At 63.1% G+C, this 226,512-nt stretch carries 211 protein-coding genes and 1 pseudogene (2 of these 212 only partly in view); 98 read left to right on the top strand and 114 right to left on the bottom strand.

The genetic code is table 11. From position 1 onward, the window contains the following. The 3 genes from PDMSB3_RS25320 to PDMSB3_RS25310 form a co-directional block, all read left to right on the top strand. Window positions 1–262, top strand: partial view of a LysR family transcriptional regulator gene (locus tag PDMSB3_RS25320; protein ID WP_007176764.1) — the final stretch only. The gene continues 644 nt to the left of window position 1, outside the view; 262 of the gene's 906 nt are visible here — the last part of the coding sequence; its start codon lies beyond the left edge, outside the window; the stop codon is at window positions 260–262. A 130-nt stretch (window positions 263–392) separates the two neighbouring features. Beyond that, complete coding sequence (locus tag PDMSB3_RS25315) at window positions 393–1,064, top strand: HAD family hydrolase (protein WP_007176763.1); 672 nt, start codon at window positions 393–395, stop codon at window positions 1,062–1,064. 21 nt (window positions 1,065–1,085) lie between these two features. Beyond that, window positions 1,086–2,225: an alanine racemase gene (locus tag PDMSB3_RS25310; RefSeq protein WP_007176762.1), complete on the top strand. Its 1,140-nt coding sequence runs from the start codon at window positions 1,086–1,088 to the stop codon at window positions 2,223–2,225. Between the two features lie 27 nt (window positions 2,226–2,252). Here PDMSB3_RS25310 and hpaR read toward each other — a convergent pair whose 3' ends face one another. Further along, window positions 2,253–2,660 carry a homoprotocatechuate degradation operon regulator HpaR gene (hpaR, locus tag PDMSB3_RS25305; protein ID WP_007176761.1) on the bottom strand — a complete coding sequence of 136 codons (408 nt, stop codon included), beginning with the start codon at window positions 2,658–2,660 and terminating at the stop codon, window positions 2,253–2,255. A gap of 180 nt (window positions 2,661–2,840) precedes the next feature. Here hpaR and PDMSB3_RS25300 point away from each other — a divergent pair, with 180 nt between their 5' ends. The 7 genes from PDMSB3_RS25300 (at window position 2,841) to hpaI (ending at window position 8,879) form a co-directional block, all read left to right on the top strand. Then, complete coding sequence (locus PDMSB3_RS25300; RefSeq protein ID WP_007176760.1) at window positions 2,841–3,614, top strand: fumarylacetoacetate hydrolase family protein; 774 nt, start codon at window positions 2,841–2,843, stop codon at window positions 3,612–3,614. Beyond that, window positions 3,611–4,369, top strand: coding sequence for a fumarylacetoacetate hydrolase family protein (locus PDMSB3_RS25295; protein ID WP_165188114.1), 759 nt, complete (start codon window positions 3,611–3,613; stop codon window positions 4,367–4,369). Before PDMSB3_RS25300 ends, PDMSB3_RS25295 begins: the two co-directional genes overlap by 4 nt. 29 nt (window positions 4,370–4,398) lie before the next feature. Further along, on the top strand, window positions 4,399–5,856 hold the full coding sequence (gene hpaE, locus PDMSB3_RS25290) for a 5-carboxymethyl-2-hydroxymuconate semialdehyde dehydrogenase (RefSeq protein ID WP_007176758.1): 1,458 nt from the start codon (window positions 4,399–4,401) through the stop codon (window positions 5,854–5,856). Window positions 5,857–5,942: 86 nt separating this feature from the next. Then, the gene (hpaD, locus tag PDMSB3_RS25285) at window positions 5,943–6,806 is read left to right on the top strand and encodes a 3,4-dihydroxyphenylacetate 2,3-dioxygenase (protein WP_007176757.1); all 864 of its coding nucleotides are present in this window, start codon (window positions 5,943–5,945) and stop codon (window positions 6,804–6,806) included. A gap of 21 nt (window positions 6,807–6,827) precedes the next feature. After that, window positions 6,828–7,241: a 5-carboxymethyl-2-hydroxymuconate Delta-isomerase gene (locus PDMSB3_RS25280; protein WP_007176756.1), complete on the top strand. Its 414-nt coding sequence runs from the start codon at window positions 6,828–6,830 to the stop codon at window positions 7,239–7,241. A gap of 20 nt (window positions 7,242–7,261) precedes the next feature. Next, the gene (gene hpaH, locus PDMSB3_RS25275) at window positions 7,262–8,065 is read left to right on the top strand and encodes a 2-oxo-hept-4-ene-1,7-dioate hydratase (protein ID WP_007176755.1); all 804 of its coding nucleotides are present in this window, start codon (window positions 7,262–7,264) and stop codon (window positions 8,063–8,065) included. Window positions 8,066–8,075: 10 nt separating this feature from the next. Beyond that, window positions 8,076–8,879, top strand: a complete 804-nt coding sequence (hpaI, locus tag PDMSB3_RS25270; RefSeq protein WP_007176754.1) for a 4-hydroxy-2-oxoheptanedioate aldolase — start codon at window positions 8,076–8,078, stop codon at window positions 8,877–8,879. 49 nt (window positions 8,880–8,928) lie between these two features. Here the strand turns inward: hpaI and PDMSB3_RS25265 are convergent, their stop codons facing one another. Further along, complete coding sequence (locus PDMSB3_RS25265; protein ID WP_007176753.1) at window positions 8,929–11,262, bottom strand: bifunctional diguanylate cyclase/phosphodiesterase; 2,334 nt, start codon at window positions 11,260–11,262, stop codon at window positions 8,929–8,931. Between the two features lie 120 nt (window positions 11,263–11,382). Then, window positions 11,383–12,528 (bottom strand): GGDEF domain-containing protein, encoded by a 1,146-nt coding sequence (locus PDMSB3_RS25260; protein ID WP_007176752.1) that lies wholly within the window; start codon window positions 12,526–12,528, stop codon window positions 11,383–11,385. A 547-nt stretch (window positions 12,529–13,075) separates the two neighbouring features. Here PDMSB3_RS25260 and bcsD point away from each other — a divergent pair. The 7 genes from bcsD to PDMSB3_RS25225 all read left to right on the top strand — a co-directional run bounded on the left by bcsD (window position 13,076) and on the right by PDMSB3_RS25225 (window position 26,025). Further along, window positions 13,076–13,531: a cellulose biosynthesis protein BcsD gene (bcsD, locus tag PDMSB3_RS25255; protein WP_007176751.1), complete on the top strand. Its 456-nt coding sequence runs from the start codon at window positions 13,076–13,078 to the stop codon at window positions 13,529–13,531. A gap of 166 nt (window positions 13,532–13,697) precedes the next feature. Further along, window positions 13,698–14,546 (top strand): cellulose biosynthesis protein BcsP, encoded by an 849-nt coding sequence (gene bcsP / locus PDMSB3_RS25250; protein ID WP_007176750.1) that lies wholly within the window; start codon window positions 13,698–13,700, stop codon window positions 14,544–14,546. Next, window positions 14,543–15,331: a cellulose biosynthesis protein BcsQ gene (bcsQ, locus tag PDMSB3_RS25245; protein WP_007176749.1), complete on the top strand. Its 789-nt coding sequence runs from the start codon at window positions 14,543–14,545 to the stop codon at window positions 15,329–15,331. The genes bcsP and bcsQ overlap by 4 nt, the downstream gene beginning before the upstream one ends. Further along, window positions 15,328–17,532 (top strand): UDP-forming cellulose synthase catalytic subunit, encoded by a 2,205-nt coding sequence (bcsA, locus tag PDMSB3_RS25240; protein ID WP_007176748.1) that lies wholly within the window; start codon window positions 15,328–15,330, stop codon window positions 17,530–17,532. Before bcsQ ends, bcsA begins: the two co-directional genes overlap by 4 nt. A gap of 3 nt (window positions 17,533–17,535) precedes the next feature. Further along, window positions 17,536–20,079: a cellulose biosynthesis cyclic di-GMP-binding regulatory protein BcsB gene (bcsB, locus tag PDMSB3_RS25235; RefSeq protein WP_165188112.1), complete on the top strand. Its 2,544-nt coding sequence runs from the start codon at window positions 17,536–17,538 to the stop codon at window positions 20,077–20,079. Window positions 20,080–20,089: 10 nt separating this feature from the next. Further along, window positions 20,090–21,271, top strand: coding sequence for a cellulose synthase complex periplasmic endoglucanase BcsZ (bcsZ, locus tag PDMSB3_RS25230; protein WP_007176746.1), 1,182 nt, complete (start codon window positions 20,090–20,092; stop codon window positions 21,269–21,271). Then, window positions 21,262–26,025 (top strand): cellulose synthase subunit BcsC-related outer membrane protein, encoded by a 4,764-nt coding sequence (locus tag PDMSB3_RS25225; protein WP_165188110.1) that lies wholly within the window; start codon window positions 21,262–21,264, stop codon window positions 26,023–26,025. The genes bcsZ and PDMSB3_RS25225 overlap by 10 nt, the downstream gene beginning before the upstream one ends. 66 nt (window positions 26,026–26,091) lie before the next feature. On the opposite strand, the gene PDMSB3_RS25220 is transcribed toward PDMSB3_RS25225, so the two are convergent. Next, a complete protein-coding gene (locus PDMSB3_RS25220) occupies window positions 26,092–27,324 on the bottom strand; it encodes a DUF2252 domain-containing protein (RefSeq protein ID WP_165188109.1) in 1,233 nt (410 codons plus the stop codon). 251 nt (window positions 27,325–27,575) lie between these two features. Here PDMSB3_RS25220 and PDMSB3_RS25215 point away from each other — a divergent pair. Further along, window positions 27,576–27,791 (top strand): annotated as a pseudogene (locus PDMSB3_RS25215) (DUF72 domain-containing protein); the annotation flags it as partial. A 31-nt stretch (window positions 27,792–27,822) separates the two neighbouring features. Here the strand turns inward: PDMSB3_RS25215 and hutG are convergent. From hutG to PDMSB3_RS25190, 5 genes are all read right to left on the bottom strand, one after another. Beyond that, on the bottom strand, window positions 27,823–28,791 hold the full coding sequence (hutG, locus tag PDMSB3_RS25210) for a formimidoylglutamase (RefSeq protein WP_007176742.1): 969 nt from the start codon (window positions 28,789–28,791) through the stop codon (window positions 27,823–27,825). Next, window positions 28,788–29,564 carry an amino acid ABC transporter ATP-binding protein gene (locus tag PDMSB3_RS25205; protein WP_007176741.1) on the bottom strand — a complete coding sequence of 259 codons (777 nt, stop codon included), beginning with the start codon at window positions 29,562–29,564 and terminating at the stop codon, window positions 28,788–28,790. Before PDMSB3_RS25205 ends, hutG begins: the two co-directional genes overlap by 4 nt. Beyond that, a complete protein-coding gene (locus tag PDMSB3_RS25200; RefSeq protein ID WP_007176740.1) occupies window positions 29,561–30,229 on the bottom strand; it encodes an amino acid ABC transporter permease in 669 nt (222 codons plus the stop codon). The genes PDMSB3_RS25205 and PDMSB3_RS25200 overlap by 4 nt, the downstream gene beginning before the upstream one ends. Before the next feature lie 17 nt (window positions 30,230–30,246). After that, window positions 30,247–31,002 (bottom strand): transporter substrate-binding domain-containing protein, encoded by a 756-nt coding sequence (locus tag PDMSB3_RS25195; RefSeq protein ID WP_007176739.1) that lies wholly within the window; start codon window positions 31,000–31,002, stop codon window positions 30,247–30,249. An 84-nt stretch (window positions 31,003–31,086) separates the two neighbouring features. Beyond that, entirely contained in the window at window positions 31,087–31,836 is a 750-nt protein-coding gene (locus PDMSB3_RS25190) for an IclR family transcriptional regulator (protein ID WP_165188107.1), read from the bottom strand. A 502-nt stretch (window positions 31,837–32,338) separates the two neighbouring features. On the opposite strand from PDMSB3_RS25190, the gene PDMSB3_RS25185 reads away from it, so the two are divergent. The 4 genes from PDMSB3_RS25185 (at window position 32,339) to PDMSB3_RS25170 (ending at window position 34,904) form a co-directional block, all read left to right on the top strand. Next, complete coding sequence (locus tag PDMSB3_RS25185; RefSeq protein ID WP_197740305.1) at window positions 32,339–33,082, top strand: SDR family NAD(P)-dependent oxidoreductase; 744 nt, start codon at window positions 32,339–32,341, stop codon at window positions 33,080–33,082. Between the two features lie 288 nt (window positions 33,083–33,370). Next, complete coding sequence (locus tag PDMSB3_RS25180; protein WP_007176736.1) at window positions 33,371–34,318, top strand: phosphatase PAP2 family protein; 948 nt, start codon at window positions 33,371–33,373, stop codon at window positions 34,316–34,318. Window positions 34,319–34,365: 47 nt separating this feature from the next. After that, complete coding sequence (locus PDMSB3_RS25175) at window positions 34,366–34,530, top strand: hypothetical protein (RefSeq protein WP_157187691.1); 165 nt, start codon at window positions 34,366–34,368, stop codon at window positions 34,528–34,530. A 107-nt stretch (window positions 34,531–34,637) separates the two neighbouring features. Continuing rightward, window positions 34,638–34,904 carry a hypothetical protein gene (locus PDMSB3_RS25170; RefSeq protein WP_165188105.1) on the top strand — a complete coding sequence of 89 codons (267 nt, stop codon included), beginning with the start codon at window positions 34,638–34,640 and terminating at the stop codon, window positions 34,902–34,904. Between the two features lie 100 nt (window positions 34,905–35,004). Here the strand turns inward: PDMSB3_RS25170 and PDMSB3_RS25165 are convergent, their stop codons facing one another. From PDMSB3_RS25165 to PDMSB3_RS25155, 3 genes are all read right to left on the bottom strand, one after another. Then, window positions 35,005–36,360, bottom strand: a complete 1,356-nt coding sequence (locus PDMSB3_RS25165) for an ATP-binding protein (RefSeq protein ID WP_007176734.1) — start codon at window positions 36,358–36,360, stop codon at window positions 35,005–35,007. Further along, window positions 36,357–37,070, bottom strand: a complete 714-nt coding sequence (locus tag PDMSB3_RS25160; protein ID WP_007176733.1) for a response regulator — start codon at window positions 37,068–37,070, stop codon at window positions 36,357–36,359. Before PDMSB3_RS25160 ends, PDMSB3_RS25165 begins: the two co-directional genes overlap by 4 nt. A 106-nt stretch (window positions 37,071–37,176) precedes the next feature. After that, the gene (locus PDMSB3_RS25155; RefSeq protein WP_007176732.1) at window positions 37,177–37,515 is read right to left on the bottom strand and encodes an EF-hand domain-containing protein; all 339 of its coding nucleotides are present in this window, start codon (window positions 37,513–37,515) and stop codon (window positions 37,177–37,179) included. On the opposite strand from PDMSB3_RS25155, the gene PDMSB3_RS25150 reads away from it, so the two are divergent. Continuing rightward, entirely contained in the window at window positions 37,514–37,711 is a 198-nt protein-coding gene (locus PDMSB3_RS25150; RefSeq protein ID WP_165188104.1) for a hypothetical protein, read from the top strand. The two genes, PDMSB3_RS25155 and PDMSB3_RS25150, sit on opposite strands and share 2 nt — an antisense overlap. 237 nt (window positions 37,712–37,948) lie before the next feature. Beyond that, entirely contained in the window at window positions 37,949–38,194 is a 246-nt protein-coding gene (locus PDMSB3_RS25145; RefSeq protein ID WP_007176731.1) for a hypothetical protein, read from the top strand. A 50-nt stretch (window positions 38,195–38,244) separates the two neighbouring features. Here the strand turns inward: PDMSB3_RS25145 and PDMSB3_RS25140 are convergent, their stop codons facing one another. Together PDMSB3_RS25140 and PDMSB3_RS25135 are read right to left on the bottom strand one after the other, a co-directional pair. After that, window positions 38,245–39,495 carry an arsenic transporter gene (locus PDMSB3_RS25140; RefSeq protein WP_035517115.1) on the bottom strand — a complete coding sequence of 417 codons (1,251 nt, stop codon included), beginning with the start codon at window positions 39,493–39,495 and terminating at the stop codon, window positions 38,245–38,247. A gap of 132 nt (window positions 39,496–39,627) precedes the next feature. After that, on the bottom strand, window positions 39,628–40,644 hold the full coding sequence (locus PDMSB3_RS25135; RefSeq protein WP_007176729.1) for a sensor domain-containing diguanylate cyclase: 1,017 nt from the start codon (window positions 40,642–40,644) through the stop codon (window positions 39,628–39,630). A gap of 220 nt (window positions 40,645–40,864) precedes the next feature. Between PDMSB3_RS25135 and PDMSB3_RS25130 the strand changes: the two genes are divergently transcribed. The 4 genes from PDMSB3_RS25130 (at window position 40,865) to dinB (ending at window position 44,051) form a co-directional block, all read left to right on the top strand. Next, on the top strand, window positions 40,865–41,419 hold the full coding sequence (locus tag PDMSB3_RS25130) for a cytochrome b (protein ID WP_007176728.1): 555 nt from the start codon (window positions 40,865–40,867) through the stop codon (window positions 41,417–41,419). Between the two features lie 149 nt (window positions 41,420–41,568). After that, window positions 41,569–42,144 (top strand): YceI family protein, encoded by a 576-nt coding sequence (locus PDMSB3_RS25125; protein WP_007176727.1) that lies wholly within the window; start codon window positions 41,569–41,571, stop codon window positions 42,142–42,144. A 45-nt stretch (window positions 42,145–42,189) separates the two neighbouring features. Continuing rightward, window positions 42,190–42,768 (top strand): YceI family protein, encoded by a 579-nt coding sequence (locus PDMSB3_RS25120; RefSeq protein WP_007176726.1) that lies wholly within the window; start codon window positions 42,190–42,192, stop codon window positions 42,766–42,768. A 116-nt stretch (window positions 42,769–42,884) separates the two neighbouring features. Continuing rightward, window positions 42,885–44,051, top strand: coding sequence for a DNA polymerase IV (dinB, locus tag PDMSB3_RS25115; protein WP_165188102.1), 1,167 nt, complete (start codon window positions 42,885–42,887; stop codon window positions 44,049–44,051). On the opposite strand, the gene PDMSB3_RS25110 is transcribed toward dinB, so the two are convergent. From PDMSB3_RS25110 to PDMSB3_RS25085, 6 genes are all read right to left on the bottom strand, one after another. Then, window positions 44,018–45,472, bottom strand: a complete 1,455-nt coding sequence (locus PDMSB3_RS25110; protein WP_007176724.1) for a heavy metal sensor histidine kinase — start codon at window positions 45,470–45,472, stop codon at window positions 44,018–44,020. The two genes, dinB and PDMSB3_RS25110, sit on opposite strands and share 34 nt — an antisense overlap. Continuing rightward, window positions 45,469–46,155, bottom strand: coding sequence for a heavy metal response regulator transcription factor (locus PDMSB3_RS25105; protein WP_007176723.1), 687 nt, complete (start codon window positions 46,153–46,155; stop codon window positions 45,469–45,471). Before PDMSB3_RS25105 ends, PDMSB3_RS25110 begins: the two co-directional genes overlap by 4 nt. A gap of 77 nt (window positions 46,156–46,232) precedes the next feature. Continuing rightward, window positions 46,233–47,729 carry an efflux transporter outer membrane subunit gene (locus tag PDMSB3_RS25100; protein ID WP_165188094.1) on the bottom strand — a complete coding sequence of 499 codons (1,497 nt, stop codon included), beginning with the start codon at window positions 47,727–47,729 and terminating at the stop codon, window positions 46,233–46,235. Continuing rightward, window positions 47,726–48,949, bottom strand: a complete 1,224-nt coding sequence (locus PDMSB3_RS25095) for an efflux RND transporter periplasmic adaptor subunit (RefSeq protein WP_007176721.1) — start codon at window positions 48,947–48,949, stop codon at window positions 47,726–47,728. Before PDMSB3_RS25095 ends, PDMSB3_RS25100 begins: the two co-directional genes overlap by 4 nt. A 35-nt stretch (window positions 48,950–48,984) precedes the next feature. Continuing rightward, complete coding sequence (locus tag PDMSB3_RS25090; RefSeq protein ID WP_007176720.1) at window positions 48,985–52,224, bottom strand: efflux RND transporter permease subunit; 3,240 nt, start codon at window positions 52,222–52,224, stop codon at window positions 48,985–48,987. Window positions 52,225–52,598: 374 nt separating this feature from the next. Beyond that, entirely contained in the window at window positions 52,599–53,033 is a 435-nt protein-coding gene (locus PDMSB3_RS25085) for a VOC family protein (protein WP_007176719.1), read from the bottom strand. A gap of 143 nt (window positions 53,034–53,176) precedes the next feature. On the opposite strand from PDMSB3_RS25085, the gene PDMSB3_RS25080 reads away from it, so the two are divergent. Together PDMSB3_RS25080 and PDMSB3_RS25075 are read left to right on the top strand one after the other, a co-directional pair. Then, window positions 53,177–54,061: a LysR family transcriptional regulator gene (locus tag PDMSB3_RS25080; protein WP_035517113.1), complete on the top strand. Its 885-nt coding sequence runs from the start codon at window positions 53,177–53,179 to the stop codon at window positions 54,059–54,061. 40 nt (window positions 54,062–54,101) lie between these two features. After that, complete coding sequence (locus PDMSB3_RS25075) at window positions 54,102–54,461, top strand: hypothetical protein (protein WP_007176717.1); 360 nt, start codon at window positions 54,102–54,104, stop codon at window positions 54,459–54,461. A 43-nt stretch (window positions 54,462–54,504) separates the two neighbouring features. Here the strand turns inward: PDMSB3_RS25075 and PDMSB3_RS25070 are convergent, their stop codons facing one another. After that, the gene (locus PDMSB3_RS25070) at window positions 54,505–56,202 is read right to left on the bottom strand and encodes a SulP family inorganic anion transporter (RefSeq protein WP_007176716.1); all 1,698 of its coding nucleotides are present in this window, start codon (window positions 56,200–56,202) and stop codon (window positions 54,505–54,507) included. 708 nt (window positions 56,203–56,910) lie between these two features. On the opposite strand from PDMSB3_RS25070, the gene PDMSB3_RS25065 reads away from it, so the two are divergent. Next, entirely contained in the window at window positions 56,911–57,768 is an 858-nt protein-coding gene (locus PDMSB3_RS25065) for a PA4780 family RIO1-like protein kinase (protein ID WP_007176715.1), read from the top strand. A 108-nt stretch (window positions 57,769–57,876) separates the two neighbouring features. On the opposite strand, the gene PDMSB3_RS25060 is transcribed toward PDMSB3_RS25065, so the two are convergent. From PDMSB3_RS25060 to PDMSB3_RS25005, 12 genes are all read right to left on the bottom strand, one after another. Further along, a complete protein-coding gene (locus PDMSB3_RS25060; RefSeq protein ID WP_007176714.1) occupies window positions 57,877–58,932 on the bottom strand; it encodes a LacI family DNA-binding transcriptional regulator in 1,056 nt (351 codons plus the stop codon). Between the two features lie 50 nt (window positions 58,933–58,982). Further along, entirely contained in the window at window positions 58,983–60,179 is a 1,197-nt protein-coding gene (locus PDMSB3_RS25055; RefSeq protein WP_165188092.1) for an ABC transporter ATP-binding protein, read from the bottom strand. A gap of 4 nt (window positions 60,180–60,183) precedes the next feature. Further along, entirely contained in the window at window positions 60,184–61,080 is an 897-nt protein-coding gene (locus tag PDMSB3_RS25050) for a carbohydrate ABC transporter permease (RefSeq protein ID WP_165188090.1), read from the bottom strand. Further along, complete coding sequence (locus PDMSB3_RS25045; RefSeq protein WP_007176711.1) at window positions 61,080–62,021, bottom strand: carbohydrate ABC transporter permease; 942 nt, start codon at window positions 62,019–62,021, stop codon at window positions 61,080–61,082. Before PDMSB3_RS25045 ends, PDMSB3_RS25050 begins: the two co-directional genes overlap by 1 nt. 9 nt (window positions 62,022–62,030) lie before the next feature. Further along, window positions 62,031–63,269 (bottom strand): ABC transporter substrate-binding protein, encoded by a 1,239-nt coding sequence (locus tag PDMSB3_RS25040; RefSeq protein WP_165188088.1) that lies wholly within the window; start codon window positions 63,267–63,269, stop codon window positions 62,031–62,033. 89 nt (window positions 63,270–63,358) lie between these two features. Further along, the gene (locus PDMSB3_RS25035) at window positions 63,359–64,771 is read right to left on the bottom strand and encodes a GH1 family beta-glucosidase (RefSeq protein WP_165188086.1); all 1,413 of its coding nucleotides are present in this window, start codon (window positions 64,769–64,771) and stop codon (window positions 63,359–63,361) included. 267 nt (window positions 64,772–65,038) lie between these two features. Next, the gene (locus PDMSB3_RS25030) at window positions 65,039–66,259 is read right to left on the bottom strand and encodes a DUF2252 domain-containing protein (RefSeq protein WP_007176708.1); all 1,221 of its coding nucleotides are present in this window, start codon (window positions 66,257–66,259) and stop codon (window positions 65,039–65,041) included. Between the two features lie 43 nt (window positions 66,260–66,302). Then, window positions 66,303–67,070: a bestrophin-like domain gene (locus PDMSB3_RS25025; RefSeq protein ID WP_007176707.1), complete on the bottom strand. Its 768-nt coding sequence runs from the start codon at window positions 67,068–67,070 to the stop codon at window positions 66,303–66,305. Between the two features lie 178 nt (window positions 67,071–67,248). Next, window positions 67,249–68,214, bottom strand: a complete 966-nt coding sequence (ftrA, locus tag PDMSB3_RS25020; protein ID WP_165188084.1) for a transcriptional regulator FtrA — start codon at window positions 68,212–68,214, stop codon at window positions 67,249–67,251. Between the two features lie 188 nt (window positions 68,215–68,402). Further along, window positions 68,403–68,816, bottom strand: a complete 414-nt coding sequence (locus PDMSB3_RS25015) for a rhodanese-like domain-containing protein (protein WP_007176705.1) — start codon at window positions 68,814–68,816, stop codon at window positions 68,403–68,405. Between the two features lie 414 nt (window positions 68,817–69,230). After that, complete coding sequence (locus PDMSB3_RS25010) at window positions 69,231–69,647, bottom strand: autotransporter domain-containing protein (protein WP_232064328.1); 417 nt, start codon at window positions 69,645–69,647, stop codon at window positions 69,231–69,233. A 171-nt stretch (window positions 69,648–69,818) separates the two neighbouring features. Beyond that, window positions 69,819–72,389: a beta-propeller fold lactonase family protein gene (locus tag PDMSB3_RS25005; protein ID WP_165188082.1), complete on the bottom strand. Its 2,571-nt coding sequence runs from the start codon at window positions 72,387–72,389 to the stop codon at window positions 69,819–69,821. 372 nt (window positions 72,390–72,761) lie between these two features. Between PDMSB3_RS25005 and PDMSB3_RS25000 the strand changes: the two genes are divergently transcribed. After that, entirely contained in the window at window positions 72,762–73,196 is a 435-nt protein-coding gene (locus PDMSB3_RS25000; RefSeq protein ID WP_007176703.1) for a YybH family protein, read from the top strand. Between the two features lie 536 nt (window positions 73,197–73,732). Here the strand turns inward: PDMSB3_RS25000 and PDMSB3_RS24995 are convergent. The 9 genes from PDMSB3_RS24995 to PDMSB3_RS24955 form a co-directional block, all read right to left on the bottom strand. Then, entirely contained in the window at window positions 73,733–74,119 is a 387-nt protein-coding gene (locus PDMSB3_RS24995; RefSeq protein WP_007176702.1) for a BON domain-containing protein, read from the bottom strand. A 30-nt stretch (window positions 74,120–74,149) separates the two neighbouring features. Continuing rightward, complete coding sequence (locus PDMSB3_RS24990) at window positions 74,150–75,295, bottom strand: porin (protein WP_007176701.1); 1,146 nt, start codon at window positions 75,293–75,295, stop codon at window positions 74,150–74,152. A 93-nt stretch (window positions 75,296–75,388) separates the two neighbouring features. Then, on the bottom strand, window positions 75,389–75,559 hold the full coding sequence (locus PDMSB3_RS24985; RefSeq protein ID WP_157187690.1) for a hypothetical protein: 171 nt from the start codon (window positions 75,557–75,559) through the stop codon (window positions 75,389–75,391). A 57-nt stretch (window positions 75,560–75,616) separates the two neighbouring features. Beyond that, window positions 75,617–75,979, bottom strand: a complete 363-nt coding sequence (locus tag PDMSB3_RS24980; RefSeq protein ID WP_007176700.1) for a Rieske (2Fe-2S) protein — start codon at window positions 75,977–75,979, stop codon at window positions 75,617–75,619. Next, on the bottom strand, window positions 75,966–76,526 hold the full coding sequence (locus PDMSB3_RS24975; RefSeq protein WP_007176699.1) for an RBBP9/YdeN family alpha/beta hydrolase: 561 nt from the start codon (window positions 76,524–76,526) through the stop codon (window positions 75,966–75,968). Before PDMSB3_RS24975 ends, PDMSB3_RS24980 begins: the two co-directional genes overlap by 14 nt. A gap of 76 nt (window positions 76,527–76,602) precedes the next feature. After that, window positions 76,603–77,451 carry a TauD/TfdA dioxygenase family protein gene (locus PDMSB3_RS24970; protein WP_007176698.1) on the bottom strand — a complete coding sequence of 283 codons (849 nt, stop codon included), beginning with the start codon at window positions 77,449–77,451 and terminating at the stop codon, window positions 76,603–76,605. Between the two features lie 10 nt (window positions 77,452–77,461). Beyond that, window positions 77,462–78,442: a quinone oxidoreductase family protein gene (locus PDMSB3_RS24965; protein WP_165188080.1), complete on the bottom strand. Its 981-nt coding sequence runs from the start codon at window positions 78,440–78,442 to the stop codon at window positions 77,462–77,464. A gap of 90 nt (window positions 78,443–78,532) precedes the next feature. Then, complete coding sequence (locus PDMSB3_RS24960; protein ID WP_007176696.1) at window positions 78,533–79,876, bottom strand: MFS transporter; 1,344 nt, start codon at window positions 79,874–79,876, stop codon at window positions 78,533–78,535. Between the two features lie 152 nt (window positions 79,877–80,028). After that, complete coding sequence (locus tag PDMSB3_RS24955) at window positions 80,029–81,084, bottom strand: BKACE family enzyme (RefSeq protein WP_007176695.1); 1,056 nt, start codon at window positions 81,082–81,084, stop codon at window positions 80,029–80,031. A gap of 246 nt (window positions 81,085–81,330) precedes the next feature. Between PDMSB3_RS24955 and PDMSB3_RS24950 the strand changes: the two genes are divergently transcribed. The 5 genes from PDMSB3_RS24950 to PDMSB3_RS24935 all read left to right on the top strand — a co-directional run bounded on the left by PDMSB3_RS24950 (window position 81,331) and on the right by PDMSB3_RS24935 (window position 85,035). Then, window positions 81,331–82,332 carry an AraC family transcriptional regulator gene (locus PDMSB3_RS24950; protein WP_007176694.1) on the top strand — a complete coding sequence of 334 codons (1,002 nt, stop codon included), beginning with the start codon at window positions 81,331–81,333 and terminating at the stop codon, window positions 82,330–82,332. 530 nt (window positions 82,333–82,862) lie between these two features. Beyond that, window positions 82,863–83,165: a VF_A0006 family four-cysteine protein gene (locus PDMSB3_RS38320; RefSeq protein WP_007176693.1), complete on the top strand. Its 303-nt coding sequence runs from the start codon at window positions 82,863–82,865 to the stop codon at window positions 83,163–83,165. 249 nt (window positions 83,166–83,414) lie between these two features. Continuing rightward, on the top strand, window positions 83,415–83,858 hold the full coding sequence (locus PDMSB3_RS24945) for a thioesterase family protein (protein ID WP_007176692.1): 444 nt from the start codon (window positions 83,415–83,417) through the stop codon (window positions 83,856–83,858). A gap of 210 nt (window positions 83,859–84,068) precedes the next feature. Next, on the top strand, window positions 84,069–84,452 hold the full coding sequence (locus PDMSB3_RS24940) for a nuclear transport factor 2 family protein (RefSeq protein ID WP_007176691.1): 384 nt from the start codon (window positions 84,069–84,071) through the stop codon (window positions 84,450–84,452). A 262-nt stretch (window positions 84,453–84,714) separates the two neighbouring features. After that, a complete protein-coding gene (locus PDMSB3_RS24935) occupies window positions 84,715–85,035 on the top strand; it encodes a hypothetical protein (RefSeq protein WP_007176690.1) in 321 nt (106 codons plus the stop codon). A gap of 188 nt (window positions 85,036–85,223) precedes the next feature. Here the strand turns inward: PDMSB3_RS24935 and nhaR are convergent, their stop codons facing one another. After that, window positions 85,224–86,120, bottom strand: coding sequence for a transcriptional activator NhaR (nhaR, locus tag PDMSB3_RS24930; RefSeq protein ID WP_165188077.1), 897 nt, complete (start codon window positions 86,118–86,120; stop codon window positions 85,224–85,226). 154 nt (window positions 86,121–86,274) lie between these two features. Between nhaR and PDMSB3_RS24925 the strand changes: the two genes are divergently transcribed. Both PDMSB3_RS24925 and PDMSB3_RS24920 read left to right on the top strand, forming a co-directional pair. Then, window positions 86,275–86,769, top strand: a complete 495-nt coding sequence (locus PDMSB3_RS24925) for a CBS domain-containing protein (protein WP_007176688.1) — start codon at window positions 86,275–86,277, stop codon at window positions 86,767–86,769. Between the two features lie 79 nt (window positions 86,770–86,848). Next, window positions 86,849–87,811, top strand: coding sequence for a Tim44 domain-containing protein (locus tag PDMSB3_RS24920; RefSeq protein WP_007176687.1), 963 nt, complete (start codon window positions 86,849–86,851; stop codon window positions 87,809–87,811). Between the two features lie 193 nt (window positions 87,812–88,004). Here PDMSB3_RS24920 and PDMSB3_RS24915 read toward each other — a convergent pair whose 3' ends face one another. Then, window positions 88,005–88,199 carry a hypothetical protein gene (locus PDMSB3_RS24915; RefSeq protein ID WP_035516528.1) on the bottom strand — a complete coding sequence of 65 codons (195 nt, stop codon included), beginning with the start codon at window positions 88,197–88,199 and terminating at the stop codon, window positions 88,005–88,007. A 12-nt stretch (window positions 88,200–88,211) separates the two neighbouring features. Here PDMSB3_RS24915 and PDMSB3_RS24910 point away from each other — a divergent pair, with 12 nt between their 5' ends. Together PDMSB3_RS24910 and PDMSB3_RS24905 are read left to right on the top strand one after the other, a co-directional pair. Continuing rightward, window positions 88,212–90,893 (top strand): cation-translocating P-type ATPase, encoded by a 2,682-nt coding sequence (locus PDMSB3_RS24910; RefSeq protein ID WP_007176685.1) that lies wholly within the window; start codon window positions 88,212–88,214, stop codon window positions 90,891–90,893. Further along, window positions 90,890–91,996, top strand: a complete 1,107-nt coding sequence (locus PDMSB3_RS24905) for an AI-2E family transporter (protein WP_007176684.1) — start codon at window positions 90,890–90,892, stop codon at window positions 91,994–91,996. The genes PDMSB3_RS24910 and PDMSB3_RS24905 overlap by 4 nt, the downstream gene beginning before the upstream one ends. A 114-nt stretch (window positions 91,997–92,110) precedes the next feature. Here the strand turns inward: PDMSB3_RS24905 and PDMSB3_RS24900 are convergent, their stop codons facing one another. Together PDMSB3_RS24900 and PDMSB3_RS24895 are read right to left on the bottom strand one after the other, a co-directional pair. Continuing rightward, a complete protein-coding gene (locus PDMSB3_RS24900) occupies window positions 92,111–93,649 on the bottom strand; it encodes an EAL domain-containing protein (RefSeq protein WP_165188075.1) in 1,539 nt (512 codons plus the stop codon). A gap of 463 nt (window positions 93,650–94,112) precedes the next feature. Next, entirely contained in the window at window positions 94,113–94,292 is a 180-nt protein-coding gene (locus PDMSB3_RS24895; protein ID WP_165187523.1) for a hypothetical protein, read from the bottom strand. Window positions 94,293–95,501: 1,209 nt separating this feature from the next. Here PDMSB3_RS24895 and PDMSB3_RS24890 point away from each other — a divergent pair. Continuing rightward, window positions 95,502–97,571: a putative bifunctional diguanylate cyclase/phosphodiesterase gene (locus PDMSB3_RS24890; protein WP_165188073.1), complete on the top strand. Its 2,070-nt coding sequence runs from the start codon at window positions 95,502–95,504 to the stop codon at window positions 97,569–97,571. 110 nt (window positions 97,572–97,681) lie between these two features. Beyond that, entirely contained in the window at window positions 97,682–98,488 is an 807-nt protein-coding gene (locus PDMSB3_RS24885) for a hypothetical protein (RefSeq protein ID WP_007176679.1), read from the top strand. Window positions 98,489–98,500: 12 nt separating this feature from the next. Here the strand turns inward: PDMSB3_RS24885 and PDMSB3_RS24880 are convergent, their stop codons facing one another. The 4 genes from PDMSB3_RS24880 to dapA all read right to left on the bottom strand — a co-directional run bounded on the left by PDMSB3_RS24880 (window position 98,501) and on the right by dapA (window position 101,706). Next, on the bottom strand, window positions 98,501–98,935 hold the full coding sequence (locus PDMSB3_RS24880) for a bactofilin family protein (protein ID WP_007176678.1): 435 nt from the start codon (window positions 98,933–98,935) through the stop codon (window positions 98,501–98,503). Between the two features lie 127 nt (window positions 98,936–99,062). Next, on the bottom strand, window positions 99,063–99,461 hold the full coding sequence (locus PDMSB3_RS24875) for a hypothetical protein (RefSeq protein ID WP_165188071.1): 399 nt from the start codon (window positions 99,459–99,461) through the stop codon (window positions 99,063–99,065). Next, window positions 99,454–100,440: a M23 family metallopeptidase gene (locus tag PDMSB3_RS24870; RefSeq protein ID WP_165188068.1), complete on the bottom strand. Its 987-nt coding sequence runs from the start codon at window positions 100,438–100,440 to the stop codon at window positions 99,454–99,456. Before PDMSB3_RS24870 ends, PDMSB3_RS24875 begins: the two co-directional genes overlap by 8 nt. 342 nt (window positions 100,441–100,782) lie before the next feature. Next, window positions 100,783–101,706 carry a 4-hydroxy-tetrahydrodipicolinate synthase gene (gene dapA, locus PDMSB3_RS24865; RefSeq protein WP_165188066.1) on the bottom strand — a complete coding sequence of 308 codons (924 nt, stop codon included), beginning with the start codon at window positions 101,704–101,706 and terminating at the stop codon, window positions 100,783–100,785. Between the two features lie 386 nt (window positions 101,707–102,092). Between dapA and PDMSB3_RS24860 the strand changes: the two genes are divergently transcribed. Further along, on the top strand, window positions 102,093–103,385 hold the full coding sequence (locus tag PDMSB3_RS24860) for an aspartate carbamoyltransferase (protein WP_007176673.1): 1,293 nt from the start codon (window positions 102,093–102,095) through the stop codon (window positions 103,383–103,385). 69 nt (window positions 103,386–103,454) lie between these two features. Here the strand turns inward: PDMSB3_RS24860 and PDMSB3_RS24855 are convergent, their stop codons facing one another. Together PDMSB3_RS24855 and PDMSB3_RS24850 are read right to left on the bottom strand one after the other, a co-directional pair. Beyond that, entirely contained in the window at window positions 103,455–104,306 is an 852-nt protein-coding gene (locus tag PDMSB3_RS24855) for an alpha/beta hydrolase (protein WP_165188064.1), read from the bottom strand. Between the two features lie 133 nt (window positions 104,307–104,439). Then, window positions 104,440–105,303, bottom strand: a complete 864-nt coding sequence (locus PDMSB3_RS24850; protein WP_165188061.1) for an NAD(P)H-dependent oxidoreductase — start codon at window positions 105,301–105,303, stop codon at window positions 104,440–104,442. Between the two features lie 71 nt (window positions 105,304–105,374). Here PDMSB3_RS24850 and PDMSB3_RS24845 point away from each other — a divergent pair, with 71 nt between their 5' ends. Continuing rightward, window positions 105,375–106,283 (top strand): LysR family transcriptional regulator, encoded by a 909-nt coding sequence (locus PDMSB3_RS24845; RefSeq protein ID WP_165188059.1) that lies wholly within the window; start codon window positions 105,375–105,377, stop codon window positions 106,281–106,283. 115 nt (window positions 106,284–106,398) lie between these two features. Here PDMSB3_RS24845 and PDMSB3_RS24840 read toward each other — a convergent pair whose 3' ends face one another. Continuing rightward, the gene (locus tag PDMSB3_RS24840) at window positions 106,399–107,265 is read right to left on the bottom strand and encodes an aldo/keto reductase family oxidoreductase (protein ID WP_165188057.1); all 867 of its coding nucleotides are present in this window, start codon (window positions 107,263–107,265) and stop codon (window positions 106,399–106,401) included. A 103-nt stretch (window positions 107,266–107,368) separates the two neighbouring features. On the opposite strand from PDMSB3_RS24840, the gene PDMSB3_RS24835 reads away from it, so the two are divergent. Together PDMSB3_RS24835 and PDMSB3_RS24830 are read left to right on the top strand one after the other, a co-directional pair. Then, window positions 107,369–108,271 (top strand): LysR family transcriptional regulator, encoded by a 903-nt coding sequence (locus PDMSB3_RS24835; RefSeq protein WP_165188055.1) that lies wholly within the window; start codon window positions 107,369–107,371, stop codon window positions 108,269–108,271. 152 nt (window positions 108,272–108,423) lie between these two features. Beyond that, window positions 108,424–109,641, top strand: coding sequence for a sensor histidine kinase (locus PDMSB3_RS24830; RefSeq protein ID WP_165188053.1), 1,218 nt, complete (start codon window positions 108,424–108,426; stop codon window positions 109,639–109,641). A gap of 121 nt (window positions 109,642–109,762) precedes the next feature. Here the strand turns inward: PDMSB3_RS24830 and PDMSB3_RS24825 are convergent, their stop codons facing one another. Next, the gene (locus tag PDMSB3_RS24825) at window positions 109,763–110,134 is read right to left on the bottom strand and encodes a hypothetical protein (RefSeq protein ID WP_197740274.1); all 372 of its coding nucleotides are present in this window, start codon (window positions 110,132–110,134) and stop codon (window positions 109,763–109,765) included. A gap of 11 nt (window positions 110,135–110,145) precedes the next feature. Continuing rightward, window positions 110,146–111,186: a hypothetical protein gene (locus PDMSB3_RS24820; protein ID WP_007176665.1), complete on the bottom strand. Its 1,041-nt coding sequence runs from the start codon at window positions 111,184–111,186 to the stop codon at window positions 110,146–110,148. Window positions 111,187–111,413: 227 nt separating this feature from the next. Between PDMSB3_RS24820 and PDMSB3_RS24815 the strand changes: the two genes are divergently transcribed. The 6 genes from PDMSB3_RS24815 to PDMSB3_RS24790 all read left to right on the top strand — a co-directional run bounded on the left by PDMSB3_RS24815 (window position 111,414) and on the right by PDMSB3_RS24790 (window position 119,846). Continuing rightward, a complete protein-coding gene (locus PDMSB3_RS24815) occupies window positions 111,414–112,817 on the top strand; it encodes a PucR family transcriptional regulator (protein ID WP_232064325.1) in 1,404 nt (467 codons plus the stop codon). 666 nt (window positions 112,818–113,483) lie between these two features. Then, window positions 113,484–113,759 (top strand): YtcA family lipoprotein, encoded by a 276-nt coding sequence (locus PDMSB3_RS24810; protein ID WP_007176663.1) that lies wholly within the window; start codon window positions 113,484–113,486, stop codon window positions 113,757–113,759. Beyond that, window positions 113,756–114,805, top strand: coding sequence for a multidrug transporter subunit MdtN (mdtN, locus tag PDMSB3_RS24805; protein ID WP_007176662.1), 1,050 nt, complete (start codon window positions 113,756–113,758; stop codon window positions 114,803–114,805). Before PDMSB3_RS24810 ends, mdtN begins: the two co-directional genes overlap by 4 nt. Next, window positions 114,786–116,816 (top strand): FUSC family protein, encoded by a 2,031-nt coding sequence (locus PDMSB3_RS24800; RefSeq protein WP_007176661.1) that lies wholly within the window; start codon window positions 114,786–114,788, stop codon window positions 116,814–116,816. Before mdtN ends, PDMSB3_RS24800 begins: the two co-directional genes overlap by 20 nt. Further along, window positions 116,803–118,359 carry a TolC family protein gene (locus PDMSB3_RS24795; RefSeq protein ID WP_165188051.1) on the top strand — a complete coding sequence of 519 codons (1,557 nt, stop codon included), beginning with the start codon at window positions 116,803–116,805 and terminating at the stop codon, window positions 118,357–118,359. The genes PDMSB3_RS24800 and PDMSB3_RS24795 overlap by 14 nt, the downstream gene beginning before the upstream one ends. Window positions 118,360–118,403: 44 nt before the next feature. Next, window positions 118,404–119,846 (top strand): mechanosensitive ion channel family protein, encoded by a 1,443-nt coding sequence (locus PDMSB3_RS24790; protein ID WP_232064324.1) that lies wholly within the window; start codon window positions 118,404–118,406, stop codon window positions 119,844–119,846. 79 nt (window positions 119,847–119,925) lie between these two features. Here the strand turns inward: PDMSB3_RS24790 and PDMSB3_RS24785 are convergent, their stop codons facing one another. From PDMSB3_RS24785 to PDMSB3_RS24770, 4 genes are all read right to left on the bottom strand, one after another. Further along, complete coding sequence (locus PDMSB3_RS24785; protein ID WP_007176658.1) at window positions 119,926–120,219, bottom strand: DUF4148 domain-containing protein; 294 nt, start codon at window positions 120,217–120,219, stop codon at window positions 119,926–119,928. A 66-nt stretch (window positions 120,220–120,285) separates the two neighbouring features. Next, entirely contained in the window at window positions 120,286–121,290 is a 1,005-nt protein-coding gene (locus PDMSB3_RS24780) for a Bug family tripartite tricarboxylate transporter substrate binding protein (protein ID WP_007176657.1), read from the bottom strand. Then, window positions 121,287–122,153 carry an MBL fold metallo-hydrolase gene (locus PDMSB3_RS24775; RefSeq protein WP_007176656.1) on the bottom strand — a complete coding sequence of 289 codons (867 nt, stop codon included), beginning with the start codon at window positions 122,151–122,153 and terminating at the stop codon, window positions 121,287–121,289. The genes PDMSB3_RS24780 and PDMSB3_RS24775 overlap by 4 nt, the downstream gene beginning before the upstream one ends. 82 nt (window positions 122,154–122,235) lie before the next feature. After that, window positions 122,236–123,240: a LysR family transcriptional regulator gene (locus PDMSB3_RS24770; protein ID WP_007176655.1), complete on the bottom strand. Its 1,005-nt coding sequence runs from the start codon at window positions 123,238–123,240 to the stop codon at window positions 122,236–122,238. 91 nt (window positions 123,241–123,331) lie between these two features. Here PDMSB3_RS24770 and PDMSB3_RS24765 point away from each other — a divergent pair, with 91 nt between their 5' ends. After that, on the top strand, window positions 123,332–124,729 hold the full coding sequence (locus PDMSB3_RS24765; protein WP_165188049.1) for an FAD-binding oxidoreductase: 1,398 nt from the start codon (window positions 123,332–123,334) through the stop codon (window positions 124,727–124,729). On the opposite strand, the gene PDMSB3_RS24760 is transcribed toward PDMSB3_RS24765, so the two are convergent. The 3 genes from PDMSB3_RS24760 to PDMSB3_RS24750 all read right to left on the bottom strand — a co-directional run bounded on the left by PDMSB3_RS24760 (window position 124,722) and on the right by PDMSB3_RS24750 (window position 127,340). Then, window positions 124,722–125,705, bottom strand: a complete 984-nt coding sequence (locus tag PDMSB3_RS24760; protein ID WP_007176653.1) for a 2-hydroxyacid dehydrogenase — start codon at window positions 125,703–125,705, stop codon at window positions 124,722–124,724. The two genes, PDMSB3_RS24765 and PDMSB3_RS24760, sit on opposite strands and share 8 nt — an antisense overlap. 91 nt (window positions 125,706–125,796) lie before the next feature. Further along, the gene (locus PDMSB3_RS24755; protein WP_007176652.1) at window positions 125,797–126,378 is read right to left on the bottom strand and encodes an amino acid synthesis family protein; all 582 of its coding nucleotides are present in this window, start codon (window positions 126,376–126,378) and stop codon (window positions 125,797–125,799) included. A gap of 53 nt (window positions 126,379–126,431) precedes the next feature. Then, the gene (locus tag PDMSB3_RS24750; RefSeq protein ID WP_165188046.1) at window positions 126,432–127,340 is read right to left on the bottom strand and encodes an NAD(P)-dependent oxidoreductase; all 909 of its coding nucleotides are present in this window, start codon (window positions 127,338–127,340) and stop codon (window positions 126,432–126,434) included. 488 nt (window positions 127,341–127,828) lie between these two features. Here PDMSB3_RS24750 and PDMSB3_RS24745 point away from each other — a divergent pair, with 488 nt between their 5' ends. Together PDMSB3_RS24745 and PDMSB3_RS24740 are read left to right on the top strand one after the other, a co-directional pair. Further along, window positions 127,829–128,989, top strand: a complete 1,161-nt coding sequence (locus tag PDMSB3_RS24745; RefSeq protein WP_007176650.1) for a porin — start codon at window positions 127,829–127,831, stop codon at window positions 128,987–128,989. A gap of 95 nt (window positions 128,990–129,084) precedes the next feature. Next, window positions 129,085–129,405, top strand: coding sequence for an NIPSNAP family protein (locus PDMSB3_RS24740; protein ID WP_007176649.1), 321 nt, complete (start codon window positions 129,085–129,087; stop codon window positions 129,403–129,405). Between the two features lie 13 nt (window positions 129,406–129,418). Here PDMSB3_RS24740 and PDMSB3_RS24735 read toward each other — a convergent pair whose 3' ends face one another. From PDMSB3_RS24735 to PDMSB3_RS24725, 3 genes are read right to left on the bottom strand one after another with little or no spacing between them, the layout of a single operon-like run. Beyond that, window positions 129,419–130,312: a 2-keto-4-pentenoate hydratase gene (locus PDMSB3_RS24735; protein WP_232064323.1), complete on the bottom strand. Its 894-nt coding sequence runs from the start codon at window positions 130,310–130,312 to the stop codon at window positions 129,419–129,421. Further along, complete coding sequence (locus tag PDMSB3_RS24730) at window positions 130,299–130,655, bottom strand: NIPSNAP family protein (RefSeq protein ID WP_007176646.1); 357 nt, start codon at window positions 130,653–130,655, stop codon at window positions 130,299–130,301. Before PDMSB3_RS24730 ends, PDMSB3_RS24735 begins: the two co-directional genes overlap by 14 nt. Window positions 130,656–130,691: 36 nt before the next feature. Then, window positions 130,692–131,672, bottom strand: coding sequence for a peptidyl-alpha-hydroxyglycine alpha-amidating lyase family protein (locus tag PDMSB3_RS24725; protein ID WP_007176645.1), 981 nt, complete (start codon window positions 131,670–131,672; stop codon window positions 130,692–130,694). 381 nt (window positions 131,673–132,053) lie between these two features. Here PDMSB3_RS24725 and PDMSB3_RS24720 point away from each other — a divergent pair, with 381 nt between their 5' ends. Further along, window positions 132,054–133,025 carry a Bug family tripartite tricarboxylate transporter substrate binding protein gene (locus PDMSB3_RS24720; RefSeq protein WP_165188044.1) on the top strand — a complete coding sequence of 324 codons (972 nt, stop codon included), beginning with the start codon at window positions 132,054–132,056 and terminating at the stop codon, window positions 133,023–133,025. 86 nt (window positions 133,026–133,111) lie between these two features. Here PDMSB3_RS24720 and PDMSB3_RS24715 read toward each other — a convergent pair whose 3' ends face one another. From PDMSB3_RS24715 to PDMSB3_RS24695, 5 genes are all read right to left on the bottom strand, one after another. Then, the gene (locus PDMSB3_RS24715) at window positions 133,112–134,080 is read right to left on the bottom strand and encodes a peptidyl-alpha-hydroxyglycine alpha-amidating lyase family protein (protein ID WP_007176643.1); all 969 of its coding nucleotides are present in this window, start codon (window positions 134,078–134,080) and stop codon (window positions 133,112–133,114) included. A 145-nt stretch (window positions 134,081–134,225) separates the two neighbouring features. Next, on the bottom strand, window positions 134,226–135,191 hold the full coding sequence (locus PDMSB3_RS24710) for a Bug family tripartite tricarboxylate transporter substrate binding protein (RefSeq protein WP_007176642.1): 966 nt from the start codon (window positions 135,189–135,191) through the stop codon (window positions 134,226–134,228). Between the two features lie 101 nt (window positions 135,192–135,292). Continuing rightward, on the bottom strand, window positions 135,293–136,147 hold the full coding sequence (locus PDMSB3_RS24705) for an oxidoreductase (protein ID WP_165188042.1): 855 nt from the start codon (window positions 136,145–136,147) through the stop codon (window positions 135,293–135,295). A 46-nt stretch (window positions 136,148–136,193) separates the two neighbouring features. After that, entirely contained in the window at window positions 136,194–137,072 is an 879-nt protein-coding gene (locus tag PDMSB3_RS24700; protein ID WP_165188040.1) for an SMP-30/gluconolactonase/LRE family protein, read from the bottom strand. 23 nt (window positions 137,073–137,095) lie between these two features. Beyond that, complete coding sequence (locus tag PDMSB3_RS24695; RefSeq protein WP_007176639.1) at window positions 137,096–137,992, bottom strand: TauD/TfdA dioxygenase family protein; 897 nt, start codon at window positions 137,990–137,992, stop codon at window positions 137,096–137,098. A 352-nt stretch (window positions 137,993–138,344) separates the two neighbouring features. Between PDMSB3_RS24695 and PDMSB3_RS24690 the strand changes: the two genes are divergently transcribed. Next, entirely contained in the window at window positions 138,345–139,235 is an 891-nt protein-coding gene (locus PDMSB3_RS24690; protein WP_007176638.1) for a LysR family transcriptional regulator, read from the top strand. A 189-nt stretch (window positions 139,236–139,424) separates the two neighbouring features. Further along, window positions 139,425–140,300: an SMP-30/gluconolactonase/LRE family protein gene (locus PDMSB3_RS24685; protein WP_007176637.1), complete on the top strand. Its 876-nt coding sequence runs from the start codon at window positions 139,425–139,427 to the stop codon at window positions 140,298–140,300. A 96-nt stretch (window positions 140,301–140,396) separates the two neighbouring features. On the opposite strand, the gene PDMSB3_RS24680 is transcribed toward PDMSB3_RS24685, so the two are convergent. The 7 genes from PDMSB3_RS24680 to PDMSB3_RS24650 all read right to left on the bottom strand — a co-directional run bounded on the left by PDMSB3_RS24680 (window position 140,397) and on the right by PDMSB3_RS24650 (window position 148,112). After that, window positions 140,397–141,389, bottom strand: a complete 993-nt coding sequence (locus PDMSB3_RS24680; protein ID WP_007176636.1) for a Bug family tripartite tricarboxylate transporter substrate binding protein — start codon at window positions 141,387–141,389, stop codon at window positions 140,397–140,399. 59 nt (window positions 141,390–141,448) lie between these two features. Next, window positions 141,449–143,008: a tripartite tricarboxylate transporter permease gene (locus tag PDMSB3_RS24675; RefSeq protein WP_007176635.1), complete on the bottom strand. Its 1,560-nt coding sequence runs from the start codon at window positions 143,006–143,008 to the stop codon at window positions 141,449–141,451. Window positions 143,009–143,014: 6 nt separating this feature from the next. Then, on the bottom strand, window positions 143,015–143,503 hold the full coding sequence (locus PDMSB3_RS24670; protein WP_007176634.1) for a tripartite tricarboxylate transporter TctB family protein: 489 nt from the start codon (window positions 143,501–143,503) through the stop codon (window positions 143,015–143,017). A 110-nt stretch (window positions 143,504–143,613) separates the two neighbouring features. Next, window positions 143,614–144,486, bottom strand: coding sequence for an isocitrate lyase/PEP mutase family protein (locus PDMSB3_RS24665; RefSeq protein WP_232064322.1), 873 nt, complete (start codon window positions 144,484–144,486; stop codon window positions 143,614–143,616). 88 nt (window positions 144,487–144,574) lie between these two features. Beyond that, the gene (locus tag PDMSB3_RS24660; protein WP_007176632.1) at window positions 144,575–145,348 is read right to left on the bottom strand and encodes a 2-keto-4-pentenoate hydratase; all 774 of its coding nucleotides are present in this window, start codon (window positions 145,346–145,348) and stop codon (window positions 144,575–144,577) included. A 230-nt stretch (window positions 145,349–145,578) separates the two neighbouring features. Then, entirely contained in the window at window positions 145,579–147,081 is a 1,503-nt protein-coding gene (locus PDMSB3_RS24655; protein WP_165188036.1) for an aldehyde dehydrogenase family protein, read from the bottom strand. A gap of 65 nt (window positions 147,082–147,146) precedes the next feature. Further along, window positions 147,147–148,112, bottom strand: coding sequence for a peptidyl-alpha-hydroxyglycine alpha-amidating lyase family protein (locus PDMSB3_RS24650; protein WP_007176630.1), 966 nt, complete (start codon window positions 148,110–148,112; stop codon window positions 147,147–147,149). 384 nt (window positions 148,113–148,496) lie between these two features. On the opposite strand from PDMSB3_RS24650, the gene gcvA reads away from it, so the two are divergent. Next, a complete protein-coding gene (gene gcvA, locus PDMSB3_RS24645; protein ID WP_007176629.1) occupies window positions 148,497–149,435 on the top strand; it encodes a transcriptional regulator GcvA in 939 nt (312 codons plus the stop codon). Between the two features lie 151 nt (window positions 149,436–149,586). Further along, on the top strand, window positions 149,587–150,492 hold the full coding sequence (locus tag PDMSB3_RS24640) for a TauD/TfdA dioxygenase family protein (RefSeq protein ID WP_007176628.1): 906 nt from the start codon (window positions 149,587–149,589) through the stop codon (window positions 150,490–150,492). A 106-nt stretch (window positions 150,493–150,598) separates the two neighbouring features. Here PDMSB3_RS24640 and PDMSB3_RS24635 read toward each other — a convergent pair whose 3' ends face one another. Further along, window positions 150,599–151,501, bottom strand: a complete 903-nt coding sequence (locus PDMSB3_RS24635; protein ID WP_165188034.1) for an SMP-30/gluconolactonase/LRE family protein — start codon at window positions 151,499–151,501, stop codon at window positions 150,599–150,601. Between the two features lie 346 nt (window positions 151,502–151,847). Here PDMSB3_RS24635 and PDMSB3_RS24630 point away from each other — a divergent pair, with 346 nt between their 5' ends. Further along, the gene (locus tag PDMSB3_RS24630; protein WP_007176626.1) at window positions 151,848–152,819 is read left to right on the top strand and encodes a Bug family tripartite tricarboxylate transporter substrate binding protein; all 972 of its coding nucleotides are present in this window, start codon (window positions 151,848–151,850) and stop codon (window positions 152,817–152,819) included. A 111-nt stretch (window positions 152,820–152,930) separates the two neighbouring features. Here the strand turns inward: PDMSB3_RS24630 and PDMSB3_RS24625 are convergent, their stop codons facing one another. Further along, complete coding sequence (locus tag PDMSB3_RS24625; protein ID WP_007176625.1) at window positions 152,931–153,836, bottom strand: TauD/TfdA dioxygenase family protein; 906 nt, start codon at window positions 153,834–153,836, stop codon at window positions 152,931–152,933. A gap of 278 nt (window positions 153,837–154,114) precedes the next feature. Between PDMSB3_RS24625 and PDMSB3_RS24620 the strand changes: the two genes are divergently transcribed. Then, entirely contained in the window at window positions 154,115–154,840 is a 726-nt protein-coding gene (locus tag PDMSB3_RS24620) for an alpha/beta fold hydrolase (protein WP_165188032.1), read from the top strand. A 68-nt stretch (window positions 154,841–154,908) separates the two neighbouring features. Here the strand turns inward: PDMSB3_RS24620 and PDMSB3_RS24615 are convergent, their stop codons facing one another. Further along, window positions 154,909–155,667 (bottom strand): SDR family NAD(P)-dependent oxidoreductase, encoded by a 759-nt coding sequence (locus tag PDMSB3_RS24615; protein ID WP_165188030.1) that lies wholly within the window; start codon window positions 155,665–155,667, stop codon window positions 154,909–154,911. Between the two features lie 342 nt (window positions 155,668–156,009). Here PDMSB3_RS24615 and PDMSB3_RS24610 point away from each other — a divergent pair, with 342 nt between their 5' ends. Next, window positions 156,010–156,909: a TauD/TfdA dioxygenase family protein gene (locus PDMSB3_RS24610; protein ID WP_165188028.1), complete on the top strand. Its 900-nt coding sequence runs from the start codon at window positions 156,010–156,012 to the stop codon at window positions 156,907–156,909. A gap of 158 nt (window positions 156,910–157,067) precedes the next feature. Continuing rightward, window positions 157,068–157,937, top strand: a complete 870-nt coding sequence (locus PDMSB3_RS24605; protein ID WP_232064321.1) for a Bug family tripartite tricarboxylate transporter substrate binding protein — start codon at window positions 157,068–157,070, stop codon at window positions 157,935–157,937. Between the two features lie 48 nt (window positions 157,938–157,985). Here PDMSB3_RS24605 and dld read toward each other — a convergent pair whose 3' ends face one another. Further along, window positions 157,986–159,725 carry a D-lactate dehydrogenase gene (gene dld, locus PDMSB3_RS24600; RefSeq protein ID WP_007176620.1) on the bottom strand — a complete coding sequence of 580 codons (1,740 nt, stop codon included), beginning with the start codon at window positions 159,723–159,725 and terminating at the stop codon, window positions 157,986–157,988. 155 nt (window positions 159,726–159,880) lie between these two features. Between dld and PDMSB3_RS24595 the strand changes: the two genes are divergently transcribed. Both PDMSB3_RS24595 and PDMSB3_RS24590 read left to right on the top strand, forming a co-directional pair. Next, window positions 159,881–160,780 carry a LysR family transcriptional regulator gene (locus PDMSB3_RS24595; protein ID WP_007176619.1) on the top strand — a complete coding sequence of 300 codons (900 nt, stop codon included), beginning with the start codon at window positions 159,881–159,883 and terminating at the stop codon, window positions 160,778–160,780. Window positions 160,781–161,180: 400 nt separating this feature from the next. Then, the gene (locus PDMSB3_RS24590) at window positions 161,181–161,561 is read left to right on the top strand and encodes a DUF2917 domain-containing protein (RefSeq protein WP_165188026.1); all 381 of its coding nucleotides are present in this window, start codon (window positions 161,181–161,183) and stop codon (window positions 161,559–161,561) included. Window positions 161,562–161,756: 195 nt separating this feature from the next. On the opposite strand, the gene PDMSB3_RS24585 is transcribed toward PDMSB3_RS24590, so the two are convergent. From PDMSB3_RS24585 to PDMSB3_RS24545, 9 genes are all read right to left on the bottom strand, one after another. Further along, complete coding sequence (locus tag PDMSB3_RS24585; RefSeq protein ID WP_007176617.1) at window positions 161,757–162,341, bottom strand: hypothetical protein; 585 nt, start codon at window positions 162,339–162,341, stop codon at window positions 161,757–161,759. 505 nt (window positions 162,342–162,846) lie between these two features. Beyond that, a complete protein-coding gene (gene pcaF, locus PDMSB3_RS24580; RefSeq protein ID WP_165188024.1) occupies window positions 162,847–164,049 on the bottom strand; it encodes a 3-oxoadipyl-CoA thiolase in 1,203 nt (400 codons plus the stop codon). A gap of 468 nt (window positions 164,050–164,517) precedes the next feature. Then, entirely contained in the window at window positions 164,518–165,498 is a 981-nt protein-coding gene (gene denD / locus PDMSB3_RS24575; RefSeq protein WP_007176615.1) for a D-erythronate dehydrogenase, read from the bottom strand. Window positions 165,499–165,515: 17 nt separating this feature from the next. Continuing rightward, window positions 165,516–166,304 (bottom strand): 2-oxo-tetronate isomerase, encoded by a 789-nt coding sequence (gene otnI, locus PDMSB3_RS24570; protein ID WP_007176614.1) that lies wholly within the window; start codon window positions 166,302–166,304, stop codon window positions 165,516–165,518. 69 nt (window positions 166,305–166,373) lie between these two features. After that, window positions 166,374–167,717, bottom strand: coding sequence for an MFS transporter (locus PDMSB3_RS24565; RefSeq protein ID WP_007176613.1), 1,344 nt, complete (start codon window positions 167,715–167,717; stop codon window positions 166,374–166,376). A 71-nt stretch (window positions 167,718–167,788) separates the two neighbouring features. Then, window positions 167,789–168,451: a 3-oxo-tetronate 4-phosphate decarboxylase gene (gene otnC, locus PDMSB3_RS24560; RefSeq protein ID WP_007176612.1), complete on the bottom strand. Its 663-nt coding sequence runs from the start codon at window positions 168,449–168,451 to the stop codon at window positions 167,789–167,791. After that, window positions 168,448–169,758, bottom strand: a complete 1,311-nt coding sequence (otnK, locus tag PDMSB3_RS24555; protein WP_007176611.1) for a 3-oxo-tetronate kinase — start codon at window positions 169,756–169,758, stop codon at window positions 168,448–168,450. Before otnK ends, otnC begins: the two co-directional genes overlap by 4 nt. Window positions 169,759–169,771: 13 nt before the next feature. Continuing rightward, window positions 169,772–170,662 carry an L-threonate dehydrogenase gene (gene ltnD / locus PDMSB3_RS24550; RefSeq protein ID WP_007176610.1) on the bottom strand — a complete coding sequence of 297 codons (891 nt, stop codon included), beginning with the start codon at window positions 170,660–170,662 and terminating at the stop codon, window positions 169,772–169,774. An 80-nt stretch (window positions 170,663–170,742) separates the two neighbouring features. Next, window positions 170,743–171,447 (bottom strand): FadR/GntR family transcriptional regulator, encoded by a 705-nt coding sequence (locus tag PDMSB3_RS24545; protein ID WP_007176609.1) that lies wholly within the window; start codon window positions 171,445–171,447, stop codon window positions 170,743–170,745. A 207-nt stretch (window positions 171,448–171,654) separates the two neighbouring features. On the opposite strand from PDMSB3_RS24545, the gene PDMSB3_RS24540 reads away from it, so the two are divergent. Continuing rightward, the gene (locus PDMSB3_RS24540; RefSeq protein WP_007176608.1) at window positions 171,655–172,479 is read left to right on the top strand and encodes an IclR family transcriptional regulator; all 825 of its coding nucleotides are present in this window, start codon (window positions 171,655–171,657) and stop codon (window positions 172,477–172,479) included. 50 nt (window positions 172,480–172,529) lie between these two features. Here PDMSB3_RS24540 and PDMSB3_RS24535 read toward each other — a convergent pair whose 3' ends face one another. The 4 genes from PDMSB3_RS24535 to phnF form a co-directional block, all read right to left on the bottom strand. Then, window positions 172,530–173,720 (bottom strand): M20 aminoacylase family protein, encoded by a 1,191-nt coding sequence (locus PDMSB3_RS24535; RefSeq protein WP_007176607.1) that lies wholly within the window; start codon window positions 173,718–173,720, stop codon window positions 172,530–172,532. Window positions 173,721–173,971: 251 nt separating this feature from the next. Beyond that, complete coding sequence (phnN, locus tag PDMSB3_RS24530; protein WP_007176606.1) at window positions 173,972–174,526, bottom strand: phosphonate metabolism protein/1,5-bisphosphokinase (PRPP-forming) PhnN; 555 nt, start codon at window positions 174,524–174,526, stop codon at window positions 173,972–173,974. Between the two features lie 2 nt (window positions 174,527–174,528). After that, window positions 174,529–175,251, bottom strand: coding sequence for a DUF1045 domain-containing protein (locus tag PDMSB3_RS24525; RefSeq protein ID WP_165188022.1), 723 nt, complete (start codon window positions 175,249–175,251; stop codon window positions 174,529–174,531). Beyond that, a complete protein-coding gene (gene phnF, locus PDMSB3_RS24520) occupies window positions 175,248–176,006 on the bottom strand; it encodes a phosphonate metabolism transcriptional regulator PhnF (RefSeq protein ID WP_011491167.1) in 759 nt (252 codons plus the stop codon). Before phnF ends, PDMSB3_RS24525 begins: the two co-directional genes overlap by 4 nt. Window positions 176,007–176,187: 181 nt before the next feature. On the opposite strand from phnF, the gene phnG reads away from it, so the two are divergent. From phnG to PDMSB3_RS24485, 7 genes are all read left to right on the top strand, one after another. Further along, the gene (gene phnG / locus PDMSB3_RS24515; protein WP_007176603.1) at window positions 176,188–176,685 is read left to right on the top strand and encodes a phosphonate C-P lyase system protein PhnG; all 498 of its coding nucleotides are present in this window, start codon (window positions 176,188–176,190) and stop codon (window positions 176,683–176,685) included. Further along, window positions 176,685–177,296 carry a phosphonate C-P lyase system protein PhnH gene (gene phnH / locus PDMSB3_RS24510; protein WP_007176602.1) on the top strand — a complete coding sequence of 204 codons (612 nt, stop codon included), beginning with the start codon at window positions 176,685–176,687 and terminating at the stop codon, window positions 177,294–177,296. Before phnG ends, phnH begins: the two co-directional genes overlap by 1 nt. After that, window positions 177,296–178,477 (top strand): carbon-phosphorus lyase complex subunit PhnI, encoded by a 1,182-nt coding sequence (locus PDMSB3_RS24505; protein WP_007176601.1) that lies wholly within the window; start codon window positions 177,296–177,298, stop codon window positions 178,475–178,477. Before phnH ends, PDMSB3_RS24505 begins: the two co-directional genes overlap by 1 nt. After that, window positions 178,474–179,406: an alpha-D-ribose 1-methylphosphonate 5-phosphate C-P-lyase PhnJ gene (locus PDMSB3_RS24500; RefSeq protein WP_007176600.1), complete on the top strand. Its 933-nt coding sequence runs from the start codon at window positions 178,474–178,476 to the stop codon at window positions 179,404–179,406. Before PDMSB3_RS24505 ends, PDMSB3_RS24500 begins: the two co-directional genes overlap by 4 nt. Then, window positions 179,403–180,173 carry a phosphonate C-P lyase system protein PhnK gene (phnK, locus tag PDMSB3_RS24495; protein ID WP_165188020.1) on the top strand — a complete coding sequence of 257 codons (771 nt, stop codon included), beginning with the start codon at window positions 179,403–179,405 and terminating at the stop codon, window positions 180,171–180,173. Before PDMSB3_RS24500 ends, phnK begins: the two co-directional genes overlap by 4 nt. 8 nt (window positions 180,174–180,181) lie before the next feature. Next, window positions 180,182–180,946 carry a phosphonate C-P lyase system protein PhnL gene (gene phnL, locus PDMSB3_RS24490; RefSeq protein WP_007176598.1) on the top strand — a complete coding sequence of 255 codons (765 nt, stop codon included), beginning with the start codon at window positions 180,182–180,184 and terminating at the stop codon, window positions 180,944–180,946. Between the two features lie 95 nt (window positions 180,947–181,041). Continuing rightward, on the top strand, window positions 181,042–182,175 hold the full coding sequence (locus tag PDMSB3_RS24485; RefSeq protein WP_007176597.1) for an alpha-D-ribose 1-methylphosphonate 5-triphosphate diphosphatase: 1,134 nt from the start codon (window positions 181,042–181,044) through the stop codon (window positions 182,173–182,175). 66 nt (window positions 182,176–182,241) lie between these two features. On the opposite strand, the gene PDMSB3_RS24480 is transcribed toward PDMSB3_RS24485, so the two are convergent. The 3 genes from PDMSB3_RS24480 to PDMSB3_RS24470 are packed head-to-tail and all read right to left on the bottom strand — an operon-like array spanning window position 182,242 to window position 185,540. Further along, complete coding sequence (locus tag PDMSB3_RS24480; protein WP_165188018.1) at window positions 182,242–184,065, bottom strand: diguanylate cyclase domain-containing protein; 1,824 nt, start codon at window positions 184,063–184,065, stop codon at window positions 182,242–182,244. After that, window positions 184,065–185,204 (bottom strand): extracellular solute-binding protein, encoded by a 1,140-nt coding sequence (locus tag PDMSB3_RS24475; RefSeq protein WP_405044800.1) that lies wholly within the window; start codon window positions 185,202–185,204, stop codon window positions 184,065–184,067. The genes PDMSB3_RS24480 and PDMSB3_RS24475 overlap by 1 nt, the downstream gene beginning before the upstream one ends. A gap of 18 nt (window positions 185,205–185,222) precedes the next feature. Continuing rightward, window positions 185,223–185,540: a hypothetical protein gene (locus PDMSB3_RS24470; protein ID WP_157187687.1), complete on the bottom strand. Its 318-nt coding sequence runs from the start codon at window positions 185,538–185,540 to the stop codon at window positions 185,223–185,225. A gap of 167 nt (window positions 185,541–185,707) precedes the next feature. Between PDMSB3_RS24470 and PDMSB3_RS24465 the strand changes: the two genes are divergently transcribed. The 3 genes from PDMSB3_RS24465 (at window position 185,708) to PDMSB3_RS24455 (ending at window position 188,385) form a co-directional block, all read left to right on the top strand. Continuing rightward, window positions 185,708–185,938: a hypothetical protein gene (locus PDMSB3_RS24465; RefSeq protein WP_007176594.1), complete on the top strand. Its 231-nt coding sequence runs from the start codon at window positions 185,708–185,710 to the stop codon at window positions 185,936–185,938. 290 nt (window positions 185,939–186,228) lie between these two features. Beyond that, entirely contained in the window at window positions 186,229–187,011 is a 783-nt protein-coding gene (locus PDMSB3_RS24460; protein ID WP_007176593.1) for an ABC transporter substrate-binding protein, read from the top strand. A gap of 258 nt (window positions 187,012–187,269) precedes the next feature. Beyond that, on the top strand, window positions 187,270–188,385 hold the full coding sequence (locus tag PDMSB3_RS24455; RefSeq protein ID WP_007176592.1) for a succinylglutamate desuccinylase/aspartoacylase family protein: 1,116 nt from the start codon (window positions 187,270–187,272) through the stop codon (window positions 188,383–188,385). A 141-nt stretch (window positions 188,386–188,526) separates the two neighbouring features. Here the strand turns inward: PDMSB3_RS24455 and PDMSB3_RS24450 are convergent, their stop codons facing one another. Next, window positions 188,527–189,282, bottom strand: a complete 756-nt coding sequence (locus PDMSB3_RS24450) for a MetQ/NlpA family ABC transporter substrate-binding protein (protein ID WP_007176591.1) — start codon at window positions 189,280–189,282, stop codon at window positions 188,527–188,529. A gap of 213 nt (window positions 189,283–189,495) precedes the next feature. Between PDMSB3_RS24450 and PDMSB3_RS24445 the strand changes: the two genes are divergently transcribed. The 8 genes from PDMSB3_RS24445 (at window position 189,496) to PDMSB3_RS24410 (ending at window position 196,286) form a co-directional block, all read left to right on the top strand. After that, window positions 189,496–190,659: a porin gene (locus tag PDMSB3_RS24445; RefSeq protein WP_165188007.1), complete on the top strand. Its 1,164-nt coding sequence runs from the start codon at window positions 189,496–189,498 to the stop codon at window positions 190,657–190,659. A gap of 178 nt (window positions 190,660–190,837) precedes the next feature. Further along, on the top strand, window positions 190,838–191,404 hold the full coding sequence (locus tag PDMSB3_RS24440) for a TetR/AcrR family transcriptional regulator (protein ID WP_007176589.1): 567 nt from the start codon (window positions 190,838–190,840) through the stop codon (window positions 191,402–191,404). Window positions 191,405–191,562: 158 nt separating this feature from the next. Continuing rightward, entirely contained in the window at window positions 191,563–191,991 is a 429-nt protein-coding gene (locus PDMSB3_RS24435) for an organic hydroperoxide resistance protein (protein ID WP_007176588.1), read from the top strand. 43 nt (window positions 191,992–192,034) lie between these two features. After that, on the top strand, window positions 192,035–193,060 hold the full coding sequence (locus PDMSB3_RS24430) for an alpha/beta hydrolase (protein WP_007176587.1): 1,026 nt from the start codon (window positions 192,035–192,037) through the stop codon (window positions 193,058–193,060). A gap of 135 nt (window positions 193,061–193,195) precedes the next feature. Next, window positions 193,196–193,876, top strand: a complete 681-nt coding sequence (locus PDMSB3_RS24425) for an alpha/beta hydrolase (RefSeq protein WP_007176586.1) — start codon at window positions 193,196–193,198, stop codon at window positions 193,874–193,876. A gap of 169 nt (window positions 193,877–194,045) precedes the next feature. Then, entirely contained in the window at window positions 194,046–194,435 is a 390-nt protein-coding gene (locus PDMSB3_RS24420) for a DUF6232 family protein (protein ID WP_035517100.1), read from the top strand. A gap of 167 nt (window positions 194,436–194,602) precedes the next feature. Beyond that, window positions 194,603–194,947 carry a hypothetical protein gene (locus tag PDMSB3_RS24415; RefSeq protein WP_007176584.1) on the top strand — a complete coding sequence of 115 codons (345 nt, stop codon included), beginning with the start codon at window positions 194,603–194,605 and terminating at the stop codon, window positions 194,945–194,947. Between the two features lie 247 nt (window positions 194,948–195,194). Next, a complete protein-coding gene (locus tag PDMSB3_RS24410; RefSeq protein ID WP_007176583.1) occupies window positions 195,195–196,286 on the top strand; it encodes a hypothetical protein in 1,092 nt (363 codons plus the stop codon). A 108-nt stretch (window positions 196,287–196,394) separates the two neighbouring features. On the opposite strand, the gene PDMSB3_RS24405 is transcribed toward PDMSB3_RS24410, so the two are convergent. Beyond that, a complete protein-coding gene (locus PDMSB3_RS24405) occupies window positions 196,395–198,848 on the bottom strand; it encodes a glycogen/starch/alpha-glucan phosphorylase (protein ID WP_007176582.1) in 2,454 nt (817 codons plus the stop codon). A gap of 1,130 nt (window positions 198,849–199,978) precedes the next feature. Between PDMSB3_RS24405 and PDMSB3_RS24400 the strand changes: the two genes are divergently transcribed. Together PDMSB3_RS24400 and PDMSB3_RS24395 are read left to right on the top strand one after the other, a co-directional pair. Further along, window positions 199,979–202,300 carry an enterotoxin A family protein gene (locus PDMSB3_RS24400; protein ID WP_232064319.1) on the top strand — a complete coding sequence of 774 codons (2,322 nt, stop codon included), beginning with the start codon at window positions 199,979–199,981 and terminating at the stop codon, window positions 202,298–202,300. Window positions 202,301–202,575: 275 nt separating this feature from the next. Further along, window positions 202,576–203,943 (top strand): MFS transporter, encoded by a 1,368-nt coding sequence (locus PDMSB3_RS24395; RefSeq protein ID WP_197740304.1) that lies wholly within the window; start codon window positions 202,576–202,578, stop codon window positions 203,941–203,943. Between the two features lie 104 nt (window positions 203,944–204,047). On the opposite strand, the gene ltaE is transcribed toward PDMSB3_RS24395, so the two are convergent. The 3 genes from ltaE to PDMSB3_RS24380 form a co-directional block, all read right to left on the bottom strand. Further along, window positions 204,048–205,055, bottom strand: a complete 1,008-nt coding sequence (gene ltaE / locus PDMSB3_RS24390; RefSeq protein WP_035516512.1) for a low-specificity L-threonine aldolase — start codon at window positions 205,053–205,055, stop codon at window positions 204,048–204,050. A gap of 148 nt (window positions 205,056–205,203) precedes the next feature. After that, a complete protein-coding gene (locus PDMSB3_RS24385; RefSeq protein ID WP_007176578.1) occupies window positions 205,204–205,974 on the bottom strand; it encodes a peptidoglycan DD-metalloendopeptidase family protein in 771 nt (256 codons plus the stop codon). A 154-nt stretch (window positions 205,975–206,128) separates the two neighbouring features. Further along, window positions 206,129–206,440: a cupin domain-containing protein gene (locus PDMSB3_RS24380; protein WP_007176577.1), complete on the bottom strand. Its 312-nt coding sequence runs from the start codon at window positions 206,438–206,440 to the stop codon at window positions 206,129–206,131. Between the two features lie 249 nt (window positions 206,441–206,689). On the opposite strand from PDMSB3_RS24380, the gene PDMSB3_RS24375 reads away from it, so the two are divergent. Both PDMSB3_RS24375 and PDMSB3_RS24370 read left to right on the top strand, forming a co-directional pair. Then, window positions 206,690–207,010 carry a hypothetical protein gene (locus PDMSB3_RS24375; RefSeq protein ID WP_007176576.1) on the top strand — a complete coding sequence of 107 codons (321 nt, stop codon included), beginning with the start codon at window positions 206,690–206,692 and terminating at the stop codon, window positions 207,008–207,010. Window positions 207,011–207,173: 163 nt separating this feature from the next. Next, window positions 207,174–207,932, top strand: coding sequence for a DUF2968 domain-containing protein (locus PDMSB3_RS24370; RefSeq protein ID WP_007176575.1), 759 nt, complete (start codon window positions 207,174–207,176; stop codon window positions 207,930–207,932). Window positions 207,933–208,108: 176 nt separating this feature from the next. On the opposite strand, the gene PDMSB3_RS24365 is transcribed toward PDMSB3_RS24370, so the two are convergent. The 7 genes from PDMSB3_RS24365 to PDMSB3_RS24335 all read right to left on the bottom strand — a co-directional run bounded on the left by PDMSB3_RS24365 (window position 208,109) and on the right by PDMSB3_RS24335 (window position 213,562). Beyond that, entirely contained in the window at window positions 208,109–208,426 is a 318-nt protein-coding gene (locus PDMSB3_RS24365; protein ID WP_007176574.1) for a DUF4148 domain-containing protein, read from the bottom strand. 265 nt (window positions 208,427–208,691) lie between these two features. Next, window positions 208,692–210,101, bottom strand: coding sequence for an NADP-dependent phosphogluconate dehydrogenase (gene gndA / locus PDMSB3_RS24360; protein WP_007176573.1), 1,410 nt, complete (start codon window positions 210,099–210,101; stop codon window positions 208,692–208,694). A 148-nt stretch (window positions 210,102–210,249) separates the two neighbouring features. Further along, on the bottom strand, window positions 210,250–210,882 hold the full coding sequence (locus tag PDMSB3_RS24355) for a DUF938 domain-containing protein (RefSeq protein ID WP_165188001.1): 633 nt from the start codon (window positions 210,880–210,882) through the stop codon (window positions 210,250–210,252). 14 nt (window positions 210,883–210,896) lie between these two features. Then, window positions 210,897–211,502, bottom strand: coding sequence for a pyridoxamine 5'-phosphate oxidase family protein (locus PDMSB3_RS24350; protein ID WP_007176571.1), 606 nt, complete (start codon window positions 211,500–211,502; stop codon window positions 210,897–210,899). 41 nt (window positions 211,503–211,543) lie between these two features. Beyond that, window positions 211,544–212,413 (bottom strand): NAD-dependent protein deacetylase, encoded by an 870-nt coding sequence (locus tag PDMSB3_RS24345; RefSeq protein WP_007176570.1) that lies wholly within the window; start codon window positions 212,411–212,413, stop codon window positions 211,544–211,546. A gap of 121 nt (window positions 212,414–212,534) precedes the next feature. After that, complete coding sequence (locus PDMSB3_RS24340) at window positions 212,535–212,720, bottom strand: oxidoreductase-like domain-containing protein (protein ID WP_035517098.1); 186 nt, start codon at window positions 212,718–212,720, stop codon at window positions 212,535–212,537. Window positions 212,721–212,797: 77 nt separating this feature from the next. Beyond that, the gene (locus PDMSB3_RS24335; protein ID WP_007176568.1) at window positions 212,798–213,562 is read right to left on the bottom strand and encodes an SDR family oxidoreductase; all 765 of its coding nucleotides are present in this window, start codon (window positions 213,560–213,562) and stop codon (window positions 212,798–212,800) included. Window positions 213,563–213,937: 375 nt separating this feature from the next. Here PDMSB3_RS24335 and PDMSB3_RS24330 point away from each other — a divergent pair, with 375 nt between their 5' ends. Continuing rightward, window positions 213,938–214,795: a polysaccharide deacetylase family protein gene (locus PDMSB3_RS24330; RefSeq protein WP_165187999.1), complete on the top strand. Its 858-nt coding sequence runs from the start codon at window positions 213,938–213,940 to the stop codon at window positions 214,793–214,795. An 89-nt stretch (window positions 214,796–214,884) separates the two neighbouring features. Here the strand turns inward: PDMSB3_RS24330 and PDMSB3_RS24325 are convergent, their stop codons facing one another. Then, window positions 214,885–216,297: a DUF2252 domain-containing protein gene (locus PDMSB3_RS24325; protein ID WP_007176566.1), complete on the bottom strand. Its 1,413-nt coding sequence runs from the start codon at window positions 216,295–216,297 to the stop codon at window positions 214,885–214,887. A 90-nt stretch (window positions 216,298–216,387) separates the two neighbouring features. Next, on the bottom strand, window positions 216,388–217,401 hold the full coding sequence (locus PDMSB3_RS24320; protein ID WP_007176565.1) for a hypothetical protein: 1,014 nt from the start codon (window positions 217,399–217,401) through the stop codon (window positions 216,388–216,390). A 421-nt stretch (window positions 217,402–217,822) separates the two neighbouring features. Here PDMSB3_RS24320 and motA point away from each other — a divergent pair, with 421 nt between their 5' ends. The 4 genes from motA to PDMSB3_RS24300 all read left to right on the top strand — a co-directional run bounded on the left by motA (window position 217,823) and on the right by PDMSB3_RS24300 (window position 220,923). After that, on the top strand, window positions 217,823–218,692 hold the full coding sequence (motA, locus tag PDMSB3_RS24315) for a flagellar motor stator protein MotA (protein ID WP_007176564.1): 870 nt from the start codon (window positions 217,823–217,825) through the stop codon (window positions 218,690–218,692). Window positions 218,693–218,706: 14 nt separating this feature from the next. Beyond that, window positions 218,707–219,696 (top strand): flagellar motor protein MotB, encoded by a 990-nt coding sequence (gene motB / locus PDMSB3_RS24310; RefSeq protein ID WP_007176563.1) that lies wholly within the window; start codon window positions 218,707–218,709, stop codon window positions 219,694–219,696. Between the two features lie 90 nt (window positions 219,697–219,786). Beyond that, window positions 219,787–220,470, top strand: coding sequence for a Pr6Pr family membrane protein (locus PDMSB3_RS24305; protein WP_165187997.1), 684 nt, complete (start codon window positions 219,787–219,789; stop codon window positions 220,468–220,470). A 165-nt stretch (window positions 220,471–220,635) separates the two neighbouring features. Next, on the top strand, window positions 220,636–220,923 hold the full coding sequence (locus tag PDMSB3_RS24300; protein ID WP_007176561.1) for a CsbD family protein: 288 nt from the start codon (window positions 220,636–220,638) through the stop codon (window positions 220,921–220,923). A 55-nt stretch (window positions 220,924–220,978) separates the two neighbouring features. Here the strand turns inward: PDMSB3_RS24300 and PDMSB3_RS24295 are convergent, their stop codons facing one another. The 3 genes from PDMSB3_RS24295 to PDMSB3_RS24285 all read right to left on the bottom strand — a co-directional run bounded on the left by PDMSB3_RS24295 (window position 220,979) and on the right by PDMSB3_RS24285 (window position 224,333). After that, the gene (locus tag PDMSB3_RS24295; RefSeq protein ID WP_007176560.1) at window positions 220,979–221,791 is read right to left on the bottom strand and encodes an exodeoxyribonuclease III; all 813 of its coding nucleotides are present in this window, start codon (window positions 221,789–221,791) and stop codon (window positions 220,979–220,981) included. A 24-nt stretch (window positions 221,792–221,815) separates the two neighbouring features. After that, window positions 221,816–222,034, bottom strand: a complete 219-nt coding sequence (locus tag PDMSB3_RS24290) for a hypothetical protein (RefSeq protein WP_007176559.1) — start codon at window positions 222,032–222,034, stop codon at window positions 221,816–221,818. 175 nt (window positions 222,035–222,209) lie between these two features. After that, on the bottom strand, window positions 222,210–224,333 hold the full coding sequence (locus PDMSB3_RS24285) for a D-(-)-3-hydroxybutyrate oligomer hydrolase (protein WP_165187995.1): 2,124 nt from the start codon (window positions 224,331–224,333) through the stop codon (window positions 222,210–222,212). A 142-nt stretch (window positions 224,334–224,475) separates the two neighbouring features. Between PDMSB3_RS24285 and PDMSB3_RS24280 the strand changes: the two genes are divergently transcribed. The 3 genes in view from PDMSB3_RS24280 to PDMSB3_RS24270 are tightly spaced (at most 12 nt apart) and all read left to right on the top strand, a layout consistent with a single transcriptional unit that may run on beyond the window. Further along, window positions 224,476–225,228: a 2Fe-2S iron-sulfur cluster-binding protein gene (locus PDMSB3_RS24280; protein ID WP_007176557.1), complete on the top strand. Its 753-nt coding sequence runs from the start codon at window positions 224,476–224,478 to the stop codon at window positions 225,226–225,228. Between the two features lie 12 nt (window positions 225,229–225,240). Beyond that, window positions 225,241–226,242: an FAD binding domain-containing protein gene (locus tag PDMSB3_RS24275; protein WP_007176556.1), complete on the top strand. Its 1,002-nt coding sequence runs from the start codon at window positions 225,241–225,243 to the stop codon at window positions 226,240–226,242. Then, window positions 226,239–226,512: the start of a xanthine dehydrogenase family protein molybdopterin-binding subunit gene (locus tag PDMSB3_RS24270; RefSeq protein ID WP_165187993.1), read on the top strand. 1,949 nt of this gene lie beyond the right edge of the window; the window shows 274 of its 2,223 coding nt (coding positions 1–274); the start codon lies at window positions 226,239–226,241; its stop codon lies off the right edge, out of view. Before PDMSB3_RS24275 ends, PDMSB3_RS24270 begins: the two co-directional genes overlap by 4 nt.

Genomic DNA, 226,512 nt, shown 5'->3' with positions numbered 1-226,512 from the left:
GTCTTCCCGCCTGAGCTGCAATGACGGCGACGTGATCCGCCAGTGGGCCTGCGAAGGCCGCGGCGTGATCCTGCGTTCCGAATGGGACGTGGCCGACGACCTCGCGAAGGGCAAGCTCATCCGTTTGCTGCCGGAATGGAGAGCGCCCGCAGCCGACGTCATCGCCCTCACGCATCAGCGGACCGGCCTGCCGGCGCGCACCCGCCATTTCATGCAGTATTTGCAGAGCAGATTCAGGCCGCAACCACCCTGGCGGCGATGAGTGTCAACACGCGTTGCGCGAAATCACGAATCAATCATTCAGTCCGACTGAATCCATGAGTTAGTCCATTTGAACGTTGCCGCGCCAATCGAACTTTATAATCAGTTCACCGTCTACTGCCGGCCTGATCATGACCCTCGCTTCCGTGCCCGCCGCCTATCCCAAAGCGGTCCTGTTCGACCTGCTGACCGCCCTGCTCGACTCATGGAGCTCATGGAATCGCGCCGCCGGTTCCGAACAGGCGGGCCGCGCATGGCGCGCCGCTTATCTGCGGCTGACCTACGGCTGCGGCAAGTACCTCGCGTATGAACAACTGGTGCGCGAAGCCGCCGCACAAGTCGGGCTGCCCGAATCCGCGGCGCTTGCGCTCGAAGCGGACTGGCTGAACCTCGCGCCGTGGAGTGGTGCCGTCGATGCATTGCAAACGCTCGCGCCGCATTGCAAGCTGGCCGTCGTCACCAACTGCTCGGCGCGCCTCGGCACACAGGCGGCGAATCTCCTCCCGGTTCGCTGGAACGCAATCGTCACCGCCGAAGAAGCCGGCATGTACAAACCGGATCCGCTACCCTACCGTCTCGCCCTGCAAAAACTCGGCATAGCGGCCCATGAAGCCGCGTTCGTGGCGGGCTCCAGCCACGATATGTTCGGCACTGCCGCCGTCGGCTTGCGGACCTACTGGCACAACCGCGTCGGCCTGCCGCTCGTAACCGGCGCACAGCCGCCCGAGATCGAAGCGCCGACGCTCGACTCGCTCGTTGCATGGCTCGCCCGCTTCGGCGTGAACCGGCGCGACCGCGCATGACTCCATTTTCCCGGTGAAAGCATGAAACTCGACCAGATCGAAACCCCCGCCGCGTTAATCGATATCGCCCGCATGCAGAAGAACATCGCGCGAATGCAGGGGCATATGAACGCGCTCGGCGTCGCGTTTCGTCCACACGTGAAAACCACCAAATGCATCGACGTGGTCCGCGCGCAGATCGCCGCAGGCGCGCGCGGCATTACTGTTTCGACGTTGAAGGAGGCGGAGGCATTCTTTGCCGCGGGCGCCGAAGACATTCTTTACGCCGTCAGCATGGCTCCGTCGAAGCTGCCGAGAGCGCTCGCGCTGCGCCGCCAGGGCTGCGATCTGAAGCTCGTGGTGGATAACCCGAACGCCGCAGCCGCCATTGCCGCATTCAGCGACCAGCACGGCCAAACCTTCGAGGTATGGATCGAAGTGGACACGGACGGACACCGCTCAGGCATCACACCGGAACAGGACACCTTGCTCGAAGTCGGCCGGATTCTGCACGAGAACGGCGTGAAGGTGGGCGGCGTGATGACCCATGCCGGCTCCAGCTACGAACTGGATACGCCCGAGGCGCTCGCCGCGCTGGCGGAACAGGAACGCGCGGGCTGCGTCCGCGCGGCACAGCGGCTGCGCGAGGCCGGCATTGCGTGCCCGGCGGTCAGCGTCGGCTCGACGCCGACCGCTCTTGCGGCTACGCAACTGGAAGGCGTCACGGAAGTGCGCGCGGGAGTGTACGTGCTGTTCGATCTCGTCATGCATAACGTCGGCGTATGCGCGCTCGACGATATCGCGCTCAGCGTGCTCGCCACGGTGATCGGCCATCAGGCGGACAAGGGCTGGGCCATTCTCGACGCGGGCTGGATGGCAATGAGCCGTGATCGCGGCACCTCGAAGCAGTCGCACGATTTCGGCTACGGCCAGCCATGTCTGCTGAACGGCACGCCGCTGCCCGGCTATGTAATAAGCGCCGCCAATCAGGAACACGGCATTCTCTCTGCGACGGCAGAACACGCACACACCGGCGAAGACATCACGCAACGCTTCCCGATCGGCATGAAACTGCGCGTCCTGCCGAATCATGCGTGCGCCACCGGCGCGCAGTTTCCCGAATACCACGCGGTGACGCCGGACGGCGACAGCGTGGAATGGAGACGTTTTCACGGTTGGTAAACCCGCGCGCAAACGCCAGGCCTTACTTCACTCCTCTTCTTCCTCCAGACCGGCCAGCAGATCGTCCACGGCGCGATATACGCGCTCGACGATCTCCGGCCCCACCTTGCGCTCCAACTCGCGGTAATGCGCCTCGAGGTCTTTGGAAATCACGCGCACCAATTCCAGGCTCGTGCCCGTGAGCGACACCAGCACGCGCCGCTGATCTTCGGCGAATCGCTCCTTGGTCACCAGTTCCATGCTCTCCATGCGCGCGAGCACGCCGGCCATGCTCGGGCTCGAAATCGTGCAGATATCGGAGATATGGCGCGGCTCCATCGGGCCGTGTTCATTTAGCGCGCGAATCACGCGCCACTGCTGCTCGGTCAATCCATGCGCGGTAATCAATGGACGAAAACGCTCCATCATTTTTTCTCTGGCGCGCAGCAACAACATTGGCAGGTTGCGGTGCAAAACTCGGGTCGAAGCGGAAGCGGACATAGTGGAAGTTGAATTGAAACCAGCCGTGGAAGCTTAAGGGAAAACCCGCGATCAGCCGACAGACTATTGACCCTGGATGATATCAAGCGCAATACTACTAACATGTTAGTGTTTTTGACAAGAGACAGGTCATTTATGTTTGCACTTGCCGATCATCTGCTGCATCCCGAAGGCGAGGCGCTGCCCCGCGACGTGGATGCGAGCAGCGCGGCCGCGCTGCTCGCACGCGGCATGGCATGCCGCGCACCGGTTAGCGGCGCGGTCTACGGCACCTTGCTGAACGACCGAGCCGCGCTCGCGGCGTTGGGCGATGCGATGCACGCCGCACCCTATAAAGCGCCGCCGAAAGCGCCGGTGCTCTATCTGAAGCCGCGCAATACGCTCGCCGGACATCGCGCGCGTGTCGTGGTGCCGGACAATGCGTTGGGCGTAGAAATCGGCGCGTCGCTCGGCATCGTGATTGGCCGCACCGCAACACGTGTCGGCGTGGAGCAGGCGTTGCACTACATTGCCGGCTATACGCTGGTTGCCGATCTCAGCGTGCCGCATGCGAGCGTGTACCGGCCGTCGGTACGATTCCGGGCGCGCGACGGTTTCTGCGTCGTTGGGCCGGCCGTGGTTGCAGCGCGTCATATTCCCGCGCCGGATGATCTGCAGATCGAGGTTTCGCTTAACGGGGGCGCGACTTTCAGCGCGAGCACCGCGTCGTCGGTACGGAATGTGGCGCAACTGCTCACGGACGTAACCGACTTCATGACGCTCGGCGCGGGCGACGTCATCACGCTCGGCGTGCCGCATGGTTCGCCCGTCGCGCATATCGGCGACTCGGCCACGTTGTCGATCGGCGCAATGCCGCCGCTTACGGTGTCGTTCGTCGGTGCCGAAGAACAAGAGGGAGAACAGCCATGATGCGCGGCCGTGTTGCGTATGCGGGCGCGATTCACGAAGCCTATCCCGACACCAATGGCGTGCGTCTCGCCGATGGCCGCGTGCGCGGCGAGCATGAAGTGGTCTGGCTTGCCCCGATCGAAGTCGGCACGATCTTCGCGCTCGGCTTGAACTACGCCGAGCATGCGAAGGAATTGCAGTTCGGCAAACAGGAAGAGCCGCTCGTGTTTCTCAAGGGACCGCGCACGGTGCTGGGTCATCGCGGCGTGACGCGCCGCCCCGTCGACGTCACCTTCATGCACTACGAGTGCGAACTCGCGGTCGTGATCGGGCAAACCGCGCGTAACGTCACCCGCGAAAACGCCATGCAGCATGTGGCCGGCTATATGATCGCCAACGACTACGCGATTCGCGACTACCTCGAAAACTATTACCGCCCCAACCTGCGCGTGAAGAATCGCGATGGCGGCACAGTGCTCGGCCCCTGGTTCGTCGACGCAGCGGATATCGGAGACGTCACGCAACTGGAGTTGCGCACGTTCGTGAACGGCACGCGTCAGCAACACGGCAATACGCGCGACCTCGTCACCGATATTCCGGCGTTGATCGAATACCTGAGCAGTTTCATGACCCTCGCGCCCGGCGACGTGATCCTGACCGGCACGCCGGAGGGCATCGTCAATGTCAATGCGGGCGACGAAGTGGTCTGCGAAATCGACGGCCTTGGCCGTCTCGTCAATACGATTGCGTCAGACGCGGACTTCGGCCGCGCCTGATCGACTGCTTTACATGGGACAACAAGCCAATGCGAATCGACCATCTGATCAACGGCAAATCAGGCGCCGCGAAAGACTACTTCGAAACCGTCAATCCGGCCACGCAAGAGGTACTCGCTGAAGTAGCCCGCGGCGGTGCGGAAGAAGTGGACGCCGCCGTGCGCGCCGCCAAAGACGCGTTTCCCGCATGGGCCGCCAGGCCAGCCGTGGAACGCGCGAAGCTGGTCCGCAAGCTCGGCGAATTGATTGCGAAGAATGTGCCGGAAATCTCGGAGACCGAAACGAAGGACACCGGTCAGACGATCTCGCAGACGCGCAAGCAACTCGTGCCGCGCGCCGCCGACAACTTCAGCTACTTCGCCGAAATGTGCACGCGTGTCGACGGCCATACGTATCCGACCGATACGCATCTGAACTACACGCTGTTTCATCCGGTCGGCGTCTGCGCGCTGATCTCGCCGTGGAACGTGCCGTTCATGACGGCGACCTGGAAGGTGGCGCCCTGTCTCGCATTCGGCAATACGGCCGTGTTGAAGATGAGCGAACTGTCGCCGCTCACCGCCGCGATGCTCGGCAATCTCGCGCTCGAAGCCGGCATTCCCGCCGGCGTGCTGAACGTGGTGCACGGCTTCGGCAAAGAAACCGGCGAACCGCTGGTCGCGCATCCGGACGTGCATGCCGTGTCGTTCACCGGTTCGACGGCGACCGGCAACCGTATCGTGCAAACCGCGGGGCTGAAGAAGTTTTCGATGGAACTCGGCGGCAAGTCGCCGTTCGTGATTTTCGACGACGCCGACTTCGAACGCGCACTCGACGCCGCCGTGTTCATGATCTTCTCGAACAATGGTGAACGCTGCACGGCGGGTTCGCGCATTCTCGTGCAACGGGGCATTTACGCGCGCTTTGCCGAGCGTTTCGTCGAGCGTGCGAAGCGTTTGAGCGTGGGCGATCCGCTGTCCGACAACACCATTGTCGGCCCCATGATCAGCCAGGGCCATCTGGCGAAAGTGCGCAGCTATATCGAACTGGGCCCGAAAGAAGGCGCGGCGCTCGCGTGCGGCGGCCTCGATCTGCCCGCGTTGCCCGACGCGCTGCGCAAAGGCAACTTCGTCCAGCCCACCGTGTTCGTCGATGTCGACAACCGCATGCGTATCGCGCAGGAAGAAATCTTCGGCCCGGTCGCCTGCCTGATTCCGTTCGACGACGAAGCCGACGCGATCAAGCTCGCCAACGACATCTCCTACGGCCTGTCGAGCTACATCTGGACCGAGAACACGGGCCGCGCGCTGCGCGTTGCCGCCGCCGTCGAAGCGGGCATGTGCTTTGTCAACAGCCAGAACGTGCGCGATCTGCGCCAGCCGTTCGGCGGCACCAAGTCATCCGGCGTGGGTCGCGAAGGTGGTACGTGGAGCTACGAAGTGTTCCTCGAACCGAAGAACGTTTGTGTGTCGCTCGGCTCGCATCACATTCCGCGCTGGGGCGTTTGAGGCGCGGATGTTTTGTGCGCGTGGGCGTGATGCATCGCGCGGAACAGGCCATACCAAATAGCAATTATCCTGCATGGGAGACCGCGATGGGCAAACTCGCGTTGGCAGCAAAAGTGACTCACGTCCCGTCGTTATATCTGTCCGAGCTCGACGGTCCGCATAAGGGCTGCCGTCAACCCGCGATCGACGGTCATCATGAAATCGGCCGGCGTTGCCGCGAACTGGGCGTGGATACGATCGTCGTGTTCGACGTGCATTGGCTGGTGAACAGCGAATACCATATCAATTGCGCGCCGAAGTTCGAAGGTATCTATACGAGCAACGAGTTGCCGCATTTCATCAAGAACATGCCGTACGCGTATCCGGGCAATGTCGGACTCGGTAATCTGATCGCGGAAGTCGCCAACGAAATGGGCGTAAAGAGCCGCGCGCACAGCGAGACCACGCTCGAACTCGAATACGGCACGCTGGTGCCGATGCGCTACATGAACGCGGATCAGCATTTCAAGGCCGTCTCGGTAGCGGGCTGGTGCGTGTGGCATGACCTCGACACGAGCGTGCGCTTCGGCCTCGCGGTGCGCAAGGCGATCGAGGAACGTTACGAGGGCACCGTCGCGATTCTGGCGAGCGGGTCGCTGAGTCATCACTTCGCCAACAACGGCACGGCCGAACAGTTCATGCACAAGGTGTGGAATCCGTTTCTCGAACAGATGGACCGCAAGGTGGTCGAGTTGTGGGAAGCCGGCGACTGGAAGACCTTCTGTGAAATGCTGCCGCTTTACAACGAGAAATGCTGGGGCGAAGGCGGCATGCACGACACCGCCATGCTGCTCGGCGCGCTCGGCTGGGATCGTTACGAGGGCAAGGTGGAGGTCGTCACGCCGTACTTCGGCAGTTCGGGCACTGGCCAGATCAACGCGATCTTTCCGGTTACGCCCCTGCCCGTTTGAGTTGCAACGAAGGAGTTCACTGTGCCGCATCTGACACTCGAATACAGCGCCAATCTCGCCGGCGCGGAAAGCATCGGACAACTGTGCAACGCGCTCGCGCATTGCCTCGACGCGCAGCGCGAAAGTGGCAACGAAGGCGAACAGCGCGTCTATCCGCTCGGTGGCATCCGCGTGCGCGCGTTGCGCTGCGAGCAGTACTGCATCGCCGACGGACGCACCGACGCTGCATTTCTGCACGCGAACCTGAAGATCGGCGCAGGCCGCCCGGAAGCCGTGAAAAAGGCCACCGGCGAAGCGTTGTTCGCGCTGATCAAACAGCACTTCGCCGCTGAATTCGAACAGCACGGCCTGGCGTTGTCGCTGGAGATCAATGAATTCAGCGAAGCCGGTACGTGGAAACACAACAACCTGCACGCGCGCCTGAAGGCCGAATAGCGGCTCATCGAGAATCCACCATGCTAGACGAACAGACTATCCGCGACCTTGCGGCACAACTCGACCATGCCGAGAAAACGCGTACTCAATTGCGCCACTTCTCCGCCGCCTATCCGCAGATGACCGTACAGGACGGTTACGCGATCCAGCGCGAGTGGGTGAAACTGAAACTCGCCGAAGGCCACGTGATCAAGGGCCGCAAAATCGGCCTCACGTCGCGCGCCATGCAGCGCTCGTCGCAGATCGACGAACCCGACTACGCGCCGCTGCTCGACAGCATGTTCATCGAAAACGGCCAGGACATACGCGCGGACCGCTTCATTGCGCCGCGCGTGGAAGTGGAACTGGCGTTCGTGCTGAGCAGGCCGCTGAAAGGCCCTGGCGTAACGCTGTTCGACGTGCTGGACGCGACCGCCTACGTAACGCCGGCCGTGGAAATCATCGACGCGCGCATCGAACAGTTCGACCGCGAAACCCGAGCGCCGCGCAAGGTCTACGACACGATCTCGGACTTTGCGGCGAATGCGGGCATCGTGCTGGGCGGCCGTCCCGTGCGTCCGCTGGATGTCGATCTGCGCTGGGTCGGCGCGCTGCTTTACAGGAACGGCGCGGTGGAAGAAAGCGGACTCGCGGCGGCGGTATTGAATCATCCGGCCACAGGCGTGGCCTGGCTCGCCAACAAGATCGCTCCGTACGACGAAATGCTCAACGCGAACGACGTGATCCTGAGCGGTTCGTTCACCAGCCCTATTCCCGCGCGGGCAGGCGACACCTTTCATGTCGACTATGGTCCGCTGGGCGGAATCGGCCTGAACTTCATTTGAGTCGACCAACATGTCTCTACCGCAAAACCATTTCAAGCGCGCGCTGGCCGAAGGCAAACCGCAATTCGGCCTATGGGCCGCGCTCGCCGACGCGTATGTGACCGAGTTGCTGGCCACCGCCGGTTTCGACTGGCTGCTGATCGACAACGAGCATGCGCCGAACGACGTGCGCAGCACGCTGGCCCAATTGCAGGCGGTGGCCGCATATGCATCGCATCCGGTGGTACGGCCGGTGCGCAGCGACGCAGCGTTGATCAAGCAGTTGCTCGACATCGGCGCCCAAACCCTCTTGCTGCCGATGATCGACACGGCCGAACAGGCGGCCGATGCGGTCGCGGCCACACGCTATCCGCCCCAGGGCATTCGCGGCGTGGGCAGTGCGTTGGCACGCGCATCGCGCTGGAACCGGATACCGGATTATCTGGGCACGGCGGCAGATGAGTTGTGCGTGCTGGTGCAGGTGGAATCCGTGCAGGGCATGGAGAACTTGCCGGAAATTGCGGCAGTGGATGGCGTCGACGGCGTGTTCTTCGGTCCGGCGGATCTGAGCGCCTCGATGGGCCTGCTGGGCAAACCCGGCGATGCCAGCGTGCGTGAAGCGATTCGCAACGGCATCCGGATCGCGCGAAGCGCGGGCAAAGCCGCAGGCGTGCTCGCGCCCGATCCGGCGATTGCCGCCGACTATCTCGAAGCGGGCGCCACCTTTGTCGCGGTCGGTACGGACACGGGTTTGCTGAGCCGTGCGGCGGCAGATCTGGCGGCGTCGTATAAACAGACGCCAGCAATGGCGACCTCGCCCAAAGGCGGGTATTGAACGAATCTGCCGGACAGAAACACGCGAGCCTGCGGCGTGAGAAAAAACCCTACTCCCCCGCAGGCCACGGCAGTCCCAACGCCGACCAATCCAGCTCCACCCCGATCACGCAACGCTCGGCGGCAAATTGCGCCGCCAGCGTCACCGCGATACACGGCCTGCCGCTCGCCAGCGAAAGGTAAGGATTACTCGCCACCGCCACGCCCGGCAACAACACCGCATTGCGGAAATACGGACGATGATCCCAGCGCGCATCGCGCGGATTCGCCACAGGCTGCAGCGAGGCGCCTTCACTGCTCCAGGCCGGCCCCGGCACCTCGTGGCCGATCTGCCTGCCTGAGTCGTCGAGAATGAAACAGCTGATGCAGCGATCGAACCTTGCGAGAGACGCAAACGCCTCTTCCTTGGCGACGCCGGCCAGCAATGCGTCGGCGGCAAGCCGCAAGGCTGCGCGGTAAGGCTCCACTTCGGATTCGAACAACGCATGCTGATGCGCGCGGCCATGCGCGATGACATCGAAAGCATCGTCGATGCGCTGATGCACCGACTCGGGCGGCGCAATCTCCGCAGCCGGCCGGCCCAGCAGATAACCCTGCGCGAAATCCACATTGGATTCCACGGCGAGAATCAGTTCCTCGGTGGTCTCCACGCCTTCGACGACCACCAGCATGCCCGCCTGATGCAGCAGCGAAACGAGCTTCGGAAGAATAGGTTGCTCGGTGCCGTGACTCGTCGCGCGAATCAGTTCGCCGTCGAGCTTGACGAGGTCCGGGCGAATCCGCAACAGCCGGTCGAGATTCGACTGACCGGCGCCGAAATCGTCGACGGCGATCAGAAAGCCGTGCTCGCGGTACAACGCCGCCGCCCGCGACATGTCGTCCACACTGCCGCCGTGCGATTCGAGAATCTCCAGAATCACCCGTTCCGGCTCGAGCCCCACGGCCCGCACGAGCTTTGCCAGTTGATCCGCATAACCTTCGGCGATGAACGTGGCCGGCAGAATGTTGAGGAAGAGCCACGCGTGGTCCGGCAGCGACCCGCGCGCATTGGCCAGATGCACGGCGTGACTCGCGCGGTCGAGCGCGCCTTCGTCGCTGGAAGGCTTCGGCGCGAACAGAACCGCGGGCGGCACCAGCGCGCCGTCGCCCTGCTCGCCGCGCAGCAAGGCCTCGAATCCCACCTGCTTCTGATGCGACAGGCTGTAGAGCGGCTGGAAATGCGAGGTCAGGTAGTAATCCTCCCAGCGATGCCGCCGCACCGCCGCCCCACCCTCGCCGGCTCCGTCGTCGACAAGCAGTTGCAACGCATCGCGCGGCAGCGGACGCTCGGCGCACACGCGGTTTCTGCCGGAGTGCTTGGCGCGCAGCAAGGCTTCGTCGGCGCGATCGAGCAGCATCATGATGCTTTCGCCGCTGCGGTGCTCGGCCACGCCGAAGCTCGCGGTCAACTGGCCGTCCGGCCGTTCGATCGCGGCGATCGCGAGGCGCAACCGTTCGGCCAGATGAAGCGCGCCGGTGAGCCCGTCGCACAGCAGCAGCGCGAATTCCTCGCCGCCGATCCGGCTCACGCTGTCGTCCGCGGAGGCCTCTTCCATCAACGCGTGGGCCACCTCGTAGAGCGCGTGGTCGCCGACCGCATGGCCGAAGCGGTCGTTCAGGGATTTGAAGTTGTCGATGTCGAGAAAGATCGCGCTGATCCGCGTCTCCGGCGCGAGAGTGTCGAGGCGGCGCTCAGCATGCTTGACGAACGAACGGCGGTTTTGCAGGCCGGTCAGCGGGTCGGTAGCCGCGAGTTGCGCAAGCTGGCTTTCGAGCAGAAAGTGGTTGCGGCGAAACCGGTAGAAGCCGAAATGAAACACGGCGGAAGTCGGCACGCCGATCGCCACGACCCACATCCACACGACGATCTCCACATCGTGCGTCAACGGCTCGCCGAACAGCAACGCGTACGCCGTGGCATAAAACAGCGCGCTGCCGGCGACGAAATGCATGGGCGTGAGCCACAGCGGCGCGGCGCAAACCGGTATCACGACCATCGCGGGCAGCACCCACAGCAGCGGTTGCGCGACACCGGCAATGTTCAGCGCGAGGCCCGCCACCAGTACCTGCGAGTAAGCAACGCCGATCAGCCCGAACACCCACGTCGACCTTGCGCGCGGAATCGCCAGCACGAGCAGCGCGAGCACCAGTGCACATCCGAGCCGGTACTCGAGCGGCGCAGCCGGGCCATCCACCAGGTTGCGCGCCCCGATGAAGCACAGGAACGCGACCACGGTAAACGCCATCGTTACCGTGGAAAGCGGACGCTGGTGTTCGAGCGAACGCACGTGAAAGCGATCGCGCAAACCGGAATCCGACGGGTGCTGCGTTGAGTTGGAAAGCATATCGATAGATACCAGGCTGGTTCCGGTTACTCTGCCAATGTTTATCGGCCAATATCCGACAAATATTTATGCCTTCCGTACAAATCGGACAGAGAATCTTTCTTTACAGGCCGTTTTGCCTCAAGCCGCCATCACCCGATTGCGGCCCGACGCCTTGGCCACATAGAGCGCGCCGTCGGCACGCGCCATCAACTGGGCCAGCGATTCGTCGCGCCGAAGCTGGTCCACGCCGACACTGAAGGTGTAGCGCAGCCCGCGCGGCAAGCCGTTCGGCGCGGTCGACGCGAGGCGGATCCGCAGGCGGTCGAGCAGGCTCACCGCCTCGGCGGTGGTGGTGGCCGGGCACAGCACGCCGAATTCCTCGCCGCCCAGCCGGCCGAACACGTCTCCGGTCCGCAGGTTGCGTGCGACGAACGTGGCGAAGTGGCTCAGTACCTGGTCGCCCGCGGCGTGACCGTAGTTGTCGTTGACCGCCTTGAACGAGTCGATGTCGATGATCGCCATCGTTAGCGGCGAACGGGTTTGCCGCGATGCGTTCAGCAACACGTCGCCGGCCGCCAGGAACGCGCGGCGCGACAGCGCGCCCGTCAGGTCGTCGATATTGGCAAGCCGTTCGAGCCGTTCGGCGAGGCGGTCGTGGGCCAGCATCACCACGCCGATTGACAGACACAGCGGCGCAAGAATGCCGAGCGCGAGAAATATCACGTTGGAAGGCGAGACCTGCAGCAGCCCGGTCTGCATCAGCCAGCCGAAGCCGTACATAAGCCCGCGCGACGTGTTCCCGGCGAACAGCAGCAGCGCCGCCACCGCGAGGAAGTAATAACTGTAGCGTGGCCGGTTCGAAGGACGCCCGCGCAGCATGAGCACGGCGAGCACGACATAAAGGCTCGCGTGAAACGCCGACACCAGTGCGACCCGCGCATTGAAGTCGGGCGCGGCAAAGGTCCAGTACGAAATGCCGACCAGCACCGCGACAAGGCCCACGTAGGCCGGCCAGGGCCGCGCGCGGCGCCCCAGAAAACGCAAACAGCCTTCGACCACCAGCAGCAGCGAAGCGGCCATCAGCACATTGGACGCCACGAAGGTCAACCACTGCGACGCATGGCCTTGCAGCGAGAAAGCGAGCAATGCGACGATCGCCACGGCGTTGGCCGACACCCAGTAGCCGACGCCGGGAATCGCCGCGCGCCACAACGAGCCGAGCACGGCGATTGCCATGACGCTCGACAGAACGGTGACCAGAAGAATGCTGAGTGGATTGAACATTGCGGCGAATTATCGAACAGCATCATACCAATGTGCCACGCACGCGTTTCGCGCGCGACCCGATGCAAGTGCGCAAGCTTAACGGGCGCGAGCGAAAGTTGGGGTGCGCAAGGCAATCGAAAGATTCGAAAAGAATGCCCGCCCGGGAAAATGCGAAGCGGCCACGTGGTCGCGCAACGTTGCGTTTATCACGAAAAGAAAAGAGTTAAATCAACGACCAAACCGGCCGTTAATGCAACCATGACGGCCGCATTGTTAGCGGCGCATCCACGATAGCGGGGCGAACAACCGATTCAAGCGGCAAAAGTTACGTAATCGATCTGCATCCGCCACCCTCGACTCCGCGTATACGCAGGCGAATCGAGAGTGGTTAAATCTTAATGTCTTAAGTAGACTGCTTCGAAGTGTGGTGAACAGACTGGACAGCCTGACAAAAGTACGCTGGGCCGAACACAATGCCCGAACTCCCGAACACACTTTTCTTTGCATTCGGCCGTGAGCGGCCGGCTGTCAAATGGCTCGACGCAATGGCCATCTCCTGGAAAACATGGTCCCAATTCTCGATTACCTGCTCGAACGTCAAATCTCGCCGCAATGGCGCGGCATGCTCACCGCTTTGGCAAGCGAATTCGAAGCACAGATCGGTCGCGACGAACTGCGCCAACTGATGCACCGCGTAGGCAGCCGCTTTGCGGCGGCGCATCCGCTGCCCGCCTGCGACTCGACGGCCGAACTCGCGCGCACCTTGAACCTGTATTGGCATGACATGGATTGGGGCTACGTCGAACTGGCCGACGAACCCGAGTCGCTGCGCATCGTTCACTATTGCGCGCCGTTGCAGGCATTCGGCGGCACGGCGCTCGCATGGACGCCGGCGTTTCTCGAAGGCGTGTATCAGACCTGGCTGAGTGCATTGGGCGCGCAAGGTTTGTCGGTGGCGCAAACGAGCGGGTATAGCGAGGACACTGCCATCGAGTTTCGTCTGGGGCGTCATCCTGCCTGATCGGGACGCACAGCGTATGGAAGCAGCAGCACAGGCAGCAACACGAAGTGGAGAACGCGCCAGACCGGTGCGCGTGAAGTAGCGGGACAAACCGTACCCGTGTTTTGGCGCCGCGAACACAAGTTGAGATCGGGGCAAGGCTAGTCATGAACAAGACGGCGGCACAATGAGTTCATCGAGCGATATCGAAAAACTTTTCGATCACTTTGGCGGCGACGCCAACGCGTATCAGGAAATCGGCCGCGAAAACGAGGCGCGTTCGGCGCGCACCCGTTGGCCACTATTAGTCATGCTCGATCTGACCCAGCCCGCGATTCCCGCGATCGGGCAGCGTCGCGAGGCCAGACCTCAGGCGCCGGCGGCGGGGTCGCCGGTGGCCGTCGATCGCCGGGACACCACGGCGAAAGACGCAGCCTCCGTGACGCGCGCGAAGGCGCCGTTATTCACCCGTTCGCATCGGCGGGACATTCCGCCGGTGCCTGTGGCCGCGCCGGCTACGGTGCCGACGGGCGCTTCGCGCTTTCGCGCGCTCGAATCGAAAGACCAAGCGGCGCTGCAAGCTGCAAGCGTGGCTGCGGAAGTGGATGCCGTGGCGCCCGCGACCGTGCAAGCCGCACCGGCTGCTTCCGTGCCTCCCGCTATTGCCTTGCGTACGCCGGCCACCCCAACGATTCCGGCCGCCGCTCCCAATTGGGCACAAGCCCCAGCACCCGCACGCGCTTATACGACAGCGCCATCGGCGCCCTTAATGACTTCAATGCCGTCGGTGCCGGGCACAGCCGCCGCGCCGCCATCGCAACCCGCTTCGATTCTCGGCAAGCTGTTCGCGCCGCAGCCCGAAACCGCCCCGCCGCAACCCGCTGCAGCCGGCGGCGAACCGGCGCCGTTGCAAACCATCTTCGACCGTCTGCGCGGCACACCCGCCCAAACGGCCGCCGCACCAGCCGGTATTGCACCCGCCGCCACGCCCCGCACCTCCAACTCGTGGCTGATCAACGGCCCTCGTCGCTCATGAAAGTCATCGCGGTGGTGTCCGCCAAAGGCGGGGTCGGCAAGACCACCCTCGCCGCCAATCTCGCTTCCGTGCTGGCCGCGAGCGGCCGGCGTGTGATTGCGCTCGACCTGGACCCGCAGAACGCGCTGCGCCTGCACTTCGGCGTGCCGCTCGACAGCATCGACGGTTTGTCGCGCGCCACGCTGACGGGCGACCCGTGGCAGAGCGTGATGTTCGACGGCGTGGACGGCGTGACCGTGCTGCCCTATGGCGCATTGCTCGAAGACGACTGCCGCCGCTTCGAAGCGTATATCGACCAGGAGCCGCGCTGGCTCGCGCAGTCGTTGCAGAACCTGCATCTCGAAACGTCCGACATCGTGATCATCGACACGCCGCCAGGTTCGTCCGCCTATGTGCGCACGGCCTTGTGCGCGGCCACCTTCGCGCTGAACGTGGTGCTCGCCGACGCCGCCTCGTACGCCGCGATTCCGCAAATGGAGCGGCTGATCGAGGCCCACGCGGCGCCGCGCGCCGAGTTCGGCGGCGAAGGCTACGTGGTCAACCAGATCGACCAGTCGCGCCAGTTGACCAAAGACGTCCTCAAAGTGCTGCGCCAGATGCTCGGCGCCAAGCTGTTTCCGGGTGTGATCCATCTGGACGAAGGCGTGAGCGAAGCGCTCGCCTGCGACACGACGCTGATTCACTACGATCCGCTCAGCCAGGCCGCCGCCGATTTCCGCGCATGCGGCACGTGGCTGATGACGGCGGTCGATGCCATCGCCGTCTCGCCGAGGAACGTGGCATGAGCACGAGTTCAACGCCGGGGCTCGAGCCCGCCGAGCCGTCGCGGCTCGAACGCTTCGTCGACGCGCGCTTCTGGAACAGCCGCATCGTCACCGGACTCGTCACGCTGTTCGCACTGGTGATGCTGTACTTCGTGTTCACGGTGCCGCTCGCGTTCTATGAACAGTTGACGTTCGCGACCTGCTGCTTCGTCACCGCGCTCATGTTCCGCCGCCTGCAAGGCCGGTACGCGACGATGGTGATGATCATGCTGTCCGTGCTCACCTCGGGCCGCTACATGTACTGGCGGCTGACCGCGACGACTTATTGGGAGCATCCGCTCGACGCCTGCTGGGGTTTGCTGCTGGTGTCCGCTGAACTCTATTCGACCGTCGTGCTGATGCTCGGCTACTTTCAGACCGCCTGGCCGCTCAAGCGCACGCCGATGCCGCTGCCCGCCTCGCGCGACGAATGGCCGACCGTCGACGTGTTCATTCCGACCTACAACGAGCCGCTCTCGGTGGTGAAGCCGACCATCTACGCCGCGCTCGCGCTCGACTATCCGGCCGAGAAGATCTCGATCCATGTGCTCGACGACGGCCGCCGCCCCGAGTTCAAGGCGTTCTGCGAAGAGGTCGGCGTCAACTGGACGATCCGCACGCACAACCGCCACGCGAAAGCCGGCAACATCAACGAAGCGCTGAAGATCACCAGTGGCGAATACCTCGCGATTTTCGATTGCGATCACATTCCGACCCGCTCGTTCCTGCAGATCGGCCTCGGCTGGTTCCTGCGCGACAAGCTGCTGTCGATGCTGCAAACGCCGCACCACTTCTTCTCCGCCGATCCGTTCGAGCGCAATCTCGGCACGTTCCGCAAGGTGCCGAACGAAGGCGAACTGTTCTACGGTCTCGTGCAGGACGGCAACGACCTGTGGAACGCCACGTTCTTCTGCGGCTCGTGCGCGTTGCTGCGGCGGACCATGGTCGAGGAGATCGGCGGCATTGCGGTCGAAACCGTGACCGAAGACGCGCACACTGCCCTCAAGCTGCACCGCCTCGGCTACACCACCGCGTATCTGGCGATTCCGCAAGCCGCGGGACTCGCCACGGAAAGTCTCTCCGGCCACATCGGCCAGCGGATTCGCTGGGCGCGCGGCATGACGCAGATTTTCCGGATCGACAATCCGCTCACCGGCAAGGGTCTGAAAATCGGCCAGCGGCTGTGCTATCTGAACGCGATGATGCACTTCTTCTACGGCATTCCGCGTCTGGTGTTCCTGACCGCGCCGCTGTCGTATCTGTTCTTCGGCGCGCACGTGATCGAAGCGGCCGCCGGCACCATCGCGATCTACGCGCTGCCGCACATGATGCACGCGAGCATCACCAACTCGCGCATGCAGCGCTCGTTCCGCCATTCGTTCTGGGCCGAAGTGTACGAATCCGTGCTGGCTTCGTACATCACCGCGCCGACCCTGCTCGCGCTGATCAACCCGAAGCTCGGCAAGTTCAACGTGACGGCCAAGGGCGGCCAGATCGAGAAGAACTACTTCGACTGGGCCATCTCGCGGCCGTATCTGTTCCTGCTGTTGCTGAACCTGATCGGCTTCTGCGTGGGCGTCGTGCATATCTATTTCAACTGGCACATTCGCAGCGTGGTGCAGACCACCATCCTCAATCTCGGCTGGACCACCTACAACATGCTGATTCTCGGCGCGAGCGTGGCCGCCGCGAGCGAGCGCCGGCAGATTCGCGCGGTGCACCGCGTGGCGATGCAGATGCCCGTGATGCTCAAATTCTCGACCGGCCGCACGCTCGCCTGCGAAACCATCGACTACTCGGAAGGCGGCGTCGGCGTGGCGCTGCCCGCCTCGATCCAGGTGCCGATGCACGAACGCGTGACCGTCTCGCTGTTTCGCGGCGACGAGGAATACGCGTTCCCCGCAACGGTCGGCTTCACCGCACCGGGCCGCGTGGGTCTGCGCTTCTCCACCATGACGCGCGAGCAGGAGTACGAGTTCGTCAAGACCACCTTTGCACGCGCCGACGCCTGGACCGGCTGGGCGGAAGGACGGCAGCAGGACACGCCGCTGCGCGGCCTGTCGCATGTGTTGACGGTCGGCGCACGCGGCATTGCGGGTCTGTTCGAGCATCTCTATGCCGACCTTCGCAGTTCGATGAAAAGCCGTCCGATGGACGTCAAGAAGCTAAAAACGAAAGACTGATCTATGCGCAACCGGATGGGGAAGGACAACATCGAACGCTCGAATCACGAGCGCAGTGGGACCGGATTGCAAGGGCGCCGCAATGGACACCGCAACTCGCAACGGTTGATGCGCGGCCTCGCATGCTGGCTCGCGTTGCAGACGGCGTTGGCTGCGCCGCTGGCCTCGGCGGCCGAAGTCGTGGCAGCGGTCAGCGGCGCCGGTGCGGCGGGCGCCGCCCAGAGCGCGGCACCCGCCCAGGTGGCGACGGGCGTGGGCAGCGTGCCCGCGCCGAGCCCGGCCGTGCCCTACGACCCGAACGCGATCGCGCAGCCGCAACTGGCAACGCCGACGCCGGCGCTCGCCGCGTCGTCGGTGAAAGCGTTGGGCATCAGGACGCCGACCACCGCCGAGCCGGGCACGCTGGTGCCGGGCGGCCGCCGTCAGACGCTGACCTTCGCCGACCTCGGCGCGCTCGACCCGCTGCAATTGCGCGGCACCGACGGCCAGAACGGCGTGGCCTTCTCCGTGCGCGGCGACGAAGTGGTGACGGGCGCGGTCCTGCATCTGGTGTACAGCTACTCGCCCGCGCTGCTTTCGAATATCTCGCAGCTCAAGGTGCTGGTGAACGGCGAAGTCGCCGCCACCCTACCCGTGCCGCACGAACAGGCCGGCATGCTGGTAGCGCGCGACGTCTCGATCGATCCGCGCTTCATCACCGAGTTCAACCATCTGAACGTGCAGTTGATCGGCCATTACACGACGAGTTGCGAAGACCCGGCGAACTCCGCGCTGTGGGCCACCGTCAGCAATGCCAGTTCGCTCGATCTGACTTATGCGTCGCTCGCCAGCAAGCCGGATCTGGCGGCGTTGCCGCAGCCGTTCTTCGACCGCCGCGACGTGCGCCGTCTCGAGTTGCCGTTCGTGTTCCCGCAAAAGCCGGGCAACGGCACGCTCGAAGCGGGCGGCATCGTGGCGTCGTGGTTCGGCGCGCTCGCCGGTTATCGCGGCGCGGTGTTTCCGGCGCAACTGGACAATGCGCCGCTGTCGGGCAATGCCGTCGTGTTCGCCACTTCGGATCAACGCCCGGCCGGCGTCAACATTCCGGCGATCTCCGGGCCGACCATCGCGGTGGTCGATCGCGACGCGCCGGCGCGCGGCAAGCTGCTGCTCGTGCTCGGGCGCACCGAGGCGGAACTGAAAACCGCCGCGAAGTCGCTCGGCATCGGCCAGAACACCCTGACGGGCCAGAGCGCGACGATCACGCAGCTGAACGAACTCGCGCCGCGCGAGCCTTACGACGCACCGAACTGGCTGCCCACCAACCGCCCGGTACGTTTCGGCGAGCTCGCCGATCCGCGCGATCTGACCATGTCCGGTTACGACGCCGACGCTGTGCACGTGAATCTGCGCGTGCCGCCCGATCTGTTCATGTGGCACACCAAGGGCGCGCCGATCGATCTGCGCTACCGCTACACGGTGCGTCCGCTGCGCGACCGTTCTTCGCTCAACGTGAGCGTGAACAACGGCTTCGTGCAGGCGCTGCCGATTCCGGCCGAGTCCGCCTCGGTGTTCGAGCTGAGCCATTATTTCGGCCAGGTGTTGCCGGACAGGACGGCCGAAGCGCGCCGCACCATCCATATTCCGCCGCTGCTGCTGACGCCGCGCACCCAGGTGCGCCTGCACTTCTACTACGACATTCCGAACGCCGGCGAATGTCATGGACGTCTGCTCGACAACGTGGTCGGCGCGATCGATCCGAACTCGACTATCGACCTCTCGTCGTTCCCGCACTATATGGCGTTGCCCGATCTGGCCGCGTTCGCCAATAGCGGCTTCCCGTTCACACGCATGGCGGACCTCTCCGAGACCGCCGTGATCCTGCCGAACGACGCCGATTCGAGCGACTACAGCCTGTATCTGCTGACGATGGGCCGCATGGGCACCTCCACCGGCTATCCGGTGACGGGCGTGACGCTCGGCACCGCCGACGACGCCGACAAGTTCGCCGACAAGGACCTGCTGATTTTCGGCGCGCCGGGCAAGCAACCGCTGCTGCAGCGCTGGGCCAAGTCGATGCCGTTCTCCAGCGACGGCGATTCGCGCACCTTCCAGCTCTCCGACATCGTCTTCAAGCTCGAAGACTGGTGGCATGGCGAACGCGGCGTCGAGCGCACGCCCGCACGCGCCGATCTCACGCTGGTGAGTTCGAACGGCGACGCGCTGCTGACCGGTTTCGAGTCGCCGCTGCACAAGAACCGCAGCGCCGTCGCGCTGGTGAGCGCGGCGGGCCAGTCGGACGCCGACCTGTCCGCCGCGCTCCTCGACGCGGACGTGCTGCCGCGGATTCAAGGCGCGATGGCCGTGATCCACGGCCGCACCGTGACCATCACCTCGAACGGCGATGCGTATTACGTCGGCCACCTGTCGCCGCAGGAGTATCTGCGCTGGGCGCTGTCGTCGCATCCGCTGCTGTTGATGCTGGGCGGCGTGCTCGCCGCGCTGATCATCGCGGGGCTGTTCTACCGGACGCTGCGCTCGATCGCCGCGCGCCGCCTGAAGGACTGACAGGACTGATATGCGGGTTCGAATCAACAAGACAATCGGCGTGGCGCTGACGCTCGGGCTGGCGGCGACGGCGAGTTTCGGCAATATGGTCAAAGTGGCGCAGACTACCGCTGCGCCCGGCGCCTGCGGCGACTGGAGCGGCTACCGCGCGTTCGTCGAACGCTTCGTGCAGGCCGACGGCCGCGTGATCGACTACTCCACGCCGACGCAGCAAACCACCTCCGAAGGCCAGTCGTACGCGCTCTTCTTCGCGCTGGTCGCGAACGACCGCGCGACCTTCGACCGGCTGCTCGGCTGGACCCGCACCAATCTCGCGGGCAATCAGTTCGACGCGCAGAATATGCGGCTGCCGTCGTGGCAATGGGGCAGAAAAGCAGACGGCTCATACGGCGTGCTCGATCCGAATTCCGCGTCCGACTCCGACCTGTGGATCGCCTACGATCTGCTGCAAGCGGGCCGCCTGTGGCACGAAGCGGGTTATACGCAACTGGGCGAAGCGCTGGCCGCGCAGATCGCGCGGCAGGAAATGACCACGTTGCCGGGCGTCGGGCCGATGCTGCTGCCCGGACCGCAAGGCTTCAAAAACGGCGGCGTGACGCGCCTTAATCCGAGCTATCTGCCGCTGCCGGTATTGCGCGCGCTCGCACACGAGATGCCGAACGGTCCGTGGGGCAAGCTCGCCGACAGCGCCTACAGGCTGATCAGGACCACCGCGCCGCAAGGCTTCGCGCCGGACTGGGCAGCCTGGCAAAACGGCCAGTTCGTGGTCGATCCGAAAAACGGCGACACCGGCAGCTACGACGCGATCCGCGTCTATCTGTGGGCCGGTCTCGCCTCGCCCGCCGATCCGCTCGCCAAACCGTGGCTCGCGGCGCTCGGCGGCATGCGCGCGCGCGTCGCGCAAACCGGCATTCCGCCCGAGAAGGTTTCTGCGACCACCGGCGCGGCCAGCGGCGAAGGACCGCTCAGCTACTGGGGCGCGCTCGCGCCGTACTTCAAGGCGCTCGGCGACGAGCACGGCCTCGGCCTCGCGCGCACGCATCTGGCCGCGCTCGACGCCGCCGTGCCGGGCCGCGAACCGGTTTACTACGATCGTGTGCTGGGCTTGTTCGGCACGGGTTTTATCGACGGCCGCTATCGTTTCGACGAAGCCGGACGTCTCGTGCCGAGCTGGAGAAACGCATGCGATTGAGCGCCCTCGCGTTGTCATTGCGCCTCGCGCTGAGTCTCACGGCCGTCTGTTGCGTAGCGACGGCTTCGCCCGATGCGTTGGCGCAGGCGTCGAAAGATCCGCTGAACGTGCTGATCGATCAGGGCAAGTACTGGCAATCGCATCAGCGCGGCGACCTCGCCGAGCAGGCGTGGCAGAAAGTGCTGCGGATCGATCCCAAACAACCGGATGCGCTCTTCGGCATGGGCATGGTGCTCGCCGACCGGAAAGACGGCGCAGGCGCGCAGCAATATCTGGCTCGCCTGAAGGCGGTCGCGCCGAACTATCCGAATCTGGATGAACTCGGCCGGCGCCTCGGCGAATCGAGCCTGCGCGACCAGAGCGTGAACGACGCGCGGCGGCTCGCGCAAAGCGGCCAGAGCGCGAGCGCCGTGCAGGAATATCAGCGTGCGTTGAACGGCAAACCGGCCACGCCCGAATTGCAGCTCGAATACTACCAGGCGCTCTCCGCCACGCCGCAGGGCTGGGACCAGGCGCGCCGCGGCCTCGAACAGCTCGCGCGCGACAACCCCGACGACCCGCGTTACGCCCTCGCCTACGCGCAGCATCTGACCTATCGCGACGTGACGCGCCGCGACGGCATTGCGCGGCTGCAAAAACTCGCGGGTGACAGCACGGTGGGCGCGTCGGCGAAAAAGAGCTGGCGTCAGGCGCTCTTGTGGCTGGACGCGCGACCCTCCGACGCCGCGCTCTATCAGGCCTATCTGCAAACCGCGACGGACGACGCCGCGGTCAAGGCGCGCTTCGATTCGATGGTGCAGCAGGACAGCACGGCCCGCACTCGCGCGCAGGAAAACGCCGCGGTCGACGCGCGCGGCCGCACCATCGCCGACGGCTTCGCCGCGCTCGATCGCAACGACGTGGCAACGGCGCGCGCGAAGTTTTCCTCCGTGCTGGCCACCAGCCCGAACGACGCCGACGCGCTCGGCGGCATGGGCATCGCCGCATTGAAGCAGGAGCGTTTCGCCGAAGCCCGCAACGATCTGGAGCGCGCGTCGCGCAACGGCAATCCGGCGCGCTGGAAAACCGCGCTCGACAGCGCGACCTACTGGACCTATACGAGCGACGCGATCGGCGCGCGCAGCAACGGCGAGTTCGCGAAGGCGAAGTCGCTGTTCGAGCGCGCGATCGCGCTGAATCCGTCCGACGTCACTGCGCAGGTCCTGCTCGGCGAAATGCTGCTCGCCAACGGCGACCCGGTCGGCGCCGAGCAGGCGTACCGCATGGCGCTGCGCCGTCAGGCCGACAATCCCGACGCGGTGCGCGGCCTGGTCGGCGCGCTCGCCGCGCAAGGCCGTGGCGACGAGGCGCTGCAGTTCGCCAATCAGTTGAACACCGAACAGCAGTCGAAGGCCGGCGGCATCAACCGTCTGCGTGGCGAAGCGCAGGCGGCGCAGGCGCGCGCGGCCGAAGCGCGCGGCGATCTCGGCAGCGCGCGCAGCCTCTTCGAAGACGCGCTGCTGAACACGCCCGACGACCCGTGGCTGCGTCTCGACCTCGCGCGCATCTACGTGCGCCAGGGCGCGGTCGCCAATGCGCGCAGCATGATGGACGGCCTGCTCGCCGCGCATCCCGACATGACCGACGCGCTGTACGCGAGCGCGTTGCTGTCGGCGGAAACGCAGGACTGGTCGACGGGTCTCGCGCAACTGGACCGCATTCCGGTCGCGCAGCGCACCGACGCGATGACCACTTTGCAGCACCGCTTGTGGGTGCATCAGCAAGCCGATCTCGCCACGCGGATGGCGCGCACCGGCCAGACGCAACAGGCGCTCGCCACGCTGCACGCGGCGGAGCCGGTTGCGGGCAACAGTCCCGAACTGATCGGCGTGATCGCCGCCGCTTACCAGCAGGCCGGCGACCCGAACCGCGCGCTAGGACTCGTGCGCGCCGCCATGAACGCGGCGCCCGGCAACACCGATCTGCTGCTGCAATACGCGGGCATTCTGTCGGCCACCCAGCAGGAAGCCGAACTCGGCATGGTGATGCGCCGGCTCGCGTCGATGCAATTGACGCCGCAGCAACGCACCGACTTCGGCAATTTGAATCTCGGCATCGTCATCAAGCAATGCGACGCGGTGCGTCAGCGCGGCGACCTCGCCGGCGCCTACGACGTGATCGCGCCGTGGCTCGCGGCCATGCCCGACAATCCCGATCTGCAAGCGGCGCTTGGCCGGCTCTATTCGACCGCCGGCGACGATCGCAACGCGGTGACCAGCTATCGCGTCGCGCTGCAACGCAAGCCCGACGATCTAAACCTGCTGCAGGCGACGATTTCCGCCGCGGCCGGCGCGAAACAGTTCAGCTACGCCGAGTCGCTCGCCACGCAGGCCTTGAACGCGGCCCCCGGCGATCCCGGCGTGCTCGCCACGGTCGGCCGCATGTATCGCGCGGAGGGTAAACTGTCGCTCGCGTCGACTTATCTGCAACGTTCGCTCGTGGCCGCCAACACGCCGCTGATGGCCAACGCCCCGCGCAACCCGGCGAGCAACGTGCCGCGCGGCTGGGAAGTGGCGATGCGCCGGATCGGCGCGACACCGCTGCCGGGCACCAATCCTTTCGAGGGCAAGACCGCCACGGTCACGCCGACCGACGCCGACAACGCCGCGCTTGCGGGCGGCAGCTACAATGCCGCGCGCGCCTCGCTTCCGTATTCGCAGTCTTCCTTGCCGACACAGACCGTGCCGAACTATCCGCCGCCTACGCAACCCGCGCCTTACGTCGCGCCTTATACGGCGCCCGCGCAGCCTTACGCGCCGAACCGCGCGCCCGCCGCCCTTCCGTATAACGCGCCGCGTCAGGGCGCCGACTCGGGCGGCTATGGTCAGGAAGCCTACGGATCGAGCCAGTCGGGCGCGCCGTTGCAGCCCTATCCCGGCCAGGGCCAGCCGTCGATGCAACCGCAGGCGCAGATGCCGCCGATGCAGCAGGCTCCGCAATACAACCCGGCTTATCCGCAGCAGGCGCCTTATCCGCAAGCGCAAGCACCCTATCCGCAGCAGGCGCAATACGGTGCGCCGGATGGCTATGCCGCCACGCCCTGGCCGATGTCGCCGGCCGCGCGCGAAGCGCAAGCCAACGCCGGCTCGATGCAACAGCAGCCTTATGGCGCACCTGGCGCGAGCACGAAACGTCCGGCCGGCAAGAAGCAAAGCGCGTCGAAGAACAGTCGCAACGCGCCCGCCTATGCGCAGGCGCCGTATGGGCAGCAGCAAGGCTATCCGCAGCAACAGCAGGCTTACTACGGCCAGCCGGCGTATGCGCAGCAGCAACAGCAGGGCTACCCGCAGCAACCTTATCAACCGTATCCGCCGCAGCAGCAGGGCTACGCGAATCAAGGCTCGTATCCGGGCTATTACGCACAACAGCAGCCGTACATTCCGCAGCCGCCCACCGGTTATGCGCAACCGTACTATCCGGCGCAACCGGGCGCGAACGGCGGCGGCAACGGCAACACGTATGCGCCCTCGAACGTGGCAAGCGCGCAAACGCTCGGCGTCGCCGAAGAACTGGCGCAGGTCAATCGCGAGCAGTCGAGCTCGATCTCCGGCGGCATCGTATTCCGTAACCGCAGCGGCGAGGACGGCCTGTCCAACCTCACGGATATCGAAGCGCCGATCCAGGGGCGCATCAGGGCGGGCAACGGCCACGTCGTCGTCACGGCAACACCTGTCACGCTAGATGCCGGCAGCGCCGCCGGCAACGTCTCCACGCTCGCGCGCTTCGGCTCCGGCCTGTCGAACAGCACGTCGGAAACCGCGGCTATCGCGGGCAACAACACCTATGGCAGCCAGACGGCGAGCGGCGTGGGTCTCTCAGTCGGCTATGAAGGTCGCCAGCTCAGCGGCGATATCGGCGTGACGCCGATCGGTTTCCGCGAGACCAACATCGTGGGCGGCGCGCAGTACAACGGCGGCATCACCGACAAGGTGTCGTATTCGCTCGCCATTGCACGGCGCGCGGTCACCGACAGTTTGTTGTCCTACGCCGGCGCGCGCGATGCCGGTTCCGGTCTCGAATGGGGCGGCGTCACCTCGAACGGCGGTCTCGGCAGCCTCGCATGGGACGACGGCACGAGCGGCCTGTATGTGAACGCGGCGTTCCAGTATTTCGACGGCACCAACGTGCCGAGCAATACCGCCGTCAAGGGCGGCGGCGGGGTCTATACGCGCCTGCTGAAAGACGCCGACCAGACCCTCACTGTCGGCGTGAATACCACGCTGATGCGCTACGACAAGAACCTGTCGTACTTCACGTATGGCCAGGGCGGCTATTTCAGCCCGCAACAATACGTGATCCTGAACTTGCCGGTCGAATGGACCGGCCGCAACGGCGCGTTCACGTACGACGTGAAAGGCTCGATCGGCGTGCAGCACTACCGCCAGGATTCGTCGAACTACTTCCCGCTCAACGACGGTTCCAACCGACAGAGTTCGGCGGCGGCGAATGCGGGTTTCGTCGGCACCGGAGTCGATGGCGGCGCGGTGTATCCGGGCCAGAGCAAAACCGGCGTGTCGTATTCGCTCAGCGCGGTGGGCGAATATCAACTGGCGCCGCAACTGGCGTTCGGAGCGACTGCTTCGCTCGGCAATGCTTATGAATATCGCGAGTGGCTCGCGGCGGTTTATGTGAGGTACAGCTTCAGCAAGCAGACGGGCTTGCAGCCGTTCCCGCCCGCGCCGCTCACTTCGCCTTATCTGTCGTTGTCGAACTGACGTTCGGGTGCGGGGCACCGGCGGCGCCCCGGCTCAGGTTGCCGCCGCGGGCAGAAGCACAACGCGTCAGCCGCTATCGCGCCCGGTCGCGTATCGCCGGCAATGTTCCAGATAGCCGGCGGCGTGGCTGCTCACCAGTTCCACGATGCCTTTCCATAGCCACCCTGGCGCGTCGAGGGTCTTCGAACGGTTTCTGCGCAGTTCGGTGAGCCAGGCCTTGCGCTCGGCGCTATCCATTTGCCGCGCATGCGCCCGGCCGACCACCATCGCCAGGAAGCGCGCCGCCTTGGTGGCTTCGTCGCGGGTCAGTTGCTCGATTGTCAGCTTCATGTCCTGCGGCAGCAGTTCGCGAATCACGACGGCGCGATCCGCGAGCCGCGCCGCCCGCATCCGCTCGCCGAGCGACGGCGACAGATGCCGCGCGCCCTCCACCACCCGTTCGGCGTTATCGCGCGGCATCCGCACGCCGGCATAGCGCGGCGCGGCGGCCTGCACGGCTTCCTTGATATCCATCAGGCACAGGTCATCGCCTTCCGCCGCGGCGCCGTCGATGTCAAGCAGTACCGCATAGCGCAACCGGCCGAGCGAGCTGCATCCTTTCACCCAGTAAGCGGCGTCGAGCACTTCCACGTCGGCCTCGTCGCCGACGCCGCGCAGCACCGTGGCGAGCCGCGCCAGCGAGCCCTTCTCGAACAGCGATTCGATCTCGCGCCGCTCGCTCTTCGCCAGCGGCCAGAAGCGCGGGCCGAGCGGAATGCTCGGCTCGAGATCCTCGATACGCTCCTCGGCCAGATGACGCCACGACCGGCGCACCGCTTCCTTCATGACCACCCGCACCGCCTCGGGCTTTTCCGCGCGGATGTCGGCGTTGCCCGCCGCTTCGTCGAAGGCGAGTTCGTAGCCCTCCGCCAGCGCTTCCATCATGCTGACGGTCGTCACGCCCGGCAGGTCCGACCCGCGCGCGGCTGTCGCCAGCGACAGGCCGAGGCGAATCAGGTCATGGGCCGGATTGCCGATCACGGTCTGATCCAGATCGCGGATCTGGATCTCGACGCGCCCTTGCGCGTCTGCCACGGGTCCGAGATTGCCGGTGTGGCAATCGCCGCAGATCCAGATGGCCGGCCCCTCCGGTAACGCATGGCCTTCAATGCCATCCAGCCATTCGTAGAACTTGCTGGTATTGCCGCGTACATACGCATGCGCCGAGCGCGCCATTCTCGCATTGCGGCGCGTAACCAGAAGCGCCTGGCGCGCGTCCGGTTTGGGCAGCTTGTTTCGTGTAAGGTTTTTCTTCGCCATTGTGTGGTCCGCGTTGATCGACGTTCGAATTGTGCGTGGTGCCGAGCCCCACGATGCGCCCGGTGGCGCACGCGAACAAGCGGTATGAGCAGGATTCGGGCCTGTGGTGATCTGACACCGGGCCGGCGTTGTGACCTACAATTGTCGCTGTCCTGAGCGGGCGACGCGGGCCTGCGTTGCCGGACATTGACCGGCATAACCGAAGCGGCGTCCTGGCCCGCCGACGCGACACCTTCCACCCGAGTTCGCCGATGAACATTCGATGCGGCACCGCAGGCTGGACCGACAGGACGCTGGTTGCCTGCAAGCGCTTTTATCCGCGCGGCAGCAGCAGCGCCGAAGCACGTCTGCACTTTTACGCGTCGCAGTTCCCGCTGGTCGAAGTCGATTCGGCTTACTACGCGATGCCTTCGGCGAGCAATGCGCAGTTGTGGTCCGAACGCACGCCCGAGGGCTTCACGTTCAACTCACGCGATACGGTAGGCTTGATGGCATGATTCAAAGCAACCGGTACGCCAGCCGCGCGGCCGCTCTCGCGGTGCGCCTGTCCTGATCGAACATCGGGTTGTACTCCGCGATATCCGCCACGCGCAGCTTGCCCGAAGCCCGCACGCGCAGCGCCATCGCTTCGATCACCGATAGCGGTACGCCCAGCGCAGCGGGCGCCGACACACCCGGCGCCGTGGCGGCCGGCAACACGTCGAGATCGATCGTCAGATAGACGTCGTCCGCCGCGTCCAGCAACTTCTGAAGCTCACTCAGACGCTGCGGCAGTTGCGTTTCCTGCATATCGACGTCGAACACGTAGTGCACGCCGAGTCGCTCCGCATGGGCGAACAGCGAGGCTGTATTGCTGAGATCGCTGATGCCGAAGCACGCATAATTGAACGGCACCCCTCGTTCCGCACAGTCAAGCGCGATCTGATCGAACGGCGTGCCGGAATTCGCGGGCCGCTTCTGACGCAAATCGAAGTGAGCGTCGAAGTTGATGATCAGCAGCTTGCGCGATATGAGCAGTGTGGCTTCACTCTCGGCTTCACGCTGCTGGTGCAGCCGCAAACCGCTATATGTGCCCCACGCGACCTCATGGCCGCCGCCCAACACCAACGGGCGTCCGCCACTCGCCAGCACCTCACTGACCACGTCGGCCAGTTCCGCCTGCGCGGCTTCGAGGTCGCCGTCGTCGCACACCACGTCGCCGGCGTCGGCCAGTGCCGCCATTGCCGTTTTGGCCGGCAAGCCCGCCAGCACGCGGCGCAATTCCATCGGTGCATGCGCCGCGCCGATCCGGCCTTGATTGCGGCGCACGCCTTCATCGGAGCTGAAACCCACGATCACCGGCGCATCGTGCTGCACCCGCACCGCGCTACCGAACGGCGTCACCTGATTGAAAACACGCCGCGTGTCGCCGGCCTCGCCGTCGTCGGAACGGCCTGCCCACGCCTTGTCATTGAATGGGACTCTCATGCGCGTGACAACACCGCCTGCAGGAATGCGCGTGTGCGCGGCTGTGATGGCGCAGAGAAAATCTCTGCGGGCGGCCCCGCTTCGACGATCACACCGCCGTCCATCACTACCACGACATCGGCGACTTCCTTCGCGAAGCCCATTTCGTGTGTGACGACCACCATCGTCATGCCTTCGCTCGCGAGCAGTTTCATCACTTGCAGCACTTCGCCGACCAGTTCGGGATCGAGGGCGGATGTGGGCTCATCGAACAGCATCACCCGCGGCTGCATCGCTAGCGCGCGAGCAATCGCAACCCGTTGCTTCTGACCGCCCGACAGGCTCGCCGGCATCACATGCGCCTTGTGTGCGAGTCCGACTTTCTCCAGCAACGCGATCGCAGCCGCTTCGGCCTGCGCCTTGCTGGCGCCACGCAACATGCGCGGCCCCACGGTGATGTTATGCAGCACCGACAGGTGCGGAAATAGATTGAACGACTGAAACACCATGCCGACTTCGGTGCGCAGCGCATTCAGCGGACGCTCTTTGAGCATCTCGCCCTCGTCGACTAGCCGATGCCCACAAATGTCGATCGTGCCGCCTTCTGCCTGTTCGAGTCCATTACAGCAACGTAGAAATGTACTCTTGCCCGAGCCGCTCGGCCCGATCACCACCACGACCTGCTGCGGCTGGATATCAAAATCGATGCCGTTGAGCACGGTATGCGAGCCGAACGATTTGGTCAGCCCGCGAATGCTGACGATAGGCTCACTGACTTTGGCCACGGTATTCATTGCACCATTCCTCCAGCACGCAAACGACGTTCGACGCGATGCAGCGCGTAATTGGTCGCTTGCGTCAACACGAGATACACCAGCGCGATAGCGAGATACACTTCGAGCGAACGATACGACACGCTGATGATCTTCTGGCCTTCATGCATCAGATCGTCGATTGTCAGCAGCGACACCAGCGCCGAGTTCTTGATCAGCGCGATGAATTCGTTGCCGAGCGGCGGGATCATCCGCACGATGGCCTGCGGAAGAATGATCGCGCGCATCGCCTGCCCCGACGACATGCCGATCGAACGCGCCGCTTCCATCTGCCCGCGATCGACTGACTGAATCGCGCCGCGCACGATCTCCGATACATAAGCCGCCGAATACAGACCGAGCCCGAGCATGCCGCACACAAACGCCGGTAGCAGAATGCCGAATTGCGGGAGGCCGAAGAACAGCAGGAAGAGTTGCACCAGCAACGGCGTGCCGCGGAAGAACGTCAGGTACGCGGTGCAGAAGCCGTACACCATGCGCCGCTTCGGCGTCAGCCGGCCGATGCCGATCAACAGGCCAAGCACGCAACTGAGCGCGAGCGAGGCGGCGGTCACTTCGACCGTCACCAACGTGCCTCGCATGATGTCTGGCCAGCCGGCAATCACCGGCGAGAAATCAAGTTCCATTTCGTTTGCCCGGCCGTTTATTGCGCACTCGCGCCGAACCACTTCTTGACGATCGCCGCATACGTGCCGTCAGCCTTGATCCTGGCGAGCGCGGTGTTGAAAGCTGCCTTCAACTGCGGCTCGTCTTTGCGCACCGCGATGCCGTAGGCTTCGGTTGTCAGCGTTTTGTCGAGTACGCGGAAGCCGGTGCGCGTTTTCGCAACCTGATACGCAGCCGGCTTACCCGTCACGGCAGCGTCGGCACGGCCGATGCCCACCAGATCGAACATTTCCTGGTTCTTCTCGACCTCGACGCGATTGATCTGCGGGAAGTTATCGCGCAGGAAGTTCACCGACTTCGTGCCCACCTGGACCGAGACTTTCTTGCCGTTCAGATCGGCCACCGTCTTGATCGGCGAATCGCTTTTGACCAGCACGGCAAGCCCGCCCGCGTAGTACGAATCGGTGAAGTCGACTACTTTCGCGCGTTCGTCGGTAATGTAGATGGCAGAGATCGCAGCGTCGAAACGATGCGCGATCAGACCTGGAATCAGCCCTTTGAAGTCAATGTCGGTCCATTGCACGCGTTTGCCCATCGCTTTCGCGAGCGCATTCATGAGGTCGACGTCGAAGCCGGTGCGCGCGCCGTTCTCGGTGTACTCCATCGGCGGGAAAGTGGCGTCGGTGGCGACGTTCAGCACATCCGGCGTTTGTGCTGACGCCGCGCCGGAAAATCCGCCAAACGTCACGGCGAACGTGACACATGCAAGGGACAACAGTCGTTGCAGCTTCATGGGGTAGGCTCCTTGTGGTTCTATCAAGTCATGCGGTTGATTCGGGAACCGAATTGAAGGATGAAATTGAAAAGCTTCGTCCCGCTAATCGGTTTGCATATGCTCGGAAATGGCGCGGGCCGTACGTAGCGTCCCGTCGATGAATTGGCTTTCCCGTCCGATGGCGCGCGTTGATGGCGCCATCAACGTGATCGACGCGCTGCTGCCGGCGCCGCGTCCACTGTGATGAAAGATCGGGGCGCTGACGCCCCACACGCCCGGGTCGACTTCGCTGTCGCTAACGGCATAGCCTTGGGCTCGAATCTGTTGAAGTTCTGCTTCAATCGCGGCACGGCCGGCGGGGTCATTGTCGAACAGGCCGTCGAGCACTTCGACGCGTGCCCTGTCTGCCATGAATGCCAATAGGGATTTCGCGGAGGCGCCCGCCTTGAGCGGGACGGCGCGGCCTTTCTCGAACGAGCAGCGCAACGAATGCTGGCTGTCGACCATCTCGAGGCACATCACCTGGTGCCTGACCGCGACCACGAGGCCAATGCTTTCCTGCGACGCGCGCGCGAGCTGCTGCATCTCACTGCGGCTCGCTTCGACGAGCAGCGAATTCACATCGAAGCCAAGCGCGAGTTGCAAGCTGATCGGACCAGGCGCGTAATACCCGGCATTTTCGGCGACGAAACCCCAACGCTTGAGCAGCGCAATCTGCCGGTACAGCGTGCTTTGCGCAAGCCCGGTCACGGCTAGCAGATCTTTGACTGACATCGCCTTGCCATGACTGGCGAGCGCGGCCAGCACCAGCAACACCCGTTCGGCCCCTGTCACTCCCTGTTCCACGTTCACGATCACGCCACCCAAGATCCAAACAGAACTCAGAATGCCAGATCATTCTCGAATTTCAAAAATACAATTCCCATTCAGCGGGAATCATAAGGGAGGGATTTCCCGGGGAAGGGACATCGGTGGCATGGATAGTCGTGGTACTGGATTGCTCCATGCGTTGAAAAGGAAACGATATTCAGATATGGACCGGGGCATTGCCCGAATTTTTTCGACTGAAGTAACTATCAGGCGCGCTCAAGTGTCCGGCTGTCGCGAACGGCCGAGGTGGCCGAGGACTTCCCGGGGAGGCATCGTTAGGAGCGGCAGTTGCACCGTTGCTGCCTGCCCTACAGCAGGGTGATGGGTCGGGGCAGCAGTGGGTCGGCTACGGTCCGACGCGAGTCGACTTCTGGTGGATAATCTGAGCAGTCAGTATCGGACTGTGTTCGGCCACGATCGGTCATTGGACAGCCTGTCCGAGATTGGTGACAATCAGGCGGTCTTTAAACCAATCGAAGTGTCTATGACCATTCAGCGTCCTGTGGCTCTTGTCACTGGTTCAACTTCCGGCATCGGCGCTGCCATCGCTCGGCGGCTCTCAAGTGACGGATTCGCTGTTGTCTTGCATTCGCGTAGTTCGGCGGAAACAGGGCAAGCGATGGCCCGTGAACTCGGTTCCGCAATCTACATACAGGCCGATTTAGCCGAAGACATGGACAGAGTGCGACTTATCCGCGAAGCTGTTGCGGCTTGGGGGCGACTCGACGTGCTCATCAACAATGCCGGGATCAGCCGTGTTATCCCCCATGCGAATCTGGCCGCAGCTACACCAGCTATTTGGCAAGAGCTGCACGAGGTCAACGTAATCGCCCCGTTTCGTTTGATAGCTGAAGCGGAACCAGCCTTACGTGAAGCAGCTCGGCGAGGCCGCCCTGGTAGCGTGATCAACATCAGTTCCCATGCAGGTGTTCGGCCTAAGGGCGCGTCAATTCCGTACTCGGCCGCTAAGGCTGCCCTCAACCACATGACCCGTTTGCTGGCACTATCCCTTGGACCCGATATTCGAGTAAATGGTGTTGCTCCCGGATTGGTGGACACGCCATTGACCGCAGACTGGACGCAAGCGCGAGATCTGTGGAAAACACGGGCCCCAATGCGCCGCTCAGCGAGTCCCGAAGATATTGCTCAAGCCGTCGCGATGCTGGTCGCTTCGGACTACCTGACCGGAGAAATTCTGCTATCGGACGGCGGGTTGAATCTCACATAGCAAGCGCGAGATGAGCGACCGGCTGCTTCGGGGGGAATGGGAAGGGCCGCTCAGGGTGGCGGATTCAACCGGTCGTCGGTGTATAGATTAACTGCCTGGAAGATCGTATGGCAACCTAACGCGCTGAGCTTGACGAAGATTCTCGGCAATGATGCGCGGGCAACATTGCATGCCGCAAATCCGGCCTGATAATTGACTTCATCCCCGCTTCGGGTTTGCGACGGCGAACCGCGCATCTTGGCATTAATATCGCAGGCATAATGCGGAAAAAAGAAATGCGGGGGACTTATGCCAAAACAGATACGCGCACTTTACTGGGCAGCCTGGCGCTTCACATTCCTCCTGATGCTGATCGACAGCATATGGGCGGCCCGTATCGGCTTTCGACTCGCCCGCGGCGGCGTCATGCTGACCATCGCGCTCACTTGCGGCCTGGTCGCGATCAGCGGCGTGCTTTGGATACTCTCACGCATACCGTACAAAGACGTTAGCCGATCGATCTTCTATCGGAACGTGCTCGACGTGTTCCTGTGGATCACCGTTCTGGCCACGTTCAGCAAGGTCTGTATCGTGTTTCAGTACCTGTGCGTGGCGACGAATTTCCCGCTGGCAACCCATGCATTCATCGCCGCCGACGCCGCGCTCGGATTCCACTGGTCCGATACCTACCGGTGGGTTCTGGCGCACCCGTGGCTGCACCAGGCACTCGGCTGGGCCTATGCGTCCGGCGCCTGTCAGCTGTTCGTCGTGCCGGTCATTCTCGCGATCACCCGCAATACGCAGGACTATGCGGAGTTCGTCGTGCAGTTCATGGTGTCGGCTACGCTGGTGATATTGATTTCCGTGCCTTTCCCGGCTGAAAGCGCATTCGTGCATTTCGGCATTCACGATCCCGGCACGGCCTCGACCGTGTCTGACTTCGCCCTTTTCAGAACCGGCCAGGCGCGAGAACTGAATCTGTTATTCGTGCAGGGACTGGTTTCTTTTCCATCGCTGCATACGATTCTTGCGCTCTGCTTCGCGTATGCATTGCGTCACGCCGGTTATGTTTTTCCCATCGCGATTGCGTTGAACGCTTTCATGATCGTTTCGACGCTCACGCAGGGCGGCCATTATCTTGCCGACGTGTTGTCGGGACTGGTCGCCGGCGCGCTGGTGATCTGCCTGGTTCGCCGGTTCGCTTTCCAGGCGGCCAGTCCTGTTGCCGAGCGGATTCCTTCGGCGCTGACCTCGTAAGGAACGCTTGCTCCGCCTGCTGGCTGCGCGGCGAGATCGAGACTGCAGTGCTTGCCGCAACCGTCGGCATCGCGCTTTTTATCCTGCTGCCGGTAATGCGGTTTATATTGATGTCAGGCGTGTTCCTGCATCAACGAGACTACCGGTTCGGCGCGATCGCCGCACTCCTGCCGGCGATCGTAGCGCCCGGCCTGGTGGTCGGCGCGGCCTGAAATGCGCGGAACGCACGTGCCCTGGTATGATGCCCATCGAGCGTCTTCAGCGGAGTCCGTTCACCGTCGCCGCTCACGCTGCTTTTCCTATCGTCACGAGACCCATCATGCCCGCCCAACACGACAAAGTCCCCGCTGCCAGCACCACGCCGGGAAAGGCCCAGCGCAAGGCGATGCCCATTGCGGCGCGCAATCTTCTGATGGTGGCCATCGGCGCCCTGGTCTTCGCGATCGTGGCGACCGTTGTGCTGTACGGTCCGCTCACCTATGGCGACCAGATTCCGAACTTCGGCATCATCCTCATGCTGACGGTGCCAGTGATCGCAGGTGTCGCGTTCCGGGTCGGGCTGGACGCCTGGCTGGATCGGAAATGAAGGAACGGCGCGCGGCGGCGGCGAGACCGTGTAAGCCTTTTGACGGCCCGACGCCCCGCAGATTGCATTAGCCGAACCCTGCATGGCACGCCGCCCTCCTCTAACGCATCGAGCCACTGAGCGGCAACACCACCCACACCTCCAGCCCGCCACCCTCGCGCGCATGAAACTGCAGGCTGCCGCCGTGCAGCCGCGCGATCCGCTCGACGATCGCCAGCCCCAAGCCGGTGCCGCCGCTATGCGAGCGCGCATTGCGGCCGCGCTGGAACGGCGCCTTCAGTTGCTCCAGCTCCTGCGCCGAAAGGCCTTTGCCGCGATCGCCGACCGCGACGATCACCGAATCAGCGGTCGCCCAGCTTCGCACCGCCAGTCCCGTGCCGCCGTACACGATCGCGTTCTGCATCAGATTCATCAGAAGCCGCATCATGCTGATCGGCCGGTAAGACACGGCCGGCAAGTTCGCGAGAGAGAGCTCGAACCCGTGCCCGAGCCCCGCGAAATCGCCCGCGAGCCGTTCGATCAGCGCATTCAGATCGCCCGGCTCCCGTTGCTCGCGCTCGCCGCTGCCGGCGTAATCCATGAACTGCTGCAGGATCGTTTCGATCTGATCCAGATAGGACTCGGCGGCCACCACAAAGCTGCTGTCGCTGCCGTTCGGCATTGCCATCGCCATTGAAAGCCGCAGTTTGGTGAGCGGCGTGCGGATGTCGTGCGAGATGCCGGCCAGCATCAATGCACGCGACGCCTCGGCCTGCTGTAACGCTTGTGTCATCTGATTGAAGGCGCCGCTCACGGCGGCGATTTCGGTGGGACCGTCGGTCGGCAGTGGCGCGGGCATTTCTCCGGCGCTCACGCGGCGCGCCGCGCGCGTCAACTCCTGAAGCGGCTGGTTCAGGTGGCGCTGGATCAGATAGCCGGTCAACGCCGCCAATGCGCCCAGTCCGAGAGAGAGCAGGATTGCGGCGTCGAGTCCGCTGCCCTGCGCGTCCTCGGGAACCGGCAGCGCGATCCAGTACGGTGCGTTTGGTGCATCGGCCGGCGCGTGCATCCGGATCCACAGGCGCTGGCCGTCCACGGTTTGCCATAGTGCCGGCATATCGGCCGGCAGATGCGCGCGCAGGCTGTCGAGAAACATGCTGCGCTGGTAGAGGCGATAGCCGCGCATGAAAGTCCGCGGCGGCGCCTCGAAGGCTTCGGCCGGAACCTGCGCGCGCGCGTCGAGGCGCGCCGTCAATTCGCTGCGAGCTTTGGGCGGCGTAGCTGCCAGCAGGTTGTCGAGCGTGCTCACATAAGTGGCGAAGACGGCTGCGGCGCGCTCCACGCGAGGCCGCTGCACATAGTGCAGCAGCACACCGAGCACGCACATCTGGCTTAGCATCACGAGCGCGATCAGCAGCGCGATATTGCGCGCCAGCAGTGTTCTCGGCAGCGCTCTTTGCAGCAGCGAGCGCGTCATGAGTCGACGTCCGCGGCCAGCATGTAGCCCACGCCCCACACGGTTTTGATGAAGCGCGGTTTGGACGGATCGTCCTCGATTATCTGTCTGAGCCGCAGCACCTGCACGTCGATACTGCGATCGAGCGCATCGTGATCGCGGCCCCGCGCGCGCGCCAGCAGATTGTCGCGGCTCACCGGCCGGTTCGGCGAAGACGCGAGCGCGATCAGCAGCAACATCTGCGCCGAGTGAATGTCCAGCAACTCCCCAGCGCGCGAAAGCTGCTGCTTGCCGACATCCAGCGAGAAATCGCCGAAGCGCACGCTTTGCGAGGTCACCGTAACGTCGCCCGAAGCCATCTTCTGGCGGCGCAGCAGCGCGTTGATGCGCGCCACCAGTTCGCGCGGCAGGAACGGTTTGGCGAGATAGTCGTCGGCGCCGGTTTCGAGGCCTACCACCTTGTCGAGCGGATCGCCCTTCGCGGTCAGCATCAGGATCGGCAAGGTCTGGCCCTGCTCGCGCAGGCGGGCGCAAATGGCGAGGCCGTCCTCTTCGCCGATCATCAGATCGAGCACCAGCAGATCGAAAGGCTCGCGTTCCAGATAGCGGTCGAGACGCTTGCCGTCCTCGGCGACTCTCACGTCGAAACCGTGACCACGCAGGAAACGCTGCAGCATGTTGCGCAATTCGACTTCGTCGTCGAGCACGATGATTTTCGCGGGACGGTCCATGCGAAAGCTCCTTGAAACAGCGTTTGGTTCGGCAGGACGGCTCGCGCGCGAGCGGCACACGCCGCGCCGCGCGGCGGCTCCATCGTCGCGCCAAGGCCCGCGCGGTTCAGTGTGCCGCCGCGCGTTGCTGCATGAACGCTTCGATCTGCGGCAAGGTGATGTAGCCCGCCTTCTGCGTATCGATCTCGTCGAAATGTCTGGCCACCATCGGCATGCCGGCGGCGGCCTGATCCTTCGTGAGCTTGCCGTCGTGCGTAGTGTTGGCGTTCGCAAAGCGCGTTTGCAACTGCTGCACCATGCGCGCCATGCGCTGCGGATTGCCGCCTGGAGCGCCTTGAGTGCCAGGAGTGCCTTGAGCACCTCGAGCACCTTGAGGCGCGGCGGTTTGGGCGAACGTGACGGTGGCTGCGCAGCACAGCAGCACGATAGCGAGCAACTTCTTCATGACTGACTCCTTCGATCGAGCCACCGGGCGTCGCTTGCCGTTTGCCGCGATCCGTTCCGGTAAAACAGGCCGAATTCTTCGCGAAGCCCCGCGCCAAGGCAACGTCAGAATCATGTCGACCTATGTCACGAGTCTCATCCATGCGGCGTCGCGCGTGCCGGCAATGCGTGCATCCGATGGATTGATTACGTCCTGATTACGGAAAAAGACTGTGGAACCAGCATAGAACATGCTGTCGCCAGCAATGCCTGGTGAATTCCCGTTGTTGTGAGGAATGTGGAGTCGCCGGGAATAAAGCGGCCGCCCGCCCGGTTATCGAGGAAGAGGAAAAGGAAAGGGAAAGGGAAAAGGAAACGCGCGCGCGATTCGTCCCGACGAATGCGGAACGGCCCTTGCTCGACGTTGTTCGTGACGACTCTTCGGAAAACATCAGATGAACCATCAGGAAATAGACAGGGAGATCGCCCACCTGGAACGCGTATTCGTGGCGATCTCCAACACCGATCGTATTCCGCTGTCCTATTGGCACAATCGTCTGCGCGGGCTGGCGCGGCCCTCGTTGATGCCGACACAACGCGCGCGCGTCGCACGGCTCGCGGAGATATTGCGCCTGCTGAAAGAAGCGGAGGAAGCCATGCGTGCCAAAGCGCCGCTGCGTGCCAGCGGCACGCGGCCATGACGCCGCGTATTCGAACCTGCGGCGCCGCGTTCAAACCCCGCGTGCGCTGTTCAGCCGGTCAGAATCCGCGCGCCGAGCGCGAGCACGAGCGCCGGCAGCATGACCAGCGACCCCACCTTCAGAAACTTCATGAAGCTCACGTCTTCGCCCTCGCGGCGAATCGCGCTGAGCCAGAGAATCGTTGCCAGTGAACCGGTAATCGACAGGTTCGGACCCAGATCGACGCCGATCAGAAGCGCGTCGATCACGCGCTCCGGACTGTGTGCCTGCAACACGGTCGAACTGGCAATCAAACCGGCCGGCAGGTTGTTCATCAGATTGCTGCCGATCGCGATGATGCTGCCGGCCCAGCCCGCCGCGGCCAGTTCGTTATGTTGTGCGGCGCGCTGCGTCAGATGGGCCAGCGCCGTGATGACGCCGGTATGATCGAGCATCTCGACGAGCACGAAGAGCGCGGCGACCAGCGGCAGCACGCTCCATGAGATCTCGCGGATCATCAGCAGCGGCGATTTGCGCTCCAGAATCAGCACGATCAGCGCGGTCAGTGCGCCGAGTATCGCGGTGGGCAGGCCAAGCGCAATGTCGAATGCGGAGACCGTCAACAGCACGGCAGCCGTGACCGCGATGCCCGCGAGCGCCACGCGCCCGCTCGACGACAGTTCGAGCGCTTCGAGATTCGCCTCGCAGGTGCCGGCCAGCGCCTCGCGCTGGGTCCAGCGCAACATCACGTAAGTGGCGATGATCGACAGCAGCGACGGCAGCGTGAAGCGCAGCAGCCAGGCGCCGAGCGCGGGCGTGTGATTGCCGTACAGCACGATGTTCGCCGGATTCGAAATTGGCAGCACGAAGCTCGCCGCATTGGCAATGAACGCACAAACGAACAGCAACGGCAACGGATCCGTCTTCGCCTTTCTGGCGGCGGCGAACACGGCCGGCGTGAGAACGACGGCGGTGGCGTCGTTCGACAGAAAAGCGGTGATCACCACGCCGACCAGATAGACGAGCAGGAAGAGCTTGCGCGGCGAGCCCTGGGCGTGGTTGACCGCGAGCACGGCCACCCAGTCGAACAGGCCTTCACGGCGGCCCACTTCCGACAGCAGCATCATGCCGAAGAGAAACAGATAGACGTCGGTGCCCTTGCCGATCGCCTCGATCGCCAGATGCACGGGCAACAGGCCGAGCGACACCAGCAGCACCGCGCCGGCCACGGCCCAGACGGCCTCGGGCCATTTGAACGGCCGGGTGATGACGCCCGCCGTGGCGACGGCGGCGATACCCCAAGACAGAAAAATCGAATTCACACACTTGACCCTGGATTTTTGATTGAGCGCGAGCACGGGGTTCCGCGCCTCGCCTCACGCGCCGCGACATGCACCGGCAGCAGGCGCTCAATTAGCACATTGCGCGCCTGAGACCATGCCGCGGCTCGCGCTTCATGCCGCCCGGTTCACCGCCGCAATGCAGTCGCGCCCGTTGTCCTTCGCACGGTAGAGCTGCGTATCCACCAGATTGACGAAGGCCACCGGATCGTCCGCCTGCGCCGGAATCGTCGTGCCGACGCCGAAGCTGGCGGTCACCGTCTGCCGGAACGGCGAGCGTTCATGCGCGATCTCCTCGGCTGCAATCCGGTCGCGGCAACGCTCGGCCACCTGGCGGGCGGCGTCGGCGCCGGTGTTCGGCAGGATCAGCGCGAACTCTTCGCCGCCGAACCGGCCTACACAGTCGCCCGGCCGCACGGCGCTGCCCAGCACGCCGGCAACCCGTTTCAGACACTCGTCGCCTTGTACGTGGCCGTAGTAATCGTTGTAGGACTTGAAGAAGTCGATATCGACCATGATCAACGAGAGCGGCGCCGCATGACGCAAGGCTGCGGCCCATTCGCGTTGCAGCGTGGTGTCGAACGCGCGGCGATTGCCGACGCCCGTCAGTCCGTCCTTGAACGACAGCGCCTCCAGTTCGCGTTGCAGCGCGGCTACTTTTTCCTCGGCCTTCTTGCGTTCGCTGATATCGAACATGAAGCCGACCAGCGATTGGACTTCGCCATTCGCGTCGCGCACCACATGCACCACGTCGCGCAGCCACACGTATTCGCCCCGGCTCGTCAACGCGCGATAGTCCGCTTCGTGATCGCTGCCCGCCTTCGATTGCGCGACGCAGAATTCGACCACCTTGTCACGGTCGTCCGGATGCATGCGCGCCGCCCAGTCCTGCACGTTTTTCCAGCTCGATGGCGCCCAGCCCAGCAGGGCTTCGATCTGCGGACCGATATAGGCGAACTCCATGGTCGCCCATTCGATCTTCCAAGGAATCGCTTTGGTCGATTCGAGCAAGGTGCGGTAGACAGCCGCGTCATGCTCCATGTAGCCTTCCACCCCGGCTGCGGCAGGCGCCGTTTCGTGCCGCAGAAAATCCGCGCCGGGCGCGATGTGGTTGTTGTCGATTCTGTTCATGGTTCCCAACTCTCCTGGCGGTTCAGGCGGCAAATTACCACAGTGGACGACCTCGCGGCCCCGTTACGGCCGCGGCGCCGTTTTATTCCAGCGACATTAGCGTCACCGATACAACAATGTGTTCTCTTCTGCACGCCTATTCAGTTTTCATTGGCATCCCTACTATCCGCATTTGATCTGCATTCGCCGGCAATGGCCGGCGACCCACGAGCACGAAACCATGACATCCCGCCCTGCCCGTTCAGACCGCTATCACGGCGCCGCGATTACCTTGCACTGGCTGATCGCCGCGTTGATGATCTGCGGCTTCTATATCGGCTGGATCATGACCGATATTCCCGGCTTCACGCCCACCAAGCTGAAGTATTTCTCCTGGCACAAGTGGATCGGCGTGACTGTGTTCGTGCTCGCGGTGGCCCGCGTGCTGTGGCGTGCCACCCACCGCGCGCCGCCGCTCGACAGCGCCACGCCCGTGTGGCAGAAGGCCGCCGCCCATCTCGTGCACGCCGTGCTATACGTGCTGATGCTGGCGATTCCGCTGTCCGGCTACTTCTATAGCTCCGCCGCCGGCATTCAGGTGGTGTATCTCGGCATCGTGCCGCTGCCCACCTTCATCGGCCCGGATCAGGCGCTCAAGGCAACTCTGCGCACCGTTCACGTGCTGCTCAACTACACGTTGCTCGCACTCGTGGCGATGCATGTGGCGGCGGCGCTCAAGCACCAGTTTCTCGACCGCGACGGCCTGCTCGCGCGGATGGTTCCATTCCTCAAGTAACACGCGTAAAGCGCGGGTCAGGGGCGGGTGACGGGAGGGTCACCCCTACATAGCAGACGGACAGCAGGCGATTGGCAACAGCCTGTTGGCAATCTAATTCCCCGCGGTGCGCAATCAACGCACGCGGGTTCGATAGGATGCGTATCACCATGAAATCAAACTTTTACCTCTCCGCTCACCGTGTGACGCTTGCCGGCATCGCGGCCTTCTCGCTGTTCGGCGCAAGCTTCGCACACGCCGATGTCGACACCAGCAAGAGCACCGTCATTGCCACCACGAAGCAGATGAACGTGCCCGTCGACGGCCAGTTCAGGAAGTTCTCGGCGCAACTGAATTTCGATCCGGCCAAACCGACCTCCGGCAGCGCCAATGTGTCGATCGACACGGGCAGCTACGACCTCGGTGCCGACGACTACAACAAGCAGGCCCAGGGCAAGGAATGGTTCGACAGCGCCGCGTACCCGGCCGCGACCTTCGTCTCCAGCGCGATCGCGCCGGCGGGCGGCAATCAGTACAAGATCACCGGCAAGCTCACCATCAAGGGCAAGTCGCAAACCGTCGTGGTGCCGGTCACCATTGCCAGCCAGGGCGCCCTGCAAACCTTCGACGGCTCGTTGCCGATCAGGCGCTCGCAATTCGACGTAGGCACCGGCGAATGGAAAGACACGTCGGTAGTCGCCGACGAAGTCGTCATCAAATTTCACCTCGTCGCTTCGAAGAAATAATCCGAACCGAAGCGTCGCAGCACTTTCTGAAACCTGGAGAACACCTTGAAGAAAAACATTTTGCTCGCCGCAGGCGCGCTGGCCGCCGTATTGTCGTTCAACGCCTCGGCAGCTGACACGTACCAGCTCGACCCGACGCACACCTACCCGAGCTTCGAAACCGACCACTTCGGCGGCATTTCGATCTGGCGCGGCAAGTTCAAGAAGAGCAGCGGCACCGTGGTGCTGGATCGCGCGGCGAAGACCGGCACGGTGGACGTGACGATCGACATGAGCTCGGTGGATATCGGCAACGACAAGCTCGACGCGGAACTGGTCACGGACAAGTTCTTCGACGTTGCCAAGTACCCGAGCGCGACCTACAAGGGCACGCAGATCCGCTTCGACGGCGACAAGCCGGTGGAAGTGATCGGCACGCTGACGATGCACGGCATCACCAAGCCGGTCAATCTGAAGATCGAGTCGTTCAAGTGCTTTGTCAACCCGATGCTCAAGCGTGAAGTGTGCGGCACGGAATCGACCGCGACGTTCAATCGCGATGACTTCGGCGTCGACTTCGGCAAGACTTACGGCTTCAAGATGCAGACCACGCTGCATATTCAGGCCGAAGGCATCAAGCAGTAAGCGCCGGCCTTTTCAGGCCTGCGTGAAGCGGGCTGCCGTTTCCGGGCGGCCCTTGCCAGGGCGGAGCAAGGTACTATTACGGTTTGGCCGTTGTCGTCATCCGTTTTCGCCCTCCCATGAGTTCTGCAAGCCGCCGCATCGCGCACCTCGACATGGACGCGTTCTACGCGTCCGTCGAGCTCCTGCGTTATCCGGAACTGCGTGGCCAGGCGGTGGTGATCGGCGGCGGCCGCAACGGCGTGCCGCAAATACTCGAAGACGGCACCCGCCGCTTCGCGAAACTGCGCGATTACGCGGGCCGCGGCGTGGTGACCACCTCCACTTACGAAGCCCGCGCGCTCGGCGTGTTCTCGGCCATGGGTATGATGAAGGCCGCCATGCTCGCGCCGGACGCCATCCTGCTGCCCACCGACTTCGACTCGTATCGCCACTACTCGCGTCTGTTCAAGGCGGCCGTCGCCACGTTCACGGACCGGATCGAAGACCGCGGCATCGACGAAATCTATATCGATCTGACCGAGTTGCCGGGCGAGCCGCGCGAGATCGCTGCGCGCATCAAACAGGCGGTCAATCAGGCCACCGGACTCACCTGCTCCATTTGCGTGGCGCCGAACAAGCTGCTCGCGAAAATCGGCTCCGAACTCGACAAACCCAACGGCCTCACGATCCTCACCCCGGCCGACGTGCCGCTGCGCGTCTGGCCGCTGCCGGTGCGCAAGGTCAATGGCATCGGGCCGAAGGCCGCGGAAAAGCTGACCGCGCTCGGACTCGCCACGGTCGGCGATCTGGCGGCGGCGGACGCGGGGCTGTTGCAGGACCACTTCGGGCGCAGTTATTCGGCGTGGCTCATGCAGATCGCGCAAGGCTACGACGAGCGGCCGGTGGTGGTCGAATCGGAGCCCAAGTCGATGAGCCGCGAGACGACCTTCGAACGCGATCTGCATCCACGTCACGACCGGCCGGCGCTATCCAGTTCGTTTACCGGCTTGTGCGTGCGGGTGGCGGAGGATCTGGTACGCAAGGGCTACGTGGGGCGCACCGTCGGTATCAAACTGCGCTACGACGATTTCCGCACCGTCACGCGCGACTTGACGCTGGACACGCCAACCGCGGACGCCGCCGAGATCCGGCGCGCGGCAACCGAATGCCTGCGCAGAGTGGAACTGAACCGCAAGCTGCGGCTTCTCGGCGTGCGCGTCAGCGCGTTGACGCCGGCCAACGCGCAGCCGCCGCAACGGCGGCTGCCGGTTCAGGCCGACTTGCCCTTCGCCAGCGACGAATAATCCACCCCCTCAGCCGTCGCGCCTGCATTCGGACGCGCCGCCCGCAGGCCGGCTTCCATCGGCAACGCGGCGACTGAAAACGCGAAGGTGTTGATACCGTGCGCGCTTTGCGCCGACACCGTGCCGCGATGCATCTCCGCAATCGCTTTCACGATCGCCAGACCCAGCCCGTGGTTTTCGCGGCTGTTCGTGCGCGAAACCTCCGCGCGATAGAACCGGTCGAACAGATGTTCGAGCACGTCCGGCGAGATCGGTGCGCCGGGGTTGGCCACCGCGACGCGTACCTGATCCTCTTCACACACGATCGTCACGTTGATTTCCGCACCCGGCTCGCAATGCTGGATCGCGTTCATCAACAGATTCGTGCAGGCACGGCCGAACAGCGAGCGGTTCACGCGCGCCACGGCGTCGCCGCGCAATTGCGCGCGCACCCGCGCTTCTTCGAGCGGAATCTCCAGAAACTCCAGCGTATGCTCGACTTCCGCGGCCAGCGACACTTCGACGAGGCCGGTTGCCCGCTCGCCCTGGTCGGCACGGGCGAGGAACAGCATGTCGTTGATGATCGCCCGCATGCGCTCGAACTCCTCCAGGTTCGATTGCAACGTGTGGCGCAGATCGTCGACCGAACGATTGCGCGTCAATGCCACTTCGGTCTGGCCGATCAGAATCGTCACCGGCGTGCGCAGTTCATGCGCCACATCCGCATTGAACGATTCGAGGCGGCCATATGCGCCGTCCAGCCGCTCGAGCGCACCGTTGAAGGAATTCGCCAGGTCGTTCAGTTCGAGCGGCAGCGAGGCTGTGTTCAGGCGCTGTGAGCGGTTGTTCGGGCTCACGGCAGAAGCGTCGCGCGTGAGACGCGTGAGCGGCGCGAGGCCGAGCCGCGTCACCGAGTAACTGAGCAACAGTACGGCGAGACTGCCCAGCGCCGACAACGCGGCAAGCGCCGAGCCGAACACGCGCATGGTGCGCACATTGGGCGAATAGCTCGCGGCCACCTGCAATTGCACCGGCGGACGCGCGGCGTAAGCCGGAATTATCACCGTCGAGGTCAGCATGTCCTGGCCGCCGTCGGCCGGCGTCACGCGCGTGTAACCGCCCGGCCAGCTCGTCACCACCGAACCTTCGACCGGCTTGCCGTAATGAAAATATGGATCGGTGCTCGACACCGCATAGACCGTGCTGCCGTCGTGCGGCGTCATGTCGGTGAGCTTTTCACGCGCCATGCGCCACTTTTCCGGCGTCACGGCGTGATAGACGATGATGCGCGCGATCTGCGTGCGATCGTCGAGCGACTCGCGCAGATGGTGTTCGAGTTGCGTGCGCAGCACCAGAAAAAGTCCGGTGCCGACCAGCGTGAAGACGAACAGCGCGACGAACGCGAACATCAACGCGAGGCGCCGGGCGATCGAGCGGTTCATGACTGCTCCGCCTCCTCGCGCACTTCGAGCACGTAACCCATGCCGCGCACGGTGTGCAGCAGCTTGGAGGGGAACGGGCCGTCCAGTTTGGCGCGCAGTCGTTTGATCGCCGTCTCGACCACATTCGTATGACTGTCGAAATTGACGTCCCACACGAGTTCGGTAATCGCGGTCTTCGACAGAATGTCGCCTTGGCGGCGCGCCAGCACGCTGAGCAGCTGGAATTCCTTGGCGGTCAGGTCGAGGCGCACGCCGTCGCGAGTCGCGCGCCGGCCGATCAGATCGACGAACAGATCGCCGACGGAAATCAGCGTCGACTCCTGTGAACGGGTGCGCCGCGCCAGCGCGTGCAAGCGTTCGACCAGTTCGAGGAACGAAAAGGGTTTGGTGAGGTAGTCGTCGGCTCCTTCGCGCAGACCGCGCACGCGGTCGTTCACATGATCGCGCGCGGTGAGCATGATGACCGGTGTCGATTTGCGCATGCGCAGCGCCTTCAGCACGCTGAAGCCGTCGCGTTTGGGCAGCATCACGTCGAGGACGATCACGTCGTAATCGAATTCGGTGGCCAGGTGCATGCCTTCCTCGCCGTCGAGCGCGACGTCGACGACCCAGCCCTGCTCTGTCAAACCGGAGCGCAGGTAGTCCACCACCTTGTGCTCGTCTTCAACAATCAGCAATTTCATGCGCGTCCCCTTGTCTCTACATTATACGAAACGCCTCGTTTTCACCTTGCGTCCCGGCTGCTGCACGATCCACCGGCTCACCGCGCGGGAGCCATCGCCTCCTTCGTGTCGCCGGGCTGCGCGTTCTTCGACATGTCCGGCATGTCCGTGCCGACATCCCAGCCGCCGCCGAGCGCTTTCACGAGCGATACCGAGAGCGTCATCTGCTGGCCGTGAATCTGCACGTCCTGGCGCTCGCTGGTCAGCAGCGACTGCTGCGCGGTGATGACGTCGAGGTAAGCGACGAGGCCGCCCGAATAGCGGTCGTTGGCAAGCGCGAGCAGATGCTGCGCATCCGTGACGGCTTCGCGCGACTGTTTCGCCGCGCCGTCCAGCACGGAGAGTCCGGTAATGCCGTCCTGCACCTGCTGGAACGCGGTGAGCACGGTCTGGCGGTAGTTCGCCTCGGTGGCCTTGTAGCCTTCGCTCGCGAACTGCACGTTGGCCGCGCGGCGGCCGCCGTCGAACAACACCTGGCCGACCGCCGCGCCGAGCGTCCACATCAGCGTGGGCGCGCTCAACAGGCTGGCGAACTGCGTGCTTTCCCAACCGATGCTCGGCGCCAGCGTCAGACTCGGGAAAAACGCCGCCTTGGCGACGCCGATCTGCGCATTCGCCGCGGCCATTGCGCGCTCCGCCGAAGCGATATCCGGCCGCCGTTGCAACACGTCGCTGGGCACACCGAGCGGAATCGACGGCACCTGGACATTGACCACCTTGGGCGCGATCGAAAACTGCGGCGCCGGCACGCCGACGAGCGCGGCGATCGCATGCTCGAACTGCGCCCGCTGATTCAGAAGCAGTTGCGCCTGCACGCGGGTCGAGTCGAGCAGCGATTTCTGCTGCAGCACGTCGAGTCCCGACACCGAGCCGAGATCATGTTCCGTCGTGACGTAATCGAGCGCCTTCTGCTGCAGTATCACCGACTGATTCAGCACGTCGATCTCGGCATCGAGTTCGCGCAGCGAAAAGTAGTCAGTGGCGAGATCCGTGGTGAGAACGAGCCGCGCGTTGGCGAGGTCATCCGCCGATTGCTGCGCGGAGGCCACCGAGCCTTCCACCTCCCGACGTATCCGGCCGAATAGATCGGTGTCGTAGTTGATGGTGGGGCCGAGCTGCACGTTGTTCTGCACCGTCGAGGTGGTCGGCGTGCCGTAATTGGTCTGCGGACGGTTCTGCGAAATCCGGAAGCGCGATCCCTGCGCGCCGAGATCGACTTCGGGAATCTGCTGAGCGCGGCTGTTCGCGAGCGTGGCTCTAGCCTGTTCATAGTGCGCGCTGGCCGCTACCAGCGTCTGATTCTGCGCGAGCGCCTGGCTTTCCAGCGCGCCGAGCGTCGAGTCGCCGAACGCGCTCCACCAGTCTGGCGAGATCGGCGCATGGGACGGCACGGCCACGCGCCAGTACGAATCGGTTTGCCACGTGGGCGGCACCTCGGCCTGCGGCCGCTGATAGTTGGGTCCGACCGTGCACGCGGCCAGCAGCGCCGTGCTCGCGAGCGTCGTTATCGCGCGCCTCGTGGCCACGAGCTTCACGACGCCCCCTTGCCGTTGGCCTGCGGTTGCTGGATCTGCACATGATCGCCGTCCGCGATCGAATCGCTCGGGTTGATGATGATCCTGTCGCTCGCCTCGACCCCGCTTTCGATCTCGAGCTGCTGTCCGAGATCCCGCGCGATGACGATCTTATGCAACTGCACGTTGCCGTTCGCGTCGACCACCGCAACGCGCGGACCTTCGGCGCGGAACAGCAGCGCGTTGCCCGGCACCATCAATTGCGCGTGTGCGACTGCCGGCACCGCGACCTGTACGTATGCACCCGGGCGCAGCTTGTCGTCCGGATTAGGCAGCGTCACTTCGATCTGCAGCGAACGGGTGGGCACGTCGATCGCGCCGGAAATGTGCGTGATCGTGCCGTGGAATTGCTGGCCCGGCAGTTCCGCCTGCGTGACCACCACCTTCTGTCCGACCGACACGTTTTGCGCGTACGCCTGCGGCAATTGCACATAAACGCGCAGCGGGTCCGACTGCGCGAGCGCGAACAGCGCGCGGCTCGTGCCGCTGCCCGCGTCGATCAGGTCGCCCACATCCACATTGCGCTGCGTGACCACACCCGCGAACGGCGCGACGATGCGCTTGAACGATTCGAGTTGCTGCAGGCGTTTGACGTTGGCGTCGGCCGCGGCGAGATTCGCGACGTCCTGCGTATAAGTGCTCTGGCGTTCGTCGAGCTCCTGTTGCGAGACCGCATCGCGCTGACGCAGTTGCTGCCAGCGTTCCAGCGAGCTTTTGGCGAGGCCGAGGCTCGAACTGGTTTGCTGGCGCTGCGCCAGGGCCTGCGCGAGTTCCTGATCGATTTCCGGCGTATCCAGATCGGCGAGCAGTTGCCCCTGTTTGACACGCGTGCCGATATCCGCGTACCAGTGCAGCAGATAACCCGTGGAGCGCGCGTAGATCGGCGATTCGACGTAACCGCGCAGCGTACCCGGCAGCAACGTATTGCCGCCGCCTTCGGCCTGTGTCGGGCTCACCACGTTCACGTACTGCGTGGCGTTCTGCTTCGTTGTCTCCGCCACCGAACGGTTTTGCATTACGTTCGCGATCACCGTGCGCAACGCGCCGACGGCGAGCAGCGCCAGCACGATCCAGACGGCAATTTTGGCGCGCTTCCATTCGCGATGGCGCGGCGGCAAGGCGTGGCCGCCTTCGGTCTCTCGCGAGGGAATCGCTAGCGATGCGTGAGTTTTTTCGGTCATCTCAGTCAGCTATCTCGGTCAGCCGTCAATTAACTTTACGCGGGCCTGGCGGCGCCGCCGTGGTCCGGCGCGGGGCCGTCGTGGCCGTCGCCGTCGGAACCCGTGTGATTCGCGCCACCATCGTCACCGTCGTCGCGGTGGCGGCGTGCGAGGCGGGTGTGAATGGCCGCGAACACGAGGGGCACGAAAAACAGCGTGGACACCGTGGCGAACAGCAATCCGCCGATCACCGCGCGGCCAAGCGGCGCATTCTGCTCGGCGCCTTCGCCGAGACCGAGCGCCATCGGAATCATGCCGATGATCATCGCGAAGGCGGTCATCAGCACCGGCCTGATCCGGCTTGCACCGGCTTCGAGCGCGGCGGTCAACGGCGGTGCACCGGCGGAAAGCCGCTGGCGCGCGAACGCCACCATCAGAATACTGTTGGCGGTGGCCACGCCCATCGTCATGATCGCGCCGGTCAAGGCCGGCACGCTCAGATGCGTGCCGGTCAGGAACAGCATCCACACAATGCCCGCGAGTGCCGCGGGCAACGCGCTGACGATAATCAGCGGATCGACCCACGACTGGAAATTCACCACGATCAACAGATACACCAGCACGATCGCCATCGCCACGCCGACTCCCAGACCGAAGAACGAACTGCGCATGGTCTGCACCTGGCCGCGCACGGTGATCTGGCTGCCGCGCGGCAGCGACGCGCGCATGTTGTCCACGAGCTTGTCGACCTGGTTCGCCACGCTGCCCAGATCGCGCTTCTCGACGCTCACGTACAGGTCGATCACCGGCCTGATGTTGTAGTGCGTGACTTCCGCGAACTGGGTTTGCGGCGAGACCCGCACGAGGTTGCCGAGCAATTGCGTCGGCCCGTTGGCCGAACCCGATACCGGCGTGCGCAACAGTTCATCGATCGACGACACCTGATACTGCGGCGTCTGCACGGCCACGCTGTATTCCACGCCGTTCCTGTTGTTGAACCAGAAACCCGGCGACGTCTGCGAACTGCCCGACAGGGAAATGAGCACGTTTTGCGCCACGTTGCTCGCACTCAGATTGAGTTGCTGCAACCGCGTGCGATCCATCTGCAGATTGATCGCCGGTTCGTCCAGTTTCTGCTGGATGTGCGTATCCACCGTGCCGGGAATCTGGCGCACCTGTTTCAGCAGTTTGCGCGCGACGTCGAAGTTACCCTCCTGATTCGCCCCGGAAATCTGCACGTCCACCGCGGCGGGCAAGCCGAAGTTGAGAATCTGCGTGACGATGTCGGCCGGCTGAAAGAAGAACTCGACGCCCGGAAATCGCTGCGGCAGGATGGCGCGCAGTTTGTCCATGTAGATTTGCGACGGCTTGTGGTCTTCTTTGAGCGCCACCTGAATCTCGCCGTCGAGCGTGCCGATCGTGCCCGCATTGCTATACGAGAGATTGATGCCGCTATAGGGCAAACCGAGGTTGTCGAGAATCGTGCCGAGTTCGTTCGCGGGCACGACCTCGCGGATCACGTTTTCGACTTCGTCGGCCAGACGCGCGGTTTCCTCGATACGGGTGCCGGTCGGCGCGCGCATGTGCAGGCGAATGTCGCCGGCATCCACGCTTGGAAAGAAGTCTTCGCCGAGCACGAAAATCAGGCCCATCGACACCACGCAGAAGCCGAGGAACACGCTGCCGAACATGCCGCGGCGCACCAGCACGCTGCTGAGAATCATGATGTAGGCGGCACGCATGCTCTCGAAACCGCGATCGAAGCGGTGATAGAGGCGCATGAACAGATTCGGCTTCGCGCCCGGCTTCGGCTTGTGGGCGTGCCCCATCAGCAGCATCGCGAGGGTCGGTACCAGCGTGCGCGACAGAACGTACGAAGCCAGCATCGCGAACACCACCGCTTCGGCGAGCGGCACGAACAGATAGCGCGCCACGCCGGTCAGGAAGAACATCGGCACGAACACGATACAGATACAGAGTGTGGACACCAGCGCGGGAATCGCGATTTCGCCCGCGCCGTCGAGAATCGCATCGTGCAGATTCGTGCCCATGTGCAGATGCCGTTCGATGTTCTCGATCGTGACCGTGGCATCGTCCACCAGAATCCCGACCGCGAGGGCGAGACCGCCGAGCGTCATGATGTTGATCGTCTGCCCGAGCGCGTGAAGCGCGATCAGCGACGACAGGATCGACAGCGGAATCGAGATCGCGATGATGCAGGTGCTGCGCCAGTTGCCGAGAAACAGCAGAATCATCGCGGCGGTCAGCGCGGCGGCCACCAGCGCCTCGCGCACCACGCCCTGCACTGCCGCTTTCACGAACACCGACTGATCGAATAGCGGCGTGATCTTCAGATCCGGCGGCAGCGCCGCTTGCGCAGCCGGCAGCAGCCCACGCAGCGAATCGACGATCGAGAGCGTCGATGCACTGCCGTTCTTGAGCACCGACATCAGCACGCCGCGATGGCCGTCCTGCCGCACGATGTTGGTCTGCGGCGAGTAACCGTCGCGCACGTGCGCGACTTCGCGCAGATACGTCGTGGCGCCGTTGAGCGTGCGGACCGGAATATCGTTGAGCCCTTCCACCGTGGCGGGCGAGCCGTTCATGTTGATCGTGTATTCCTTCGGCCCGATCTTCGCCGTGCCGGTCGGCAGGATCAGGTTTTGCGCGTTGAACGCGCTCACCACGTCGGAGGGTGTCAGGCCTTTTGCAAGCAGCGCGCGCGTGTCCAGATCGACGGAGATCAGCCGCGATTTGCCGCCATAAGGGTATGGCACCGCCGCGCCCGGAATCGTCACGAGCTGCGGACGCAGAAAGTTCAGCGCCGTGTCGTTGAGCGCCTGCTCGGAAAGCTTCGGACTCGACAGACCGAGCTGGATCACCGGAATGCTGGAGGCCGAGTAGCTGATCACCAGCGGCGGGGTGGCACCTGGCGGCATCTGCTTCAACTGCGCCTGCTCGACGGCCACCGTTTGCGCGATGGCGCTCTGGATGTTCGCCGTCGGCTGCAAAAACACCTTCAGGATCGTAATGCCCGCGAGCGATTGCGATTCGATGTGTTCGATGTCGTTGACCGTGGTGGTCAGACTGCGCTCGTTCACCGACGTGATGCGGTTGGCCATGTCCTGAGCCGACAAGCCCGTGTAGGTCCAGATGATACTGACCACCGGAATATTGATTTCCGGCAGCACGTCGACCGGTGTGGTCAACAGTACGAATGGCGTCGCCAGCAAAATCAGAATGGCCATCACGATGAACGTGTATGGCCGTTTAAGCGCAACGTTGACGATCCACATGAAACGTGCCCGAGAGAATGCAGGTAAGGGGTGGGGGAATCAGCGCCTATGCTAGATCGATAGCACCAACGCCTGCATGGCGCGAAAATGGCGGGATTGTCAGGAAGGCCAATGTAAGGAAAGTGGGCACCTGAACTGCGCTGCGGTTTGCCGAAAAGCAAACGTTTGATGGCTGAAGATAGCCGAGGTTGAGGTGTTGCTCAATGCCAGGTCCCGCGAAGGCATCGCGGGACATCGCACAGATTGATTTGCGCAAAGCAAATACTTCGCGCTTGTTGAAAGCTTAGTCGATCACCGCGTAATTGCCATATTGCCGACATGTTCGGCAAAAGCGGTTCCGGTGTTTATTGCGGCGCGACCGCGAGTCGCCGGCGTCACTTGGCAAACAACGACGACATGTCGGCAAACGCCTTGAATTCCAGCGCATTGCCCGACGGATCGAGGAAGAACATGGTGGCCTGCTCGCCGACTTCGCCCTTGAAACGCACGTGCGGCTCGATGATGAAATCGATGCCCGCTTTCTGCAGCTTGTCGGCGGCGGCCTGCCATTGCGGCATGGAAAGCACCGCGCCGAAATGGCGGACCGGCACGGCGTCGCCGTCGACCTTGCTGGTTTGACGGTGGCCGGCTTCTTCAGGCGCAAGATGGGCGACGATCTGGTGGCCGTAGAAATTGAAATCGACCCACGCGTCCGAACTGCGCCCTTCCGGACAGCCCAGCAGCTCGCCGTAAAACTCGCGCGCGGCGGCAAGGCTATGAACAGGAAATGCCAGGTGGAACGGCGGCAAGACGGTGTCGGCAACGCTCATGATGGGGAAACTCGCTGATTGGAATTAGGTTGAACGCGCAGGCACTCCGGGCCACACGCGTGAGGCCAAGTTTAGCCATGACTAAAAATCGTAAAAAACGATATATATTTGATCTGACCAACACCAAAATCGATCAATCGATCATGCTGAGCGAACTCAAGACTTTCATTGCCGTATGCCAGTACGGCACGTTTTCCGGCGCCGGCGCACGAATCGGCCTCACGCAATCCGCCGTGAGCGCGCAGATGCAGCGGCTCGAAGAAGAACTCGGCTTTGCGCTGTTCGACCGTACCGGCCGCTCCGCCACGCTCAACGACGCCGGCCGCGAAACGCTCGCGCTCGCCGAAGAGATGATGACGCTATACGCCCGGCTCTCCGAACGCGGCGCGGTCGCGGCGGAAAGCGGCATGCTGCGGGTAGGCGCCATTGCGTCCGCGCAGGTGTCGTTTCTCGCCGATGCGCTGGCGCGCTTTCGCAACGACCGGCCCGGCTGGCGAATTCGCGTCGTGCCCGGTGTGTCGCTGGGCTTGCTGGGGCAGGTGGATTCCGGCGAACTGGATCTGGCCGTCATCATCAAACCGCCGTTCGCGCTGCCGTCCGAACTCGAATGGCGCACGCTCGTCGCCGAGCCGTTCGTGCTGCTCGTGCCCAAAGTGCTCGCGCGCGGCAAGGGTAATGCGCGGTCATGGCGCGAACTGCTGCGCAGCGAGCCGTTTATCCGCTACGATCGCACCTCGTTCGGCGGCAGGCTGGTCGATCGCTTTCTACGGCGTTCGCGGCTGAACGTGCACGACGTGATCGAACTGGACGAATTGCAGGGCATCGTGCAACTGGTCGCGCGCGGCATCGGCGTAGCGCTGATTCCGAATAGCGCGGGACTCGGCAAGTGGCCCGCCAGCGTCGCCGCGCTCGAACTCGGTGAAGCGGCTTTTCAGCGGGAGATCGGGCTCGTGCAGCGTCCACGGCATAGCCGGCAGGCTGTGGCGGGCGGGCTCGCCGATTGCATCGGCATGGCGGCGGGCGCGTGAGCATGATCGCCGTGACGACTGAAGCGGAGAAGCGAACACGATGAGCGGCGGTAATGAAGTGAACCCGGCGGCGCAACGCTCGACCCGACAAAAGCGGTTCTATCTGGCGGGTGTGGCGGCATTCGTGACCGGTTTGATCGCGGCAGTGATCATCTACGCCATGGCGCCGCCGCCGGACAGTGCGGTCTCCATGTACAGCGTGGCCGATCCACGCTATCAGATCGAATTGCAACGCATCGGCGGCAATGCGGCGGTGCTGATGGCGCAGTTGCATCAGTGGTTCGACGGCCTCTGGCACGGCACGGCGCTCGCTTATACGGTGGCCGTGCTGGGCGCAGCCGTCGCGGGCGCATGCTTCTTTATCGGTTATTTCTTCGCTCACGAAGAACCGCAACGCTAAAACGCGCCACAGGTCCGCACAACGCTTGCGCTTACGCGGCTCTTCAGGTGCCGGTCGGATTCACCACGCCGGCCGCGCGCAGCGCCTCGTGCAAGGTGTTGAAAATGCAACTTGCGTCGATGATCGGTGTGATGCCGTGCCGGTCCATGTCCGAGCGCAAATACCGGTTCACACGCGCAAAGAACACCTCGATGCCGGCGTGCTTCAATGCCGCGCACAACTCGCCGACCGAGCGCGCCGCCGAATAGTCGATATCGGTGATCGCGCTCGCGTCGATCACGAAACAACGCACTTTGGTGGGCGCCTGGTCGATCAGGCGACGGGCGTCGTCGACGAAAAAGTGGTCGTTCGCGTAAAACAGATCGGCGCCGAAGCGATAAACGATCAGGCCCGGCGTGGTCTGCATGCCGGGCACGGCGGGCTCGGGAACCCAAACGCCGTTGTCGCCGGGGACGAGAATCATGGTATGCGGACGGTAGCTGTGCCGTACGTGGCGCAGCAGCGATAGCGCCACCGCCACCAGGATGCCGTGCTCGACGCCGATCAGCACCACCGCCGCCGCAGTGAACACGGCCAGCGCGAATTCGCCGGGGCTTTCGCGGCGAATCGCAAACAAGCTCCGCAGATTGATCAGGCCGATGGCGATCGTAAACACGATGCTGGCGAGAATGCAGTGCGGCAGATACTGCAGGAATCGGCTGAAGAACAGCAGCACCGCGACCACCACTGCCGCGAACACCAATTGCGCGAACTGACTGCGCGTGCCGGCGAGATCCGCCATCGCGGTTTGCGTCGGGCTGCCGTTCACCACGAACGCGCCTGAAAATGCGGCCGCCGCGTTCGCCGCGGCGATTCCCAGCAGATCGGCGTTGGTATCGACCGATTCGTGATAACGCTCGGCGAACACGCGACTCGCGGCGGCGCTTTGCGCCACGATCATCACGAAGCACGAAGCCGCGACAGGCAGCAGATCGAGCACCTGCTGCCATGTCACCTGCGGCATGCGCAGCGGCGGCAATCCGCCCGCCACCGGGCCGAGTACGGCAATCCCGTGGGCCGAAAAATGGTAGAGATCGCTCGCGGCGATACCCGCCACCACCGCGATCAACGGCACCGGCAGGCGTGGCTTGATGCGTTTGAAAGCGAGCGTGGCGCCGACCACCAGCAGTGAAATGGCAAGCGTCGGCCAATGTATCTGCGCCGTTTCGCGCACCACCAGCATGAGTTGATCGACGCTGCGCGAGGCACGACCGGGCACGCCGGACATGTCGCCCAGCATGCTGATGCCGACCTGCACGCCGACCCCGGCGAGAAAACCCACCAGCACGGTACGCGACAGGAAGTCGGCCAGAAAACCCAGTTTGAAAATCCGTGCGACGAGTAGCAACGCGGCGGTCAGCAAGGCGACCATCGCGGCGAGCGCGGCATATTCGGCGCTGGACGCTGGCGCCATGCTGGAAAGCCGGCTCGCGAAAATGGTGGCGGTCGCGGAATCGGCGGCCACGACGAGGTGCCGCGAGGCGCCGAAGAATGCAAAGGCGATCAGCGGCAGAAAAACGGTGTACAGGCCCGTCACGGCCGGCATGCCGGCAATGCGCGCATAGCCCAGCACTTGCGGAATATCCATCGACGCAAGCTGCACGCCGGCCAGCGCATCGCGCGCCGCCGCTGCATGATTCAGAGGAAGGATGCCCTTCAGCACGCCGGCACGCGCCGTGATACTCGTCAGAAAATCCCGCATACGCGATACTGCCCTAATCTCAGGTTATCGCGCATCGTGCCGCGACTCGGCACTCAAAGGCAAGACTTATAGCCGGACCGGCTCACGAAAACAGCACACCGCAGCGCACGGCCGGCGGCGCTGCGGAAAACACCCAACTGGCGGATTCAACGCTTGAATTGTCCCGTCACCGGATCGACGTGCCGCGCGAAACCAAACAACGCGGCGATGCAGATCGGGCAGGCGATGAAGAACACGGCCAACATCTCGCACCCCGTAACATATTGTTACCAGCAAGTTTAAGCGATCGGCATGCGAATTGAATGAGGGAAAACGGCAAATCAGTGTATCGACGGCTACAACAATCTCACGAGCGGCAGCGGTCGTATAGCGCTAAATGCCGGCAGAAAATGCGGCATAAAGCGTAGGAAACCGTATGTTCCACTACGCGCTCCGATACGCAAACGCTTGCGAGCCCTTCCGCCTCTCGCCAGTCGCATGTCGACCGCACACAGCGCTATCTCGCAATTAGACGGACGCTTCTACTCGCGCGAGCACGCGTTGCATTATTCAGGGGTGATCTGACCGCATTTGCGGCCCACGCAAGGGCTGTTTCCATGCTCTCCGCGCTCTCCCCGTATAATCCGGCATGATCCGAATCCCGCACCACCCGCCCTCGCAGCCGGCCGCTTATCGCTGCCGCGTTGCCCATCGCCCATCGGCGGTCGCATGAAAACGCCGAAACGTCTACTCCCGCTGGTCGAAGAAGGCCTGATCGACGAAGTCATCTCACAGTTGATGAGCGGCAAGGAAGCTACCGTCTACGTGGTGCGCAGCGGCGAAGCCACACGCTGCGCGAAAGTGTACAAGGACGCCAAACAGCGCAGTTTCCGTCAGGCCGCGTCCTATCGCGAGGGCCGCAAGGTCAAGAACAGCCGCCAGCAGCGCGCCATGGAAAAAGGCAGCCGCTACGGCCGCGAAGTACAGGAACAGGCCTGGCAGAACGCCGAGGTCGACGCCTTATTCCAACTCGCCAACGCGGGCGTACGTGTGCCGCAGCCTTTCATCTGCACCGACGGCGTGTTGCTGATGGAACTGGTGACCGACGCTCAGGGCAACGTCGCGCCGCGTCTGAACGACGTCGAAATGACCGAGGCACGCGCGCTCGAATTGCATGCGCTGCTGTTGAACCAGGTGGTGCGCATGCTGTGCGCCGGCATGATTCACGGCGACCTGTCCGAATACAACATTCTGCTTGCCGCCGACGGCCCGGTCATCATCGACCTGCCGCAAGCGGTGGACGCCGCCGGTAATCTCGAAGCGCCCGCCATGCTCGAGCGCGACGTCAACAACCTCGCCACGTATTTCGGCCGTTTCGCGCCGGGGCTGCTCGACACCAGCTACGGCAAGGAAATCTGGGCGCTCTACGAGGCGGGCGCGTTGCATGTCGACGCCGTGTTGACCGGCCACGTCGAAGCGGACACCACGCCGATCGATCTCGAAGCCGTGCTCCAGGAACTGGAAGACACGCGGCTCGACGAAGAAGCGCGCCTGCGCTACGAGCAGTCGCTGCACAGCGGCACCTGAGCCGTTGCCGCGAGCGGCAAGGGCAACAGCAACGGCAACCGCGCAGCGGTTTGCCACCGCGTGAGATCTCGCCAGGGCGTGGGGTTCAAGCCACCTCGCCGGATCCCGCTAGGGCGTGGGGCTCAAACGTACCGCTTCGATCGCGGCCGCCGCCACACCCGGCGCCGGCCCCACCGACTCGCGCATCGTCACGCTGACCGGAAACTCGCGGAAAATCTCCCACGTGGTCCGGTAGCACTGGTTGAGCAGCCAGCGCACGGCGTTCTGCGTCAGCTCGGCGGTGGGAATATGCACCGACGTGAGTCCGGGCGCGGCGTACGCAGCGGAGTAATCGTCGTCGTAACCGATCACTGACACCTCGTCGGGAATCGCAATGCCCGCCTGGTGAAAACGCGCCAGCGCGCTCACGGCCATCGTATCGTTCGCGCAGAACACGCCGGTGAAGCGGCGTTTCGTATCGAGCAACTTCTGCGCGGCGGCGTAGCCGCCTTCCGGCGAGAAGTCCGATTCGATCAGCGTGACCTCGTCGCGCGCAATGCCCTCGCGGGCGAGTTCGGCAAAGAAGCCTTGCAGACGCGTCTGGTTGTCCGATGCGGTGAAAGGGCCGGAAATCACCGCGATCTCGCGGTGCCCGTGATCGAGCAGCGTGCGCGCCGCCAGCTCGCCGCCACGGTGATGGTCGGCGCAGAACGACGCCTCCGGCAGCTGATCGAACGCGCGGTTCAGGAACACCATTTTCGGGTGCATACGGTGCAGCATGATCAGATCCTCGTCGTGCAGATCGTGGCTGATCACCACCACGCCATCGCAATCGCGGCCGATCAGAAAGCGCACCGCCTCGATAGCCTGTTCGCGCGGCGACACTTCTCCGCAACCGGTCGCCACCACCACATGACGGCGCACCGCGCGCAGTTCGGTGTCGGTCTGCTTGAGAATCGTGCCGTAGTAGGAGCCGAAGAACGTCGGCACGAAAATGCCGACCATGCCGAGCGACTGCGTCGCCATTGCCCGGCCGATGGAAGACGGACGAAAGTTCAACTGCTCGACGGCCGCCTTCACGCGGGCGGCCGCATCCGCCGAGATGGGGCCTTTACCGGAAATGGCGCGCGAGGCAGTCGACATGCCCACGCCGGCCAGTGCCGCGACATCCTTGAGTGTTGCCACGCGGTTCTCCGTCAGGCATGTTGTATTTCGAGCGACGCCGCGTGGCGGCGCTACAAACGATGGCCGTTTGCTTCGTCGAACAGAGAGACATGTGTGCCGTCGAACGAGAACGCCACGGTGTCCCCCACCGCCAACGGCGTTTTCGTCTGGTCGATCGACGCGACCTGCTCTCCATGATAGTCGAGCCAGATAACGCGGTGGTTGCCCATTGGCTCCACCAGCGAAACTTTTGCGCGCCCGCTCGCGCCCTCGCCCACCCGCACGTCTTCAGCCCGCACGCCGAGCACGCACGGCGACGCATTGGCCGGCGTGGTCCTGAACGGGTAATTCGACACGTCGAGCTGCCAATGTCCTGCGCAGAAATGCAGCGCGCCGTCGCGCGCTTCGAGCGTGCCCTTGAGCAGGTTCATCGCGGGCGTGCCCAGAAAGGTTGCGACGAACAGGTTGTCGGGGCGCGCGTAGACTTCGGCGGGCGTGCCGAACTGCTGGATCACGCCGCCGCGCATCACCGCCATGCGGGTGGCGAGCGTCATTGCCTCGACCTGATCGTGCGTGACGTAAATCATCGTCGCGCCCAGACGTTGATGCAGTTGCTTGAGTTCGCGGCGCAGTTCGGTGCGCAATTTGGCGTCGAGGTTCGACAGCGGTTCGTCGAACAGGAACACGTCGGCTTCGCGCACGATCGCCCGGCCGATCGCCACCCGCTGCCGTTGACCACCCGAAAGTTGCGCCGGTTTGCGCTTGAGCAGCGGCCCGAGTTGCAACATTTCGGAGGCCCGCGCCACGCGCCGCGCAATCTCCGCTTTCGGTGTGCCGTTGATGCGCAGCGCGAACGACAGATTGCGCTCCACGCTCATGGTCGGATAGAGCGCATAGGACTGGAACACCAGCGCAATGCGCCGGTCTTTCGGGTCGGCCCAGGTCATGTCTTCACCGGCGATCTCGATGCTGCCGCCGGTTACGTCGATCAATCCGGCAATGCTGTGCAGCAAGGTGGATTTGCCGCAGCCCGAAGGTCCGAGCAGCACGACGAATTCACCTGCCCGCACGTCGAGGTCGAGGTTTTCGATCACCGTGTTCGCGCCCAGCCGGATGGTCAGATTGCGCACGGCGACGTTGGCCGGATTCGCGAGGGCCGCTGCGTGTGCCGCGGCGGGACTGTTCGCCATGTCTGCCACGTCCGCTGCGTCTGCAGCGCTTGCGACCGGAGTTGCCATCACGTTTACCGGATTAGCCACGTTTGCCATTGCCCTATCCCTTGACGGCGCCAGATGCAATACCGCGCACGAACCAGCGGCCCGAAACGAAGTAGACCGCGAGCGGCACCATCGAAGTCAGAATGGTCGCCGCCATGTTGACGTTATAGAGGCGTTCGCCGGTCGTCGTATTGATGATGTTGTTCAGTTGCACTGTCATCGGCAGGTTCCTGGTGCCGGCGAACACGAGGCCGAGAATGAAGTCGTTCCAGATGCCCGTCACCTGCATGATGACCGCCACCACGATGATCGGTGTGGACATGGGCAGCATCAGTTGCAGAAAGATACGCCAGAAGCCGCCGCCGTCGATGCGCGCCGCCTTGAACAGTTCCTGCGGAACCGACACGTAGTAGTTGCGAAACAGCAGCGTCATGACCGGCATGCCGAAGATGGTGTGGATCACCACGATACCCGGCAACGAACTGAACAGATGCACGCTCGCCAGCATGCGCACGAGCGGATAAACCATCACCTGCACGGGGATGAACGCGCCCATCAGCAGCACGCCGAACAGCAGGCCGGCGCCGCGTGGCCGCCAGAACGACAGCGCATAGCCGTTCACCGCGCCGATCGCGATCGACAGGATCGTGCTTGGCACGACAATGCGCACCGAGTTCCAGAAACCGACCTGAATGCCGTTGCAATCGAGCCCGGTGCAGGCGGACTGCCACGCGGTGCTCCACGCGCTGAGCGTGAAATGCGTGGGGAATGCCAGCAGATTGCCCAAACGGATCTCGCTCATCGGTTTGACCGAGGTGACGAGCATCACATACAGCGGCAGCAGGAAGAACAGCGCCGCCGTCAGCAGAAATGCGTAGATGCCGAGACGCGCCGGAGTGAACGACGCGCGGCGCGGCGCGCCGCCCTTGAGCGGTGGACTGAGCGTATTCATCACACCTCCCGGCGACTCGCCGCACGGCTGCGGGCATAGAAGAACGGTGCGAGGATCGCCAGCACCGTGGCCAGCAACACGATCGACGCCGCCGACGCGAGCCCGATATTGGCGCGGCCGAACAGATAGTCCATGATGAACTTCGCCGGCACTTCGCTCGCCGTGCCGGGGCCGCCTTGCGTCATCGCGACCACGGCGTCGTAGAGCTTCACGACCATCACGAACAGCAGCACGAAGGCGGTGGAGATCGACGGTCCGAGCATCGGCACGACGATGCTCACGTAGACCCGCCAGCGCGGAATGCCGTCGATACGCGCGGCCTTCCACAGTTCGTCGTCGATACCGCGCAGGCCCGCGAGCAATAACGCCATCACCAGACCCGAAGCCTGCCATACCGTCGCGATCACGATCGTATAGATCACCCAGTCCTGATCGACGATCCAGTCGAAGCGCGCGTGCGCAAAACCGAGCTTGTGCAGCACGGCCTGCGCGCCCAGTTCCGGGTTCAGGATCCACTGCCACACGAGCCCCGTCGCCACGAACGACATCGCGTACGGATAGAGAAACACCGTGCGCAATGCGCCTTCCGCGACCACGCGCTGATCGATGAAAATCGCCAGCAGCAGACCGATCACCATGCACGCCACGATGAAGCACACGCCGTAGATCACGATGTTCTGCAGCGACAGCAGCCACCGGTCGTTATTGAAAAGCCGCGCGTATTGCGTGAAGCCCGCGAAATCGCCGGAAGGAAACGTGCGCGAATTGCTGAGCGACACGCGCGCGGTCCACAGCATCGTGCCGAAATAGGCGAACACGACTGTCAGGACCATCGGCAGCAGCGCCAGCCACACCGCGAACGGAAAGCGCTTTTTGAGCGGCTTTTTCAGCCTTGCTCTCCTTGCCTTCGATCCGGTGGCCGGCAGCTTGAGCGCGTGCATGGGGCGCACCTAGCTCTTCAACGCACTGGCAAACGCCTTCTGCGCGTCGTCGACCGACTGGTTCTTGTTCCAGAAGTTGGTGATGACGTCGATCAACGCGCCCTGCGTGTCAGGCGAGAGCAGCATTTCCGGATTCGGCAACTGACGCGACTTGTCTTTCATGATCGCAATGCCCTCCTTCGCGCAGATGTCGAGACTGCTGGCGTCCACGTCGGGACGAATCGGAATCGAGCCTTTCTTCGCGCTGAATGCGACTTGCGCGGCCGGCGAGGTCATTACCGTGGCAAGCAGATTCTGCGCCTTGATCGTGGTGGGGTTGTCCGTTTTCGGGAACACGAACACGTCGCCCGCGACCAGATACGGCGAATGCGGACCGAAACCCGGGAAGCAGCCAAAATCTTTACCCGCACTCTGGTTGGCCGCCGAGAATTCGCCCTTGGCCCAGTCGCCCATGATCTGCACGCCCGCTTTGCCGGAGATCACGAGCGCGGTGGCGTCGTTCCAGTTACGGCCAGGCGAGCCGGCATCGACGAAATCGTGCAGACGTTTGAACGACGCCAGCACTTTCTTGAACGCATCCGACTTCACCGCATTCATGTCGTGATCGCGATACACCTTCAGATACAGATCGGCACCGCCCACGTCCGCCAGCACCGCGTCGAACGTGATTTTCTCCTGCCAGGGCTGGCCGCCGAGCGCGAGCGGAATCACGCCCGCGGCTTTGAGCTTGCCGAGATCGGCGATGAATTCGTCGTAGCTCTTCGGCTCGGCGGTGATACCCGCTTTCTGGAACACCGGCTTCGAGTAGAAGAACCAGGCCGGCATGTGGATGTCGACGGGCGCCGCGTAGTAATGCCCCTTCACCTTGATGCTGTCGAGAATCGACTGCGGGAACACGGCGTTCCAGTTCTCTTTCGCCGCGACCTCGTCGACGTTGTTCAGCAAGCCCTGATCGATCAGATCGTGAAATTGCTTGGACGTATTGAACTGCGCGGCCGTGGGCGGATCGCCGCCGACGATCCGGTTGATCGCCGTGGAGCGCGCCTGATCCGCGCCCGCCACCGCGTTGTCGACCCACTGGCCGCCGGCCTTGTTATACGCATCGGCGAACTGGCGAATCGCGGCCGACTCGCCGCCCGAGGTCCACCAGTGAATCACGTTGGCCTTCAAAGGCTCCGCATGCGCGACGACGCCGTACAACGCCAGTGCCGCAACTATGCCTCGCAAGACCATTTTTCTACGATTCATTTTGTCTCCCATCCCATGCAAAGCATATCGATAGTTGCACCAGGCCCAGCATCCTTGTCTCAACCCGACATCCCAACCATCCTCCTCTGCTACTCCCTTCGTGCCTTGCGCTCCTTCAGGAATTTCGACACCAATTCGGCACTGTGTTTAACCGTGCGTTTCTGAGTCGCGTAATCCACGTGCACGACACCAAAGCGCCGCTCGTACCCGAACGCCCACTCGAAGTTATCCATCAGCGACCAGAGAAAATAACCGCGAATCTCCACGCCTGCCTTGATCGCTTCATCGACCGCGGCAAGATGGCGCTTCAGAAACGAAATGCGTTGAATGTCATCCACCCGGCCGTCGATCACCTTGTCATCCGAAGCCATACCGTTTTCGGTGATGTAGATCGGTGGCAGATTCCGGTACGTGGCCTTGAAGCCGATCAGCAGATCGCGCAAGCCGTCCGGATACACTTCCCAACCCATCTGCGTGCGCTCCACGCCTTCGAGCGGCACTTCCCTGAAACCATGCGCACCGTCGCTCGCGACATTGGTGCGGAAATAGTAGTTCATGCCGAGAAAGTCCAGCGGCGCGGCAATGGTTTGCATATCGCCGCCCAGCACCAGCGGCTCGGTGCCGGGCCACAGGTCGAACAGATCCTGCGGGTAGCGGCCTTCGAGCAGCGGATCGAGAATCCATGCGTTGTGCTGCACCTCGAACAGATGCGCCGCGCGCCGATCGGCGGCGCTCTCGCTGTTGGCCGTGCCGCGTCCAATGTTGGCGACGATGCCCTTCTGCGAAGCCGGATCGTTGGCGCGCAGCACCGGCATGGCGAGACCGTGCGCCAGCAGCAAATGATGCATGGCCTGCGTGGCATAGCGCGCGTCGGCAAGCCCAGGCGCGTGATGGCCGTTGCCGTAGCCGAGATACGCCGAGCACCAGGGTTCGTTCAGCGTCATCCACCCGTCCACGCTGCCGGCCAGTTCGCGACTCATGAGGTCGGCGTAATCGGCGAAACGGTATGCGGTATCGCGGTTGAGCCAGCCGCCGCGATCTTCCAGATGCTGCGGCAAGTCCCAGTGATACAGCGTGACGAAGGTCGCGATGCCCTTCTCCTTGAGCCGTGCCAGCAGGCGCTTGTAGAACTCGAGCCCTTTGCGGTTCGGCACGCCGGCCGTATCCATCACGCGCGGCCAGGCAATGGAGAGCCGGTAGCCTTCGAGACCGAGCCCGGCCAGCATGTCGACGTCCGCTTCCCAGCGATGATAGTGATCACAGGCCACGGCACCGCTGTCGCCGGCCAGCACCTTGCCGGGTATTGCCGAGAAGGTGTCCCAGATGGACGGCAGACGGCCGTCTTCGTTCACCGCGCCTTCGATCTGATACGAAGCCGTGGCCGCGCCGAGCAGAAAGTTCTTGCGCCACAACGACGAGTCCGCGGACGGCGTGAAAGGATCGGCGAACGATTGGGAATGGGGAGAGAGAGCGTCGGATACAGCGGATGCGTCGTTTGCCACGGATTCTCCTGGGTGGTTGAACCGGGTACGGCGAAAGTCCTGCACAGCCCGATCTGAGGCTGAAGTGGAAGCGCTTCCACAACGACCAGCGAACGATAGCAGCGGCGGCTTCAACGCAGCAATCAGGGTTTGTCTGGAGCGGCGCTGGCACGCGCGGCGTCACGATGCGCCGCGCATGGTGGGCCTCTTGCGGGCCTCTTGCGGGCGGCACTGCCAACGCGCCGGAAGCGCACCGGGCGCGATGTCATGCGCCCGGCGTGATGAAGCTCAAGGCCTGGTGGTGGCGGTCAGGTTGAACTCGCCGCTGTCGTAGGCATCGCAATATGCTTTCCAGTCTGCCGCCACCTGGGCCTCGCATTGCATCGCGATGTCGACCAACGGCAACTGCCAGTCGCGGCGATTGCCGAACGCGATCAACTCATCGGCGATCGACGATTTCTGCCGGCCGCCGCTGCGCAGATGCGCCCACGCGCTCAACCCGGCCATGTTGTTGACCACCTCTTCGAGACGCGGCAGCTTGCCGTCCCAGTCGCTCAACGCCACGCGGTCTTCCGAAGGCTGCAGACTGCGCAACACATAGGATCGCTGATTGAATTCGACAGCATGCAGGAATGCCTGCGAGACCGCCTGATTACGCCGCTGAATTTCCACCACGCGCTGCGCTTCCGTCTGCCAGGCCGGTTGCGGCGTACTCAGGTGCGGTGTGACGGACGAAGGCAGCGCTTCTTTCAGATCGATCAGATAGTTGCCGTCCGGCGAGCCTTTACCCTCGACGAGAATCACATAGCGGTCCACGCCGAGACTCCCCGTGCCGGCAATCCGCCGCGCGACGTCGAGAATACGGAAGAAGTCGGGATTGGGCTCGCCCGCGGCGAACTTCAGCATGAATTGGGTGACCGCGGCACGCTGGGTGTCGCCGACCGCCAGCGCTTTCTTGCCGTCCACTTTCAGCGTGCGGGTCTTGCCTTTGAGCGTGGTGCGCCGGTCCAGATGTGCAACCCGTGTGCGGCTGGCGAGTGCGACGAACAGATCGCGGACCATACCCGTCGCGGTTTCCTCCTCGATCCAGCGCGATTTGCCGTCCGCGAGCGCGGCGCCATACGCTTCCAGAGCGGTGTGGCACAACGCCAGCGCCTGCGCGCGGCTCAGCTTGAGATCGCTCGCGCCGACCAGCACACTCGTCAGCAGACGCACCAGTTCGTAGAGATTCGGCGCGAGGCAGGCTTCGTCGAAATCGTTGTTATCGAAGTAGATCAGGCGATTATCGGCCTTGTAGCTGCCGAAATTTTCCAGATGCATGTCGCCGCAGATCCATACCGGCGGCGCGTCGTCGAGCGTCTTGTCGCGCGGCAGGCGTTCGTAAAACAGGTGGCAGGTGCCGCGCAAAAACACGAACGGCGAAGTGCGCATGGCCTTGTATTTCATCGCAAGCCGCTCGGGATCGCGCCCTGCGTTGAAACTGGCGATGGTCCTGGCGACATCGAACATGAGTTTCCCCTGAATATGCGGCTGAGTGCGGCTCGACCATCGTTCAATGCGAACGCATGGAATCCGCCAGCGCGTGCAGATTGAGCGGCTTCACGCGAATCACGCCGCCGCGTGGGCTGTCTATGTCGGCAATCAGCGTGAACGATAACGACACCACCAGCGGTACGATCAGCAGCAATCCCGCTCCCGCTTTCAATGCGCGCGCGCCGTAGCCGACCAGCAGATTGGCGCCCATTGCGATCAACGCCATGAGCGCCCAGGCCGCGTACGGAATGCGATTCCACCACGCTGCCTGGGTATAGCCCTGCGTATTGAGCACATCGTTCATTCCTGAAACGGCGAGCGCGACGACCGGCGTGGGCTGCGCGGCGGCCGCCTGTCTCACAGTAGACCACATTGCGCCCTGCAGGCGCTCGGTCTCGGCGTTGACCTTCGCCAGTTCCTGCGCGTCGCGCGTGGTATAGAACAGCACGCGCTCATCGAGGTAGTTTTTCAGCAGGCCGCGCACCGCCGCCGCGTCTGCCGCCGGCAACAGGTCCGCGCGAACGTATTCGGTGCCGATCGCGTTCGCCTCTTCTTCCTCGTAATTCTTGCGCTGGTCGTAACGCCCCACCGCCATCGAAAAAGTGAAACCGATGATCAACGCAAGCAACGTCAGCGTAGCGGCCTGAATCACGCTGAAGTCCTCGCGGGCCTCGTCCTCGATTTTTCTGAAACGCCGCAGAAGCGCGGCGCCGAGACGGGCAGACATCCACATCAGTACAAAGGACACGATGAACACGAGCGCCGGGTAGTCGAGGATATTTTGCATGGCGAGCGTTTTTCTCAGAGCGGGTGGGCGGGAAGCGCTTTCTGACAAGGCATCGACGTGTAAGACTGCTACATGATAAGCGCCGCAGCCGAGGCGTGGACAGGGGCGCGGCGCCTGTTCGCGAGCATGGCCGAAAGACGCCGAACGAGCGAACCCATTCACCCGGCGCAACGCGGTGCTAAGCCGTTTCCCGCGCGCCGAACTTCTTGCGATACGCGGCCGGACTCGTCAACGCAATGCGCCGGAAATGCCGCCGCAACGATTCCTCGGAACCGAATCCCGCCAGTTCCGCGACGCGCGCCATCGGCAGCAGCGCCTGCGCTTCGAGCAGTTCGCGCGCAATGGCCACACGCTCGCGCACGAGCCACTCATAAGGCGCCAAGCCGGTGGCGTCGTGAAACTGCCGCTGCAATGTGCGTGGACTCATCGCCGCGCGCTCGGCGAGCGAACGCAAGGTGTGCGGCAAGGCAGGATGACCGCGCACCCAGTCCATCAGTCTGGACAGACGCCCGCTTTCGTCCTGCGGCATGGGGCGCGGCACGAACTGCGCCTGCCCGCCCTCGCGATGCGGCGGCACCACGAGCCGCTGCGCGACCCGGTTCGCGACCGCGCTGCCGTGATCGCGCCTCACCAGATGCAACAGCATGTCGAGCCCCGCCGCCGAACCCGCCGACGTGATGATCCGCCCTTCGTCGACATAGAGCGCGTCCGGCTGCACGCTCAATTGCGGATAGCGCTGCTGCAATTTGTCGGCGTAGCGCCAATGTGTGGTGACGGTCTTGCCGTCGAGCACCCCCGCAGCCGCGAGAACAAATACGCCGGAGCAGATCGAACAGAGGCGCGCGCCGCGCTCGTAAGCCGCGCGAATCTTCTTCAGCAGCGGTTTGGGTGGCACTTCGTCGGCGTCGCGCCAGCCGGGAATGACGATCGTGTCGGCGCGCTCCAGCAACCTGAGCGTGTAAGGCGCGGCGAGGGTCACGCCTCCCGCCGCGCGAATCGGGCCCGGTTCGCTTGCGCAGACCGCGAAGCGATACCAGTCCACGCCGAGTTCGGGACGATCGAGCGCGAATAGCTCGGTCACACAGCCGAATTCGAAGGTGCAGAGCCGGTCGTAAGCAAGCGCAACGACGAGATGATTGTGCATGGCGTGATGTTACCGGAGATTGATGATTCCGCCACCTACCCCGCCTGCAGCATAACGCCACAACGAAAAGCTCCTGATATCCATGCGCAATACAGGTGAGAGAAATGCGAAAGACCGCGAAAGGATCTGTCGTCGCGCCGTGTTTCGCATTGACTGATTCAACCTGCCTCACCTGGCCGCGTCATAGATCATTTTTTTTCGTTGCCGGTAGCTAGCTGGAAACCCTCGTCGAGCCAGCCGGTAACGCCGCCGATCATTACCTTGACCGGGCGGCCTAATTGGGCAAGTTTGATTGCGGCACGCGTCGCGCCGTTACAGTGAGGGCCCGCGCAGTAAGTGACGAAGAGCGTATCGGGCGAATACCCGGCAAGCTTCGACGCCACGATCTTGCCGTGCAGAAGGTTCACTGCGCCCGGCACGTGGCCGCGTGCGAAAAGTGCGGGACTACGCACGTCGAGCAATACGAAGTCGACGGAAAGCGGATCGGCACTTTCGAGTGCGGCTTGCACATCGGCGCAATCGGTTTCGAACGACAACAGGGTACTGAAGTGAGCGAGTGCGGCAGCGCTGTCGGCGGGTGGAACGGTCGAGACCGGGGACATGTGAATCTCCTTCTGCGTGTAGGGTTGCAACGCATTGTCCGGGTCTCATGCACGATCAGCTAGCGGCGTGAATGACATATTCCGGTAAGATCACGCCACGTCGAACAGCCGCGCTCGAGGTTGTTGCGGCTGGGCGTTCGCCGACATTGAACGTCTAGCTGCCCTCACCGGCCGTTCGTGGCCGGCGGATCAATCATGAGGTGCCTCGATGCTGACCGATCGCAAACAACACAGAATCACCAGGCGTACCGAAGGCCCAGATCGCCCTGCACGCCCTGACGCCGCCCCCTCCGTCCGAGCCGCCCACCGCGAACTTGGTAGCCCGCCTGGGCATAGAAGCTCAGACACAGGCTCATCTTCGCCGTGACACCGGCCGCGAATTCCAGCCGCGTAGCTTCTTCTTCCAATGGCACCTCATCCGCGCTGAACATCGTCGATGACCTGGATCTGCGGTTCCAGCACAAAACCCGGTCCGAGCGGCAACGGTACGGGGTAACCGGCTTCCACCGACGTGACGAAACCATTGCCCGTGGTCGGCAACCGGGCGGATTGCGTGGTCGCCTCGCCCTGATAGGACGTGCCCTGAAACGCTGCGTCGACGTACCAGCCGGTCGGGCCGTAGTGTGTCCAGTACGCGCCGCCGGAATACGCATCGAGATTCAGTTTGCCGGTGCGAGTCAGGACGTAGGCCGTTGCCGCCGCATTGGTGACAAGACCGTCTACGTCAAGGTTACTGTTGCCATGAGCGAAATAGACCCCGGCAATGTCGCGATGCCCGGCGAGAAAGCTGCCGTCATCGGCCTCACGCAAGAGCCAGTCTGACTCATACATATTTGTCGATGACTGGCGTTTGCGCAAAGATTAAATCGGTGACCGCCCAAATTTTTCACATGGCCGGAAAGACACTCATCGAATACATGGCATTGATATTGCTCTTCCAGAACACCTTTCAGATCAGGAACGAGAGAACCGCCGTCAATGTTTGTCTATCGCACGACGCCGTCAAGGCTGCACGATCGCGATATCGTAAGGCCGCGCGCCGACCCCGAACGGGCTACCAGGAATATCGGTCAACGCACCGGTGGTCTGATTGATCTGCTTGATACCCACGGTGATGTGGATGAAATTTGCCTCGAACAGCAACGTGCCTGTTGGATCGAGCGTGACAAAGACAGCACCGCCGCCGCCAACCGTATCGATATCGCCGGCAATCTGCGTCAGTGCACCCGAGGTGGCGTCAACGCTATAGCTTAAAACAGCGCCGTCCTGGCCGGTCGCCACGAAGGCAAGCGTGCCTGAGGCATTGAAGGCGGTGTTCATCGATGCGCCATCCTGATACGCGTAGCCCATCGCAAACGGACTTCCAGCGATGGCGGTCAGGACTCCCGTCGATTGATCGATGCTGAAGCCTGTCACGTTGCCTTGAGCATTGGTGGCGTACACGTGAGTCCCTGACGGATCGGTCGTGATGCCCATAGGCTGATTCCCGCCATTGGAAAACGGGCTGCCGGCCACCGGTGTCAAAGCGCCCGTGCTTGCGTCGATGCTATAGACAGAAATCGCCGTTCCGTTCTGATCCGCCACGAAAGCGAAGGTACCGGCCGGATTGATCGCCACCTTGGTCGGTACCGAGTCTGTTGCGAATGGGCTGCCGGGCACTGGGGTCAGCGCGCCCGTGCTACGGTTGATGCTAAAAACCGAAACCGTATTGCTGTTTGCATTGGGAATAAAGACCAGTGTGCCGGCCGGGTTCACGGTGACGGAATTCGGGGTGGCGCCAACCGGATAAGGACTGCCCGGAAGTTGCGTCAATGCGCCTGTGCTGTGATTGATGCCATACACCGACAGGGTGTTCGCACTCTCACTCGGAACGAAAGCATAGGTGCCGCTAGCGTCCACAGTGATCCAGCGGTCCTGCGCGCCGGCTGCAAAGGGGCTGCCCGGAATGGTCGACTGTGCCCCTGTGACGGTGTCGATCGTGTAGCCCAGGATTTGCCCGTTGTTATAGTCGGGCACATACATATAGATTGGCCGGCTCGTTACCACGCATTGGACCGCAACGTTGCTCACGTTAGCCGTGACACCGCCGGCGCTACCATTCGTGACAGTGCATGTCTGATTGGTCGGTTGGGTGCCGACCGTCACGTTGTAGTTCCCGCCATACGCCACAGGCGTGGCAAAGGAGAAACTGCCGTTGCTGGCGATGGTGGTCGAGTCAGCGCCGTTGTTCTGCAGCACGAGCGTACCGCTGAGATCCGTCACGCTGCCGCTGATGGTGTAAGTTTCGATGGCGCAAACGACGTTCACATTAGTGACGTTGGCGGACACACCGCTGGCGCTGCCATTCGAAACCGTACACGTCTGCCCGCTGGGCTGCGTCGCGACGCTGACGTTGTAGCTGCCGTTGTAGGCGATTCGCCCGGCGAAGGTGACGTTGCCATTGCTGCTGACGGTGGTGGCATCGCCGCCGTTGTTCTGGAGCACGACCTGCGCCCCGCCCGCCAGACCAGAAACGTTGGCGCCCACGGTGTAGCTGTTGGCCGAGCAACTCACAACCACATTGGTTATGTTGGCTGTGGCGGCCACGCCGGTGCCCTGACCCACGCTGCAGGTCTGGCCGGCAGGCTGACTGCCCACGCTGACCGTGTAGGCGCTCGCGATCGGCGTCGAGAATCTGAAGGCGCCGTTGGCCGGCACGACCAACGCATTGGCTCCATTGAGCAGCAACGTCATCGGGCCGCCCGATAGCCCGGAGACCTGACCGCCCACCGTGAAGCTAACGTTGGAGGTTACCGTCGAACCGCCTGAACCGGTCGAGCCCGTGGTCGGGGTAGTCGGCAACGAAACACGAACCGATAGCCCTGCGCCCGACGCTGGCGCAATCTGCACGCTCGCGGAGGTCGGCGCCGTTAAGGGATAGGCGTCGAAGAAGGCATCGATGCCTTGACCATCGGCGGCGAATGACGTGGCTCCTGCCGAGAATCCACTCGTCTGCACACCGTAAGTGTTCTGCAGAAGCAGCAGCAAGGATGCCGTCAGCACGTCCGACCGCGCCCGCTGGTATTGCGCGCTCGTCACTTTGGACAGCAAGGCCAGCGCTTGCGCCGCGGTAGCCGGGGCCGGGGTGCTTGTCACCATGCCGGCGGAGGCGTAGGCAATCAGGGTCGTCAGCGGATCGATATTGACGACGCCGTTGATCACGGGCGTTCCCTGCACAGGAACGGCAACGGCCATCAGCGAAACACCGGAGGGTATGGTGTATCCCTCGACCGAGAAGGCGGCTGCGCCTGCTGCGCAACGGCTCGTATCCATCGTATAGGAACCGTTGCTCGACGTCGTCGCTTGCGCGCACAGTCGACCTGTCGAATCTACTGCCTGAACGGTCCGACTGACAACCGGACGGCCGTAGGCCGCAGTACCTGTGACGCGATAGGTTGCCGCTGGAGTTGTTGCAGGCTTCGCTGTGTTCGAATCGACCGAGCCGCTGCATGCAGCAAGCACACCGCTGACGAAGATGACGATCAGGAAACCGAAGAAACTACGGGAAAGTGGTGGATGACCTTGCATGTTCATTGTTTTCTACTTATGTCGGCGTCGGGGAGGTGTGCCGGATTATGTGATCGAAATGCCAGGCAAAACGAAATCGGTGAGATAAGAACGTTTCAGCGTTGCATGCGGGACACTAACGTCCATTGACGGCATCCTTTAAAGGTGCTACGTCCATAGCGTTTGGAGAATGAGGGGCTGAAGCCAGAGCGGTAATTACAATTATCTGCCGGGCTGTATGTCGCGCGGTGCTGCGACTCGCGTGCTGCTGATTACCGACAGGTAGCGCCCCGCCATGAACCGACATGCCGTGTGAGGCAGAATTCGCTTTGGGCGCCCCACAGCGAGTACCCGATGCGGATGTCGGGCGGCCCAATGTAGACACTTGCGAGAATTCAAATGATTCAAATGAGACAACCGGAAGACGCGCCCCACGCGTTTCAGACCGCCTGGAACAGTCACGACATGGAGTCCCTCGGAGCACTGTTCCACGAAGATGCGACATTCGTAAACCGGTTCGGGCACTACGTACGCGGCGTCGAGGCGATTATCAAGCTGCATGCACCCATCCACGCAACCATCTACAGCGATTCCACGCTGGAGAACGAACTGATCGACGTGATCGCGATCGGTGACGATGCGACGGTCATGCACTTCTGGAGCCGGCTCACGGTTGGCGCGGCCCATCCGGCGGGGTCGCACGCTGTCGACACGCTGATCCTCGCGGTGCTGACACGGCAGGCTGGCGAGTGGCGAATCAAGGCGCTCGAGAACGTCACGCTGACGAATCCTCGCACGGGAGAAGCTATCTTGAGAGACGGTCAGGGACTCTGATCGAGCGGAGACATTATTTCCACGACGTGCATGGACGTAGGCAATTGTCTGCCTGCGGGCGGATTGAGTGTTCGTCGTGGATCGATATGCGATCGACGTGTCCGGCAGACCGATGGGAAGCTCCAACTCTACACGTTCCAAATGAACCACGATGCCGCTGCGATTTATGAGCAGCATGGGTTCGTTGCCATCGCATACAGTGATGGAAATAGAAACGAAGAAGACTGTCCCGATGTTTTGTATTGTTTAACGCGGTAACGCTGCCATACATAGGCTCGCGTCGAATATCCGTTTCGGCGAGTCTGAAGGACCGCTCAGAGTCGTTCGAGGCCGACCGCATCAGGCATAAGTCGGCCCAGTTAGAGACGCCGGGCGAGATGCAACCCAGGCCATTTGAGTGTCTGCTTCAGACTCGGAAAGAGACAGCGGCTGCGCAAGGCCGCCCAATCGCGCGTCGCCACTAATGGGTAGCAGTCGGCGTGACCAGTGGTCTTCGGCCTCGCCATGCTCGATGTTCCATGCTCGAATACGGCGGCTTACGTGCCGCCAAACGGTTTTTTCACCGATAGCCTGTTGGTCACCGACGTCACTCCGGGAACGCTTCTGGCGATCACCTCGGCCTCGCCGATCTGGCCAGCTTCCGTGACCGTGCCATTCAGTTTCACCGCACCGTCTTTCGCTGTGATACTGATGTCTCCGGCGCTGATTCCCTTGTTCTTCCCAATGGCGGCATAGACTCTGCGGCGCAGGGCGCGGTCCGCTTTCCTGCCCTTGGACGCCACAGTGCCCGATGCGGTCATTGCAGACGCACTCTGCGCACCGGCGGGTGCACTGGCTGCGTCACCAGTCTGGGACCACGCCGTCGTGGACGCGACAACGAACCATGCGGCGATTGCCAACTCGAGTGCGTTAATCGTTTTCATGGATTACTCCGGTTCGTGAAAGTGACGGAATCAGAAGCTATGACGAATGCCGACCATAGCCGCAGTGGTGGAGACGCCCGGCGCAACTGGGGCTCCATAGACGATCGTCTGGTTCATCGTCCCCTTGTTGTTGACATACCCCACCTGCGCGTACGCCCTGGTTCTCAGGGACAGGTTGTACTCCGCACCTACTGCGAATTCGCTCGAGTGATTCGCGGAATTATTTCGATCTTTCAGGTAGTAGTAGCCTGACGTGATCCTGAAGCTCGGATTGAACTGGTAGCCGAGGCCGCCCGACGCCATTTCGAAGTCGACGCTGTTGCTCTTCGCCGGATTTCTGGCAATAGCGTACGAGGCAGATACCGAAAATCCGCGAATCGTATACATCGCACCGAAATAGTAGAAGCGATTGTTGCTCTGGCCTGTCGCAGGCGCAACCGGCGCCGCCGGATAGGTCAGCGGGAACGGATTGGTGTCATGTCCGTTGTAGTACACCGCAGACAGGTTCAGGCCGTAGTTCGAATACTTGAGCACAGCCGACTCGCGCGTGCCGCCCTGAAACTGCCCCGCGACTCCGCCCGGCGCGTACTCGAGTGCGAGCGTCGTGCCATAGAATTTTGGCGAACTGTAGACCAGCGCGTTGCTGTCATACAGGGCGCCGATTGGAGCGTTCGTGCTGGTGCCGGGCCAGCCGGCCGCCTGATTGATTCCCAACCACGCAGTCAGAATGCTGCCGAAATACTGTGCACCGCGTACGTCAGTCTCCGCCATCGCGTAGATCATCGGGACGATCTGCCGGCCGGCGTCGAGGGTGCCAAACGGGCCGGTTGCCCCAAGCGTCGCATACTGATTGAAGAGTGCGGTCGCGCCCGGCGTGTCGGACAGCCCGAACTTGCCGTTCGTGGTGTTGAACGTGCCTTGCAGCCTGAACGTGATCTTGTATCCGCTGCCGATGTCTTCGCTCCCCTTCAGCCCCCAGTAGCTCGAATAGATGCCGCCGTCCTTGAGTTGATAAACATGCCCCAGGTTCGGCGCGTTCGGCAGAAACGTCGCGGCCGAGGTGCTTTGATAGAGGAGCCCACTGTCGAGTACGCCGTAGAGCGTAATCGACGACTGCGCATGGGCGGTCGCAGAAAAAACTATCAGCACTGCCAGGCTGCCTGACTTGAATTTCATTGTGTCTCCTCCAGGTGTGAGGCGCGCCGGGTGGCCCCGGCTGATTTATGGCTTATTGCGAGAATGAAACTGTGTTGTTGCCTCGTCGGTGTGTCAGGCCGACTGGTAGTAATCGCCGCACTGATCCCGTGACTGATTTTTGAGCACCTTGCCCATCGCGCCGAGCGGAACCGATTCGACGAACACCACTGCGTCCGGCTTCCACCACTTCGCAACCCGGTCGTCAAAGAACATGAGCAGCGACGCAACCAGCGGTTGCTGCATCAGCGAACCTCGGATCCTTGTTCCCCGGAATGACTCCATGTTCGCGCGCGGCCCGGATCACAGCGCTGCATTGCATGCCGTTGCCTGCGCGGGAACGGCAGCGGGATCTTCGAGGCTAACGAACAGCTTTCCGTCGATAGCGCGTACCGGGAAAGTCGCCAGGCTCAACCCGCCTGGTCCCGGCATGCAACCGGTGCGCAGGTCGAAGCGCAGGCCATGCGCCGGGCAGCTCAGCACACATCCGTCGAGATGGCCATTTGCGACCGAGGCTCCCTGGTGGGGACACGAGTCGTCGATCGCGTGGATCGTGCCGTCGATGTTAAACAGGACTACACCGCGGCCACTGATGAAGGCCAGTTTTCGCTGACCTGGCACGAGTTCACCGACCGCGCCAACCGGTATCTGATCAGACGAGTTCATGGATCAGTGTCTCCGCCATCGGCCATTCGCCAAACCCTGCAGCCGGATTCAGGTGACCGACTTCGCCAAGGTCGGCGAGCCGACTGCCCCAATCTTTCGCCATCGCCTCGGCACGCTCGAACTGCGCGAGCGGATCGTTGCGGCTTGCACCGACGATGCTCGGAAACGGCAGCGGCTTTCGTGGAATCGGCTGCCAACCGTTCTGAGCGAGCGCATCGAAGGCGGGATAGCCTGCGGGCAGCGGCGTCTCGAGGTCGGCCGGAGCGGCAAGCAGCGCACCGTGAATCCTGCGGCTGTGCTGCTGGGCCCAATGCACCACGATCATCACGCCCGCGCTATGCGCGACCAGGATCACCGGGCCAGCGATTTTCGCGAGGGCTGCATCGAGCGCCGCGACGCGCGCCGCGCAACTGAGTTTGTCGTGCTCAAGCGGTGGCACCGAGATCGCGTTAGGCAATCTCCGCTCCAACAGCGTTTGCCAATGCTCTGCGACGAAGTCGCGCAAGCCCGGCACCATCAGGATGGTGGGCGTCATATCGAGCGTCATGAAGTGGTTTTCCGTCGATCGGAGTTAGCGCTTTAGCGCGCTACTCCGATCCCATGCAAGAGGGTTTGCTGCCCGATCAGTACGGCTTGTCGCCGATAATTCCGGCGCGCTCCATTTTGCGGTGACATGGCGGGTAGTCCATCACTGCATAGTGCTGCGTGCTGCGGTTGTCCCAGATCGCGATGCTGTTGGGTTTCCAGCGCCAGCGCACCTGGTACTCGGGGATGTAGGCCTGGCTGATGAGGTAGCGCAGCAGGTCACCCGCGCCCGGATTGGCGTCCTGCCCGAAGCGCACGCGCTCTGGCGTGTGGTAATTGGTGAAATGGGTGGTGAAGGCGTTCACGAACAACACTTTCTCACCGGTCTCCGGGTGCGTACGCACGACGGGGTGCTCCGCATCCGGGAATTGAGCCTTCAGAGCGAGACGTTTTTCGATCGGCATCGCGGCACCGAAGCTCGCCTCGATGCTGTGGCGAGCGCGCAGGTCTGCGATCTGGGTCTTGATGTGGTCAGGCAGGTTCCCGTATGCAAGGACCATGTTTGCCCACATTGTGTCGCCGCCGACCGGCGGGCACTCAACGCAACGCAGGACGGCGCCGAACTGCGGCGCCTCGCGCCAGGTGGCATCCGCGTGCCACGCGTTTTCATACCGATCGTTGGGTTGATCCTGGTTCTTGTAGATGCGCACGAGCCCGGGATGTTCCGGGTCGCTGCCGGCGACAGGATGGTCCTCCAGTTCGCCGAAACGGCGCGCAAACGCAACATGCTCCGCGCGCGAGATGTTCTGGTCGCGCAGAAACAGCACCCGGTGTTTGAGCAGCGCAGCACGGATCTCGGCAAACAGGCCGTCATCGTCGACGGCATCGGCAAGATTCACGCCGATGAGTTCGGCGCCAATGGCACACGTCAATGGTTCGGCTCGCATGGCGTTCTCCTCAGACGACGAAGACCGACGAGCCGGTCGTCTTGCGAGATTCAAGGTCGCGGTGGGCCTGCGCCGCGTCCTCCAGCGCGTAACGCTGGTTGAGTTCGATCTTGATGCGGCCCGCGGCGACGTGTCCGAAGAGTTCACCGGCGAGTTCGTCTTTTTCGGCGGGATCGGCAATATAGTCTGCCAGCGCGGGGCGTGTCAGGTAGAGCGAGCCCTTCATTGCCAGAAGCTGCGGATTGAATGGCGGGATCGGCCCCGAAGCCGTGCCGACGCAGACCATCAGGCCACGGCGCCGGAGCGAATCGAGCGATGACTCGAAGGTATCCTTGCCGACGCTGTCGAACACGACGTCCACACCCACGCCGTTGGTCAGTTCGCGCACGCGCTTCGCGACGTCTTCCCGGCTGTAGTAGACGATGTGGTCGCAGCCATGCGCGCGCGCTACCTCACCCTTGGCCTCGTTCGAAACAGTGCCTATGACGGTGAGGCCTAGCAGCTTCGCCCATTGCGACACAATCAGCCCGACCCCGCCGGCGGCAGCGTGCAGCAGAATCGTGTCACCCGCCCTGAAATCGCGGATGCGACGCATCAGGTATGACGAGGTCAGACCTCGCATCGTCATACCGGCAGCTGTTTCGCAGGAGATCGTATCCGGCAGCTTGATGAGCGGCGCGGCCGGGACCAGGCGTTCGGTGCTGTAGGCGCCGAGTGTGTTGAGAAAGCCCGTGTAGGTCACGCGATCGCCGAGCGTAACGTTGGTCACGTCGGAGCCGATTACCTCGACCACCCCTGCAGCCTCGACGCCCATGCCCGCAGGTAGCGGCACGGGGTACAGGCCGGTGCGGAAGTAGGTGTCGGCGAAATTCAGACCCACTGCCTCATGGCGCAAGCGAACCTGCCCTGGGCCGGGGTCGCCCACTTCAACGTTTTCATAGCGCAAAACCTCGGGACCGCCGGTTTCATGGAAACGCACTGCTTTCGCCATTTCGAATCTCCTGTTCTTTACTCGAACTACAAATTTATATCTGCTCGCCGACGGTGCTCTCCGCCCCGCTCTCGGGTTCACTTGCGAGGCCTAAAGCTTGCCGGTGGCCATTGGGTCTGCACCGGCCTGTTCACGCAGGGCACCCACGCGATCGAGGTCGACACCATAATTCCGCTTGCCGATGAAGAAGGCGACTGCTGCGACGAGCGGCGCAAACGGCACGAGTTGCAACGCGCCGAGCAGCCCGATCCGGTCGGCCACGATGCCCGTCAGGACAGCAGCGGGTGCCAGCCCCAGCAGGTTGTTCGCCAGCGTTAGAGTGGCAAACGCCGACGCATGGATCGGCGGCGGGGTGAGGTTCGCCACCATCGCACCCGAGGGACCGGTCGCGCCTGCGCTGAAGAACATGGCGGCGCCGATCACGATGAGCTGTGCCGGACCCACCGGCATCCGGAAACCGATCGTAAGCAAAACGAAGCAGATCAGGCAGAAGGCGATGGCTGTGCTCCACTTCCTCTCCCGAGCATGCTTGCAGAGCCGGTCGGTCAGATTTCCGCACACCACCATGCCGACCGCGGTCGCCAGCACGAACACGGCCGCGCTCATGGCCGCCTTGCCGGTGGACATACCGTAGTAGCGGTTCAGGAAGCTGGGCATCCATGCCCACACGGCTGCCGGGACCAGCAGATGGATACCGCTGCCGACGTAGGCGCACACGACTGACTTCGTCGAAAAGAGCCCTTTCATCAGCGCGCGGAAGCTCGTGCACACACCGTGGCCCTGGGCTTGCCTGCTCACATTTGCGGGCTGCAGGCGCGCCAACTGTTTTTCAGTGACGGCAAACCGGTAGGCAGCCAGCAGCACGATCCCCAGAGCCGCCATTGCACCGAACGCGGCGCGCCAGCCCAGGTGAGCCGCGACCGCACCGCCCAGCGCCATGCCCAGCACTGAACCGAATGCACCGCCAGCCATGAACGCGGCGGTGAGTGTGGCGCGCAGCCGTGCCGGAAAGATGCTAAGGACGACCGCGATGCCGACACTGCCATAGGCGGCTTCACCGACACCGACGAAGGCGCGCGCCAGCAGCATCTCGCCATAGCTTGTCGAGAGCGCACAGCCGAGGGTCGCGAGACTCCACATCGCAGCCATCAGGAGAATGCTCTTCACGCGGCCCCAGCGGTCGGCAAGTACCGACAGCGGAAAGGTGAGCACGCCGACCATCAGCGCGACCACACTGCTCAGCGAGCCCAACCGGGTATCGGAGAGGTTCCATGCGGCCTTGAGCATCGGAAACACCGCATTCAACACCTGCCTCGACATATAGTCGGAGAGCAGCAAGCCGACCGTCAGCGCAAATACCACCCACGCATACGCGCGCACGTCTTTTTGCGTCGTCGAAACATCGGCCGTCGTGGGCTCGGCATGCGTGAACATGAGTCGTCTCCTTCGTGTCCAGCTCGTTGGCGACCGCCTTTGCCCGGCAAGGCAAAGGGATCCTTATGGATATCGTGCAACCGTTCCCGCCAGATCGGGAACCCGACTTTCAGAACCCGACATCCGCGAAGCGTCAGCCGCGTTCCAATCCCTTACGCCGCGCGCAGCGGCAGGTTCTTCACACCGGCCTTGCGATTCGGCGCCATGCCGTTGGCCACGAGCGTCTCGTCGACCGTTTCGTACTGCACGCCGATGCGGTAGATGTCCCGCGCCTGCTTGCCGGAAGCAATCTCGCGGCCCAGTTCGCGCGCCACGCGCACGCACTGTTCGATCTGCTGTACCGAAGTCATCCTGCTGCCGTGCTGGTCGATGATCGTGTCTTCGATGCCGCAGCGAGGATGCAGGCCCATAGCCATCGCCATCATGTTGAACGGCAACACGTTCTTGAGCAGCGACTCGGCGGTGAGCGTACAGCCGTCCGGCGCGCGGTGCACGAAGTTGAAGAAGTTGAATGGGTTGGGGCCGTCGAAGCCCCCGCCGATACCGATCCATGTCAGGTTGAGCGGCCCCTTGTAGGCACCCTTGCGCACGAGGCGATCGAGTGTCTCGAGCGCATGGATGCCCGTGAGCTGGAAGTGCGGCTGGATGCCGGAGGCCTGCAGACGACGCAGGTGCTCCTCGACCCATGCCGGGCCGGCGGGAACCGTCATTTCGCTATACGCGGCCATGAGCGCGGGATTGGCCAACGAAGTGCCTTCCAGGTACGCCGGATAGAGCAACTCCATGATGTTCATCTGCGTGGTATTGATCGCCACCGTCACCTGGTCGGGCTTCGGGTCGAGATCGGCCAGCATGTGGCGCGTATCGTCCGACAGCCACTTCGCGGCCTGGCCGTCGTCTTCCGGCGCGAACGAGATCGAGCCACCGACCTGGATGATCATGTCGGGCACGGTTGCGCGCACACCCGCAATGAGTTCGTTGAATTTCGACAGGCGCTTGGAGCCCTTGCCATCCAGTTCACGCACGTGCAGGTGCAGGACGGTCGCGCCAGCGTTGTAGCAGTCGACGGCCTTCTGGATCTGCTCCGCCATCGTCACCGGTATGTCTTCCGGAAAGTCCTCGGGCATCCATTCCGGGCCGTACGGAGCAGTCGTGATAACAACCTTGTCCTGGTTCTCGGGGTGCAGCGAATCGTCGAGGAATTGCATCGTGTTCTCCAATTGGGGGACGGTATTCCGACGCTCGCGACACGGCTGGCCGCGTGAGAACTGGTCGGAACATGATGAACCGCTGAGATCGCACGATACGGCAATCCTGCGTTACACTTTTATGATTGAACGCCATCTTTTTAGTATTTCGTGCCACTGCGCGTTAACACCAGTACGTGCGCACGGTAGGCATTTCATTCCCAGACACAGCGACGCCGCCCGCGAGAGGGGTGCGGAGACAAAGCCATGGAAACGATGTTGCGCTCGGTAGCAATGAGCGGCTATTTCGATGTGGCGCGGCGGCTCGGACTGAACCCGGTCGAGCTTGCCCAGCAGGTCGGGATCGATACCGCGGCGCTTGCGAATCCGGACGATCGCATTCCGGCAGCCAGATCGTGCCGGCTGCTGGAACTGACAGCCAACAAGGCGTCATGCCCGACTTTCGCGCTTCAAATGGCCGAGACCCGGCAGAAGTTCGGTACCGGTGTGGTCAATGTTCTGCTCGCGCACAAGCGCACGCTGCGCGAGGTTCTGCTGGCTACGGCCGAATACCGGCATCTGCTGAACGAAGCCCTGGCTCTTTACGTCGAGGATGCTGGCGAAACAGTCACCATTCGGGAGGAACTGGTCGTCGAACCGGGTACCCCGACGAATCAGGCGATTGAACTCGCGGTCGGTGTCCTCTGGCGTCACTCCAGCGCGTTGCTGGGTGACCACTGGAAGCCACGCTCGGTCCATTTTGTTCATCAGGGCCCGAAAAACCTGACGTTTCATCGACGGTTCTTCGGCTGCCCGCTGGAGTTCGGCAGCGATTTCAACGGCTTTGTGTGTGCGGCCGCCGATCTCGACTACCCGAATCCCGCCGCTGACCCCGAACTGGTGCGATATGCCGAAAGTCTCGCGGATTCACTCAACATGACGGGCGTGGATTCGACCGCGCTGGAAGTGCGCAAGGCAATCTACTTGCTGTTGCCCCTCGAACAGGCCAGCGTCGAACTGGTTGCCCGCCATTTGCGTCTGAGTGTTCGCACCATGCAGCGCCAGCTTGACGTGGCGCATACCAGCTTCTCGCATCTGGTCGAGGAAGTCAGGCGCGAACTTGCCGTGCGCTATATGAGCAATCCGCGCTATCCCATCGGGAGGGTTTCCGCACTGCTCGGCTATTCGCAGCAGGGTTCCTTCACAAACTGGTTTAATTCGCGCTTTGGTGTGACGCCGCGTAACTGGCGCAACAGCCATTTGAAATGATCGCGATACGCCTTGGGCCCTTCGAAGTTTCGATCGCAAGCCAGTCGTCGAATCACCGAAAACTCGCAACCATAAATCACCCGGACGCGCGGCGCAGACAGTCGTGTCCATCACCCGCAAGCATCTGGTGCGCGAGCCAAACCGGGTCCAGAGCGGGCGAACAGAACATGAGTGAGCGTAGCGCATGGCGCAGTTCATTGCTCAAACCTCTATCTGGCGGCCCGCGGGTACGGCTACATCACGGAGGAATGGACGGCAGGTGATCCGGCGACTGGCACGATAGCGGGTGCGGGCATGGTCGGATACAAAGCTGCTTTACTGCACGAGTGCATCACTACGCCGTTTCGTTGGCCGGGTCGATCCGCCGTTCGCGGCCAGTTCCTGCGATCAGCCTCGTCGCATGAATCGCAGACAATCGCGCAACGCTTGTCCGATGAAGCCGACATAAGCGCCTTCTAAAACGCACGCTGGCATCGAAATGCGACATGCTACGATTGCCAGCCGATATATCCCTGAGCCGCTCTCACATCATGCTCAAATTCGCTTATCTGCTTGTCTCGATCACGCTCGCCACGCCGCTCCCCGCTCTGGCGCTCGGGGGCGACAATCCAGACTACGATCAATGCATCCTGCGTTCGCTAGGAAACAGCCAGAGCAACTTCGCGGCCCACGTGATTAGCAACTCGTGCGAGGCGCTTTACAAAAATGGCGCACTGCTCCTGCCGCGCGAAAGGTCGTATCACGTGTGTGTCCTGCAGAATGTTCAAACCGTGAGAGGGGCATTTGCGGTTCAGGAAATATTGCGAGCATGCCGGCGCCAGAATCAGATGTGAGCCGTGTCAGCAACCCCCGCCGATACTTACAACGGGGACTCGCAAGAGGATTTTGACGGGCCGCTATCCGCGGAACCGGAGGTCCGCCAAAGTCGGGCAGCGCCAATCATGCGTGCCCGGTACAGCCGACATGATCATCTGCATACGATCAGCGTATTGGGTTCTACACACGCCCCGCACATCGAACGGCTAGAATCGGGCGTCAGCGCTTAAGCGCGCCCACCTCTTCCAACCCACAATTTTCACGTCATGGCCCGCATTCAATTGCAGTTTCCCGAAGACCAGTTTTACTATTCGACGCATCTCACAGTGCGCGTCACCGACATCAATGGCGCGAACCACCTCGCAAACGATTCGATGATCTCGATGATTTCCGAGGCCCGCGCACGCTTCCTGTTCGACGCGGGTATCGAGGACATGAAAGACGTGCACACGAGCATCATCGTGACCGATCTCGCCACGACCTATCGCGCTGAAGCTTACGCGCGGGACCAGTTGTGCTTCGAAGTCGGCATCATGGATTTCAACAAATATGGCGGCGACATCATCTTCCGCATTACGCGGCCGGCAGATGGCACGCTTGTCGCAATGGCGAAATCGGGTTTCGTGTTCTTCAACTACGAGACGAAAAAAGTCGTGCCGATGCCGCAGGCGTTCCGTAACAAGTTTCCGAACGTCAACGCCGTCGACTGACGTTTCCGACGTCTGAGCATAGGCAATTCGCGAAGTCGTCCCTTGCTGGCAACTGCCTGTCGCGATGAAGATTAGACTGCTACCTGGCGCGGTAAAAGCACTCATTGAGCGCATGCTTCGTGGAGTCCCGAAATCGTCAAGACGGGCAGCCTCGTGTTCATTCCATGACGCACGCAATAGACGAACGTAAACGGTATGCGGAGGCACGCCATGCAGAGAGAAAAGATACGTGAAGCCCTGAATGCGCACTGGCAAGCGTCGGCGGCCGGCGACTTCGACGCGGAACACGATATTTACGATGATGATGCCATCTGTGACTATCCCCAGTCGGGTGAACGAATTCTCGGGCGAATGAATTTGCAGGCACTGCGGAGTCATCATCCAGGCAAGCCAGCAGGGTTCGATGTCAGGCGAATTCAAGGAGAAGGTAATCTTTGGATCACTGAATACTCCATCACCTATAACGGGCGACCGGCTTACACGGTCAGTATTATGGAATTCCGCAACGGCAAGGTCGTTCACGAGACCCAGTATTTTTCGGATCCCTTTGAAGCGCCGAGTTGGCGGAGTCAATGGGTTCAACGGATTGGGTGACAACCAATTGCGGCGAAACATGCAAGTTAGCTGGACGCGGCTTGCTTTCCGAAAGTAAGGGTCGGTGTGGCGGCGACTGTGCACGCAGCGGCGGGCTGAACGGCGTGGCGCGTCTGACTGGCTCAGACGACAGCCGCTTGCTGCAATGCACATCGTTTCGCCACGAGTACGAGCCCGCGGCACGGTCATTGCTGCACTCGTGATCAAGCAGGCGGCGATCGTCTGCGTCTATATTCCAGTCCGATCAAAGGAGGGATGGATCATGAGCAAGGTAACCAGCACATTAATCGCGGCCCTCGCCGCACTTACGCTGTCGGGCGGCGCTTATGCACAAACGGCCGGAGGTTCGAGCGGCAGCGGTTCGGCAGGCAGCACGGCCAGCCCGGCGAATCAGGCGAACGGTGCAACTGGTGGCTACGGCACACCGGGCGCTACTCGTTCGGACAGCGGTACGGCCAACAGGCCGCCGAACTCAGGTCTGCCGAGTGGCACGAACAGCAGTTCGACATCCGGCACGAGCGCTCCGAAGAGCAACAACACGCTGGCGACCCCGAGCGTAGTGTCGCCGGCTGCTGGCCAATAACAGCTGCTAAAAATGACAACCAGCCGCGAATAAAGCGCAAAGCGAACATGCTTCAATCGCATGGGGCGCAAGCGAAACTGCGACCTCCGCCCCAGTTTCGCGGCTGGCAAGCGCTAGTTGATACGGCGGGCGATGCCGGGCTTCCCCATCATCGCGCTTCACTGCTCCCGATCCGAGCCAACTCTCATCTAGCCATTGAACAATTCACTACGCGCCGCGTCCATGATCACCGCGACAGCCGGGTGACTGATTCGGCGCTCGATCGAGATTGCGAAGAATTCCTCCACGATGGAATTGATCTGCCCGACTATCGTCAGGTTGTGCTCGGCCTGTAACTGGTTTTCCAGCACCGTCGGCGCGAACAGCAACCCGCGGCCTTCCCGGCCGAACGCCAGGGTCATGGCCCCGTCGTCGAACTCCCCGACGATGCGCGGCGAAATGGCATGCGACGCGAGCCAGTGATCCAGCTTGCGTCGCACTGCGGATTCCGTGCCGGGCAGCAACACCGGCAACTGGCCGAGCGACAGCGGGAAGCGTTTCTTCCCGCTTTGAATCAGCGCCTGCGCACCAAAACAGCTAAGCGTAGAACGGCCGAGCCGGTGATTGAACGCCTTGATGTTGACGTCGGCGGGAATGGGGGCGTCGGCGATGATCAGATCGAGCCGGTGTACGGCCAGTTGCGCGAGCAGCGCATGCAGTTTGCCTTCGTGACAGATCATACGCAGCGACATGGAAGCACTCAGCGCCGGTTCCAGTAGCCGGTACGCGATCGCCTTGGGTACCGAATCCGCGATCCCAACGCGGAACCGCGTTTGCGCGCCGGCTTCGCTCTCGCGCCGCACGGCGCTTTCCAGCTCCGAGCCTAGCGAGAATATTTCATCGGCGTAATCGAGCGCCAGGCGGCCAGCGTCGGTGAGTTCGATCGTTCGCCCGTTTTTCCTGAACAGCTTTTTATCCAGCGCTTCTTCCAGCAGTTTGATCTGCCCGCTGAGCGTTTGCGGCGAGATGTGCAACTGCTCGCCGGCCCTCACGATTCCTCCCGCGTGTGCCGCAACCCAGAAGTAATGCAGATGCTTGAAGTTCACGCCCTCTCCCTCCTCCGTCAAACCATAGACACTACGGTTTTCTCGAAGTATTCACATCGAAAATACGCATTTTACGCTTCATCACGTTCAGTTACATTGAAACCTCGTACTTAGGCGCCAGCGGGCGGCTAACGACCACTGAGAGAGGTGACATATGGCATCCGTTGCGCAACTCCTGCGTTCAAAAGCGTCCCAGAGGGTGTGGTCGACTCAGGCCTGCGCTTCGGTTTACGACGCGATAGCGGTCATGGCGCACCGGCGGGTGGGCGCACTGATCGTCGCACATGAGGGACGTATCGCCGGCATCGTAACGGAGCGTGACTACGCACGAAAAATCGTGCTGATGGACCGCTCGTCGCGGCATACGCCTGTGCGCGACATCATGTCGACGGCTGTGCGCTACGTCAGCCCGGACCAGACAACCGAAGAATGCATGGCTCTCATGACGGAGTACCGGATCCGCTATCTGCCTGTCATTACCGCAGGACAAGTGATCGGAATGGTGTCGATCGGCGACCTCGTTCAGAACCTGATTGTCGAGCAGGAACAGACCATCCAGCAGCTTGAGCACTATATCCACGGCAACGGTTTTCAGGCTGTCCAGAGCGGATTGCAAGCGCGACGGACAGCAAGTTTGACCAGCCAATAATATTACCGTTCGTAATGTTTTCGCGCGACCTGAATCGCACTAGGCGGACAGTCCCCTTGCTTACCGAAAGAGGCTTCATATGTACACGCAGATCATCAATCGACTTCGAAGTGCTGCCGGCGCGATCACGCGCGGGACAGCGGCGCTCGGTCTGGCCGGACTGCTTGCCCTCGGCGCCGTGGCCTCGAACGACGCCGAAGCGAAGCGCGTCGGCGGCAGCCAGAGCATCGGGCGGCAGTCGCAGGCGGCGTCGCCCACCGGGCAAGGACAACGAAGCCAGCAGGCCCAACCGGCCCAGCAGACAGCGCAGGCGCCCGCGGCCTCCGGCGCCAGCCGCTGGATGGGCCCGCTCGCCGGACTCGCCGCCGGACTCGGCATCGCGGCGTTGCTCTCATCGTTCGGTCTGGCCGAAGGGCTGGCGCAAATGCTGTCCAATGCATTGCTGATCGGCCTGGTGGTTGTCGCCGGCGTGATGCTGTTCCGCTTCATCGCCAACCGTCGTCGTCCGGATCTCGCTTATGGACACGGTTCGGCAAACCGGCAGCAAACGAACGGCTCGCCGTTTCTGAATCAGGTCCGCGAAGCGCGGCCTGACACGAATCTCCGCGACTGGCCGCGCGCAGCGATGGGTACGACCGGAGCGGCGGGCAGCGTCAAGGCGCCGGAACCCGCGCTCGCGGATCAGGCCGCGTTTCTGGTCTCGGCGAAGGCCATGTTCATGCGTCTTCAAGGCGCGTGGGACCGCAATGAGCAAGGCGATCTGTTCGAGCTGACAACGCCGGAGATGTTTATGCGACTCAAGCAGGATCTCGAACACCGGGGCCACGAGCCGAGCCGTACGGACGTGACGCAACTCGATGCCGAAGTGCTGGGCACGGAAAGCAACGCAGATGAAACGCTGGTCAGCGTGCGCTTTTACGGTCAGATGCGCGAAGACGACGCGCAGATCGCCCAGCCGTTCCAGGAAATCTGGAACATGGTCAGGAGCGTACATGGCGACGAAGGGTGGCGACTGGCGGGCATCCAGCAGATCGACCGTTAAAGGAGCGCCATTGGACAACCGGCAGCGGCTTGCTGCCGGTTGTCATATCGAGTATCGCTTCGACCTCACAACCGTTCTCGTGCTCGAGTTTGCGAAAGAGCGCAAAACAGCCAGCAGTACATGCTAAAGGTCGCCGCTGGCACGGCGCGGATAGCCTCCTACACGGCCCGTCGCCTAACGACGTGGTTCTGTCTCACAGCGCGTAGAAGCACATGGTTTTGAAATTGACGCCAGAAACACGGCTCAGCGCACCACCTTCACTTTCTGATTGACCTGTGTCAAGGCCGCGCAGGCCCACGACGACGATGCTGATTCCAAAGTCACCGCCGCAGACTGCGATTTGCAATGCCGGCGGTCGGGACGAAGAAAAGCGCCATTCGATCAGCACACAGGTTCCGGCATGAATCCTCGAGACATGCAGCATCGCGCACTACCTGAGCACCGCGCCTGGCATGCGGAGACCGCTGAGTCCACGATTGAATGCTTCGGCACCGACGCGATAAGGGGACTCGACGCCGACGAGGTGGCGCGTCGGCGCACGGTCTACGGACGTAACGAAATCATCGAAACGGAACGGCGCCGGATCGCCACGATGCTGATCGAGCAATTCAAGGATTTCATGATCCTCGTTCTGCTCGCCGCTGCCATCGTGTCGGGAGTCGTCGGCGACCTTGAAGATGCGCTCGTGATCGTCGCGATCGTCGTACTGAACGGAACGATTGGCTTTTTTCAGGACTTTCGCGCCGAACACGCTATGGCGGAACTCAAGCGACTGGCCGCGTTTCACGCGTCGGTCGTCCGCGACGGACGTCCATTGACGATTACCGCCGCCGAAGTCGTTCCCGGAGATATCGTCCTTCTCGAAGCAGGCGGCGCCGTTCCCGCCGACCTGCGAGTGATCGAGGCTCCGCAGTTAAGAGTCAGCGAAGCAACGCTGACGGGCGAGGCCGCCCCCGTCGACAAGCATCCGCTGCCGCTAACGGGCGATGCGACGCTCCCCATCGCCGACCGGACCAACATGGTCTACAAGGGCACCATCGTGACCTATGGGCGGGCTCGCGGCGTGGCAGTCGCAACGGGGATGAATACGGAACTCGGCAAGATCGCCGCCCTGCTGGAGTCGGCTCCCGCCCTACAGACTCCGCTGCAACGGCGGCTGAGTCGATTCGGCAAGCAACTCGCCATAGCCATTCTCGCATTCTGCGTGCTGATATTCGTGTTCGGCGTATCGAGCGGCGAGCCACCGATACTCATGTTGCTCACCGCACTGAGCCTTGCCGTCGCCGCCATTCCAGAAGCATTGCCCGCGGTTGTCACGATGATGCTGGCCCTCGGTGCACGCAGCATGGCGCAGCGCGCGGCGCTGGTCCGGCGCCTTCCTGCCGTGGAGACGCTCGGCTCCGTGAGTTTCATCTGCACAGACAAGACCGGCACGCTGACGCTCAATGAAATGCGCGTGGTTGAAGTATGTCCGGCGGGGATGCGGCGGTTGCAAGCCGCGAGCATGAGCATCGACGATATCACCGGGCAGTTGCTGCGGGCCGTTTCGCTGTGCAACGACGCGGCGCACGACGCATCCGGCAAGCTGACCGGCGATCCCACTGAAGTGGCACTGTGGCAGGTCGCGGCGGACGCCGGCGTCGATCGTTCCGCTCTCGACAAATCGACGCCGCGCTGCACGGAAATGCCGTTTGATTCCGTACGAAAACGCATGACCACCGTGCATCGGGTTGAAGACTCGTTTATCGCCTATACCAAGGGTGCGCCTGAAACCGTGATTGAACGGTGTACATCGGTTATCGGACAGGACGGCACGCCGTTCGACGCGGCCACCTTGACGTCGATGGCGGGTGCGATGGCGGCGGACGGACTGCGCGTGCTGGCTGTGGCAGCGCGCCGCTGGCCGCACATGCCACCCGCCGGCATCGACGAACTCGAGTGCGACCTGACGTTACTCGGCTTTATCGGCATGCTCGATCCGCCTCGCCCCGAGGCCGCAGGTGCTGTCGCATTGTGCAGGGAGGCCGGCATCACCCCGGTGATGATTACGGGCGACCACCCGGTCACCGCGTTGGCGATTGCCAGAATAGTCGGCATTGCTACCGATGAAAGGCAGGTCATGACCGGCTACGCGCTGAGCAGCCTGTCCGACGAGGCACTGCTCGAAGCGACACAGCGCATCCGCGTCTACGCAAGGGTGGATCCCTCGCAGAAGATCCGCATCGTGAAAGCAATGCAGTCGACCGGGCACTACGTTGCGATGACCGGCGACGGTGTCAACGATGCACCTGCCCTTGCGGCGGCAAACATCGGCGTGGCAATGGGCAAAGCCGGCACTGACGTCGCGCGCGAAGCGGCCAGCGTGGTCCTGCTCGACGACAATTTCGCGACGATAGTCGCGGCAGTCCGGGAAGGCCGAAGGGTTTATGACAACGTTCGCAAATTCATCCGTTACGTATTGACCGGCAACCTGGCGGAACTTTGCGCCATCGCGCTTGCACCGCTTTTCGGTCTTCCGATCCCCCTGCTGCCGATCCAGATCTTGTGGATCAACTTGCTGACCGATGGCCTGCCGGGGCTTGCACTGGCAGCTGAGCCTGGCGAACCAACCATCATGCAACGGCCGCCCAGGCCTCCCGACGACAGTCTGTTCGCACATGGACTATGGCAATACGTGGTGCGGATCGGCATCGTAATAGCAGCCGTAACGATGGGCACACAGTGGATTGCGATGGGGCTCGACGACGCACACTGGCGCACCATGACCTTCACCGTGCTGGCCTTGTCCCAGATGGGACATGTGCTCGCCATCCGTTCCGAGCAAACGTCGATCTTCACCCAGGGTTTGCTGTCGAACCGCCCGCTGGCTGCTGCGGTTGCGCTGACTATCGCGTTGCAGCTCGCCGCGATCTACGTTCCCGCGCTCAACAACATACTCGACACCGCGCCGCTGAACGCGCAGGAACTCGGCTTTTGCCTCTTCGTGTCCGCGCTGGTTTTCGTTCTGGTGGAAGCGGAAAAGTGGTTCATCCGTCACCGGTCAGCCGGCGTATCCGCAACCGCAAGCAATCCTCGCCAATGAAGCACAATCCGACCATGCCGGACCGCAAGCGTGTTATCCAGGCCGTGTTGCTCGCCGCAATCCTGGTGCTTGGTTACGTCGTTCTTTGGCCGTTCGTCATACCTGTCGCGTGGGCGCTCATCATCGCGTATGTAACCTGGCCGTTGTACTGCCGGCTCCATGCCTTGATAAGAGGCCGCGCATGGATAAGCGCTCTGTTGATGACGCTGCTGGTCGGAATGATTGCATTTATTCCGATCGCGTCGCTGATTTCGCCCGTCTTTCGCGAGTTCCTGGCACTCTACCGCAACGTTGCCGAATACGCGGCGTCCGGCCCGCTTCGCATTCCGGATTTCATCGCGCGCATTCCGTGGCTAGGACATGCGCTACAGCAGCTTGTCAGCGAATTCGCGGATGACCCTCAAAGACTGCATGCCTATATCACGCAGTCGGGCGACCGCTGGATCGGCGAACTCGCATCAATGGTCGGCAGCGTTGGGCGTAATGCGATCAAACTTGGTTTCGCCACCCTGACCCTGTTCTTCGCGTATCGCGACGGACACACCCTGCTCAGGCAGGTTCAACGTGTGATGCGGCCGGTTCTGGGAGATCGGCTCGATGGCTACCTGAGCGCGATCGGCGGCGTCACGCGTTCGGTCGTCTATGGACTCGCCCTCACCGCGATAGTGCAAGGCGCGCTTGCCGGGTTGGGTTATTGGGCGGCGGGTGTCGAGGCGCCGCTGCTCCTGACGATCATCACGACGCTGGCTGCGTTGATTCCGTTCGGCACACCGTTCGTCTGGATACCCGTAGGCATCGGACTGATCGCAAACGGCAACACGTTCGCCGGCGTGGGACTTCTGTTATGGGGCGCGCTGGTGGTGAGCTGGGTCGACAACCTGATACGGCCCGTGGTTATCAGCAATGCCGTGCGTGTTCCCTTTCTGCTCGTCCTATTCGGCGTACTGGGCGGCATCGGCGCATTCGGGTTTATCGGGCTGTTCGTCGGGCCGGTCGTGGTTGCCATCCTGCTCGCGTTGTGGCGGGAATGGTGCACGAGCGAGCCTGAAACAGGCTCCGTGGATAGTGCAGATCAGCCGTCGTCGTTGACGCGCCGGACTTGAGTCCGGGTTGCAGTTCCGTGCCGCGCGGGGCGAACCGGCACCGCCGACGCTGATTATCTGCCTGACGGGCATGCGGTGCCCGCTGCGTGGTAATGTAGCCGGCCAGATGCGCAATCATTGCCACAGGCGCACTTTTTTCCCACGTAAAGAGTTTCCGCCAGCGTTGAGGAACGTCACGAGGAGGCTCAAGATCATTGTGCGTCCGTAGAAAAACCCCTGACCGATTTCAGCTCCGGACCGGCTGACCACCCTATGGTGGCTGGCACTCTCGACTCCCTCGGCAACCACAATCGAGCCCAACTCCCGAGCCGCGTCGACTAAAGCCGCCAACCGTTGCCGGCGTTCGCCGTCGTCGAGCGCAAGGATCCGCCGATCGATCTTCAACAGATCGAAATGAAACGCTTCGTGAAGCGTGCTGTACATCTCGACACTGGTTGCACCTGACATCGCCAATCTCACTCCCCGCGCTCTCAACATGGTGACGGCATCGAGAACGCCTTTTGTCGGTCTGGCACAGTGTTCTTCAGGCAGATGCAACACCAGGCGGGAAAGGATCGATTCAGCCGAGCCGATCACGTCCGATACGAACGTCGGACTCTCGACATGCCTCGCGGCAACCTTGATTCCGATGTACAGGGATCTCGAAGCCACCAGCGGTCCGAGTTCGCGGACCGCCGTCGAAAGAATGAAACGCGTAACGGGCCCGATGAACGAACGCTGCTCGATACGACTCATGTAGTGATGGGGGCCCAACTGCCCGTACTCCACATTGTCCCATCGTATCAACGCATCGACCCCGACACAGCGCCCCTCGCTCAGGCTGACCAGCGGCTGGTATTCCACCCGGAACTCTCCCCTCTTTATCCCCGCTTTAGCAGCGCGAATGAGCTTCGCGTCGGGTGTCAGGTGTCGTTTGTAGAACATCCACGCACAGTGGATAAGCAGGCATGTCATCAGCCATAAAGCCAGCCAGGCCGCTAGTCCCACCAACAGGCGGCGACTTACGCGTGTTCGGGCGCCTGCAACCGGGCGCACATCCGGCTCGGGCTCCGGCTGCGCCGATTCGCTCGCCTCGCCAGGCGCGGCTCCGCCTTCGCAAGCCTGGCCGCGTTCGCATCCAGTCGGCCCCGTCAGATCCAGGTCTTCTTCGGGCGGAGAAGAACTCGAAGTTTCCGGCACAAGACCGGTGAACGCGGGACCAGAGGCTACCGACGGCAAGCCGCTCATATACGCCAACTCAGCGTCGGCGGAATCCTCCACCGGACCCGTAACGGGCTGCGGGACATCGGTCGCACGACCTGGTGACGAACGTCGAACGCCGGCCTCGGGCTTTGGCACGTCAGCGGAAAAACTGCATGCCAACCGTGCGCCATCGACAAGCTTCATTGGAGTTGCGGTCGCCCCAGCGAGCGTTGCCGGGATGAGGGCCAGAGGAGGGCTCATGCAATCGGTGTCCGATTGATCGGATTGCGCGGACTGCAATGAGGTAGCGGTGTCGGATATAAGCGCTCGATGCTCCTGCGCATGAGCGCCCGTCATCGTTAGGACTACCGTCAAAGCAACCGGCAGCAACCACTGCGTTCGTCCCCTCTGAAGTTCCGGCACCGCCGGATCGGCAAACTTCGCCCAAAATGATTCCGATTCCCCTTTCATAGTACAACTCAGCCCTTTTGATCGGTTGTTGTGTATTGCAGCTCTGTGAAGTTCGCGCCTTCCAGGCAATGCATTTTCACGACGCCACGCAATCGTTTGCGCACCGGCGTCAAGAATCCGGCGGCTCGATGGACCGGCACAATGTCTTATGCCGTGTGATATGAGCGTCCGTTGGAGGAATTGCGATATCCGCGACCCGGGAAGCACAGCGCGTGAACGGCCGGCTTCCGATAGATCATGGGCCGCGCGCGGGATCGACCGTAGCGGACTTAGGCCCCACGCTTCGGCTACGGCGGCAAGCGCGGCCGAAGCACCTTGATCCAGGCCCATTCAGTAAAGAAGGCGCTTTCGTCCGCGCCGGGACTACGCCAGCGATGAAGGCGCGACTACGATCGTGCGCCGGCTCCCGGCAGATGCGCGGGATAGTGCGGAGACATTTCATCGGACGGCCGGGCACGTTCGCTTACTCTTGCCGTGCGATTTGCGAGACCAGATCACAATCGGCGACCATGTTCGCGGCACTTTCAGCAAGCGCAGTAATGATGTCGCGGCCAAATTCCTCCATCGCGGCCTGCCACTCAGCGGTGCCGACCGGGAAGTCGGCCGCGTCATTCTTTTGCTGTATTTTTCGCATCGTCTTCACGGATAGAGCAAGAGCGCGAGCCGTCGTGTGAAGAGATTTATCGTAGACAAATATCAAAATGTTTCCACAATTAGGCAATATTTTTCGGCGCTTTTTACGAACATCAGGATAAGAAATTCGATCGATTTAGACGCTTTCCGTTGAGATCGATACAGCTCAATTTCTTTACGATTTGTCATTGCAATCACAACAATTGTTTGTGTCACATAGCGATTGGTCGCTTTCCCGACGCTGATGAACCGGGGTTTCACTGTAAAATTCCTCCTGCTCGACTTCGCTCAAGGAATTCAGCAGACTTAGCGTCCGCTCATGAACCAGCATCCCGATCATCCCCGCCAACGTACAGCTGTAATGGCTCGCGAGCCTTTCCAGCTGTCGTTTTGTAGCGATCGGAATTACCGCGGTCAACCGCTCGTAGCTGCCACCAGATCCGAGATTGCGTGCCCTGAATCGGCGCTGCTTTTCTGCGTTCGATATTCCCATACGAAGCGTCTCCGGCAGTGGATCCTGTTCCTGCTAACCCATGACGGTATTCAGGCGCGTTTCTGTGACAGGTCTATCGGCAGCAGAGAACGTTCCTGAAGATAACCGGATCGGTTACGCCGTAACCATCTGCAATCCATGCCATTAAATTTATCGGCCAGTACGCTTTAAATGAGTGCCGTGCTGAAACTCGGCATACGTAAAAATTACGGACCGGATAAGAATCGGGCATTCCGACACAAATAATATGAAACAAACCGCTGAAGCTGCCTTGTGTCGTCTAGCTGGCGTGGCGATGAGGCCGCCGAGGATTGTCGCTTGGCGTACGCGTTGTTCACGAGACGAGATGGAGTGCCAACTATTCAGTCACCCGTTCCAAACGGTCGCTTGTGGTCGATATGTACAAGTGTCGGTTTCCCCTTGCCGCCGGACCCAGGCTGGATTCTTGCGAACGCTGCAATCCGCCATCCTGATGTCCACCCTCGGCCGAATATGCACTCGGATGGGTTCCGCGCAAGAAGACCGACTTTGCAAACCACATTTTTTGCCAAGCTGCGCCACGCGGCGTCCTCGGGTGAATGAGGCTGGGTTCAGGCCGGCTCAACGAAGGTGTCGGCCAGACACAAGCGGCACGCGCCGCCGAAATGGATCGAAAACTAATTAAATAAATCCCTCGAACGGTCGATAACCAGTTCAGCCGCTTCCCTTCCGGCGGTTGGACTAAACATGCAGAGCTCATACAACCTTTGGCTGGTAGCCATTTCATTCGTCGTCGCGACGCTCGCGTCGTATACAGCGCTCGATCTGACCGGCCGCATTTTCCTGCTGGCATCGCCGCGTCTGCGGCATGTCTGGCGCCTGGGCGGCGCCGCGGCACTCGGCGTCGGCATCTGGTCGATGCACTTCATCGCGATGCTCGCCTTTTCTCTGCCGATTCCGCTCGGCTACGACTTCGCGACGACCGCCGCTTCGCTCGGACTCGCGGTCGCTGCTTCGTACCTGGCGCTGCACATCACGACCCGTGAACAACTGACCGCAAGCCGCCTGCTGGCCGGCGGCGTAGTAATGGGATGCGGCATTGCCGGCATGCACTACGTCGGCATGGCCGCGATGCAGATGACGCCCGGCATCGTTTATCAGCCGGCATGGTTCGCCGGCTCGCTCGCGATCGCGATCGGCGCGTCGAGCGCCGCGCTGTGGCTGGCGCGCGCGCTCAGCGACGACGACGCGCGCCACGTGGTGCGCAAGCGTCTGGCCTCGGCACTGGCGATGGGCATCGCGATCAGCGGCATGCATTACGCCGGCATGGCCGCCGCCGGGTTTCCGCCCGGCCTCGTATGCGGCGCGGCCAACGGCGTCAGCACCACGTGGCTCGCGACTTCGGTGATCCTGTTCACCTTTGCCATTCTGATCGTCACGCTGATGCTGTCTCGTTTCGATGCGCGCACCACCTTTCTGGTCGGCGCGGTGTCGAACCTGAACGGCCAGATCGTGCGGCTCGCCACGCTCGACAGTCTGACCGGTCTGCCGAACCGCAGCACGCTGACCGAGCGGATCGAACACGCGATCCATCGCGCGCAGCGGCAGCGCTCCATGTGCGCGGTCCTCTTCATGGACCTCGACGGCTTCAAGACGATCAATGATTCGCTCGGCCACTCGGTCGGCGACCAGGTGCTGACCGCGTTCGCACAGCGCCTGCTGCTGTGCGTGCGCGCGAGCGACACCGTGGCGCGACTGGGCGGCGACGAGTTCGTGGTGCTGGCCGAAGATCTTGGTTCGCGCGAAGACGCCGGCGCGCTGGCCGAAGGTGTGCTCGACCGGATGCGCATGGGCATGTGGACCGACTCCCAGCCCCTCCAGGTGATGCCGAGCATCGGCATCGCGCTCTTTCCGCACGACGGCGACACGGTCGACAGCCTGCTGAAAAACGCGGACGCCGCCATGTACGAAGCCAAACGTGCGGGCCGCAGCACCTATCGCTTCTTCGAGCGCAGCATGAACGAGGCGGCCATGCGCACGCTGCAGATTCAGAACGCGTTGCACGACGCGCTCGCGGCCGGTCAGTTCTCGCTGCACTTCCAGCCGAAGTTTCACGGCGGCGGCGAGTCGCTGGCCGGAGCCGAAGCGCTGATCCGTCTGCATCACCCGCAACTCGGCGATCTGGCGCCGCTCGAGTTCATTCCGATCGCCGAGCGCTCGGGGCAGATCGTGCAGATCGGCTATTGGGTCGTGCGCGAAACGTGCCGGCAGATTCGCCGCTGGATTTCTCAGGGCCTGCCGTCGATGAAAGTGGCGGTCAACCTGTCGCCGCGCCAGATGCTGCAGCCGAACCTCGTCGCGAACATGCTCGAGATCGTCCAGGCCGAAGGCGTGCAATGCGAGCAGATCATGTTCGAGATCACCGAAACCGTAGCGATGCAGGACGCCCCCAAAACCATCGAGATGATCCGCCAGTTCCAGGCGTGCGGCTTCGAGATCGCGATCGACGACTTCGGCACCGGCTATTCGAGCCTCGCCTATCTGCAGCGCTTTCGCGTGAAGCAACTGAAGATCGACCGCTTCTTCACCAACGGTCTCGACGTGCATGGACCGGAAGGCAGCGCGATCGTTTCGGCGATCATCGCGCTCGCACATTCGCTGGAAATGGATGTGGTAGCCGAGGGCGTGGAAACCGAATCGCAACTCGACATGCTCAGGACCATGATGTGCGATGAAATGCAGGGGTTCCTGCTCGGCAAGCCGCTCAACGCCGACGACTTCGGCAACCTGCTGCGAGAGAGAATGGTAGCTGCGTGAGCGTCGCGATCTTCTGAAGCGGGCAGCGCGGCATTGCCGTTAACCGCGCCCCTTGGCGGATCGCGATTTACAAATGAACAATAACAGGCGGCTCTGGGGTTGGAGAGTTCATGAAATTCGACGTAGCGACGTTTACTTCGTTGTGGTTGATCACGTTTTTGTGCTGCGCCCTTATTACGACTGCGCTGTCGCATATGTTCGCGCGCGTCGTCGCGTTCCGCTTCTGGGCGGTCGGCTTCTATCTGCTGGCTGCGTCTTCGGCCTGCTTCGCCTTGCATTTCAGGTGGAATTACGACGTGTTGCTGATCGCCACCGCGACGCTTGCGCTGCAAAGCCGCCTGCTGATCTGGGCCGGCACGCGCAAGCTGTTCGGCGTGAGCGCGCCGTGGCGCGCCGGGCTTGCCGGCACAGCCGTATTCTGCGCGCTGTACACCTGTGCCCTGCTGTTCAAGGTGCCGCTCATGTTGCGCGCCGGCCTGCTCGTGCTGTTTTTTCTGCCGCTTCGCGCCGCCACATTGTATGAAGTGTGCCGCCGGCGCCGTCCGCAGCTCGGGCCCGCTCGCCTGATCGCGATGATCGGCGGCACGATCGCCACGCTCAATGCAATCGTGCCGCTCCTGCTCGTGCTGCTCGATCGCACCAATCTGTCGCTGCTGCTCGGCAATCCGCAGCATACCTCGGCGCTTTACGCGGTCGTGTTCGCGGGCGACCTGCTGCTGGCGAGCGGCCTGATCGTGCTCGCTTTCAAATTGCAGATGGTCGAAATGAACATGCTCGCCACGCTGGAGCGCGGCGCCGTGGAACGTCTCGCCACAACGCGGGCACTGCGCGCGGAACGCGATATGCGGCCCGCGCGCGGCGATGCGCTCGGCCACGACACGTCGGCGCAGCGCCAGTCGCTGCCGGGGCCGGTCTGATACGCCGCCCGCCTAGCCGGCCTTGCGCTCGTCGAACGCGCTGTCGGCCACCGACACCAGATGCGGCGTCGCCACCTGCGCCACGTCCTGTTTGGTGAGCTTGCCGTCCACCGAGGCGCCGCAATCCATGCGCAACTGCTGGTAGTAGATGTTGCCCGTCACATGCGCATTGCTCTGCAACTCGACGAAGTGATCGGCAATCACGTCGCCGACGATCCTGCCGTTGACCACCACGTCGTAACCGTGCACGTTGCCTTCGATCGAACCGCGATCGCTCAATACGAGCAGCGTCTGGCCGCCCGGCTCGCCGCTGACGTTGCCTGTGACGTGGCCGTCCATGCGCAGGCCGTTGCTGAACTGAAGGTCGCCGGTGATCCGCACGTCGTGGGCGACCAGGGTGGCGAGCTTGGTCTGCTGGATGCCCGCGGCTTTTTTCTTGTTGAACATAGCAATCTCTTGTGAATGGAAAGGGTCGTCGTGCAATGCCGGGCGCGGCGTCGAACCGGGTGTGGCTGGTGTGTTTGCTGGTTGTCGTGACCAGGTGACGTGGGTGGTTCGCGTAGGCCAGGAACGATCAGCGGCCCTCGGCTTCGGTCTGTGCCGACGGCCGGCCCTTGCTCTGGCCGCGCAGAAATTGCAACTCCGCGTTGAGCCGTGCAACCTCGGCTGCGGCGCCGTCCGCCGTTTTCTGCACCGCAGCGCGCGCCGCCGATTCTTCCGCCAACGCGAGCCGCGCACGCGTCAACTCGATCTGCTCGGTGCTCCTGTCGGCGGGCGCCGCGTTGCATGGCGCGAGCGGCGTGTCCGCGCGCTTCGCGTGCCAGAACGCCAGGCCGGCCGCACCCGCACAAGCGCACAGCACGCATGCCACGGCCCACACCATCACGCGAAAACCCAGCGAACGCGCTGGCCGCAGCATATAGGTGCGGTGAGTCAGGCTGCCCGCATTGCGCCGAAGACGTCGGTCAGCCATGAGGCGCGGGCGAAAAAAGCGCGAGGTAGGCAACCGGATTGACCGGCGCACCGTTGACCAGCACTTCGAAATGCAGATGCGGACCGGTGGAGCGGCCAGTCGAGCCGACATCGGCAATATATTGGCGCGGCAGCACCAGATCGCCGACATGCACGACAATGCGCGACGCGTGGCCATAGCGAGTCATGAGGCCGTTGCCGTGATCGATTTCGACCGCATTGCCATACCCCGATTTCTCGCCGGCGAGGACCACGCGGCCACCAGCCGCCGCGAGAATCGGCGTGCCGGTTTTCGCAACCAGATCGAGTCCCGGATGAAAGCTCAAACGATGCGTGAACGGATCGATACGATTACCGAATGGTGAGCCGAAGCGTGCGCCGTCGGCAGGCATGCGGCCGGGAAAGGCGGCGAACGCGACCGCGTGCCCGGCGGTCTGCTGTTCGAGCGCCGACAGCGTCGCGGCAATGCAATCCAGTTGCTGGGCGGTGCGCTCGGCATCGGCATGGCGGCTCGGCGCCGGCGCGAGTTCGCTGCAGCGAAGCGGCGGCAGCGAAGGGCCGCCCTCGCCTTCGTCTTCGCTGTCGGTGGCGGCCGTGTCGGAGGCGGGCGCCGCAGCCGGCGAGGCAGGCACGACAGGCGCGCGCGGCGCCGGCCGTGGCATGTTCAGGCGTGCTTCGAAATCGCGTAAGTCGCCGACCTGCGCGGTCAGTCGCGCGATGCGCGGCTCGATCTGCGCCACTGAAGCATTCAGCTTGCCGAGCTGATCGATCGCATAGTCGTGCTCGACGTGAGCCGTCACCGGTTCGCCGGACCCGGCAACGTGCACCGGCCAGTGCGAGCCGATCGCAAAGCCCGCGGCGAGTGCGAGCGCAGACGCGCCGCCGGCTGCGCTCAAAGCCAGCGTCAACGCAGTGCGGCGCGTGACGAAGCCGACCGAGCCGCTGGCAAGCCGATTACCGGCGCGAAACACGGAAGCCATTAGCGGCACCCCGCGCGCGACGGGCTCGCTGAACGCATTCGCCCGAACATGGCGCAGTGCGTGTTCGGAATGGACAACGCGTTCAGCGCGCTAAACGTGCGCCATGTGCGACACGTACCACGCGATTGCGAGCGGAACAGAAGATCGGCCATCGGGACTGACTGCATACGGCATCGACCGGATATACGCCGGCCGCGATAATGGGCAGAGGGCGCCGATTATCACCTGGCATCACGAAGCATCATCTCAAATACCAGGAGACCGGGTAATGTATATCTGCGACACGCCGTGACCGGCACGCCGCGCCATCACCCGCACGCGGCGCTGCAGCGGCCGCTCCGCTCAAACCGATGCTTCGGTCTCCTGCGCCTCGCTCCGTTCCCGTTCGGCCAACGCGGCGAGCCGCTCGCGCAGCGCCCCGCCGGAACGCGTCATCGGCATGCGCAGTTCGTCGCGTATCAACCCTTGCGCGGCCAGCAGTGCCTTGACGGGCGCCGGATTCGGCTCGGCGAACAGCGTCTGGATCAGCGGCGCGAGCGCGTGAAAAATGCGCCGGCCTTCGTCGAGCCGCCCCGCCGCGAGCGTGCGATATAGCGCGACAAAGCGCTCGGTCCGCACATGCGCGGATGCCGCAATCGCCCCGCTGCCGCCCAGACACAAGGTGTTGAAAATATTGATGTCCTCGCCGGCCAGCACTTGCAGGCGGCCATCCCGAATCAGCGCGAGCGTGATGTCGAGCGAACCGGCGCAATCCTTCACCGCCTGAATCCGTGGATGCGCGGCGAGCGCAAACAGCGTGTCGAGTTCGAGCCGCACGCCGGTTCGATAGGGAATGTCGTACAGCACGACCGGCTTCGCGCTCGCATCGGCAAGCGCCGTGAAGTGTTCGACAATGCCGGCCTGCGAAGGCCGGATGTAGTACGGCGCGGCCATCAGCACGCCCGCGATCGGCAGCGGATTCAGTTGCTCGATACGCTCGCGCATGCTCGCCGTGTGATTGCCCGACACGCCGACCAGCACCGGCAGCGCCCGCGCATCATGCGGGTGGCGAGCGGCGGCCTGCGCTTCGTCGAGAATCGTGGCCAGCACGGCGTCCTGCTCGGCGGCATTGAGCGCGGCCGGTTCGCCGGTGGTGCCGAGCGCGACCAGCCCGGCAATGCCCGCGCCGGCATAGCGGCGCACCAGTGCGCGCAAGGCGGCGTGATCGACGGCGCCGTCGGCGAACGGCGTGATGAGCGGAACCCACATACCCGAAAAAATAGACATGTCTTTACCTCGATGACGACCGTATCGATTCCGTGCAGCGTGCGAGGGAGGAAAGACAGGAAAGTGCCCAGGCGGGCGTTGACCGGCTGTTCCGTCGCATCTGACGGAACAGCGTGCTCCGGTCAGATGAGCGGCTGTTTTTTGGCTTTGGCGCCGACGTTCGAATCACTCGCGCGCGCGATCGCGACGCTCGCATGGGCGAGACGCGTGAAGGTCGACGGGCGGAGTCTGAACGTTGGGCCGGAGTGCATGAGACGCAGTGTAACCGCGACCGGCGCGGCCTGGCAAAGCCTGTCGCGAAAATCGCTTGACTTCTGGCGCGGGGAAATTAATATACGCAAAGCGTACATCGCGCCCACCATCCCCTCCTTCCGACAGGTGCCTCCATGAGCGTCCCGCAACAAGCCTTCTTACGCGACGCGATGCGTCGCCTGAACATGACGCGCGACACGTTCGCGAGCCGCATCGGCGTGTCGCGCCGGGCGCTCGATACATGGCTCCTGCCGGACGACTCGCAGGAATCGCGGGCCATGCCGGAGATCGTGGAGCGCTTCGTGTCGGAAATCGTGGTGCACGGCGAGCCGGGCGAAAAACATACGCAAAGCGTAGACTCACAGTCGCTCGCGAGCCAAATGCTTTTCGAGGGCAAGCCGCAGTTGCTCTCGGTGGATCAATTCTCGCGCGACTCGGTGGAAGCGCTCTTCCGCGTCGCCGACATCATGCAGCCGATCGCCCGGCGCCGCAAAATCTCCCGCGTGCTGGAAGGCGCTGTGCTCGGCAATCTGTTCTTCGAGGCGAGCACGCGCACCCGCGTGAGCTTCGGCGCGGCGTTCTGCCGGCTGGGCGGCTCGGTTTGCGACACCACCGGTTTCACGTTTTCGTCGATGGCCAAGGGCGAATCGATCTACGACACCAGCCGCGTGATGAGCGGCTATGTGGACGCCCTGGTGATCCGCCATCCGGAGCAAGGCTCGGTGGCCGAATTCGCGCGCGCGACCAATGTGCCCGTGATCAACGGCGGCGACGGGCCGGGCGAACACCCGAGCCAGGCGCTGCTCGATCTGTACACCATTCAGCGTGAGTTCTCGCGCCTCGGCAAAATCGTCGACGGTGCCCATATCGCCCTGGTCGGCGACCTGAAGTACGGGCGCACCGTGCACTCGCTGGTCAAACTGCTGGCGCTGTACCGCGGCATCAAGTTCACGCTGATCTCGCCGCCTATGCTCGAAATGCCGAGCTATATCATCGAGCAGATTTCGCGCAACGACCACGTGATCGAGCAGACTCACGATCTGTCCACCGGCCTGCGCGGCGCCGACGTGGTGTACGCCACGCGCATCCAGAAAGAGCGCTTTACCGACGAATCGTTCGAAGGCTATACGCCGGATTTCCAGATCAATCAGGCGCTGGTGGACAGCGTGTGCGGCGTCGATACGCTGATCATGCACCCACTGCCGCGCGACAGCCGCCCAGGCGCGAACGATCTGAGCGTGGACCTGAACCACGATTCACGGCTGGCGATCTTCCGGCAGACCGACAACGGCATTCCGGTGCGCATGGCGATTTTCGCGGTGCTGCTGGGCGTGGAGAAACTGGTTCAGCATTCCATGCGCGATGCGGCGTGGCGCCCGCCGGTCTATCTCGGTCCGGACGACGCGGTTTTTCATGGAATCGATTGATGGATCAGCGGGCGGCCTGAAGCCGCATCAAAGCGCGCCCCACAGCACACCCCACAGCGCGGCACGGTCTCAAGCCGTGGCGCTCGTGGCGCCGCTCCCGTTGCGCTTGAACGCCCCGGCGAAAAACAGCACCTGATACTGCACCGCATTGGCCCAGTACTTCCAGGTGTGGCCGCCGGGCCGTTCCGCGTAATCGTGCGGCACGCCAAGTTCGACCAGACGCTCGTGCAGCGTCCGGTTCGACTGCACGAGCGAGTCGTTCACCCCGCAGTCGATCGTGAGCGCGATATGCGCGGCGCCGAAGCTGCGCGCATTCTCGACGATCGCCTCGTTGTTCCAGAAGTCGGCATGCCGCGCCGGATCGCCGAATACCTGGTCGATGCCGGGCTCGTCCTCACAGCCTCGCGGATCCACCGCGCCGCTGATACTGCCTGCGGCACCGAACTCGTCCGGCCGGTCCAGCGCGATATGCAAGGCGCCGAATCCGCCCATGCTCAAGCCGGTAATGGCGCGCCCGCGGCGCGCCGCGATCGTGCGGAAATGCGCATCGACATACGTCACCACCTCCGTACCCACATAGGTTTCGTAACGGCTGCGCGGATCGACCGGGCTGTCGATATACCAGCTTTCGTGGCCGCCGTCGGGCATCACGAGTATCACGTGGTAACGGTCGGCCAGCTTGCCGATCTGCGAATTCGAGGTCCAGTCGGTATAGTCGCCGCCCGAGCCATGCAACAGATAGACCACGGGAAAGCGGTCAACCCCTTTCCCGCGCGCGTACTGGTCGGGCAGCACGACCGTCGCTTCGAGCGACTTGTGCATGGCGACGCTTGGAATCGTGACGACCCGGGACTGAAATGCCCAGGCAGGCGCCGTAAAAAGCAGCGTCAGAATGAGCCAGAACGCACGAGCTTGGTTCATGGTTTGTCGCTCTTCCCTATCTAGGTGTCCGAAGAACACTGTCCGGTATCCGGCGGCAAAATTCTTTCAAGGACTCTAGCAACGGCGACTTACAACCAAATTTCAGTCAGGCATACGGTCTCGTCAGCTTCGGTCAGTCCGGGATGGCGACGGGTGATGCAGAGGTGCGGAGTCTCGCGCTTGCGCCGTATGAAGAGCCTACTGCGTACCCATCCCGCTCCTGCTCGACATGCGCACCGAAGCCGACTTGATCCGGCGCAATATCGGCCCGCAAAGTCAGTTCCGGAATCGTGTACGCGCCGCCGTTCTGAGCCCGGAACGGAATCGGCGCCGTCGTCCAGAGTTTGTCCAGACGCTGACCAAGCGCATCTTGCACAGCGGGATAATTCGTTTCATCGATACGGCTCGTCCGGTAGATCACGAACGGCGGCAACACGTCGAAGCCGGGGTAATACAGAATGCCGTGCTGAATCGGGAACAGCACGTCGTCCATCGGACCATTGATGCCTCGCGAGCTATAGTGCGATTCCCAGCCACCCGTCGTGACCACCAGCATTGCACGTTTTCCGGCGAGCCGACCCTCGCCGTAGCGTTCGCCCCAGCGCGCATCGGAGTGCTCTCCGACACCGTACGCAAAGCCATAGGCGTACACGCGCTCCACCCATCCCTTGAGGATGGCCGGCATGGTGAACCACCAGAGCGGAAACTGCAGAATGACCGCATCTGCCCACAAGAGTTTCTCCTGCTCGAGCTCGATGTCTTTGCTCTGCAGACCATTCTCGAATGCATGCTTCGAGTCGCGGGACGGATAAAAAAGCTCGCCGGGTTCTTTCGCGAGACTGTCGTGCGCGTCGAGCACTGCTTTCCACTTCATCGCGTACAGGTCGGATACCTGAACCGTGTGTCCGGCATCTTGAAGGCGTTTGACGGTAAAGTCCTTGAGGGATCCGTTCAACGATTTGGGTTCCGGGTGCGCGTAAACAAGAAGAACGTTCATGACTGGGCCTTCGTGACTGAAAGAAACCAAAGATAGACCCTGCTCCGGTATATTGGAAATGAATTCCCAATATGTCAGGTATAGCCATGAATAATCTGAGAGGGTTGGACCTCAACCTGCTGGTCACGCTCGACGTGCTGCTGTCGGAACACAATGTGACCCGCGCAGCGCAACGGCTGAACTTCTCCCAACCCTCGGTGAGCGTGCATCTGGCCAAACTGCGGGATGCCCTGGGCGACCCGTTGCTGCTGCCCGGACCGCGCGGCATGCGGCCCACCGCCCGCGCCGAAGCGTTGCGCGAAGCCTTGCGCGAAGCCCTCCAGGCACTGGAGCGCGCGGTGGCGCCGACCCGCCCGTTCAATCCAGCCGAAGCAAATCACACATGGCGCATTGCCGCGAGCGACTACGCCGAATCGACGATCATCCTGCCCTCTTTGGCCGGCTTGCGCGCCGCGGCGGCGGGCACGCGTCTCGCCATTGTCGAAGCGGCTCCGCCACGCATTGCGCGGCAGGCAGAACAGGGAGAGATCGATCTCGCTTTTCATACGAGCGAAGGGGCGCCCGAAGGTTTGCGCCGCCGGTTGCTGTTTGCCGAGCGCTACGTGCTGGTCGGCCGCGCCGGTCATCCGCGCCTGAAACGGCGGCCGACGCTCGCGCAGTTCTGCAAGCTCGAGCATGTGATCGTGTCGCCGGACGGCGGCGGCTTTATCGGCGTGACCGACAACGTGCTCGCGCAGGCCGGCCTGACACGCCGGGTCGTGCTGTCCGTGCCGCACTTTCTGTTCATGTCATCGGTGCTGGAGAGTACCGACCTGGTGGGGATGCTGCCCGCGCGGCTCGCGCGCGCCAACAGCGCGCTGCGGATGGTCGAGCCGCCGGTGGAGCTGCCGGGCTACGAAATGGCGATGCTCTGGCACGAACGCTCGCATCGCGACCCGGCGCATCAGTGGCTCAGGGAGTACATCGCGAATTCGGTGTGAGACCGGCTCCGTGCGACGGGAGCCAGTACCGCTGATAGCACCGGCCGTCTCGAGTCGCCGCCAATCTTCGCGCGCGCCCAGCGTGCGGATCGACGCGTTGCGCCACCGGCCCTGGTCAACCGCCTATCGCATCCAGTTGCGCGCGCACCTCGTCGGTAAAGCTCAACTGCGACGCCTGCAGATTTTCCCGCAGATGCCCGAGCGTCGACGTGCCGGGGATCAGCAGAATGTTAGGGGACCGATGCAATAGCCAGGCAAGCGCCACCTGCATCGGCGTCGCGCCGAGGGTTTGCGCAATGTCCGACAGCGCGGACGACTGAATCGGCGTGAAGCCGCCAAGCGGGAAGAACGGCACATACGCAATGCCCTTCCCCGCGAGTTCGTCGATCAGCGCGTCATCTTCGCGGCGGACGAGGTTGTAGTGGTTCTGCACACAGACGATTTCCGCGATGCGCTGCGCCTCCGTTATCTGCGTCGCGGTGACGTTGCTCAGACCGATATGGCGCACGAGCCCGCGGCGTTGAAGTTCGGCGAGGGCCGTCACCTGCTTTTCGAGCGAACCTTCAGCGGGTTCATGCACGTTGCCCATCATCCGCATATTGACGACGTCGAGCACGTCGAGGCCGAGATTGCGCAGATTGTCATGCACGCCACGCTCGATATCCTCCGGTTCGAGCGCCGGCAACCACGCGCCATCGCTGCCGCGCACGGCACCCACCTTGGTGACGATCACGAGGTCGCCGGGATACGGATGCAGCGCCTCGCGAATCAACTGGTTGGTAATGTGCGGCCCGTAGAAATCGCTCGTATCGATGTGATTGACGCCAGAAGCCAGCGCCTCGCGCAGCAAGGCGACAGCGGCGTGACGATCGTTCGGCGGTCCGAATACGCCGGGGCCGGCCAGTTGCATGGCCCCGTAGCCCATGCGGCGCACCGGACGGCCGGCCAGCAGGAAGGTGTCCGGGGTGGTGGGATTCGACATGGTGCTCTCCTTGGTGAGTGGTCGAGCAGAGTATGGCGGTGGTTGCGCTGTTAAATAAAGACGTCTAACGTGTACAGGTTGTTTAATAATGTGAACAGTGATCATGGAATTGAACGATCTGGCTGCATTCGTCTCGGTCGCGCGCGCAGGCGGCTTTCGCGACGCGGCGCGCATCGGCAACGTTTCGGCGTCGAGTCTGAGCATCGCCGTGCGCCGTCTCGAAGCGAAGCTCGGTTTGCGCCTCCTCAACCGCACCACGCGCAGTCTCGCTCCGACCGAGGCCGGGTTGCGTCTGATCGAGAAGCTGACGCCGCTATTCAGCGAAATGGAAGCGGCGCTGGACGTACTGAACGTCTTCAGGGACAAGCCGGCCGGCACGCTCAAACTGAACGTGCCGTCGAGCGCCGCGCGCATCGTCTTGCCGGGCATCATCGCGGCGTTCCTGAAAGCGTATCCCGACATACGCGTGGAGGTGGTAGTCGAAGATGGTTTCGTCGACGTGTTGTCCATCGGTTGCGATGCCGGCATTCGCTATGACGAGCGACTCGAACAGGACATGATCGCGATTCCGATCGGACCGCGTGTGCAACGCTTCGCCACGGCCGCGGCGCCAGGCTATCTCGACGTGCACGGACGTCCCAAGCATCCGGGTGAGTTGCTCTCGCACGCGTGCCTACGTGGCCAGTTCGCCGGCGGCGCGATGCCGATCTGGTATTTCGAGCGCGATGGTGAAGTGTTGCAGTTGAATCCGTCGGGACCGCTGCTGGTGCGCCCCGGCGCGGCAATCGACCTCGCAATCAGCGCGGCCGTCGCGGGTGTGGGCGTCATTCATCTGTTCGAAGACATGCTGCGCCCGCATCTGGATAGCGGAGCATTGGAGCCGATTCTGGAGCCGTGGTGGCAGCGCTTTTCCGGCCCGTTTCTCTATTATCCCGGGCGTCGCCATTTGCCGGCACCATTGCGCGCGTTCGTCGATTTTTTGAAGGCGCTCAACCCGGCTGCGTGAAGCAGGTTAATAGGGAATTAATACCGGCAAAATTGACCGTATCAAAGGCCCGTCGTGTAGCCGGTCGTCTTCATTGACTTTCAGTCACGCAAGAGGTGTTCCATAGCGCGCGATTGCGGTGATAATGGCGGAACCGATCCCAATGCGACACCATGACCGATATACGTACTAGCCCCCTGCGCAATTTTGCCGATTTCATTCGCGCGGAACGAACCCGACTCACCCGGCAGTGGATGAACGCCGTATTCGGCGACGCCGATCTGATCGAAGCGGACAAACTTACCTATCAGCAACTCGCCGATCATCTGCCGGAAATTCTCGAAGGACTGTGTCTGGCACTGGATGTCGAAGATCTCGAACGGGTCGAGCCGGGCATCGAGAGCGATGCGAGAAAACATGGCAAGGTGCGCTGGCGCCAGGGCTATCGTATCGAGGAACTGGTGCGTGAGCTCGATCTCTTTCATCAGACGCTCGCCGACATGCTGGAAGAATTCGCCAGTCTCGATCAATCGTTCACGCGCCGCCACGAGAGTCGGGCACGGCGCCTGATTGCCGAAACGCTCAGTATGGTCACTCTCACGTCGGTCAAGGAAGTGGTGAGCGAACGCGACCGCAAGATCGACGAATATACCGGCCGGCTCGAACGCGCCAATCACGAACTCACGCTGAAACAGCGTCTGGTGAGCGACCTTTACGAGTCGCGCATGCAGATCACGCGCAGCGTGGTTCATGATCTGCGCAACTTTCTGAATGCCTTCACCATCGCACTGCAATTGATCGCGCGCGCGCCCGGCAAAGCCGATACCGCGTTGACGCTGGCGAACCGCCAGGCAGCGGATATGAAACAGCTCGTCGATCAGATCGTCGAGTACTCCGTCGTGCTCGGCGACGGCGCTCCGCTCACACTCGAACAGGTCGAACTGCGGGAACTCTACGATGAACTGGTCGCCTCTTCGCGTCCGTCGATCGAGGCGAAAGGGCTCACGTTGCATGCAGCCTTTGATCCTGCATTGACGGCGGTCACGTCCAATCGTCTCAAACTCAAACAGATTGCCGTCAATCTGCTTTCCAACGCAACCAAGTACACGAAGTCCGGCGGCATCGAACTCAAGTTCGCGATGGCCGACGAGTCGCACTGGTCGATTCGCGTCTCCGATACCGGCGTGGGTATTGCGCCTTCGGACGCGGACCGCGTGTTCGACGAATTCGAGCGCGCTGCGGGCGAAGATATTCCCGGCACGGGTCTCGGTCTCGCGATCGTCAAGGAACTGAGCCGTGTGTTGGGCGGGCAGATCAATTTTGCGTCGCGCGAAGGTGTGGGGACTACATTCGAGATCCGCTTCCCGCTGGCACTCGCGGAACCGCAATAAGAGCGCGGGAGACTGACATTCGCGAGGCTGATCGCGAATTGGCCACACGTGATATAGCCGGTCCAGTCTCAACTCCGACGCTCACGCATACGCCCTATGGAAGCAACGCGGGCGCGAGTGTTCAGCGGGAGGGCCGCGCGGTCAGCGCGGCCACCGATCCACTGCCGCCCGTCGACACACACCCGCTCATCGCGCCGCCCCTGTCGTTCAGCCCGCGCACGACCACTTCGGACGACTTGCCATCACGTCTTGCCAGTTCCGCGAGATCGAGCAGCGCCACATACCGGGCGGAGCATTCCCGCGACGATCCCATCACATCGCGCGTGCCTGCTGCTGTCCCGAAGCGGCTGATTGCAATCAGCAATCCTGTCGCAACGACGATCGCTGCCAGCGTGCCCGGTTTGTAGAATCGCCCGGGCCGCAATTCATTGAAAGCCGGTCTGAACGCAGTGCTTTCACTCTGCTCAACTGTCCCACGTGATTTGACTCGCATGGCGGCTCCCATCACGACCAGTGCGCAGGCACCCAGACACGCCCGATCCAATGGCCCGGCACCCAAACCACCGGACGCGGCGCCGGTGCGACATACACCACCCGCGGAGCGACATACACGGCAGGCGGCAGAGGCGGCGGTACGTAGACAATTGGAGGCGGCGGCACGTAGGCCACCGCTGGCGCGACCACGACCGGCTTTGGTGCAACCACGACTGGCGCAGGCGACACGACAACTGCGGGTGGCGGCACATACGCGACCAGCGGCGCGACGACAACCGGCTTCGGCGCCACGACGACCGTGGTACCGCCCGTCGCCACAACACCCGTGCTCGCCACAACCGTCCCGCCCGACGTCACCGTATTGCCGTGTACGCCCGTCACGCTCGACGAGGTCGTCACGACGCCCGACGCAACGCGCGTGGCCGAACCGGAGTGACTGACGATTCCGCCATCCGGTCCGCTCACCGTGCCCGAACGCGAACATGTTGAACCGGTGCAATTCGTCGACGCCGAATGACTAACCGTATTGCCGTTCGAACCAGTCACCGATCCCGACGACGAATACTGCCCCAGTCCGGTCTTCGTGACCTCGCCGGAGGTGGCGGCCGTCTTGCCGTCCGGCCCCGTGAGGGTGCCGGTATGCGAACACGTGCCACCGGCGCAGCTGGTATCGCCCGAGTGCTGGACGGAGTTGCCGTGGCGGCCCGTCGCGGTGCCCGAATTCGAGAACTGGCCCGGCGCGGTGCGAGTCACCGTGCCGGTGTTGGTGGCGAGGCCGCCGTAGGGGCCGACGACACCGCCCGCATGCGAACAGCTGCCGCCGCCGCACGCGCCGTAACGCGCGCCGTTATAAGTGCCGCGCGACGTATATGCGGTGCCGTGTTCGGACCACGCGAACGCCGATGCGCTGCCGAGCGTGAGTACAGCCGTTGCGGCGCAGAGTATGAGCTTGCGTAGCGCGCTGCGTGCAGATGACGGGGGCGTCACCGAGACGGACAAAGAGGCAGCGGCAGAAGCGCTGACCGGGACGACGAACGGACGATTCTTCACGATATATCCTTCCTGGATTCGGGCCACTTCGGTCACTGCGATGTGGCAACGAACGGACTATAGAAGGACGCGTAGACATAATCGACAGGGAAGATATGTCACGCTGTTTCATCGGAAAGAACTCCCGTACGACAAGGGTTTTGGGGGCGTTTTCCGCACTGCGTGACATATTTCGACATAGATTGAACACGCCTATTCATTGGGCGAACCCACAATGGCGTTGTAGATTGTCACAATCCAATTGGCCACGCGCGTTTGGTTTTCCCACTTATCATTGCGCCAGTTGCAAACCGGCCGACACGACCTGGCACAGAACTGGCCTATCGACACGAACCCACGCTCGCCTGCAATTTAACCAACGTCGAGCAGACCCTGGAGGAGTGCAAAGCGTGACAATCCGCATACCTGAAATCTCCCCATCCTTACGTACGTGGACCGAGAAAGCGGCTCTGGATCACGCGAGCGTCATCGATCGGGTCTACGCGGCACTGATGAATATCAAGCCGTATGCCGACCTTGCTTCATCCGCCAGGCTGGATATCCGCAATTCGATCGCTCTATCTTCGAAGCTATGGTTCGACACACTGTTGTCCGGGAGCGCGCCTTCCGGGGAGGAGCTTGAAACGTTCCGCGAGTACGGACGCCGGCGGGTTCAGCAGGGCGTACCCCTCGAAGCGCTGTTGCGTGCGTTTCGACTGGGCTCGCGCGAATTATGGTGCTTTTATATTGAGCTCGACGAGAAAGACGACAGCCTGCGGGATGAGCTGCTATTTCAGATCTCCCCGTATTTGATGGAGTTCTTCGACATCATGGCGCAAATCATCTCGCAGACTTACCTGGAAGAACAATACAAGCAGGCCCGCTGGCGTGAATCGCTGCGATATCAGTTACACAGCATTATTTTCAACTTCCCCGAAGACACGGAAGGATTCGCCAAAACGGCAGCCGCGCTACGCCTCGACGGGACTATTCCCCGCATAGCGCTGGCCATTGACGTCGACCGGATCGACAGCAATTCGCCCAGCTTCAAAAGCGAACTCGACCGGATCGTTGCCGCGACTGCCCGGCGCCTCAAATTGCCCGTCGACGAACTCGTCGCCATCTGGTTTCGTGGACAACTGCTCGTGTGGATACCCTCACGGCTCGGCGACCTGATGAGCATCAATGATCGTCAGGTAGGCAAACAGATAGCGTCCATCGCGGAGACATTGCCTGAAATCAGGGCGATTGGCGTCGGTCTCATGGGCGAAGGCGCGGCGGGCTGGGCCACGTCCGCGGACGAGGCAAGCCGGGCACTCGGCTTTGGCCGCGCTCGCAGCGGCGAAGAGCGCGTGCGTCTGTATTCGGAGATCGTCGTCGAAGAGAGTGTGCGTGGCGCGAAGAACGCGCTGCGCTATCTCGTCTCGCTGGTCGAACAGCTTGCCAGTGAGCCGGACTTGCTCGAAACACTCGGAACCTACTTCGATCAGCTCCAGCGAAGAAAGGTAACTGCAAGCGTGCTGGGTATTCATCCGAATACGCTCAACTACCGGCTGGAGCGAATCGAAAACATTCTCGGCGCAAGACTGGACGACGCCGGCTGGGTATCGAAGCTCGACATCGCCATCAAGCTGCGCGGCTCGCCCAAATAAAGATTGCCCGGTTATCCGCGCTTGGGAACGACGACTCCGGGCACGTCCTTCAGCGCACGATAGAGCAGGCACGAGGGCTTTTCACCGCGTGCGCTGCCTCGTCGCGCCCGCAGCCAACTCTCCCCTAACGACACGGTAATTCGTAGGCGGATCTCGCGCGTATCGGCATTGTGAAAAGAGCTAACTCCATTGTGTGTTGTTACATATGCGAGAGGTCAGGATAACTTTAAGATCTGTCGTGCTCTCCCGTCCAGAGGTGATTGTCGAGTTTCCCGCGAGCGCCGCCAGATCGCTCACAGACCGGCACTGAATCATCCCGAGATGAAAATACCTTGAGCCAGAAGGCGGTCACTGATCCGCGCACGGCAGTCTTGATGATTAGGATGGCAAATATATCTGCAACGTCATCACCGCCTGCCCATTCAACGTTTGATGATCCCGATGCTCTTCTCTGTTCCGGCAAACCCGGCATCTGACACGAACTATGCCCCGCGGTTGACGAACCGTAACAGGCGCAGCATCGCAATCGACCTCAAATCAAGCGGGTGGCCACGACGAGTTCGCCGGGGCGCCCACACCGGCGGCGCGATGGTACACTCGGTGCCGTGCATTGGCAGCGACGGCGACCGACAACGCCGTTCTCGAAACCCGAATGACAGGATGGTCATGAGGCAACGACACGCACTCCTCATATCACTCACCCTGGGCACCCTGAACGGGTGCGCCACCCGCGGCGCACCTTCTTTCGCGCTGTTCGGTGCCTTCTTTCCCGCCTGGATGTTTTGCGCGGCGCTCGGCGTCCTTGCCTCGATCGGCGCGCGAGCGCTCTTCGTGTTCTCCGGGCTGGCCGACGTCCTGCCCTTTCAGCTCTTCGTTTGCACGGCGATCGGCGTCTGCGCGGGCCTGCTCGTGTGGGTGCTCTGGTTTGGGCACGGACCATGAGGGCTGCGGGCAGCCCTCGTCGCCCGCTCTGGGCCAAGCTGATTTCGCTTGCAATCGTCGCCGCCGCCGTACTCTTTGCACTCTATGTGTTGCACAGGAGTTCGGTCATGCCGTCCACCGACGACGCCACGATCGACGCCGATGTCGTCCACGTGGCGTCCGTGGTCGGCGGCCGGATCGTGGATATTCCGGTGGCCGAGAACATGCACGTCGCAAAAGGCGATCTGCTGTTTCAGATCGACCCGGTTCCGTATAGCCTGACGGTGGCGCAGACCCAGGCGGACCTGAGCGTAGCGCAAGCCGCACTGGATACCCAGCGGCGTGTGCTGTCGACCCAGCGGTCAACCGCGACCATCTCAGCGGATCAGGTGCAACGGGCCAAGGCCAATCTCGGCCTTGCGGAGCGCACGGTGGAACGGCTTGGGCCGCTGGCGTCGAAAGGCTACGTGCCGGCCCAGCAGTTCGATCAGGCGCAGACCGCAAGGCACGATGCCACCACCTCGCTCCAGCAGGCGCGCGAACAGCAAACGGCAGCCGTCCAGGCAATCGACACGGAAGCAGGCGCCGAGGCAACGGTGCGCGCGCGGCAGGCAGCGCTCGATATCGCGCGGCACGCGCTGAACGACACGACCGTACGCGCGACGCACGGCGGGCGCGTCGTCGGACTCAGCGTGCTGACCGGTGAGATCGTTGCACCGGCGCAGACATTGTTCACGCTGGTCAACGACGATGAATGGTTCGTGGTCGCGAACTTCCGGGAAACCGATCTGCATGCCATCGCCGTCGGCGACTGCGTAACGGCTTTCTCGATGATCGACCGCGCCCGGCCCATCAAGGGCACGGTTCAGGGTATCGGCGCCGGCGTACTCGACACCGACCGGATCTCCCTGCCCCGCTCGGTGCCCTATATCGAGCGTTCGCTCAATTGGGTCAGGGTCGCTCAGCGCTTTCCGGTGCGCATCCGCCTCGAGAATCCCCCGCAGCAGCTCATGAGACTGGGCGCTACAGCCGTCGTGGAGGTCAAGCATGGCGACGCCTGTCGATAACGAGCAGGCCTTCGCGGCGGAGCGGATTCGCGCCATTGTCGAACCGTTTCCCGGCCGGCTCGAATTCGCGATCCGGCTGGCTGTCATCTGTGCGCTGACGACGCTCGTCGTCGAGATCTATCAGACGCCCGAGCCGGCGCTCACCGCCTATGTCGCCTTCTTCGTGATGAAACCCGATCGCGCGACGAGTGTCGTCATAAGCGCTGTCCTACTTCTGCTGATCACGTTGATCGTCAGCACGGTCCTCCTGATCACCATGCAGGTGATCGACGCGCCGCTCTGGCGGGTCGTCGCGATGACGCTGGTGTCGTTCTGCATGCTGTTCGCGGCGTCGGCGAGCAAGCTCAAGCCGATCGCCGCCATCGTCGCGCTGATCGCGGCTTATGCTCTCGATCTGCTCGGCACGGCGCATATCGGCGAGATCGCGACCCGCGCATTGCTCTACGCATGGCTCTTCGTCGGCATTCCGGCGGGCGTTTCGATCGTGGTCAACCTCGTCGCCGGGCCGGCGCCGCGGCGACTTGCCGGGCGCGCGCTGGCGCATCGGCTGCGCGTCGGCGCAACGCTGCTTCGCTCACCCGATGAGAACACCCGCAGGCTTTTCCTCGCATGCCTGCACGAAGGGGCCGGCGAAGTCCCGGCCTGGCTGAAACTGGCCGGCGCGGAGAAGACCTCGCCCGCGCAGGACATTGCCGCGTTGAAGCAAGCCACTCAGGCAACCGCCGCGATCCTCGCCATGTTGGACGTCATCGCGCGCGAACCCGCAACGCCGCAAACCGGGCGCCTTTGCGAGCACATCGCGCAGACACTCGACGAGATGGCGGCGATTCTCCAGACGGGCAACTATCCGGTCGACATCACGCTCGCGCAGATCGACGGCGAGAGCGCGTTGTCGCCGCTCGTGGCGGCGGCGCTGGCGGAACTGCGTGCCGCGCTGGCCGGCTTCGCCGAGCCGCCGCCGACGGCCTTGCAACCGCCACCGGCAGCGAAGAGCACCGGAGGGTTTTTCGTACCGGACGCGTTCGCCAACCCGGCCCATGTCCAATACGCGCTAAAGACGACCGCTGCGGCCATGTTCTGCTATGTCGTCTATTCGCTGCTCAACTGGCCTGGAATCCACACCTGCCTGATTACCTGCTACATCGTTTCGCTCGGCACCACCGCCGAGACTGTCGAAAAGCTGACGTTGCGGATTGTCGGTTGCCTGATCGGCGCGGCAGCCGGCATTGCGGCGATTGTGTTCCTGATGCCGAACGTCACGTCGATCGGTGCGCTGATGGCCATTGTTTTCGTCGCCACGCTCTTCTCGGGCTGGATCGCGGCAGGCAGCCCGCGTGTTTCCTATATCGGCTTCCAGATTGCGTTCGCATTTTTTCTTTGTGTGATTCAGGGCCCGTCGCCTGCCTTCGACATGACCACCGCTCGCGACCGGGTGATCGGCATTCTCTTCGGCAACCTCGTCGTCGCAGTAGTGTTCACGCAGATCTGGCCGGTCAGCGTGGCGAAGCGCATCGATCCCGCCATTGCAGCCCTGCTTCGCCGCCTGGCCGCAATGGCCGGCTCCGACACGCAGCCGAGGCGCTGGGCGCTCGCCGCCGAGGCTCAGGCAGCGCTTGGCGCCATCGAGCAGGATCTCGATCTGTCGCGCTATGAGCCGTCCTCCATTCGCCCTGCGCCTGGCTGGCTCGACCGGCGCAGGCGCGTTGCGGATGCCGTCGCACTGCTGCAGGGGCCGCTCCTCATCGACTCCGCGCGAGAGCCTCTCGCAGTTGCTGCGCTCGCGAGCCGGCTCGATCGCCTGGCCGCAACATTTGGCCCTGACACGACAGGGCAAGCGACGCTGCCGGCGTCAGAACACGCGGATTCACCGCGCTACTCCGGAGACGCAGCGAAAGCGAATGCCCTGGGTGCAACGCATGCGCTCGTCGATCCCTTTCTCGCCAGGCTGGAAGACGCAGTCAACCGGCCAGTCGAAGACGAGAACGGGAGGGCCGACTATGTGCGTGCGTAACGGTTCCATCGGTTCCATCGGCTCCATCGGCTCCATCGTCGCCGTCCTGGCGTCGTTTCTGCTGGCCGGCTGCGCGACATCGGCGCTCGATATGGCGCCGCCCCGACCGGATCAGCCCTGGTCGCCCTCGACCACATCCAGCGGCGAAATCATCGCCGGCGAACGAAACCCGGTGGCAACGGCGAACGGCTATGTGCTTCCCGTGAACTCCGCGCTGACGAATATCCCGCCTGCTCCCGCTGTCGATCCCAACGAGGTCTATTCCCTGCCCAGGCTGATCGACGTCGCTGAATCGAACAACTCGGCGACACGCATTGCCTGGAACGACGCACGACGGGTGGCGCTCGCCGCGGGCATCGCCGAGAGCACCTACCTGCCAAGGATCACCGCCACGGCGATCGGCGGTTTTCAGGGCAACAGCGGCAGCGATTCGGTGCAAGGCGTGAACTTCAACAATAGCGGCTCCGCGAACGGCACCGTCTCGGCGGTATCTCTGCAATGGCTGCTATTCGACTTCGGCAAACGCGCGGCGGTGGTCGAGGCGGCGAAGCAGGCGTCGGTCATCTCGAACATCGCCTTTAACGCCACCCATCAGCAGGTCATCTACAACGTCACCCTTGCGTTTTACACGTATGCCGCCGCCAAAGCCCGCGCCGCGACCGCCGCGCAGTCGCTGAGCGACGCGCAAGCCGTTCAGAGCGCCGCGGAAGAGCGCTACAAACACGGCATAGGCACCGTGATCGAGGTCGCGCAGGCACGCCAAGGCACCGCACAGGCGAACCTCGCACTCGTGCAGGCCACCGGCGGCGAACAGGATGCGTATCTGGCCTTGTTGACGGCGATGGGCGTCTCGCCCCTCACCCGCATCAAGGTCGCCGATGTAGCGGGACGCAATCTGTCACCGTCAATGGCGACCTCGGTGGAAGCGATCGTTTCCGAATCGCTCGGGCGGCGGCCCGACGTGCTCGGCGCTTACGCGGCACGAAGCGCAAGCCTCGCGAACATTCGGGCGGCACAAGCCGAATTCATGCCGAAAATTTTCCTGTCGGCCATCGGCTCATACAACGAGGGAGGCCTGAATCTGACAGCGCTCCCCTCGGCCAGTCAGGAACCGCCGACCGTCAACGTCAACGGGCACCGTTTCAACGGCGGCATCTTCGTCGGCCTGACGATACCGCTCTACGACGGCGGCACGCGCTCGGCGGTACTGGCCCAGGCGCGGGCCGATGCCGATAACGCCGACACCCGCCTGACGCACGTGCGCGACGAAGCAGTCCGCCAGATCGTACAAGCCGACAATGCATTGCGCACGAGTCTTTCGGCATACCAGGCATCGAAAGCACTCGCCGGCGCGGCCCAAACCACATTCGATGCGGCGCTCGCGGCGTATCACAGCGGCGTCGGCTCCATCACGGACCTGACGTTGGCGAACAGCCAGCTTCTGCAGGCACGAAACGCATCCACCGACGCATACAGCACGGCTTTGTCCGCCGCGGCCATGCTGGCGCTGGCGACCGGCACGCTCGGCACCACACCTGAATAGCGCCGAAGGAGAACGAGATGAATCTGACTCTGCTCTCCGCCGCCATGCTGGTCGCGATCACGCTCGTGGGCGTGCTCGGGCTGCGGCGCTTCTCGGACAAAGTCCGTATCACGTTCGACGTCAGCTGCTTTCTCGTCATCAGTTTCTATTTTCACAAACAGGGCATCTTCTTTCCGGTATTCCCGCCCTTGCCCGATCATGCCGACAGCGGGGCGCTGTGGCTGCGAGCGATAGGCGGCGCATGGTGGCTGCTGGGTTCGCGCATCGTGGTTGGCGGCCTCTGGTTCGCACTCCATCGCGACCGGCGCTCGCGCGGGGCCCGGCTTTTCTCGGACCTGTTCGCAGCGGCTATCTATATCGCGACCGCCGCGATCGTGCTGAACTCGGTCTTCGCGCTGCCGATTACCGGCGTGGTCGCCACTTCCGGCGTCGTGGCGATCGTGCTCGCTCTCGCACTGCAGAATACATTGGCGGACGTCTTTTCCGGCATCGCAGTCGGCATCGAGGCACCGTTCAGCGTGGGGGATCGAATCCAGATCGCAGACAAGATCGAGGGCGTCGTCGCGCAGATCAACTGGCGGTCGATCCGGATTCACACGGACGGAGACGACATGGCGATCATTCCAAATAGCCTGATTGCCAAGGCCGAGATCGTCAACCGAAGCAGTCCGAGCCAACGCAGGGCCGCATCCGTCGAGATAGTCTGCCCCGAAAGTGCGGTTCCGGAACGCGTTATCGAAACCCTGCTTCACGCGACACTGCTGTGTCCGGATATTCTTTCGGTGCCCGCGCCGAGTGCCGTGCTCACTCAACTCGGTGCAAGGCGCAATGCCTACAAGATCTCTTTCTTCGTCGGGAATACCCGCCACCTTTCTTCTACTAAAGACATCCTGCTGCGGGCCGCGCGCCGTCAACTGCACTATGCCGGCTTTCTCGACCAGGACCGCCGGGACGAAACGGCAACGCTCAATCTCACCGATGAGGCGTTGACGGTCCGCAGACTGCTTCGCGACATCACCCTGTTCGAGTACCTCGACGAACGGCAACTCGACAGTCTTGCCGATCTTTTCGAATTGCTCCGGCTCGAACCCGGAGAGGCGCTTTTCTCGGAAGACGCAGCGGACGCCGCGCTCTACATGGTAGCCGCGGGAATTCTGGAGTTGACGCGAAAATCGGGAGCCGTAGCCGGAACGGTCGGCTGCATTGGTGCTGGAGAGTATGTCGGCGAAATCGGCATGCTCACCGCGGCGCCGCACGCGGCTACCGCGGTGGCACGCACCCATTGCAGGATCTACCGGCTTCCGCGCGAAGCGATCGCACCCCTGCTGGCAAAAAACACGGAATTGGCATTCGCTTTCGACAAGTCGGTACGTCGTGGCATGGAGATACTCCACCGTGAGGTAGCCGTTCGTGCCTCGCCCGACATCGGTCCGCAAGGGCAATTGCTACAGCGAATCCGAAGTATCTTTCACTTCGGCTCCGATTGATCTCGACGCGACGGGCAAACGAATCGATCTAACGCGTCAATGCAATTCGCCGCCGCGCATATTCTCCACGCCTGAAAGCTTACTGTCCCGACGCCGGCGCCGGATGTGCCGCCGGCCCGGACTTGCGCTCGGCGTTCTGAATATCTTGCGGATAGTTGGCCTGATCCTTACCCGGTTTATAACCATTGCTCTCGAGTTGTTTGAGTTCCGCGGTCCGATTGGCGCGCGCGGCCTTGCGCTGTGCTTTTCGAACTTGCTTTGGTGAAGATGCGCTCGTGTCCGTACCCTGTGCATCAACCAGCGGCGAAAACACGAAAGCGACCGACATCAACGCAGCAACGGCGGATACCCGTGTAGAAAAAAGGCGGATCATGGTGGCGTCTCCAGATGTAAGACGGACCTTGTTTGATCCGTCGAGAGAATTTCTTATCGGCTGCTTCTACTTTGCGACAATGCCACGCGAGCGGAAGAGCGCACTCCAGCTCTGTGCCTCGGAAGCCAGCCTGCGGGCGGCAGCATCTCCGGTACTACTGACTGCGGCAAATCCCAATTGCTCGAATTCGGCTCTCACCTCCGGTGTCTGAATGGATTTCACGAGTGCGGCATGCAACCGGGCGACGATCGGCGCCGCTGTCGCAGCGGGCACGAAAATGCAATTCCAGGTTGTGAACTGATATCCCGTAAGCCCCGCTTCTTCGAGACTCGGCACGTTGGGTAGGCGAGGCGCCCGTTGACGGCTCGTCACGCCCAACGCCAGCAACGTGCCGGCCTCGATGTTGCCGGCAACATCGGTTACGCCGCTGAATTCGAGGTCGGCGAATCCGCCCAGAACCGCCATCGTGTCTTCGCCGCCGCCCTTGTACGGAATGTCGGTTAAGCGCACGCCTGTCTTCTGCTCGAACTCCAGTTTGGCAAGTGCAACCGGACTGCCGATACCTGCCGTCGCATTGGTCAGCTTTCCGGGATTGCGGGTGGCGAAGTCAACCAGTTCACGGACCGTTCGCAGCCCGAGACCAGGTCGAACGGCGAGCACATAAGTCTGTTCGGACAGCATGCTCACCGGCTTGAGGTCGACCAGTTGATAACCGATGTCTTTATAGACGAGCGGATTGGTTTCGAAAAAAGTGTTGGAGCCGAGCAGAATGGTATAGCCGTCAGGCCTCGCTCTCGCAACGTAAGCGGAAGCGATATTGCCGCCCGCGCCCGGTTGCGCCTGGACAACGATCGGCTGGCCCAGATAGGTGTTGAGTGCTTTGGCAAGAATGCGCGCCTGTGCTTCGCTCGATCCTCCTGGAAAGGCAATTACAAGCCGGATCGGTCCTTCCGGCCACTCCGCCCGCGCGTCGGTCTGCGTAAGCGCGCCCGACACGCCAAGCACGACAGTGCAGGCCGCCAGCATGGCACGCCAGCGCCAGTGTTCCGTGCCGGTTCGAGCGGAACTCATGCCGCAACCATCTCGAACGCGTCGCTTTCAGGAACGCGCAGAATCCGGCCCACCGACGGCGTGGGGAAATGCGCCGCGCAGCACAGGGTCTCCGTTTCAGCGTAGCGCTCGAGAAAACGTCGGCGGGTTGCGGTCGCGACGAGCGGATCGAAATCGCGAAGCATCGACAGTTGCGGATGCCTCAACTGCAAGGGCGAATGAATCAGATCACCCGTGACCACTGCCGAATCACGGTTCCGTCCGAGTGCGATGCCGACATGATCGACCGTATGCCCTGGCGTGGGAATGAGGCGGACATGTTCGCTACATTCATGCGTATTGCGCACCAACTCCGCACGCCCGGCCTCGATCACGGGCAGGACACTATCGATCAGGTGCGGTACGGGTTGCTCCTGGTTTCGCGCGGCCCAGAACGCCATCTCCTTCGCCGAGAACAGATAGCGCGCGTTGGGAAATGTCGGCACCCAGCGTCCATTCTCGAGGCGAGTATTCCAGCCCACATGATCGACATGCAGATGGGTACACAACACGAAGTCCACATCCGCGGGCGTCATGCCGATGCGGGCCAGCGCGCGAAGATAGGTTTCATCCCGCCTGTGATGCCAATGCGGCCGCGTCTGCCGTTCCTTGTCGTTGCCGATACAGGTATCCACGAGCACGACATGGTTCGGTGTCTGGATCAGATACGACTGAAAACACAGCACGATGCGGTCATCCGGCGAGAGCGCGCCGATTCCCTGAAGCCACGAACGGTTCGCGGCGAGCACGTCTTCGGTGAGATCGGGAAACATCGTGGTTGCCGCGACCATCGCCCCCTGATAGTCGACAATACGATGGATCTTCAGTTCGTCGCAGTGGAACATCGCACTCACTATTCGTCAGGGATGGCGGGCAATCATGCACCATCATATTCACCACACCGCGAGGCTCACAAGTTCGTTTATGTCACGCACGAGGTGACGTGCAGGCCATGTCGGCCAAACGCAGATGCAGCGCGTCGCCGTGCGTACCTGAACGCGTAGCAGCGCTAAATGCAAGCGCTTCGGCCTCGCCGCCCAGGCTGCGCACAATCTGCTCTTCCACCACGGATATCACGGCACCACGCCGACGCACGACACCGACACTGCGCCAGATTTCCGGACCATCCACCGGGTGAAAAACGGTCGATGGCGTCCCAAACGCATGCGCGCATAGCGCCGGCAGTACCGCAATGCTTCCGCCCTGCGCGGCGAGCGCCACCGCCGCATGAACGGTCGACACTTCAATGCGAGGCCCGGCGTTTGCGCGAAATGCGACGGAGTCGTCGAAGAGTCGGCGCATGCAGTTCTCCTCGGTGAGCTCGACCAGCGTTTCGCCAGCGAGCATGGACCAGTTCAACGCACGCTCGCCGTACGCAAGGGGATGATGCTTCGCCATGAGCGCGCCGAACCGATCCGACAACAGCGGGCGCGCATCGAGCTCAGGTTCGCATCCGTCGAGTGTCGTCATGCCAAACGAAACTTCACCGCTTTGCACGAGACGCCGGACATGTTGCCCGCTTGTCTCGATGACGCGCAGCGTCAGATGCGGATGGCTCTCACGCAGTGCCGCGACGACCGGCGCAAGCAAAAGCGTGACGACCGAGCCGGCGGCCGCGATGGCTACGTGAGCGCATGGCTCGCGCGCGAGCGCGCAGACCTCGATCAACACTGCATCCATGTCGGCGAGCGCACTGCGCAGTCGCGGCAAGAGCTCGCGACCTGCCGGCGTCAGCGCGACACTGCGCGTGGTGCGCTCGATCAGCAAGACGCCTAACGCGCGCTCCAACTGTCGGATATAGCCGCTGACCGCTGGCTGCGTTGCATGCAGCGCCTGAGCGGCAGCGTTGAAACCGCCGCGCTCGGCAACTTCGCAGAACGCCCTCAACTGCTTCAGTGTCGCGCGCCGCGAGACCGTGCTTCCGTCATTCATCTCGTTCCCTTATCAACGCGCCGGAATTTGCGATTTATCGCGCGCCGCGTTAGCCGGTACAGTGGCCGAACAACTCAGCACGAGGTAGCCGATGTCGACCGACTGTCTGCAAGAACTCGAAAACGCGCTCGGCCGCGCCGCCATTGTGCGCGACGAAGACCGCGCACAGTACGATGTCGACTGGCGTGGCCACCTGCATGGCCGGTCACTCGCCGTGGTGTGTCCATCGCGAGTCGAAGACGTAGGCGAGACGATACGCATCGCGAAGCGACATCAGGTTTCCGTCGTTCCGCAAGGCGGCAACACCGGTTTGGCCGGCGGAGCGACCCCGGATTCGACCGGCGGGCAACTCGTTCTATGCACACGCCGCCTGAACCGCATTCGCGGCATCGATCTGCTCGGCAACTTCATCACGGTCGACGCGGGCTGCATCCTGCAGAACGTGCAAGATGCAGCGCTAAGCCACGACCGTCTCTTTCCGCTCAGCCTCGCCGCGCAAGGCAGTTGCACGATCGGCGGCAATCTCGCCACCAATGCGGGCGGCAATGCGGTGCTGCGCTACGGCAATATGCGCGAACTATGCGTGGGCATCGAAGCCGTCGACGCACACGGCCGCCTTATCGGCGACCTCAAATGCTTGCGCAAGAACAATACGGGCTATAGCCTGCGCGATCTGCTGATCGGTAGCGAGGGCACGCTCGGCATCATCACCGGCGCGGCGCTCCGTCTGTTTCCGCGCCCCTTTGCCCACGCCACCGCGCTGGTCAAATGCGCGAACATCGAACACGCGCTGCAATTGCTCGGCGTATTGCGCGCTCACTGTGCGGACTTTCTGAGCGGTGTCGAATGGATGTCGAACGGCTCGCTCTCCAATGTATCGACGCAGTTCCCGGACACGAGAATGCCACCCGGCTTCGACGAATCCTGTCTGTGTCTCGTCGAACTATCTGGATCGACGCCGCCCGGTCTGCTGGACGACATACTCGCCAGTGCGCTCGATCAGGCCATCGCCTCGGGCTTCGCCGCGGACGCCGCGCTCGCGTCGAGCCTTGCCGAGCGCGACGCATTCTGGACTCTGCGCGAACGTCTCCCGCTGGCCGAAGCACGGTGCCGTTCGTTGAAACACGACGTCTCGCTGCCCGCCGGCAATATGGGCGAATTCGTCGCGCATCTCGAAGGCTATCTTTCGAGCATGACGGAGCGCTGCGCGTGGGCCGGCTTCGGACACCTCGGCGACGGCAACCTGCACGCCAACGTGCTGATCCCGGATGCGATGCCGAACGCGCTTTGCGACCGCATTGACGAATTCGTGTACGGCGAGGTGCTGCGACTCGGGGGCAGCATTTCGGCCGAGCACGGCATTGGCAGCCGCAAAAACAATCTGCTGCATCAGGCGCTCGATGTCGCGAGCCTTCAGGCCATGCAAGCGGTCAAGAACGCGCTCGATCCGCACAATCTGTTCAACCCGGGCAAGCTGCTCTTCAATTGACCCGTGAGAGCAGCGGCTTGCCGGCAAGATGAAGCTTCGCATTCTCGATGAAACGCACGACTGAAGCGTGAATCGCCTGCGGCGAGATTCCGCCGACATGCGGCGTGAGCACCACGTTGTCGAACTCGAACAGCACTCGCGGCGGCTCGGGTTCGCCTTCGTAGACATCCAGCGCGGCGTTGTACACCCGCCCTTCGCGCAACGACTGCGCCAGCGCCGCCGTATCGACCACTCCGCCGCGCGCGACATTCACGAGCACGCCTTGCGGCCCCAACGCATCGAGCACCTCGGCGTTCACCATATGCTGCGTCTGCGTGCCGCCGGGAACGGTGACCATCAGGTAATCGCACCACGCCGCGAGGGCAACGACGCCGGTAAAGTAGCGGTATGGCACATCGTGCCTCGGCGCGCGATTGAAATAGCCGATTTCCAGGTCGAAGCCGACCCCGCGGCGCGCGATCTTGCGCCCGATCGCGCCGAGGCCGAGAATGCCCATGCGTCTTCCGGAGACGTGCGGCGGCCGTGGGATATCGTCGCGCCAGATACCTTCGCGGCATTGCCGATTCAGTTTTGGAACGCCGCGCACCGCCGCCAGCAGGATCGCCATCGCGTGGTCGGCGACGCAGTCGTCGTTGGTGTTGGCGGCATTGCAGACCGCCACGCCGCGTTGCCGCGCATGGTCGAGCGGCACGTTTTCGTAGCCGACGCCCAACGTACAAACAATCTTCAGGTTGGGCATCGCGTCGAGTTCATCGGGGGTAATGCCGTTGGTGCCGTTCGTCAGTACCACCTCGATTGCCGGTCCATGCGCGGCGATCTGCGCCGCGCCGTTCGAACGGTCCGCACCCAGCGCGGCGTTGGGCGCATAGATCAGATCGAACGATTGCGCGACCAGTTCACGATGTGCCTCGGTGATAAACACCAGCACGAGCGCAACGGGTTTGCCGGAGTTCTGCGATGTCGGTGCGTCGCCCATGTTATTGGTATCCAGAGTGATTGAGTGCGAGGCACGTCGCGGACCGTCCTGTAAAGTTTGCGGCGTGCCGCCCGGCGCACGGTTGACCGGGTTAGCGCTGTCCGTCGTTGACCGATATCTGCTCGACGCGCAGGCCGCCGAGACGTTCATGAATACGGCTGCCGGTCGCCATCACCAGCGCGTACAGCAGTTCGTCTGGACGCGGCGCGTCCACCACGCCCATGTCGAACGTATTGAAATGGCTGCGCACGTACGCGGCGCGAATGTGATGCAACGGAATCTGCAGGTGAAAGCCGGCCGACGCGACGACCTTCGCCGCCGGCACGATCGATTTGGCTTCGGTCAGTACCGCGCGCATGGCCCAGCCACCCGCTTCATGCCAGATTGCGCCATGCTCCAGTTCGCCGTTCAGACCGACGATCGCGCCCTTCCCATACGCTTCTATTCTGTCCTTGCCGCCGAGCGCCTCGACGAGTTCGGGCACCATCTCATTGGCCATCTCGCGCGCGTCGCGCACAAGCGGACTCAGGTCTTCGACGTAGCGTCCGGCAAAGGGGTTCTCGATAATGCACGCGATAGCGCCGAGCTTCAGCGGCACATCCGCGCGCGGCCCACCTTCGTGATAGACGGTTTCGATGGTGAGCAGTTTCTTGCGTATCTTGATCAACGACATGGGAGCCTCTCCGGTTAAACGTGGCAAACGCCGGCGAACGCAACGGACAGCCGCTATTCGCCGGATGTTTCGGACGTCGATCCGAACTGCACGCGCGCCCATTTTTCGAAATGCTCGATCGTGTGCGCATAGTCCTTGCCGCCGTCGCCCTGCGTGATCGCGAACGACAGAAACGCGCGCGCCGCCGGACTGACGATCATCGGCACGCCGAGTTTCTCGGCCTCTTCGATGCACAGCTTGACGTCCTTGTGAATCAGTTCGGTCGTGAAACGCATCGGGAAATCACGGTGCAGGATGCACTGCGGAATTTTTTCGAGGGTAGCGAACGAGCGCCCGCTGGATACGTTCAGAATGTCCAGCATCATTGCCGAATCGAGTCCCGCTTTCACGCCGAACACGAGCGCCTCGCAACTCGCCACCATGCCGACGGCACACAGCGTGTTGTTGATGATCTTCATGGTTTGCCCGAGTCCGGCGCCGCCACCCAGATAGAAGAGGTTCTTGCCGATCACGCGAAGCCAGGGTTCCACCGTTTCAAACGCTTCCATCGGGCCGGCCGCCATCACCGTGAGCGTTCCCTTCTCCGCGGCCACCGTGCCCCCGCTCACCGGCGCACCGAGAAACTGGATATGACGATCCGCGAGTTTGCGCGCAATGGCATTCGATACGCTGGGCCCCGTGGTGGACAGGTCGACTACGATGCGCACGCTGCTGCCTTGCGACACGCCGTGCGGACCCGTAGCCACCTCCTCGACGACGGAAGGAAGCGGCAGACTGAGGAACACGACCTCCGCGCGCGACGCGAGATCGACCGTGTCCTTCGCGAGTTCGGCACCCAGCGCGCCGAATCGCTGCATCGCTTCGTCGCGCGTGTCGTACACCACCAGCGGATGACCCGCGGCAAGAAGCCGGGTGGCGAAATGCTGTCCGATGTTGCCCAATCCGATGAGTCCGATTTTCACGTCGTCATGCTCCCGTTAAGCGTTTGTTCTGAGATCCGTATGGACGCTCATCGTCCGTGGCCGGTGCGGCTGAACCGCTTTGCGACCGTCCGTATGGAAATCTTAGGGATAGCGGTGACTTTCGTCGCATGCAAAAACAGCGGTCGGATATAACACGCGGTTAAGGCCCGGCGTTTTTCCGTGCGGCGGATTCGCTCCGCGCATTTGACGCACAGCCCCGCCCGTATTGGCTTACAGCGATAGAGCCGTGATCGTTGCTGCGCACTCCTCGCGATTTCGTCACATTCGCTGTGACTAAAACGCGCTTTGATCCGTTCATCCGGCCTGCCTAGCATGACTACAGCCCGCTTACGGAAGCACGATATTAAAGCCGGGTCCGCCGCGTGTCGTTGCAGACAAAGTTTCGTTCGGCGAAGGTGTACGGTAATGCGAAGAGCGGCTAAAAGGCGCGGTAGCTCGTCAAGATCAAATACTAAGGAGACCATTTCATGAACATGAAATGCGCGACATCATTCGTTCTGGTTTTATGTGCCGGCGCGGCCCACGCGCAAAACAGTCTGACGCTATACGGTATCGCCGAAACCGGTATCAACTACGTCAGCAATGCCAACGGCGGGCGCCAGTTCAACATGGTCAGCGGCGAGTGGTACGGCAGCCGGTGGGGCCTGAAAGGCACCGAAGACCTCGGCGCCGGTCAGTCGGTGATCTTCCGGCTGGAGAACGGTTTCGATATCGACACGGGCAAGCTCGGACAGAACGGCCTGCTGTTTGGCCGCGCGGCGTATGTCGGCATCGACTCGAAGCAGTTCGGCACGTTGACCGTGGGACGCCAGTACTCCACCGTCTATGAGTTCGTCGGCGCGAATCTCGTGGCCTCGAGTCGCTGGGGCGGCGGCTTCATTGCTCATGCCGGCGACGTCGACAATCTGAACAATACCTTCCGCGTGAACAACTCGATCCGCTACAACAGCATCAGCTATCACGGCTTCACGGTTGGCGGTTTGTATAGCCTCGGCGGCACGGGCGGCAATTTCAACAAGAATTCGGGCTGGGGTGCGGGCATCGGCTATACGGGCGGCGGGCTGCAGGCCGCGATTGCGTACACCGATATGCAGGATCCGTTCGTTTCCGCGTACAACAACGGCGCCAACGCGCCCGCTGCGATTACGTCGCCCGTCTATAACGCTTATGCGTCGGCCCGCGCCCTCGATATATTCGCAGCGGGAGCGATCTACACGATCGGCAAGCTGTACTTCGGCGGCACCTATACAAACAGCCGCTTTCTGCAACTGGGCGCTGATCCGGGCAACGCGGGCGCGGGTGCCCGTCTGCGAGGCACCGCGGCAATCAACGATTACGAAGCGGAAGTGGGCTACCAGTTCACCCCGGCATTTTCGACGACCGCCGCCTATAACTACACCCGGCGTGCGTCGGTAAACGGCGACGTCGGCGCGAAATACAACCAGGTGTCGATAGGGGCCGACTACATCGTCTCCAAACGCACCGACTTCTATCTGGTGGCTTCGTATCAGAAAGCGTCGGGCGTCAATTCAAACGGCACGCCAGCGGTGGCCGCGCTCAACTTCCTGTCGCCGTCCTCGGTCAATCACCAGGGCGTGGTCCGGCTTGCCATCCGGCATCTTTTCTGAGCGCGGCTTTTTTTCCACTCCCTGCCGCCGGACAGAAGCCCTCGCTGCTCTCTGCCCGACGCGCGTTTCACGCATGCCGCAGGACAGGAGCGCATATGATCATTGAAGAACGGACTTACGATCTGCAGCCCGGCAGGCTGGGCGAGTACATCGAGCTCATCCAGAACGAGGGCATCGCGATCCAGCGCCCGATCCTCGGCCGACTCATCGGCTATTTCCATACCGACCTCGGCCCGCTGAACCAGATCGTCCATATCTGGGCATACGAAAGTTACGCGGACCGAGCCGCACGCCGCGCACGGCTCGCCGCCGATCCCGGCTGGATGGAATACTCGAAGAAGGTGCGCGTACTTTCCATCCGTCAACGCAACCGGATTCTGCTGCCCATGTCGTTTTCACCGTTGCCGGAAGCATGACGGTACGCAAACCCTACACGAGTTGCACACTCACCTCGCCGAGCCCGCCGATCGCGACATGAATGCGGGTTCCCGTTCTCGCGACGTTGAAGCCCGTGCGGTTTCCGGTGATCACGACCTGCCCCGCGCGCAACGGCTCGCGGTTCCGCGCATTGGCCAGCGCGACAAGCGTGGCAAGCGGATCGGCGCCCTTGCCGCTGTCTACGTGATCGACGACCGTTTTGCCGTCGAGCATCATGCGCACGCGCAAAGCCGACCAGTCGATGGCGCGCCATCCACTCGTGCCCGCCCCCCAGACGATCGCGCCGTTGCCCATGCTGTCGGCCAGTTTATGCATCAAGGACGCGGCGTCGAAATGAACCATGCGGGGATTGCCGATTTCTATCGCTGCGTGGCAGCGGTCCACGGCGTGCGCGACCTCGTCATTCGAATACGGTTGTACTCGCGGCGGCAGGTCATGTGCGAGGGAAAACGCGACTTCGCCTTCCACGAAAGCCGTGGCCTCGCCCTCCGACGGCACACAGGGCAACCGATACACGGCCGGGCTCTCTAGCACGTCCGCAGCAAAGACAGCCGCGCACGTGAAGCGCACACCCGGTATCAGGCCCGCTTTCCAGCCCGCCACCGCGGCGCCCAGACGACGGCCGACCTCGCGCTGCACCGCCATTGCATCTTCGAACGAGAGCGGCACGTCGACGCATGGCAGCACCTGCAATGGCCGGCCGCATAGACGTGCACTCGCGAGCGCCTCGGCAAGCCGGGAGACATTCAACGGGACTGGTTCTGCGGCACCTTGCGCGCCGGCGTCGGGTCCGGTGTCAGCTCCGGCTCGGGCTCCAGCGTCAGCATCAGCGGCGGCGCCGGCGCCGGCCTGCGCGACATCGCGCGCGCCCTCAACGTCGCGCATGCTCGTCTTCGGGTTGCCACAGCGGCGGCAGTGGCGGCGAGAACGACATGGGCAGCAGGATCTTGTTCTGCATGCGCACGAGCAACGGCTGGATGTTCTTGCGCACATACTCCTGCCATTCGGGCATGGCCAGCAGAATCGCGCGGCGGCGCGCGCGATCCTCAAGATCTTCGTAGCCCCACAGGTGGACCACCTGATTCAGCGGACCGATGTCGGTATAGAAATAGCCGATCAGCCTGCCCAGCACCGGCCGCTGGATCGCAATGCCTTCGCGCTCGAAGTGCTGCGCGAACTCACGCGCGCCGTTCGGCCGCAAATCATAGATTCGTTCCTCGACGATCATCGCTGCCTCCTGTATTTCATCTCGAACCGGCAAGGGTCATTGCGCTACGGTCTGCGGCGCGATCTTCTGAAACTTCTGCAAACTGCGCAGCGTGGTCGGCATCGGCTTGTCGGGGAACAACAGCGGCCACGACGTATACGACGTTTCTCCCACATAGATATCGCCGTGCGAGTCGACCGCGACGCCATGCACCGAAAGAAATTGCCCCGGCGCCGTACCGGCAGACGGCGTGCTTTGAATCCGCACCAGCACCTCACCCTTGTTCGACAGAATCGACAGCCGCGGACCGAGGTTCGGCGCGCCGCGATTGAAACCGTACATGGGGCCCGTCTCGCCGACGTAACACAGTGGACACTTGCCGCGCGGCATATACATGCCATTCGGACGATGCAGGTTGTGCCATTGGGTCTCGAAGCGCCCGTCGCTGTCGAAGATCTGGATGCGGTGATTCTCGCGATCGGCGACGTAGAGCCAACCGTCCTCGTCGCAGGAAATGTTGTGCGGCAGGTTGAACTGGCCGGGCTCGCAACCCGGCTCGCCCCATGATTTGATCAACTTGCCGTCGGGGGTGTACTTGTGAATGCGCGCATTGCCGTAGCCGTCCGACACGAACAGGTCGCCCGCCGGAGAGAGCGCAGTGTGCGTGCAGTGATTGAACGGCAGGCCGCTCATGAACGGCGTCGGCTCGCGAGGCACGCCCACCGTCATCAGGGTCTTGCCGTAGAGATCGCATTTGTAGACTGCGCTGGCGCCGTCGTCGGTCAGATAGATGGTGTCGTCGGGCCCCATGTGCACGCCATGCGGACGTGCATAGAAACCCTCGCCCCACGAGCGCAGAAACTGGCCTTCGCGATCGAACACGATCATCGGATGTTCGCCGCGATTGAAAACGTAGACGTTGTCGTGCCGGTCCACGCCGACCGCGGCAACCTCGCCCATCTTCCAGCCGTCGGGCAACTGCGCCCAACCGTCCACGGTCTGATAGGTAAACTCACCGCTGCCCACAATGGTTGCCATGAAGTCGATCCTCGAAAGTCGGAACAGGGACACGTGCGTGCGGCGTGCGTACACGTGAATTGCCGCTGTGCACGCAACGTGTCCAGTTCCGTTACAGTCCCACGGCGAAAGACTCGGTCGCAAGGTTATTTTTTGCACGCCGCATATGACCTTCAGGTTGCCCAAAGCGGTTGTCGGCGCGCGGCGCCGAACCGTGGCGAGGCTTCCGTTTTGTGATACTCGCTGTGACTTTATCTGGCTTGTGAAAGGCTTTCATTGCCCGTTAGCATGACGTGTATCCGGTATCTCGCCGGAGCCGGGCGGATGGAGACGCCGCGCCCTCGCAGCGGTTCAGCAATGCGATAGGGCGCCGCCCGCAGAACAACACGGAGGACTTCAGCGATGGTTTCCCGACGCCAATTCGTCGCCTCGTTGGGCGCCACGGCACTGGCAGCCTGGCCCGCCCGATATGCAATGGCGGCCTACCCCGAAAGTCCGATCCGCTTTGTGATTCCATTTCCGGGCGGCACCCAGGAAGCGCAGGCCCGGCTGCTCGCCAAATCCCTGGGCAAGTACATCGGCCAGCCCGTGATCGTCGAAGCGCATCCAGGCGCCGGCGGCAACATCGGCGCCGCCTACGTTGCCAAGGCGCGCGGCGACGGTTATACGATGCTGCTCGGCGTCAGTACCTTCTTCGAGACCAATCCGTTGATCTACAAGGACATCGGCTACAAGCTGAGCGATCTGACGCCGGTGAGCCTGTTGTCCGAACAGCCGTTTCTGCTGGTGTCGCGGCCCACGCTGCCGGTCAGCAACGTGCCCGATCTGATTCGCTATGCGAAGCAGAACCCTGGCAAGATCACGGTCGCGACCGCGGGGCCAGGCAGTCCGCTCGATCTGGCGAACCGGCAGTTCATGGCGCACGCGGGCGTGACGACGACACCCGTGCCGTACAAGGGCGGCGGTGAAGACACCATGGCCGTGATGAGCGGATTCACCGACCTTGAGTTCGGCGGCATTCCGAACGTGGTCGGCAACATACACGCGGGCAAGCTTCGCGCGCTTGGCATCACCGGCTCACGCCGACTCGCGAGCCTGCCCGATATTCCCACCATCGCCGAGGCGGGCCTGCCCGGTTTCGACTTCTCGGTGTGGAGTTGCCTGTCCGTTCCCAGCACCACACCCGCGCCGATCATCCAGCAGCTCAACGCCGCCGTCATCAAGACGATTGCGGACCCCGAGGTGCGCAACGGTTTCGCGCAATTGAACCTGATACCCGTGAGCAGTTCGAGCGAAGCGGTCGTGCAGCGCATCGCGTCGGAGACCGCGCAATGGCGGTCCATTTTCGACAAGTCCGGGTTCAAGCAGATGTGAGCGCGGCGCAGAGCTTCGCGCACGGTTGATTGGGTGTCCGCATCTTTTCGACGCCGGAGCGCCGGCCGTGGCCGGCGCTCACTCATTCATGCGCCGACGCGGGCAAACTTCTGCAGACACCGCAGCCCTTCGTCCGGCATGGGCACTTCCGGAAATAGCGACGGCCACGCCGTATAGCCGACCTCACCGACATACACGTCGCCTCGCGAGTCGACCGCAAGCCCGTGCGGCGACAGAAACTGACCCGAACCGATGCCTGCCGCGGGATTGCTCGTAATCCGCGCGAGCAGCTCGCCTTTGTTCGACAGGATCGACACGCGCGGCCCGAGGTTCGGCGCACCGCGGTTGAAACCCCAGTACGGGCCGGTCTCGCCGACGTAGCAGATCGGACACTTGCCCGCAGGCATATACATGCCGCAAGGCCGATGCAGTTCGTGCCACTGCGTTTCGAAGCGCCCTTCGCCGTCGAAGACCTGGATGCGATGATTCTCGCGGTCGGCGACATAGACCCAGCCGTCCTCATCGCAGGAAATGTTGTGCGGCAGGTTGAATTGGCCCGGATCCGAACCGGACTCGCCCCATGAGAACAACAGCTTCCCGTCGGGCGAGTACTTGTGGATGCGCCCGTTGCCGTAACCGTCGGAAACGTAAATATCGCCGCGCGGCGAGAGCGCCGTGTGCGTGCAGCGGTTGAACGGCTCGCCGCTCATAAAGGGCGCGGCTTTGCCGGGCGTCCCCAGTGTCATCAGCAGCTTGCCGTCCGGTGTGCACTTCCTGACGGTGTGATCGCCGTCGTCAGTCAGATAGACGTCGCCGTCCGGCCCGATATGCAATCCGTGCGGGCGTTTGAACAGTTCGTCGCCCCATGCGCGGCGAAAGTTGCCGTCGCGATCGAACACGATCACCGGATGCGCTCCGCGGTGGAACACGTACACATCGTCGGCACTGTCGACGCCCACCGCGGCCACGTCGCCGAAACGCCAGCCGTCAGGCAGTTTTGCCCAATTGTCGACGAGCCGATACGTGTATTCGCCACTGCCGTAAAGTCTGTTCATGTGCTTCGCCCCATGTGGAAATGCCGGTCGTGTAGCTCAACGATCACATGGGGCATGAAGCGCCGGCAAGTCACATTTTCGTACAGCCGGTACAACCACGGTGAGGCATCGGCGCCATATCAACGCCACCCACGCCATACCAACGTTATACCGGCTCGACGCCCGCCTTGCGGAAAATCTCCCGCCACATCGGCGCTTCGGTTTCGATCCGGCGCGCAACGTCGGCGCCGTTCAGATGCAGCGGGAACAGCCCCATCTGTTCGAGGCCGGCGCGGCATGCAGGATCGGCAATCGCTTTCTCCGATGCCGCCTGCAGCCGCGTCACGACCTCGTCCGGCGTGCCTGCCGGCAGCGACAGGCAGGTCCATATCGTCACGTCATAACCGGGCACGCCCGCCTCGGCGATCGGCGGGATGCTGGGGAAATTCTTCAGGCGCCGGGTGCCCGTCACGCCGAGCGCGCGCATCTTGCCTGCCTCGATATTGCCCGTCACATCCGTCACGCTGCCGAACATCATGTCGGCGAATCCGCCCAGCAGCGCGAGCGTGTCTTCACCACCGCCCTTGTACGGCACGCTCAGTATCTTCGCGCCGGTGCGCGACATGAATTCACGGCTGCACAGATCGAGCGGACTGCCGAGTCCGCCGGTTGCGTTAGTCAGCTTGTTGGGATTGGCGCGTGCATACGCCACCAGTTCCTGCACGGAATGGATCGGCAGTTGAGGCCTGACCACGAGCACGAACTCCTGCTCGGACAGCAGCGACACCGGTCGCAGATCACGCGCCGTGAAGCCCGGATTGCGATAGATCAGCGGATTGATCTCGAAGAACGTGCTGACGCCGAGCAGCATCGTATAGCCGTCCGCGCGGGCTTTCGCGACATACGCCGCGGCAATGTTGCCGCCGGCCCCGCCTTGACCTTGCACGATGATCGGCTGGCCGAGAATCTGCCCGAGTGTCTTGGCGACGATACGCGCCTGCGCCTCGCCGGAGCCGCCCGGAAAGCCGACGATCAGCCGCAACGGACTGTCCGGATAGGCGGCGCGCGCGTCGAGCGCCCAGCTCATCAATGGCACGCCGAGTCCGGCGATGAACGCACGTCTGGTCAACATGATTGTCTCCTTGCATCCCGAAGATGCGCTGGCGCGGGCGGTTCCTTGTTATCCGGCCGCCTCGCAGAGCCTTCCTGCCGACCTCGTGCGCGCGGCCGCCGTTATGTAAGCGGGTCGTCAGTCCATACGGTCGTGCTCTCCCACGCATCGAGGTCCGCCGCCACGCGCGCCAGTTTGCTTCGCACCATCGCGAGGCCGGCGCTGCCGAGCACGAGGTGCTCGGGCGGTTCGCGGTCAGTGACCGCGGCGATGATCGCTTCAGCGGCGCGCTCGGGACTGCCCGGTTGCCGGCCGCTGCGCTCGACCACCTGCGTGCGTCGCTTGCCGGCAATCGACGCGTAGTCATCGATCGGCGTTCCCGTCTGCTTCAGCGATCGTCCCGCCCAGTCGGTTCTGAACGGACCGGGTTCGACGGCCGTCACCCGGATGCCGAGCTCCGCCGTTTCGCGCGCGAGCGACTCGCTCAATCCTTCGAGCGCGAATTTGGTAGCAGCATAGTACCCGCTACTCGGATTGCCGACGAACCCGCCGACCGATGTGACGTTGACGATATGGCCCGAGCGGCGCGCGCGCATGGACGGCAAGACCGCCTTGATCATATTGACCGCCCCGAAGAAATTGACCTCGAACATGGCGCGCATCTCGGCGTCTTCACCTTCTTCGACTGCGGCGAGATAGCCGTAGCCCGCATTGTTCACGAGGAAATCGATCTGGCCGTAGGCGTCCAGCGTCCGGGCCACGACCGTTTCGATATCGCTTGCGCTGGTGACGTCGAGTCGTGCGGCAAGCGCATGCGTTTCGCGGCCCTCGACCAGATCCGCGATCGATGCCGGATCGCGCGCCGTGACAACCGTGCGCCAGCCGCGCGCGAGCACGGCGGCAGCCAGTTCACGGCCGAAGCCGGTGGAACATCCGGTGATCAACCAGACAGGTGGGGTCTCGACGGACTCGGACATGGGCGCTCTCCTTCCGGATGAGTAAGGCAACGGGGAAGGCGGCGGATTACTGCCATCCGGCGCCCGGGACATCCACTTCGATGCTTTCGATGCGGCCGTCGCGCAGCCCGGCCATCTGCGGTCCGCTCGACGTGTTGGTGACGATATACAGAGTACGCTTTTCCCGGCCGCCCAGCGTGCAGGTGTAGGCGCCGCGGCCCTGCTCGAAGGTGATCTCCCGCGCGATGCAGCCGCCCTCGAACACGCGCAGCACGCGCTTGCCGGCAGGGTCGGCGATCCAGATCGCACCCTCGGCGTCGAGCGCGATTCCGTCCGGATTGCAGCCGTCGATCTCCGCGAAAAAACGGTGTGCTGACAGATCGCCCTTGCTGTCGATATCGAACATGCTCACGCGGTGCGCGAACGTTTCGGCGACGATCAGATGCCGTTCACCCGGCGTGATCACCATGCCGTTCGGAAAACTGACCGCGCTGCCGGTCTGATGGATCGAGCCGTCCGGGTCCACGCGAATGATGCGCGTGAGCTTCGGCGGCTCGCCGTTGTTCTTGTCGTAACCGAAGTTGCCGACATACGCGCGTCCATGCCGATCCACCACCATGTCGTTGCACGGGCCGCCTGCCACATCGCGCAGATCGGCGACGAGCCGCGTCGTTCCGTCGGGATTGATGGCGAGCAGGCAGCGGTCGAGCATCGACACGACGAGCGGCGTGCCATCCGGCATGAAGCCGAGCCCCGAAGGACGCTGCGGCACCCGTGCAACGATTTCGGCGCGCCCTGTCAGATCGATGGCCTCGACCTGGTGGGTGTACAGATCGGAAAACCACAGCCTCCCGTCGTGCCAGCGTGCGCCTTCGGCGAACGACAGCCCGCTGCGAATCGTGTGAGTGATCGTGTGGGCGATCGTTCGAGTCAAGGATTCTGGCATGACGTCCCTCGCGCTTGCGCCGGCTATCCCGCCAACGCAATGGTTTTTGGACGGACCCACGTGAGGTCGTCGATGGTGGAGGCGCGATGCATCTCGCGCACGTCGGTATCAGGAAAATGACGGCGCGCGCGATGCATCAGCGAACGGTTGTCCCACATCACGAGGTCGCGGACCGACCACTCGTGCGTGTAGACGAACTGCGGCTGCGTGGCGAATTCGGTCAGCTCGCGCAGCAGATCGAGTCCTTCCGGAATCGGCCAGCCGACGACATGCGATGCGTGTCCGGACAGGTACAGCGACAGGCGTCCGGAAACCGGATGCCGCCGCACCAGTTTTTTATGGGTCGCCGGAAAGCGCCGCCGTTCTTCTTCGTCGAAATCCGTGAAGCCGGCCACCGCGCGCGAATGCATCACGTTGTGCTCCAGCGTCAGGTCTTCGACGAGCTCCAGCCACTCGGCGGGCAGCGCGTCGTACGCCGCGCGCATGTCGGCGAACTGCGTCTGCCCGCCAACGCGTGCGACCGTATACGCGAGCAGCATCGAATAGCGGTTCGGCGTGGGCAGATAGGAACCGTCCGTGTGCCAGCGCCGGCTGCTCAGGAAATTCATCCGGCGCCGGTCGCCGGCGGGGAACGTCCGGTTGTTCTTGTCGAGGTTGGAGATGTCCGACACCATCGGCGAGAGCCGATGATCGGCTTTCGCCGTATGAAACGAAACCACCGGCTGCAGCGGACCGAAGTTCTGACTGAACGCCATCAGCTGCGCGTCGTCGATCAACTGATTGGGGAAGATCAGCACAGGGTAAATGGCGCTTGCCTGGCCGATTTCATCGACCTGTTCGTCGCTGAACGGCTGGCGCAGATCCAGACCGCGAATGCGCGCTGCGATTGTTGGATGGGCAGGTTCGATATCCAGGCTCATTTGCAGATCTCTCTGATTGGGTTAAGCGGATTCCCACGCACGAGCAGCGCCGCAGCGCGTATGCCGGTGCGATGATTCAGGACTATCGTAGGCTTGCCGGTCGCGTCATCACAAGACAGATTAATTCACAGCATGCGTGACGTCCGATCTCCGGCAGGCGCTCACTGCCGCGTTTCAATGCACACCGAAGCAATCCGGTGCGCGCATAGGCACCAACCCGACTGGACGCGCGGCCAGATTTCTGTACGCTTGAAAAAGTGGTGCCGCCGCCCGCCGGGACGCCCAGCCATCAGCCTCGAAGCACCGCCCGGCGCCGGCCCGGAACAGGGCTGCCTGCCCGCTTGGAGACGTCATGGACTTCCGGCTGCGTCAAATGGAGATATTCCGCTCGGTCATGCTGACCGGGTCGATCAATGGCGCAGCCAAGCTGCTGTTCATTTCGCAGCCCGCCGTGAGCCGCATCATTGCCCATACCGAACAGACGCTCGGCCTGAAGCTTTTCAATCGCGCGAAAGGCAAGCTGATTCCGACACCCGAAGGCGTCGCGCTATTCCGGCAGGTCGATGAGTTCTACGAACACGCGCTACAGGTCAACAATTTCGCGCGCGATCTGGCGCAAGGCGCGACCGGTACGCTCAATCTCTCGTCCAGTCCGTGTCTGAGCTATACGGTAATGCCGCGCGCCATTGCCCAGTTCATTGCGCGCTATCCGAAGATCCGGGTGGTTTATCACACGTCGCAACTGAACTGCATGGCGACCGAGGTGCTCAGCAACAAGGTCGATGTCGCTGTCGCCGTGATGCCGATCCAGCATCCGAACGTGAAAGTCGAAGTGTTCACGACCGGCAAGATGGCCTGCGTGCTGCCCAAGGATCATCCGCTCGGCAGTCAGACCGTGCTGTCGCTCGCCGACGTCTCGGCGTATCCGCTGATCGTGCATCATCCGAGCATCACGTTCGGCAAACTCGTTTCGACCGCGTTTCGCGACGCGGGCCTCGAAATGCGCTCGCGCGTCAACGTGTTCCAGACCGACGTGGCGTGCTCGCTGGTGCGGGCCGGCGCGGGTATCGCCATCGTCGACGAATACACGGCGTGCGCGGGCGCATGGCACGACCTGATGCAACGTCCGCTTGCCGAGCCGATCACGTTGACGCCGTGCATCGTGCGCTCCGCGTTCGACAATCAGGCCACGCACGCCGACAAGTTCATCGAGATCCTGCGCAGTGTCGCCCACGCGCGCTGAGCGGGCGCCGATGGTCCGCGGCGCTCGGCCGCTTTGAAGCGCCAGCGTGGTCACACGCAATGTGCGTTTATTGCGCTTGCGAGCCTTTTACCGACTCTTAAAATCGGACCGCATAGGGGGCGGCATTGAGCTGCCGGCGAGTTGCCGGACAGGGCCGCCCCTCTCCTTCATGCGCGCACCGGAGTCAAGATGACCGCCGCTCAACGCGTCACAGAAACGACCGATATTCTCGGCGAATGCCCGCTATGGAGCGAGGCTGAACAGGCGCTGTACTGGATCGACATCCGGCGGCCGGGCATCCAGCGCTGGCATCCCGCAAGCGACGCGCTGCGCTACTGGCCCATGCCCGACCTCGTCGGCTCGATTGCGTTGTGCCGCGACAACCGCTTGCTGGTCGCGTCGCGATCACTGTTTTACCTGGACACGCGCACGGGGGAAATGACCCGCTTCGCGCCGCAGCGCGCCGAAGACCCGGCGCTGCGCTTTAACGACGGCAAATGCGACCGCCAGGGCCGCTTCTGGGTCGGCACGATGAACGACCGCACGCGCGAGCCGGTGGGAGAACTGTTTCGCGTGGACGAGCGCGGTGCCGTCAGTATCGAGGCGGGCATCCGGGTGCCGAACGGCACCTGTTTCAGTCCCGATGGCCGCACCATGTACTTCGCCGATTCCGATCTGCAGACCATTTTCACTTACGCGCTCGATCCCGGAACGGGCGCGCTCGGTGAACGCCGCGAGTTCGCGAAGACGACACTGCCCGCCGTGCCAGACGGCGCGACGGTCGACGAGCAAGGCCATATCTGGATCGCGGAATACGGCGGCTGGTGTATCAAGCGCTATGCGCCGGACGGCAGCGTGGACCGTGTGTTCGACATGCCCGTGCAGAACCCGACCAGTTGCACGTTCGGCGGACGCAATCTCGATACGCTCTACATCACCACCGCTTCGCAAAGACTCACGCCGGATGAACTGGCGAAGCAGCCGTTTGCCGGCGCCCTCCTCGCGTTCCAACCCGGCGTACGTGGCCTGCCGGAGCCGCTTTTCCGCGGCAACGCCAAAAGTTGACGCGCGTGCAGGGTGCTGCGCGACGCGTGCCGCGTGCCCGCGCCGCCGCCCGCGCGCCGGGCCGGCACGCGTGACGAACCTCGCCCGCCCCGCACCCTACTGCGGAGCAACCCCCGCCTTCTTCAGAACGCCGCGCCAGACCTCCGTTTCGGTCGCGATACGGCGCGACAGTTCGGCGCCCGTACCGCTCACCGGAAAGAACCCGATTCTGTCGAAGCCCGCCTGAACCTCGGGCGAAGCCATAGTCTGCACGATCGCGGCGTGCAACTTTTCGACCACGGGCGCAGGCGTGGACGCGGGCGCCGACAGGCAGTTCCAGACGCTGAAATCGTAGCCCTGCAAGCCCGCCTCGGCGATCGTCGGCAGGTCGGGAAAATGCGGCAGGCGGCGGCTTCCGGTCACGCAGATCGGCCGCATCTTGCCGGACTGGATCCCCGCCATGACATCCGCCACGCCGCCGAACAGCATGTCGCAGAAGCCGCCGAGCACGGCCATCGCGTCTTCGCCGCCGCCCTTGTACGGCACGTTGATGATCTGCACGCCGGCGCGCACCATGAACTCCTTGCCGATCAGATCGAGCGGACTGCCGGGGCCGGCCGTGGCATTGGTGACCTTGCCCGGCCGCGCCCTCGCATAAGCAATCAGTTCCTGCAAAGAGTGAACGGGCAGCGAGGCGTTTACGATCAACAGGAACGGCTGCTCGGAAATGATGCTGACGGGTTGCAGGTCCGCAGGCTTGTAGCCGATGTCACGATAGATCATCGGATTGGTCTCGAAGAACGTGCTCACGCCCAGCAGCAGCATATAGCCGTCGCCGCGCGATTTCGCCACGTAGGCGGCGGCGATATTGCCGCCGGCGCCCGGATGAGCTTCGACGATCACCGGCTGGCCGAGCTTCGCGCCGAGCGTCTTCGCGACGATGCGCGCTTCGGCCTCGCCCGCGCCCGCCGGAAACGCGATGATGATGCGGATCGGGCTGTCCGGATAGTCCGCTCGCGCCGCCGGTATCCACGCGCTCGCGGCAAGCGCGGCGAGCGAGGCGAGACAGGTGCGTCGCGTGACGACGTTTCTGCGCGTGGGCTCATCCATCGAGCGTGTCTCCGTTGATTCGTTCGCGTTGCGCAGAATGCCCGAAGGCATGCGCGCGATTATGCGTTGTCGTGCGAGGTGGTTTGCGTCGAGCCTGTCACACGAAAGGCCTTGGGTTTGCTCTTGCGTCTGCGGATCGCGGCACGAATCGCAAAGCCCACCTGCAAGGCGATCAGCAGCACGGAGATGGCGATGAACACCGCGCTGATCGGGCGCTGGACGAACACCGCCATATCGCCGCGCGAGAGCAGCAGTGCGCGCCGGAAGTTGTCTTCGACCATCGGTCCGAGCACGAAGCCGAGCAGAATCGGCGCGACCGGAAACGCCAGCGCGAGCAGAATCGCGCCGATCACGCCGAACGCCAGGACTTCACCCACTTCGAACAGACTGTTGTTCGTGCTGTAGACGCCGACCGCAATGAACAGCAACGCCGACGGATAGAGATAGCGATAAGGCACGCGCAAGAACTTGACCCAGATGCCGATCAGCGGCACGTTCAGCAGCATCAGCAGAATATTGCCCACCCAGAAGCTGGCGACAAGCCCCCAGAAGAGGTCCGCGTGATCGGTGATCAGTTGCGGTCCGGGCTGAATGCCCTGGATCATCAACGCGCCGAGAATCAGCGCCATGACGGCGTCGCCGGGTATGCCGAGGCTCATTGTCGGGATGAAGTCGACCTGGGTTTTCGAGTGCGAGGCGGCCTCGGGCGCGGCGACACCCTCGATCGCACCCTGACCGAACTTCTTCGGGTTGCGGGAAATCTTCTGTTCGAGTGCGTAAGCAATGAAGGTGGTGATCGTCGAGCCCGTGCCCGGCATGCCGCCGAACAGCGCGCCGACCGCTGTGCCGCGAACCATCGGGAAGAAGGCCTGCTTGAGCTCCTTCCAGCTCGGGCGCATGTCGCGCAATCGCACATGCGTGGCCCGGCTCACGACCTGCAGGCGGTTCACGTTGCGCAGGAAATCGGCCACACCGAACAGCCCCAGTGCGAGCGCAACGATCTCGACACCGTCGCCGAGCTTCGGGAAGCCGAACGTAAAGCGCATCGTACCGGTGTTGATGTCGGTGCCGACAACACCGATCAGCAAGCCGAACAGCGTCATCGCCACGCCTTTCAATACCGGCCCGCGCGACATCGTTCCGCCGGCCAGAAGACCCAGCAGCATGATCGAGAACAGTTCCGCGGGTCCGAACTTGAACGCGATGCTGACGAGCAGCGGCGAGGCGAAAATCATCAGCACGATCCCGCACGACGCCGCGAAGAACGACGAGATCATCGCGATGCCGAGCGCGGTTCCGCCTTTGCCCTGCCGCGTCAGCGGATAGCCGTCCAGACACGTCACCGCGTGAGGCGGATGACACGGCAGATTCAGCAGGATGGCGCCGATCGCGCCGCCATACTGCGACCCGTAGAAGATGCCCGCCAGCATCATGATCGCGGGGACGGGATGCATGGTGTAGGTAAGCGGCAACAGCATGGAGATGGCAGAAAGCGGCCCCATGCCCGGCAGCACGCCGATCAGGTTGCCCACCACCACGCCGAAGAACGACCACGCGAGGTTATGCCACTCCAGCGCGACGCCGAAGCCATACCAGAGATCGATCAGAGACTGGCTCATGCTTGTCTAGCCCCATTGAAAGAGCGGGAACTGCAACGACAGCGCCCACCAGAACACCAACACACAGAGCACCGTCATTCCGGCGGCGAGCAGCAACGCGCGCCATATCGTGTTCTCCCGATCGCCGAGCGCGGAAATGAAGACGATCGCGAAAGTGGCCGGAACGAGACCGCCATATTTACCGAGCACGATGAACGCAACGATGCTGCCGAGAATGAAGCACCACGCCTTGCGCTCGGGCGCCAGCTTCTTTTCGCCGTCCTGCGGCGCCGCATATCTCGCCACGACCGCGATCGCCACGCCCGTGCAGACGAGCGCCACGCCGATCGAAACAGGAAAGAAACCCGGCCCCATCTGGCTCAACGTGCCGATGCTGTAGCGTATGCCGTCGTAGATCGCGCCCAGCCCCACGGCGGCCATCAGCATGCCGGCGTAGTAGTCGCGGCGGCGCGCATTCACGTGTTCGGTCGAATCGGTCGATCCAGTCGCGTCCATCGCATTGCACTCCTGTGCGGGTCGTTGCTGCCGTGCGGTCGTCGTTCCGCCATCTACCGCCGTGTACTGCCATCTACCGCCGTGTACTGCCATGTACTGCCATGTACTGCTTATGCACCACCAACCAGGTACTGGCGGGTCCACTCGTCATATTCCCGAACGCCGGTCGCCTGTTCCAGCAATTGCTTCGACGCCTGGCCGGGCAGGTGCAGCGACAGCGTGCCCGAACGCACCAGTTGCATCGAATCGTGCAGCGCCTTGAGCGCGACCGAGAAGGTCTGGTGTCCCGCCGACCACGCCTTCACCCGGCGGGTAGCAAGATAGGCCGGATCGCATAGCGCTTCCGGTGCGCCCGCCATCAACAGCGGCACTTTGACCGCGTCCGAGATCGCGTCGATCTGTTCGCGCTGCTGCGGCCCCGGCAGAAAGATCGCGTCGACGCCTGCCGCTTCGAATGCCTTGAAACGCGCGACGGCGTCCTCGATACCGTTGATGGTCGCGGCGCTCGTGCGCCCCAGCACCAGCAGGTCGGAGTCGCCGCGCGCCGCGACGGCGGCCTCGACGCGCGCCACCGCTTCGTCGAACGAAACCAGCGCCGGTTTGCCGGAGCTTCCGTAAGGCCGCGGCAGCAGTGTGTCTTCGATCGTCACGGCCGCGGCGCCCGCGCGGTCCAGTTCGTGCACGGTGCGCATCACCGATAGCGCATTGCCATAACCGTGGTCGCCGTCCACGACGAGCGGCACGTCCGACACCCGCGTGCACCGATGCACCTGTTCGGCGAGCTCAGTCAGTGTCAGCACGATCAGATCCGGCGCGCCGAGCACCGCGTACGACGCGAGCGAGCCGCCCATCAGGCCCGCTTCATAGCCGAGTTGTTCGGCAAGCCGCGCGGAAATCGGATCGAAGATGGTGGCCATCGTCACGCAATCTTCCCGATCGAGAATCTGGCGCAGCCGTCTGCGCTGTGTAGTCGGTCCCAACAAGAGCCTTCTCCCGTGTTCGTTCAACATTGATCAGCAGTGTTCGAGTTTCCTGACAGCCGCAAAACACGGCCGCAAAGCGCGCCCGCGCCTATTCCAGTGTCACCGATACTTCGCCGAGACCTTCGAATGCAACGCGCGCTTGCATGCCCGCGCGCGCCGGATAAATCCCCGTGCACGTTCCGGTAATCACGACATGCCCCGCGCGCAAAGGCTCACGCTTATGCGGTGCGTTGGCAAGCGCCACCAGCGCATCGAATGGATTGCCCGCCGCATTGCCGCCGCAGGTTTCGGTCACCACCACGCCGTCGATCGCGAGCGTCACGCGCAAGCTCTCCAGCGCAATGTCCCGCCAGTTGCGCTGACCGCTGCCGTAAATCAGCGCACAGTTGCCCATGTTGTCAGCAATCTTGTGTTCGAGGGGAGCTTCCATGAAATTTCCGAGGCGTGGCGCACCAATCTCGATGGCGGCACATACGGAACTCACGGCGTCGGCAACTTCGTCCGGTGTATAGGGTGAGGCTCGCGGCGGCAGGTCGCGGCTCAGGACGAAGGCCACCTCGCCTTCGACGGCCGGCGCAGGGGATGAGGTCAGCCGGACCCGCGCGCCGCCCGCAACACACGCGTCGCGATAGACGGGGGCATGCGTGAGCCGCACGTCGCGCACGTAGCCGACCTTCCAGCCCGCGATCGGCTGACCGAGCAGCCGCGTCATTTCGCTTTGCACGGCGAATGCCTCGGCCATCGAGACGGATGCGTCCTGCGCTGCGAGCATGGGCAGCACATTATTCGAACGCCGTGCGCCGAGTAGCGCGTCGGCAATGTGCGCTATGCGCGTCACCTGCGCTGCGTCGATGTCGGCCAAATCCGTCTCCTGTTCTGTTCGCCGCATTCGCCGGTCGAAGTCCGCAGGCGCCGAGGTCATCGGTGCCTGCGTCCGCCAGTCGGATGCGTCGCGCGGCGTGTATGTCGCGACACGTCGTGAACCCAGTTTGCTCACACGGGCATGGACCCGCAACGTCATTTATGTCACAGCGCGCGTGCGATTTTCGAAAGCTTTTTGCATGTTTCGCATGCGCGGCCGGTCAACCTCGTTCAACGTGTGGGCCGCACCATCGACTGGCTTCGCCAGTAGTCGAACAGCGTCTCGACACTGTTGACGCCGCCGCCCATGCCGCTCCTGTTCACTCCCGCATACGGCACGCCGAGTGGAAACAGGTTGTGTGCGTTGATCCAGCTATTGCCCGCCACCATCGCTTCCGCAACCCGCGCCGCGCGTCTCGGGTCGTGGCTCCATACGCTGTTGGCAAGACCGTAGTCAGTGTCGTTCGCGAGCTCGACGGCTTGCGCTTCGTCCCTGAACGGCGCAAGAAAGGCGACCGGACCGAAAATCTCTTCGCGCGCGGCCACGTTCTCGAGCGAGCCCGCGAGCAACGCGGGACTCACGTAGAAACCGTCGTGCCCGGCCACGTCGACTGCGCCGCCCTTGAGGACGGCTCGCGCGCCGTCGCGTTGTCCGCGCTCCAGATAGCCGAGCACCCGCTCGCGCTGTTTCGCGCTCACGACCGGCCCCATCTCCGCGCCGGGGTCGAGTTGATAGCCGATCTTTGTGCGCTGCAACGCAGCGACGCTCGCATCGACGAAACGCTCGAAGATCGATTCGTGCACGAGCCAGCGAGTCGCATCGCAGCAGACCTGGCCCGTGTGGAATGTGATTGCGCGCGCAAGTTTGTCCGCGGTCTCCTCGATATCCACATCGTCGAAAATCACGGCTGCGCCCTTACCGCCCAGTTCGAGTTTGCATGGCACGAGATTTCTGCCGCAAGCTTCCGCCACCATGCGTCCGACTTCCGGCGAACCGGTAAACGACATGCGCTTGAGTCCCGGATGGCGCGACAATGCAGCGCCCGCTATCTCACCCAAACCCGTCACGACGTTGATGACGCCATCTGGAAAGCCGATCTCGCGCGCGAGCCGAGCCAGGTAAATGGCCGACAGCGGCGTGTCCTCCGCCGGTTTGATGACCACCGTATTGCCCGCCGCGAGTGCCGGAGAGATATTCCATCCGATCAGCACCATCGGGAAGTTCCACGGAACGATGAATCCGCACGCGCCCCAGGGCTGCCGCGTGGTCCACGCCTCGTAGCCGGATACCGGCAATGCCGAGCGGCGCTCCGTGTTCAGGGCCAGCTCGTTGAAGTAACGCAGCGTATCGACGAAGCTCTGCACGTCGCCTTGCGCCTGCTGTTCGATCTTGCCGGCGTCGAGCGCTTCGATCTGGCCGATGATCGCCTTGCGCCGTTCGACTTCGTCCGCGAGCCGGTGCAGCCAGATCGCGCGGTCGTTCGGGTGCATCGTGGCCCAGCCCGACCGGGCGAACGCGCGCCGTGCCGCGTCGACCGCACGATCGACGTCCGCGGATCCCATCGCGGCAACCGTCGCGAGATGTTCGCCGGTGCCGGGGTCCAGCGTCTCGAAGGTGGCGCCGTCGACGGCCTGTTCATCGCGGCCGTCGATCACGCCGCCGAGCGGCCCCGCGTCGAGAAAGCGCGCGACCTCGGGCAATAGTGAAACAGAGCTAGATGTCAGAGTGTGCATGAGGATTCTCCAAGGCTAAACCGGAATGGCGAATTCAGGCGTGGATCAGCGCGTGCATAGCGCTGTCACGCCGCGATCTTTTCGAACTTCTGCAGGCATCGCAAACGCGGCGGCGGCTCGACGCCTGGAAACAGCGACGGCCATGCGGTATAGGAGACCTCGCCCACGTAGATGTCGCCGCGCGAATCGACCGCGAGACCATGCGGCCCGAGAAACTGGCCGGGGCCCGTGCCGGCCGCCGGCGTCGTGGTGATGCGCGCGAGCAGTTCGCCCTTGTTCGACAGGATGCTCACGCGCGGTCCGAGATTGGGCGCGCCGCGATTGAAGGAATAGTAAGGACCGGTCTCGCCGACGTAACACAGCGGGCACTTTCCGGGTGGCATGTACATGCCGCAAGGCCGGTGCAGGTTGTGCCACTGCGTTTCGAAGCGGCCGTCGCCGTCGAACACCTGGATGCGATGATTCTCACGGTCCGCGACATAGACCCAGCCGTCTTCGTCGCATGAAATATTGTGCGGGAGATTGAACTGGCCCTTGCTCGATCCTGGCTCGCCCCATGACAGGATTCTTTTTCCGTCAGGCGAATACTTATGGATCCGCCCGTTGCCGTAGCCGTCGGCCACGTAAATGTCGCCGCGAGGCGAAAGCGCCGTGTGCGTGCACCGGTTGAAAGGCATGCCGCTCATGAACATGGAAGGCTCGCCGGGCACGCCGATCGTCATCAGCAATTTGCCCTCGGGCGTGCATTTGCGCACGGTGTGATCGAAATCGTCGGTCAGGTAGAGCGCGCCGTCGTGGCCGATATGAATGCCGTGCGCGTGGCGGAACAGATCGTCGCCCCACGCACGCAGAAAGTTGCCGGCCCGGTCGAACACGATCACGGGATGGCGCCCCCGGTGAAACACGTACACCTGATCGTTGCTGTCGACGCCCACCGCCGCGACGTCATAGAGTTCCCAGCCGTCGGGCAAGGTGCCCCAACCCTCGACGATCCGGTACGTCATTGCTCCACTGCCCACCACGTTGCTCATCTGGAAGTGTCCTCAAAGGAGCCAGGGCGGCCGTTCGGGAGTGAAAGCCGCATTCGCAGACACCGGTCAAGGCATGCGGCGTTTCGCGTCGAACGGTGACTCCGGCGCCCCAAGAATCACACGTGCCAAAGCGGCGTCGCAAGACACTTTTTGGCACACGCGGTATGCGCATTATCGACGGGATGCCCGAGCGGCGGGGCTTTCAATGGAAAACCCTATCTTGATAATTAGTCGCGCGAGTGCGAGCCTTTTTTAGACAGTGAGACTGCGGCGCAGTTACTCGCTGTTCGAACCGACATCGATCCGCGTCAGATTCGTCGCTCGAAATAATTGGCGCGACCGGGACAGCCCCCACTGCTCCCGGATGATTGACGGAGACACGCGATGCCCAAACGCCGACTTCCTTCATTGAATGCGTTGCGCGCTTTCGAGTCCGCCGCGCGCAATCAGAGCATGACGCGCGCGGCGGAGGAGCTGTGCGTAACGCACAGCGCGATCAGCCGCCATGTCGCGAAGCTCGAGGACTACCTCAACGCCAAGCTGTTCGAGCGCGGCCACCAGCAGGTCGTGCTCACCAAGCGCGGCGCCGCTTACGCGTCCCGCTTGCAGGTGCTGTTCGATCAGATCCAGGACGTGACCGCCGAATACTTCTACGCGCGGCCGGACAATGCGTCCTTGCGTATCGGCGTGCTGTCCACATTCGCGATGCGCTTTCTGATTCCACGGCTCGCGCGCTTCAAGAAGCTATATCCCGAGATCACCCTTCAGGTCGAAAGCGCGCACGAACACGTGTCGCCGAGAGACGAAGAGGTCGACGTTGCGATCTGGTTCGGCAACGGCGACTGGCCGGGTCTGGTCAGCGAGCATCTGTTCCATGAAGAACTCGTACCGGTCGGCAGCCCCACGTTGCTCGCCGGACACGAACTTGGCAATCCGGACGATCTCGAATCGTTCCTTCTGCTGCACGCGGCAGCGCGCCACGACGACTGGCAGCGCTGGCTGAGCGCGACCGGCGCGACACGTGTGGACGGCTACAAGGGTTTGAAACTCGAATACTCGGGCCTCGCGTATCAGGGTGCGGTAGACGGTCTGGGCCTCGCCATGGCGCAAACGCTGTTCGTGCAGGAAGACCTTGCCAACAGGCGGCTGGTCGCGGCGCTTCCGCAGCGCGTGAAGACCGGCCGATCGTATTACCTCGTGCACAACGAAATGAAGAGCGAGCAGCCGGTCATTCTGCGCTTCTCCGAATGGCTCAAGGACGAGGTGCGCAAAACGATCGAAGAGATCGACCGGACCCAGGCCGAGCACATCGAAGTGGTGTAGCGCCGCCGCCCGACGCAACCTCACACCAGGTGTTCAATAAACTCGCTTGTGAGCCGCCGCATGCGGTCGGTACGATGGAATGGAGCGAACTCGTAGCGCGCATTCGCGCGTGCCTGACGAACTCCACCCTCGTCCGATACAAGGAACATCCATGAGCCTGAACGTCGAAGCCGTCCATCCATTCATCGCTGCGCGCATCCACGGACTCGATCTGTCAAAACCGCTTTCCGATGAGCGTATCGTTGAAATCGAGCAGGCCAGCGGCCAATATCCGGTACTGATCTTTCCGCGCCAGTACATCGACGACGACCAGTTGCTTGCATTCGCCGCCGGCTTCGGTCCGCTGCAGATTGCCGTCTCATACTCGACGCGCCCGGAGGATCACCGGCTCGCCCCGATGATCAACGACATCTCCAATCTCAGCAAGGAGAACCAGACCTACCGGCCCGGCGACCGCCGCAGGATGAACAACCTCACGAGCCGCCGCTGGCACTCGGATGCCTCGTATCTGCCGCTGCCCGCACGCTATTCGTTTCTGCTCTCGTATATCGTACCGGCGGTCGGCGGTCAAACGCAGTTCGCCGACATGCGCGCCGCGTATGACAACCTGCCTGATCATTTACGCAAGGTTGTCGAAGGCCTGAGCTGCCACTACGACATCATGGCGTCACGCGCGGCCGCCGGCTTCTACGACGCATCCGACGAAGAACGCAAGGCGCTCGCGCCGTGCATTCACGAACTGGTCCGCACGCATGCCATCTCCAGGCGCAAATCGCTGTACCTGTCGAGCCACGCGACGCATGTGGTCGGCTGGCCAGAGCCGGAAGGCCGCGATCTGCTGCGCGAACTGACCGAGTTCGCCACGCAGCCGCAGTTCGTGTATTCGCACGAATGGTCGGTTCGCGACCTCGTCATGTGGGACAACCGTGCGCTGATGCATCGCGGTCGTCCGCATATTCCGGAAACCGACGTTCGCGAGATGCATCGCGCAACGACGCTCGACGACCGCACGTGGACGCGCGGCAGCAATCAGCCCGTCGCGGCAAGCGTCGCCTAGTGTTGTGCGCCTGCCCGTCTGAAAGCTCGATACGGCCACGCCCTCGCTAATGCCACTGGGTGCATCAGCCTGGGCTTCGCGAAGGTGTTTTTTGTCGTGACGCGGTCTAGTCGTGCGAGTAAGGACGGGCGCCCTGAAGCGGCACCGCGGCGCGCAGAATCTGTCCGGATTCAGACTCCGTAATGTAGACCACACCGCTGTCGGCGGGATCGAATGCCACGTTCGAAGTCTGCAGCCCGGCACACGAACACACCCGGGCAACCGGTTCGCCGATCCTGTCAAAGAGCCAAACGGCGCCCAAGCCGATGTGCGCGACCGCAAGACTGCCGTCGACGGCGCACGCGAGACCGTCCGGCCCGGTGCCGCCGGACAATTGCAGATAGTGGCCGACCCGCGCGACCGAGCCGTTGCCGAACGGATCCAGCGGCACACGCCAGACGGCATTCGCGCGCGTTACCGCCAGATATAGCGTGCGTTCATCGGGGCTCAACGCGAGTCCGTTGGGACTTGGGATATTGTCGAGCAGCCTGTCGAGCCTGCCTTCGACAGTCAAACGATAAAGACACCCGAACGGCCGATCGAGGCCGGTCTGCCCCTGGTCCGTGAAGAACAGCTCGCCGGCGCGGTTAAATATCAGATCATTGGGACCGCGAAACGGTTCGAATCCGCCGGTCTTCACCAGATCTTCGACCGTGCCGCGCAACGGGTCCAGCACGACGATTCCGCGCAATTGATCGGCAATGAAGATGCGGCCGTCCCGATGAATCGCAATGCCGTTAGGCCGCCCATCGTACTGGCAGACGAGTTCGAATTGACCGCTCCGCGCGATCCGGAAAATACGGCCATAGGGTATGTCGACGCAATACAGGTTGCCTTCGCGATCGAATGCTGGTCCCTCCAGAAATGAGTCGCGAATCACGCCGAAGCGAACTTCCGCATGATCGGTTACACGAAAGGAGGCGGGCAGACTGGCGAAGACTTCCGTCTTGATTCTGGGTACATTGAACATGGCGGCACGCGAGCAGTGAGTGGATGATTTTTCACACGCCGGCCGCCGCCCTCTCCATGCAATTCGACATGGAATCTATCCGCGGCGCGACCGTGCAAATGTCTCACGCTCGCACCGCCGCCGAAGACCCGCAAGCGACTTTTCGGCACCTCGGGCGTGCCATGTGTACATCACAGCGGTTCATCACAGCAGTCGTGACTTATTCGCGCTTGTCAGGAAGCTCACGCGACAACTAGCATCCGTGCAAGCTGTCCGCATGCAAACGCATGGAACGATGCAAACCGGGCGTCCCTTCGGCGGAGCCCCGGAAATCAGACAGCGCAATAGCCGACGGAGATCACATGCAATGAACGCGCGGCGCGCTTTTCTTGCTGCACTGGGGTCGGCCGCGCTGTCCGGCGTATCGCGCCCGGTTTTCGCGGCGAACTATCCATCAAGCCCGGTGCGCTTCGTCAACCCTTATGCGGCCGGCTCCGACGACGTGCAGGCTCGCATCGTCGCCAAAGCATTGCAGAGCCTGCTGGGTGCGCCCGTGGTGGTCGAGGCGCATCCAGGGGCCGGCGGCAACATCGCGGCCCACTACGTGGCCAATGCGGCGCCCGACGGCTACACGATGCTGCTCGGCATCAGCGCGATCTTCGAAGCGAATCCGCTGCTGTACAAAACGCCAGGCTTCAGCGCGAACGACTTCCGGCATGTCAGTCTGCTGTCCGAGCAGCAGTTCGTACTGGTGGTGAATCCGTCGGTCCGCGCGCGATCGATTCCGGAGCTGATCGCTTACGCCAAACAGAACCCGAAGAAACTGACCAACGCAACGGCGGGCATTGGCAGCAATCTCTATCTCGCCGCGCTGGAGTTCACGTCGAAAGCGGCAATTCAGTTGCAGGACGTGCCTTATAAAGGAGGCGCCGAAGACACCGTCGCCGTGTTGAGCGGTATTGCGGATATGGAATTCGGCGGTGTGCCGAACGTCACCGCGCATATCCGTTCGGGCAAGCTGCGTGCGCTCGGTGTCACCGGAAAGTCGCGAGTGCCCGTGCTGCCCGATGTGCCGACCATTGCTGAAGCGGGCCTGCCCGGTTACGCGTTCGCGGTGTGGAACTGCATCTCGGTGCCGCGGGCGACGCCTGACAAGGTGGTTGCAACGCTGCACGATGCCACGGTCAAAGCGATCGCGCAGCCGGACGTCCGGCGTAGTCTCGAACAACTCGGCTTTCTGCCGGTCAGCAGTTCCCCCGGCGAGATTGATCAGCGCATACGCACTGAAGTGCCGCTCTGGAGTCAACTTTTTGCACAGGCGGGTCTCAGGGCGCAATAGCGGCGCGTTCTTTCTGCGTTGTTTCTGCGTTCTTTCTGATAGCCCGACGTGTGACGTGCGTAGCGCCGGCGGCGGTTTTCTCGCAACCGCCGGCGCATGTTTTACGTCACGTCACGTTCCCGCCTCGCTGCGCACGCTGCTGTCCGCTCGCGTCCACGCAGGATCGTCCATTACCGTGGCGCGATGCATCTCGCGCGGGTCGGTATCGGGAATGTGGCGGCGCCCGCGGTGCATCAACGCGCGGTTGTCCCACATCACCAGATCGCGTTCGTGCCATTTATGGGTATAGACGAACTGAGGTTGCGTCGCGAATTCCATCAATTCGCGCAGCAGATCGCGGCCTTCAGGAATCGGCCAGTCGACTACGTGTGTCGCGTGCCCCGACAGATAGAGCGTCTTGCGTCCCGACACGGGATGCCGCCTGACGAGCTTGTGCTGCGCGGGCGGCAGCTTCGCACGCTCCTCGTCCGGAAACTCGGTATAGCCGCTCAGCATGCGCGCCCACAAGATGTTGTACTCGCAGCTCAGATCCTCGACTACCGGGCGAAGATCTTCGGGCATCTCGTCGTACGCCTCACGCATATCGGCAAACTGCGTTTCACCGCCCCGCTGCGCCACGGTATACGCCAGCAGGAACGAGTAGCGCGCCGGAATTGCTTCATATGAAGCGTCCGTATGCCACCGCTTGCTGACGAAGTTGTTCATCCGGCGATGATCACCGCGCTTGAACGTCTGATTGTCCTTGCCGAGATTCGAGATGTCGGTGATTTTCGGCTGCAACCGGTGCTCCTTCTCACGCGTCTGATACGACATGGCGGTATGGACCGGTCCGAAGTTCGCGCTGAACGCAAGCAGTTCGTCGTCGTTGATGAACTGCTTCGGAAAGATCAGAACCGGATAACGGCCGCTTGTCTGCTCGATCGCCTCGACATCTTCCAGCGCGACGGGTTGATGCAGATCGAGGCCGTGAATGCGGGCGGCCAATAACGGGTGCACGACCTCAACGGTAAACGCCATAGCTGCTCCATGATGCCCCACACGAGGCGAGTATTCAGCCATCGTAGAAGGTGTCGGCATGGGCTCACAAGCGCATTTAGATCACACCGCGTGTGAGCGCCGAGTGCGAACGCGCGCCAGTACGTCGGATCGACGCCGCCGATTGCAGGCAGTGTCTGCAAAAGTCAGACCGTGCGTGTAAAAAACGGGCTTGTGGGAATCACTGCCGGTGTGGGATCGTAAAACGCAGTGGCGCGACCGGCCATGACCGCGTACGACAGCTTTCAATCGAGGACGAAATGACATTCTTCAGAAAAGGCGACGTTTCGATCCGCTACGAACAATATGGAAGCGGCTTTCCTTTGCTATTGCTTCCTCCCGGCGGCATGCGGGCAACCATCGACGACTGGCAGCGCATGGCGTTCAATCCCGTCGAGATCTTCCGCCACGACTTTAAGGTGATCGCACTCGATCAACGCAACGCCGGCCAGTCGACCGGCCCGCTCTCCGACGGCGATCCGTGGGATCAGTATGCGGCTGACCATCTCGGCTTGCTCAACCACCTTGGTATCGAGCGCTGTCACGTAATGGGATGCTGCATCGGCGCGTCTTACGCATTGAATCTTGCGCGGCTCGCACCGTCGCGCGTGGCGTCGCTGGTGCTCCAGCAGCCCATTGGTATCGACGAAGCCAACCGTCAGGTCATGCCCAATTCATGGCGCAAGTGGGCCGATGAACTGACCGCCAATCGTCAGGACCTGAGCCCGACAGCGCTTGAGGATTTCGGCCGCAGAATGTGGGCTGGCGATTTCGTCCTGAGCGTGAGCCGGGAGTTTGTCGCCTCGTGCCAGACGCCCATGCTGATCCTGCCGGGCGCCGACCTGGAGCACCCGGCGGTCATTGCGGAAGAACTTGCGCGGCTGGCTCCGAGTGTCCGCACCCTGCAACCGTGGAAAGAGCCCGCCGGCTGCATTCCTTCCGCGGTGGCCGTGGTTCGCGATTTCCTCGCGAGAAACAGCCATTGAGCTTCGCGGCAACAACGAAGCACGAAGCAAGCCGCGTATCACGCGGCGGGACGCTTCCGAATCGACCATTAGTGCGCGTAAAAATGCATGCCGCCGTCCACTGGAATCACATCTCCCGTGATGTACCTCGCGCGCGGCGACGCAAGAAATGCCGCCAGATAACCGATGTCGAGCGGATCGCCGAAGTAGCCGATCGGCACGTTGCGCGTAATAAACGCCTGTTTCGATTCTTCGGTGGGATGCAGGCGCTTTTCGATTTGCTCGCTATGAATTCTGCCCGGCGGGATAGTGTTGATCGTGATGCCGTCCGCGGCAATTTCGCGCGAGAGGCTCTTGGCCCATAGATGCAGCGCCGCCTTCGCCGGACCACTGGGATTGAGTCCACGCGGTTCCATCGAACCGCTGATATTGATCACGCGCCCCCATTTGCGCGAGCGCATTGCCGGCAGAACCGCATGTGTCATGCGTCGCGCTGCGGTGAAATTGAGCGCGAACGCCTCTTCCCAGACGTCTTCGCCCGCATCGAGCGGCGCGGGCCGCGACGCGCCCGCATTGTTCACCAGAATATCGATCTGCCCCAGCGCGTCGGTCGCCTGCGCGAGAATGCGCTCGATGTGACCGGGCGCGGTGAGATCGCCGACGATCACGATCGGCCGCATGCCGCCCTCCGCCACGATCGACGCCGCCACCTCCTCCAGCAGTGCATCGCGCCGCGCGGTGATCGCAAGCCGCACGCCCTCGCTCGCCAGCGCCCTTGCAATGCCCGTTCCAATGCCCGTGCTCGCGCCTGTGACGAGCGCCGTGCGTCCGCGAAGTTCGAGGTCCATGCTATCTCCCATGCAGTGAATAAGCGGTTCAATACGGGTCATTCCAGCGCGCTGTCACCCTCCACACGCGGCATGTGTTGCGATGCTAGGGCGCAACGCCGCTCCGTCACAAGCGCGTTAAAGTCACACTCCGCGTCACAACCAGCCGCTCCCGCTTCACATCGATATCACATCGATATCACATCGACATCACGCCGATATCACGCCGATATCACGCCCGCTGTGACTTAATCTCGCTTGTCGCATGAAGGCGCGCGCGCCTACGCTTGATCTGACCTGGCCCGCATCCGGCCGGCCATTCCGACAAGCAGTCTTTCCGTCATCTCCATCGATGAGGCGCTCATGACCTTCGCAGTCGAAGCAATCCAGGAACCCATTGCAGCGCGTATTACCGGCCTCGACCTTCGGCAACCTCTGTCGGCTGCCGACGCGCAAGCCATCGACAACGTAATTGCACAGTATCCGGTACTCGTATTCCCGGCGCAGGATATCGACGACAATCAACTGCTCGCGTTCAGCGAAAACTTCGGGCCGGTACAGGTCTCCGTGCAATACGCGACGCGTCAGAACGAACATCGCCTGCAGCCGCGCATCAGCGACATTTCGAACGTCGGCAAGGACAACGAGACGTTCAAGGCGGGCGACAACCGTCGCATGAATACGTTTGTGAGCCGCCGCTGGCATTCGGACCAGTCGTATCAGCCCATTCCCGCCCGCTACTCTTTCCTGCTCAACTACTCGGTGCCCACGAGAGGCGGCGAGTCCCAGTTCGCCGACATGCGCCTCGTCTATGACTCATTGCCGCAGGATCTTCGCGAGACGATTGAAAATCTCTCCGCGGAGTTCGACATCCTTCATACGCGAGCGATGTGCGGCTTCACCGATTTCCCGGAAGAAGAGCGCGCGATGCTCAAGCCGTCGATCCACCGGCTGGTGAAAACGCATCCGCTGTCGGGACGCAAGACGCTCTATCTTTCGGTGCATGCGACTCACGTAGTGGACTGGCCGATTCCCGAAGGCCGCGATCTGTTGCGGGAACTGATGGAGTTCGCCACGCAGCCGCAATTCATTTACACCCACCACTGGACTGTCAAAGACCTCGTGATGTGGGACAACCGGACACTGATACACCGCGGCCTGCGCTACTCGCCGCCGACGGATCGGCGCGAGATGCATCGCGCAACCGTCATGGACGAACCGGAATGGACGCGATCCGCCTCGCCGGCGAACGTCCCCGTGTGATGTGGCGCGGTAGGGCATGGCGGTTGTAACTCACACCGAACCGGAGAATATCGATGCGCGGCGTCCGTCATTGGCTTGTCCTCGCGCTGTCGTGCATAGCTTGCACACTCGCGACAACGGTTGCGCGGGCTGAATATCCCGACCACCCGATACGGATCGTGATTCTGTTTCCTCCGGGCGGCGAGACCGATCCGCTGGCGCGCATAGTCGGACAGGAACTCGGCAAGGCGCTGAACACCTCGGTCGTGATCGAAAACCGACCGGGTGCGGCGGGGAACATTGCAGCGGCACTCGTCGCTCATTCGCCGAAGGACGGCTATACGCTGCTGTGGGGACTCGGCACGCAGTTGACCGTCAATCCCATTCTGTACAAAGATCTGTCGTACTCGGTCGAAAAAGATCTCACACCGATCTCGATGATGGCCGAATCGGGTTTCGTGCTTGTCGTCAATCCGAAGGTGCCCGTTCACTCGCTTCAGGAACTCGTTCAGTACGCCCGCGAACATCCCGGCAAACTCAACGTGTCGACCGCAGGCGTCGGCAGTCCGCTGTATCTCGCGAACATGCTGTTCATGGCACGCACCGGCACTCAGACCGTGAACATCACGTATGCGGGGAATACGGCTTTACCGGTGCTCACTGGCGAGGCCGACCTCGTGTTCGGCAGCCTGTCGAGTTCGATCGGGTTTATCAAGGCCAACACAGTCAGGCCGCTCGCGGTAACGGGCGCGCAGCGCCTCGGACCATTGCCGGACGTGCCCACCATGAAGGAAGCGGGCGTGCCGAGTTACATCATGACGACATGGCACGCATTGCTCGCGCCCGCGGGCACGTCCAAAGAGGTCGTCGACAAATTGCACGACGCATTGGTGAGAGCCCTCGCCGCGCCCGACGTGCGCGGGTTCGCGGCTTCCCGCGGCATTACGCTGGAGACCAGCACGCCGGCTCAATTGCGTCAGCGAATTCGCGACGACTCGACCATGTGGAGCAAGATTCTCCATGACGCGGGCGTTGGCGCGTTGAATTGAGCTGGCGTTCAGCCGCCCTCTTCCAGTCACCTCCTCAATCGTGGCGCTTCAACCCGCCGCTTCGCGATAATTCGCGAACTTCGACATCTGTCCGATTCCCGGGTTGAAGCAGTTGCAAGGATCGAGTTGCTGATAGAACGCGGCGAGCTGCGGCTTCGCGTGATACAGATGCCCGACGTTATGTTCCGCCGGATATTCCGCGCCGCGGCGGTCCAGCAGCGTCCACATCTTGTGTTCGACTTCGAGGCAATCGTTGCCCTTCTTCACGATGTAATCCTGGTGGAACACGTGGCACAGGAAGTGGCCGTAGTACAGCTTGATGGAAATCGTCTCTTCGATCTCGGGTGGCAGCGTCTCGATCCAGTCGCGATCGTTGCGGCGCAACGCCACGTCGAGCGCGACGATGTTCTCCACCTCACGCGGATGCACCGCGCGGTAGCGAACTGCGGCGCCAGCGGCGGCGAAGCGATGCAGGAACGCTTTCCTGCCTTCTTCGTCGGTGCATTCGAAATAACCGCCGGTCGCGCTTTCGAAATAGCCGGAGAGAAAAGCGCGCGTTTCCTCGACGCTGCCAGCCGCCACCTTCAGCATCAGGTGATGCTCGTATTTGTCGCGATACTGCTTCATGCGCGGCGGCAGATGGCTCGGAAACAGCCGGCTCGCGGCCTGCATCACGCGGTCGGTGAAATGCGAAGGGAAAAAACCAAGGCGATCGAATAGCGCGTCGAAGCGGCTTTTCAGTCCGAATAGCGCGGGCAGCCTGGAAGTGCCGAGGTAATTGATCGCGAGGAAAGTATCCTTGCCGTACTCCTCCGCAATGTCGAAGGCATCGCGATGCAGGTATTCGCCAGAGATCGGCAGATGCTTGAAGTCGTGCAGCGCGTGGCGGCGGATCACCGTAAGCTCGTCCGGCCGGTTCGTGCCGATATAGAACACCTTGGCATTCTGCTCGATCGGAAAGGTGTCGAGCCGCACGCCGAACACCATCAGCTTGCCGGCGGAGCCCGACGCTTCATGGAGGCGCTGCGGATCGGCGTTAAAGCGCGCCGGTGTATCGGCATCGATCTCACGCACGTGTGTCGCGTAGCCGTGGTCGGACCCGGCGCCCGCGTCGTGCCGGACATCGGCAGCAGAAAACTCACCGCGTTCGAGTCGGCCGAGAATCTCGTCCGGCGTCTTGCCCAGTGAGATGCCGAGATGGTTGACCAGGTTCAGTCTGCCTGTCGCATCGACCTGCGCGAATACCGCCATTTCCGTATATGCCGGCCCGCGTTGCACCAGCGCACCGCCCGAGTTGTTGCAGACACCACCGAATACCGAAGCGCCGATGCAACTCGAGCCGATCACCGAATGTGGCTCGCGGCCGAGAGGCTTCAGCACTTTTTCCAACTGATCGAGCGTCGCGCCCGGAAGGCAGACCACCTGCTTGCCGTCGTCGATGACGTACACCTTCTTCATCCGGGTCGTGCTGACAATCAGGATGTCGCGATCGTAGTCGTTGCCATCAGGCGTCGAGCCGCCGGTGAGGCCCGTATTCGACGCCTGCGTAATGACAATCACGTTCGCCGCGATGCATGCCTGCAACACCTTCCACTGTTCGACGACTGTGCCGGGACGCACTACGGCGAGCGCCCTGCCCGCGCCGAAACGAAAGCCCGTGCAATAGCGATGGGTCGCACCGTCACCCGTCAGCGTGTGCTTCCTGCCGACGATGTTGCGCAAATCCGCAACGAGCATTTGGGCCGCGTTGGCCGGCAGGTTGGCTAGTGGTGTGCGCGCTGCGGACATCGAACTTCTCCTCGGGAAATGTTGGGTGAGATACGCGTCGATCCCGGCCGGTGGTTCGGGTGCGGCCTTTGAGCGCATCGGGTTGACGCAAAGGTTAGAATGAGCGCAGTCATTAGTCCAATATCTCGAAGTCACTTTCTGGAGACGAAAAAGATATGGAATTCCGCCAGTTACGCTACTTCCTCGCGGTCGCCGAGCACCTGCATTTCACGGACGCCGCAACGCACCTCGGCATCGCCCAACCGCCTTTGAGCCAGCAAATCCTGAAGCTGGAGCGGGAAATCGGCACGCGGTTGTTCATCCGCCATCCGCGCCGCGTCGAATTGACCGAGGCCGGGCGGCTGTTTCGCGAGCGTGCCCAGCGCATCGTGGAGGATGCGCGAGAGGCGTTTGTCGAAGTGCAGAACGCGGGGCGCGGAGAGACCGGGCGGCTTTCGCTTGGGTTCGCGGGTTCCACGGTGTTTCATCCCACCGTCGCGATGACGATGCAACAGTATCGGCATGCCTATGAGCGCGTGTCCATCAGTTGCGAGGAGAGCAACAGTTCGCTGCTGCTCGACAAGGTGGCTGAGCGGCAACTCGACGCCGCTCTGGTGCGCATGCCGCTGAACTGCCGGGATCTGGTCGTGGAACCGCTGGTCGACGAAGACATGCTGGTCGTGCTGCCGGCTAGCCACCGCCTGAGCCGGCGGCGGCGCGTCGATCTGGCGGGCCTGGCGAAAGATCCGTTCATCCTCTTTCCGCGGCCGATCGGCCCGAACCTGTACGACTCGATCATCAGCGCGTGCCGTGAGGCCGGCTTTGCGCCCGCCATCGGCATGGAGTCGCCGCAGATCTCGTCGGCGGCTAACCTCGTGGCGGCGGGATTCGGAGTTGCGGTGGTTCCCGCATCGATCCGGCAGATCCAGGTGGAAGGCGTGTCGTACCACGAACTGCAGGGCAAACCGCTTTCAACAGGTATCGCGCTGATTCATCGGCAACGCGAGAAGTCGCCGACCGTGCTGAACTTCGTGAAGGTGTTGCGGCAGCAGCGGGCTGCCTCGCGTGCGGCGTGAGACCGTCGCGAATACCGCATCGAGCAATCGGTACGATCTCAGGCGGCGCATCGCGGTCGATCATTGCTTGCTGGAGGTTGCCGCGGCTTGCTCGATCAGCTTCGCAACGTGGCCGGGAGGTGAAATGCAGGTTACGTGGTTCGTATAGCCGTCTGCATGGATTGCGATTTCCTGTTGACAAGACCCGCGGCAAAACGGCACACTCAATCCCATGTTGACGCACATCTCCATCGCTAATGCGATTACACACCCGAAGCGAGCCATGATCGGCTGGCCATTGGGGGTATGCGTGCGTTAGCAGTCTAATCTGCGTAACCAATCCCCAAGGCCCCGCCGGTAACGGAAGGGGCCTTTTGTTTTGTGCGCGCCTCCGTCCGCCGGCTTGATGACGGAGAGCAAGATGGATCAGGCAAGCCCGCAGTGCATGGATGACGACTCGAGTCCGGTTGCATATCAGCAGCACGAGCGTCTACCGAAGGTGGTGGTGCATTTTTCTGTAATGCCTGGCGCTACGCTGACCTGGCGTGTCGAAGCCGACAGCACGCTTGCAGTGAAAGACGAGCGCCTCTGGCTCACACGCATCAGTTCCCCTTACGATCATTGGCTCGACCCGGGACAGACATTCCAGTTGCAACGCGGTGAGCGCGTATGGCTCAGTACGGATAGCGAATGCGCCGCGCGGGTGTCATTGAGCTATGCGCTTGCGCCGAAAGTTGGCCCGTTCAGACGCTGGCTGGGAAGGCTCGCATGGTTGAGCCTCGGACCGCCTGCGCCGCGTTAGCAGCGCTGATGAACGCGCGATCGACGAGGCTTGCGCGCGCCCGATAAACAAACACCCCTGCTATGAGGGGTGTTTCGGTACGTCTGTCTGACGGGCTTGCGGACTCAGAACGACCCACATGCCGTCTTGCATGAAGGCATTGTCACGCTCGCGCGCATAGCGTTGATGTGAACGTTAGTGCGGGCGTGACGGCGATCACTTCGCCGCGTCTTGCGGCGTGACTTCCACCGCCGCTGCCGACACGAAGACCGCATGGATCGTATCGCCCACCTTGACGTCCTTCAGATCGACGTCCGGTCCGACCTGGAGCGTTTGCGTCTGATACGCGCCGCGCAGCGTGACCAGCCGTTTCTTGCGATCGATCTTCTGCACCGTGGCGAGCACCTCGACCTGGCGTGCCGATTCGAAGCCGCCCGAGGCCGGCGCGTACACCTGCGTATCGACGCGCGCACGAACACCCTTGTCTTTACCGCTGACTTTCTCGGCCTTCACGAGCAGCGCGTTCTTGTAGAGCACGTCAACCCGGTCACCCACTTTCAACTGGTCGAAACCGGCGACCTGCTGGCTCACCAGCACGACCACCGCGTTACCGTCCGGCCCTTTGAGCGTGAGCGTGCGGCTGCCCGGATCGATGCCGACGATCTGCGCCTTCACATGCACCGGCTCCACTGCGCTGACAACGCCCTGCGCGGCACTGGCCATCGAATCTTGCGCCCACGCCGGCTGAGCTGCGGCGAATGCCGCGACCATCAACGCTGCGCCAATTGTCGCTGCCTTCATATATGTGCTCCTTGAAAAATTATTTGATTCGGCGAGACGGCAATCTGAAACTCTGGAATGCCGATGTTTAACGCCGCGAGTACCCAGGATATCGTCAGGATGATAGTTTTTAAAAGGTACGACGCGGACGATTTTACATGGCTTGCAGCGAACTTTGATTGATTGAATTGTGATTTTCGAATGAATGCTGGCAGTGCTGTCAGGCGCCGCGGCGTTGCGCCGCAGCGAAATGCCACCCATTGACAATACTGTGACATTTCCCGGCCGCTCTTAATGACCGGCATGTCTGAAATGCGGCCAGAATTAAATACATACTGCAAGACTGGCGAATGCGAAATCAATGTTCCGTGACATTCGAACATAATCCGAATCAGACGCAAATTCGATATCCGCCTGATCTGCGCGCGGCACAAAAAAAACAGCCTCGTCGCGTGAGCGAAGAAGCTGTTTCTTTTTTCTTGAACCAAAGCTTGAACCCAAGCGCGCCGGCTCGACCGCTAAACCCTCACACCCGTTCAATCGCGATCGCAATGCCCTGCCCGACGCCGATGCACATCGTGCACAGCGCAAAACGGCCCTGCGTACGATGCAACTGATACATCGCGGTGGTCACCAGACGCGCGCCGCTCATGCCGAGCGGGTGGCCGAGCGCGATCGCGCCGCCATTCGGATTCACGCGCGCGTCGTCGTCGGCCACGCCGAGTGCGCGCAGCACGGCGATACCTTGCGAAGCAAACGCCTCGTTCAGTTCGATCACATCGAATTGATCGACGGTCATGTTCAGACGCGCCAGCAGTTTTTGCGTGGCGGGCGCCGGGCCGATGCCCATCACGCGCGGCGCGACGCCGGCCGTTGCAATACCCAGCACGCGAGCACGCGGCGTGAGGCCGAAACGCTTTGCGATTTCTTCATTGGCGAGCAGCAGCGCCGCTGCGCCGTCGTTCACGCCGGAAGCATTGCCTGCCGTGACCGTGCCGTCCGGCCGCACCACGCCCTTGAGTTTCGCGAGCGCATCGAGACTCGTCTCGCGCGGATGCTCGTCTTGCGATACCGTGACCGGATCGCCCTTCTTCTGTGCGATCGTCACGCCGACGATTTCCTGCGCGAGCGTGCCGTCGCGTTGCGCGCGCGCCGCCTTCTGCTGGCTGCGCAACGCGAAAGCATCCTGATCGGCGCGGCTGATGTTGTAGTCGGTCGCGACGTTTTCGCCGGTTTCCGGCATCGAATCGACACCGTACAGTTTCTTCATCAACGGATTGACGAAGCGCCAGCCGATGGTCGTGTCGTAAATCTCGGCCTGGCGCGAGAACGCGCTGGCCGCCTTGCCCATCACGAACGGCGCGCGGCTCATGCTTTCCACACCGCCGGCCACCATCAACGCGGCCTCGCCCGATTTGATGGCGCGCGCCGCAATGCCGACCGCGTCCATGCCCGAACCGCACAGGCGGTTCACCGTCGTGCCCGGCACGCCTTGCGGCAAGCCGGCCAGCAGCAGCGACATGCGCGCGACGTTGCGGTTGTCCTCGCCGGCCTGGTTCGCGCAGCCGTAGATCACGTCGTCGATCGCGTTCCAGTCGACGTCTTTGTTGCGCTCCATCAGCGCTTTGAGCGGCACGGCGCCCAGATCGTCTGCGCGCACCGACGACAGCGATCCCGCATAGCGGCCGATAGGGGTGCGAATCGCGTCGCACAGGAATGCTTCGGTCATGATGTCTCCAATGGATGTGCTGCATGCGCTGCGCCACGACCGGAATTGCGGCGCGGCGCGGCGCGGCGCAGGCTGGATGCACGGATGCGCCGGCCCGGCGTCCTGCAAGTGGACTTGAACGCGACGGGAAGCAGCTGCGGGGCAGCCCTCACGTCAACTCAGCCTCGCGCGGATGATAAACGATGACCTCGGGACTGAGGCTATTTGTTCTTTACACGAACACACGGTCATATATCGAACAACCAGCCTCGATAATAGGCGCGCGGCCGAAACCATGTCAAGCGCGGCCGCGCCCGCACCAGGGAATACGTGCAGCCTGCGACGATTCTTGCAAAAGGATCTGACGATTGACGCGCCCGTGCCGGCGCGCCTTGGTCAAGGCGCCGGCACGAGGCTGGAAGACTGCCTGCGGCGTGCATGAGGACCGCTGTAGGGCTCTGTGCGAAACCGCGGCAAGCAGAACTACGACTAGCGGATCTGGATATGCTCGTCCGCGACATAACTGCGGATCACGTCGGCAAAGCTGCGCTCGCCGCTTAGCCCCAGCGCTTGCGCACGCGACGTATCCCACCGTCCCGGCCAGCTGCCCACGATTTTTTCGACTCGCGCATCCGGTTCCCACACGATCCGCCCGACGGCCGCGTCGCCCGCCACTTCGCGCAGCGCGGCGACCATTTCGTCGACGCTCACCGAAATGCCCGGCAGATTCAGCACGCGCTGGTTGCCGAGCGCGGCGGAATCGAGTTCGAGTCCGGCGATCAGACTCTCGATCGCCTTGCGCGGCGACAGCAGCCACAAGCGCGTCGAGCCCGCGACCGGGCACACTGCCGCTTCGCCGTTCAACGGCTCGCGAATGATGCCGCTCGCGAACGACGAGGCTGCGGCATTCGGCTTGCCCGGCCGCACGCTGATGGTCGGCAGCCGCAGCACCCGGCCGTCGACGAAACCACGCCGCGCGTAATCGTTGAGCAACAACTCCGCGATCGCCTTCTGCGCGCCATACGACGACTGCGGATTCAGCGCGGTATCGTCCTGCACGACGTCGGGCAGCTCGCCGCCATACACCGCCACCGAGCTCGTGAAGAGCACGCGCGGACGGTGGCCACGCTGCCGGCACGTTTCCAGCAGCAGCCGCGACGCATCCAGATTGATGCGCATGCCGAGATCGAAATCCGCTTCGGCCTGCCCGCTCACGATCGCGGCCAGATGGAAGATCGCCGACGTCCTGTCGTCGATCACGTGCTCGAGCACGCTGCGCTCGGCGATATCGCCAACTTCCGCGCGCACGCGGCTGTCGCCGAAATCGTTGGCTTTCACCACGTCGAGCAGCACGAGTTCGGTAATTGCTTGCGGCGTGCCTTGCGTGTCCTTCAGGGAACCGCGCGCGAGCAGCTCACGCGCGAGACGCTGGCCGAGAAAACCGGCGCCGCCGGTAATCAGTACTTTCATGATGTATTTCGTCCTTGTTAGCGGTTCGCGTTCAGATACGGTTTGAGCCAGCCGAGACCGGCCGAGGTGCCCGCGCGCGGCCGGTATTCGCAGCCGATGTAGCCGTCGTAGCCGAGCGAGTCGATCAGTTCGAGCAGATACGGATAGTTCAGCTCGCCCGTATCGGGCTCATGCCGCTCCGGCACGCCCGCGATCTGAATGTGGCCGATGCCCGCCATATCGCGTTTGAGTTTGAGCGCGAGATCGCCCTCCACGATCTGGCAGTGATAGCAGTCGAATTGCACCTTAAGATTCGGCGCGCCGACTTCCGCGCAGACCGCTTGTGCTTCGTCCTGACGGGTCAGAAAAAAACCCGGCATGTCGCGCGTATTGATCGGCTCGATCACGACCGTGATGCCTTCGGCCTGCGCGGCCCTGGCGGCATGCGCGAGATTGCTCAGGTATACCTCGCGATGCTTCGCGCGCGGCTGATCCGCGCCGATCAGCCCGGCCATCACATGCAGCTTGCGATTGCCGATCACGCGCGCGTAGTCGAGCGCCGTGTCGATGCCGCGACGGAATTCGTCCTCGCGGCCCGGCAGCGACGCAATGCCGCGTTCGCCGCCGGCCCAGTCGCCGGGCGGCGCATTGAAGAGCGCTTGCGTCAGACTGCTCGCGTCGAGCCGCGCCTTGATCTCGTCGGCACGGAAGTCGTAGGGGAACAGAAACTCGACCGCTTTGAAGCCGTCTTGCGCCGCAGCGGCGAAACGGTCGAGGAAAGCGTGCTCGTTGTACATCATCGTGAGGTTGGCGGCGAAGCGAGGCATGGCAGCGACTCCTTGAAAACGGTTTGATCCCGCGCGCGGCAGCGACTCATACCGCGCGCGAGTATCGGTTTATCGGTTGACCAGTTTGGGCGGCGTGAGCCACGTGGCGATCGCGCCGATCACGAGCATGCCGGCCAGCACGTACATGCCGGTCTGCGTGCTGTGCGTGAGATCCTTCAGATAGCCGATCATGTAAGGGCTCGCAAAACCCGCGAGATTGCCGATCGAATTGATGATCGCAATGCCGGCCGCGGCGGTCGCGCCCGACATGAACGCAGTGGGCAACGACCAGAACAGCGGCGCGCAGGTCAGCACACCGGCGGCAGCGAGCGAGAGAAACACGATCGACACCACCGTGTTGTCCGCAAACGACGCTGCCACCGTGAAGCCGATCGCGCCGAACAGCGCCGGCACGATCAGATGCCAGCGGCGCTCACGGCGCTTGTCGGCGCTATGTCCCATCAGATTCATCACCACGATCGCGCACAGAAACGGAATCGCGCTCAGCAAGCCGATATTGAATGCATCCGTTACACCGGTCGATTTGACCAGCGTCGGCATCCAGAACGTGAGGCCGTATTGTCCGGTGACGAACGCGAAATAGATCAGCGACATCAACCACGTGCGCGGATCGCGGAACACTGCGCCGACGGAATGTTTCTGCGTCTTTTCCTGCGGCTGCGCGGCGGCGATTTCATCGGTGAGCAGCCGCTTTTCGCGCTCGTTCAGCCACTTCGCGCTGGAAATGCCGTTGTCGAGATACAGGATCGTGGCGATGCCGATCGCGATGGCGGGGATCGCTTCGATCAGGAACATCCATTGCCAGCCCGCGAAACCCGAGCTGTTGTGGAACGTCTGCATGATCCAGCCGGACAGCGGATTGCCGAAGATGCCCGACACTGGAATCGCCGACATGAACACCGCAATGATCTTTGCGCGCCGATGCGACGGAAACCAGTAAGTCAGGTACAGGATCACGCCGGGATAGAAACCGGCTTCGGCGAGACCCAGAAGGAAACGCAAGATATAGAACTGCATGGGCGTCTTCACGAACACGAACACCGCCGATAGCAGCCCCCACGTGATCATGATCCGCGCGATCCAGATGCGCGCGCCGATCTTGTGCATCAGAATGTTGCTCGGCAATTCGAACAGAAAATAGCCGATGAAAAACACGCCGGCGCCGAGACCGAACACTGTTTCGCTGAATGCCAGGTCTTGCGACATTTGCAGCTTCGCGAAGCCGACATTCACGCGGTCCAGATAGGCGACCACGTAGCACAGCATCAGAAACGGCACGATGCGCCAGAACACTTTCTTATAGGTGCGCTCCACTTCGGCGGCGCCGGGTTGTCCCGCGGCAGCGGCGGCGGCTGCAATCGGGCGGCTGGATGCGGTCTGATACGAACTCATGCATTGTCTCCTTGAATGGATGGCCGGCGCGGCGCATCGGGCGCGGCCTGGCTTTGTTTTGTGAGTGTTGTCTACCAGCGCGCGCCGAACACGGCGCGCAGTTCTTCGAGTGCGGCTTCATCGAGCGGCGCGGGCCGCGGGTTAGTCATCAGCCACAAACGCGCGGTCTCTTCGAGTTCTTCGAGCGCATACGCGGCTTGCGCCACCGAGCGCTCCCACACCACCGGGCCGAGACGCTCCAGCAGCACGGCGCGAACGCTATCGGCAAGCGCGGCGATCTGTTCGGCGACTTGCGGATCGCCAGGACGCCTGTAACGAATCAGGGGGACGTGGCCCACTTTCATCACGTAGTACGGCGTGATGGGCGGCAGAACGTCGGTCTCGCGCCACACGCCCGCGAGAGTCAAGGCGACCAGATGCGTCGAATGGGTATGGACGATGCCGCGCGCTTCGCCGTTGCGCGCATAGATGCCGCGATGCAGTGCCAGCGTTTTCGACGGGCGTGCGCCGGACACCGCATTGCCGTCGAGATCGACCTTTGCGATATCGGCGGGATCGAGCCGACCGAGACAGGCATCGGTCGGCGTGATCAGCCAGCCGTCGTCGAGCCGCGCACTGATGTTGCCGGCGGTGCCCACCGTATAGCCGCGTTGATAAAGACTCGTGCCGGTCACGCAGATTTCTTCGCGCACGCGTGCTTCGTTCGTCGTATGGAGTGCGGGCGCACGGGTCATTGCATGTCTCCGTCCAGATGGCGCAGTGCCTTTTCGAAGAAGTCCGTCGTGCCGAAATTGCCGGATTTCAGGGCGAGCGCGAGCGGCTCGGCGCCGGTCGTCGCGGTGGCCGGCACGCCGGGATCGATCTGCGCACCGATTCGCAGCGTGTGCACGTCGAGCGCCTGTACCACCGCGCCCGAGGTTTCGCCGCCCGCCACCACGAACTTGCGCACGCCGCACTCGCGCAGGCCGCGCGCAATCGACGCCAACGTGGCTTCGACCAGATGCCCTGCTTCGTTCACACCGAGTTCGCGTTGCACCGCCTTGACTTCGTCGGGCGTGGCGGTGGCGTAGATCAGCATGGGTTCGCCCTTGTCGAGGTACGGTTGCGCGAAAGCCAGCGCCTGCTCGACGACTTTCTCGCCACGCGCCGCGGCGAGCGGATCGACGCGGAACGCAGGTCGTGTGGCACGCCACTCGGCCACCTGGGCGTTGGTCGCCTTCGACGCGCTGCCGGCCAGCACCGCCGACAATCCCTCGATACGCGGCAGTTGCGCGGCGTCCGCCTGGTCTTCCAGCAAACCCGCACGCCGAAAATTGGCCGGCAAACCCAGCGCAATGCCGGAACCGCCGGTAATCAGCGAGAGATCGGCGCAGGCTTCGCCGAGTATGTAGAGGTCGGCGTCGGACACCGCGTCGGCAATCGCCATGCGCACGCCTTCACGGCGCAACGTATCGAACGACTTGCCCACCGCCGACACGCCTCGCGCCACGGCGTCGTAACGTACGAGACCGACTTTCGATCGGGTCTGACGTTGCAGCACGCTCACGAGGTTCGCGTCGCGCATCGGCGTGAGCGGATGGTTCTCCATGCCGGACGCGTTGAGCAATACGTCGCCGACAAACAGATGGCCGCGAAAGATCGTGCGCCCGTTCTCGGGAAATGCCGGGCAGGCAATCGTGAATGCGCCGGCATTGCCGTCGGCGGATAACGCGTCGAGCAGCGCATCCGTCACCGGGCCGATATTGCCCGCATCGGTCGAATCGAAGGTCGAGCAGTACTTGAAGAAGAACTGGCGGCATCCTTGCGCGCGCAACCAGTCGAGCGCGGCGAGCGATTGCGCGACCGCGTCGGCGGCGGGAATGGTGCGCGATTTCAACGCGACCACCACGGCATCGGCCGCGATCGTTTCATCCGATGCGGGCACGCCGATGGTCTGCACCGTGCGCATGCCGCCGCGCACCAGCATGTTGGCGAGATCGGTGGCGCCGGTGAAATCGTCGGCGATACAGCCGAGCAGCGCGCGTTTCGTATTGGCCGTCATGGCGCGACTCCGGTTACTTCGCCGCCGGCACGTCGATGCCGGGGAAAATCTTGATGACCGCCGAATCGTCTTCACCGCCGTGACCGGCCGAGGACGCCATCATGAACATCTGATGCGCCGCGGCGGACAACGGCAACGGGAATTTCGAACCACGCGCGGTATCGAGCACGAGACCGAGATCCTTGACGAAAATATCGACGGCCGAGAGCGGCGTGTAGTCGCCGTTGAGAATGTGCGGCACGCGGTTTTCGAACATCCACGAATTGCCCGCGCTGTGCGTGATGACCTCGTACAGCGCATCCGGATCGACGCCCTCGCGCAAGCCGAGCGCCATAGCCTCGGCGGCTACCGCGATATGCACGCCGGCCAGCAACTGATTGATGATCTTCACTTTCGAGCCCGCGCCGTGTTCGGCACCGAGGCGATACACCTTGCCGGCCATTGCTGCCAGCACGTCTTCGCACGCGGCATAGGCCGCCGCCGGACCGGACGTCATCATGGTCATCTCGCCGGACGCCGCGCGCGCCGCGCCGCCCGAAACCGGTGCGTCGAGCATCTGCAAACCGGCCGCCTCGATCCGCTTGCCGAGTTCGATCGCGAAGTCCGGCGCCACGGTTGCGCTCGCGATCACCACGCCGCCCTTTTTCATCGCGGCGATTGCGCCCTGCTCGCCGAACAGCACGGCCTCGGTTTGCGCGGCATTCACGACCAGCGTGACGACCACCTCGCATTGCGCGCCGAGTTCGGCTGGCGTGGCCCAACCCACGCCGCCTTCCGCGACGAACGCATTCAGGACTTCGCTGCGCAGGTCGCACGCATGCACCCGCAGACCCGCGCGCAACAACGAGCGCGCGACGCCCAGGCCCATTGCGCCAAGACCGATGACACCGACATTTCTGGACATGCTTGACCTCTATGTATTCGTTGGACGTTCGCGGCCGTAGCCGAACCCGGACGCACCGCACTGAAGCCCTGTAATGAAGCTCAGCAAATCCCCGCTTCCGCGAGACGCCGTGCCGCGTTGTACATATGGGTTCGCGCCGCATTGCGCGCCGCCATCGGATCGCCGGCCCGAATCGCGGCGGCGATCGCGGCATGCTCTTCGCGCACCTGACGCGAAAAGTCTTCGCGCAACGCTTCGTTGTGGCGCGTGACGACCGTGCCGGCTTCAAGGTATTGGTTCAGGAACGTGAGGGTCTTGAGGAAATACGGATTGCCGGTGGCCGCCGCGATCGCGCGATGGAACGCGACGTCTTCCGCCACGCCGTCTTCGCCTTCGGCCACGGCTTCGTCGATCTTCGCGAGCGCCGCATCGATCGACACCATGTCGGCGTCGCTGCGGCGCATGGCGGCCTCCGATGCAACCTCCGCCTCGATGGCCCGGCGCAACGCGAGAATCTGCACCACCGAACCCGGCTCGACCGCTTCCGCGTAATCGATCCGCAGCGGCCGGATCGCGCCGTGCGCGGCGATGAACACGCCGCTGCCCTGGCGCGGTTCGACCACGCCCTCGTTCTTCAACCGCGAGATCGCCTCGCGGATCACCGTGCGGCTCACGCCGAACTGCTGCGCGAGCACGGCCTCGGTGGGGAGCTTGCCGCCGCGCTTGAAAGTGCCTTTATCGATCTGCTTCAGCAACTGTTGCGCGACCGTGTCGCTCAACGCCCGCGCAGGAATCTTGTCGAACATCGATGCCTCGATTGATCATGTTATCGGGTCATCATACAAATTTTGGATGCGGCCTGCATCCATGCAAACCCTGGCATTTTTGCTCGCCAAGCGGCAAAGTTGGCGAAACAGAAGGCTTAAGCTATCGTCACGCCTTTGAGTCGCATTGCGCCGGGTGAACATGTGCGACGCGCGTCCGCCCTTTCTCGAACGCATCTTTCAAGGTCCATGAGCCAAGCCCTGCCGCCGTCTTCCGCCGTTCCCGCCAGCGCCGAACCGGCCCCGGACAAACCGGGCGACTCCTATGTGCAGTCGTTTGCGCGCGGCCTCGCCGTGATCCGCGCGTTCGACGCCACGCGCCCCGAACAGACGCTCACCGACGTCGCCGCCGCCACCGGCCTCACGCGCGCCGGCGCGCGCCGCATCTTGCTGACCTTGCAGACGCTCGGTTATGTGGAGGCCGAAGGGCGCCTCTTTCGCCTCACGCCGAAGATTCTCGACCTCGGCTTCGCGTATCTGACCTCCATGCCGTTCTGGAACCTCGCCGAGCCGGTGATGGAACAACTGTCGGCACAGGTTCACGAAAGCTGCTCGGCGGCCGTGCTCGATCGCACCGAGATCGTCTACGTGCTGCGCGTGCCGACGCACAAGATCATGACGATCAACCTGTCGATCGGCAGCCGCTTGCCGGCGTATTGCACGTCGATGGGCCGCGTGCTGCTTGCCGCGCTCGACGACGAAACGCTCGAGGCGACGCTGAATTCGGCGCCGCTCTATGCGCATACGCCGCGTACAGTTACCGACAAGGAAGAGCTGAAGAAGCTGATCGCGCAGGTGCGCCGCCAGGGCTGGGCGATCGTCGATCAGGAGTTGGAAGGCGGACTGATTTCGTTATCCGCGCCGATTCGCAACCGGCAGGGACGCGTGATCGCCGCGATGAATATCAGCGGCAACGCGCAGCGCAATTCGGCAAAGCAGATGGTGAAGGCGTTTCTGGAGCCGCTGCAGCACGCCGCGCAAACCGTCTCGGAGATGGTGGCGAGGCGCGGGTAATTCCGGCGGCGGGCGCCGCGACGGGCGATCGGCACGACTCGATGGCCGGATCACTGCCCCAGATAGCGCTCCACCAGCCGGGTCCAGAACGCCGCGCCAACCGGCAGATTGCGGTCGTTGAAGTCATAGTGCGGGTTATGCACCATGCAGCCGTCTTCGCCCGCGCCGTTGCCGATCCGTAAAAACGTGCCCGGCCGCTTCTGCAGCATGAAGGCAAAGTCTTCGCTGCCCATCAGAATATCGGTCTGCGCGACTACCTTGTCGTCGCCAACCAGTTCGCGTGCCACCCCCACCGCGAAATCCGTTTCGGCATCCGAATTGACGACGACCGGATAGCCTTCGATGTATTCCACCACCGCCTTGCCGCCATAGCTCGCGGCCTGGCTTTCGGCAAGTTCGGTAATGCGCTTCTTCAACAGCGCGCGCACTTCGGGGCTGAACGAGCGCACGCTCAGCTCCAGCTTCGCGCTGCTGGAAATCACGTTGTTCGCGGTGCCCGCATGCATGGCGCCGACCGTTACCACCGCCGGCTGCGACGGATCGACATTGCGCGCGACGATGGTCTGCAACGCCATCACGATGCTCGCCGCCACCACCACCGGATCGACCGTCAGATGCGGACGCGCCGCGTGGCCGCCCACGCCTTCGATCGTGATGATCGCCTTGTCGCCCGCCGACATGAACGGCCCTTTGCGAAACAGCAGCACGCCCGGCTGTTCGCCGGGATGGTTGTGCATGCCGAACACGGCGTCACAGGGAAAGCGCTCGAACAGGCCGTCGTTGATCATCTTCAGCGCACCGCTGTCGATGCCGCTTTCTTCGGCCGGCTGGAAGTACAGATGCACCGTGCCGGAAAAATTGCGTGTGGCCGCGAGGCGTTGCGCCGCCCCGAGCAGCATGGTGGTATGGCCGTCGTGGCCGCATGCGTGCATCTTGCCGTGCGTGCCGCTCGCATAGGGCAAGCCGGTTTGCTCGATGATCGGCAACGCGTCCATGTCGGCGCGAATACCAATGCTGCGCTTGCCGTCGCCCACCTTCAACGTGCCGACCACACCCGTCTGGCCGACGCCGCGCGTGACCTGCCAGCCCCACTGTTCGAGCTTTCCGGCGACCAGTTCGCCCGTCTGGTGTTCCTCGTAAGCCAGTTCCGGATGGTGGTGAATGTGATGGCGGATCTCGCGCAGGCTCTCGGCGGCAGGCGCCAGGTCGGACACTTCGGTAAAACGCGCGGCTTCGCTCATTTCTATGGCTCCGTTGATTCATGGCCGCGGCACAACGCGGCGAACAAGCGAGCACTATAGCTACGCCGCTTTGTTCGAACAAGATGCTGTTTTCTCATCCTGACCAACAACCGTCACGGAAGGGCTTATCCGAACGAAGCTGCAGCAGTTGCACGCATTCGCCACCGCAGCCCCATCATCGCTGCCCGCGCGCCGCCGCGCGCGAGCTCCGCGTGACGCAATCGGCCGTGACGCAAACCGGATAGTACGGGTTACTGAACGTCGGCTTCCGCCTTCAGGAACGCAATCAGCGCGTGGCCCGCTTCGTCCAGCGCGCCGGAGTTGTCGATCGTGGTGCAGCGCACGCCATCCGGCAACGAGAACGGCGCGCGGCGCGCGAGCCTCGCCGCGACCTGTTCCACCGACTCGCGCGCCCGCGCGCCGAGCCGGGCTTCGAGAATATGCGGCGCGGCGTCCACGTGCACCACTTCCATGTTCGGATAACGCGCCAGCGCGTGCTGCACATACTGACGCGAGCCGTTGACGACAACCGTGCAACCGCGCGCGAGCCATGCATCCAGTTCGATACCGATGCCATAGCGCAGCGAGTGGCTCGACCATTCGAGCGCGAACAGGCCGAGCACCGAGCGCACCGCGAATTCTTCGACGCTCAATGCCACGTGCGCTTCGCCATTGCCGCTCGGCCGCGTGATATAGCGGTGCGAGAACAGAATCGGTTCGCCCATCAAACGCTTGCGCGCGAACTCCAGCAACGAGTCCTTACCCGCGCCGGACGGTCCCATTACATAAACCAAACGACCTGTCATTGTTATTTCACCTCGTCGGTCTGAAACGGCACGCGCTGCCACAACACGAACGGCTCACCGGGCGCCGGTTCGACGAAGAGCGCAGCGTGGTCGACAATCAGCAGTCCGAGCGCGGGCGTTTGCGCCTGCCACCATGCAACCAGCGTGGCGCGCTCCTGCGCATCCGCGAGCGAACTGGAGAGCGTCATGTGAAAACGGAATTCGTCGAGCACATACGGATAACCCCATTCGGCCAGCAGCGCGCGTTGCCGTTCGCTCAGCGGTGCCGCCGACCGGCGGGCTACCTCGGCGGCGGATGGCCGTGCACGTAATGGATAGAGCGTTTGTAACGCGCTCGTTGCCAGCTCGCGAATGCTAGTCTCCCCTTGCGCGGTGGACGGCCTCAGTGCGACGAAATCGCCCAGCGTCGCGGCTTCCACCGGCAACACAAAGGCACTCTGCGTCCGCGCCCATTCACGTGTGGCTTGCAGGACATGTGCCTGCGTGATGCCTTCGGCAAGCCGGAACGGCGCGACCAGGGTGCCGTGCCAACCGTAGCGGCGCGGCGCCCCGGTCAACGCTGCGAGCGGACGCGTCAGTTCCGGAGGTTGCGGCGCCGCGCACCGCTCGCCGCTTTCGGCGTCGCGCTCAAGCCACGCCGAGCCGGCCTGCCACCACGCCGATTCACGCGACGGCGCGTAATACACGGCAAAACGCGCCTCCGCGCCCCATGCGGCGCCGCTCACAGGTCGTGCTCCACCAGCAGTTGCACGCGATCCGCGGCAAAGTGCGTGAAGCCGTATTTGACCGGCGTGCCTTGCAGATCCACGTCGACGTTTTCGACCCACAGCACCGGCTGCTGACGGTTGATATTCAAACGCCGCGCCACTTCCGGTTCGGGCAGCACGCTGCCAATCCTGCTCCATTTGCGCAGATAGTCGTTCACGCCGAATTCCGCCATTGCCTTGGTGATGCCGCCGGTGCGCTCCAACACGTCGGGCAGGTCCGCAAAGCGCGCCGCCGGATACCAGTTGCGCGCGAACGTGAGCGGCACGCCGTCGGATTCATGCAGCGATTCGATCCGGTAGACCGGCGCGCCGGCCCGCAGACCCAGCGCCTTGGCGACGCTCGGCTCGGCCTTCACGCGCGCGGCCGACAACATGGTGCCCGCCGCCGCGTGATGCTGCTGACGCAGGTTTTCCGTGAACCGCGTGCGGCGGCCAATCGTATAGTCGATGGCGCCGGGCTGCACGAAGGTGCCGCGCCCCTGCTCGACGCTGACAAGGCCCAACGCCGCAAGACCCAGCATGGCCCGGCGCACGGTATGCCGGTTCACGTCGAAGCGTTTGGCCAGCTCGCCCTCGCTCGGCAGGCGCCCTTCTTCGCCGAAACCGCTGGCGGCGATTTCCGCCGCCAGAATCTGCTCGATCTGCCGCCACACGGCAACGCCCGCGCCGCGTTCGAGCATCGTGCCCGGCGTCGCGTTGTCGTTCGATGTCATGGTGCTGTCATTCCCTTGGGTTCAAATATTCGCTATGACGTGCATTGTAGTGCGCAAGCCGTGATGAAAATGTGAAACGGCTCGCAAGCGCTATACGGCTCGACAAGCATACGCCTAAACGTCTAGACGTTTAGATGAATAGATGGTCAAATGTCCACTCACTGGATCAACAGGAAATTCGATGAGCGCCACTTCCGCCTCGCCTTCCTCCGTTGCGCCCGCGCCGGTCCGGCGCGCATGGATAGCCGTGCTGGCCCGCACGCCGCGCGACGATCTCGAAGCCGCGCTCGAACGCGCATTGCGGGACATCCCCGCGCCGCCGTACGACTGGCTGCGCCCGCCTGAAATCGGCCTCGCGATGGTGCGCGGGCGTATTGGCGGCAGCGGCGACCCGTTCAATCTCGGCGAAGCCACGGTCACACGCGCCACATTGCGTTTGCGCGCGCCGGCCGGTGCCGACGCGACGGTTGGCGTGGCGTGCCACCTGGGCCGCGACCGCCGCCGCGCCGAACTGGCGGCGCTGGCAGATGCGCTCTTGCAAATGCCGGAGCATCACGCCGTCTTGCATAAGCAACTGATCGAGCCGTTAGCCGCGCAGCAGGCCGTGAAACGCGCCGGGCGGCAGCAGGACGCCGCGGCCACGCGCGTCGAATTCTTCACGATGGTCCGGGGCGACTGATGGAAAACTCACAGATTGCATTGTCCACCTTGACGCCGGGTTTCGCAGACCCGGTGCACGACACGCAGGCGGTGTTCCGCACCTTGCTCGATGCGCTATCGCGTCCGGGCACGGTCGGCGTGGTCGAAAACGTGCTGCCTGAAGTGCGCGCCACGCGTGCCGAGCTCGCCGCCTTCGCCGCGCTGCTCGCACTGTGCGACTACGCGACGCCGGTTTGGCTCGCGCAACCGGATACGGCGCTCGGCTCGGCATTGCGCTTTCATACCGGCGCGCCGCTCGTTGATGAACCGGCACAAGCCGCCTTTGCCTATATCCACGACGCCGGCACCTTGCCGCCGCTGGAAAGCTTCGCGCTCGGCGCGGCGGAATCGCCCGAGCAATCGGTCACGCTGCTGATCCGCGTCGAGGCGCTCACGGGCGGCGCGCCGGTCGTGCTGAGCGGACCGGGCATCCAGCACACCGAGACGATTGCGCCGGTGGGCCTGCCCGGGCATTTCTGGCGCGAACGCGCCGCCCTCGCGCCGCTTTTTCCCTGCGGTGTCGACTGCTATCTCATCTGCGGCGCGCGCCTGATCGGCCTGCCACGCACAACTCAAGCGAAGGTGAACTGATGTACGTTGCCGTCAAGGGTGGAGAACGCGCGATCGAAGCATCGTGGCGTCTGCTCGACCAGGCACGCCGTGGCGACATGCGGCTGGCCGAGCTCAGCGTCGCGCAGATTCGCGAACAATTGCGCCTCGCGGTGGCGCGCGTAATGACCGAAGGTTCGGTCTACGACGAAGAGCTCGCGGCGCTCGCCATCAAGCAGGCCGCCGGCGATCTCGTCGAAGCGATCTTCCTGCTGCGCGCGTATCGCACCACGTTGCCGCGTTTCGGCTACACGCGGGCGATCGATACCGAAGCGATGCAGGTGGAGCGCCGCATTTCGGCGACCTTCAAGGACGTGCCAGGCGGGCAATTGCTGGGCGCGACTTACGATTACACGCAGCGTCTGCTGGATTTCGCGCTGCTCGCGGAAGGCCATGTGGATCGCGATGCGGCGGCAAGCGCGGCGGCAGCGTCTTCTTCGATTCAAACCGCTGCGTCTAAAGCAGAAGCTGATTCTGAAGCAATGCCGCGTGTCGTCAGCCTGCTCGACAAGGAAGGCCTGATCGAACAGGAACGTCCCACGCCGAATGCGCCCGAACCCGGCGACCTGTCGCGCGAACCGCTCGCCTTTCCCGCAAGCCGCGCCACACGCCTGCAAAACCTCGCACGCGGCGACGAAGGCTTTCTGCTTGCGATGGGTTACGCGACCCAGCGCGGCTATGCGCACTCACATCCATTCGCGGGCGAAATCCGCTTCGGCACGATCGCCGTGGAGATGGAACTCGACGAGTTGGGCGAAACGGTCGAAATCGGCGACATCGACGTGACCGAATGCCAGATGATCAACCAGTTCGCCGGCAGCGGCGATGTCCCGCCGACGTTCACGCAAGGCTACGGTCTCGCGTTCGGCCACTCGGAGCGCAAGGCAATGGCGATGGCGCTCGTGGACCGCGCGTTGCGCGCCGAAGAACTCGGCGAAACACTGGCCTCGCCGACGCAGGATATCGAGTTCATGCTCTCGCATAGCGATAACGTCGAAGCGTCCGGTTTCGTGCAGCATCTGAAGCTGCCGCATTACGTCGACTTTCAGTCGGAGCTTGAACTCGTACGGCGACTGCGCGCGCAGCACGCCGCGCACAGCGAGGATCAAGGCACGAACCAGCGCCTCGATCAAACCAACGGTCAGCAGGAGCAGGCAGCATGAATGCGCCCGACACATCTCTCGCCGGCGCGTCCACTGCGTCATACGACCGCGCAGCCGACGGCTACAACTTCGCGTACCTCGACGAACAGACCAAACGCATGCTGCGCCGCGCCCTGCTCAAGGCCGTTGCCGTGCCGGGTTATCAGGTGCCGTTCGCCTCGCGTGAAATGCCGCTGCCGTTCGGCTGGGGCACCGGCGGCATTCAGGTCACCGCGGCGATCATCGGCAGAAAGGACACGCTGAAAGTCATCGATCAGGGCTCCGACGAAACGACCAACGCGGTCAACATCCGCCGTTTCTTCGCGCGCACCACCGGCGTGGCGACCACGCGCCGCACCGTCGACGCGACGATCATCCAGACCCGTCACCGCATTCCCGAAACGCCGCTCACCGAGCGGCAGATTCTGGTCTATCAGGTGCCGATGCCCGAGCCGCTCTTTCGGCTCGAACCGCGCGTCGCCGAATGCAGAAAGCTGCACGCGCTCGCCGATTACGGCCTGATCAGCGTGAAGCTCTACGAGGACATCGTGCATCACGGCAGCATCGCGACCACCTACGACTACCCGGTGATCGTCAACCACCGCTATCTGGCTTCGCCCTCGCCGATTCCGAAGTTCGATAACCCGAAAATGCACATGAACCCCGCACTGCAATTGTTCGGTGCCGGCCGCGAACGGCGCATTCACGCGATTCCGCCATACACGCCGGTGCGCAGTCTCGACTTCGACGATCATCCGTTCGAAGTGCAGAAGTGGCAGCACGCCTGCGCGTTGTGTGGCTCGACGGAAAGCTTTCTCGACGAAATGATCGTCGACGATGCGGGCAAACGTATGTTCGTCTGCTCCGACAGCGACTACTGCCACGAACGCCGCGGCGACGCCGACTTCGATTTGCCGTTGCGCGAAGCAGGCAAAGGAGAACCCACATGACGCCGCTGCTGAGCGCCCGCTCGCTCACCAAACAATACGGCGGCCGCAACGGCTGCCGAAACGTCAGCTTCGATCTGTATCCGGGCGAGGTGTTGTGCATCGTCGGTGAATCCGGCTCGGGCAAGACCACACTGTTGAATACGCTCGCGCTGAAAACCGCGGCCGACAGCGGCTCGCTTCACTACACGGCGACTCACGGCGACCAACTCGATCTGCTGGCGTTGTCCGAACCGCGCCGCCGTCTGCTGATGCGCACCGAGTGGGGCCTCGTCCAGCAGAATCCGCGCGACGGACTGCGCAGCGGCGTCTCGGCCGGCGCGAACATCGGCGAACCGTTGATGGCCGTCGGCGCGCGTCACTACGGCGATATCCGTTACGCGGCCACGCAATGGATGGAGCGCGTCGAACTCGATTCCTCGCGCATCGACGAATTTCCGGCGGCGTTTTCAGGGGGCATGCAGCAGCGTTTGCAGATCGCGCGCAATCTCGTGACCGGTCCGCGGCTCGTCTTCATGGACGAACCCACCGCCGGTCTCGACGTCTCGGTGCAGGCACGCCTGCTCGATCTGCTGCGCACGCTGACGTCCACGCTGCATCTGTCGGTGCTGATCGTCACGCACGATATCGGCGTCGCGCGCTTGCTCGCGCACAGGTTGATGGTCATGCAGGGCGGCGAAGTCGTCGAGGCAGGTCTGACCGACCAGGTGCTCGACGATCCGCAGCACCCGTACACGCAAACGCTGGTTTCCTCGGTTCTGCCGGTTTGAGGCTCACAATGCGATCCATTGAAACAGGCACTGAAGCGCGCGCCGGTGAGCGCGCGTTCATCGACAACGCGGCGCTGATGCTGCGCGCGGTCGATATCGGCAAAACCTTTATCCTGCATGGTCAGGGCGGCGTGCGGATCGAAGCGCTCGCGGGCGTCTCGCTCGAAGTCGAGCGCGGCGAATGCGTGGTGCTGGTCGGGCCGTCCGGCGCGGGCAAGAGCACGCTGCTGCGCTGCCTGTACGGCAATTATCTGGCGACGAGCGGCTCGATCGCGATTCGCGACGCAGCAAACGGCGGCCAGCCCGTCTCGATCACCGGCGCCGAACCGCACGACGTGTTGCGCCTGCGCCGCGGCGTGGTCGGCTACGTGAGCCAGTTTCTGCGTGTGATTCCACGCGTGCCGACGCTCACGCTCGTTGCCGAGCCGCTGCTCTCGCGCGGCGTGCCGGAACCCGAAGCACGCTCGCGCGCCGCCGCGCTGCTGGCCAGATTGAATGTGCCGGAGAGGCTATGGCTGCTCGCGCCCGCCACGTTCTCGGGCGGCGAGCAGCAGCGCGTGAATATCGCACGCGGTTTGATCGCGGAGCATCCGCTGCTTCTGCTCGATGAACCGACGGCCTCGCTCGACGCGGAAAACCGCAACGTGGTCGCGGATCTGATCGTCGAAGCGCGCGAGCGCGGCGCGGCGATCGTCGGCATCTTTCACGACGAAGATACGCGCAACAAGGTGGCCACGCGCCGCCTGGAACTGAAGCCGCCGCTTCGTCACTGAATATCACAAAACCGGCGCGCGGCGGCACTACACTGACGCACGCGGCGCTGCATAAAACGCCCACACTCAAGTCTGACTGACTACGGAGCAAGTCGATGTTGATCAGGAACGCTCGCATCGTGACGCGAGACGAAGTATTCACCGGCGTGGTACGCGTCGAAGACGGCATGATCCGCGAGGTCGAGCGCGGCACGACCGCGGCGCGCGAAGCCGAAGATTGGGACGGCGACTATCTGTTGCCCGGCCTGATCGAACTGCACACGGACAACCTCGAGAAGCATCTCGCACCGCGTCCGGGCGTGCAATGGAATACCGACGCCGCCTTCGTGATTCACGACGCCCAGGTGGCCGCGGCCGGCATCACCACCGTGTTCGACGCGCTCGCTATCGGTTCGCGCACGAACGTGGGATTGCGGGGCCGCGATCTGCAGACGCAATGCGCCGAATCGCTCACGCGCTTCTCCGAGCGCAAGCTGCTGCGCGCCGAACACTTTCTGCATCTGCGCTGCGAAATCGCCACCGCCGACGTGGTGGAAGTGTTCGATTCGTTGTGCGCGCATCCGTTACTGCGGCTCGCCTCGGTGATGGATCACACGCCGGGCCAGCGCCAATGGCATGACCGCGAACAATGGCGCCGCTTCCAGGAACGCAACGGCAAGCTGAGCGACGAACACGTCGCGACCGCGCTGACCGAACTGTCGGTCGAACAGGCACGTTACGCCGACGCGCACCGCCGCGAGATCGTGACGCGCTGCAACCGGCTCGGCATTCCGGTGGCGAGCCACGACGACACCCTGATCGAACACGTCGAGCAGGCCAAGGAGGAAGGCATCGTGCTCGCCGAGTTCCCCACCACGCGCATCGCGGCCGAGGCCGCGCGCGAGCACGGCATTTCGACCATCATGGGCGCGCCGAATATCGTGCGCGGCGGCTCGCATTCGGGCAACGTGTCGGCGCTCGAACTGGCGCGCGCCGGCTTGCTCGATATCCTCTCGTCGGATTACGTGCCCTCGAGCCTGATGACCGCCGTGTTCGAACTGGTCGACAAAGCGGGCTGGACCTTGCCGCGCGCCATGTCGACGGTTTCCGCCGAACCGGCGCGTAAGGCCGGTCTGCACGACCGCGGCGCGATCGAAACCGGCCTGCGCGCGGACTTCGTGCGTGTGACGATGCTCGACAGGCTGCCGGTGCCGCGCGCCACGTATCGCGGCGGGGCCCGGATCGTTTGAAGGTATGACAGACGCCGTTGTGCGGAACGCGCGCGGGTTGAACTGCCGCGCGGCTCACGGCGAGCTTCAGGCCGTCGGCTCGGCCTCGTGTCCTTCCGGTGCGCCTTCACCGGCGCGCATATAAGGCTGCCCGGCTTGCTCAGCCTGTTCGCGCCGGCGTGCTTCGAGCACATCGTGGTAACGCAAATACGCACAGCGTCCGCCGGATTTGGCCGCGTACATTGCCGCGTCGGCGTTGAGCAGGAGTTCCTCCGCCGTGCCGCTGTCGTCGGGGAACTGGCTGATGCCGATGCTCGCGCCCACCGTCATGCTTTGCCCGTCTATCCGCACTTCTTCGTTCAACGTCGCCATGATGCGCGAGGCGATCGCGGGCGCCGCTTCTTGCGAACGCGGCCCTTCGATCAACACGATGAATTCGTCGCCGCCCAAACGCGCCACCACGTCCGCGGAACAGAGCACCTGCTTCAGGCGGCGCGCCACCGCGGCGAGCACCTTGTCGCCGACGGAATGGCCGAACTGATCGTTGATCTGCTTGAAGCGGTCGAGGTCGACGAACAGCACGGCGAGGCACTCCTGACGCCGCGCCGCTTCCTCGATCGCGTTTTCGAGCTTCTCCATGAACAGGACGCGGTTAGGCAGTCCGGTCAGCACGTCGTGCGTGGCGAGATGCACGAGCTCACGCTGCTTGGCGTGCAGCACGTCCATCTGCGATTTGATTTCGCGGCGCAGCCGCTCGAAGCAGCGCGCCAGTACGCCGATCTCGTCGGTGCGGTTGAGCGGCAGCGTATGCATGGCATGTTCGGCGAACAGATGCGTCGCTGCGTGCGCGAGAATGTGCAGCGGCTTGGTCAGCGCGCGTGCGAACAGAATGGCGAGAAACAGCGCCAGCACACTGAAAATCAGCACCATGCGCACGATCTGGTTGCCGAGCAGATTCGCGCCGGACAGGACGTCGTCGAGCGGTTTGGCGAGACCGAGCACGATGAAGCGGTTGCCCTCCAGATCGCCGAACGGTCTGCGCACGAAAGCGAGCACCTGACCCGCGGCCTGCCGCGGCTGTGCAAGACCGTTTGCCAGCACCTCGCCCTGCGACTGTTCGAAGAGTGGTCTCGTGACGGAGAAACTGTCCTGCATCAGCACGCGCCGGCCCCGATCGAAGCCGAAGGTTTTCGAGGCGTCGGGATGAACGAGGAAATCGCCCCACTCGTTGGCCAGATAGACCTGATAGTCGCTCGGCAAATCGCTTTGCAGCCGCTTGAGCAAAACCGCCAGATCGATATCGATCACGACCACGCCCACCACCTCGCCGCTCGCGTTCGACACGGGCGTACCGAGCCGCAGTGTAGGCTTGCCCTGCGCAGCATGCGTGCCGTACTCGTGGTTGACCGAAATCGGCGAGGTGTAAATGCGGCCCGGCGCAAACGTCAGCGTGTCGAACACATAGGCAAACTGACCTTTTTCCTGCAGGTTGCCCCTTTCGACCCGCACGAGGCCGTCCGAGTCGCGGTCGAAGCGGACCAGTTCGAGCCCGTAGTGCTGGCGCGTGATCAGCCGGATTTGCAGGTATTCGAGGTGATGAACCATGAAACTGGAATACACCTGTGCCAGTCGTTCGCGTGCCACGTTCGGGCCGGCGCCGTCGTCGGTCTGCGCGACCTTCGCCGTGGATGGCATGCTCGCGAGTACGAGCACGTCGGCGCCGATATCGTCGATCGAGGCGGAGAAGCGCTGACCCAACAATTCCGTCGACGTGAGCAGGCTGCGCCCGGCCTCGTTCACGAGCATCGCGCGATTGGCATGATAGGCGTAGTAGCCGGTCGCGCCGGATGCGAGCACGCCGATGCACGCGAGCAGCACGGATAATTTGAAGGTCAGCCCCGGGCGTATCATCAAAAACGCTCCGACCGGTCCCCGGACACGATTCTGGCCCACAGATCCTCGCGCCGCTGAATATTTTCCACCGGCCCGATCCACACGATGCGCGCGCTATCGCTGCTTTCCACGGGCGCCGTCAATGTGTTGGCGAGTCCCTGGCGCTGCGTGAGCAATGCGCTGACGTCCGGTTCGAGCATGTAATTGATCCATGCGAGCGCAAGCGGCGGATCGGCCGCGGCGCGCGTCATCGACCAGCAATCCAGCCACGCGAGCGCGCCTTCGTCGGGAATCACGTAGCCCACGTCGGCTCCCGCGCGGCGCAGCAATTCGACCTGCTGGGTGCCGTAGTTGCCGAACATCAGCGCGACCTTATGCTGGATGAAAAAGGCGGTCGCCTCCTCGGGCAACGTGTAATAGGTCAGCAGATTGCGGCGCAGATCGACGAGCTTGTGAGCAATCGTGCGCATTTCCGTTGGGTCGAGCTGAAAAGGATGGGGATAGCCGAGCGCCAACGCCGTGAATGAGAAATTGTGCTGCGCGCTATTGAAGTCGAGCACCTTGCCGCGGTAACGCGGATTCCACAATTCGCGCATGGTGCGCGGTGCCACGGCGACCTGCTTGCGGTCGTAGATCAGCCCCATCGACGAATATGTAAACGGAATGGCGTAAGCCTTGCCGCCCGACGTGAGGCCGCCGATCGACGCGAGCGCCTGAAAACGCGGCAATTGTTTTCGGGTGTTCGGCAACCTGGCGAGATCGAGCGGCGCCAGCAGATTGGCCTCGGTATAGCGCTGGATTTCAGCGGTATTGGCGGCGAGCACGTCGAACGGCGGCGTTCCTTTGGCATGCATCTGAGCCCACAGCGCCTCGTCGGAATCGACCAGCGTGACTTCCACTCTGGCTTTGTAACGCGCTTCGAAATGATTTACCACGTCGGCGTCCGCGTAGCCGGGCCATGCCAGCACACGCAAAACTTTGTCGTCGGCTTTAACCGGCGCCGCCGAAAAAAGACTCAGGCAGAAAACCGCGGCGATCAGAAATGTCAAAAATCCCGCACAAACGCTGCGACGCAATAAATGCGCGCGCGCACATGCGGCGATTCGAAAGTGAAAGAATCGTTTACAAAGGCGCTTTTCATCTGCCATCAACATCATGTGCATATACAACACCGTTTAGCCGAAGGCCTTGTGACGAGCGTCAACGCGCGGAATCGACCCGCGAACGGCCGCCCGGCGGCTTTCTTCATACAGATATGCTCTGCATGAGGCATTTGGCCGGGCGCGAAGAGAAACGATGATAGCGCTAAGGAAACCATTTTTGGTTTTCGGCTTCACCGGAGTCGAAAAAATTCCGTCAGGTGAGATACAGCAATCGCGCTCATCTGCATTTGACGGCAATTTATTCGGAATCTTTAGCGTGCCGCCGGGTGGTGAAAAACGCAAAACCACGAAACGCGAGCGGTCTACGTGATAACACGCAATAGCCGCCATGAAATAGCGCCATGCGGAAATCCGGCGACACCGCTTCTAAAGAACCGCGGCGCGAATGCCGATAAACGTTCTCCTGCCCAATCCGCCGCCGGCGGTTAAAGGCAGCGTCGCCCGCTGCAGGGCGGCCTGTCTTCCGGGCAGTCGACGAGCCGGACAAAAAACAGACAATGCGTTTGAGCAAAATAGAATGGATGTGGGCGGCCGTCGCGGCCGGATCGATTGCGTGCTTCGGCAGTTGGCTTCAGGGCGAGATGAACCGTGCGGCACTCGCGCGCACCCAGCGCGAAACGCAGGACATGCGCGGCACCTGCGCGGGCATGTCCGCGCAGGATGCGCAGATGATGGACAAAGGCGAACTGTGGTGCGGTGCGGTCGGCAGCAGGCGTGCGGGCAATTAGCCAACTTCATTACTATGGCTTTACATCCCGAGGCGGGGCAGGTCCGTGTCACTCAATACGCATTAGTGCCATTTTTGCCTCTCCACCACATTCAGGCTTTAGAAGCTATTCTCGTGCGCCATCCGGTGTTTCACTAGCTACCCAATCTTTTTGAACTGATAAGCTTGGCGCGCGCTGCTGGCCGCCCCGGCTGGCAGCTTCAACCCAAGCCCGGTCGTGAGTCGCGCCGGGTGCCCCGCAGCGGCACAACCGCATGCGGGCGTATTTGAACTACACCGAGGAGTAAAACAGTGAAAAAACTGCTAGCGGCTTTGACGGTTGCTCTGCTTGCTACCGTCTCGATTGGCGCACACGCTAAAGATTGGTCGACTATCCGTTTCGGCGTTGACGCCAGCTATCCCCCGTTTGAGTCGAAGGGCTCGGACGGCAAGCTCGTTGGCTTCGATATCGACCTCGGCAATGAAATCTGCGCGCGCCTGAAGGCCAAGTGCGTGTGGGTCGAAAACGACTTCGACGGCATGATCCCGGCCCTGAAGGCGAAGAAGTTCGACGGCGTGCTGTCGTCGATGTCCATGACGCCGCAACGCGCCGAGCAGATCGCTTTCTCGTCGAAACTGTTCAACACCCCGACGCGCCTCGTGGCGAAGAAGGGTTCCGGCATCCTGCCGACGGCCGACTCGCTCAAGGGCAAGACGGTTGGCGTGGAACAAGGCACGATCCAGGAAACCTACGCCAAGACGTACTGGGAGCCGAAGGGCGCGAAGGTCGTGCCGTATCAGAACCAGGATCAGGTCTATGCCGACTTGCTGTCGGGCCGTCTGGACGCGGCATTGCAAGACGCGGTGCAAGCTGAGATCGGCTTCCTGAAGACGCCGCGCGGCGCCGGCTTCGACTTCGTCGGCAAGGATCTCGAAGATCCGAAGATCCTCGGCAACGGCGCAGGCATCGGCATGCGCAAGGAAGATACCGATCTGAAGACGAAGGTCGACAAGGCAATCGCCGAGATCATCAAGGACGGTACGTACAAGAAGCTCGAGAAGAAGTACTTCGACTTCGACGTGTACGGCAGCTAAGCTGGCAACCGGGCCGGCCATGCGCGTCTGACGGCGCGCGGGTCGGTTCGCAGAAACGGGCTCCGCCACATGGCGGAGCCCGTTTTCATTTGCGGCGCCCCATAAAACCACACACTGCGTCATATCGGCTAAGATCGTGCGATCGAGGCGATCACGCGGCGCCACCCGCCGGTTCGAGCCCAACCCGTCATCAAGCAAGTTCCCTACTGTTATCAACGAGATAGCGCGGCATGCCCCCTGGCCGCGGATTTGAAAACCATGCAAACCCAAACCCATCCGCTGATTGCCCCGACGCTCGGCACCGCCCGCAACCTGACGAGCTTCCACTACGGTCCCGGCAGCGGCCAGAAGATTTACATCCAGTCGTCGCTGCATGCCGACGAACTGCCCGGCATGCTGGTGTCGTGGGCGCTGCGCCGCAAGCTGGCCGCGCTGGAAGCGGCCGGCAAGATCCGCGGTGAAGTCGTGATCGTGCCGGTGGCCAACCCGATCGGCCTGAACCAGCACTTTCTCGGCCATCTTACGGGGCGCTTCGAAACCAACACGGCACAGAACTTCAACCGCAATTTCCACGATCTGTCGGCACTGGTGCAGCCGGTCATCGAGTCGCGCCTGACCGACAATGTCGACGCCAACCGCACGGCGATTCGCACGGCCATGCGCGAGGCGCTCGACGCGCAAAGCCCGCAAACCGAACTCGAATCGCAGCGCCTCGCGCTGCAAAAGCTCTCGTACGACGCCGACGTCGTGCTCGATCTGCATTGCGACTGGGAAGCGGCAATGCACATCTACACGAACCCGGACCTGTGGCCGGAAGTCGAGCCGCTCGCCTGCTATCTGGACGCCAAGGCGTCGCTGCTCGCGCTCAATTCGGTGGGCAACCCGTTCGACGAAATCCACAGCTTCTGCTGGTCGGATCTGCGTGGCCGCTACGGCGACCGCTTCCCGATTCCGAACGGCTCGATCTCGGTCACGATCGAATTGCGCGGCCAGCGTGAAGTGTCGTACGAGTACGCTGAGCACGACGCGCAGGCGATTATCGAATACCTGACCTCGCGCGGCGTGATCGACGGCACGGCCGCCCCGCTGCCGCCGCTCGAATTCGCCGCCACGCCGCTTGCCGGCGCCGAGCCGATCGTCGCGCCGATCAGCGGCGTGCTCGTATATCGCTGCGAAGTCGGCACGTGGGTCGACGTGGGTCATGAGATTGCCGATATCGTCGATCCGCTGACGGAGCAGGTCGTCACGCTAAAGAGCAGCGTGGCCGGCGTGCTGTATGCACGGCATTTGACGCGCTTTGCAACGGCCGGCCTGGAGTTCGCGCGCATTGCCGGTTCGAAGGCGTTCCGCAGCGGCTCGTTGTTGAGCAACTAAAAGCACAACGCGGGCCGGCGGCGTTGTCGCGCATCGCGGCGCATCGCATCAAGCGCGTTCGTAAGCGCTTGAGCCGTAACGTAAATCGCCCGCTGTTTCAGCGGGCGATTTACGTTTACGCGCCTTTTATTAGAACCGTGCTCAGAAAGCCGGAATGATCGCGCGTTTGAATTGCGTGTCGATGTACTTGCGCACTTCATCCGACTCGTACGCCGCCACTAGTTTCTTCACCCACGGCTGATTGCGGTCCTGCTCGCGCACCTCGATCAGATTCGCGTACGGACCTTTGAGGTCTTCGATCGCGATCGCGTCTTTGGTCGGCTGCAGGCCGGCCTTGACCGCGTAGTCGGTATTGATCGACGCCGCGTCGAGATCGCTGAGCGCGCGCGGCAATTGCGCGGCGTCGAGTTCCACCAGTTCGATCTTCTTCGGATTTTCGGCGACATCGAGCGGCGTGGCGTTCACGCCGTTGCTGCCGACGCCCGGTTTCAACCTGATCACGCCGTACTTCTGCAAAAGCAGCAGCGCGCGATTGCCGTTCGACGGGTCGTTCTGGATGCCCACCTTCGCGCCTTCCGGCAAGTCTTTGAGCGACTTGAGTTTCTTCGAATAGAAGCCCATTGGCGACCCGTAGGTCAGGCCGACGTTGACGATCTTGTAGCCGCGCTGCCTGGTCTGGCTGTCGAGAAACGGCTGGTGCTGAAAACCGTTGGCATCGAGGTCGCCTGCATCGAGCGCGGCATTCGGCTGCACGTAATCATTGAACTCGATGACCTTGAGGTTCAGCCCTTCGCGCGCCGCCACCTTCGTCACGACCGACCAGATTTGCGCATCCGGACCGCTCATCGTGCCGATCCTGAGTTGTTTGCCGTCAGCGTGCGCGAAATCGTTTTTCACGCGCTTATATGCACGATCTGGAAAAAGCTTATATGGGCGGCCCTTGCGTGACTCCGGCTTGCGCGGCCAGGCGAGTGTCGCGCCCGCGCGACAGATTTCGAAAATAACCGCGCTGTCACATACCTTACTCTGCGTTCCCTTAAATTGCGGGCCATCGCACGACCTTACCAAAGAGTTGGCGCGCGATCGCTTACTTTTTAATCGGAGAAAGTTTTGAACAAGAAAATATTGACTGCCGCTACTCTCGCTCTCTTCGCCACTGCTGCTCACGCGCAAAGCAGTGTCACGCTGTACGGCTTGATCGACGCCGGTATCAGCTACGCGAACAATTCGAAGACCGCAACGGGCCACGACAGCATCTTCAAGTACGACGACGGCGTCGCACAAGGCAGCCGTTGGGGCCTGCGCGGCACGGAAGATCTGGGTGGCGGCCTGAAGGCGCTGTTCGTGTTGGAAAACGGCTTTAACAGCGGCAACGGCACGCTGGGCCAGGGCGGCGCGCTGTTCGGCCGTCAGGCATTCGTGGGTCTGTCGAAGGACGGCGCCGGCTCGCTGACGTTCGGCCGCCAGTACTCGTTTTCGACGGACTATCTGGGCGGCAGCTACTCGAACGGCGGCCAGACCGTCGCGGGTAACTACGCTTACCACATCAACGACGTGGACCAACTGACGTCGAGCCGTATCAACAACGCAGTCAAGTTCAGCAGCGCGAATTTCGCGGGCCTGACCTTCGGCGCAATGTACGGCTTCTCGAACCAGGCCGGCGCATTCGGCGGCGCACCGGCAACCGGCCCGGCCGCTGCACCGGTGGCGGGTTCGTCGCGCGCTTACAGCTTCGGCGCGAACTACGCGAACGGCCCGTTCGGCGTTGGCGCGGCGTACACGGATATCCGTTTCCCGGGCCAGGCATCCCCGACGTTCTCGACGGCTCTCGCCAACGTGACGACGGGCACGGTCCGCGATCTGCGCACGTTCGGCGTCGGCGGCCGTTACTCGATCGGCGCCGCGACGCTGTGGGCGTTGTACACGAACACGCGTTTCGAACCGATCTCGGGCAGCTCGACGACGTTCACCGCGTACGAAGCGGGCGCGAAGTACGCGTTCACGCCGGCACTGACGGCAGCCGCGGGCTACACGTACATGCACCTGAGCGACGCGAACACGGGCCACTGGAACCAGGCGGACCTGAGCGTCGACTACGCGCTGAGCAAGCGTACGGACGTGTATGCACTGGGTATCTACCAGATCGCTGCGGGCCGCAACAAGGGCCAGGATCTGCAGGCGCAGATCGGTTCGAGCACGAGCTACTTCAACACGTCGGGCACGGGTTCGGACAACCAGTTGGCATTCCGCGTCGGTATCCGTCACAAGTTCTAAGCGAGTCTCTTTCGCAGCGGGGAACGCGAGTTCCCCGCTGGATCGGAAGTCCGGAAAACGCCCTGCGGGGCGTTTTTCTTTTAGGGCGACACTATCAACCCGACGTACCTCGTATCGCCTCGCAACCCGATGCAAGAAAGTGCTTGACTATCTATCTAGTAGTAGATAAAGTTCAGTCATGGAAACGACCCCGACAGTTCGCGAGCAGATTCTCGATCACGCCATCACGTTGATGATGCAGCGCGGTTACAACGGTTTCAGCTACCGCGATCTGTCTGAGCTGGTTGGCGTCAAAACGTCGAGCATCCACTACTATTACCCGTCAAAAGACGACCTGGTGCTGGAAGCGGTCAACGAATACAGCAAGGAAGTGCTGGCTTCGCTGTACGCTATCGACGCCAGACTGCCGGCCAATACGAAGCTCAGCAAGTACACCAGGCTTTTCGGCCGAACGCTGGGCGACGGCGACCGGATCTGTCTGTGCGGCATGCTGGCATCGGACATCGCGTCGTTGCCGGAAAATATTCGCGAGGCGATCCAGGCGTTTTTCAAAGCCAACGAAAAATGGCTGGCGCAAGTGCTCGCGCAGGGCGCGCAGGAGCACACGCTGGCGGTGAACGGCAAGCCCGAATCCGCTGCGCGCGCGCTGTACGCCGCTTATCAGGGCAGCGTGCTGGCAAGCCGGCTGTTCGGCACGAAGGCCCGGCTGGAAGATGTAGAAGCATCGTGGAAGAAAGCGCCGTAATGCTGTCATGGAGGTGGTCGCCCGCCTCCTTGTTTTTACCCTCAAATCTATCTATACGTAGATAGATTTTAATTCGAAATCATCGGCGCGAAGTACGCGTCATTTTTTAGCGTCCTTTATCTATCTAGTAGTAGATACCCACTTGTAAGGAATTGATCATGACCCGAATCGACAACGTGCTGTACCGCGCTCATGCCAAGGCAACCGGTGGCCGTGACGGCCGCGCTGTGGTGCCCGAAAGCAACCTCGACCTCAAGCTGACCACGCCGAAACAACTCGGCGGTGCGGGTGGCGAAGGCACCAACCCGGAGCAACTGTTCGCGGCCGGCTATAGCGCGTGTTTCGTCGGCGCAATGAAGTTCGTCGCGGCGCGCGAGCGCATCGCGATCCCCGCGGACGTCTCCGTGGAAGGCAGCGTCGGCATCGGCGCGATTCCGAACGGCTTCGGAATCGAAGTGGAGTTGAAGATCTCGCTGCCCGGCATGGCGCAGGAAGCGGCGCAGGCCCTCGTCGACAAGGCACATATCGTGTGCCCGTATTCGAACGCCACGCGCAACAACATCGCCGTCACGCTCACGCTCGTCTGAATCGAGACCCTCTTCCCATTTATCGAATGTCCCGGAGTTCATCATGAAGATCAAGTTCGTCCCTGTGCTGCTGGCTTCCGCCCTCGCCTTCGGCTCCGCCTTTGCAGCGAGCCCCGCTTCGCAACCCACGCCCGACCGTGTGACGTCCGGCTTCCTGAAAGCGCTCAACAGCGGCAAGGGCCCCGCGATCAACACCTTGCCGCCTGCTCAGGCACGGCAAGTTCTGGTGGATGCACAGAACGGCGTGAAAGTCGATCTGTCGGGTATCGACGTCTCCAATCGCACCATCGAGCAGGACGGCGTCAGCGTTTCGCTGACCATCGTCCGGCCGCACGGCGCGAGCGGGACGCCGCCTGTCTTCATGTTCTTCCACGGAGGCGGCTGGATACTCGGCGACTTCCCGACTCACGAGCGTCTGGTGCGTGATCTGGTGGTTCAGTCGGGCGCCGTGGCGGTCTTCGTGAACTACACGCCTTCGCCGGAAGCCCGTTATCCGGTCGCGATCAACCAGGCCTATGCCGCTACGAAGTGGGTGGCCGCGCACGGCGACGAGATCGGCGTCGACGGCAGTCGCCTTGCGGTGGTCGGCAACAGCGTCGGCGGCAACATGGCCGCGGTGGTGAGCCTGATGGCGAAAGAAAAGCAAGGCCCGGCGATCCGCTTCCAGGGATTGATGTGGCCCGTGACCGACAATAATTTCAACGACGGTTCGTACAATCAGTTCCAGGAAGGCCACTTCCTGACCCGGCCGATGATGAAATGGTTCTGGGACGCCTACACGAAAGATCCGAAGCAGCGCAACGAGATCTACGCGTCGCCGCTCCGTGCAACGACGGAACAACTGAAGGGCTTGCCGCCCGCGCTGATTCAGGTTGCCGAGTCCGACGTGTTGCGTGACGAAGGCGAAGCGTATGGTCGCAAGCTCGACGCAGCCGGCGACGAGGTGGCCACCGTCCGTTACGACGGCACGATTCACGATTTCGGCTTGCTCAACGTGCTGGCCGAAGACGCGCCGACCAAAGCAGCCACGCGGCAACTGGCCAACGAACTGAAGCAACGTCTGCAGTAACGCCTTTGGCAGGCGGCCGCGGCGCGGGTATCGTCGATACTCGCGCCGCGGCCGATCTGGTTCGTACGTCATGCGGTATCGTGTTCGTTCTGATCCCGCTCATCCGACCATGCCGACGCCAGGGAGTAGCACGCCATGAACAGTACGCCGCAGACCATCGAAATCGAAACCGCACCGAATCCTGAATTCGCCGTGATCCTGCTGCATGGTCTCGGCGCCGACGCCAACGACTTCGTGCCGCTGGTTCCGGAACTGCGTCTCGGCAACGGACCCGCCGTGCGTTTCGTGTTTCCCAACGCGCCGGAGATGGCCGTGACCGCGAACAACGGCTACGTGATGCGCGCGTGGTACGACATCCGTTCGTTCCAGTCGATCGAACGGCAGGTCGACGAGGCGGGCATCGAAGCGTCGTGCGCGACCGTGAGGCAACTGATCGCCGGGCAGAACGGGCGCGGCATTCCGACCTCGAAAATATTCCTCGCGGGGTTTTCGCAAGGCGGGGCGATGACCTACTCAGCGGGGCTCACACATCCGGCCACGCTCGGCGGGTTGATCGTCATGTCCGGTTATTTGCCCTCAAGAGCCTTCATCGAGAGCCGCCTCGCGCCCGCGAACCACGGCACGCCGATCTTTGCCGCTCACGGCGAGTACGACCAGATATTGCCGATCCAGCTCGGCGAGACCGCTCGCGACTTCGCGCTGGCGCAGGGCAGCAAGGTCGAGTGGCATGCGTATGCGATGGAGCATTCCGTATGCGGCGAAGAAGTCGCCGCACTGCGCGCATGGCTCGATGAGCGTATCGCGGCACTGGCCTGACGTGGCGGGCGGTTTGGGTTCGCCGGATTTTGTCGTGATTCTGCGCGGGCGGCGGGAAGCCTGGCGCACGGCCCTCGCGCTCTGCCTGACGGACATCAAAAAATCCGGCAACTTCATGCATTTGAAGTCTGGTACGCTGCGCCCTTTGCTACCGCTTGAATTGGACCCGATGGAAACCCCTTTCAATGATCGTGGCGTGTCGGTCACGCGCAACGCACTCTCGGCTGCCGGCCAGGTCTTTCCGCTGCGCGACATCGTGGGCGTGCAGGTCGTCACCGTGCAGAAGAACAAGGTCTTGCCGCTCACGATTTCGCTCGTCGGCCTCGTCGGCGCTATTGTCGGCGCGATATGGCGCTCGCCGGTGGGCATGGTGTGCGGCACGATGCTGGCCGTGGTCGGCTGGCTCACCTGGGTGACTCAGGACATCACCCATCGTCTGATGGTGCAAACCGCAAATGGCGAGCGCGAAGCGCTGATGAGCACCGATCGCGATTTCGTCGAACGCGTCGGCGCGGCCGTGAACGAGGCGAAGGGCGCAGCCGCCGCGCCGAAGGTCTGATACCGCAGTCAGCCGGGCAGCGCGCCGCATGGTGTGCGTCGGATTGCCACCCCACGCGTTAACACAAAATTGATTCGCCGCGCGGCAGCTTTTGCGTGTCCTTGAGACGCGCGCCGCTAGAGTGAACGGGTGTCAACAACGCGCGCCGCCTGCCGGGCGGCGCAATCATGATGCTCACTTCCGTCGCAACGTCCGATCTCCCCGTCACGCGCAACTCGCGCACGCCGCGCATGGCGCGCCGCACGCATGTCGTCGTGCCGCTCGTCATTATCGACGTCACCGTGCCCGGCACCTCGTCGGCAAACGGACGGCGCGCGCTGCACGCCGCGCTCGGCGACGATCTGCGCCTGTATATCGTCACCGTCGACCAGCAACACGAGCGCGTGACGTTTCGTGTGGAAGTGACTTCCCGCACCCTCGACGACGTGATCGGCCTGCTGACCGCCGCACTCGATCACGCCACGCTCGGCCGCGCGCACACGACCGTGATTCGCCGTCCCCGCGACCATTGACGCGGACGAAACCCGCACGCGCCCGCTGCCGGCCGCATGCAAACCCGCATCAAGCCTTCACACATCTTTGCAATTGCACCCGAGCGGCCATGTAGAGTCGCCGCTCCTGTTATTGCGTGTTCCCTCCCGCAGACCTGCGGGCGTCGCGGTTTCACTGCCCACGCCGCGGCAATCCGGTGGGATTGCCTCGACGTGCTTCGCGACGCCTGGACTTCGCCAGGGAACACCTTTTTGCAAAGCGTAATCTATGTTCCTGTCGTCTCATGGTGCCGCGCGCCGGCATTTGCGTCCCAGCCGGCGCCGTTTCGGCGCGGCCGCGCTCGTCGTCACCCTCGCGCTCGTTGCGCTAGGCGGTTGCGCCGTTACCTTCCCCACGCCCACGCCGCCTGCGCCGGCTGCCTCGCTGATCAACGGCGGCAACGACGGCCTACTGATTCCGCTGCAAGTGGATCGTGGCGACAAAGATCAGGCGCGCCTCGGACTGCCCATCCAACTCGACGGCAAGCCGGTGTATGTCGCGCTGGATACCGGTACGCAAGGCGTGCGCGTACTGAAGTCAGTCTTGCCCAACACGAACTATCCGAACGCCGGGCCGGTGAGTTCGCTGCCCTTGACGAACGGCGCACAAGTGTCCGGCGCGACCGTAAAATTGCCGCTGAGCATCGCGGGAACGAAGCCGGCGCAAATCGACGCGCAGGCCGTCGACGTGGTCAACTGCCAGTCCACCTCCCGGCGCTGCGTGGGCATGGACGGCTACACCGCCGAATTCGGCTGGGCGTTTTCGGGTCTCTTCGGCATCGGCGCAGCGCAACCGGACGACACATGCTGCACGCAACCGCTGCGTGCTTTGCCCGGCAACGTCGGGCAGCGCTATCTGGTGCATGCGAACTTCGCGAAGCCTTACCTGGTGCTGAGCCCGTCGAAAGCGATCACGAAGGACTACACGATGGTGCCGATGACCGTGCTGCAGGACGGTACGGCGCAATGGCCGAGAGGTTGCGTCAACGTGGCCGACAAGATGACCTTTTGCGCGCCGCTGGTGTTCGCCACCGCCAGCACCGACATGATCCGCATCGAAATGGACAAGGCGCCGAACTGGACCGGCGACGACGACGTCGGCAAGGTACTCAATCAGGGCAACTACAATGCGGCGATCGGATCGGGCAAATGGATGCACCGTTATGAAGGTGCGCAAGTCACGATCGTCAAGGTCAAACCAGGTGCCAACCGCATCGTGATCGGTCTGATGGGCATGCAGAATATCGACGTGCTCTTCGATTTCCCGCAGGGCCAGCTGGGCCTGCGGGCCGCGCTCGAGGCCGAGAAGCTCGTGCAGTAGCCGCCGCAAAGACGACAACGAGAGCCGCAACTCGCGGCAATGGAAAAGGCCGCGCTGCACAGTCACGCGGCCTTTACGCTTCAGAACCCGAACGAGGCAGTCCGCCCGCTATTCGATATTGAGCGGATTCACATGCCAGATGTCGCGGGCATATTCGCCGATGGTGCGGTCCGAAGAAAACTGCCCCATGCCCGCCACGTTCTCGATCGCGCTTTCGGTCCATGCACGCTTGTCGACGAAGCGCGCGTCCACGTCGTCCTGCGCCTTCGCGAACGCGGCAAAATCGGCCAGCACCATGTAGTGATCTCCCCAGTCGACCAGCGTGTGGAAAATATCCGCGAAACGCAGCGGATCGTCCGGCGAGAAGAAGCCCGAGCGGATCTGGTCGAGCGCCATGCGCAGTTCCGGATTCTCTTCGTAGATCTGCCGCGGCCGGTAGCCGGTGGCACGCAGGCGGTCCACTTCGTCCGCCGTGTAGCCGAAAATGAACATGTTCTCGCGCCCCACCGCATCGCAGATTTCGATGTTTGCGCCGTCCATCGTGCCGATCGTCAACGCGCCGTTGAGCGCGAGCTTCATGTTGCCGGTCCCGGACGCTTCCGTGCCGGCCATCGAAATCTGCTCCGACAGATCCGCAGCCGGAATGATCAGCTCCGCCACGCTTACGCCGTAGTTCGGCACGAACACCACTTTCATGCGATCGCCGATCAGCGGATCGTGATTGACCTTCTCGCTCACGTCGCCGATCAGCTTGATGATGGTCTTGGCCATCCGGTAAGCGGACGCGGCCTTACCGGCGAACAGCACCACGCGAGGCACCCAGTCGCGCTCGGGGTTCGCGCGAATCTGGTTGTAGCGCACGATCACATGCAGCACGTTGAGCAACTGCCGCTTGTATTCGTGAATGCGCTTGACCTGCAGATCGAACAGCGCATCGGGATCGAAATGCAGTTTGGTGTGATGCGCGAGGCGGTGCACGAGCCGCAGCTTGTTCTGCCGTTTCGCATCACGGAAAGCGTCGATAAAGCCGTTGTCGTTACGCAGTTCGCGCAACTGCTCCAGCTCGAACAGATTGGTGCGCCAGTGCTTGCCGATCTTCTGGTCGATCAGCGACGACAGCGGCGGACTCGCCTGGGCGAGCCACCGGCGCGGCGTGATGCCATTGGTGACATTGGTGAAGCGGTCCGGATAGATGCGCGCGAAGTCGGCAAAGATATCGCGAGTCATCAGTTGCGAATGCAGCTTCGATACGCCGTTCACCTTCTGGCTCGCCACAATTGCCAGATACGCCATGCGCACGCGCCGCTGCCCGTATTCGTCCACGAGCGAAATGCGGCGAATCATCTCGCCGTCATGACCCGACTGCTCGCTAACGAGCTTGAGGAACTGCGCATTGATCTCGAAGATGATCTCGAGATGCCGGGGCAACAGGCGCGCGAGCATTTCGACGTCCCACGTTTCGAGCGCTTCGGGCATCAACGTGTGGTTCGTGTACGAAAAAATCTGCGTGACATGCTTCCACGCCTTGTCCCACTGCAGATGGTGGACGTCCACCAGCAAACGCATCAGCTCGGGAATCGCCAGCACGGGGTGCGTATCGTTCAGATGCACCGCCACTTTTTCGGAGAAGCGCCCGAACGTGCTGTGCGTGCGCTGATAGCGGCGAATCAGATCCTGCATGGTCGCCGAAACGAAAAAGTATTCCTGACGCAGACGCAGTTCGCGGCCGGCCGGTGTCGAGTCGTCCGGATACAGCAAACGCGAAACGTTCTCCGACATGTTTTTCGTGTCGACCGCGTTGCGGTAGTCGCCGCGATTGAACGCGCCCAGATCGAGCTCTTCGGTCGCGCGCGCCGACCACAGACGCAAGGTGTTGGTCGCGTCCGTGTCGTAGCCGGGAATGACTGTGTCGTACGCGGTGGCGTTCACGTGCTCGGTGTCGATCCATTCGACATGGTCGCCACGCTGCACCGTGCGGCCGCCGAAATGAACCATGTACGTGACTTCTGGCCGCGGAAACTCCCACGGATTGCCCGCGCGCAACCAGTAGTCCGGCGCTTCGACCTGCTCGCCGTTGACGATCTGCTGACGGAACATGCCATATTCATAACGGATGCCGTAGCCGAAACCCGGAATGCCGAGCGTCGCCATCGAATCGAGAAAACAGGCCGCGAGCCGGCCGAGGCCGCCGTTGCCGAGCGCGGCGTCCGGCTCGATATCGGTCAACATCTGCATGTCGACGCCCAGACTCGCGAGCGCCTCCTTCATCTGGTCGTGGATACCGAGCGCCAGCAAGGCGTTCGTAAAGGTCCGGCCGATCAGGAATTCCATCGACAGGTAGTAGACGCGCTTCACGTCCTGTTCGTATTGCAGGCGCGTGGTCTTCATCCAGCGCGCGACCAGCCGGTCGCGCACGGCGAGCGCCGCGGCGTGCAGCCAGTCGTGCGGATGCGCGGTGACGGCGTCCTTGCCGACGCCATACATCATGCGGTTGGAAATTGAGCGCCGTAGCGCGTCGACGGTACTGTTGAGCTGGTCGAATTCCAGATCGACGGCTGTCATCGAAGCCTCCGGGGAAATGAGCGACGCGGCATACGCGAACCGCACAGATGACGGACGGGAGGCGCGTGCCGGTCAGGCGGGTTAAGAAACAGAGTAGGACATTTTACGACCACCGGAGACCGGCGAGCGCGAGCGCTTCTCACGCACATGCCATGCCCGGCTGCATAGGGCGGCGCGCCGTTTTTCCGCACACGAGCGGTGCAAGCCGCGCCTACATGGCACTGCGCGCGTGCATCGGCTGCGCAAACAAGACCAACGACTGCGAATCGCGTGATGCGCATTGGATGGGACACAACACGATTATTTTTTAGCGGCGTGACGCGCGGATGAACGACCCGATGGGCTCGATGCGTGTTCAAATCAGGGCGCCTAGCCTGCCGGGCGGTTGTGGAGCAAGGGCGTGCAGTACGCGGGGTGCCGGTCAGCTTGTGGACGCTGCGCGAACTTGACCGTTAGTTGCATTAATCAGGACTTTCTGACTTACCCCGTTACTACCTGTCACTCCGTCGTGTCTGGTTTCATGGTCACAGTTGCCCGCTCCGCTCAAGGGCGACGCGACCTGTGAGAAACCAGCGAGAGGTGCAGCGATGACGATTTCGGCAGCAGGTAACCGCCCCACGAATTTCAACGATACGAACCCGAATGCGACGCCGGACGGCCAGCTAACGGACCGGCAAACACGAGCCCCGTCATTTGGCGCATCGCGCGGCGCACGAACCGGAGAGGACGAGCGGAAGGGTTCGACGCAAATTCAAGGTGTGACGTCCCAGACGCAGAACGCAAGCACGCTCGCGCATCAGCCCCGCCCCCCATCCGCCTTTGCGAGCCTCGTCTTCAAAACGCGCCGGGCCGCCGCGACCATGCACCCGTCCGGCGCGGCACCATTGCCTCCGGACGTCGCCCGAAGGGAAGGGTCGGCCCACGGTGTCCGACCGGGCGCAGACGCTGCGGCCAACCGGCCGGCAGCGCCTCTGGTTGCGAGCGGTACGCCTCCCGACGCCCGGGTCAAGCGGCAGACGCCTCCCGTTCACGATCCGTTTGAGGACACTTACCAGGCTTACGCGGGTTCCGCCGCAGGAGAGAATGGCCTGAATATAGAAACCCTCGATTCGGCGGCCAGGCAGCCGGATGTGCTGGATGATCAGTGCGCGGGTCTGTCCTGGCTGGCCATGCACAAGATCATCGAGGGTCGCTCGCTCGACTTGATGGGAGCGACCGACGCTGTTTATCGGCGCCTTCTTGCGCCCTCAACGCGGTCGTCGACACTCGACGAAATTCACCGTCTGCAAACGGCGCACGAGGATGCGCCGCCGAGTGATGTGCCAGGCTACGAAATGCGCCAGGGCCGCAATGAATTGACAACCCCCAGAGCTCTCGTCAACGATTTGCAACGTCACTTTTCGACCCCACTTCCGTCGCACGACGGGTTGGGCACGGCGCAGGATACGTTCACGGACGTGACCTTGAGCTTTGGGGACGGAAGTCACCATGCGATCATCATCCAGCGAGTCAACCGGTCGGCAGACTACCGGAACGATGAATACCAGCTTTACGACACAAGTCACGGCGCGTTCAGATATCAAGGCTTCGACTCGCTCGCCACCGCCATCAACGCGCTCTACGAGCATGGTTACGCGAATTTCGGCGGCGTTACCGAGGCATGGACGACCTACTATGCAGACCCGCTCACCTGGCGCGCCTATACCGGCGTCGCGCCGGACGCCCACCGGGAAATGATGCAGAATGCCGCGCTTCGCGCTTTCGGCAACGAGCGGCCCCCCGTGCTCGCGCCGACGGATCCGGGCCAACTGCCTCCGCCTCCGGATTTCGACCAGCCGGGCCCGTCAGGCTGGGACGGCGGACCACGTACCGAATTCAGGCGAGCCACCGGCGTGGACCAGCCTGATCATCCATTCGCGCTTTTCCGGCCGTCGCAGACGAGTCCCGCTCAGCTCAAGGAGCAGCAGGGCTTTTCGGTCGAAGACACCCCGCTTCACAATACCAACCTTGACCTGCACGACTCCATCGTGGCGGGCAACCCGGCGGCCACCGACGGCGGCGGCTACGTCGGCACGTTCACCGGACGGGCCGCGGCGCAGGCGCGTATCGATGCGACGGCCGCGAAGAAGGGCTACGTCTATTACGTTGCTCCGTCGCCCAACATGGTCGACGTACAGGGCAGTCTTGGCAGCGAGCACGCGCGTGCCCCGCGCGACGGCGAAGTGGCTGCAATGGGCCATCTCGACTACACGCAGATCCGCGGCTGGCAGAAGTACGAGAACGGCAAGCTGGGGCCGTACGTCGCCAACCCGGACTATCGCTGGGATATCTATGACGAGACCCGCACTGCCGGTGCGCAACCGCAACTGGCGCATTTCTCGCCGGACAACCCGGCGTGGGCCGACGCCGAGCATCGTCCGTTCGTCACCCCGTTCCAGCAGGACGGTAAGACACTCTACCGGCCGAACGAGAATCCCGCCCTGATGCAGGCGAGGTTCTACCAGCATGCAAATGCCGACATACAGCAAAGAGTGAATGACCAGGCGAATCATCTCGCCTATCGGGGCCCCGTGACCATCGGAACGGACTGGGCCAATGGCGGCGCCGACAATCAGGCGCGACTGAACTTCGCCGCAGGCTATCCCTCCATCGACCGGTCGCCGGCCAACGGCGGAGAAGACCGCTTCCGCATGGGCGACGACGGCCGCATCCATCTGGCAAGCGATTACAACAAGGTGCTGCGCATCGACGGCGACGGGAATGCATACATCGGTTCGAATCCTGGCGCCGGCAGCCTCAACGGCGTGTTTTTCCATGATCCGAAGACCGGTGCCATGATTCACGTCGAGGACCGCAAGCTGCTCACGGAAGGCGCCGTAGCCTATACGCCCTACGTCGCGCCGCCCCAGGGGCGGTCCGGACTGACGGCCCGGCAGAGCTGGCGGTTCAGCGATTCGTCCGGAAACAAGGTGGAACCTCCGGTCCCCCTCGCCACGTTCAGGAACTCCACGGCAGGCAGTCCCGAGCAGCTTTACCGGTTCTACCAGAACCCGGACAGCGCGTTGCCGGACGGCGTGTCGCATTTCGTCACCAGCGTGCCTGGCGTGAAGTCGCAGCAGGGCTCCGGTTTCCTGTTTTATCCGGATCACATTGCGCAGGGCAATGCCGCCGCCGCCCGCCAATGGCTTACGGCGCACAACGCCGCGTGGCTGTTCAAGGATGGCTTCTACGCCGTAGCGAGCGGCCCCACTACGCTGGAGGTGCGCACGTTAGGCGGCACGCCGGTATGGCGCGCGCAGATCGATCCAGCGACGGGGCACGAAACCTACCTGATGCTGCAAAACGGGATCACGTCGAATTACGACACGCCCGCTCGAACGTGGCAGCGTGTGCTGGACAACGAGAAGCGGGACGACTTGCTGCGCCGGCGCACGGGTCAGAGCTACATGTGAATTGCCTGTGAGTGCCCGCGGTCGATAGCGGGAAATTCCGGCACGCTCAGCACGATTTCCGCGTGTCTGTAACAATCGCTACATTCGCCGCGCGCCCGCCTGAAAGCCTCGAAAGCCGTACTCAGGCCGTGCGCGCCTCACGCCACACAACCCTGCCGCTCCCGCGCCGCGCTCCTCGACTCGTGCGGTGCGTCGGCATGCTTAACCCGACGAGCCACGCCTTGTCCGACAAACCCAGTCTCTCCGCCACCCGGCCTTTCCCTGCGGACGCCCCGCTGTCCGCCGCCAACCGCCGAGCATTGGCCGCGATCATGCTCGGCGTCGCGCTCGCCACACTCGATACCGCGATCGCCAATACCGCGCTGCCCTCCATTGCCGCGGATCTGCATGCGGCGCCCGCGGCGTCGGTGTGGATCATCAACGCATATCAGCTCGCGATGGTCGCGACTCTGCTGCCGCTCGCCGCGCTCGGCGATATCGTCGGGCATCGGCGGATCTGCATCAGCGGGATTGCGCTCTTCACGCTGGCGTCGCTGGCGTGTTCGCTGGCGTCGACGCTGCCGCTGCTCGCTGCCGCCCGCATCATGCAAGGGCTCGGTGCGAGCGCGATCATGAGCGTGAATACCGCGTTGATCCGCTACCTGTATCCGCCCCACCGGCTCGGACGCGGCCTCGGCACCAACGCGCTGGTCGTCGGCGTATCGTTCGCGGTCGGGCCGACGGTGGCGTCACTGATTCTGTCGGTCGCGGCATGGCCGTGGCTGTTCGCGGTCAACGTGCCGCTCGGCCTGCTGGCGCTGGGTTTCGCATGGCCGGCGTTGCCGCACACCGAGCGCGGCAAGCACAACTTCGATCCGGTCGCGGCGCTTCTGAACGTCGTTACTTTCGCTGCGTTGATCTTCGCGCTCGGCGAGGCGGCCCAGCGTGCTTCGACACAACTGGTGCTGAGCGCGGCGGCGATCGCGGTGGTGTTCGGGCTCCTGCTGATTCGCCGCGAAACCGGCCACCCGGCGCCGATGCTGCCGGTCGATCTGTTCAGGCGGCCGGTGTTCGCCCTGTCGGCGGTGACGGCCGTATGCTCGTTCGCCGCGCAAGGGCTGGCGTTCGTCTCGCTGCCGTTTTACTTCGAGGGTGTACTGCATCGCAGTCAGGTCGAAACCGGCTTTCTGATGACGCCATGGCCGGTGGTGGTCGCGCTGGCCGCGCCGCTGGCGGGCAGCCTGTCCGATCGCTATCCGCCGGGCTTGCTCGGCGCGATCGGCCTCGCGGTGCTGTCGGCGGGCATGGCGTCGCTGGCGCTGCTGCCGGTTCATCCGCATGTTCTCGACATCGGCATCCGCATGGCGGTTTGCGGCGCGGGCTTCGGCTTCTTCCAGTCGCCGAATCTGAAAGCATTGATGGCGAGCGCACCGCCCGAACGCAGCGGCGGCGCGAGCGGCATTGTCGCGACCGCGCGGCTGCTTGGGCAGACCACCGGCGCGGCGCTGGTCGCGTTGAGCTTCGGGATTGCCGGCCGGCATGGGCCGACGCTGGCGCTCGGCAGCGGCGCTTTCTTTGCCGGCGCGGCAAGCCTGGCGAGCGGGTTGCGCCTGCTCGTGCCGTCGCATCGGTCGGGCGGGCATGCGAAAGCGTCGATGAAATGAAAAAACGGGCGCGCTGGGGTGCAATTCAGTGCGTCCGCTTTGTTCTGGCTGATTCCTGCGGCTTTACCTAACCGCGCCTAACCGCGCGCGACCGTGCCAAACACTCAGCGTGCCGCGAAATACGCTTTCACCGCGGCAATAAACGTATCGATATCCCCACGCGTCACATCCTTATGCGTCACGAATCGCGACGCGTACAGCATCTGCGTGAGAATACCGCGCTCCTTGAGCCACGCTTCGAGCGGCGCGCAATGCTGCTGCGGAAACTGCGCGAACACCATGTTGGTGGCGACCGACTGCACCTTGACATGCTCGATGCCTTCCAGACCCGCTGCCAGATGCGCGGCGTGTGCGTGGTCGTCGGCGAGACGCGCCACATTGTGATCCAGCGCGTACAGGCAAGCCGCCGCCAGGATGCCGGCCTGACGCATGCCGCCGCCCAGCACCTTGCGCCAGCGCTGCGCCACGTCGATCAGCGCCTGGCTGCCCACCAGCACTGAGCCGACCGGCGCACCCAGTCCCTTCGAAAAACAGATCGAGATCGAATCGAACGGCTCGCACAATGCGGCGACCGGCTTGCCCGAAGCAACGGCCGCGTTGTAGACGCGCGCGCCGTCGAGGTGAGCCGACAGGCCGCGCTGACGCGCCAGATGCACTGCCTCGTCCACATAAGCGGGCGGCAGCACCTTGCCGCCGATGGTGTTTTCCAACGCCAGCAGCCGCGTGCGTGCGAAGTGATTGTCGATGGGCTTGATCGCGGCGGCGATCTTCTCTAGCGGGATCGAACCGTCCGCGGCATTCTCGAGCGGCTGCGGCTGGATGCTGCCGAGCACTGCCGCGCCGCCGCCTTCGTACTTATAGGTATGCGCGAGTTGGCCGACGATGTATTCGTCGCCGCGCGCGCAATGCGCCATCAAGGCGGCCAGATTGCTTTGCGTGCCGCTCGGAAAGAACAGGCCCGCCTCCTTGCCGGCGCGCTCGGCAACCGTGGCCTGCAGACGCAGCACGGTGGGGTCGTCGCCCCAGACGTCGTCGCCGACTTCAGCGGCCGACATGGCCGCGAGCATGGCGGGAGTCGGACGGGTTACGGTATCGCTGCGCAAATCGATCATTGTGTGTCCCTGTGCGTCCATGAATGACCGCCTGCGGCGGCCGGTCGCCGCCGCTGCGCCGCTATCGACGCAGCGAACCTGCCGCAGGCAGTTTAGCCACACAGTATATTCAATTCGCGCAGCGCCGAAATCGCGCTAAAAAGATGCGTCACCCACCCGACTTCGGCAGCCACGCGAGCGGATCGACCGGCTGGCCGTTCTGACGGACCTCGAACTGGATCGACGCCACGCCGCGGCTGTCCACCCCGACTTCGCCGATGGTCTGCCCTTGCGCGACCGCGTCGCCCTCCTTCACCAGCAGCGTGCTGTTCTGCCCATACGCGGTGATCAGCGAATCGTCGTGTTTGATGATGATGAGCGGGCCATACGCCTCGATACCCGAGCCCGCATAGACGACGCGGCCGGTGGCGGCAGCCTTGACCGGATCGCCCGGTCTTCCGCCGATCACGATGCCGTTCGACTTGCCCGGCGCGAAGGCTTTCAGCACCGGTCCACGCAGCGGCCATTGCAACACGCCTTGCTGCGGTCCGGCGGACGCCGTCGGGGCGCCGGGCGCCGCGGGTGAACCATTCGGCCCGACGGCGACCGGCGGCGTCACCACGCTGCCCGAGGCCATCGGCGGAGACACCCGCAATACTTGCCCTGGAGTAACCGCGGCGTTGACCGCGAGGCCATTCCACGCGGCGATTTCCTGGGGTTTGCGACCGTAGGCCGATGCAATGCCGCCGATCGTGTCGCCCGGATTGACCCGGTAGAAACCGGCAGGAACGGGAACCGTGCTGAGCGTGGTCGGACGTGACGGCGTGCTGCTGTAAAACGGCGTGCTCTCCCACGGCATGGTCGTGCAGCCGCTGAACATCACGCCGAGCGCGGCCGCTGTGAGCCACCGGATCCCCGTTAATTGCCATGGTCTTGTCATGTGATTTTCCTCGACTCTTCGTTCAATCAATCGGATTCAATCGATGGCCAAGCATTTGCCATGCCGCCCGTCTCGAAGGCCCGGCAGCGGTTAACCATTATGCCGCCGTGCGCGGCGACGACCGCCCCACATGGCATCGGCCTTCCGCCAACGTTCAGACGCTGCCCTCTGCCTCCACCACCAGAATGCGCGCCGCGCCGAGCGGATGGGCCACATGTTCGGTGCCCACCGCAGCGTAAAACACGTCGCCCGTTTCGAGAACGGCCGACTGTTCGACACCGCCTTCGCGATAACGCATCTCGACGCGGCCATCGAGCACGGCAAACACTTCCTCGCCATCGTTGACATGCCACTTATAGGGCTGATCGGTCCAATGCAGGCGCGTCGTAATGCCGCCCATGTTGGCGATATCGAGCGCGCCCCAGGCGCGCGTCGCGGTGAAATCCCTGCTGCGAATGATCTTCATGGTCACCAGGCCGTGGAGGAAAGACAACGTCGCCAGTCACGGCCCACGGGGCATGGCGGGCCGCTCATGCCAGCGCGAGTCATGTATGGCTGGCCTCATTATAGGTGCGGCGGCTCGCCTGCTCGCTGGCGTCGGGCCGCGCGGCCCATTCGTGTGATTATTGAATCCTTTGAGCCCTGCCCTATACTCAGTCTTGCTGCCACGGCCCGCCGTACGCAAAAACGTCTGAATTCTGCAAGGGAGTTGAGGATGAACAAAGCCACTTTTCTGGCCGTGCAGCTCAACGTGGACGACATTGCGGCGTCGCCCGGTCTGGTGGAACTCCTGAACACACACCTGGTTTTCGCCGCCGACGTGGCCGAGGCCGCCGACGCGCTGGTACAGTTGGCAAGCATCGCGGGATTGTCGAGCGGCGTCGAAGCCAGCGTCGAGATCCCTGCCGTGGCGATCGAGCGGCTGCGCGAGGCGCTCGACAATCTGAGCGGCTACGACGAATCCTGGCTGCTCGCGCTCGAACCCAGCCGTGCGCTGTTCGATGAAATAGGCCGCCGGCATCGTCCGCTGCATTAGACGTTCGTTCCCGATTACACCCGCATTGCCGCGCACCCGGCGTCCGCTCACCGGCGCCGCTGGTCCGCCCCGTTTCACTCACCGCCTGGCCTGCCACACTACCCGGCCTGCTTCACTGTCGGCACCGTTTGCAGATTTCGGGCGACTCAACCGGAGGACCGCCGTGAAAAGTCTCCTGAACCGCCGCAGCGTGCTGGCAGGCCCATCGCATCTCGTGCAGGATGCGCGAGCAAGCGCCTGCGCTCCTTCATCGCCCGACGACAACGAGGGGGCAACGCTTGCCGCGGCAGCCGAGGCGGCTTGCGCGGACGCCGCGGCGCCGGCCTCGTCGCCGAGGCCGGCCCGTCCCGTGACGACCTTGCGGCCGGTGCCCGTGGTGCCGTCGCAGGTCAGCTCACGCGGCGTGCAGATCGCCGACACGGCGGAGGTCGAGTGGCTCGCCGAAGAAGAAGCGCTGACGCCGTTCCGCGTGTTCCGCAGCTTTGCGTATTCGGTCAGCCTGCTGTTTCACGCGAAGGAACTGGCGTACTACGTCGCCCTGTATCAGGACGGCTCGCTGTGGCGCGCGCTCAAAGCCGCCGATCTCGAAGCCGCCGAAGCCGCCTTTCATCATTTCGAAGAACAGGCGACGCGACTCTCGGACGGCGAAACGCGCCGCGCCCAGTTGGAGGCGCAGAACGAACAGCTGGCGCGGATGATCGCCCGGTCCGAGGTACAGGCTGAGCGGCTGCGCAGCGAGCTGCAAAGGCGCGGCACGCAGGAGCAGACGGTAGCGAGCCGGCAGCATCAGGTGCGCAAGGATGTTTCGCAACTGGAAGCACAACGCGTAGCCGCGCAGGCGCATCTGAACAAGACGCATCGGCAGATTCACCAGCTCAATCTGACTAGCAACGAAGCGATTCCGCATCTGCCGAGCCGCTGAATCGCCGGCGGCGAAAACCATGCGCCGCTGTTCGCAGCAATAGACAGATAGCGGCACATGCCTGCGGCCGTGCCGCGCCGTAAACGACAAACGCCGCCCGGCAATCCGGACGGCGTTTCCATTTGCGCGCCGCCTGCTATCCAGGCAGGCGGCGATTCCAACAGTTTCGGCGTGAATTAGTTGCCGAAGTAGACCGAGTTACGGTCGGTGCTGCTCACCGGGCGGCCAGCTTGCGAGGTGCCGACGGCGGGGGCGCCGTAACCGCTGTTCACGGCCTGAGCGGTGCCGTTTTGAGCATCGACACGCGCTTGGGCAGCCTGGATATTAGCCGGGTAGTTGATCTGATCGCCCGCCGGGTTGTAGCCGGCCTTTTCCAGTTGAGCCAGTTCAGCGCGAACTTGAGCGCGCGTAACCGGCTGATTCGATTGAGCAAACGAAGCGACCGGGGCAACCAGAGCGGCGGCAACGACAACTGCAGAGATAAGGGACTTCATGATGTAAACCTCCAGAACTTGTTTTTAATGCGCTTCGGACTTAGTGTCTCGCAGCGGTTAAGTAGAAGTTTAGGAGTGTCGACACCTAGGGGAAACCCCTAAAACGACGAAACTCTATTTCGAAAATCGCAATAGTAGCCGACGCGCCACGCCGTGCGGCTATCTGCCCAATAGCTTTCAGCAATAATTCGCTATCTCAATTTCAAGCACTGGCGCTGCCCGGCGCGCCTTGTCATAAGGACGCGCCGGGCAGCCATTCAAACGCTCAGCTCCAGTTCGCGTGAAAGCTGCCCGGCTTGTCGATACGTTCAAAAGTATGCGCACCGAAGAAATCGCGCTGCGCCTGCACGAGGTTCGCCGGCAGGCGTTCTGAACGATAGGCGTCGAAGTACGCGATCGCCGACGCGAAAGCCGGCACCGGCACGCCCGCGTTGACCGCCGCGATCACGACTTCGCGCAAGGCCGACTGGTAGTTCTTCGCGATGTCGCGGAAATAGGGATCGAGCAGCAGATTGGCGATCGCTTTGTCCTTCGTATAAGCGTCCGTGATCTTTTGCAGGAAGCGGGCGCGGATAATACAGCCGGCGCGGAAAATCTTTGCGATCGTGCCGTAGTCCAGATCCCACTTGTACTCTTCCGAGGCGGCGCGCAGTTGCGCGAAGCCTTGCGCGTACGAAATCACCTTGCTGAAATACAACGCGCGCCGCACCGATTCGATGAACGCCTCACGCTCGGCGCCGAGCGGCTTGGCCTGCGGCCCTTCCAGCACTTTGCTCGCGGCCACGCGCTGCGTCTTCAGCGACGACAGCACGCGCGCGAACACGGCTTCGGTAATCAGCGGCAGCGGCGCGCCGAGGTCGAGCGCGTTCTGGCTGGTCCACTTGCCGGTGCCCTTCTGCGCGGCGCGATCGAGAATCACGTCGACCAGATCCTTGCCGGTTTCTTCATCTTTCTTGCTGAAAATCTTCGCGGTAATTTCGATCAGATAGCTGTCGAGCTCGCCCTGATTCCACTCCGTGTAGACCTTGCCGAGCTCCTCGTTCGAAAGTCCGACCACCTGCTTGAGCACCGCGTAGCTTTCCGCGATCAGCTGCATGTCGCCGTATTCGATGCCGTTGTGCACCATCTTCACGAAGTGGCCCGCGCCGTCCGGTCCCATGTAGGCGACGCATGGCTCGCCGTCCGGCGCCTTCGCGGCGATCTCGGTGAGAATCGGGGCCACGAGGTCGTAGGCGTCGCGCTGGCCGCCCGGCATGATCGACGGGCCTTTCAGTGCGCCTTCTTCGCCGCCCGACACACCCGTGCCGATGAAGTGCAAACCTGACTTCGCGAGATCCTGATTGCGCCGGATGGTGTCGGTGAAATGCGTGTTACCGCCGTCGATCAGAATGTCGCCCTTGTCCAGCAGCGGTTTCAACTGGTTGATCGTGGCGTCGGTGCCCTCGCCCGCCTTGACCATCAGCAGAATGCGGCGCGGCTTTTCCAGCGACTCTACGAATTCTTCCAGCGTGAAGGCCGGCACCAGCTTCCTGTCCGGATATTCGGCGATGAGTTCGTCGGTTTTCTCGCGGCTACGGTTGAACACCGACACCGCATGGCCGCGGCTCTCGATGTTGAGCGCCAGATTGCGGCCCATGACCGCCAGCCCCACCACGCCGATTGCCTGTTTGCTCATGTGAATTCTCCAGAGTCCAAAAAATGTCGTGACGCCGCGCCGGAAGGAACATCAGCGGGACGTCGAGGGTGAAAGAATAAAAGAAATGCCGACTTGCCGCTGACCGGCAGCCGGTGGGCAGCGCGCCACTCGCTGCGTCGAACGTTTGTCAGACCCGCGCCGCGTCCGTGCGTTTCCGGAACACCAGACTGAAATTGTTGGCCGGCATGGCGAGCGGCTCATCGCACACGAATCCGACCGAAGCGCCCAGGCCCACCACGGTTTCCATGTCGCGCACGCCCCAAGCCGGGTCGCGGCTGCGCAACTGCTGATCGAAAGCATCGTTGCTCGGCGACGTATGCGCGCCGCCGCGTTTGCAAGGACCGTACAGATACAGCACGCCGCCGCCGACGAGACGGCGGCTCGCCCCCGCGAACAGCGCCTGCGTCGCGCTCCACGGCGAGATGTGAATCATGTTGATGCACACCACGGCGTCCAACGTGTCTACGCCCCAGTCGGGCTGATGCACGTCGAGCGCGAGCGGCGCGCGCACGTTTGCGAGCCCTTCGTGCGCGATCCACGCGGCGATCGAAGCGCGCGCGGCAGGATCGGCATCGCTTGGTTGCCAGTCGAGACCGGGCATGGCGCGGGCAAAGCAGACGGCATGCTGGCCCGTGCCGCTCGCGATTTCGAGCACGCGGGCGGTGGCCGGCAGTGCTTCGCGCAGCACGGCGAGAATCGGTTCACGGTTGCGTTCGGCGGATGGCGAACGTTGCCGCAATGCCGCTTGGGAATCCGTCATGTTCACCTTAGGTTTCAGTACAAGGCCGTGCGCACACGTTCAGCGAGCTCGCGGTCATAGGTGGCCGCGTCGAACTGCATGCCGTTGATGCGCCGGTGAATCTCGCCCGCGCTCGGCAGCCGCGAACGTTCGACGTAATGCGCCGGATCCCACAGTTTCGAGCGCACCAACGCTTTCGAGCAATGAAAATAGACGCTGTCCACGTCGATCAGCAGCACGGTGCGCGGCAGTTTACCTTCGACGGCAAAACTGTCCAGCCATTGCGGATCATTGGTAATGCGGCCGCGGCCGTTCACGCGCAGGCTCTCGCCCACGCCGGGAATGATGAAGAGCAGCGCCAGACTCGGCTCGGCGATGATATTGCGCAGACTGTCGAGCCGATTGTTGCCGATACGGTCCGGCAGCGCGAGCGTGCGTTCGTCGACGATGCGCACAAAACCCGGCGCGTCGCCGCGCGGCGAACAGTCGAGGCCTTCCGGCCCGGCGGTGGCGAGCACGGCGAACGGCGCGACTTCGATGAACGCGCGATAGTCTTCATTGATGTACGGGATCTCTTTACGCACTGCGCGCTCGTGCGGCTGACCGTAGAGGGCTTCGAGTTGCGCGATCGTCGTCAGCATGGGTTGTCCTTTCGAGGTGCGTTTCTGTCGGAGCAGCCTGTTCAATCCAGCGCCAGCCGGGCGGCCAGCTCGGTCAGCGTATCGGCGCACGGCGCCGCGATTTTCAGCGACAGCAGCGGGTCCGCGCGCGTACGCCCCAGGTTGATCGCGACCACCGGCTTGCCCTGCTTCTGCGCCCACACGCAAAAGCGGAAGCCGGAGTAGACCATCAGCGACGAGCCGACCACCAGCACGGCGTCCGCCGCGTCAAGCGCATGCGAAGCCGCTTCTACGCGCTCCTTCGGCACGCTTTCGCCGAAGAACACCACGGCCGGCTTCAGCAAGCCGCCGCAGTTCGGGCAGGCCGGAACGCGGAAGCCGGCAAGATCGTGCCATTCGAGATGCGCGTCGCCGTCCGCGGCGGTTTCGGCCGTCACGTTCAGAAGCGCGGGATTGTCCGCTTCGAGCGTCTGCTGGATCGACGCGCGCGAGTGTTGCATGCCGCAGTCCAGACACGTCACACCGTTGATACCGCCGTGCAGTTCGATCACCTCGCGGCTGCCCGCCCGCTGATGCAAACCGTCGACGTTCTGCGTCACCAGCGTCGGCACGTGACCGGCCGCTTCGAGCCGGGCGAGCGCGGTGTGTGCCGCGTTGGGCTCGGCATGCGCGACCACCGGCCAGCCGACCATGCTGCGCGCCCAGTAGCGCTGGCGCATGGCGGGCGTGCCGAGAAACTCCTGGAGCGTGATAGGTGGCGAACGTTTCCATTCGCCATTGTCGTCGCGATAGCCGGGAATGCCCGAATCGGTGCTGATGCCCGCGCCGGTCAGCACGAACAGCCGTGGATAACGTTGCACGAAACGATGCAGATCGTCCAGCGTATGCGATTCATTGAGAGGTTCGAGAGGCGCGGACTGAAGGTCGGTCATGACGGAGCATGGTGAAGGGCTGCGGCGCTCGAGGCGAAACCCTGAGCGCCGTTCAACGGCGCGTGCGCGGCTTGCCGCGCCGCGCTGCCGTCATGCGCTGCGCTTGTTGCACCTATTGCACCTATTGCGCCTGTTGCCGTGTGTGCTGCCGCGCTTGCCATGCGGCGAACGCGACTCGATAACGTTCCAGCGCTTCGTCGTAGAGATCGAAAACACACGGATTGCAGCCGCTATGACAACAGTCGTCGAGATCGGGCTGCGCGGGAGGCACCGGCTGCGGGTCGTCCTCAAGTGTGGTTCGGGGCACGGCGAATCGCAATCCATCGGAGCGGAAAGCGCCCAGTATAAGTGGATCCCGCGCGGCTTGCTGTGCGCGCCGCGCCGTCAACCCCGGCCGACGAACGGCATCTTGCTCGCCATGATCGTCATGAACTGCACGTTCGCCGTGAGCGGCAGTTCGGCCATGTGCAGCACGGCGTCGGCCACATGCTGAACATCCATCAGCGGCTCGACCGCGATCTCGCCGTTGGCCTGCGGTATGCCGCGCGCCATGCGGGCGGCCATTTCCGTCGCCGCATTGCCGATGTCGATCTGCCCGCAGACGATGTCGTATTGGCGGCCGTCGAGCGACACGGCTTTGGTGAGGCCGGTAATGGCGTGCTTGGTCGCCGTGTAGGCAATGCTGTGCGGCCGCGGCGCATGCGCCGAGATCGAGCCGTTGTTGATGATGCGCCCGCCGCGCGGACTCTGCGTTTTCATCAGACCGAAGGCCGCGCGTGTGCACAGGAATACGCCGGTGAGATTGGTGTCGACCACCGAGCGCCATTCGTCGATATCCAGTTCGTCGATATCGACGGGCGAACCATTGCGGCCCGCGTTGTTGAACAGCACGTCGAGACGGCCGCGCCGTTCGCGGATCGTGTCGAACAAGGCGGCGACGCTACCCGCGTCGGTGACGTCGCACGCCACGGCGAGAGCGTCGCCGCCGAGATGCTGCGCCTCCTCGACCACGGCATCGAGCAGTTCCTGGCGGCGGCCGGCCAGCACCACGCTATAGCCGTGCTCCAGCATCCTGAGCGCGCACGCCCGGCCGATCCCGCTGCCCGCGCCCGTTACCAGCGCGACCTTCTTGATTCCCGTTCCCGTCACGACACGTCTCCTCGTTGTACAGATGGTGCGATTTAGCACCATACAACAGCGGGTCGTCCATCACAAATGCACGCGCGGCCGGTCTTCAAGTCGACGAACGATTCCGCGCGGTCTTCTGCGCTGATCAGGCGCACGTTCGTGTCCTTCTGATCGTTCGTCTGCCGCAACAGGCTCTCCGCGGAAGAGTGCCCACCCTGGTCACCGGCCTGCGAATCCATGCCGCCTTGTCACGTCTTTCAGCGCGCTTTCATCGGTAACTGTTCCTGCGGGCGGGCGCGTCGCGGTACGCATCGATGGTATCGTTTGCTGTTGCGCGTCACGCGCGCAATTCAAGGCCTTCCCAGGAAGGAGGAAGGAAGACAGGAAGCACGTTTTATGAAAGAACTCTCCACGCCGCCGCACGGCGCCCGCCACGCGCCGCTGTCCCGCTGGCCGCGCACCGGCTATCCCGCGATGCTCACGGCCACCGCCGCATGGCACGTGTTCGTGCTGGCCGGATGGCTGCTCGCGCCCGCCGCGTGGCGCTGGTGGCTAGCCGCGATTTTTGCGAATCACGCCATTTTCACGGTGGCCGGCCTGCTGCCGCGCACCTCGCTGCTCGGCCCGAACTGGACACGCCTGCCCGCTGCCGCGCGTAATGCCGACGCGATCGCGCTGACCGTCGACGACGGTCCGGATCCGCTCGTCACGCCGCAAGTGCTCGATCTGCTCGACGCCTTCGGCGTGCGCGCCACGTTCTTCTGCATCGGCGCAAAGGCACAGCTTTACCCGGACCTGACACGCGAGATCGTCGCGCGCGGCCATGCGCTCGAAAACCACTCGCAGGTTCACACGCATACGTTTTCCGTGACGTTTCCCGGCGCGCTCACGCGTGAGATCGACGCCGCGCAACGCACGCTCGAAGCACTGAGCGGCGAGCGGCCCATGTTCTTCCGCGCGCCGGCCGGCTTGCGCAACATCTTTCTCGAACCGGTATTGCGCAACCTCGACCTGCGGCTCGCGGCGTGGACGCGGCGCGGCTACGACACACGCGAGCGCGATCCCGACGTGGTCACACGGCGCCTGCTCGACGGCCTCGCGCCGCGCGACATTCTCCTGCTGCACGACGGCAACGCAGCGCTCACGGCCGAGGGCATGCCGCTGATCCTCGCAGTCTTGCCGCGCGTGATCCGCGCGGCAAGACTGCGGCATCTGCGTTTCGTGACGTTGCGCGAGGCGCGTCTCGACAACTGAGCACGAGCACGCACGTGTGTAAGGCGCAGCGCATGCTGGCTGCGCGGCTCGCTCGCAAAGCAGCCCGGCGAGCCATGCGAAAGCGGCGGCTACACGCGGAAATCCGCCGCCATGTCTTCGTCCGTGCGCGCTTCCAGCTCACCACCGCGGCATGCCTTCAGGAACACGTCGTAATCGCGTTCCACCTGGTCCGCGTAAGTCATCGCATATCCCGCGAGCGCTTCCGCGAACTGGTCGCCACGGCCGATATACGCGCTCACTTCGATTGCCTGCCCGCTCGCCTTCGCATGCGCGCGCGCCATGATCCAGCCGCATAGGCGCGCGTAGCCGTCCAGCAGGTCGTTGTCGAATAACTCGATGTTCGCCGACAGCTTCATGTCGCGTAACTGGCGAAAGTAAAAGTGCCGCCCGAGCGGCCCCGCCGCCCAGCCGAGAAAGATATCGCTTGCCGCCTGCAGCATGCGTTGTCCCTGCACGACGCGTTCGCCCTCATGCCTGATGGCCGGCGACTTGTAGAACTGCGCGATCACAGAGGGCCGCGCCTCCTTGATTTGCAGGAACAGCGGCTTGCCCATGTGATCGACCATCAGCATCACCAGGCAGCGCGTGCCGACGCTGCCGACGCCCACCACTTTGAACACGAGATCCTGCGCGGTGAAATGGTCCAGCAGTTCGCGCCGGTCGTGCGACAGCGTCTTCACGTAGTCACCCCACATGCGTTCGAGCATCTTGCGCCAGTTCGAGCCTCGGAACGCTTCGGTCTCCTCCGGTGTGAACAGCGTGTTGGCGCCCAGTACGTGAAACAGGGCCGGTGGCGCGTCGCGGATCGTCCAGCGGCCGCCGTCGTGCTCCGCCATTTTCTCGAGCAGGCTTTCGTGCGTCCGGCTCGCGGCCTTTTCCATGCCGCGCCGCACAGTGCGGCGGCGTTCGGGCGTCAACGCGGTCTCCGCCATCAACTCGAAGGTAATGCGGTCGTACCAGAGTTCGAGCGCGCCGCACTGCGCGTACTGTGCCATGCGATCGCGATATTCGGTAACCGCCGTCATCACCAGACTCTCCGCCGTGCCCCGGCTCAGACGCATGTGACGCGCGGCGACGACGAGGCTCGCGGTGAGACGTTTCAGATCCCACTCGAACGGCCCGACCGACACCTCGTCGAAGTCGTTCAGATCGAAAACGAGTTGCCGCTCGGGCGTGGCGAAACCGCCGAAATTCATCAGATGGCCGTCGCCGCAGATCGGCATGGTCAAACCCGTGTCGCCCACCTTGCTGAGATCGTGTGCCTGCAAGATGGCGGTGCCGCGAAAGAACGTGAAAGGCGACACAGCCATGCGTCCATAACGCAGCGGCACGAGGTTATGCACGCGGCCTTCGCTGCTTTGCTTGAGCAACTCGATCGGATTGCGATGCAGTTCGCCTACCGCTTTATGGCTCGAACGTTTCGAGTGCTCACGGGCGGCGCGGCCACGGGCCTCCCGCTCGGCGATGGTGCTGGCTTTCATGCTGTTCTCCGTTGTTCCGAGTCTTGACTTGCGGTTCGAGAGACTGCTTCTGCTGGCACGACAACACTTGACGCCTGACGCCGTGAGCCTTCACCAACGATAGCCCAGACCACCGAAAATCACGTCCGAATCACGATCATAGCGGGTCACGACGCGGTTCCATTCGAGCCGCGCGTCCCAGTGGTCGCTCAGGCGATACGAGCCCGCGATCGTAACGAGGCCGGAGAACTTGCCGGCGCCCGGTCCGGGCGTCGCGCTGTTCTCGTTCTCGTTGATCGCATAGTAGGCGCCGAGGCCGAGCGCCAGCGCGACCTTGTCGTTGAGAAACGCGCGGGTGGCCCACAACTGGCTGGTGAAACCGTCGCGGCGCGCCACCTTGCTGCTGCCTTCGTGAAGATAGCCGACCGTTACGTCGAGATACTTCGCGAGGCCGCGCCGGTACTCGATCGCGCCGCCGAACGCGCTCGGCGAACTGGTCGAATTCACAATGGTTTTGCCGAGATACAACGCCACTTCGTTGTTGGTGACCTTGTGCGTGCTGCCGCTTGCCCAGTCGCGCGGACCGGGCGAGCCCGGAGCGTCGAGTTGATAGCCGACGCCGAACATCACGCTGGTCGCATCCGGTCCGCGCTGCACATGCACGCGATTCAACTGGAGTTGCGTGATCCAGCGGCTCGACGCGTAGTACGCGGCGCGCACGCTATACACCACGCCCCAGCCGTGAGTATCGGAATAACTGCCGCCCTGGCCGGCGGTGGTCGTGTCGAAATACCGGTACGGGCCGACGCCCGCCTGCAGAACGAATTGCGGGCTGCCCACGGGAATGCGCCCCCACAACTGGATCATCTGACCGTCGCGGTGGTGATCGGGAATGTGCCCTTCGTTGAGCCACGTGAAGCTGGCGGCGAAATATTGCCCCAAGCCTTCCTGATAGTTGAAGGCCCACGTATAGGTGTTGGTACTGCCCGCACGCGAGCCGCCGCCGAATAGCGAGAACTCCTGAGCGTGACCGGGCGTTGGGACGAACAGCAGACTGAGGCCCGTCATGCCGGCGGCCGCCGTAGGCACCAGCCAACTTTGGACAGCAGATCTCAGTTTCCGCATGCGGCAATTCCTCCCCGGTTGAGTCGCTAGCGCTGCCGGTGCCGATAGACGACGGGGCCATCACGCGACGAAGCGCCGCGAGAACGGCCGTCGGTACAAATCGATCGTCATGCTACCAGACCGGTCGGTAAAAAGGTTACCTATCCGTTCTGGCAACAGCGGCATATTGCCCGGGCTTTTAGCGGAACAGCAAACACGAATTGCGACGGCGACATCGCAAGACGCGGACGAATTTACCTGCGTATAGTCAAAAAATTAACCGATCAGTGAACTTATTTCCCGTTTCAGCCAGACCAGCACTTCAGCACCATCGGATCACGCCGTTTACCAGTACATACAGAGATTTGTGACGCACCGGAAAACCCTTGAAGCAAGGGCTTTTCTGGTCGAACGTGGGCCGCGCAAGATAATCGGAGAGAGTATGTTTGTTGCAATCGGCTGGGTTTTGGTGATCGGTTCCGTGTTAGGCAGTTTTATCGGCGTGGGCGGCCATCTGCCGGCGCTCATTCAGCCATTCGAACTACTGTGCATCTTCGGCGCGGCAATCGGTGCGTTTGTCGTGAGCAACCCTACTTCCACGCTGAAGAAAACCATCAAGGCGATTCCGTCATGCTTCAAAGGCGGGGGCTATACCAAGGAAAAATACCTTGAACTGATCGCCCTGCTCTACGAGTTGCTTCAGAAGGCGCGCAAGGAAGGCATGATGTCGCTCGAAGCCGAAGTGGGCGCGCCGAAAGACAGCGTGATTTTTCAGAAGTATCCGCATGTGCTGGAGGATCATCATCTGCTCGACTTCATCGTCGACTATCTGCGCATGATGTCCGGCGGCAATGTGAACGTGCTCGAAGTACAGGATCTGATGGATGAGGAACTGGCCACGCATCACGCGGAATCTGCAGTCGCGGCCAACGCCATTCAGAAAATGGCGGACGGCCTGCCCGCTTTCGGCATTGTCGCCGCGGTCATGGGCGTGGTGCACACCATGGGTTCGGTCGGCGCGCCGCCCGCCGTGCTCGGCGAGATGATTGCGGGCGCGCTGGTTGGCACGTTCCTCGGCATTCTGCTCGCGTATGGCTTTATCGGCCCGCTGGCCGATCTGCTCACCGCCAAAGGCCGTGCCGAAGGCAAGCCTTACCAGTGCGTGAAGGCCGTGCTGCTCGCGTCGCTGTCCGGCTACGCGCCGGCGATCGCTGTCGAGTTCGGCCGCAAGGTGCTGTTCACCGCCGACCGCCCGAGCTTCCAGGAACTCGACGACGCCGTGCGCGCCACCAAGACGCCGAAGTCGGCCTGACGCGGAGCAGCATGATGAGCGAAAAAAACTCGCGCGCGTCGCAAGGGGAACAGGCGCTGGCACCTGTGATCGTGCGCCGCTCGAAGAAGGGCGAGGATCATGGCGGCCATCACGGCGGCGCATGGAAAATCGCGTACGCCGATTTCGTTACCGCGATGATGGCGTTCTTCCTGCTGATGTGGCTGCTCGGCTCCACGTCCAAGTACGACAAGCAGGGTATCGAAGACTATTTCAACACGCCGCTGTCGAGCCTGATCGGCGGTAACGAAGGCACGGCCGCGGCGCGGCCGAGCGTGGTGCAAGGCGGCGGCCGCGACATCTCCGATACGCGGCCCGGCGACGGCAAAAAGAGCCAGACGCAGCCGACTCCGCCCGCCACCGCCGCGCCGACGGTAGCGCCATCCGACGCGGCGCGCCTCGAACAACTGAAGGCGAAGCTCACCGCGCTGATCGAGCAGAGCCCCGCGCTGAAGGCGTTCAAGGATCAGATCCGCATTTCGATCACGAACGAAGGGCTGCGTATCGAGATCGTCGATTCGCAGAACCGGCCGATGTTTCCTTCCGGCAGTTCGAAGCTGCAGCCGTATGCGGAGACGATCCTCACGCAGATCGGCGCGGCGCTCAACGACGTCGACAACCGGATTTCGATTGCCGGCCACACGGATGCCGTGCCCTACACCGCGGGGCCGGAGGGTTACTCGAACTGGGAACTGTCGTCCGAACGCGCCAATGCCGCGCGCCGCGCGCTGGTCGCCGGCGGCATGCATGGCGAAAAGCTGCTGCAGGTGCGCGGACTGGCGGACGTATTGCCGCTGAACAGCAATATCGCCGATGAGCCGACCAACCGGCGCATCAGCATCCTGGTCCTGAACAAGGCCGCGGAACTGGCATTCTTTCATGACGGCGGGCGCACCGCGATCGACGAAGCCGTGCCGGCGAGTTCAGCGATTCCGGCGGTAGTCGGGCGCCTGCAGCCGGTGACCGGTTCGCATGGCACGCCGTAGTATTCTGTCGGCCTCGCGCGAGGCCGGTTCGGCGCATGCGCCCTGCAGCACGCACTGCAAAGCGCATGCGGTGTGTATAGAATCGAACGCATGCGCCCTGTCCTTTCCGAGCCGCGGGAGCCCGAGCTTCCGCTGCATACGCCCAGTGTTTCGTCGGTGACGCTGGCGGCGATCGTCGCCGTCATTGCGTGGATTTCCATCGTCGCGCAAGCCGACGTGACGATCGATCGCACGCTCGCGCGCGGGCTGACCGTGTTCGACGGGTTTGCGCGTATGAGCAGTTACCTCACGAATCTGACGGTACTCGCCTGCGCGATCTGTTTTACCTGCGTGGCCTTGCGTTCGCACAGATCGGCGCCTGCGCGGTTTTTCCGGCAGCCTACCGTCGTCACCGCCGTGGTTGTCTATATGGTGTTCGTCGGCATCGCCTATAACCTGCTGCTGCGCGGTTTGTGGTCGCCGGCAGCGTTCCGGTTGCTGCTCAACGAATCGCTCCACAGCGCCCTGCCGATGCTGGCCGCGCTCTACTGGGTGCTGTTCGTGCCGCGCTTTCATCTGAAGCTGCGGCATTGCCTGTTGTGGCTGGTATATCCGCTGGCCTATCTCGGGGTGACCTTCTGGCGCGCGAGTCTGTCGGATTTCTATCCCTATCCGTTCATCAACGTCGAGATGCTTGGGCTCAGGCATGTCGTGGTGAATTCGGCCCTGCTGTTCGGCGGCTTTATCATGCTGATGGCCGTATTCGTGGGAATCAATTCGCGGCGCCGGCGCTGACATCCGCAGCCGCTTTGCGGGTTCCTCCTTTGGCGGGCGCGCTTCTTGCGCCCTGTTTGGTGGACGTGAGCCGCGCTTTCCGGGCGGCATGCGCGAAACCCTGGTGTGGGCGTATTGCGCGCTGCAGTGGCTCACACGTAAATATGACAATGGGAGCAAAATCGTATGGACACCAATTCGGCAGCCAATTCGGCAGAAGGCGCAGTCAAGGAAGTCGCGGGCAAGGTTCAGGGCGCGGTGGGCGACGTATTGGGCGATCCCGGCACGCAATTGGCCGGCAAGGCTAGGGAGCTCAGCGGCAAAGCGCAGCAACTGTGCGCCAGCACCACCAGCCTCGTGCGCGAGACCACGGCGGAAAGCCCATTCACCGCCATTGCGGTGGTCGCGCTTGCGGGTTTCGTGGCCGGCGCGCTGTGGGCACACGGCGCCTCTGAGCGCGACTATCGCCGTTGATCTTCAACGCGGCCGATACCGGGCGATCTGCTTCACGCGATCGCCCGTTCTGCTTTCATGCGCCGCTTTTCTTGCGGCGTCCCGCACCCACCTCCAGTTCGACCCACGCCGGCGCATGATCGCTCGCGTGCGGCTCTCCGCGCACCCACCGGTCGACGCCCGCATCGCGCAAGCGCGGCGCGAGGTCGGCACTCAGCAGCACATGGTCGATGCGCAAGCCGGAATTCGTCTCCCAATGCCGGCGAAAATAGTCCCAGAAGGTGTAGACCCGTTCGGCGCCGAAATGTGTTCGCAGCGCGTCGGTCCAGCCCTGCGCAAGCAGTTGCCGGTAGCGCTCGCGGCTTTCGGGTTGCAGCAGCGCGTCTTTCAGCCAGGAGCGCGGGTTGTAGATGTCTTCGTCGGTCGGAACCACGTTGAAGTCGCCCGCCAGCACGACCGGATGACCGCTTTTGTATAGCTTCGCCGCGTGCCTGATCAGATGACCGAACCATGCGAGCTTATAGTCGAATTTCGGTCCCGGCTGCGGATTGCCGTTCGGCAGGTAAAGGCACGCCACCACGATGCCGCCGACAGCGGCTTCGAGATAGCGGCTGTGAGTGTCGTCCTCGAAACCGGGCAGGCCGCGGCGACTCTCCAGCGGCGCCTCGCCTTTCGCCAGGATCGCCACGCCGTTCCATGCGCTCTGACCTTGCCAGATCGCGCCATAACCGGCATCACGCAGTTCCTCGACGGGAAAGGCGCTGTCCGCCGCCTTCAATTCCTGCAAACAGACAATGTCGGGCGCCTCGCGTTCGAGCCATTGCAAGAGCGCCGGCAAGCGCGAGCGGATCCCGTTGATGTTGAAGGTTGCGATTCGAAGCCTGGCCACGACTTGCCCTCCCTGCAATGCGCTCTATTGCGCCGCCGCGTCGCACCACTCCATTGCCCACGACTTCGCGCATGAAATGGCATCGGCTTCGTTGACAAAGCCGTCGATGTCGCCGGAATCGTGCGACTGGACGTGCTCGTTTTTGCGCGGCACGCGAGTGATCTTCGCTCTCGCGTGGTACAGGCCGTCTTCCGCGTGACGCGCGCGGCAATCGATATGGAAGTGTCTGTAGTCGAACTGCATTCGCTCTCCTTTGAACGCGGTTTATTTCATCTGCCCTAGCATCGCTTATACCCGGACCCGCTTGCTCGCAGGCAACGATTCACGCATGCCGGCTCGCATGTGTGATCGCCGCTGCGAGCCGGTGCGTGCAGTCCGCGCGAGTCGGACTCAATTGCGTACGCTCAGCCGGGTACGCTTAGTTCGGCACATTCACCACGCCATTGGCCGCGGTGATCGCGTTGATGCCCGGACTCGCCGCGATCGGCGGCAGATTGGCCGTGGTCAGCGGCGGCGCGGCGCCGGGCGTGCCGCCGCGCGGTACAGTGTGAATCACCTGTGACGGCGGCAGCGGCGTGCCGTTTTTCAGATGACTCCACATCAGATTGAGCGCCTGAAGGTTGTAGTAATGCAGCGGCACGAAGCGCGAATCGAAGCCCGCCACGCCGAGGAACGCATCGAAATGCTGGGCGTTCGTCACTTCGTAAAACGACAGCTTGCTCGCCGCGCCTTCGCTTAGCTGATTCAAGCCGAGATACGGCCGCGACGCGTGGTTGATCGGCACCAGTGCATCCGCGCGGCCCTGCACGATGATGGCAGGCTTGCCATGCAGATTCGCATTCACGCGAATAGCGTCGACGCTGCCGGTCAGCGTGCCGTTCGTCCACAGCGTGCGCAGACACGAGGCGCCCGCATAGCTGCCGTCGGCGGTCGCCAGCCGGTGATCCGCCGCGCCTGCGCCCGAGTTGAAGACGAGGTTGATGCCGTTGGTCGGCGGCACCCCGTTGCCGTTGCCGAACACCGTGAGCATCGGCGACACCGCGGGTGTGACCCCCGCGGTCCCAGCCGCATTCGTCGTGCCGAAGCTGAAGTTGCAAAGGTTCGCGGTGACACTCGCTTTCGCGTACGCGTCGGCATAGGTCACGGCGACAGCCGGCACCGCTTGCGAGTCCCACATCGGCGCTTGCAGCAGGTCGGAGTCGGTCTGGTAGCCGTTCTGATGCAGCAGCGCAAGCGCGTTGGTCGCCTGGGTCGTCGCGTCCGCACCCGCGATCACACCGGCGGCCGCCAGCGACGCGCATCGCGCGGTGCGAATCGAGGTGGTCGTGGCACTCGGCAACGCCGTCAGATACGGCGCGCCGGCCGCGGCGGGCGCGAGCGCCGCGCACGGTTGCAGCATGTTGGCGAGCGTCATGTAGTCGGCGAGCGGTTTGCCGAATGCGCCGACCGGCACGCCGCCCTGCGCCACCGAGACCTGCTCGGGCAGCCGCAAATTGATCTGCGGCTCGCCCACGACCACCGCGGTGATCAAACCGGACGTGTCCTGTTCCGCCGCCGCGAGCGACGCGCCGCCGCCGTTGCTCACCGAAGCCGCGATGGTCGTGATACTTCCGCTCGCGTAACGCACATTACGCGTCGAGCCGTTGAGCGTGCCATAAGAATCGTTGAGCGTCCAGTACGCGAACTGGATCGCCTGCAAGGTATTCCTGCCCCAATCCTTCTCCGGATTCTGCTGCGAGTGCGCATGCTTGAACGCGTAGCGATTCGGGAACCTGCTGTTATAAGACGCGAGATCCGTGTTACCGAGGTTGGCCGTGAAGAGACTGGCCTTGCCCGCCGCGGTAGCGTCCTGCAAGGTGCCGTCGATCAACGTGACCAGGTTGGATGACAACTCATGCGCGCCGTTGCCGCTGCCTTTATCGGTGTAAGCCACCGCGCAGCCGCGCTTGAGACCCCACTCGCCGGCCGCCGAAATCGCGCCGTACACGCCGCGCGAACCGGACGACGTTGCCGTGACAATGCACGGCTGATCCGGATTGAAGCTCGCCGGAATCTGCACCAGCACCGTGACGTTCTGCGTGCCGCTGCCGTCGTCGGCGAAGGCGAGGTATTCCTTGCCGGCGATCTTGCCTTCGCCGAGCGTATCGTTGCCGTTCAGATCGACATTAGGTCCCCAGAAGCGTCCATAGCCGCCGTTCGCGGTCATGTCGACGAGCGCGCGATAGTTCGACCAGATGGCAAGCCGCCGCAATTCGGCGGCAGTGGGTTGCGCCGCGTTGGCAATGGCCGGCGCCGTGGCCGACGCGAGGCCGGTCTTGCCGAGGCCAGCGGTGAGCAGGTCGTCGGTGTTGCCATCGTAGGACTGGGTTCTTACCGAAGAAGCGGTAATAAAAGCCGGCAGCGCATTGGCCTGCGGCGGCGGATGATTGTCACTGCCGCCGTGGCAGGCAGTCAGCACGACTGTCACGGCCATCATGGCCGCCACGGTTCGCACCACGGGCACATGTCCTGACGCGGATCTGACTCTGAAAACTGATGTCATCTTGGCTGTCTCCGATATTTTCTAATACCGTTGTGTCTGCAACGGCACCGAAATTGCTGCGTGATGTCCAATGATCGCGACGCTTCGGATACCGACGCATCGCTAGCCTGCATCGACCTTTCAACGGAGTCAACAGAACGTCATGTCCACGCATAACGAATGTCAGGATCCGAGTGACGAGTCCGCCACCACCCCACCCCAACCTTCACGCCGCCGCTTCCTTCAATCGGCTGCTGCCGCAGCCACGGTCGGCGCCGCGCCGCATCTGCGCGCGCAAACCCAAACCCCACCCGCGCCGCCCGCTCAGGTTCAGCAAGCCGTACCGCCGCGCCCGGTCACGCTGACCGTGAACGGCCGCGCGTACACGCTGCAACTCGAGCCGCGCGTGACCCTGCTCGACGCGCTGCGCGAATACGCAGGCCTCATGGGCACGAAGAAAGGCTGTGATCGCGGACAATGCGGCGCATGCACCGTGCTCGCCGACGGCCGTCGCATCAATTCCTGCCTGACGCTCGCTGTGATGCACGAGGGCGAGAACATCACAACGGTCGAAGGACTCGCCACTAACGGCGCGTTGAGTCCGATCCAGCGCGCATTCATTGAACACGACGCCTTTCAGTGTGGTTACTGTACGCCCGGGCAGTTGTGCTCCGCGACCGCCCTGCTCAATGAATTTCGTACCGGCACCGCCAGCACTGTCACGGCCGATGTCCGCAGCCGCCCCGCCCAGCTCTCCGACGATGAAATCCGCGAACGCATGAGCGGCAACATCTGCCGCTGCGGTGCGTATGCGAATATCGTGGCCGCCGTGCGCGCGGTGCACGAAGGCGGTGGCCAGAATGGCAGCGCCGCCATCAACGAAACGAATGGCGGCGGCAACAGCCGCAACGCCTGAGGGGGCGACAGCATGGATGCGATCTCTTACGAACGCGCCGGCGACGTCGCCGGCGCAGTGCGGGCGGTGCAGCAGCCGGGTGCGGTGTTCATCGGCGGCGGCACCAATCTGCTCGATCTGATGAAGGGCGGCGTAGCGCGGCCGGTGCGGCTGATCGATATCACGCATATCGGCGGACTCGATACGGTCACGACGCTGCCTGACGGCGGCATCCGGATCGGCGCACTGGTGCGCAATAGCGACGCGGCCAACCACGCGCTGGTGCGCGAGCAATACCCGTTGCTGTCGCAAGCGTTTCTAGCGGGCGCCTCGTCGCAATTGCGCAATATGGCGACGGTCGGCGGCAATCTGCTGCAACGCACCCGTTGCGGCTACTTCTACGATACGGCCTTCACGCAATGCAACAAGCGCACACCGGGCAGCGGTTGCGCGGCGCTCGACGGCCACAATCGCACGCATGCGATTCTCGGCGCGAGTCCCCAATGCATCGCGGTGAATCCGTCGGATATGAGCGTGGCGCTCGCCGCGCTCGATGCCGTGGTGCGCGTGAGCGGCCCCGCTGGCGAGCGGACCATTGCGTTCGCCGATTTTCACCGGCTGCCTGGCGAACGGCCCGATGTCGATACGACCTTGCAGCCCGGCGAATTGATTACCGCCGTCGATCTGCCGCCACCGCTCTTCAGCGCGAACTCCCATTATCTGAAAGTGCGTGACCGCGCCAGTTACGCATTCGCGTTGGTCTCGGTTGCCGCCGCTTTGCAGATGGACGGCGATCGCGTGAGGACCGCGCGTATCGCGTTGGGCGGCGTCGCGCACAAGCCGTGGCGCGCGAGCGCCGCGGAACAGATGCTCAATGGCCAGCCGCTCACGCAAGCCACGTTGAAAAACGCCGCTGCCGCCGCATTACGCGACGCGCGGCCGCAACACGACAATCGTTTCAAGGTGCAGCTCGCGCAGCGCGCGATCGTGCGCGCAGTGAATCAGGCCGCCGGCCACGCGGGAGGTGTCGCATGAATCTGATCGGTCAACCGTTCGACCGCACCGACGGCCTGCTCAAAGTCACCGGCGAGGCGCGCTATGCCGGCGAATTTCCTGAGGCACGTCTTGCGCATGCGGTGCTCGTCACCAGCACGATTGCGCGCGGCACCATTGCGTCGATCGATGCGAGCCGCGCACAGGCGCTGCCCGGCGTGCTGCTCGTCATGACGTATCAGAATGCGCCGCGCTTGCCAAACGGCGGCAAGCCCGCGCTGGCGCCGCCGGCCGGACGCCGCCTGTCGCTGC

The sequence above is a fragment of the Paraburkholderia dioscoreae genome (genome assembly GCF_902459535.1).
Lineage (GTDB): Bacteria > Pseudomonadota > Gammaproteobacteria > Burkholderiales > Burkholderiaceae > Paraburkholderia > Paraburkholderia dioscoreae.
Note: the sequence above shows the minus strand (reverse complement) of the source record. Positions and strands in the feature narration are given on the sequence as shown.

What these genes read in the sequence shown, in the direction of transcription:
- PDMSB3_RS24690 (WP_007176638.1), top strand. Translation starts at nt 138,345, where the DNA reads ATGGACTTCCGGCTGCGTCAAATGGAGATATTCCGCTCGGTCATGCTG.
- PDMSB3_RS25260 (WP_007176752.1), bottom strand. Translation starts at nt 12,528, where the DNA reads ATGTTCAATCCACTCAGCATTCTTCTGGTCACCGTTCTGTCGAGCGTC.
- ltaE (WP_035516512.1), bottom strand. Translation starts at nt 205,055, where the DNA reads ATGATCGATTTGCGCAGCGATACCGTAACCCGTCCGACTCCCGCCATG.
- PDMSB3_RS24825 (WP_197740274.1), bottom strand. Translation starts at nt 110,134, where the DNA reads ATGCGAGTCAAATCACGTGGGACAGTTGAGCAGAGTGAAAGCACTGCG.
- PDMSB3_RS25225 (WP_165188110.1), top strand. Translation starts at nt 21,262, where the DNA reads ATGCGATTGAGCGCCCTCGCGTTGTCATTGCGCCTCGCGCTGAGTCTC.
- PDMSB3_RS38320 (WP_007176693.1), top strand. Translation starts at nt 82,863, where the DNA reads ATGCTCAAATTCGCTTATCTGCTTGTCTCGATCACGCTCGCCACGCCG.
- PDMSB3_RS24485 (WP_007176597.1), top strand. Translation starts at nt 181,042, where the DNA reads ATGTTGATCAGGAACGCTCGCATCGTGACGCGAGACGAAGTATTCACC.
- PDMSB3_RS25200 (WP_007176740.1), bottom strand. Translation starts at nt 30,229, where the DNA reads ATGGAACTTGATTTCTCGCCGGTGATTGCCGGCTGGCCAGACATCATG.
- PDMSB3_RS24355 (WP_165188001.1), bottom strand. Translation starts at nt 210,882, where the DNA reads ATGACGGATTCCCAAGCGGCATTGCGGCAACGTTCGCCATCCGCCGAA.
- mdtN (WP_007176662.1), top strand. Translation starts at nt 113,756, where the DNA reads ATGAGGGCTGCGGGCAGCCCTCGTCGCCCGCTCTGGGCCAAGCTGATT.
- PDMSB3_RS24855 (WP_165188064.1), bottom strand. Translation starts at nt 104,306, where the DNA reads ATGAACCAAGCTCGTGCGTTCTGGCTCATTCTGACGCTGCTTTTTACG.
- PDMSB3_RS25160 (WP_007176733.1), bottom strand. Translation starts at nt 37,070, where the DNA reads ATGGACCGTCCCGCGAAAATCATCGTGCTCGACGACGAAGTCGAATTG.
- PDMSB3_RS24935 (WP_007176690.1), top strand. Translation starts at nt 84,715, where the DNA reads ATGAGCAAGGTAACCAGCACATTAATCGCGGCCCTCGCCGCACTTACG.
- gcvA (WP_007176629.1), top strand. Translation starts at nt 148,497, where the DNA reads ATGCCCAAACGCCGACTTCCTTCATTGAATGCGTTGCGCGCTTTCGAG.
- PDMSB3_RS25090 (WP_007176720.1), bottom strand. Translation starts at nt 52,224, where the DNA reads ATGTGGATCGTCAACGTTGCGCTTAAACGGCCATACACGTTCATCGTG.
- ltnD (WP_007176610.1), bottom strand. Translation starts at nt 170,662, where the DNA reads ATGTCCAGAAATGTCGGTGTCATCGGTCTTGGCGCAATGGGCCTGGGC.
- hpaR (WP_007176761.1), bottom strand. Translation starts at nt 2,660, where the DNA reads ATGTTGTTGCTGCGCGCCAGAGAAAAAATGATGGAGCGTTTTCGTCCA.
- PDMSB3_RS24770 (WP_007176655.1), bottom strand. Translation starts at nt 123,240, where the DNA reads ATGAATGACGGAAGCACGGTCTCGCGGCGCGCGACACTGAAGCAGTTG.
- gndA (WP_007176573.1), bottom strand. Translation starts at nt 210,101, where the DNA reads ATGAGCAAACAGGCAATCGGCGTGGTGGGGCTGGCGGTCATGGGCCGC.
- PDMSB3_RS24500 (WP_007176600.1), top strand. Translation starts at nt 178,474, where the DNA reads ATGAATGCGCCCGACACATCTCTCGCCGGCGCGTCCACTGCGTCATAC.
- PDMSB3_RS25080 (WP_035517113.1), top strand. Translation starts at nt 53,177, where the DNA reads ATGCTGAGCGAACTCAAGACTTTCATTGCCGTATGCCAGTACGGCACG.
- motA (WP_007176564.1), top strand. Translation starts at nt 217,823, where the DNA reads ATGTTTGTTGCAATCGGCTGGGTTTTGGTGATCGGTTCCGTGTTAGGC.
- PDMSB3_RS24800 (WP_007176661.1), top strand. Translation starts at nt 114,786, where the DNA reads ATGGCGACGCCTGTCGATAACGAGCAGGCCTTCGCGGCGGAGCGGATT.
- phnN (WP_007176606.1), bottom strand. Translation starts at nt 174,526, where the DNA reads ATGACAGGTCGTTTGGTTTATGTAATGGGACCGTCCGGCGCGGGTAAG.
- PDMSB3_RS24540 (WP_007176608.1), top strand. Translation starts at nt 171,655, where the DNA reads ATGAGCCAAGCCCTGCCGCCGTCTTCCGCCGTTCCCGCCAGCGCCGAA.
- PDMSB3_RS24590 (WP_165188026.1), top strand. Translation starts at nt 161,181, where the DNA reads ATGGATCAGGCAAGCCCGCAGTGCATGGATGACGACTCGAGTCCGGTT.
- PDMSB3_RS25180 (WP_007176736.1), top strand. Translation starts at nt 33,371, where the DNA reads ATGCCAAAACAGATACGCGCACTTTACTGGGCAGCCTGGCGCTTCACA.
- PDMSB3_RS24410 (WP_007176583.1), top strand. Translation starts at nt 195,195, where the DNA reads ATGTTCCTGTCGTCTCATGGTGCCGCGCGCCGGCATTTGCGTCCCAGC.
- PDMSB3_RS24705 (WP_165188042.1), bottom strand. Translation starts at nt 136,147, where the DNA reads ATGTCCGAGTCCGTCGAGACCCCACCTGTCTGGTTGATCACCGGATGT.
- PDMSB3_RS24365 (WP_007176574.1), bottom strand. Translation starts at nt 208,426, where the DNA reads ATGAAGTCCCTTATCTCTGCAGTTGTCGTTGCCGCCGCTCTGGTTGCC.
- PDMSB3_RS24790 (WP_232064324.1), top strand. Translation starts at nt 118,404, where the DNA reads ATGCTGGTCGCGATCACGCTCGTGGGCGTGCTCGGGCTGCGGCGCTTC.
- hpaI (WP_007176754.1), top strand. Translation starts at nt 8,076, where the DNA reads ATGTCTCTACCGCAAAACCATTTCAAGCGCGCGCTGGCCGAAGGCAAA.
- PDMSB3_RS24745 (WP_007176650.1), top strand. Translation starts at nt 127,829, where the DNA reads ATGAACATGAAATGCGCGACATCATTCGTTCTGGTTTTATGTGCCGGC.
- bcsA (WP_007176748.1), top strand. Translation starts at nt 15,328, where the DNA reads ATGAGCACGAGTTCAACGCCGGGGCTCGAGCCCGCCGAGCCGTCGCGG.
- PDMSB3_RS24595 (WP_007176619.1), top strand. Translation starts at nt 159,881, where the DNA reads ATGGAATTCCGCCAGTTACGCTACTTCCTCGCGGTCGCCGAGCACCTG.
- PDMSB3_RS24585 (WP_007176617.1), bottom strand. Translation starts at nt 162,341, where the DNA reads ATGAAGGCAGCGACAATTGGCGCAGCGTTGATGGTCGCGGCATTCGCC.
- PDMSB3_RS24985 (WP_157187690.1), bottom strand. Translation starts at nt 75,559, where the DNA reads ATGCAGCAACCGCTGGTTGCGTCGCTGCTCATGTTCTTTGACGACCGG.
- otnC (WP_007176612.1), bottom strand. Translation starts at nt 168,451, where the DNA reads ATGACCCGTGCGCCCGCACTCCATACGACGAACGAAGCACGCGTGCGC.
- PDMSB3_RS25220 (WP_165188109.1), bottom strand. Translation starts at nt 27,324, where the DNA reads ATGGCGAAGAAAAACCTTACACGAAACAAGCTGCCCAAACCGGACGCG.
- bcsD (WP_007176751.1), top strand. Translation starts at nt 13,076, where the DNA reads ATGGTCCCAATTCTCGATTACCTGCTCGAACGTCAAATCTCGCCGCAA.
- PDMSB3_RS25185 (WP_197740305.1), top strand. Translation starts at nt 32,339, where the DNA reads ATGACCATTCAGCGTCCTGTGGCTCTTGTCACTGGTTCAACTTCCGGC.
- PDMSB3_RS24850 (WP_165188061.1), bottom strand. Translation starts at nt 105,303, where the DNA reads ATGAACGTTCTTCTTGTTTACGCGCACCCGGAACCCAAATCGTTGAAC.
- PDMSB3_RS24290 (WP_007176559.1), bottom strand. Translation starts at nt 222,034, where the DNA reads ATGCAGTTCGACTACAGACACTTCCATATCGATTGCCGCGCGCGTCAC.
- PDMSB3_RS24715 (WP_007176643.1), bottom strand. Translation starts at nt 134,080, where the DNA reads ATGAACAGACTTTACGGCAGTGGCGAATACACGTATCGGCTCGTCGAC.
- PDMSB3_RS25105 (WP_007176723.1), bottom strand. Translation starts at nt 46,155, where the DNA reads ATGAAATTGCTGATTGTTGAAGACGAGCACAAGGTGGTGGACTACCTG.
- PDMSB3_RS24990 (WP_007176701.1), bottom strand. Translation starts at nt 75,295, where the DNA reads ATGAAATTCAAGTCAGGCAGCCTGGCAGTGCTGATAGTTTTTTCTGCG.
- PDMSB3_RS24300 (WP_007176561.1), top strand. Translation starts at nt 220,636, where the DNA reads ATGGACACCAATTCGGCAGCCAATTCGGCAGAAGGCGCAGTCAAGGAA.
- PDMSB3_RS24470 (WP_157187687.1), bottom strand. Translation starts at nt 185,540, where the DNA reads ATGGCGGCTATTGCGTGTTATCACGTAGACCGCTCGCGTTTCGTGGTT.
- PDMSB3_RS24640 (WP_007176628.1), top strand. Translation starts at nt 149,587, where the DNA reads ATGAGCCTGAACGTCGAAGCCGTCCATCCATTCATCGCTGCGCGCATC.
- hutG (WP_007176742.1), bottom strand. Translation starts at nt 28,791, where the DNA reads ATGAGAGTCCCATTCAATGACAAGGCGTGGGCAGGCCGTTCCGACGAC.
- PDMSB3_RS24940 (WP_007176691.1), top strand. Translation starts at nt 84,069, where the DNA reads ATGCAGAGAGAAAAGATACGTGAAGCCCTGAATGCGCACTGGCAAGCG.
- PDMSB3_RS24305 (WP_165187997.1), top strand. Translation starts at nt 219,787, where the DNA reads ATGCGCCCTGTCCTTTCCGAGCCGCGGGAGCCCGAGCTTCCGCTGCAT.
- PDMSB3_RS24955 (WP_007176695.1), bottom strand. Translation starts at nt 81,084, where the DNA reads ATGCAATTCCTCGACGATTCGCTGCACCCCGAGAACCAGGACAAGGTT.
- PDMSB3_RS24480 (WP_165188018.1), bottom strand. Translation starts at nt 184,065, where the DNA reads ATGATACGCCCGGGGCTGACCTTCAAATTATCCGTGCTGCTCGCGTGC.
- PDMSB3_RS24375 (WP_007176576.1), top strand. Translation starts at nt 206,690, where the DNA reads ATGAACAAAGCCACTTTTCTGGCCGTGCAGCTCAACGTGGACGACATT.
- PDMSB3_RS24635 (WP_165188034.1), bottom strand. Translation starts at nt 151,501, where the DNA reads ATGTTCAATGTACCCAGAATCAAGACGGAAGTCTTCGCCAGTCTGCCC.
- PDMSB3_RS24275 (WP_007176556.1), top strand. Translation starts at nt 225,241, where the DNA reads ATGGATGCGATCTCTTACGAACGCGCCGGCGACGTCGCCGGCGCAGTG.
- PDMSB3_RS25045 (WP_007176711.1), bottom strand. Translation starts at nt 62,021, where the DNA reads ATGCACGCGCTCAAGCTGCCGGCCACCGGATCGAAGGCAAGGAGAGCA.
- PDMSB3_RS24965 (WP_165188080.1), bottom strand. Translation starts at nt 78,442, where the DNA reads ATGGCGAAAGCAGTGCGTTTCCATGAAACCGGCGGTCCCGAGGTTTTG.
- PDMSB3_RS25155 (WP_007176732.1), bottom strand. Translation starts at nt 37,515, where the DNA reads ATGAAGAAGTTGCTCGCTATCGTGCTGCTGTGCTGCGCAGCCACCGTC.
- motB (WP_007176563.1), top strand. Translation starts at nt 218,707, where the DNA reads ATGAGCGAAAAAAACTCGCGCGCGTCGCAAGGGGAACAGGCGCTGGCA.
- PDMSB3_RS24845 (WP_165188059.1), top strand. Translation starts at nt 105,375, where the DNA reads ATGTCAGGTATAGCCATGAATAATCTGAGAGGGTTGGACCTCAACCTG.
- PDMSB3_RS24885 (WP_007176679.1), top strand. Translation starts at nt 97,682, where the DNA reads ATGAAATTCGACGTAGCGACGTTTACTTCGTTGTGGTTGATCACGTTT.
- PDMSB3_RS24430 (WP_007176587.1), top strand. Translation starts at nt 192,035, where the DNA reads ATGAAGATCAAGTTCGTCCCTGTGCTGCTGGCTTCCGCCCTCGCCTTC.
- PDMSB3_RS25195 (WP_007176739.1), bottom strand. Translation starts at nt 31,002, where the DNA reads ATGAAGCTGCAACGACTGTTGTCCCTTGCATGTGTCACGTTCGCCGTG.
- PDMSB3_RS24680 (WP_007176636.1), bottom strand. Translation starts at nt 141,389, where the DNA reads ATGGATGAGCCCACGCGCAGAAACGTCGTCACGCGACGCACCTGTCTC.
- PDMSB3_RS24545 (WP_007176609.1), bottom strand. Translation starts at nt 171,447, where the DNA reads ATGTTCGACAAGATTCCTGCGCGGGCGTTGAGCGACACGGTCGCGCAA.
- PDMSB3_RS24675 (WP_007176635.1), bottom strand. Translation starts at nt 143,008, where the DNA reads ATGAGCCAGTCTCTGATCGATCTCTGGTATGGCTTCGGCGTCGCGCTG.
- phnL (WP_007176598.1), top strand. Translation starts at nt 180,182, where the DNA reads ATGCGATCCATTGAAACAGGCACTGAAGCGCGCGCCGGTGAGCGCGCG.
- PDMSB3_RS24890 (WP_165188073.1), top strand. Translation starts at nt 95,502, where the DNA reads ATGCAGAGCTCATACAACCTTTGGCTGGTAGCCATTTCATTCGTCGTC.
- PDMSB3_RS24685 (WP_007176637.1), top strand. Translation starts at nt 139,425, where the DNA reads ATGACCGCCGCTCAACGCGTCACAGAAACGACCGATATTCTCGGCGAA.
- hpaE (WP_007176758.1), top strand. Translation starts at nt 4,399, where the DNA reads ATGCGAATCGACCATCTGATCAACGGCAAATCAGGCGCCGCGAAAGAC.
- PDMSB3_RS24735 (WP_232064323.1), bottom strand. Translation starts at nt 130,312, where the DNA reads ATGCGCGACGTTGAGGGCGCGCGCGATGTCGCGCAGGCCGGCGCCGGC.
- PDMSB3_RS24415 (WP_007176584.1), top strand. Translation starts at nt 194,603, where the DNA reads ATGATGCTCACTTCCGTCGCAACGTCCGATCTCCCCGTCACGCGCAAC.
- PDMSB3_RS24765 (WP_165188049.1), top strand. Translation starts at nt 123,332, where the DNA reads ATGTCGACCGACTGTCTGCAAGAACTCGAAAACGCGCTCGGCCGCGCC.
- PDMSB3_RS25110 (WP_007176724.1), bottom strand. Translation starts at nt 45,472, where the DNA reads ATGAACCGCTCGATCGCCCGGCGCCTCGCGTTGATGTTCGCGTTCGTC.
- PDMSB3_RS24610 (WP_165188028.1), top strand. Translation starts at nt 156,010, where the DNA reads ATGACCTTCGCAGTCGAAGCAATCCAGGAACCCATTGCAGCGCGTATT.
- PDMSB3_RS24380 (WP_007176577.1), bottom strand. Translation starts at nt 206,440, where the DNA reads ATGAAGATCATTCGCAGCAGGGATTTCACCGCGACGCGCGCCTGGGGC.
- PDMSB3_RS24695 (WP_007176639.1), bottom strand. Translation starts at nt 137,992, where the DNA reads ATGAGCCTGGATATCGAACCTGCCCATCCAACAATCGCAGCGCGCATT.
- PDMSB3_RS24730 (WP_007176646.1), bottom strand. Translation starts at nt 130,655, where the DNA reads ATGATCGTCGAGGAACGAATCTATGATTTGCGGCCGAACGGCGCGCGT.
- PDMSB3_RS24670 (WP_007176634.1), bottom strand. Translation starts at nt 143,503, where the DNA reads ATGGACGCGACTGGATCGACCGATTCGACCGAACACGTGAATGCGCGC.
- PDMSB3_RS24810 (WP_007176663.1), top strand. Translation starts at nt 113,484, where the DNA reads ATGAGGCAACGACACGCACTCCTCATATCACTCACCCTGGGCACCCTG.
- PDMSB3_RS25055 (WP_165188092.1), bottom strand. Translation starts at nt 60,179, where the DNA reads ATGGCAAACGTGGCTAATCCGGTAAACGTGATGGCAACTCCGGTCGCA.
- bcsQ (WP_007176749.1), top strand. Translation starts at nt 14,543, where the DNA reads ATGAAAGTCATCGCGGTGGTGTCCGCCAAAGGCGGGGTCGGCAAGACC.
- PDMSB3_RS24700 (WP_165188040.1), bottom strand. Translation starts at nt 137,072, where the DNA reads ATGCCAGAATCCTTGACTCGAACGATCGCCCACACGATCACTCACACG.
- PDMSB3_RS25315 (WP_007176763.1), top strand. Translation starts at nt 393, where the DNA reads ATGACCCTCGCTTCCGTGCCCGCCGCCTATCCCAAAGCGGTCCTGTTC.
- PDMSB3_RS24655 (WP_165188036.1), bottom strand. Translation starts at nt 147,081, where the DNA reads ATGCACACTCTGACATCTAGCTCTGTTTCACTATTGCCCGAGGTCGCG.
- PDMSB3_RS24620 (WP_165188032.1), top strand. Translation starts at nt 154,115, where the DNA reads ATGACATTCTTCAGAAAAGGCGACGTTTCGATCCGCTACGAACAATAT.
- PDMSB3_RS24650 (WP_007176630.1), bottom strand. Translation starts at nt 148,112, where the DNA reads ATGAGCAACGTGGTGGGCAGTGGAGCAATGACGTACCGGATCGTCGAG.
- dinB (WP_165188102.1), top strand. Translation starts at nt 42,885, where the DNA reads ATGAGTTCTGCAAGCCGCCGCATCGCGCACCTCGACATGGACGCGTTC.
- PDMSB3_RS25130 (WP_007176728.1), top strand. Translation starts at nt 40,865, where the DNA reads ATGACATCCCGCCCTGCCCGTTCAGACCGCTATCACGGCGCCGCGATT.
- bcsP (WP_007176750.1), top strand. Translation starts at nt 13,698, where the DNA reads ATGAGTTCATCGAGCGATATCGAAAAACTTTTCGATCACTTTGGCGGC.
- PDMSB3_RS24615 (WP_165188030.1), bottom strand. Translation starts at nt 155,667, where the DNA reads ATGGACCTCGAACTTCGCGGACGCACGGCGCTCGTCACAGGCGCGAGC.
- PDMSB3_RS25000 (WP_007176703.1), top strand. Translation starts at nt 72,762, where the DNA reads ATGATTCAAATGAGACAACCGGAAGACGCGCCCCACGCGTTTCAGACC.
- otnI (WP_007176614.1), bottom strand. Translation starts at nt 166,304, where the DNA reads ATGCCTCGCTTCGCCGCCAACCTCACGATGATGTACAACGAGCACGCT.
- hpaD (WP_007176757.1), top strand. Translation starts at nt 5,943, where the DNA reads ATGGGCAAACTCGCGTTGGCAGCAAAAGTGACTCACGTCCCGTCGTTA.
- PDMSB3_RS25030 (WP_007176708.1), bottom strand. Translation starts at nt 66,259, where the DNA reads ATGTTCGATGTCGCCAGGACCATCGCCAGTTTCAACGCAGGGCGCGAT.
- otnK (WP_007176611.1), bottom strand. Translation starts at nt 169,758, where the DNA reads ATGACGGCCAATACGAAACGCGCGCTGCTCGGCTGTATCGCCGACGAT.
- bcsB (WP_165188112.1), top strand. Translation starts at nt 17,536, where the DNA reads ATGCGCAACCGGATGGGGAAGGACAACATCGAACGCTCGAATCACGAG.
- PDMSB3_RS25145 (WP_007176731.1), top strand. Translation starts at nt 37,949, where the DNA reads ATGAACCATCAGGAAATAGACAGGGAGATCGCCCACCTGGAACGCGTA.
- PDMSB3_RS24830 (WP_165188053.1), top strand. Translation starts at nt 108,424, where the DNA reads ATGACCGATATACGTACTAGCCCCCTGCGCAATTTTGCCGATTTCATT.
- dld (WP_007176620.1), bottom strand. Translation starts at nt 159,725, where the DNA reads ATGTCCGCAGCGCGCACACCACTAGCCAACCTGCCGGCCAACGCGGCC.
- PDMSB3_RS24710 (WP_007176642.1), bottom strand. Translation starts at nt 135,191, where the DNA reads ATGTTGACCAGACGTGCGTTCATCGCCGGACTCGGCGTGCCATTGATG.
- PDMSB3_RS24950 (WP_007176694.1), top strand. Translation starts at nt 81,331, where the DNA reads ATGGAAACGATGTTGCGCTCGGTAGCAATGAGCGGCTATTTCGATGTG.
- phnK (WP_165188020.1), top strand. Translation starts at nt 179,403, where the DNA reads ATGACGCCGCTGCTGAGCGCCCGCTCGCTCACCAAACAATACGGCGGC.
- PDMSB3_RS24795 (WP_165188051.1), top strand. Translation starts at nt 116,803, where the DNA reads ATGTGCGTGCGTAACGGTTCCATCGGTTCCATCGGCTCCATCGGCTCC.
- PDMSB3_RS25295 (WP_165188114.1), top strand. Translation starts at nt 3,611, where the DNA reads ATGATGCGCGGCCGTGTTGCGTATGCGGGCGCGATTCACGAAGCCTAT.
- PDMSB3_RS25265 (WP_007176753.1), bottom strand. Translation starts at nt 11,262, where the DNA reads ATGCTTTCCAACTCAACGCAGCACCCGTCGGATTCCGGTTTGCGCGAT.
- PDMSB3_RS25125 (WP_007176727.1), top strand. Translation starts at nt 41,569, where the DNA reads ATGAAATCAAACTTTTACCTCTCCGCTCACCGTGTGACGCTTGCCGGC.
- PDMSB3_RS24465 (WP_007176594.1), top strand. Translation starts at nt 185,708, where the DNA reads ATGCGTTTGAGCAAAATAGAATGGATGTGGGCGGCCGTCGCGGCCGGA.
- bcsZ (WP_007176746.1), top strand. Translation starts at nt 20,090, where the DNA reads ATGCGGGTTCGAATCAACAAGACAATCGGCGTGGCGCTGACGCTCGGG.
- PDMSB3_RS24860 (WP_007176673.1), top strand. Translation starts at nt 102,093, where the DNA reads ATGAGCGTCCCGCAACAAGCCTTCTTACGCGACGCGATGCGTCGCCTG.
- PDMSB3_RS24905 (WP_007176684.1), top strand. Translation starts at nt 90,890, where the DNA reads ATGAAGCACAATCCGACCATGCCGGACCGCAAGCGTGTTATCCAGGCC.
- PDMSB3_RS25075 (WP_007176717.1), top strand. Translation starts at nt 54,102, where the DNA reads ATGAGCGGCGGTAATGAAGTGAACCCGGCGGCGCAACGCTCGACCCGA.
- PDMSB3_RS25065 (WP_007176715.1), top strand. Translation starts at nt 56,911, where the DNA reads ATGAAAACGCCGAAACGTCTACTCCCGCTGGTCGAAGAAGGCCTGATC.
- PDMSB3_RS24980 (WP_007176700.1), bottom strand. Translation starts at nt 75,979, where the DNA reads ATGAACTCGTCTGATCAGATACCGGTTGGCGCGGTCGGTGAACTCGTG.
- PDMSB3_RS24975 (WP_007176699.1), bottom strand. Translation starts at nt 76,526, where the DNA reads ATGACGCTCGATATGACGCCCACCATCCTGATGGTGCCGGGCTTGCGC.
- PDMSB3_RS25165 (WP_007176734.1), bottom strand. Translation starts at nt 36,360, where the DNA reads ATGACGCGCTCGCTGCTGCAAAGAGCGCTGCCGAGAACACTGCTGGCG.
- PDMSB3_RS24405 (WP_007176582.1), bottom strand. Translation starts at nt 198,848, where the DNA reads ATGACAGCCGTCGATCTGGAATTCGACCAGCTCAACAGTACCGTCGAC.
- PDMSB3_RS25015 (WP_007176705.1), bottom strand. Translation starts at nt 68,816, where the DNA reads ATGTCCCCGGTCTCGACCGTTCCACCCGCCGACAGCGCTGCCGCACTC.
- denD (WP_007176615.1), bottom strand. Translation starts at nt 165,498, where the DNA reads ATGAAAGTACTGATTACCGGCGGCGCCGGTTTTCTCGGCCAGCGTCTC.
- PDMSB3_RS24350 (WP_007176571.1), bottom strand. Translation starts at nt 211,502, where the DNA reads ATGCTGACGACGATCGCGCAACTCGAAGCCCTCTACGGTCAGCCGCAC.
- PDMSB3_RS24535 (WP_007176607.1), bottom strand. Translation starts at nt 173,720, where the DNA reads ATGAGCGAAGCCGCGCGTTTTACCGAAGTGTCCGACCTGGCGCCTGCC.
- PDMSB3_RS24775 (WP_007176656.1), bottom strand. Translation starts at nt 122,153, where the DNA reads ATGTTCCACTGCGACGAACTGAAGATCCATCGTATTGTCGACTATCAG.
- pcaF (WP_165188024.1), bottom strand. Translation starts at nt 164,049, where the DNA reads ATGACCGAAGCATTCCTGTGCGACGCGATTCGCACCCCTATCGGCCGC.
- PDMSB3_RS25150 (WP_165188104.1), top strand. Translation starts at nt 37,514, where the DNA reads ATGACTGACTCCTTCGATCGAGCCACCGGGCGTCGCTTGCCGTTTGCC.
- PDMSB3_RS24475 (WP_405044800.1), bottom strand. Translation starts at nt 185,204, where the DNA reads ATGATGTTGATGGCAGATGAAAAGCGCCTTTGTAAACGATTCTTTCAC.
- PDMSB3_RS25005 (WP_165188082.1), bottom strand. Translation starts at nt 72,389, where the DNA reads ATGAACATGCAAGGTCATCCACCACTTTCCCGTAGTTTCTTCGGTTTC.
- PDMSB3_RS24565 (WP_007176613.1), bottom strand. Translation starts at nt 167,717, where the DNA reads ATGAGTTCGTATCAGACCGCATCCAGCCGCCCGATTGCAGCCGCCGCC.
- dapA (WP_165188066.1), bottom strand. Translation starts at nt 101,706, where the DNA reads ATGTCTATTTTTTCGGGTATGTGGGTTCCGCTCATCACGCCGTTCGCC.
- PDMSB3_RS24945 (WP_007176692.1), top strand. Translation starts at nt 83,415, where the DNA reads ATGGCCCGCATTCAATTGCAGTTTCCCGAAGACCAGTTTTACTATTCG.
- PDMSB3_RS24435 (WP_007176588.1), top strand. Translation starts at nt 191,563, where the DNA reads ATGACCCGAATCGACAACGTGCTGTACCGCGCTCATGCCAAGGCAACC.
- PDMSB3_RS24995 (WP_007176702.1), bottom strand. Translation starts at nt 74,119, where the DNA reads ATGAAAACGATTAACGCACTCGAGTTGGCAATCGCCGCATGGTTCGTT.
- PDMSB3_RS25170 (WP_165188105.1), top strand. Translation starts at nt 34,638, where the DNA reads ATGCCCGCCCAACACGACAAAGTCCCCGCTGCCAGCACCACGCCGGGA.
- PDMSB3_RS24285 (WP_165187995.1), bottom strand. Translation starts at nt 224,333, where the DNA reads ATGACATCAGTTTTCAGAGTCAGATCCGCGTCAGGACATGTGCCCGTG.
- PDMSB3_RS24280 (WP_007176557.1), top strand. Translation starts at nt 224,476, where the DNA reads ATGTCCACGCATAACGAATGTCAGGATCCGAGTGACGAGTCCGCCACC.
- PDMSB3_RS24440 (WP_007176589.1), top strand. Translation starts at nt 190,838, where the DNA reads ATGGAAACGACCCCGACAGTTCGCGAGCAGATTCTCGATCACGCCATC.
- PDMSB3_RS24900 (WP_165188075.1), bottom strand. Translation starts at nt 93,649, where the DNA reads ATGAAAGGGGAATCGGAATCATTTTGGGCGAAGTTTGCCGATCCGGCG.
- PDMSB3_RS25050 (WP_165188090.1), bottom strand. Translation starts at nt 61,080, where the DNA reads ATGAATACGCTCAGTCCACCGCTCAAGGGCGGCGCGCCGCGCCGCGCG.
- ftrA (WP_165188084.1), bottom strand. Translation starts at nt 68,214, where the DNA reads ATGCACAATCATCTCGTCGTTGCGCTTGCTTACGACCGGCTCTGCACC.
- PDMSB3_RS24345 (WP_007176570.1), bottom strand. Translation starts at nt 212,413, where the DNA reads ATGACCGACCTTCAGTCCGCGCCTCTCGAACCTCTCAATGAATCGCAT.
- PDMSB3_RS24385 (WP_007176578.1), bottom strand. Translation starts at nt 205,974, where the DNA reads ATGACAAGACCATGGCAATTAACGGGGATCCGGTGGCTCACAGCGGCC.
- PDMSB3_RS25095 (WP_007176721.1), bottom strand. Translation starts at nt 48,949, where the DNA reads ATGACCGAAAAAACTCACGCATCGCTAGCGATTCCCTCGCGAGAGACC.
- PDMSB3_RS24325 (WP_007176566.1), bottom strand. Translation starts at nt 216,297, where the DNA reads ATGAAAGCCAGCACCATCGCCGAGCGGGAGGCCCGTGGCCGCGCCGCC.
- PDMSB3_RS25300 (WP_007176760.1), top strand. Translation starts at nt 2,841, where the DNA reads ATGTTTGCACTTGCCGATCATCTGCTGCATCCCGAAGGCGAGGCGCTG.
- PDMSB3_RS24870 (WP_165188068.1), bottom strand. Translation starts at nt 100,440, where the DNA reads ATGGCTTCCGTGTTTCGCGCCGGTAATCGGCTTGCCAGCGGCTCGGTC.
- PDMSB3_RS24910 (WP_007176685.1), top strand. Translation starts at nt 88,212, where the DNA reads ATGAATCCTCGAGACATGCAGCATCGCGCACTACCTGAGCACCGCGCC.
- PDMSB3_RS24455 (WP_007176592.1), top strand. Translation starts at nt 187,270, where the DNA reads ATGCAAACCCAAACCCATCCGCTGATTGCCCCGACGCTCGGCACCGCC.
- PDMSB3_RS25135 (WP_007176729.1), bottom strand. Translation starts at nt 40,644, where the DNA reads ATGAACAGAATCGACAACAACCACATCGCGCCCGGCGCGGATTTTCTG.
- PDMSB3_RS24720 (WP_165188044.1), top strand. Translation starts at nt 132,054, where the DNA reads ATGGTTTCCCGACGCCAATTCGTCGCCTCGTTGGGCGCCACGGCACTG.
- PDMSB3_RS24960 (WP_007176696.1), bottom strand. Translation starts at nt 79,876, where the DNA reads ATGTTCACGCATGCCGAGCCCACGACGGCCGATGTTTCGACGACGCAA.
- PDMSB3_RS24880 (WP_007176678.1), bottom strand. Translation starts at nt 98,935, where the DNA reads ATGTTCAACAAGAAAAAAGCCGCGGGCATCCAGCAGACCAAGCTCGCC.
- PDMSB3_RS24740 (WP_007176649.1), top strand. Translation starts at nt 129,085, where the DNA reads ATGATCATTGAAGAACGGACTTACGATCTGCAGCCCGGCAGGCTGGGC.
- PDMSB3_RS24755 (WP_007176652.1), bottom strand. Translation starts at nt 126,378, where the DNA reads ATGTCGTTGATCAAGATACGCAAGAAACTGCTCACCATCGAAACCGTC.
- PDMSB3_RS25040 (WP_165188088.1), bottom strand. Translation starts at nt 63,269, where the DNA reads ATGAATCGTAGAAAAATGGTCTTGCGAGGCATAGTTGCGGCACTGGCG.
- PDMSB3_RS24780 (WP_007176657.1), bottom strand. Translation starts at nt 121,290, where the DNA reads ATGAGTTCCGCTCGAACCGGCACGGAACACTGGCGCTGGCGTGCCATG.
- PDMSB3_RS24330 (WP_165187999.1), top strand. Translation starts at nt 213,938, where the DNA reads ATGAAAGAACTCTCCACGCCGCCGCACGGCGCCCGCCACGCGCCGCTG.
- PDMSB3_RS25205 (WP_007176741.1), bottom strand. Translation starts at nt 29,564, where the DNA reads ATGAATACCGTGGCCAAAGTCAGTGAGCCTATCGTCAGCATTCGCGGG.
- PDMSB3_RS24835 (WP_165188055.1), top strand. Translation starts at nt 107,369, where the DNA reads ATGGAATTGAACGATCTGGCTGCATTCGTCTCGGTCGCGCGCGCAGGC.
- phnF (WP_011491167.1), bottom strand. Translation starts at nt 176,006, where the DNA reads ATGACATCGAACGACAACGCGACGCCGGGCACGATGCTCGAACGCGGC.
- PDMSB3_RS25070 (WP_007176716.1), bottom strand. Translation starts at nt 56,202, where the DNA reads ATGCGGGATTTTCTGACGAGTATCACGGCGCGTGCCGGCGTGCTGAAG.
- PDMSB3_RS24970 (WP_007176698.1), bottom strand. Translation starts at nt 77,451, where the DNA reads ATGCGAGCCGAACCATTGACGTGTGCCATTGGCGCCGAACTCATCGGC.
- PDMSB3_RS24320 (WP_007176565.1), bottom strand. Translation starts at nt 217,401, where the DNA reads ATGCGGAAACTGAGATCTGCTGTCCAAAGTTGGCTGGTGCCTACGGCG.
- PDMSB3_RS24625 (WP_007176625.1), bottom strand. Translation starts at nt 153,836, where the DNA reads ATGGCGTTTACCGTTGAGGTCGTGCACCCGTTATTGGCCGCCCGCATT.
- PDMSB3_RS24760 (WP_007176653.1), bottom strand. Translation starts at nt 125,705, where the DNA reads ATGGGCGACGCACCGACATCGCAGAACTCCGGCAAACCCGTTGCGCTC.
- PDMSB3_RS24840 (WP_165188057.1), bottom strand. Translation starts at nt 107,265, where the DNA reads ATGTCGAATCCCACCACCCCGGACACCTTCCTGCTGGCCGGCCGTCCG.
- PDMSB3_RS24420 (WP_035517100.1), top strand. Translation starts at nt 194,046, where the DNA reads ATGGAAACCCCTTTCAATGATCGTGGCGTGTCGGTCACGCGCAACGCA.
- phnH (WP_007176602.1), top strand. Translation starts at nt 176,685, where the DNA reads ATGGAAAACTCACAGATTGCATTGTCCACCTTGACGCCGGGTTTCGCA.
- PDMSB3_RS24920 (WP_007176687.1), top strand. Translation starts at nt 86,849, where the DNA reads ATGTACACGCAGATCATCAATCGACTTCGAAGTGCTGCCGGCGCGATC.
- phnG (WP_007176603.1), top strand. Translation starts at nt 176,188, where the DNA reads ATGAGCGCCACTTCCGCCTCGCCTTCCTCCGTTGCGCCCGCGCCGGTC.
- PDMSB3_RS24425 (WP_007176586.1), top strand. Translation starts at nt 193,196, where the DNA reads ATGAACAGTACGCCGCAGACCATCGAAATCGAAACCGCACCGAATCCT.
- PDMSB3_RS24630 (WP_007176626.1), top strand. Translation starts at nt 151,848, where the DNA reads ATGAACGCGCGGCGCGCTTTTCTTGCTGCACTGGGGTCGGCCGCGCTG.
- PDMSB3_RS24875 (WP_165188071.1), bottom strand. Translation starts at nt 99,461, where the DNA reads ATGGCTGACCGACGTCTTCGGCGCAATGCGGGCAGCCTGACTCACCGC.
- PDMSB3_RS24505 (WP_007176601.1), top strand. Translation starts at nt 177,296, where the DNA reads ATGTACGTTGCCGTCAAGGGTGGAGAACGCGCGATCGAAGCATCGTGG.
- PDMSB3_RS25025 (WP_007176707.1), bottom strand. Translation starts at nt 67,070, where the DNA reads ATGCAAAATATCCTCGACTACCCGGCGCTCGTGTTCATCGTGTCCTTT.
- PDMSB3_RS24925 (WP_007176688.1), top strand. Translation starts at nt 86,275, where the DNA reads ATGGCATCCGTTGCGCAACTCCTGCGTTCAAAAGCGTCCCAGAGGGTG.
- PDMSB3_RS25085 (WP_007176719.1), bottom strand. Translation starts at nt 53,033, where the DNA reads ATGAGCGTTGCCGACACCGTCTTGCCGCCGTTCCACCTGGCATTTCCT.
- PDMSB3_RS24725 (WP_007176645.1), bottom strand. Translation starts at nt 131,672, where the DNA reads ATGGCAACCATTGTGGGCAGCGGTGAGTTTACCTATCAGACCGTGGAC.
- PDMSB3_RS25010 (WP_232064328.1), bottom strand. Translation starts at nt 69,647, where the DNA reads ATGTATGAGTCAGACTGGCTCTTGCGTGAGGCCGATGACGGCAGCTTT.
- PDMSB3_RS24785 (WP_007176658.1), bottom strand. Translation starts at nt 120,219, where the DNA reads ATGATCCGCCTTTTTTCTACACGGGTATCCGCCGTTGCTGCGTTGATG.
- hpaH (WP_007176755.1), top strand. Translation starts at nt 7,262, where the DNA reads ATGCTAGACGAACAGACTATCCGCGACCTTGCGGCACAACTCGACCAT.
- PDMSB3_RS25310 (WP_007176762.1), top strand. Translation starts at nt 1,086, where the DNA reads ATGAAACTCGACCAGATCGAAACCCCCGCCGCGTTAATCGATATCGCC.